222 protein-coding genes, 2 tRNA genes and 6 pseudogenes (1 of these 230 running past the window's edge) are annotated in these 220,839 nt (G+C 61.9%); 84 read left to right on the forward strand and 146 right to left on the reverse strand.

Going from position 1 to position 220,839, the window contains the following annotated elements:
• Window positions 1–156, forward strand: the 3' end of a protein-coding gene (locus ACYG9R_RS27245) for a histone deacetylase family protein (protein ID WP_023825099.1). It extends 873 nt beyond the left edge of the window; 156 of the gene's 1,029 nt are visible here — the last part of the coding sequence; its start codon lies beyond the left edge, outside the window; it ends in the stop codon at window positions 154–156.
• A gap of 4 nt (window positions 157–160) precedes the next feature.
• Here ACYG9R_RS27245 and ACYG9R_RS27250 read toward each other — a convergent pair whose 3' ends face one another.
• The 3 genes from ACYG9R_RS27250 to ACYG9R_RS27260 form a co-directional block, all read right to left on the reverse strand.
• Window positions 161–1,423: a cysteine desulfurase-like protein gene (locus ACYG9R_RS27250; protein ID WP_023825100.1), complete on the reverse strand. Its 1,263-nt coding sequence runs from the start codon at window positions 1,421–1,423 to the stop codon at window positions 161–163.
• A 52-nt stretch (window positions 1,424–1,475) separates the two neighbouring features.
• Entirely contained in the window at window positions 1,476–2,543 is a 1,068-nt protein-coding gene (locus tag ACYG9R_RS27255; protein WP_023825101.1) for an aldo/keto reductase, read from the reverse strand.
• 118 nt (window positions 2,544–2,661) lie between these two features.
• The gene (locus ACYG9R_RS27260) at window positions 2,662–3,204 is read right to left on the reverse strand and encodes a hypothetical protein (protein ID WP_023731182.1); all 543 of its coding nucleotides are present in this window, start codon (window positions 3,202–3,204) and stop codon (window positions 2,662–2,664) included.
• A 330-nt stretch (window positions 3,205–3,534) separates the two neighbouring features.
• Here ACYG9R_RS27260 and ACYG9R_RS27265 point away from each other — a divergent pair, with 330 nt between their 5' ends.
• Complete coding sequence (locus tag ACYG9R_RS27265; RefSeq protein ID WP_023825102.1) at window positions 3,535–3,699, forward strand: hypothetical protein; 165 nt, start codon at window positions 3,535–3,537, stop codon at window positions 3,697–3,699.
• 75 nt (window positions 3,700–3,774) lie between these two features.
• Here ACYG9R_RS27265 and ACYG9R_RS27270 read toward each other — a convergent pair whose 3' ends face one another.
• Window positions 3,775–4,281, reverse strand: a complete 507-nt coding sequence (locus ACYG9R_RS27270; protein WP_023669071.1) for a DUF1993 domain-containing protein — start codon at window positions 4,279–4,281, stop codon at window positions 3,775–3,777.
• A 124-nt stretch (window positions 4,282–4,405) separates the two neighbouring features.
• On the opposite strand from ACYG9R_RS27270, the gene ACYG9R_RS27275 reads away from it, so the two are divergent.
• On the forward strand, window positions 4,406–5,464 hold the full coding sequence (locus tag ACYG9R_RS27275; protein ID WP_023825103.1) for a DUF1176 domain-containing protein: 1,059 nt from the start codon (window positions 4,406–4,408) through the stop codon (window positions 5,462–5,464).
• Between the two features lie 36 nt (window positions 5,465–5,500).
• Here the strand turns inward: ACYG9R_RS27275 and ACYG9R_RS27280 are convergent, their stop codons facing one another.
• The 9 genes from ACYG9R_RS27280 to ACYG9R_RS27320 all read right to left on the reverse strand — a co-directional run bounded on the left by ACYG9R_RS27280 (window position 5,501) and on the right by ACYG9R_RS27320 (window position 13,311).
• Window positions 5,501–5,890: an alpha/beta fold hydrolase gene (locus ACYG9R_RS27280; protein ID WP_245260149.1), complete on the reverse strand. Its 390-nt coding sequence runs from the start codon at window positions 5,888–5,890 to the stop codon at window positions 5,501–5,503.
• 29 nt (window positions 5,891–5,919) lie between these two features.
• Complete coding sequence (locus ACYG9R_RS27285; protein WP_245260150.1) at window positions 5,920–6,705, reverse strand: epoxide hydrolase family protein; 786 nt, start codon at window positions 6,703–6,705, stop codon at window positions 5,920–5,922.
• Window positions 6,706–6,779: 74 nt separating this feature from the next.
• Window positions 6,780–7,691, reverse strand: a complete 912-nt coding sequence (locus ACYG9R_RS27290) for an alpha/beta hydrolase family protein (RefSeq protein WP_245260151.1) — start codon at window positions 7,689–7,691, stop codon at window positions 6,780–6,782.
• A gap of 185 nt (window positions 7,692–7,876) precedes the next feature.
• Window positions 7,877–9,487 (reverse strand): NTP transferase domain-containing protein, encoded by a 1,611-nt coding sequence (locus tag ACYG9R_RS27295; RefSeq protein ID WP_023726915.1) that lies wholly within the window; start codon window positions 9,485–9,487, stop codon window positions 7,877–7,879.
• Entirely contained in the window at window positions 9,484–10,188 is a 705-nt protein-coding gene (locus ACYG9R_RS27300; RefSeq protein ID WP_023669076.1) for an XdhC family protein, read from the reverse strand. The genes ACYG9R_RS27295 and ACYG9R_RS27300 overlap by 4 nt, the downstream gene beginning before the upstream one ends.
• Window positions 10,189–10,190: 2 nt before the next feature.
• Window positions 10,191–10,529 carry an XdhC family protein gene (locus ACYG9R_RS27305; protein WP_023734542.1) on the reverse strand — a complete coding sequence of 113 codons (339 nt, stop codon included), beginning with the start codon at window positions 10,527–10,529 and terminating at the stop codon, window positions 10,191–10,193.
• A gap of 58 nt (window positions 10,530–10,587) precedes the next feature.
• Window positions 10,588–11,853 carry a vWA domain-containing protein gene (locus ACYG9R_RS27310; RefSeq protein ID WP_023754386.1) on the reverse strand — a complete coding sequence of 422 codons (1,266 nt, stop codon included), beginning with the start codon at window positions 11,851–11,853 and terminating at the stop codon, window positions 10,588–10,590.
• A 4-nt stretch (window positions 11,854–11,857) separates the two neighbouring features.
• Window positions 11,858–12,787, reverse strand: a complete 930-nt coding sequence (locus ACYG9R_RS27315; protein WP_023734540.1) for an AAA family ATPase — start codon at window positions 12,785–12,787, stop codon at window positions 11,858–11,860.
• Window positions 12,784–13,311 (reverse strand): flavin reductase, encoded by a 528-nt coding sequence (locus ACYG9R_RS27320; protein WP_023690179.1) that lies wholly within the window; start codon window positions 13,309–13,311, stop codon window positions 12,784–12,786. The genes ACYG9R_RS27315 and ACYG9R_RS27320 overlap by 4 nt, the downstream gene beginning before the upstream one ends.
• A 180-nt stretch (window positions 13,312–13,491) precedes the next feature.
• Between ACYG9R_RS27320 and ACYG9R_RS27325 the strand changes: the two genes are divergently transcribed.
• Both ACYG9R_RS27325 and ACYG9R_RS27330 read left to right on the forward strand, forming a co-directional pair.
• Window positions 13,492–14,562: a branched-chain amino acid ABC transporter substrate-binding protein gene (locus ACYG9R_RS27325; protein WP_023825104.1), complete on the forward strand. Its 1,071-nt coding sequence runs from the start codon at window positions 13,492–13,494 to the stop codon at window positions 14,560–14,562.
• Window positions 14,562–15,581, forward strand: a complete 1,020-nt coding sequence (locus ACYG9R_RS27330) for a P1 family peptidase (protein WP_023754384.1) — start codon at window positions 14,562–14,564, stop codon at window positions 15,579–15,581. The genes ACYG9R_RS27325 and ACYG9R_RS27330 overlap by 1 nt, the downstream gene beginning before the upstream one ends.
• 7 nt (window positions 15,582–15,588) lie before the next feature.
• Here ACYG9R_RS27330 and ACYG9R_RS27335 read toward each other — a convergent pair whose 3' ends face one another.
• The gene (locus ACYG9R_RS27335; protein WP_023825105.1) at window positions 15,589–15,843 is read right to left on the reverse strand and encodes a DUF2171 domain-containing protein; all 255 of its coding nucleotides are present in this window, start codon (window positions 15,841–15,843) and stop codon (window positions 15,589–15,591) included.
• Window positions 15,844–15,980: 137 nt separating this feature from the next.
• On the opposite strand from ACYG9R_RS27335, the gene ACYG9R_RS27340 reads away from it, so the two are divergent.
• From ACYG9R_RS27340 to ACYG9R_RS27355, 4 genes are read left to right on the forward strand one after another with little or no spacing between them, the layout of a single operon-like run.
• Window positions 15,981–16,706, forward strand: a complete 726-nt coding sequence (locus ACYG9R_RS27340; RefSeq protein ID WP_023825106.1) for a DUF2259 domain-containing protein — start codon at window positions 15,981–15,983, stop codon at window positions 16,704–16,706.
• Window positions 16,707–16,762: 56 nt separating this feature from the next.
• Window positions 16,763–17,227 (forward strand): hypothetical protein, encoded by a 465-nt coding sequence (locus ACYG9R_RS27345; RefSeq protein ID WP_023726917.1) that lies wholly within the window; start codon window positions 16,763–16,765, stop codon window positions 17,225–17,227.
• A 59-nt stretch (window positions 17,228–17,286) separates the two neighbouring features.
• Entirely contained in the window at window positions 17,287–18,588 is a 1,302-nt protein-coding gene (gene purB, locus ACYG9R_RS27350; protein ID WP_023825107.1) for an adenylosuccinate lyase, read from the forward strand.
• An 8-nt stretch (window positions 18,589–18,596) separates the two neighbouring features.
• Window positions 18,597–19,325 carry a metallophosphoesterase family protein gene (locus tag ACYG9R_RS27355; protein WP_023825108.1) on the forward strand — a complete coding sequence of 243 codons (729 nt, stop codon included), beginning with the start codon at window positions 18,597–18,599 and terminating at the stop codon, window positions 19,323–19,325.
• Window positions 19,326–19,340: 15 nt separating this feature from the next.
• On the opposite strand, the gene ACYG9R_RS27360 is transcribed toward ACYG9R_RS27355, so the two are convergent.
• A complete protein-coding gene (locus ACYG9R_RS27360; protein WP_023825109.1) occupies window positions 19,341–20,156 on the reverse strand; it encodes a VOC family protein in 816 nt (271 codons plus the stop codon).
• 194 nt (window positions 20,157–20,350) lie between these two features.
• Here ACYG9R_RS27360 and ACYG9R_RS27365 point away from each other — a divergent pair, with 194 nt between their 5' ends.
• Entirely contained in the window at window positions 20,351–20,905 is a 555-nt protein-coding gene (locus tag ACYG9R_RS27365; RefSeq protein WP_023690188.1) for an RBBP9/YdeN family alpha/beta hydrolase, read from the forward strand.
• Window positions 20,906–20,924: 19 nt separating this feature from the next.
• On the opposite strand, the gene ACYG9R_RS27370 is transcribed toward ACYG9R_RS27365, so the two are convergent.
• Window positions 20,925–21,698 carry an HpcH/HpaI aldolase family protein gene (locus tag ACYG9R_RS27370; protein WP_023669090.1) on the reverse strand — a complete coding sequence of 258 codons (774 nt, stop codon included), beginning with the start codon at window positions 21,696–21,698 and terminating at the stop codon, window positions 20,925–20,927.
• Window positions 21,699–21,825: 127 nt separating this feature from the next.
• Window positions 21,826–22,146 carry a DUF1476 domain-containing protein gene (locus ACYG9R_RS27375; RefSeq protein ID WP_023669091.1) on the reverse strand — a complete coding sequence of 107 codons (321 nt, stop codon included), beginning with the start codon at window positions 22,144–22,146 and terminating at the stop codon, window positions 21,826–21,828.
• 275 nt (window positions 22,147–22,421) lie between these two features.
• On the opposite strand from ACYG9R_RS27375, the gene purC reads away from it, so the two are divergent.
• From purC to ACYG9R_RS27400, 5 genes are all read left to right on the forward strand, one after another.
• On the forward strand, window positions 22,422–23,216 hold the full coding sequence (gene purC / locus ACYG9R_RS27380; protein ID WP_013532127.1) for a phosphoribosylaminoimidazolesuccinocarboxamide synthase: 795 nt from the start codon (window positions 22,422–22,424) through the stop codon (window positions 23,214–23,216).
• 88 nt (window positions 23,217–23,304) lie between these two features.
• Window positions 23,305–23,547 carry a phosphoribosylformylglycinamidine synthase subunit PurS gene (gene purS / locus ACYG9R_RS27385; protein ID WP_023669092.1) on the forward strand — a complete coding sequence of 81 codons (243 nt, stop codon included), beginning with the start codon at window positions 23,305–23,307 and terminating at the stop codon, window positions 23,545–23,547.
• Window position 23,548: 1 nt separating this feature from the next.
• The gene (gene purQ / locus ACYG9R_RS27390) at window positions 23,549–24,217 is read left to right on the forward strand and encodes a phosphoribosylformylglycinamidine synthase subunit PurQ (protein WP_023825110.1); all 669 of its coding nucleotides are present in this window, start codon (window positions 23,549–23,551) and stop codon (window positions 24,215–24,217) included.
• 41 nt (window positions 24,218–24,258) lie between these two features.
• Window positions 24,259–24,669, forward strand: coding sequence for a hypothetical protein (locus ACYG9R_RS27395; protein ID WP_023825111.1), 411 nt, complete (start codon window positions 24,259–24,261; stop codon window positions 24,667–24,669).
• 5 nt (window positions 24,670–24,674) lie between these two features.
• Window positions 24,675–25,319, forward strand: coding sequence for a Pr6Pr family membrane protein (locus ACYG9R_RS27400; protein WP_023825112.1), 645 nt, complete (start codon window positions 24,675–24,677; stop codon window positions 25,317–25,319).
• A 15-nt stretch (window positions 25,320–25,334) separates the two neighbouring features.
• Here the strand turns inward: ACYG9R_RS27400 and ACYG9R_RS27405 are convergent, their stop codons facing one another.
• Window positions 25,335–25,580: a DUF1127 domain-containing protein gene (locus ACYG9R_RS27405; protein WP_023743133.1), complete on the reverse strand. Its 246-nt coding sequence runs from the start codon at window positions 25,578–25,580 to the stop codon at window positions 25,335–25,337.
• Window positions 25,581–25,673: 93 nt separating this feature from the next.
• Between ACYG9R_RS27405 and ACYG9R_RS27410 the strand changes: the two genes are divergently transcribed.
• A complete protein-coding gene (locus tag ACYG9R_RS27410; protein WP_023825113.1) occupies window positions 25,674–27,083 on the forward strand; it encodes an aminotransferase-like domain-containing protein in 1,410 nt (469 codons plus the stop codon).
• Window positions 27,084–27,112: 29 nt separating this feature from the next.
• On the opposite strand, the gene ACYG9R_RS27415 is transcribed toward ACYG9R_RS27410, so the two are convergent.
• A complete protein-coding gene (locus ACYG9R_RS27415) occupies window positions 27,113–27,277 on the reverse strand; it encodes a hypothetical protein (RefSeq protein ID WP_023669098.1) in 165 nt (54 codons plus the stop codon).
• A 189-nt stretch (window positions 27,278–27,466) separates the two neighbouring features.
• Between ACYG9R_RS27415 and purL the strand changes: the two genes are divergently transcribed.
• From purL to ACYG9R_RS27430, 3 genes are all read left to right on the forward strand, one after another.
• Complete coding sequence (purL, locus tag ACYG9R_RS27420) at window positions 27,467–29,698, forward strand: phosphoribosylformylglycinamidine synthase subunit PurL (protein WP_023825114.1); 2,232 nt, start codon at window positions 27,467–27,469, stop codon at window positions 29,696–29,698.
• A complete protein-coding gene (locus ACYG9R_RS27425; protein WP_023669100.1) occupies window positions 29,695–30,219 on the forward strand; it encodes a hypothetical protein in 525 nt (174 codons plus the stop codon). The genes purL and ACYG9R_RS27425 overlap by 4 nt, the downstream gene beginning before the upstream one ends.
• 99 nt (window positions 30,220–30,318) lie before the next feature.
• Window positions 30,319–30,552, forward strand: a complete 234-nt coding sequence (locus ACYG9R_RS27430) for a BolA/IbaG family iron-sulfur metabolism protein (RefSeq protein WP_010909092.1) — start codon at window positions 30,319–30,321, stop codon at window positions 30,550–30,552.
• A gap of 12 nt (window positions 30,553–30,564) precedes the next feature.
• On the opposite strand, the gene ACYG9R_RS27435 is transcribed toward ACYG9R_RS27430, so the two are convergent.
• The gene (locus ACYG9R_RS27435; RefSeq protein WP_023825115.1) at window positions 30,565–31,398 is read right to left on the reverse strand and encodes a phosphodiester glycosidase family protein; all 834 of its coding nucleotides are present in this window, start codon (window positions 31,396–31,398) and stop codon (window positions 30,565–30,567) included.
• A 160-nt stretch (window positions 31,399–31,558) separates the two neighbouring features.
• Here ACYG9R_RS27435 and grxD point away from each other — a divergent pair, with 160 nt between their 5' ends.
• Together grxD and ACYG9R_RS27445 are read left to right on the forward strand one after the other, a co-directional pair.
• On the forward strand, window positions 31,559–31,894 hold the full coding sequence (grxD, locus tag ACYG9R_RS27440; protein WP_023669102.1) for a Grx4 family monothiol glutaredoxin: 336 nt from the start codon (window positions 31,559–31,561) through the stop codon (window positions 31,892–31,894).
• Window positions 31,895–32,012: 118 nt separating this feature from the next.
• Window positions 32,013–33,281: a multidrug effflux MFS transporter gene (locus ACYG9R_RS27445; RefSeq protein WP_023684881.1), complete on the forward strand. Its 1,269-nt coding sequence runs from the start codon at window positions 32,013–32,015 to the stop codon at window positions 33,279–33,281.
• Window positions 33,282–33,344: 63 nt separating this feature from the next.
• On the opposite strand, the gene ACYG9R_RS27450 is transcribed toward ACYG9R_RS27445, so the two are convergent.
• The 4 genes and pseudogenes from ACYG9R_RS27450 to rpsD form a co-directional block, all read right to left on the reverse strand.
• Window positions 33,345–33,578 carry a hypothetical protein gene (locus ACYG9R_RS27450; RefSeq protein WP_245259853.1) on the reverse strand — a complete coding sequence of 78 codons (234 nt, stop codon included), beginning with the start codon at window positions 33,576–33,578 and terminating at the stop codon, window positions 33,345–33,347.
• Window positions 33,579–33,840: 262 nt separating this feature from the next.
• Window positions 33,841–34,666 (reverse strand): annotated as a pseudogene (locus tag ACYG9R_RS27455) (inositol monophosphatase family protein).
• Entirely contained in the window at window positions 34,656–35,543 is an 888-nt protein-coding gene (gene ttcA, locus ACYG9R_RS27460) for a tRNA 2-thiocytidine(32) synthetase TtcA (RefSeq protein ID WP_023734529.1), read from the reverse strand. The pseudogene ACYG9R_RS27455 and the gene ttcA overlap by 11 nt, the downstream one beginning before the upstream one ends.
• Window positions 35,544–35,650: 107 nt before the next feature.
• Window positions 35,651–36,268, reverse strand: a complete 618-nt coding sequence (gene rpsD, locus ACYG9R_RS27465) for a 30S ribosomal protein S4 (RefSeq protein ID WP_023669107.1) — start codon at window positions 36,266–36,268, stop codon at window positions 35,651–35,653.
• Between the two features lie 386 nt (window positions 36,269–36,654).
• On the opposite strand from rpsD, the gene ACYG9R_RS27470 reads away from it, so the two are divergent.
• The gene (locus ACYG9R_RS27470) at window positions 36,655–36,855 is read left to right on the forward strand and encodes a hypothetical protein (protein WP_023690200.1); all 201 of its coding nucleotides are present in this window, start codon (window positions 36,655–36,657) and stop codon (window positions 36,853–36,855) included.
• An 83-nt stretch (window positions 36,856–36,938) separates the two neighbouring features.
• Here the strand turns inward: ACYG9R_RS27470 and ACYG9R_RS27475 are convergent, their stop codons facing one another.
• On the reverse strand, window positions 36,939–37,127 hold the full coding sequence (locus tag ACYG9R_RS27475) for a DUF3008 family protein (RefSeq protein WP_023684876.1): 189 nt from the start codon (window positions 37,125–37,127) through the stop codon (window positions 36,939–36,941).
• A gap of 162 nt (window positions 37,128–37,289) precedes the next feature.
• Here ACYG9R_RS27475 and ACYG9R_RS27480 point away from each other — a divergent pair, with 162 nt between their 5' ends.
• On the forward strand, window positions 37,290–38,672 hold the full coding sequence (locus ACYG9R_RS27480) for an RNB domain-containing ribonuclease (protein WP_023825116.1): 1,383 nt from the start codon (window positions 37,290–37,292) through the stop codon (window positions 38,670–38,672).
• A gap of 83 nt (window positions 38,673–38,755) precedes the next feature.
• On the opposite strand, the gene murI is transcribed toward ACYG9R_RS27480, so the two are convergent.
• The 3 genes from murI to ACYG9R_RS27495 form a co-directional block, all read right to left on the reverse strand.
• Window positions 38,756–39,544 (reverse strand): glutamate racemase, encoded by a 789-nt coding sequence (gene murI, locus ACYG9R_RS27485; RefSeq protein WP_023825117.1) that lies wholly within the window; start codon window positions 39,542–39,544, stop codon window positions 38,756–38,758.
• A 146-nt stretch (window positions 39,545–39,690) separates the two neighbouring features.
• On the reverse strand, window positions 39,691–40,299 hold the full coding sequence (locus tag ACYG9R_RS27490) for a DUF805 domain-containing protein (protein ID WP_023825118.1): 609 nt from the start codon (window positions 40,297–40,299) through the stop codon (window positions 39,691–39,693).
• Window positions 40,300–40,380: 81 nt separating this feature from the next.
• Window positions 40,381–41,229, reverse strand: coding sequence for an RNA methyltransferase (locus tag ACYG9R_RS27495; RefSeq protein ID WP_023825119.1), 849 nt, complete (start codon window positions 41,227–41,229; stop codon window positions 40,381–40,383).
• A 216-nt stretch (window positions 41,230–41,445) separates the two neighbouring features.
• Between ACYG9R_RS27495 and ACYG9R_RS27500 the strand changes: the two genes are divergently transcribed.
• From ACYG9R_RS27500 to ACYG9R_RS27510, 3 genes are read left to right on the forward strand one after another with little or no spacing between them, the layout of a single operon-like run.
• Window positions 41,446–42,657, forward strand: a complete 1,212-nt coding sequence (locus ACYG9R_RS27500; RefSeq protein ID WP_023669114.1) for an NADP-dependent isocitrate dehydrogenase — start codon at window positions 41,446–41,448, stop codon at window positions 42,655–42,657.
• A gap of 10 nt (window positions 42,658–42,667) precedes the next feature.
• Complete coding sequence (locus ACYG9R_RS27505) at window positions 42,668–43,282, forward strand: glutathione S-transferase family protein (RefSeq protein WP_023825120.1); 615 nt, start codon at window positions 42,668–42,670, stop codon at window positions 43,280–43,282.
• A 14-nt stretch (window positions 43,283–43,296) separates the two neighbouring features.
• Window positions 43,297–43,881 (forward strand): demethoxyubiquinone hydroxylase family protein, encoded by a 585-nt coding sequence (locus ACYG9R_RS27510; protein ID WP_023743145.1) that lies wholly within the window; start codon window positions 43,297–43,299, stop codon window positions 43,879–43,881.
• A gap of 112 nt (window positions 43,882–43,993) precedes the next feature.
• On the opposite strand, the gene alaS is transcribed toward ACYG9R_RS27510, so the two are convergent.
• Together alaS and recA are read right to left on the reverse strand one after the other, a co-directional pair.
• Window positions 43,994–46,660: an alanine--tRNA ligase gene (gene alaS / locus ACYG9R_RS27515; protein ID WP_460221880.1), complete on the reverse strand. Its 2,667-nt coding sequence runs from the start codon at window positions 46,658–46,660 to the stop codon at window positions 43,994–43,996.
• Between the two features lie 271 nt (window positions 46,661–46,931).
• Window positions 46,932–48,035, reverse strand: a complete 1,104-nt coding sequence (gene recA / locus ACYG9R_RS27520; RefSeq protein WP_023669117.1) for a recombinase RecA — start codon at window positions 48,033–48,035, stop codon at window positions 46,932–46,934.
• Window positions 48,036–48,317: 282 nt separating this feature from the next.
• On the opposite strand from recA, the gene ACYG9R_RS27525 reads away from it, so the two are divergent.
• Together ACYG9R_RS27525 and ACYG9R_RS27530 are read left to right on the forward strand one after the other, a co-directional pair.
• On the forward strand, window positions 48,318–49,262 hold the full coding sequence (locus ACYG9R_RS27525) for a carbohydrate kinase family protein (protein WP_023750770.1): 945 nt from the start codon (window positions 48,318–48,320) through the stop codon (window positions 49,260–49,262).
• Window positions 49,263–49,332: 70 nt separating this feature from the next.
• A complete protein-coding gene (locus ACYG9R_RS27530) occupies window positions 49,333–50,250 on the forward strand; it encodes a pseudouridine-5'-phosphate glycosidase (protein WP_023825121.1) in 918 nt (305 codons plus the stop codon).
• A gap of 203 nt (window positions 50,251–50,453) precedes the next feature.
• On the opposite strand, the gene ACYG9R_RS27535 is transcribed toward ACYG9R_RS27530, so the two are convergent.
• Window positions 50,454–50,777: a TfoX/Sxy family protein gene (locus tag ACYG9R_RS27535; RefSeq protein ID WP_023669120.1), complete on the reverse strand. Its 324-nt coding sequence runs from the start codon at window positions 50,775–50,777 to the stop codon at window positions 50,454–50,456.
• A gap of 83 nt (window positions 50,778–50,860) precedes the next feature.
• On the opposite strand from ACYG9R_RS27535, the gene ACYG9R_RS27540 reads away from it, so the two are divergent.
• A complete protein-coding gene (locus tag ACYG9R_RS27540) occupies window positions 50,861–51,358 on the forward strand; it encodes a GFA family protein (protein ID WP_023669121.1) in 498 nt (165 codons plus the stop codon).
• 144 nt (window positions 51,359–51,502) lie between these two features.
• Here the strand turns inward: ACYG9R_RS27540 and sufA are convergent, their stop codons facing one another.
• The 7 genes from sufA to ACYG9R_RS27575 form a co-directional block, all read right to left on the reverse strand.
• Entirely contained in the window at window positions 51,503–51,883 is a 381-nt protein-coding gene (sufA, locus tag ACYG9R_RS27545; protein WP_023825122.1) for a Fe-S cluster assembly scaffold SufA, read from the reverse strand.
• A 105-nt stretch (window positions 51,884–51,988) separates the two neighbouring features.
• The gene (locus ACYG9R_RS27550) at window positions 51,989–52,375 is read right to left on the reverse strand and encodes an SUF system Fe-S cluster assembly protein (protein WP_023709315.1); all 387 of its coding nucleotides are present in this window, start codon (window positions 52,373–52,375) and stop codon (window positions 51,989–51,991) included.
• A gap of 21 nt (window positions 52,376–52,396) precedes the next feature.
• On the reverse strand, window positions 52,397–53,638 hold the full coding sequence (locus ACYG9R_RS27555; protein WP_023731535.1) for a cysteine desulfurase: 1,242 nt from the start codon (window positions 53,636–53,638) through the stop codon (window positions 52,397–52,399).
• Between the two features lie 131 nt (window positions 53,639–53,769).
• The gene (sufD, locus tag ACYG9R_RS27560; protein ID WP_023825123.1) at window positions 53,770–55,038 is read right to left on the reverse strand and encodes a Fe-S cluster assembly protein SufD; all 1,269 of its coding nucleotides are present in this window, start codon (window positions 55,036–55,038) and stop codon (window positions 53,770–53,772) included.
• A gap of 43 nt (window positions 55,039–55,081) precedes the next feature.
• Window positions 55,082–55,837, reverse strand: a complete 756-nt coding sequence (gene sufC / locus ACYG9R_RS27565; protein WP_023711504.1) for a Fe-S cluster assembly ATPase SufC — start codon at window positions 55,835–55,837, stop codon at window positions 55,082–55,084.
• A 27-nt stretch (window positions 55,838–55,864) separates the two neighbouring features.
• Window positions 55,865–57,382, reverse strand: coding sequence for a Fe-S cluster assembly protein SufB (gene sufB / locus ACYG9R_RS27570; protein WP_023684859.1), 1,518 nt, complete (start codon window positions 57,380–57,382; stop codon window positions 55,865–55,867).
• A gap of 185 nt (window positions 57,383–57,567) precedes the next feature.
• Window positions 57,568–58,731 (reverse strand): cysteine desulfurase family protein, encoded by a 1,164-nt coding sequence (locus tag ACYG9R_RS27575; protein WP_023825124.1) that lies wholly within the window; start codon window positions 58,729–58,731, stop codon window positions 57,568–57,570.
• A 255-nt stretch (window positions 58,732–58,986) separates the two neighbouring features.
• On the opposite strand from ACYG9R_RS27575, the gene ACYG9R_RS27580 reads away from it, so the two are divergent.
• Both ACYG9R_RS27580 and ACYG9R_RS27585 read left to right on the forward strand, forming a co-directional pair.
• Window positions 58,987–59,661 carry an alpha/beta hydrolase gene (locus ACYG9R_RS27580; protein ID WP_023669128.1) on the forward strand — a complete coding sequence of 225 codons (675 nt, stop codon included), beginning with the start codon at window positions 58,987–58,989 and terminating at the stop codon, window positions 59,659–59,661.
• Window positions 59,662–59,873: 212 nt separating this feature from the next.
• Window positions 59,874–60,521 carry an FMN-binding negative transcriptional regulator gene (locus tag ACYG9R_RS27585; RefSeq protein ID WP_023700865.1) on the forward strand — a complete coding sequence of 216 codons (648 nt, stop codon included), beginning with the start codon at window positions 59,874–59,876 and terminating at the stop codon, window positions 60,519–60,521.
• 38 nt (window positions 60,522–60,559) lie between these two features.
• Here the strand turns inward: ACYG9R_RS27585 and ACYG9R_RS27590 are convergent, their stop codons facing one another.
• Genes ACYG9R_RS27590 through ACYG9R_RS27605 form a run of 4 tightly spaced genes read right to left on the reverse strand, consistent with a single transcriptional unit; the run spans window position 60,560 to window position 64,248 of the window.
• Window positions 60,560–61,456, reverse strand: coding sequence for a phosphatase PAP2 family protein (locus tag ACYG9R_RS27590; RefSeq protein ID WP_023825125.1), 897 nt, complete (start codon window positions 61,454–61,456; stop codon window positions 60,560–60,562).
• A 30-nt stretch (window positions 61,457–61,486) separates the two neighbouring features.
• Complete coding sequence (locus ACYG9R_RS27595; protein WP_023825126.1) at window positions 61,487–63,130, reverse strand: ArnT family glycosyltransferase; 1,644 nt, start codon at window positions 63,128–63,130, stop codon at window positions 61,487–61,489.
• Window positions 63,131–63,188: 58 nt separating this feature from the next.
• Window positions 63,189–63,521, reverse strand: a complete 333-nt coding sequence (locus tag ACYG9R_RS27600) for a lipid-A-disaccharide synthase N-terminal domain-containing protein (protein ID WP_023669132.1) — start codon at window positions 63,519–63,521, stop codon at window positions 63,189–63,191.
• Window positions 63,514–64,248, reverse strand: coding sequence for a glycosyltransferase family 2 protein (locus tag ACYG9R_RS27605; RefSeq protein ID WP_023739402.1), 735 nt, complete (start codon window positions 64,246–64,248; stop codon window positions 63,514–63,516). Before ACYG9R_RS27605 ends, ACYG9R_RS27600 begins: the two co-directional genes overlap by 8 nt.
• A 254-nt stretch (window positions 64,249–64,502) precedes the next feature.
• Between ACYG9R_RS27605 and tyrS the strand changes: the two genes are divergently transcribed.
• Complete coding sequence (tyrS, locus tag ACYG9R_RS27610) at window positions 64,503–65,756, forward strand: tyrosine--tRNA ligase (RefSeq protein ID WP_023825127.1); 1,254 nt, start codon at window positions 64,503–64,505, stop codon at window positions 65,754–65,756.
• Window positions 65,757–65,773: 17 nt separating this feature from the next.
• Here the strand turns inward: tyrS and ACYG9R_RS27615 are convergent, their stop codons facing one another.
• Window positions 65,774–69,160 (reverse strand): DUF3971 domain-containing protein, encoded by a 3,387-nt coding sequence (locus ACYG9R_RS27615; RefSeq protein WP_023825128.1) that lies wholly within the window; start codon window positions 69,158–69,160, stop codon window positions 65,774–65,776.
• Window positions 69,161–69,322: 162 nt separating this feature from the next.
• On the opposite strand from ACYG9R_RS27615, the gene ACYG9R_RS27620 reads away from it, so the two are divergent.
• The 3 genes and pseudogenes from ACYG9R_RS27620 to ACYG9R_RS27630 form a co-directional block, all read left to right on the forward strand.
• On the forward strand, window positions 69,323–69,790 hold the full coding sequence (locus tag ACYG9R_RS27620) for a peroxiredoxin (RefSeq protein WP_023697549.1): 468 nt from the start codon (window positions 69,323–69,325) through the stop codon (window positions 69,788–69,790).
• Between the two features lie 165 nt (window positions 69,791–69,955).
• Window positions 69,956–71,233, forward strand: a complete 1,278-nt coding sequence (locus tag ACYG9R_RS27625; RefSeq protein WP_460221857.1) for a M23 family metallopeptidase — start codon at window positions 69,956–69,958, stop codon at window positions 71,231–71,233.
• 170 nt (window positions 71,234–71,403) lie between these two features.
• A pseudogene (locus tag ACYG9R_RS27630) lies at window positions 71,404–71,619 on the forward strand (ABC transporter permease subunit); the annotation flags it as partial.
• Window positions 71,620–71,694: 75 nt separating this feature from the next.
• Here the strand turns inward: ACYG9R_RS27630 and ACYG9R_RS27635 are convergent.
• The gene (locus tag ACYG9R_RS27635; RefSeq protein WP_023825131.1) at window positions 71,695–72,876 is read right to left on the reverse strand and encodes a M24 family metallopeptidase; all 1,182 of its coding nucleotides are present in this window, start codon (window positions 72,874–72,876) and stop codon (window positions 71,695–71,697) included.
• Between the two features lie 211 nt (window positions 72,877–73,087).
• Here ACYG9R_RS27635 and ACYG9R_RS27640 point away from each other — a divergent pair, with 211 nt between their 5' ends.
• The 5 genes from ACYG9R_RS27640 (at window position 73,088) to ACYG9R_RS27660 (ending at window position 78,036) form a co-directional block, all read left to right on the forward strand.
• Window positions 73,088–74,254, forward strand: a complete 1,167-nt coding sequence (locus tag ACYG9R_RS27640; protein WP_023697545.1) for an ROK family transcriptional regulator — start codon at window positions 73,088–73,090, stop codon at window positions 74,252–74,254.
• On the forward strand, window positions 74,251–75,015 hold the full coding sequence (locus ACYG9R_RS27645) for an ATP-binding cassette domain-containing protein (RefSeq protein WP_023669142.1): 765 nt from the start codon (window positions 74,251–74,253) through the stop codon (window positions 75,013–75,015). Before ACYG9R_RS27640 ends, ACYG9R_RS27645 begins: the two co-directional genes overlap by 4 nt.
• Window positions 75,016–75,056: 41 nt before the next feature.
• Window positions 75,057–76,097 carry a sugar ABC transporter substrate-binding protein gene (locus tag ACYG9R_RS27650; protein ID WP_023684845.1) on the forward strand — a complete coding sequence of 347 codons (1,041 nt, stop codon included), beginning with the start codon at window positions 75,057–75,059 and terminating at the stop codon, window positions 76,095–76,097.
• A 160-nt stretch (window positions 76,098–76,257) separates the two neighbouring features.
• Window positions 76,258–77,253 carry an ABC transporter permease gene (locus tag ACYG9R_RS27655; protein WP_023825132.1) on the forward strand — a complete coding sequence of 332 codons (996 nt, stop codon included), beginning with the start codon at window positions 76,258–76,260 and terminating at the stop codon, window positions 77,251–77,253.
• Window positions 77,254–77,265: 12 nt separating this feature from the next.
• Complete coding sequence (locus tag ACYG9R_RS27660) at window positions 77,266–78,036, forward strand: SDR family oxidoreductase (RefSeq protein ID WP_023825133.1); 771 nt, start codon at window positions 77,266–77,268, stop codon at window positions 78,034–78,036.
• On the opposite strand, the gene ACYG9R_RS27665 is transcribed toward ACYG9R_RS27660, so the two are convergent.
• Window positions 78,037–78,858 (reverse strand): M15 family metallopeptidase, encoded by an 822-nt coding sequence (locus ACYG9R_RS27665; RefSeq protein ID WP_023825134.1) that lies wholly within the window; start codon window positions 78,856–78,858, stop codon window positions 78,037–78,039. It abuts the gene before it with no gap.
• 87 nt (window positions 78,859–78,945) lie between these two features.
• Here ACYG9R_RS27665 and ACYG9R_RS27670 point away from each other — a divergent pair, with 87 nt between their 5' ends.
• Window positions 78,946–79,494 carry a hypothetical protein gene (locus ACYG9R_RS27670; protein WP_023825135.1) on the forward strand — a complete coding sequence of 183 codons (549 nt, stop codon included), beginning with the start codon at window positions 78,946–78,948 and terminating at the stop codon, window positions 79,492–79,494.
• Window positions 79,495–79,569: 75 nt separating this feature from the next.
• Here ACYG9R_RS27670 and ACYG9R_RS27675 read toward each other — a convergent pair.
• Window positions 79,570–79,645, reverse strand: a tRNA-Val gene (locus ACYG9R_RS27675).
• Window positions 79,646–79,863: 218 nt separating this feature from the next.
• Here ACYG9R_RS27675 and ACYG9R_RS27680 point away from each other — a divergent pair.
• Window positions 79,864–79,940 (forward strand) — tRNA-Asp (locus ACYG9R_RS27680).
• Window positions 79,941–79,985: 45 nt separating this feature from the next.
• Here ACYG9R_RS27680 and ACYG9R_RS27685 read toward each other — a convergent pair.
• Together ACYG9R_RS27685 and ACYG9R_RS27690 are read right to left on the reverse strand one after the other, a co-directional pair.
• Complete coding sequence (locus ACYG9R_RS27685) at window positions 79,986–81,173, reverse strand: protein kinase family protein (RefSeq protein WP_050589311.1); 1,188 nt, start codon at window positions 81,171–81,173, stop codon at window positions 79,986–79,988.
• Window positions 81,166–81,456, reverse strand: coding sequence for a hypothetical protein (locus ACYG9R_RS27690; RefSeq protein ID WP_155923347.1), 291 nt, complete (start codon window positions 81,454–81,456; stop codon window positions 81,166–81,168). Before ACYG9R_RS27690 ends, ACYG9R_RS27685 begins: the two co-directional genes overlap by 8 nt.
• Before the next feature lie 1,388 nt (window positions 81,457–82,844).
• Here ACYG9R_RS27690 and ACYG9R_RS27695 point away from each other — a divergent pair.
• The 4 genes from ACYG9R_RS27695 to ACYG9R_RS27710 all read left to right on the forward strand — a co-directional run bounded on the left by ACYG9R_RS27695 (window position 82,845) and on the right by ACYG9R_RS27710 (window position 85,282).
• Window positions 82,845–83,072 (forward strand): hypothetical protein, encoded by a 228-nt coding sequence (locus ACYG9R_RS27695; protein ID WP_023713545.1) that lies wholly within the window; start codon window positions 82,845–82,847, stop codon window positions 83,070–83,072.
• A gap of 642 nt (window positions 83,073–83,714) precedes the next feature.
• On the forward strand, window positions 83,715–83,981 hold the full coding sequence (locus tag ACYG9R_RS27700) for a hypothetical protein (protein WP_155923348.1): 267 nt from the start codon (window positions 83,715–83,717) through the stop codon (window positions 83,979–83,981).
• 383 nt (window positions 83,982–84,364) lie between these two features.
• Window positions 84,365–84,664: a DUF1236 domain-containing protein gene (locus tag ACYG9R_RS27705; protein ID WP_023669226.1), complete on the forward strand. Its 300-nt coding sequence runs from the start codon at window positions 84,365–84,367 to the stop codon at window positions 84,662–84,664.
• Between the two features lie 324 nt (window positions 84,665–84,988).
• Window positions 84,989–85,282 (forward strand): helix-turn-helix domain-containing protein, encoded by a 294-nt coding sequence (locus ACYG9R_RS27710; RefSeq protein WP_081726963.1) that lies wholly within the window; start codon window positions 84,989–84,991, stop codon window positions 85,280–85,282.
• A 1,247-nt stretch (window positions 85,283–86,529) separates the two neighbouring features.
• Here the strand turns inward: ACYG9R_RS27710 and ACYG9R_RS27715 are convergent.
• The 6 genes and pseudogenes from ACYG9R_RS27715 to ACYG9R_RS27740 form a co-directional block, all read right to left on the reverse strand.
• Window positions 86,530–86,775 carry a hypothetical protein gene (locus ACYG9R_RS27715; protein WP_023723634.1) on the reverse strand — a complete coding sequence of 82 codons (246 nt, stop codon included), beginning with the start codon at window positions 86,773–86,775 and terminating at the stop codon, window positions 86,530–86,532.
• A 98-nt stretch (window positions 86,776–86,873) separates the two neighbouring features.
• Entirely contained in the window at window positions 86,874–87,062 is a 189-nt protein-coding gene (locus ACYG9R_RS27720) for a hypothetical protein (RefSeq protein ID WP_023699951.1), read from the reverse strand.
• Window positions 87,063–87,196: 134 nt separating this feature from the next.
• Window positions 87,197–87,909: pseudogene (locus ACYG9R_RS27725) on the reverse strand (HoxN/HupN/NixA family nickel/cobalt transporter).
• Window positions 87,910–87,948: 39 nt separating this feature from the next.
• Window positions 87,949–88,980: a cation diffusion facilitator family transporter gene (locus ACYG9R_RS27730; protein ID WP_023694080.1), complete on the reverse strand. Its 1,032-nt coding sequence runs from the start codon at window positions 88,978–88,980 to the stop codon at window positions 87,949–87,951.
• Window positions 88,977–89,237 (reverse strand): metal-sensing transcriptional repressor, encoded by a 261-nt coding sequence (locus tag ACYG9R_RS27735; RefSeq protein ID WP_023684828.1) that lies wholly within the window; start codon window positions 89,235–89,237, stop codon window positions 88,977–88,979. The genes ACYG9R_RS27730 and ACYG9R_RS27735 overlap by 4 nt, the downstream gene beginning before the upstream one ends.
• Window positions 89,238–90,207: 970 nt before the next feature.
• Entirely contained in the window at window positions 90,208–91,146 is a 939-nt protein-coding gene (locus tag ACYG9R_RS27740) for a LysR family transcriptional regulator (protein ID WP_023825138.1), read from the reverse strand.
• Window positions 91,147–91,415: 269 nt separating this feature from the next.
• Here ACYG9R_RS27740 and ACYG9R_RS27745 point away from each other — a divergent pair, with 269 nt between their 5' ends.
• From ACYG9R_RS27745 to ACYG9R_RS27760, 4 genes are all read left to right on the forward strand, one after another.
• The gene (locus tag ACYG9R_RS27745) at window positions 91,416–92,075 is read left to right on the forward strand and encodes an ABC transporter permease (RefSeq protein WP_023825139.1); all 660 of its coding nucleotides are present in this window, start codon (window positions 91,416–91,418) and stop codon (window positions 92,073–92,075) included.
• 12 nt (window positions 92,076–92,087) lie between these two features.
• Window positions 92,088–92,837, forward strand: coding sequence for an ABC transporter permease (locus ACYG9R_RS27750; RefSeq protein ID WP_023825140.1), 750 nt, complete (start codon window positions 92,088–92,090; stop codon window positions 92,835–92,837).
• A gap of 50 nt (window positions 92,838–92,887) precedes the next feature.
• The gene (locus ACYG9R_RS27755; RefSeq protein ID WP_023825141.1) at window positions 92,888–93,736 is read left to right on the forward strand and encodes a transporter substrate-binding domain-containing protein; all 849 of its coding nucleotides are present in this window, start codon (window positions 92,888–92,890) and stop codon (window positions 93,734–93,736) included.
• Window positions 93,737–93,810: 74 nt separating this feature from the next.
• Window positions 93,811–95,064 (forward strand): CapA family protein, encoded by a 1,254-nt coding sequence (locus tag ACYG9R_RS27760; RefSeq protein ID WP_023731779.1) that lies wholly within the window; start codon window positions 93,811–93,813, stop codon window positions 95,062–95,064.
• Window positions 95,065–95,080: 16 nt separating this feature from the next.
• On the opposite strand, the gene ACYG9R_RS27765 is transcribed toward ACYG9R_RS27760, so the two are convergent.
• Entirely contained in the window at window positions 95,081–95,593 is a 513-nt protein-coding gene (locus ACYG9R_RS27765) for a helix-turn-helix domain-containing protein (RefSeq protein ID WP_245260152.1), read from the reverse strand.
• Window positions 95,594–95,758: 165 nt separating this feature from the next.
• On the opposite strand from ACYG9R_RS27765, the gene ACYG9R_RS27770 reads away from it, so the two are divergent.
• Both ACYG9R_RS27770 and ACYG9R_RS27775 read left to right on the forward strand, forming a co-directional pair.
• Window positions 95,759–95,995, forward strand: a complete 237-nt coding sequence (locus ACYG9R_RS27770) for a helix-turn-helix domain-containing protein (protein ID WP_023716174.1) — start codon at window positions 95,759–95,761, stop codon at window positions 95,993–95,995.
• 276 nt (window positions 95,996–96,271) lie between these two features.
• Window positions 96,272–96,517, forward strand: coding sequence for a hypothetical protein (locus tag ACYG9R_RS27775; protein WP_023804518.1), 246 nt, complete (start codon window positions 96,272–96,274; stop codon window positions 96,515–96,517).
• Window positions 96,518–96,721: 204 nt separating this feature from the next.
• On the opposite strand, the gene ACYG9R_RS27780 is transcribed toward ACYG9R_RS27775, so the two are convergent.
• Genes ACYG9R_RS27780 through ACYG9R_RS27815 form a run of 8 tightly spaced genes read right to left on the reverse strand, consistent with a single transcriptional unit; the run spans window position 96,722 to window position 105,475 of the window.
• On the reverse strand, window positions 96,722–97,798 hold the full coding sequence (locus ACYG9R_RS27780; protein ID WP_023825142.1) for an ABC transporter ATP-binding protein: 1,077 nt from the start codon (window positions 97,796–97,798) through the stop codon (window positions 96,722–96,724).
• The gene (locus ACYG9R_RS27785; protein WP_023825143.1) at window positions 97,795–98,595 is read right to left on the reverse strand and encodes an ABC transporter permease; all 801 of its coding nucleotides are present in this window, start codon (window positions 98,593–98,595) and stop codon (window positions 97,795–97,797) included. Before ACYG9R_RS27785 ends, ACYG9R_RS27780 begins: the two co-directional genes overlap by 4 nt.
• 1 nt (window position 98,596) lies before the next feature.
• On the reverse strand, window positions 98,597–99,457 hold the full coding sequence (locus tag ACYG9R_RS27790; RefSeq protein WP_023825144.1) for an ABC transporter permease: 861 nt from the start codon (window positions 99,455–99,457) through the stop codon (window positions 98,597–98,599).
• Between the two features lie 59 nt (window positions 99,458–99,516).
• The gene (locus ACYG9R_RS27795; RefSeq protein WP_023816752.1) at window positions 99,517–100,521 is read right to left on the reverse strand and encodes an ABC transporter substrate-binding protein; all 1,005 of its coding nucleotides are present in this window, start codon (window positions 100,519–100,521) and stop codon (window positions 99,517–99,519) included.
• A gap of 60 nt (window positions 100,522–100,581) precedes the next feature.
• Window positions 100,582–102,051 carry an aldehyde dehydrogenase gene (locus tag ACYG9R_RS27800; RefSeq protein ID WP_023825145.1) on the reverse strand — a complete coding sequence of 490 codons (1,470 nt, stop codon included), beginning with the start codon at window positions 102,049–102,051 and terminating at the stop codon, window positions 100,582–100,584.
• Between the two features lie 10 nt (window positions 102,052–102,061).
• On the reverse strand, window positions 102,062–103,099 hold the full coding sequence (locus ACYG9R_RS27805; protein ID WP_023697483.1) for an LLM class flavin-dependent oxidoreductase: 1,038 nt from the start codon (window positions 103,097–103,099) through the stop codon (window positions 102,062–102,064).
• Window positions 103,096–104,895 (reverse strand): alpha/beta fold hydrolase, encoded by a 1,800-nt coding sequence (locus tag ACYG9R_RS27810; protein ID WP_023716180.1) that lies wholly within the window; start codon window positions 104,893–104,895, stop codon window positions 103,096–103,098. The genes ACYG9R_RS27805 and ACYG9R_RS27810 overlap by 4 nt, the downstream gene beginning before the upstream one ends.
• Entirely contained in the window at window positions 104,888–105,475 is a 588-nt protein-coding gene (locus ACYG9R_RS27815) for an amino acid synthesis family protein (RefSeq protein WP_023716181.1), read from the reverse strand. The genes ACYG9R_RS27810 and ACYG9R_RS27815 overlap by 8 nt, the downstream gene beginning before the upstream one ends.
• Window positions 105,476–105,608: 133 nt before the next feature.
• Here ACYG9R_RS27815 and ACYG9R_RS27820 point away from each other — a divergent pair, with 133 nt between their 5' ends.
• Window positions 105,609–106,280, forward strand: a complete 672-nt coding sequence (locus ACYG9R_RS27820; RefSeq protein WP_023816749.1) for a GntR family transcriptional regulator — start codon at window positions 105,609–105,611, stop codon at window positions 106,278–106,280.
• A 460-nt stretch (window positions 106,281–106,740) separates the two neighbouring features.
• On the opposite strand, the gene ACYG9R_RS27825 is transcribed toward ACYG9R_RS27820, so the two are convergent.
• Window positions 106,741–107,115, reverse strand: a complete 375-nt coding sequence (locus ACYG9R_RS27825) for a hypothetical protein (RefSeq protein WP_155923349.1) — start codon at window positions 107,113–107,115, stop codon at window positions 106,741–106,743.
• Between the two features lie 191 nt (window positions 107,116–107,306).
• Between ACYG9R_RS27825 and ACYG9R_RS27830 the strand changes: the two genes are divergently transcribed.
• Window positions 107,307–108,731: a LuxR C-terminal-related transcriptional regulator gene (locus tag ACYG9R_RS27830; RefSeq protein WP_023825147.1), complete on the forward strand. Its 1,425-nt coding sequence runs from the start codon at window positions 107,307–107,309 to the stop codon at window positions 108,729–108,731.
• Between the two features lie 183 nt (window positions 108,732–108,914).
• Here ACYG9R_RS27830 and ACYG9R_RS27835 read toward each other — a convergent pair whose 3' ends face one another.
• Window positions 108,915–109,622 (reverse strand): winged helix-turn-helix transcriptional regulator, encoded by a 708-nt coding sequence (locus tag ACYG9R_RS27835; protein WP_023825148.1) that lies wholly within the window; start codon window positions 109,620–109,622, stop codon window positions 108,915–108,917.
• Window positions 109,623–109,790: 168 nt separating this feature from the next.
• Here ACYG9R_RS27835 and ACYG9R_RS27840 point away from each other — a divergent pair, with 168 nt between their 5' ends.
• Entirely contained in the window at window positions 109,791–110,054 is a 264-nt protein-coding gene (locus tag ACYG9R_RS27840; protein ID WP_031199943.1) for a DUF1127 domain-containing protein, read from the forward strand.
• Between the two features lie 279 nt (window positions 110,055–110,333).
• Here the strand turns inward: ACYG9R_RS27840 and ACYG9R_RS27845 are convergent, their stop codons facing one another.
• Both ACYG9R_RS27845 and ACYG9R_RS27850 read right to left on the reverse strand, forming a co-directional pair.
• Entirely contained in the window at window positions 110,334–112,106 is a 1,773-nt protein-coding gene (locus ACYG9R_RS27845) for an adenylate/guanylate cyclase domain-containing protein (protein ID WP_023716187.1), read from the reverse strand.
• Window positions 112,107–112,376: 270 nt separating this feature from the next.
• Entirely contained in the window at window positions 112,377–112,619 is a 243-nt protein-coding gene (locus ACYG9R_RS27850; protein ID WP_081726213.1) for an RraA family protein, read from the reverse strand.
• Between the two features lie 969 nt (window positions 112,620–113,588).
• Here ACYG9R_RS27850 and ACYG9R_RS27855 point away from each other — a divergent pair.
• Window positions 113,589–115,061: a winged helix-turn-helix domain-containing protein gene (locus ACYG9R_RS27855; RefSeq protein WP_023825151.1), complete on the forward strand. Its 1,473-nt coding sequence runs from the start codon at window positions 113,589–113,591 to the stop codon at window positions 115,059–115,061.
• Between the two features lie 195 nt (window positions 115,062–115,256).
• The gene (locus ACYG9R_RS27860) at window positions 115,257–115,379 is read left to right on the forward strand and encodes a hypothetical protein (protein ID WP_023825152.1); all 123 of its coding nucleotides are present in this window, start codon (window positions 115,257–115,259) and stop codon (window positions 115,377–115,379) included.
• A gap of 297 nt (window positions 115,380–115,676) precedes the next feature.
• On the opposite strand, the gene ACYG9R_RS27865 is transcribed toward ACYG9R_RS27860, so the two are convergent.
• Window positions 115,677–116,681, reverse strand: coding sequence for a GlxA family transcriptional regulator (locus tag ACYG9R_RS27865; protein WP_245260153.1), 1,005 nt, complete (start codon window positions 116,679–116,681; stop codon window positions 115,677–115,679).
• Between the two features lie 113 nt (window positions 116,682–116,794).
• Here ACYG9R_RS27865 and ACYG9R_RS27870 point away from each other — a divergent pair, with 113 nt between their 5' ends.
• A complete protein-coding gene (locus tag ACYG9R_RS27870) occupies window positions 116,795–118,201 on the forward strand; it encodes an FAD-binding oxidoreductase (protein WP_023825154.1) in 1,407 nt (468 codons plus the stop codon).
• A 266-nt stretch (window positions 118,202–118,467) separates the two neighbouring features.
• On the opposite strand, the gene ACYG9R_RS27875 is transcribed toward ACYG9R_RS27870, so the two are convergent.
• Together ACYG9R_RS27875 and ACYG9R_RS27880 are read right to left on the reverse strand one after the other, a co-directional pair.
• Window positions 118,468–118,854 carry a hypothetical protein gene (locus ACYG9R_RS27875; RefSeq protein WP_023825155.1) on the reverse strand — a complete coding sequence of 129 codons (387 nt, stop codon included), beginning with the start codon at window positions 118,852–118,854 and terminating at the stop codon, window positions 118,468–118,470.
• Between the two features lie 34 nt (window positions 118,855–118,888).
• On the reverse strand, window positions 118,889–119,218 hold the full coding sequence (locus tag ACYG9R_RS27880; protein ID WP_023699226.1) for a MoaF-related domain-containing protein: 330 nt from the start codon (window positions 119,216–119,218) through the stop codon (window positions 118,889–118,891).
• 181 nt (window positions 119,219–119,399) lie between these two features.
• Here ACYG9R_RS27880 and ACYG9R_RS27885 point away from each other — a divergent pair, with 181 nt between their 5' ends.
• The 3 genes from ACYG9R_RS27885 to ACYG9R_RS27895 all read left to right on the forward strand — a co-directional run bounded on the left by ACYG9R_RS27885 (window position 119,400) and on the right by ACYG9R_RS27895 (window position 125,273).
• Window positions 119,400–120,440 (forward strand): LacI family DNA-binding transcriptional regulator, encoded by a 1,041-nt coding sequence (locus tag ACYG9R_RS27885; RefSeq protein WP_023731945.1) that lies wholly within the window; start codon window positions 119,400–119,402, stop codon window positions 120,438–120,440.
• Window positions 120,441–120,812: 372 nt separating this feature from the next.
• Window positions 120,813–122,990, forward strand: a complete 2,178-nt coding sequence (locus ACYG9R_RS27890) for a tetratricopeptide repeat protein (protein WP_460221858.1) — start codon at window positions 120,813–120,815, stop codon at window positions 122,988–122,990.
• A 102-nt stretch (window positions 122,991–123,092) separates the two neighbouring features.
• Window positions 123,093–125,273, forward strand: coding sequence for an adenylate/guanylate cyclase domain-containing protein (locus ACYG9R_RS27895; protein WP_352445469.1), 2,181 nt, complete (start codon window positions 123,093–123,095; stop codon window positions 125,271–125,273).
• A 15-nt stretch (window positions 125,274–125,288) separates the two neighbouring features.
• Here ACYG9R_RS27895 and ACYG9R_RS27900 read toward each other — a convergent pair whose 3' ends face one another.
• The 5 genes from ACYG9R_RS27900 to ACYG9R_RS27920 form a co-directional block, all read right to left on the reverse strand.
• A complete protein-coding gene (locus ACYG9R_RS27900) occupies window positions 125,289–125,792 on the reverse strand; it encodes a YHS domain-containing (seleno)protein (RefSeq protein WP_023707420.1) in 504 nt (167 codons plus the stop codon).
• 12 nt (window positions 125,793–125,804) lie between these two features.
• Entirely contained in the window at window positions 125,805–126,395 is a 591-nt protein-coding gene (locus ACYG9R_RS27905; RefSeq protein ID WP_031200008.1) for an ankyrin repeat domain-containing protein, read from the reverse strand.
• A 361-nt stretch (window positions 126,396–126,756) separates the two neighbouring features.
• Complete coding sequence (locus tag ACYG9R_RS27910) at window positions 126,757–128,169, reverse strand: hypothetical protein (protein ID WP_155923359.1); 1,413 nt, start codon at window positions 128,167–128,169, stop codon at window positions 126,757–126,759.
• On the reverse strand, window positions 128,159–129,364 hold the full coding sequence (locus ACYG9R_RS27915; RefSeq protein WP_023825264.1) for an MFS transporter: 1,206 nt from the start codon (window positions 129,362–129,364) through the stop codon (window positions 128,159–128,161). The genes ACYG9R_RS27910 and ACYG9R_RS27915 overlap by 11 nt, the downstream gene beginning before the upstream one ends.
• A 106-nt stretch (window positions 129,365–129,470) precedes the next feature.
• Entirely contained in the window at window positions 129,471–130,358 is an 888-nt protein-coding gene (locus ACYG9R_RS27920) for a helix-turn-helix transcriptional regulator (RefSeq protein ID WP_023829990.1), read from the reverse strand.
• 278 nt (window positions 130,359–130,636) lie between these two features.
• Here ACYG9R_RS27920 and ACYG9R_RS27925 point away from each other — a divergent pair, with 278 nt between their 5' ends.
• Window positions 130,637–131,632, forward strand: a complete 996-nt coding sequence (locus ACYG9R_RS27925; RefSeq protein WP_023694972.1) for a class I SAM-dependent methyltransferase — start codon at window positions 130,637–130,639, stop codon at window positions 131,630–131,632.
• 11 nt (window positions 131,633–131,643) lie between these two features.
• On the forward strand, window positions 131,644–132,579 hold the full coding sequence (locus ACYG9R_RS27930) for a LysR family transcriptional regulator (RefSeq protein WP_023716199.1): 936 nt from the start codon (window positions 131,644–131,646) through the stop codon (window positions 132,577–132,579).
• Between the two features lie 57 nt (window positions 132,580–132,636).
• On the opposite strand, the gene ACYG9R_RS27935 is transcribed toward ACYG9R_RS27930, so the two are convergent.
• From ACYG9R_RS27935 to trbB, 11 genes are read right to left on the reverse strand one after another with little or no spacing between them, the layout of a single operon-like run.
• Window positions 132,637–132,864, reverse strand: a complete 228-nt coding sequence (locus tag ACYG9R_RS27935; protein WP_023716200.1) for a DUF2274 domain-containing protein — start codon at window positions 132,862–132,864, stop codon at window positions 132,637–132,639.
• 1 nt (window position 132,865) lies between these two features.
• On the reverse strand, window positions 132,866–134,110 hold the full coding sequence (locus ACYG9R_RS27940) for a TraB/TrbI/VirB10 family type IV secretion system protein (protein ID WP_023694970.1): 1,245 nt from the start codon (window positions 134,108–134,110) through the stop codon (window positions 132,866–132,868).
• Window positions 134,107–135,246, reverse strand: coding sequence for a P-type conjugative transfer protein TrbG (trbG, locus tag ACYG9R_RS27945; RefSeq protein ID WP_245260163.1), 1,140 nt, complete (start codon window positions 135,244–135,246; stop codon window positions 134,107–134,109). Before trbG ends, ACYG9R_RS27940 begins: the two co-directional genes overlap by 4 nt.
• Complete coding sequence (gene trbF / locus ACYG9R_RS27950) at window positions 135,243–135,926, reverse strand: conjugal transfer protein TrbF (RefSeq protein ID WP_031200004.1); 684 nt, start codon at window positions 135,924–135,926, stop codon at window positions 135,243–135,245. The genes trbG and trbF overlap by 4 nt, the downstream gene beginning before the upstream one ends.
• Window positions 135,927–135,928: 2 nt before the next feature.
• Window positions 135,929–137,290, reverse strand: a complete 1,362-nt coding sequence (gene trbL, locus ACYG9R_RS27955) for a P-type conjugative transfer protein TrbL (RefSeq protein WP_023825259.1) — start codon at window positions 137,288–137,290, stop codon at window positions 135,929–135,931.
• A gap of 1 nt (window position 137,291) precedes the next feature.
• Window positions 137,292–137,687 (reverse strand): putative entry exclusion protein TrbK-alt, encoded by a 396-nt coding sequence (gene trbK-alt / locus ACYG9R_RS27960; RefSeq protein ID WP_023825258.1) that lies wholly within the window; start codon window positions 137,685–137,687, stop codon window positions 137,292–137,294.
• 10 nt (window positions 137,688–137,697) lie between these two features.
• Window positions 137,698–138,456, reverse strand: a complete 759-nt coding sequence (gene trbJ / locus ACYG9R_RS27965; protein WP_023825257.1) for a P-type conjugative transfer protein TrbJ — start codon at window positions 138,454–138,456, stop codon at window positions 137,698–137,700.
• The gene (gene trbE / locus ACYG9R_RS27970) at window positions 138,453–140,906 is read right to left on the reverse strand and encodes a conjugal transfer protein TrbE (protein WP_023825256.1); all 2,454 of its coding nucleotides are present in this window, start codon (window positions 140,904–140,906) and stop codon (window positions 138,453–138,455) included. The genes trbJ and trbE overlap by 4 nt, the downstream gene beginning before the upstream one ends.
• Window positions 140,907–140,918: 12 nt before the next feature.
• Complete coding sequence (locus tag ACYG9R_RS27975) at window positions 140,919–141,215, reverse strand: VirB3 family type IV secretion system protein (protein ID WP_023825255.1); 297 nt, start codon at window positions 141,213–141,215, stop codon at window positions 140,919–140,921.
• The gene (locus ACYG9R_RS27980) at window positions 141,215–141,508 is read right to left on the reverse strand and encodes a TrbC/VirB2 family type IV secretion system protein (protein WP_050590601.1); all 294 of its coding nucleotides are present in this window, start codon (window positions 141,506–141,508) and stop codon (window positions 141,215–141,217) included. Before ACYG9R_RS27980 ends, ACYG9R_RS27975 begins: the two co-directional genes overlap by 1 nt.
• A 35-nt stretch (window positions 141,509–141,543) precedes the next feature.
• Window positions 141,544–142,557 carry a P-type conjugative transfer ATPase TrbB gene (trbB, locus tag ACYG9R_RS27985; protein ID WP_032887346.1) on the reverse strand — a complete coding sequence of 338 codons (1,014 nt, stop codon included), beginning with the start codon at window positions 142,555–142,557 and terminating at the stop codon, window positions 141,544–141,546.
• 346 nt (window positions 142,558–142,903) lie between these two features.
• Between trbB and ACYG9R_RS27990 the strand changes: the two genes are divergently transcribed.
• Window positions 142,904–143,029 carry a hypothetical protein gene (locus ACYG9R_RS27990; RefSeq protein WP_023825252.1) on the forward strand — a complete coding sequence of 42 codons (126 nt, stop codon included), beginning with the start codon at window positions 142,904–142,906 and terminating at the stop codon, window positions 143,027–143,029.
• Between the two features lie 209 nt (window positions 143,030–143,238).
• Here ACYG9R_RS27990 and ACYG9R_RS27995 read toward each other — a convergent pair whose 3' ends face one another.
• From ACYG9R_RS27995 to ACYG9R_RS28125, 27 genes and pseudogenes are all read right to left on the reverse strand, one after another.
• Window positions 143,239–143,556, reverse strand: a complete 318-nt coding sequence (locus tag ACYG9R_RS27995; RefSeq protein ID WP_023825251.1) for a helix-turn-helix domain-containing protein — start codon at window positions 143,554–143,556, stop codon at window positions 143,239–143,241.
• Window positions 143,553–143,900 (reverse strand): type II toxin-antitoxin system RelE/ParE family toxin, encoded by a 348-nt coding sequence (locus ACYG9R_RS28000; protein WP_031199999.1) that lies wholly within the window; start codon window positions 143,898–143,900, stop codon window positions 143,553–143,555. The genes ACYG9R_RS27995 and ACYG9R_RS28000 overlap by 4 nt, the downstream gene beginning before the upstream one ends.
• Before the next feature lie 110 nt (window positions 143,901–144,010).
• Complete coding sequence (locus ACYG9R_RS28005) at window positions 144,011–144,466, reverse strand: ribbon-helix-helix domain-containing protein (RefSeq protein WP_023825250.1); 456 nt, start codon at window positions 144,464–144,466, stop codon at window positions 144,011–144,013.
• A gap of 7 nt (window positions 144,467–144,473) precedes the next feature.
• Complete coding sequence (locus ACYG9R_RS28010) at window positions 144,474–146,459, reverse strand: conjugal transfer protein TraG (protein ID WP_023825249.1); 1,986 nt, start codon at window positions 146,457–146,459, stop codon at window positions 144,474–144,476.
• A 26-nt stretch (window positions 146,460–146,485) separates the two neighbouring features.
• Window positions 146,486–148,225: a relaxase/mobilization nuclease domain-containing protein gene (locus ACYG9R_RS28015; RefSeq protein ID WP_023825248.1), complete on the reverse strand. Its 1,740-nt coding sequence runs from the start codon at window positions 148,223–148,225 to the stop codon at window positions 146,486–146,488.
• 243 nt (window positions 148,226–148,468) lie between these two features.
• Complete coding sequence (locus tag ACYG9R_RS28020) at window positions 148,469–149,263, reverse strand: lytic transglycosylase domain-containing protein (RefSeq protein WP_031199998.1); 795 nt, start codon at window positions 149,261–149,263, stop codon at window positions 148,469–148,471.
• A gap of 3 nt (window positions 149,264–149,266) precedes the next feature.
• Window positions 149,267–149,602 carry a DUF736 domain-containing protein gene (locus ACYG9R_RS28025; protein ID WP_023731550.1) on the reverse strand — a complete coding sequence of 112 codons (336 nt, stop codon included), beginning with the start codon at window positions 149,600–149,602 and terminating at the stop codon, window positions 149,267–149,269.
• A gap of 67 nt (window positions 149,603–149,669) precedes the next feature.
• Window positions 149,670–150,215 (reverse strand): S26 family signal peptidase, encoded by a 546-nt coding sequence (locus ACYG9R_RS28030; RefSeq protein ID WP_460221859.1) that lies wholly within the window; start codon window positions 150,213–150,215, stop codon window positions 149,670–149,672.
• Entirely contained in the window at window positions 150,212–150,733 is a 522-nt protein-coding gene (locus ACYG9R_RS28035) for a DUF2840 domain-containing protein (protein WP_023731552.1), read from the reverse strand. Before ACYG9R_RS28035 ends, ACYG9R_RS28030 begins: the two co-directional genes overlap by 4 nt.
• Entirely contained in the window at window positions 150,730–150,972 is a 243-nt protein-coding gene (locus ACYG9R_RS28040; protein WP_023685965.1) for a hypothetical protein, read from the reverse strand. The genes ACYG9R_RS28035 and ACYG9R_RS28040 overlap by 4 nt, the downstream gene beginning before the upstream one ends.
• On the reverse strand, window positions 150,969–152,129 hold the full coding sequence (locus ACYG9R_RS28045; protein WP_023825245.1) for a replication initiator protein A: 1,161 nt from the start codon (window positions 152,127–152,129) through the stop codon (window positions 150,969–150,971). Before ACYG9R_RS28045 ends, ACYG9R_RS28040 begins: the two co-directional genes overlap by 4 nt.
• Before the next feature lie 17 nt (window positions 152,130–152,146).
• Complete coding sequence (locus ACYG9R_RS28050) at window positions 152,147–152,428, reverse strand: helix-turn-helix transcriptional regulator (RefSeq protein WP_023825244.1); 282 nt, start codon at window positions 152,426–152,428, stop codon at window positions 152,147–152,149.
• A 139-nt stretch (window positions 152,429–152,567) separates the two neighbouring features.
• A complete protein-coding gene (locus ACYG9R_RS28055; RefSeq protein WP_348524282.1) occupies window positions 152,568–153,113 on the reverse strand; it encodes a DUF2285 domain-containing protein in 546 nt (181 codons plus the stop codon).
• On the reverse strand, window positions 153,085–153,333 hold the full coding sequence (locus ACYG9R_RS28060; RefSeq protein ID WP_081727466.1) for a transcriptional regulator domain-containing protein: 249 nt from the start codon (window positions 153,331–153,333) through the stop codon (window positions 153,085–153,087). The genes ACYG9R_RS28055 and ACYG9R_RS28060 overlap by 29 nt, the downstream gene beginning before the upstream one ends.
• Window positions 153,334–153,467: 134 nt before the next feature.
• Entirely contained in the window at window positions 153,468–153,761 is a 294-nt protein-coding gene (locus tag ACYG9R_RS28065; protein WP_081726974.1) for a DNA -binding domain-containing protein, read from the reverse strand.
• 142 nt (window positions 153,762–153,903) lie between these two features.
• Window positions 153,904–154,230 (reverse strand): DUF736 domain-containing protein, encoded by a 327-nt coding sequence (locus ACYG9R_RS28070; protein ID WP_023731557.1) that lies wholly within the window; start codon window positions 154,228–154,230, stop codon window positions 153,904–153,906.
• A 618-nt stretch (window positions 154,231–154,848) separates the two neighbouring features.
• Window positions 154,849–155,289, reverse strand: coding sequence for a hypothetical protein (locus ACYG9R_RS28075; RefSeq protein ID WP_023825243.1), 441 nt, complete (start codon window positions 155,287–155,289; stop codon window positions 154,849–154,851).
• A 128-nt stretch (window positions 155,290–155,417) separates the two neighbouring features.
• Complete coding sequence (locus ACYG9R_RS28080) at window positions 155,418–155,585, reverse strand: hypothetical protein (RefSeq protein WP_023731559.1); 168 nt, start codon at window positions 155,583–155,585, stop codon at window positions 155,418–155,420.
• Between the two features lie 554 nt (window positions 155,586–156,139).
• Window positions 156,140–157,066, reverse strand: a complete 927-nt coding sequence (locus ACYG9R_RS28085; protein WP_023825242.1) for a DUF2493 domain-containing protein — start codon at window positions 157,064–157,066, stop codon at window positions 156,140–156,142.
• Between the two features lie 338 nt (window positions 157,067–157,404).
• Window positions 157,405–158,442: a DUF7146 domain-containing protein gene (locus tag ACYG9R_RS28090; RefSeq protein WP_023731562.1), complete on the reverse strand. Its 1,038-nt coding sequence runs from the start codon at window positions 158,440–158,442 to the stop codon at window positions 157,405–157,407.
• Window positions 158,439–162,767: a strawberry notch family protein gene (locus tag ACYG9R_RS28095; RefSeq protein WP_023825241.1), complete on the reverse strand. Its 4,329-nt coding sequence runs from the start codon at window positions 162,765–162,767 to the stop codon at window positions 158,439–158,441. Before ACYG9R_RS28095 ends, ACYG9R_RS28090 begins: the two co-directional genes overlap by 4 nt.
• A 172-nt stretch (window positions 162,768–162,939) precedes the next feature.
• Window positions 162,940–163,206 carry a DUF6117 family protein gene (locus tag ACYG9R_RS28100; RefSeq protein WP_023731564.1) on the reverse strand — a complete coding sequence of 89 codons (267 nt, stop codon included), beginning with the start codon at window positions 163,204–163,206 and terminating at the stop codon, window positions 162,940–162,942.
• Window positions 163,203–163,628, reverse strand: coding sequence for a hypothetical protein (locus ACYG9R_RS28105; RefSeq protein ID WP_245260162.1), 426 nt, complete (start codon window positions 163,626–163,628; stop codon window positions 163,203–163,205). The genes ACYG9R_RS28100 and ACYG9R_RS28105 overlap by 4 nt, the downstream gene beginning before the upstream one ends.
• A gap of 85 nt (window positions 163,629–163,713) precedes the next feature.
• Window positions 163,714–164,189 (reverse strand): annotated as a pseudogene (locus ACYG9R_RS28110) (hypothetical protein).
• Window positions 164,190–164,285: 96 nt separating this feature from the next.
• On the reverse strand, window positions 164,286–166,418 hold the full coding sequence (locus ACYG9R_RS28115; protein WP_023825239.1) for a ParB/RepB/Spo0J family partition protein: 2,133 nt from the start codon (window positions 166,416–166,418) through the stop codon (window positions 164,286–164,288).
• Entirely contained in the window at window positions 166,349–166,888 is a 540-nt protein-coding gene (locus tag ACYG9R_RS28120) for a DUF2958 domain-containing protein (protein WP_460221860.1), read from the reverse strand. Before ACYG9R_RS28120 ends, ACYG9R_RS28115 begins: the two co-directional genes overlap by 70 nt.
• On the reverse strand, window positions 166,885–167,820 hold the full coding sequence (locus tag ACYG9R_RS28125) for an ATP-dependent DNA ligase (RefSeq protein ID WP_460221861.1): 936 nt from the start codon (window positions 167,818–167,820) through the stop codon (window positions 166,885–166,887). Before ACYG9R_RS28125 ends, ACYG9R_RS28120 begins: the two co-directional genes overlap by 4 nt.
• Between ACYG9R_RS28125 and ACYG9R_RS28130 the strand changes: the two genes are divergently transcribed.
• Entirely contained in the window at window positions 167,801–167,989 is a 189-nt protein-coding gene (locus tag ACYG9R_RS28130; RefSeq protein WP_023823908.1) for a DUF3606 domain-containing protein, read from the forward strand. The genes ACYG9R_RS28125 and ACYG9R_RS28130 overlap by 20 nt on opposite strands.
• A gap of 5 nt (window positions 167,990–167,994) precedes the next feature.
• Here the strand turns inward: ACYG9R_RS28130 and ACYG9R_RS28135 are convergent, their stop codons facing one another.
• Window positions 167,995–168,366 carry a hypothetical protein gene (locus ACYG9R_RS28135; protein ID WP_023731570.1) on the reverse strand — a complete coding sequence of 124 codons (372 nt, stop codon included), beginning with the start codon at window positions 168,364–168,366 and terminating at the stop codon, window positions 167,995–167,997.
• On the opposite strand from ACYG9R_RS28135, the gene ACYG9R_RS28140 reads away from it, so the two are divergent.
• Together ACYG9R_RS28140 and ACYG9R_RS28145 are read left to right on the forward strand one after the other, a co-directional pair.
• A complete protein-coding gene (locus ACYG9R_RS28140; RefSeq protein WP_023713612.1) occupies window positions 168,365–168,634 on the forward strand; it encodes a DUF982 domain-containing protein in 270 nt (89 codons plus the stop codon). The two genes, ACYG9R_RS28135 and ACYG9R_RS28140, sit on opposite strands and share 2 nt — an antisense overlap.
• Window positions 168,635–170,108: 1,474 nt before the next feature.
• Window positions 170,109–170,408: a sunset domain-containing protein gene (locus tag ACYG9R_RS28145; RefSeq protein ID WP_023825206.1), complete on the forward strand. Its 300-nt coding sequence runs from the start codon at window positions 170,109–170,111 to the stop codon at window positions 170,406–170,408.
• 134 nt (window positions 170,409–170,542) lie between these two features.
• Here the strand turns inward: ACYG9R_RS28145 and ACYG9R_RS28150 are convergent, their stop codons facing one another.
• Complete coding sequence (locus ACYG9R_RS28150) at window positions 170,543–170,857, reverse strand: hypothetical protein (protein ID WP_155923356.1); 315 nt, start codon at window positions 170,855–170,857, stop codon at window positions 170,543–170,545.
• A gap of 187 nt (window positions 170,858–171,044) precedes the next feature.
• Here ACYG9R_RS28150 and ACYG9R_RS28155 point away from each other — a divergent pair, with 187 nt between their 5' ends.
• From ACYG9R_RS28155 to ACYG9R_RS28165, 3 genes are all read left to right on the forward strand, one after another.
• Window positions 171,045–171,386 carry a hypothetical protein gene (locus ACYG9R_RS28155; protein WP_023713615.1) on the forward strand — a complete coding sequence of 114 codons (342 nt, stop codon included), beginning with the start codon at window positions 171,045–171,047 and terminating at the stop codon, window positions 171,384–171,386.
• 237 nt (window positions 171,387–171,623) lie between these two features.
• Window positions 171,624–172,037, forward strand: a complete 414-nt coding sequence (locus tag ACYG9R_RS28160) for an SOS response-associated peptidase family protein (RefSeq protein WP_460221881.1) — start codon at window positions 171,624–171,626, stop codon at window positions 172,035–172,037.
• 309 nt (window positions 172,038–172,346) lie between these two features.
• Window positions 172,347–172,784, forward strand: a complete 438-nt coding sequence (locus ACYG9R_RS28165) for a Ros/MucR family transcriptional regulator (RefSeq protein WP_460221862.1) — start codon at window positions 172,347–172,349, stop codon at window positions 172,782–172,784.
• Window positions 172,785–172,999: 215 nt separating this feature from the next.
• On the opposite strand, the gene ACYG9R_RS28170 is transcribed toward ACYG9R_RS28165, so the two are convergent.
• Window positions 173,000–173,656, reverse strand: coding sequence for an outer membrane protein (locus ACYG9R_RS28170; protein WP_245260158.1), 657 nt, complete (start codon window positions 173,654–173,656; stop codon window positions 173,000–173,002).
• 217 nt (window positions 173,657–173,873) lie between these two features.
• Window positions 173,874–173,993, reverse strand: coding sequence for a DUF768 domain-containing protein (locus ACYG9R_RS28175; protein WP_460221863.1), 120 nt, complete (start codon window positions 173,991–173,993; stop codon window positions 173,874–173,876).
• A gap of 174 nt (window positions 173,994–174,167) precedes the next feature.
• Between ACYG9R_RS28175 and ACYG9R_RS28180 the strand changes: the two genes are divergently transcribed.
• Window positions 174,168–174,431 carry a hypothetical protein gene (locus tag ACYG9R_RS28180; RefSeq protein ID WP_023825199.1) on the forward strand — a complete coding sequence of 88 codons (264 nt, stop codon included), beginning with the start codon at window positions 174,168–174,170 and terminating at the stop codon, window positions 174,429–174,431.
• A gap of 11 nt (window positions 174,432–174,442) precedes the next feature.
• On the opposite strand, the gene ACYG9R_RS28185 is transcribed toward ACYG9R_RS28180, so the two are convergent.
• Window positions 174,443–174,655, reverse strand: coding sequence for a hypothetical protein (locus tag ACYG9R_RS28185; protein WP_023713651.1), 213 nt, complete (start codon window positions 174,653–174,655; stop codon window positions 174,443–174,445).
• 86 nt (window positions 174,656–174,741) lie between these two features.
• Between ACYG9R_RS28185 and ACYG9R_RS28190 the strand changes: the two genes are divergently transcribed.
• On the forward strand, window positions 174,742–174,966 hold the full coding sequence (locus tag ACYG9R_RS28190) for a hypothetical protein (RefSeq protein ID WP_023825198.1): 225 nt from the start codon (window positions 174,742–174,744) through the stop codon (window positions 174,964–174,966).
• Window positions 174,967–175,556: 590 nt separating this feature from the next.
• A complete protein-coding gene (locus ACYG9R_RS28195) occupies window positions 175,557–176,615 on the forward strand; it encodes an alpha-hydroxy acid oxidase (protein WP_031199964.1) in 1,059 nt (352 codons plus the stop codon).
• Here the strand turns inward: ACYG9R_RS28195 and ACYG9R_RS28200 are convergent.
• On the reverse strand, window positions 176,565–176,954 hold the full coding sequence (locus ACYG9R_RS28200; RefSeq protein ID WP_081726971.1) for an SDR family NAD(P)-dependent oxidoreductase: 390 nt from the start codon (window positions 176,952–176,954) through the stop codon (window positions 176,565–176,567). The genes ACYG9R_RS28195 and ACYG9R_RS28200 overlap by 51 nt on opposite strands.
• A 196-nt stretch (window positions 176,955–177,150) precedes the next feature.
• Window positions 177,151–178,347, reverse strand: a complete 1,197-nt coding sequence (locus tag ACYG9R_RS28205; protein WP_023825196.1) for an IS256 family transposase — start codon at window positions 178,345–178,347, stop codon at window positions 177,151–177,153.
• Between the two features lie 323 nt (window positions 178,348–178,670).
• Here ACYG9R_RS28205 and ACYG9R_RS28210 point away from each other — a divergent pair, with 323 nt between their 5' ends.
• On the forward strand, window positions 178,671–178,955 hold the full coding sequence (locus ACYG9R_RS28210) for an Hpt domain-containing protein (RefSeq protein WP_023713659.1): 285 nt from the start codon (window positions 178,671–178,673) through the stop codon (window positions 178,953–178,955).
• A 15-nt stretch (window positions 178,956–178,970) separates the two neighbouring features.
• Here the strand turns inward: ACYG9R_RS28210 and ACYG9R_RS28215 are convergent, their stop codons facing one another.
• The 6 genes from ACYG9R_RS28215 to ACYG9R_RS28240 all read right to left on the reverse strand — a co-directional run bounded on the left by ACYG9R_RS28215 (window position 178,971) and on the right by ACYG9R_RS28240 (window position 186,643).
• Entirely contained in the window at window positions 178,971–180,395 is a 1,425-nt protein-coding gene (locus tag ACYG9R_RS28215; RefSeq protein WP_023825194.1) for a glycosyltransferase family 2 protein, read from the reverse strand.
• Complete coding sequence (locus ACYG9R_RS28220; protein WP_023825193.1) at window positions 180,395–181,432, reverse strand: HEAT repeat domain-containing protein; 1,038 nt, start codon at window positions 181,430–181,432, stop codon at window positions 180,395–180,397. The genes ACYG9R_RS28215 and ACYG9R_RS28220 overlap by 1 nt, the downstream gene beginning before the upstream one ends.
• Window positions 181,433–181,434: 2 nt before the next feature.
• Complete coding sequence (locus ACYG9R_RS28225; RefSeq protein ID WP_023825192.1) at window positions 181,435–183,177, reverse strand: YaiO family outer membrane beta-barrel protein; 1,743 nt, start codon at window positions 183,175–183,177, stop codon at window positions 181,435–181,437.
• Window positions 183,177–183,569 (reverse strand): response regulator transcription factor, encoded by a 393-nt coding sequence (locus tag ACYG9R_RS28230; RefSeq protein ID WP_023713663.1) that lies wholly within the window; start codon window positions 183,567–183,569, stop codon window positions 183,177–183,179. The genes ACYG9R_RS28225 and ACYG9R_RS28230 overlap by 1 nt, the downstream gene beginning before the upstream one ends.
• Window positions 183,570–183,824: 255 nt before the next feature.
• The gene (locus ACYG9R_RS28235) at window positions 183,825–184,202 is read right to left on the reverse strand and encodes a response regulator (protein WP_023723445.1); all 378 of its coding nucleotides are present in this window, start codon (window positions 184,200–184,202) and stop codon (window positions 183,825–183,827) included.
• A 5-nt stretch (window positions 184,203–184,207) separates the two neighbouring features.
• Window positions 184,208–186,643, reverse strand: coding sequence for a hybrid sensor histidine kinase/response regulator (locus ACYG9R_RS28240; RefSeq protein ID WP_023825190.1), 2,436 nt, complete (start codon window positions 186,641–186,643; stop codon window positions 184,208–184,210).
• Between the two features lie 1,127 nt (window positions 186,644–187,770).
• Here ACYG9R_RS28240 and ACYG9R_RS28245 point away from each other — a divergent pair.
• The gene (locus ACYG9R_RS28245; protein ID WP_196813651.1) at window positions 187,771–188,013 is read left to right on the forward strand and encodes a hypothetical protein; all 243 of its coding nucleotides are present in this window, start codon (window positions 187,771–187,773) and stop codon (window positions 188,011–188,013) included.
• 18 nt (window positions 188,014–188,031) lie between these two features.
• On the opposite strand, the gene ACYG9R_RS28250 is transcribed toward ACYG9R_RS28245, so the two are convergent.
• From ACYG9R_RS28250 to ACYG9R_RS28260, 3 genes are all read right to left on the reverse strand, one after another.
• Window positions 188,032–188,241 (reverse strand): hypothetical protein, encoded by a 210-nt coding sequence (locus tag ACYG9R_RS28250; protein ID WP_023713668.1) that lies wholly within the window; start codon window positions 188,239–188,241, stop codon window positions 188,032–188,034.
• Between the two features lie 89 nt (window positions 188,242–188,330).
• Complete coding sequence (locus ACYG9R_RS28255) at window positions 188,331–189,071, reverse strand: SDR family NAD(P)-dependent oxidoreductase (RefSeq protein ID WP_023825276.1); 741 nt, start codon at window positions 189,069–189,071, stop codon at window positions 188,331–188,333.
• Between the two features lie 628 nt (window positions 189,072–189,699).
• Complete coding sequence (locus ACYG9R_RS28260) at window positions 189,700–190,527, reverse strand: methyltransferase domain-containing protein (protein ID WP_023713670.1); 828 nt, start codon at window positions 190,525–190,527, stop codon at window positions 189,700–189,702.
• Between the two features lie 674 nt (window positions 190,528–191,201).
• Between ACYG9R_RS28260 and ACYG9R_RS28265 the strand changes: the two genes are divergently transcribed.
• The 3 genes from ACYG9R_RS28265 to ACYG9R_RS28275 all read left to right on the forward strand — a co-directional run bounded on the left by ACYG9R_RS28265 (window position 191,202) and on the right by ACYG9R_RS28275 (window position 194,652).
• Window positions 191,202–192,704, forward strand: a complete 1,503-nt coding sequence (locus ACYG9R_RS28265) for a winged helix-turn-helix domain-containing tetratricopeptide repeat protein (protein WP_023713672.1) — start codon at window positions 191,202–191,204, stop codon at window positions 192,702–192,704.
• Between the two features lie 187 nt (window positions 192,705–192,891).
• Window positions 192,892–193,725, forward strand: a complete 834-nt coding sequence (locus ACYG9R_RS28270) for a thermonuclease family protein (RefSeq protein ID WP_245260165.1) — start codon at window positions 192,892–192,894, stop codon at window positions 193,723–193,725.
• Between the two features lie 234 nt (window positions 193,726–193,959).
• Entirely contained in the window at window positions 193,960–194,652 is a 693-nt protein-coding gene (locus ACYG9R_RS28275) for an SOS response-associated peptidase (protein ID WP_352813192.1), read from the forward strand.
• 202 nt (window positions 194,653–194,854) lie between these two features.
• On the opposite strand, the gene ACYG9R_RS28280 is transcribed toward ACYG9R_RS28275, so the two are convergent.
• Both ACYG9R_RS28280 and ACYG9R_RS28285 read right to left on the reverse strand, forming a co-directional pair.
• Window positions 194,855–195,697: a plasmid partitioning protein RepB C-terminal domain-containing protein gene (locus tag ACYG9R_RS28280; RefSeq protein WP_050590604.1), complete on the reverse strand. Its 843-nt coding sequence runs from the start codon at window positions 195,695–195,697 to the stop codon at window positions 194,855–194,857.
• Window positions 195,691–197,295, reverse strand: coding sequence for a recombinase family protein (locus tag ACYG9R_RS28285; protein WP_081726980.1), 1,605 nt, complete (start codon window positions 197,293–197,295; stop codon window positions 195,691–195,693). Before ACYG9R_RS28285 ends, ACYG9R_RS28280 begins: the two co-directional genes overlap by 7 nt.
• A 113-nt stretch (window positions 197,296–197,408) precedes the next feature.
• Here ACYG9R_RS28285 and ACYG9R_RS28290 point away from each other — a divergent pair, with 113 nt between their 5' ends.
• The 3 genes from ACYG9R_RS28290 to ACYG9R_RS28300 all read left to right on the forward strand — a co-directional run bounded on the left by ACYG9R_RS28290 (window position 197,409) and on the right by ACYG9R_RS28300 (window position 199,009).
• The gene (locus ACYG9R_RS28290) at window positions 197,409–197,810 is read left to right on the forward strand and encodes a type II toxin-antitoxin system HicB family antitoxin (protein ID WP_023731576.1); all 402 of its coding nucleotides are present in this window, start codon (window positions 197,409–197,411) and stop codon (window positions 197,808–197,810) included.
• A gap of 198 nt (window positions 197,811–198,008) precedes the next feature.
• Window positions 198,009–198,326, forward strand: coding sequence for a YMGG-like glycine zipper-containing protein (locus ACYG9R_RS28295; RefSeq protein WP_023731577.1), 318 nt, complete (start codon window positions 198,009–198,011; stop codon window positions 198,324–198,326).
• A gap of 515 nt (window positions 198,327–198,841) precedes the next feature.
• The gene (locus tag ACYG9R_RS28300) at window positions 198,842–199,009 is read left to right on the forward strand and encodes a hypothetical protein (RefSeq protein ID WP_023713678.1); all 168 of its coding nucleotides are present in this window, start codon (window positions 198,842–198,844) and stop codon (window positions 199,007–199,009) included.
• Window positions 199,010–199,226: 217 nt separating this feature from the next.
• Here ACYG9R_RS28300 and ACYG9R_RS28305 read toward each other — a convergent pair whose 3' ends face one another.
• The 8 genes and pseudogenes from ACYG9R_RS28305 to ACYG9R_RS28340 form a co-directional block, all read right to left on the reverse strand.
• Window positions 199,227–200,105: a YihY/virulence factor BrkB family protein gene (locus ACYG9R_RS28305; RefSeq protein ID WP_023825282.1), complete on the reverse strand. Its 879-nt coding sequence runs from the start codon at window positions 200,103–200,105 to the stop codon at window positions 199,227–199,229.
• Window positions 200,106–200,230: 125 nt separating this feature from the next.
• Window positions 200,231–201,193 (reverse strand): acyltransferase family protein, encoded by a 963-nt coding sequence (locus tag ACYG9R_RS28310; RefSeq protein ID WP_023825283.1) that lies wholly within the window; start codon window positions 201,191–201,193, stop codon window positions 200,231–200,233.
• Window positions 201,169–201,414, reverse strand: coding sequence for an acyltransferase family protein (locus tag ACYG9R_RS28315; protein ID WP_348528165.1), 246 nt, complete (start codon window positions 201,412–201,414; stop codon window positions 201,169–201,171). The genes ACYG9R_RS28310 and ACYG9R_RS28315 overlap by 25 nt, the downstream gene beginning before the upstream one ends.
• 391 nt (window positions 201,415–201,805) lie before the next feature.
• The gene (locus ACYG9R_RS28320; RefSeq protein WP_023708565.1) at window positions 201,806–202,648 is read right to left on the reverse strand and encodes a hypothetical protein; all 843 of its coding nucleotides are present in this window, start codon (window positions 202,646–202,648) and stop codon (window positions 201,806–201,808) included.
• Window positions 202,645–203,037, reverse strand: a complete 393-nt coding sequence (locus ACYG9R_RS28325; RefSeq protein ID WP_023693628.1) for a phage holin family protein — start codon at window positions 203,035–203,037, stop codon at window positions 202,645–202,647. Before ACYG9R_RS28325 ends, ACYG9R_RS28320 begins: the two co-directional genes overlap by 4 nt.
• Window positions 203,034–203,642: a hypothetical protein gene (locus tag ACYG9R_RS28330; protein ID WP_023825032.1), complete on the reverse strand. Its 609-nt coding sequence runs from the start codon at window positions 203,640–203,642 to the stop codon at window positions 203,034–203,036. The genes ACYG9R_RS28325 and ACYG9R_RS28330 overlap by 4 nt, the downstream gene beginning before the upstream one ends.
• A 304-nt stretch (window positions 203,643–203,946) precedes the next feature.
• A pseudogene (locus ACYG9R_RS28335) lies at window positions 203,947–204,456 on the reverse strand (ATP-dependent DNA ligase); the annotation flags it as partial.
• A 360-nt stretch (window positions 204,457–204,816) separates the two neighbouring features.
• A complete protein-coding gene (locus tag ACYG9R_RS28340; RefSeq protein WP_023825273.1) occupies window positions 204,817–205,347 on the reverse strand; it encodes a hypothetical protein in 531 nt (176 codons plus the stop codon).
• A gap of 239 nt (window positions 205,348–205,586) precedes the next feature.
• Between ACYG9R_RS28340 and ACYG9R_RS28345 the strand changes: the two genes are divergently transcribed.
• Complete coding sequence (locus ACYG9R_RS28345) at window positions 205,587–205,814, forward strand: hypothetical protein (protein WP_444849006.1); 228 nt, start codon at window positions 205,587–205,589, stop codon at window positions 205,812–205,814.
• 1,640 nt (window positions 205,815–207,454) lie between these two features.
• Here ACYG9R_RS28345 and ACYG9R_RS28350 read toward each other — a convergent pair.
• From ACYG9R_RS28350 to ACYG9R_RS28370, 5 genes and pseudogenes are all read right to left on the reverse strand, one after another.
• Window positions 207,455–207,775, reverse strand: coding sequence for an ATP-binding cassette domain-containing protein (locus ACYG9R_RS28350; RefSeq protein ID WP_023825271.1), 321 nt, complete (start codon window positions 207,773–207,775; stop codon window positions 207,455–207,457).
• Window positions 207,776–207,798: 23 nt separating this feature from the next.
• A pseudogene (locus ACYG9R_RS28355) lies at window positions 207,799–208,270 on the reverse strand (FecCD family ABC transporter permease); the annotation flags it as partial.
• A 1,050-nt stretch (window positions 208,271–209,320) separates the two neighbouring features.
• Entirely contained in the window at window positions 209,321–210,739 is a 1,419-nt protein-coding gene (locus tag ACYG9R_RS28360; protein WP_023699089.1) for a coiled-coil domain-containing protein, read from the reverse strand.
• A 609-nt stretch (window positions 210,740–211,348) separates the two neighbouring features.
• The gene (locus ACYG9R_RS28365; protein WP_023699091.1) at window positions 211,349–212,080 is read right to left on the reverse strand and encodes a hypothetical protein; all 732 of its coding nucleotides are present in this window, start codon (window positions 212,078–212,080) and stop codon (window positions 211,349–211,351) included.
• A 304-nt stretch (window positions 212,081–212,384) separates the two neighbouring features.
• Complete coding sequence (locus ACYG9R_RS28370) at window positions 212,385–213,104, reverse strand: class I SAM-dependent methyltransferase (RefSeq protein ID WP_023825269.1); 720 nt, start codon at window positions 213,102–213,104, stop codon at window positions 212,385–212,387.
• Window positions 213,105–213,754: 650 nt separating this feature from the next.
• Between ACYG9R_RS28370 and ACYG9R_RS28375 the strand changes: the two genes are divergently transcribed.
• Both ACYG9R_RS28375 and ACYG9R_RS28380 read left to right on the forward strand, forming a co-directional pair.
• Window positions 213,755–214,942, forward strand: coding sequence for an FkbM family methyltransferase (locus tag ACYG9R_RS28375; protein ID WP_155923363.1), 1,188 nt, complete (start codon window positions 213,755–213,757; stop codon window positions 214,940–214,942).
• 103 nt (window positions 214,943–215,045) lie between these two features.
• Window positions 215,046–215,774 carry a glycosyltransferase family 25 protein gene (locus ACYG9R_RS28380; protein ID WP_081726976.1) on the forward strand — a complete coding sequence of 243 codons (729 nt, stop codon included), beginning with the start codon at window positions 215,046–215,048 and terminating at the stop codon, window positions 215,772–215,774.
• Window positions 215,775–215,854: 80 nt separating this feature from the next.
• Here the strand turns inward: ACYG9R_RS28380 and ACYG9R_RS28385 are convergent, their stop codons facing one another.
• Together ACYG9R_RS28385 and ACYG9R_RS28390 are read right to left on the reverse strand one after the other, a co-directional pair.
• Complete coding sequence (locus ACYG9R_RS28385; RefSeq protein ID WP_023730056.1) at window positions 215,855–216,982, reverse strand: tetratricopeptide repeat-containing glycosyltransferase; 1,128 nt, start codon at window positions 216,980–216,982, stop codon at window positions 215,855–215,857.
• A gap of 10 nt (window positions 216,983–216,992) precedes the next feature.
• Entirely contained in the window at window positions 216,993–220,742 is a 3,750-nt protein-coding gene (locus ACYG9R_RS28390) for a glycosyltransferase (RefSeq protein WP_155923362.1), read from the reverse strand.
• Window positions 220,743–220,839: the final 97 nt, after the last annotated feature.

Consider the following 220,839-nt stretch of genomic DNA (forward strand, 5'->3'; position numbering starts at 1 on the left):
CTTTCGGTGACCACGCCCGGTTTCTCGCGGATCGGCGAGGCAATTGCCAAGCTTGGCCTGCCGACGGTTATCGTCCAGGAAGGCGGCTATCTCTGCGACGCGCTCGGCGACAATCTCACGGCGTTCCTCACCGGTTTCGGCGGCAAACAGCGATAGCTGACTAGCGCTGCTGCCTCAGCATGGCGATCACCCGGTGCACGCTTTCCAACGTCTCGTCGATCTCTGCCGCCGTGTTGTAGTGCGCAATACCGATGCGCACGACTCCCTGCTCGGCCGGAATGCCGAGATGGTGGACGATCTCCCAGGCGTAGTTGTGACCCGACCATAGAAAAATGTTCTCGGCATTCATCTGCCGCACGATCGTCTCTGGCACGATGCCGTCGACGGTGAAGGACACGGTCGGCACGCGCTCAATGACACGCTTCTGATCTGTGATGCCGCGGATGGTCAGGCCCTCAATGGCGGACAGCCCATCGATCAGCCTCAGCGCCAGCGGGTTTTCGTAGGCGATCGACACTTCGTATGCCTTTGCGATCTTTTGCCTTCGCGAACCGCCCTCGCCGGCCGCAGCACCGAGTTCGGCGAAGTAATCGACCGCTGCGGTAAGTCCGGCCATCAGTTCGATCTGCGGCGTACCGAGTTCGAAGCGCTCCGGCAGGCCATTGGACGAGCAACGGCATTTGTAGGGTTTCAGCGCATCGATGATGTCGCGGCGGCCCCAAAGAATGCCCATGTGCGGGCCGAAGAACTTGTAGGCAGAGCAAACCAGGAAGTCGCAGCCGAGGTCCTGCACGTCGACCAGCCCATGCGGCGCGAACTGCACGGCGTCGACATAGACCACCGCGCCGGCCTGTTTGGCGATGGCCGTCAGCGCTTTCACCCGATTGATCGAGCCGGTGAGGTTCGAGGCATAGTTCAGCGCAACGAGTTTTGTCCTGTCGGTAAGCAGAGCGCTGAGCGCCGCCTCCTCGACCTGCCAGCTGTTCTCGTCGAAAGGCAGGAAGCGCACCAAGAGGCCAAGATCTTCGGCCAGTTGCAGCCAGGGCGAGACATTGCCCTCATGATCCATGCGGGTGACGATGATCTCGTCGCCCGGCTTGAAGCCGCGGCCGAGCGTGCGCGACATGTGATAGGTCAGCGTCGTCATATTGGCGCCGATGATGATTTCCTCAGCGCTCGCTGCACCCAGGAAATCGGCCATCGCCGCATGGGCGCCGTCGACCACCTGTTGCGCGGCAAGCGTGGTTTCGAAATAGCCGCCGAGATTGGCGTTGGTGGTGAGGAGGCAGCGCGCCACCGCGTCGGCAACCGCTTGCGGCACCTGCGTGCCGGCCGGATTGTCGAGATAGATGCGCCGGCGGCCCTTGTCGGTCAGGTCCAGCGCCGGAAATTTTCCCCTGACGGTCTCGATCGGAAAATCCATGGCTGTCCCCTTCCCCTTGTCTTTGCTCGGCAATCCCGGCCAAACGGTCTGCTTATGGGCACGGATTGCCGACGCGCTGGTGGATCGCATCCACGCCCTTCTGCATCTCGTCGGTCCAGGTCACGTCGGCTGACGACAGCGCCATCTCAAGCTGGGCAATCGTCGTCGCGCCGATGATGCTGGAGGTGACGAACGGCCGGCTGGCGACATAGGCGTTGGCAAACAGCGCAGGTTCAAGGCCGAAGGAGCGCGCCAGCTCATTGTATTCGAGCTGTGCCTCCGCCGCATTCGGCGTCTCGTAGCGCTGGCCGCGGTTGAAGAGCTGCGAGCGCGAACCCTGCGGCCGTGCGCCATGGTCGTATTTGCCGGTGAGATAGCCCTGCGCCAGCGGCGAATAGGCGAGAAAGCCGACATCCTCGCGTTCGCAGGCCTCGGCGAGGTTCACCTCGAACGTGCGGTTGACCAGATTGTAGGCGTTCTGCAGCGAAACGACGCGCGGGCCGACGCCCTTGTCGGCCTCGGCAATGAAGCGCATGACGCCCCAGGAGCTTTCGTTCGACAGGCCGAGATGGCGGATCTTTCCTGCCTTCACCAGTTCATCGAAGACAGCCAGCGTCTCGGCGATCGGCGTCTCGCCGGGCGGCGCGCCAACGGCATCGGCACGGCGCGGCACAGCACCCACGCGGGTCGGGTTGGCGCCCCAGGGGATGTCGCGCTCCGGCCAATGGATCTGATAGAGATCGAGATAGTCGGTGCCGAGCTTGGCCAGCGATTTGTCGATGGCGTCAAAGATGTCGGCGCGCACCAGCTTCGACGGGCGGCCGCCACGAAACCAGCTGTTGGCGGTGCGGCCGACCACTTTCGAGGCCAGGATGACCTTGTCGCGGTTGCCCTTGGCCTTCATCCAGCTGCCGATGAACTTCTCCGTCCGCCCCTGCGTTTCCTCTTTGGGCGGGATCGGGTAGAGCTCGGCGGTGTCGATGAAATTCACGCCGCGCTCAAAAGCCAGATCCATCTGCGCGTGGCCATCGGCTTCGGTGTTCTGCTCGCCCCAGGTCATCGACCCCAGGCAGATCTGGGTAACAAGAAGATCGGTCCGACCGAGACGGCGTTTGTGCATGGAATTTCTCCGGCGGGAATGCTGGGCGCGACAGCGCGGGAAGGAAGTCGCATCTATAGGGAAAGCGGCGCCGCTCTCCAACCCTCAGCGGACCGACTTTTGCGTGAAGGAGGAAAAGTTAGCGCCTTGCGCCGGCCAGCGCGCGCCGCTTGGCCTCGTCGATCAGCATGTTGGCCACCTGCATGCGGATCATGGCGCGCTGGCGCAGATGCGGCGCGACTCGGTCGGGGTGGTTGGCGAAGGCGAAGCTGCGGCGCATGCGGCCGAGATCGGCGTTCTTGACTGGATGATCGAGGCCGAGCTCGACGGCGATCGCGTCAGGGTCGATCGGCGGCAGCTTTTCCTCGGGCTTTGCCTCCTCGCCGGCCAGCGCCAGCTTGGCATGATCGAGAAGGGCGGCAAATTCTGCGGCCAGATCGGCTCCCGCCTCGCGGTATTCGGCGGCGAATGTTTCGCCCGAGACCTTGATGCGGCCGGAATGAAGCTCGTCGGCCACGGAGAGATAGTCGAACGGGATCGACGGCCGCGCGCCGGTCTCCTCGCCCGCCTCGTCCTTGTCGGAGGCAACGAACAGATCGTCGAGCAAGGAAGCGAAATCCCGCTTGGCGCCGATGTCAGCCTCCCCCTCGTTTAAGCGTGCGAACAGAGCCGGTCGCAGCATAGAACCGGCTCGTTAAAAATGAATGCCGCTGATCTTAACCAGTTTAGGCGTTTGCGAGGCTTGCGCGGGCCCGGTTGGCGATGTGCAAGACCCAACAAAAAGCCGGACTGCATTTGCATGCAGTCCGGAAATTCGCCAGGAGTGGCGAGGAAAAGCCGGCCATGTGCCAGCGTCTATGCATACGGTGGGGATGCGCCACAAGTTTCAGCGCACGCGGCAATTGTGCCGAAAAAAATTCGCTTGGCATGGCTGCCATGCAAATGCTGCACTGCACAATCTTCACAATTTTCCTATATTCGGCGCCGTGGAGGATCAACAAGGGGCCGAATCATGGGGTTCTTCACTGAAATGTTTGCCCGTCCGCGTCCGCAGGAGTATCAGCGTTATCGTTCCGCCCTGGCACTGCTGCACTCGATGAGCAATGCCGAACGCGCCGACATCGGCGTCAAGCCGGCCGATTTCCCACGCATCGCGCGCGAAATGTCACTGCGTTGAGTAAGCCTTGGCACTGAACCAGCGTCATACGAAGTTTCCCGGCAGCGGCCGGGAAACCTCGCAACGCGCAATTCGTCAACGATTACCGAGATAGGCGCCCTTGGTCAGCGGCACGCCATTGTGGCGCAGGATGTCGTAGGCGGTGGTCACGTGGAAATAGAAGTTGGGCATGGCGACATGCAGCAGATACTGCATGCCGGGCATCGAGGCTTCGCGCTGGCCAAACTTCAGTTCGACCACCCTTTCATCCGAACCATCGAATTCGGCGGCCGAGAATGACGCCAGCAGATCGAGCGTCTTGGTCAGGCGCGCCTGAAGCTCGGCGAAGGTCGCTTCATTGTCTTCGTATTTCGGCACCTCGCGACGGGCCAGCCGTGATGGCGCGCCCTTGGCGTGGTCGGTGGCGACCTGCACCTGCCTGACCAGCGCGTACATGTCGGGCGCCAACCTCGCGGTCAAAAACACCTGCGGGTCGATCTTGCGCTCGGTTGCATTCTGTTCGGCCGCCGACAGCACGCCGGACAGCGCCTTCAGCCTGGCCGAAAACACCGGCACCGAGGCTTCATACATCGATAGTGTCACGTTCAAATCTCCATTGCGGCTGAAGCGCCGACGGCGGGACGTAGCGCCTTCCCGGAGGATTTTTCAAGCGTCACCACGTCGCCGCAATCTCTATGATAGACTCCTTCGTGGTGGAGATTCTCCGATGAGACGCGTCTTTCTGGCAGCGGCCGCCTTTTGCTCCCTTGCCGCATCCGGCCAGGCTGTGTTCGCCGACGATGAACCGGCAGCCGATGACCAGGCCCCTTACGTCGATGACAGGTCAGACGCCGCAGCCGTCATCCGCTCGCTCTACAGCGCCATCAACCGGCACGAATTCGCTCGCGCCTGGGCTTACTACGGCAATACCAAGCCGGCAAAGGATTTTGATACCTTCGTCAAGGGCTATGACGGCACCTACAAGGTCGACGTCGAAACCGGCGCCATTTCCGATGAAGGTGCGGCCGGCAGCATCTATTACAGCGTTCCTGTCGCCATCCGCGCCACCGACAAGGACGGCAATGAAGCGGTCTTCGCCGGCTGCTACACGCTGCGCCAGGTCAGCGCTCAGATCCAGGCCCCGCCGTTCCGACCGATCTTTATCGACAAGGGCGCGCTGAAGCCGTCCAAGGCCGATTTCGAGGAGGCGCTGCCGCCAAGCTGTGGTGACGGGCCGCCGCCGCCGAAGAAGGACACCGCACTCGAGCACGTGAAGAAACTGTTCGCCGCTGATTATGGCGATCAGTGTGACAAGCAATTTCTCGGCGAGGAGCCGAACATCTTTTCGATCAAATACAAGGCAAAGGATGCGGCTGCCAGCGATCCCGACAAGGAAACGCGGCTTTTCGAGTTCTACTGCCAAGCGGCAGCCTATAACGCAAGTTCGGTCTACTACATGACCGACGAAGTATCGGGCGTGCGGCAGTTGCAGTTCACCGAGCCCGAAATGGATATCCGTTACGAGAACAATGACAGCGACGGCAAACTGCTGGGCATGGATATCATCGGCTTCCGCACAACCGGCTGGGCGGCCAATTCCGAATATGACGAAGAAGCCAAGACGCTGACCACGTTCAACAAATGGCGCGGCATCGGCGACGCCTCGGACAAGGGGATATACCTGTTCCGTAACGGGGATTTCTCCCTCGTCCAATATGATGTGGACGCGTCTTACGATGGCGAGGAGAACCCGCAGACGGTGGTCGACTACAACACCGCGCCGTAGGGGTCTTAGCAGGAACCGCCGCGCTCAAGCAGTCCTTCACATTCGCCTTCTCGTTTCAGGCCGGGAACGCATCGGCCGGAAGAAGGCGCGAATGTCTTCGACCAGAAGACTCGGTTCCTCCAGCGCAGCGAAATGGCCGCCTCGCGGCATCGATGTCCATCGCTGAACGTCAAAGACCCGCGCCACCCAGGATCGAGGCGGCATCGGCAACTCGCGAGGGAAAAGCGCTACCCCAAATGGCGGCGAAACGCGTTCCAGCGTCTCGAACGCAAGAGGGAACAGTCGATTCTCCTTGTAGAGCCGCAAGGACGAGGTGAGCGCGTTGCTGAACCAATAGAGCGAAACATCCGTAAGGAGCGTGTCCATGCCGAAGGTGCGCTCCACGTCACCGTCGCAATCGCTCCAGCTACGGAACTTCTCGATCATCCAGGCTGCGAGACCGATCGGCGAGTCTGTCAGAGCATAAGCAAGCGTCTGAGGCTTCGTGCCCTGCAGATCGGCATAGGCGCCCTCCGTTGCCGTCCAGGCGCGGCGTTGTCCAGAAAGGCCTGCTCCTCAACGGTGACGGGTGGCAGACCTGCACCCAAGGGTGGCCGATAGCTCCCGGGAATGTAATTGACGTGGACGCCAAGCACGCTTTCGGAATGGAGCCGTGCCATCCAGGCGGAAACGCCCGCCCCGATGTCGCCTCCTTGGGAAGCGAAGCGGTCGTAGCCGAGCCCCCGCATCAACTGTACCCATAACTCCGCGATGCGGCCGGAATGGAAGCCTGGTTCCGTCGGCGCCTGGGAAAAGCCGTATCCGGGCAAGGAGGGAACTACCACGTGGAAAGCGTCGGCCGGGTCACCACCATGGGCAGCTGGGTCTGCCAGCAATGGAATGACGTGTTCCATTTCGATGAACGAGCCGGGCCAGCCATGCGTTATGATCAGCGGCAGCGGCGCCGGTCCGTTGCCTGGCTGGTGGACAAAGTGGACATCTAGGTTGTTCAGCCTCGTCAGATATTGCGGCAGCCGGTTCAGCCGCGCCTCTTGCACTCTCCAGTCGAAGCGGTCTCGCCAGTAATCCGCAAGGCGCTTGATGAACGGCAGGTCGGCCCCATCACTCCAGCCCGCTTCGCTTAGCGGAATTGGCCATCGTGTTGCGCTAAGCCGGCGCTGGAGATCTTCAAGTTGTTCGTTCGGAATTTGGATCTTGAAGGGGTGAGCGTCCATCGCTGTGCTTCCGATCTGTTGGATCATATCAGCCTACCCCAGTAAGGATATCGGCCGAACCATGATCGCCAAAACCAACGGGCACCTCTGGGCCATATGCCTCAGGGCGCTTTTGACAGCATCCAGTTCAACGTTTGGCGCCAGTCCACCATGCGGATCGGCGTGCCGTGGGTGCCCGTTTCAAAACGGACGAACCGGGTCGGATAGGCTTTCGAGTTCGCAATGATGGAGCGGAAGAAGGCTTCCTGTTTCTCCACGGGAAAGACCGGGTCCTTGCTGCCCTGGCCGAAAAACACCGGCACGTGACGCCTGTAAGCCGGGCTCGAAAGGAAGCTGTCATCCCATAGCGAGCCGAGCAGCAGCAGCCCGCTGATGCGCCGTCCGGTATCGTCGCGGCCGGCAAGTTTCCAGCACAGCGCACCACCCATCGAGCCGCAGGCGACGAAAATCTTCGCGTCCGGCGAGGCCTCGGCATAGTGGCCGATCAGGGCTGCGATCTGCGCCGCGCCCTTGTCGCCGAAATCGGTGAAATCGGGTGAGAGATAAAGGCCGCCATTGCCGGCCATCAGGTTCTTGATGCGGTTGAAATTGCCGCCGAAGGTGAAGTCGTCGACACCCTGCTTGCGGCTGCCGCCCTGCCCGTGCAGGTAAAGCACGATGATGCCGGCGCCATCGGTCTTGCCGACAGCGACATGCCTGACATCGCCGGCATCGGTTTTCAGCATCAAATCCTGCTGCACCTTGCGCACGCCGGTGTCGGTATACTGCGCATGCACGCGCTTTTCCGGCACTTCGTCGCGGTCGTTGATGTCGCGCATCTCGCGATAGTCGATGACGGTGTAGGCGCCTTTGTCCGTGGACGAGAGCGTCGCCGGATAGGCGAAGAGGTCATCCTTGTAGGGTTTTAGTTCGAGCGCGTCGGCGTGGGCGGCAGAGAACAGGAAAAAGAGCGAAATCAGAAGGCTATGGAGCGCGGCCGCCCCCCTCTGGGCTGCCGGCCATCTCCCCCTCAAGGGGGGAGATTGGATATCACGCCGCCTTCCGCCAATCTTCAAAGCTGCAGGATAGACGCCGCCATCGAGGCTGCTGATCTCCCCCCTTGAGGGGGAGATGGCCGGCAGGCCAGAGGGGGGTAGAAGCGCTGAGGCAAGTAAAGAGAGAGCCATGCTAAAGGCATGCGTTTTTCGGCTTCGCTTTGTCAATCCTGCAGCACGCCGCCGGCGTCTTCCAGCGCCTCGCGGGTGTCGACATCGATCGACGCGCCGTCGCCGATCTCGACGTCGATGACATCCAGTCCCTCGGCCTCGACCAGATGGCGGGCGCCGGTGTCGCCCTCGAGGTGAGCGATGCCTCCAAACAGCGCGCGTGGCAGCAGCACCGGATTGCCGCGGCGGCCGTCATGGGCGGCACGCACCACTGAGCGGCCGCCGTCCCTACGGAAGGCCTCGATCAACCGGTCGAGATCGGCCGATGAGATACCCGGCATGTCGCCGAGGACGATCATGGCGCCGGCCGCCTCGGCTCCAACGCGGGCAATGCCGGCTTTTAGAGACGAGGACAGGCCGTCGGCAAAATCCGGATTGTCGGCGAAGATCACGTCGAGGCCGGTCAAGGCTTGGTGCACCCGCTCACGCTGGTGGCCGGTGACGACAACGGTGCTGGTTGCCTTCGAGGCCAGTGCGCGCTCGACTGTCCGGCGCACCAGCGGTTTGCCGTCGAACAGCGCCAGAAGCTTGTTCGGCCCGCCCATGCGGCTGGAGCGACCGGCGGCCAGAAGCACGATCTCGACCTTCAGCCCGGCTCTCGCCGGCAGCGGCTCGCGCGGCTGCGGCCGGGTCGGGATTTCCATCAAGAGGCCGCCAACGCCCATGCCGGCGATGTCCTTGGCGGTGACGTCGAGGCCGGCGATCAGCCTGTCGAGCACCCAATCGAAACCGTTCTCCTTGGGGCTGCGGGCGCAACCGGGCGCGCCGATGACGCGCTTGCCGTCGAGCGTGCCCAGCACCAGCAGATTGCCGGGATCGACGGGCATGCCCGCGCGGATCACCGTGCCACCTGCTGCCTCGATCGCCGCCGGAACGACATCGTTGAAATCGCTCATCGCCGAGGCGCCGAAGATCACCACCATGTCGTTGTCGCGCGCCAGCGCGGCCGCTGCCTCGGCTACAGGCGCGATCTCGTGCGGCGTGCGGCGCTCCGTCGTCAGCCGGCCGCCGGAGCGTGCCAGCCGGGCCTCGGTGACGCGCAGCGTCTTGTCGAGCACGCTGGCCTTAATGCCGGGCAGCATCGTCTGAATGACGCCGATGCGCACCGGATGGTAGGCGTTGACGGCGAAGATCTCGCCGCCGGCGCAGATCTTCGTCACCTTGTCGACCAGAGCCGTGGCAACAGCGAACGGGATGATCTTGACCGTCGCCACCATTTGCCCCGTCTCGACAGGTGCGTGCTGCGCCAGCGTGGCGATGGTGATGGTCGGGTCGACCGCATTGATGGCGTCGATCATGGCGGCATCGACGGTGAAGAGACCGGCGGCCTTGGCATGGAGGTTGACGCGGCCGGTCGCGGCCGGTTTTGCCTCGATGTTGCGGTGGGCCATGCTGGCAGCAATCTTTTCGGCCGCCGCATCCTCGCTGAGGTCATCGGCGGCAAGCACCGCCACGACGATCTCGGTAATGCCGGCCGCCTTCAGCACCGCCACGTCCTGCGTGCTCAGCCTGTGCGCCTTGCGGAAACGCCGCTCGCCCGCCGTCGTGGCATGCGCCAGCACCGCGCCTTGCGCCTGATCGATCGGGATCGGCCCGAACTTCACGCCGCCGCGCCTTTGGCTTCGAGACCGCGCGAGCGAAAGGCGTGGATCGTCTGCGCCAGGATGGCGACGGCGATCTCGGCCGGGCTCGCCGCGCCAATGTCGATACCGATCGGTGCGTGGATGCGGGCGATCTGGTCGGCGCTGGCGCCGAGCGCCAGCAGGCGCTCGACGCGCCTGGCGTGTGTTTTGCGGCTGCCGAGTGCGCCGACATAGAAACAGTTGGCGTCGAGCGCGGCCTTCAGTGCGAAATCGTCGATCTTCGGATCATGGGTGACGGCGGCGAGCGCCGTATAGCTGTCGAGCGGCTGGCGTTTCAGCACATCCTCCGGCCATTCGGCATGGAGTGCTACATCGGGAAAACGGTCCGGGGTGGCGAAGGCGGTGCGCGGATCGACGATCTCCAGGGGATAGCCGGCGATCCTGGCCATCGGCGCCAGCGCCTGACTGATATGGACGGCGCCGACTACCACCAGGCGCGGCTGCGGCAAATGCGCGTTGAGGAAGAAGGTGCGCCCTTCAGCCTCGACCGAACCCGAATTGCCGGTGCGGAAAGCCTTGGCGATCGCTTGCCCGAGATCGCCGGCAACCTGGTCGCCTTCTCGCACGATGCGGTCGCGGCCGTCGCCGAGATCGGTGACCAGGATCGCGGCGCGGCGGGCCCGGCGTTCGGCATTGAGGGCTTTGAGAGCGTAGGGATCCATGCCTAACCGAGCCGCTCCACATAGACCTTGATGCGGCCGCCGCAGGATAGGCCGACCTGCCAGGCGGTCTCGTCGGCAACGCCGAACTCCAGCATTTTGGCCTTACCGCTGTCGATGACGTCGATCGCCTCGCTTACCACGGCGCCCTCGACGCAGCCGCCCGAGACCGAGCCGTGGAAATTGCCTTCGGCGTCGATGACCAGATGACTGCCGACCGGCCTCGGCGCCGAACCCCAGGTCTCGACCACAGTGGCGATGGCGACATCCTTGCCGTCCTTCATCCAGCCCTCCGCGATAATCAGCGGATCGCGGGCTTCATCGAGATAGATGCTGTTGTCCATGATCGCTTGCCTCAAAGTCTGTTTTTCTCTGGGAGCCTGTTTTCGGAATCCAATATGGCTATGCGGCGCGCCTGACACCAGCGTCCAGCCAGCGACGCGGATCGACCGAAGCGGCGGATTTCTTGTCCAGCGAGGCGCAGAGGTCGGCCAGCGCATCGAGATTGTGTACCGAGCGGAACTCGTCGACATGAGGCAGCATCGCTCTGACGCCGCGGGCCCGCGCCTCGAAGCCGCCAAAGCGCAGAAGCGGGTTGAGCCAGATCAGCCGCCGGCAGGATTTGTGCAGGCGATCCATTTCTTGCGACAGGCCGGAAACATCGTCGCGCTCCAAACCGTCGGTGATTAAAAGCACCACCGCGCCCTGCCCGAGCACGCGGCGTGACCAGTGCTTGTTGAACTCCGCCAGCGTATCGCCGATGCGGGTGCCGCCCGACCAGTCCTTGACCGCCGCCGAGCAGTCGGCAAGGGCGGCATCGGGGTCGCGATGGCGCATCTGCCGCGTGAGATTGGTCAGCCGCGTGCCGAAGACGAAGGTGTGCACGCGCCGCCGTTTTTCGGTCAGCGCATGCAGAAAGTGCAGGAAGATGCGCGTGTACTGGCTCATCGAACCGGAGATATCGGCGAGAACCACCAGCGGCGGATGCACTTCGCGGGCTGAGCGGAATTTCGGCAGGATCAGTTCGCCGCCGGTGCGCGCGGCCGAGCGCATCATGGCGCGTGGATCGATACGGCGGCCATGCAGGTCTGCCTTGAAGCGTCGGGTACGGACCATGTCGAACGGCAGCCGCAGCCGGGCAATCGCCTTCTTGGCGTCTGCCATCTCGTCGGCATTCATCTGGGCAAAGTCCTTGCCGCGCAGCACTTCATTCCCGGAGAAGGTTAGCCGGGCGTCGACTTCGATCTCCGGGATTTCCCTGACCGGCCGATTCTTCTCGTGGCCTTCGAACATGGCCTGGCTGACGCGGTTTTCTGCCGCGCGCGGCTTTTGCTTCTCCCTGGTGTCGGGCGCCACAGGCGAGAACATCGCCAGAAGTTTCTCGATCAGCTCGCGCGATTTCCAGAACAGCCGGAAGGCTTCGTCGAAAACAGGGTGATCCTCGTGCCGCGACACCAGCACGGCATGCAGCGTCCAGTAGAAATCGTCGCGCGAACCGATGCCGGCTGCCAGCACCGCCTCGATCCCATCCTTGACCGAAGCCGGCCCGACCCGCATGCCGGATTTGCGCAAGGTGCGGGCGAAATAGACGATGTTGTCGGCGATGCGCCCGTCTTCCGTCGCCTCTCTGGGGTCGGTCTCTTTGGGGTAAGCACCCGGCGCCTTCACTGCCCTACTCCGCCGCCGCCAGTTCGGCCTTGACCTCATCGAGGATGCGCCGGCCCTCGCCCGCGCCGATGCGGGCAATGTCGTCCTGGTATTTCAACAAAACGCCGATCGTGTCGGAGACGGTTTCGGGATCGAGCGCCACCTTGTCGAGTTCGGTCAGCGCGCCGGCCCAGTCGATGGTTTCGGCGACACCCGGCGCCTTGAACAGCTCGACCCGGCGCAGCTTCTGGATGAACGACACCACTTCCGCGGAAAGTCGGCTGTTGGCCTGCGGCACCTTGCGGCGCACGATCTCCAGCTCGCGCTCGGCATTGGGATAGTCGACCCAGTGATAGAGGCAGCGCCGCTTCAGCGCGTCGTGGATTTCGCGGGTGCGGTTGGTGGTGATGATGACGATCGGCGGCTCCTCCGCCTTGATCGTGCCAAGCTCGGGCACCGTCACCTGGAAGTCGGACAGAATTTCGAGCAGGAATGCTTCGAAAGCCTCGTCGGTGCGGTCGAGCTCATCGATCAGGAACACCGGGGCCGCACCCGCCTTGCCGGTCAGCGCATCGAGCACCGGGCGGCGGATCAGGTATTTTTCGGAAAAGACATTGCGCTCCATGTCGGAGGGGTCGACCGAGCCTGCCGCCTCCTCCATGCGGATCTCTATCATCTGCGCGGCGTAATTCCACTCATAGACAGCGGACGAGACGTCGAGCCCCTCATAGCATTGCAGGCGGATCAGCCGGCGGCCGAGTGCCTGCGCCAGCACCTTGGCGATCTCGGTCTTGCCGACGCCGGCCTCCCCTTCAAGGAACAGCGGCCGCTGCATGCGCAGGGACAGGAACAGCACCGTTGCCAGCGAGCGGTCCGCGACGTAGTCCGCGCCGGTCAGGAGATCGAGCGTTTCGTCGATCGTCCGCGGCGCGGGGCGCGGTTTCAGCTCGGTCATTCTTTCTCCGTTGCCGCCTCTGCTCCGCTCTGCAGCACGTGGTAGTCGCGGGCGTGGTAGATCAGCGGCCGCAAATTATCGCCCATGCGCAGGCCTGTCACCTTGCCAAAAAGCACACGATGGGTGGCGAGATCCTTGGTGTCGATCAATTCGCAGTCGAAAACCGCCAGAGCGCCCTTCAGGGTAGGCGCGCCCGTCGATATGACATCCCACTCGCCAAGCGCGAAACGCTCATCGGCCGACAGCCCGGTCAGGCCTGAAAACGCCACCGATAGGGGCTGCTGGTGCGAAGCCAGCGTGTTCAGCGCAAACCGGCCGTTTTGCACGAAGAGCTCGTTCTTGGCATTCTCGCGGTTGAGACAGACGAGAACCGTCGGCGGCGTGTCCGACACCGAACAGGCCGCAATCACCGTCGTGCCGCGTTTGCCGGCGGGCCCGTCGGTGGTCACCACATGGACGTGGCCGGCAAAATGCGCCATCGCGTCGCGATAGGCCTGAGGCCCTATGTCGTTCAACTTCAACACCGATGATTTTCCATAAGCGGGAATCCAAGCGTTATATATGGCGGCACACAATAGGCCACAAGCGAAGTGGTTGACGCCAATCCGCAAATTCCCGTGTTGCGCCTGGGACGGGCAGCCTTTAGGTCTTGGCGGAACAGACGCTGGAAGCATGCGACCGGCACGGAGGAATTCGTCGTCAGAATGCGACCCCCAACAGCTGTAATAGCGGCACTGCTCTGGCTGCTGCCGGCAAGCGCCGGCGCGCAGACGCTGCTTGTCGGCGTCGCCGCGCCCCTGTCCGGTCCGTCGGCGATCCTGGGCAAGCAGATTGAGGCGGGTGCTGCCCTGGCAGCAGAAGCCAACGGCGCCGAGATCAGGACGGCCGACGATGCCTGCACAGCCGATGGCGGCGCCGCCGCCGCGAGGGAGTTCGCGGCGGCGAAGGTCACGGTCGTCGTCGGCTTCCTCTGCACCGAGGCGATCCAGGCGGCGCTGCCGATCCTCAAGGACGCTGACATACCGGTCATCACCGTTGGCGTGCGCACCGAAAGCCTGACCGATCGCCGCGCCAAAACCGGCTGGCCGGTCTATCGGCTGGGGCCGCGCGGCGATGACGAGCGCAATGCGGTGGCCGCCATCCTGACCCGGCTGTGGCAGAGCGAATTGTTCGCCATCGTCGATGACGGCACCATCTATGGCCGCGAAATCGCCGAGACGCTGCGCGCCGCAGCGGAGCAGGCAGCGCTGAAGCCGGTCTTCACAGACACGTTCCGGCCCCAGCTCGACAACCAGATCGGGCTGATCGGCCGGCTGAAGAAGGCGGGCGCCACGCATGTCTTTGCCGGTGGCGACGGCGACGACATCGCCATTATGGGCCGCGACGCCGGCCAGCTCGAGGCCGGCATCGTCTTTGCCGGCGGCGAGAATTTGCGCACGCCACCCGGCGATGTGCCTTACGCCATCGGCACGCTGATGATCGCGCCGCCGGAATGGGCCGATGTCGCCGATCCCAAGGTGCTGGCGGCGTTTACGGCCAAAAACATCGCGCCTGATGGCTATTCCTTGCCTGCCTATGCGGCGGTGGAGATCGCCAAGACGGCCTCGGCGGTGTCCGAGGGCTCCGGCAAGGGGCTGGCCGACGCGCTAACCGGGCATGATTTCACCACCGCGATCGGGCCGCTGCGGTTCGACGACAAAGGCGATCTGAGCCAAAACCTCTATCGCGCCTTCCGCTTCGACGGGACGCGTTTCGTGCCGGCGGAGACGAACTGATGTTTCGCACCGGACCGCGCAATCTGATCACCGATGTCGCCGGCCTGCGCGTCGGCAACGCGTCGGACGCGAGGTTGAAATCGGGCGTCACGACCGTGCTGTGCGATGAACCGGCGGTCGGAGGCGTGCAGATCCTCGGCGGCGCGCCGGGCACGCGCGAGACCGACCTGCTCGAACCGCACAATTCCATCGAGGCGGTCCATGCCGTGGTTCTCTCGGGCGGCTCGGCCTTCGGCCTCGACGCCGCATCGGGCGTGCAGGCGGCGTTGCGTGAAAACGGCATAGGGATCGATGTCGGCGGCTTTCGCGTGCCGATCGTGCCGGCAGCGATCCTGTTTGACCTGCGCAATGGCGGCGACAAGGATTGGGGCCAGTACCCCCCCTACCGTGACCTTGGCTACGAAGCCGCCCAGGCGGCAACAGTCGACTTTCCGCTCGGCACAATCGGCGCCGGCACCGGCGCGCTAAGCTCCGGGCTGAAGGGCGGCCTCGGCTCGGCCTCGACCGTGCTCGACAGCGGCGTCACCATCGGCGCACTGGCCGCCGCCAACCCGACCGGCTCGGTGACGATTGCGCGTACACGCTATTTCTGGGCGGCGCCATTCGAGATCGGCGATGAATTCGGAGGCCTCGGCTATCCCTCGCCGATGCCGGACGACGCCAGGCGGATCCTGTTGAAATACCGCAACAAGCGTGTCGGTGGACAAGCCGAGGCCGGAGGCAACACCACCATCGCCGTCATCGCCACCGACGCCGTGCTGACCAAGGCGGCAGCCAAGCGGCTGGCCATTTCAGCGCATGACGGCTTCGTGCGCGCCATCTGGCCGGTGCACACGCCGGCTGACGGCGATCTGGTGTTCGCGCTGGCGACGGGCAAGAGCGGCATAGAACTCAGCGCCGACGATGCCGTCGATTTCTTTGCCGCCGCCGGCGCCACCATGGCGCGCGCCATCAGCCGCGGCATCCATGCCGCGACGCCGGCCGAAGGCGATCTGTTTGCGGTGTGGTCGTCGCGCTGACTTTCAATCAGGTCGGGTCGGACTCTTCTTCCTCGAAGCTGACCGCGACATCCGAATTTGCCGACAGCCAGACTTTCTGGCCCTCGACCTCGGCAAGCAGGCTCAAGGGAATGTAGTGGTGATGCCCCTGATGGGCGCCCTCGCCGCTGTCGGCCTTGGTCAACTTGATCCGCTCGCCATCGACCCGGTCGACGGTGCCGATGTGAACGCCGTCGGCGCCGATCACTTCCATATGCTCGCGAATCTTGCTGGCCTCAGTCATGGGGTGTTCTCCTTTTGAAAACGATCGACGATAACAAACAGAGGCGAAATTGGATGCATCGCCTTTTGAATAGCACGATGTTTTGACTGTCTCGTGATAGGGAACGATCGAACCAGGGCAGGCGGAGCGGAACCCCGATGCGAAATCTCGTCCTGATTGGCGTTTGCCTGCTGGTCCATCTGGCATCCGCCATGGCCGCCCGAGCGGGCGATGTCGCCGAGCTTGAAATCCTCGGCTTCAGCAAGGATGGCAGCGTCTTCGCCTTCGAGGAATATGGTGTGGCAGACGGTTCGGGCTTTCCCTATGCCAATCGCTACTACATCAACACCGCCGACGACACGTTCCTGAAGGGCACGCCAATCCGGGTCCGGCTGGAGGATGAGACCGCCTCGCTCGATACGGCCCGTCAGCAGGCCAGGCAGAAGGGCGAAGCCGTCGTTGTGCAGGCCGAACTCACCGCAAACCGCGGCATCACCGCCGGCTTCAACCCGGTGACCGAATTGTCGGCGGACCCGTTCCGCATGGTGGTGAACCCACGGCCGATCTTTTCGCCGGTCGACCCGCCGCTGGAATTCCGGCTGGACGAGATCGGCATGAATGACACCGAAAGCTGCCAGAGCCAGGGCGAGGTCAACGGTTTTCGCCTGCTGCGGATCGAGGCCAGGGATGGCGGCCGGACCCATCTGCTGCATGAGGATAAATCGATCCCGAAAAGCCGTGGCTGCCCGAACGGCTACAGGATCGGCGCGGTGCAGACGTTCTCGATGGACAGCATCAGCGCCTATGCGGTGCTGATCGCGGTGCGCCAATACGGCTTCGAAGGGCCGGATTTTCGCTGGATCGCCGTGACCGGACGCCTGTGACAGCGCTCGATCAATCCAGCTGGCGCAAGCGCGCCGGAAATCGCGTCAGCCGCGCCATACCATCGACGGGCGCGGCGCTTGTCGGCGCCTTGCTGTGGGCGATGGCCATGGGCGCCAGCGCGCTGACCGGTCTTTGGCTCGACAATTGGGAGACCCCGGAAAAGATCCGCTTCGTCGCCCTGCTGTTTGCGACCGGCGCGGCATTGGCCTTTCCCGTCGGGTTGTTCGCGGCGCGGCTGGTCTCGCTCGACCGGCACTGGGAAGTGGCGTTCGCCGCCGCCTTCGTCTGCCTGCTTGCCACGACGCTCGCCTTCACCGGCGGGTTGTTTGCGCTGCAATACCGCTCCTACTATGCCGAATGGCACGCGGAGGCCTTCACCGCCCGGTGGGCGTTCGAACTGGTCTTCACCTCGCTGACGGCGCTCTACCAATTCGTGGTGCTGGGTATCAGGCTCTATTTTCCGCTCGGATTCATCGCGCTTGCCGCCGCCAGCGTGTGGTTTGCGCGCCAGCAGCGTTGAGCATTCGGTCCGCCTCTGTTAGGACGCGCACTTAACCACGGACACATCAGGACTGACGGATGATCCCTCGCTATTCCCGGCCGGAAATGGTCGCCATCTGGTCGCCGGAAACCCGCTTCCGCATCTGGTTCGAGATCGAGGCCCATGCCTGCGATGCGCTGGCCGAGCTCGGCGTCATCCCCAGAGAAGCCGCCAAGACCATCTGGGAAAAAGGCGGCGCCGCCCAATTCGACGTCGGCAAGATCGACGAGATCGAGGCCGTCACCAAGCACGACGTCATCGCCTTCCTCACCCATCTCGCCGAATTCGTCGGACCGGATGCCCGTTTCATCCACCAGGGCATGACCTCGTCCGACGTTCTCGACACCTGCCTTGCGGTGCAGCTCAACCGCGCCAGCGATATCCTGCTGGCCGACCTCGACGGCCTGCTCGCCGCGCTGAAGCGCCGGGCCTTCGAGCACAAGGACACCGTCACCATCGGCCGCAGCCACGGCATTCATGCCGAGCCGACCACGTTCGGCGTCAAGCTGGCGCAGGCCTATGCCGAGTTCTCGCGCTGCCGCGAGCGGCTGGTGCACGCGCGAGAGGATATTGCCACCTGCGCTATCTCGGGCGCGATCGGCACCTTCGCCAACATCGACCCCTATGTCGAAGAGCATGTGGCGAAAAAGCTTGGGCTGAAGCCGGAACCGGTGTCGACGCAGGTCATCCCGCGCGACCGCCATGCCATGTTCTTTGCCACGCTCGGCGTCATCGCCTCGTCGGTCGAGCGGCTGGCGACAGAGATTCGCCATCTGCAGCGCACCGAGGTGCTGGAAGTGGAAGAGTATTTTTCGCCGGGCCAGAAGGGCTCGTCGGCAATGCCGCACAAGCGCAACCCGGTGCTGACCGAAAACCTCACCGGCCTTGCCCGCATGGTGCGCTCCATGGCGCTGCCGGCGATGGAGAATGTGGCGCTCTGGCACGAGCGCGACATCTCGCATTCCTCGGTCGAGCGCATGATAGGGCCGGACGCCACGGTAACGCTGGATTTCGCGCTGTCGCGGCTCACCGGCGTCGTCGACAAATTGCTGATCTATCCCGACAACATGCTGAAGAACATGAACAAGTTCCGTGGCCTGGTGCATTCGCAGCGCGTGTTGCTGGCGCTGACCCAAGCCGGCGTCAGTCGCGAGGATGCCTACCGCCTGGTGCAGCGCAACGCCATGAAGGTATGGGAACATGGAGCTGATTTCCTTGAGGAACTGTTGGCCGACAGGGAAGTCACCGCAGCGCTGCCCGAAGCCGAGATCCGCGAGAAATTCGACTTGGGCTATCACACCAAGCATGTCGACACGATCTTCAAGCGGGTTTTCGGATAGGTTTTTCGATGCGGCTGGCCGTCCTTTCCGACATCCATGGGAATCTGCGCGCGCTTGAGGCGGTTCATGCGCAGATCAAAGACGCTTCTCCCGACGTCATCGTCAATCTGGGCGATTGTCTTTCCGGGCCGCTATGGCCTGAAGAAACCGCGCAATATCTGATGGCGCAGAACTGGCCGACCGTGCGCGGCAATCACGACCGTGTGCTGATCGAGCCGCCTGCTTCCGGGTTGGAAGACGTCGATGCTTTCACCCACCAACGCCTCTCTGAGACATCCCTGACCTGGATCTCGGCCTTGCCGGTCACCCTGTCGCCTGCCCCGGACATCCTGCTGTGCCATGGCAGCCCGAGTGACGACAACGTGTTCCTGCTTGAGGAAGACGGAGGCAGCCACTTCCACCCCTCCAATGAAAAGCAGATCAGGCACAAGCTCGGCAGCGCCGGCGCCGGGCTGACCTTGTGCGGCCATACACATACGCCGCGCGTTGTGCGTTTGTCGGACAACCGGACAATCCTCAATCCGGGCAGCGTCGGCGTCCAGGCATTCCCCGGCCTGACCCTGACCGGCAGTCCGCATGCCCGCTACGCCCTCGCTACGCGCAAGGACGGACAATGGTTTTTCAGCCATCACGTGGTCAATTATGACTGGACCGAGGCGTCCAGCCGCGCGACAGCCACCGGCTTCGACAGCTGGGCGCATGGGCTGCTGACGGGCTACGCCGCCAATTCCTTGTAAGAACCGAGCGGGCGCTCAGCCGGCGGCGCCCGGCACGGTGCGGATCACCGTGCCCCACGGATCTTCCCGCGTGGTTTCAGCGGTTGTCCTGTCCGAGCGCATCTCGACCCAGGCCAGCCCTGAGCGGGACGGATCGCGGCGCCCGGCGCCGGCGCTGTGCCACGAATTGCCACCGATATGATGGTGGTAGCCTCCCGACGACAGGAACACCGCCTGCCCTCCATACTTAGCGACCGTGTCGAAGCCAAATTCGTCGTGCCACCAGGCCTCGGCATCTTCCGGCCGGCCGACGCGCAGATGGACATGGCCGACAATGCTGTTTTGCGGCGCGCCCTGCCAGCCGGCGTCACCGGCCGGCACGCTGCCAACCACGGCAGCCAGGTTCAGCCGCTCGGTCGCCATGGCGATCTTGTCGCCGTTCCACTTCCACTCCTGCGGCAGACGGTCCCTACAGATTTCAATGCCGTTGCCTTCGGGGTCGGTCAGGTAGAGAGCCTCGCTGACCAGATGGTCGGAGGCGCCCTCGATGCGGATCTTGTTGGCGGCGGCGTGGTTTATCCAGCGGCCGAGATCGGCGCGGCTGGGCAGCAGGAAAGCGGTGTGGAACAGGCCGGCGCTGCGCGGATCCTCGGGCTTGGCCGCTGCATCAGGCTCGATCACCAGCAGCGGGCGCTCGGCAGCGCCCAGCGTGATGGCGCCATCGGCGCGGCTCAATTCCTGCAGGCCGACAACAGCCCGGTAGTAATCGGCAAGTCCTTCGGCGTCGCGCGCCTTCAGGCCCACGCGTGACACGCTGACGGGGGTCGTCGCGGCAAAAGGCAGTTCGCTCATAAAACTCTCCGTTCAGCGCATTATCCCAGGCCGCGCCACCAGTCTATTCTGTCGTCCATCTCTTCCTGCCTCAAATCGTCGATCCTGATCGTTCACACAAGATGGAAAGAATCGAACAGGTTGTTCACAATTGTGATGCACCGCATGCGTCAGCGCGGGTTGCACGAGACACGGCCGCTCGCTATCTCAGCGCCATGAAAGTCAAAGACGCAGATATTCTGATCGTGCCGGGCTACACCAATTCCGGCCCTGAACACTGGCAGACACGCTGGCAGTCGAAACTGTCGACAGCGCGTCGGGTCGAACAGGCGGAGTGGTCGAAGCCGGTGCGCGAGGACTGGACGACGAGCGTGGCGAACGCTGTCAACGAGGCCGAGCGGCCGGTGGTGATCGTTGCCCATTCGCTCGGTGTGGCGGCCGCGGTGCAGGCCATTCCGCAGTTCAGGAAGCCGGTCGCCGGCGCGTTTTTTGTCGCGCCGCCCGACGTCGCCAACCCGGAGATAAGGCCGCGTCACCTGATGACCTTTGGTCCCTATGCGCGCGAACCGCTGCCCTTCCCGTCCATCGTCATCGCCAGCCGCAACGATCCGTTCTGCGCCTTCGAGGTTGCCGAGGACATTGCCGCTGCCTGGGGTTCGCTGTTCATCGATGCCGGCGAAACCGGTCACCTCAATGAGGATGCCGGCTTCGGCCCGTGGCCGGAAGGGTCGATGACCTTCGCCAAGTTCCTGACCGACCTCAAGGCCTGACCGGGCAAGGCACCACGCCTCAGCCCTTTATCGAATCGTTCATGCTTTTGATGAGTATCTTTGCGCCGAGCGAAATCAGCGCATGGTCCGAGCCCATCGCCAGCAGCCGGTAGCCCATCGCCACGACGCGGCCGGCAATCGCCGGCTCAACGACGTAGATCGCCGCATGCTTGCCCGCCTTGCGCGTCCGCTCGGCGATGGAGGCGACGGTTTCCATCATGCTTTCCAGCGTCGAATTGACGGTGGCGCCATTCGACCAGGCGATGGAGAAATCCGATGGGCCGAGGAAGATGCCGTCAATGCCCGGCGTGTCGAGGATGCCGTCCAACGCATCGAGTGCGGCGCGCGTTTCGACCATGGCAAAGGCCATGGTGCGTTGATTGGTGTCGCGCAGCCATTCGGCGTGGTCGCCTTTGCCATGGCGCGGAAAAGCATAGGTCGGGCCCCAGGAGCGCTCGCCCATCGGCGGATATTTCATCGCCGCGGCAAAGAGTTTTGCATCGGCCACCGAATTCACCATAGGTGCAATCACCGCCTCGGCACCGAAATCGAGGGCGCGGCTGGCCATGTCGAAGCGGCCGACCGGAATGCGCACCAGCGCCGGCTTGTTGGCGGCCAGCACCGGCACCAGGCCGCGCAAGACCGAGTCTTCGTGGTGTCCGCCATGCTGCATATCGAGGGTGACGGCGTCAAAACCCTGCTTGGCGATGATTTCGACCGTCAAAGCGTCCGGAACGCCGGACCAGGCGGTGAACAGCGTTTCATCCGCCGCCAGGCGTGACTTCAGGGACATGGGTGCTTTCCTCGTTGGGTAGAGCCTTGTAACAGGCCTACGCACAGTTTCAGCCGGAAAAGGCTGAAAAGGCAAAGAAAAACCGCCCGGCTGGACCGGGCGGTCGATTGGTCCAGCGCTACTCGCTCTAGGTGTTCTTGATCTGCTCGATCGCCTGCGCCATCAGTTCGTCCATGGTGCGGCGGATCTGGTGATCCGACTGGTCGACGCCGGCGGCGTCGAAATCCTTGCGGATCTTGCGGAATACGTCGTGATCGCCAGCTTCCTCGATGTCGGAAACCACAACTTCCTTGGCATAGGCGTCGGCGTCAGTGCCGGACTTGCCCAGCTTTTCGGCTGCCCACAGGCCAAGCGCCTTGTTGCGGCGTGCCGAAGCCTTGAAGCGAAGTTCTTCGTCGAAGGCGAATTTGCGCTCAAAACCCTCTTCGCGGTCTTTCATGCTGCTCATGGCTTCCCTCCGATGAAATCGATTCGCGTTGGTGATGGATATGTGTGCTGCCGCAGCACAAACCAAAAGGGCGCGGGCCGGTCAATATGCTACATCGCTTGCTGCGCTGCGGCATTTCATTCCTGAAAGCGGTCGATGGAAAGGATTTGCCGATTGAGCAAACGCTGTGATTGGGATAGACCCGGCATTGAACCCCACCCGTCGCCGCACCAATTTAGGCAGACGGACAGGAACTGGTCGCTTGCCGCCTGCCCGCAAATCCAGAGAAAAATCAGATGAAAAATCGCCGCCGCATTTATGAAGGCAAGGCCAAGATCCTCTATGAGGGACCGGAACCGGGCACACTTATCCAGTTCTTCAAGGATGATGCGACCGCATTCAACAAGAAGAAACATGAGGTCATCGACGGCAAGGGTGTGCTCAACAACCGCATTTCCGAGTACATCTTCAACCATCTGAACCGCATGGGCATTCCGACCCACTTCATCCGCCGGCTCAACATGCGCGAGCAGTTGATCAAGGAAGTCGAGATCATTCCGCTCGAAGTGGTGGTGCGCAATGTCGCCGCCGGCTCGCTGTCCAAGCGCCTCGGCATCGAGGAAGGCACCGTTCTGCCGCGCTCGATCATCGAATTCTATTATAAGGCCGATGCGCTCGACGATCCGATGGTGTCGGAAGAGCACATCACCGCTTTCGGCTGGGCAAGCCCGCAGGAGATCGACGACGTCATGGCGCTGGCCATCCGCGTCAACGACTTCCTCTCCGGCCTGTTCATGGGTGTCGGCATCCAACTCGTGGATTTCAAGATCGAATGCGGCCGCCTGTTCGAGGGCGACATGATGCGCATCGTCGTTGCCGACGAGATCTCGCCGGATTCGTGCCGGCTGTGGGACGTGGCAACGCAGGACAAGCTCGACAAGGACCGTTTCCGCCGCGATATGGGCGGCCTCGTCGAAGCCTATCAGGAAGTTGCCCGCCGCCTTGGCATCATGAACGAGAACGAGCCGCCGCGCCCGACCGGCCCGGTGCTCGTCGCCTCGACCGATGGCCTCAAAGGCAAGCCGCACTAAGTCTTCATTTCTTGACGCAATTCCGGACGGAAAACCGCTTCACACTTTTCCTGGAATTGCTAAGTCTTCGAACAGGAACCTGTCCAGCATGATCAAGGCCCGCATCACCGTCACCCTCAAGAACGGCGTGCTCGACCCGCAGGGAAAAGCCATAGAGCACGCTCTGTCCGGACTGGGGTTCGGCGGCGTCGGCCAGGTGCGGCAGGGCAAGGTCTTCGACCTCGAGCTCTCAGAGACCGACAAGGCCAAGGCTGAAGCCGATCTGAAAGCCATGTGCGACAAGCTGCTGGCGAATACGGTGATCGAGAATTACGCGGTGGAGATCGCTTGATATGAAATCAGCTGTCGTTCTTCTCCCCGGCCTCAACCGCGACCGCGACATGATTGCGGCGCTGACCAAGATTTCCGGGCAGGCGCCGGCGACCGTCTGGCAGACCGACACCGAAATCCCCGATGTCGACCTGATCGCCATTCCCGGCGGCTTCTCCTTCGGCGATTATCTGCGCTGCGGCGCGATTGCCGCGCGGATGCCGGTGATGCGGGCAGTCGCTGAAAAGGCCGCCAAGGGCGTCATGGTCATTGGCGTCTGCAACGGATTCCAGATTCTGGTCGAGGCCGGCCTGCTGCCCGGCGCGCTGATGCGCAATGCTTCGCTGAAATTCGTTTGCCGTGAGGTGAAGCTGCAGATCGCCAACGCCAACACCATGTTCACCCGCCGCTATCAGCCGGGCCAAATCATCCGCACGCCGGTGGCGCATCACGACGGCAATTATTTCGCCGACGCCGACACGCTTGCCCGTCTCGAAGGCGAAGGACAGGTGGTGTTTCGCTATGCCGAGGGCAGCAATCCCAATGGCTCGATGAACGACATTGCCGGTATCGTCAGCGAGAAGGGCAATGTGCTCGGCCTGATGCCGCATCCCGAAAACCTGATCGAGGCCGCGCATGGCGGAAGCGACGGCCGCGCCCTGTTCGAAGGCGCGCTCGGCATCGCCGCCTGATATCTCTTCGAATTCCTTTCAAAACGCGGGGGCGGTTGACCATGAGACTGATGATTGTTCGCCTAGGTCCCCTGGCTGCTGCCGGCTTGGCGTTGGCGTCCTGCCAGTCCAGCCCGAAGAGCGCGCCGGTCCCCACGGGCAAGAGCGCTTCGCTGCTGGCCATGGAACAGGTAGCGATATCGGCCCACAAATGCTGGATCGCCAGCAAGGATCCCGCCTTCAAATCCTATCAGATGGCCAATGAGCTGAATTCGTTCAGCGGCACGCCCCGCTTCCTGCTGGTGCCGGCCAAGCATTATGGCGGCAAGCCGCTGCTGGTCGTCCAGGCGCAAGGCAATTCCAGCCGCGTCGACGTGTTCGGTCCGCTGATGGACGATCCGCTCGGCGCGCGCATCGGATCCGACGTTGCACGCTGGCAAACGGGCAATCCGTCGTGTAACGCGGCCGCCTGACGCCAGTGGGCCGCTTCCTGCAGATTGCGGGATTGATCATCGGTCTGGCCGGGCTTGTCCTGCAAGCGTGCATCACCATCCCGGCATCGATGGAAGCCGGCCGCAGTTTTCTCGGCTCCATCGTCTTTCTGTTCAGCTTCTTCACCATCCTGACCAACATCGGTGCAGTGCTGGTCCATGTCTCGCTGCTGTCGCCTTCGGGCTACGCCTGGCTGCCGGCCTTTGCCGGGCCGCGGATGCGGGCGGGCGTGGCGGTGTCAATCGCCCTGGTCTTCATCGTCTATGCCACGGTTCTGGCGCAGCTCTGGCAGCCGCAAGGGCTGTTTCTGCTCTGCGACGTGCTGCTCCATTACGTGACGCCGGTGCTGTTCGTGCTGTGGTGGCTGGTGGCTGGCGCCGACGGCAGGACACGGTGGAGCGACATTTCCTGGTGGATGGCCTATCCGATCGCCTATCTCGCCTACGCGTTGGCGCGCGCGCCGATCGCAGGCGAAGTGCCCTATCCGTTCCTCGACGCCGCCAAGAACGGCGTGGCCAGCGTCGCGCTTGCGGCGCTGGCCGTCACCGGGGTTTTCCTGGTGCTTTGCATCCTCGCCGTGCTTGCCGACAAGGGCGTCTCACGCCTCAGGGCTCCGCGCACCCGTCGTTGACGAACCGGCTCCGGGTCAGTCCCAGAGCCGTCGGATCCCTTCACGGTAGGCGTCGCCACGCGAAACACCGATATCCCTGAGTTGCTCGTCGGTCATTTCGAGCAAAGCCAGGCGGCCGCGACGGCGCTCGATCAGCACGTCGATCCATCGCGCCAGCGATCTGACCACATGCACGATCCGGCCGACAAAGCCTCGCCGGCTGGACGGGCGCGGCCCGACCAATTCAATGCCCGCGCAGCGGATTGTCTCGATTGTATCCATTGTCTTTCTGCCAACCTTGCAAATTGTACCCATCTTGGTACGGTTCTGATATGCATTGACACCCGATCTGGTGCAATATACAGAATTGTCACCATGACAAATTGGCTCCCTGACCTCACCATCGGTTCCGGCCCGCTTTACCAGCGCCTTGCCGACAGCATCGAGTCGGACATCGACAAGGGCGTCATCGATGCCGGGACAAAATTGCCGCCGCAGCGCGATCTCGCCTATGATATCGGCACGACGGTCGGCACGATCGGCCGAGCCTATCAGCTGCTGCGCGAGCGCGGCCTGGTGAGCGGCGAAGTCGGTCGCGGGACCTATGTGCTGGCGCAGCAATCGGAAGCGTCACCCGAATTCGCCGAGCCTGCCGTGCAAGGCACGCGCTATGTCGATGCGCCGCCCGGCAAGCTGCGTTTCGACAGCACTGCCGCGCCCGACATCGGCCAGGGCGCCATTGTCGCTGACATGCTCTCGCGCACGGTGCAGGATCACCCGCACGAGATTTCGAGCTACACCAGGGATTTTCCGGAGCGCTGGTTCGAGGCCGGCGCCCGCTGGCTGTCGCGCAATTCGTTCCGTCCGGCAGCCGACACCATCGTTCCCACGCTTGGCACACATGCCGCGGTGATGGCGGCGATTGCGGCACTGACCACACCGGGCGACTATGTCGCCTTCGAGCACCTCACCTATTCGCAGATCGCCCGCAGCGCCGGGCTGATCGGGCGGCGCATTGCACTTGTCGCATCGGACGTGGAAGGCATCGATCCCGAGGATTTCGAACGCGTCTGCGCGCAAAAGCACCCGAAGATGATCTTCCTGATGCCGACGGTGCAGAACCCGACCCTGGCGATCCTGTCGGTTTCGCGCCGCGAGGCGATCGCCCGGGTCGCGCGCGCGTACAATGTCATCGTCATCGAGGACGATCTCTATGGCGGCCTGACCGAAGATCCGACGCCGCTCATCGCCGAATATGCACCCGAGCGCACCATTGTCGCCGGCGGTCTGTCGAAATCGGTCGCGGCAGGTGTTCGCGGCGGCTGGCTCTCCTGCCCGCCCGCCTATCGCCATCGCATCCGCGTCGCCCACAAGATGATGACCGGCGGGATGCCGTTCCTGCTGGCGGAGGTGAATGCGCGGCTGGTGCTGTCAGGGCAGGCTGGCGATATCCGCAAACGCAGCATTGCCGAAATTGCCGCCCGCATCGCCATCGTGCGCGAGACACTGGCGGGTTTCGCCTTCAAGTCACACGGCAGCGTGCCCTTCGTCTGGCTGACGCTGCCCGATCCCTGGCTGTCCGGCACGTTCAGGAGCGCATGCCTCGAAAATGGCGTGCTCCTCGACGACGAGGACGAGTTCAAGGCGGGGCGTTCCGAGCAGGTTTTTCACGGCGTGCGTTTCGGCGTCTCGCAGCCAAGGCGGCGCGAGGACATCACCGGCGGCGTCGCGGTGATCCGGCGGCTGCTGGAGGAAGGCCGCGCCGGCTACGACAGTTCGTCCTGACTCGGTCCTCCTGTATCCCGATCTCAGGTTCAGCCCTCTGCCTTGAAGTTTTTGGCTTCCTTTGCGCCCTTGTCCTTGCCGTGCTTCTCGGCCAGGTCCTTGGCCTGCTTGGGCGAAACGTCGGTGGTCTCGGCAATATGCATGGCCTCCTTGTCGGAGAGGCGATTGTCTTTCTTGCCTTGCTTGGTGGCCATGTCGAAATCTCCTGATTGGTTTGAGGCCTAACGGCCGGGATGCCATAGCGTTCCCCAGCGGCTCCCCGCTACCATCGTCGCCCTGTGGTTTTCCGGCGTTTTTCGTCATCCAATGGGGTGTATCACGCCAAAGCTTGCGATATGAGGGGGACTCAAATTCCCCTCTCCCATGGACATCAATCGCCGCCCATGACCATTTCCAATTCCGTGCCGATCACCCCGGAACTCATCGCCGCGCATGGGCTGAAGCCCGACGAATACCAGCGCATCCTCGACCTGGTCGGGCGCGAACCGAGCTTTACCGAACTCGGCATCTTCTCGGCGATGTGGAATGAGCACTGCTCCTACAAATCCTCGAAGAAATGGCTGCGCACGCTGCCGACCACCGGGCCGCAGGTCATCCAGGGTCCGGGCGAGAACGCCGGCGTGGTCGATATCGGCGACGGCGACTGCGTCGTCTTCAAGATGGAGAGCCACAACCATCCCTCCTACATCGAGCCCTACCAGGGTGCGGCGACCGGCGTCGGCGGCATATTGCGCGACGTCTTCACCATGGGCGCGCGGCCGATTGCGGCGATGAACGCTCTGCGCTTCGGCGCACCCGACCATCCCAAGACCAGGCACCTTGTCAGCGGCGTGGTTTCCGGCGTCGGCGGCTACGGCAATGCGTTCGGCGTGCCGACGGTCGGCGGCGAGGTCAATTTCGACGCCCGCTACAATGGCAACATCCTGGTCAACGCCTTTGCCGCGGGCCTTGCCAAGACCGATGCGATCTTCCTGTCGGAAGCCAAGGGCGTCGGCCTGCCGGTCGTCTATCTCGGCGCCAAGACCGGCCGCGACGGTGTCGGCGGCGCCACGATGGCCTCGGCCGAGTTCGACGACAAGATCGACGAGAAGCGCCCGACCGTGCAGGTCGGCGATCCCTTCACCGAAAAATGCCTGCTCGAAGCCTGTCTTGAGCTGATGGCGTCCGGCGCCGTCATCGCCATCCAGGACATGGGTGCGGCCGGCCTCACCTGTTCGGCGGTCGAGATGGGCGCCAAGGGCGACCTCGGCATCGAGCTTCACCTCGACCAGGTGCCGGTGCGCGAAGAGCGCATGAGCGCCTATGAGATGATGCTGTCGGAGAGCCAGGAGCGCATGCTGATGGTGCTGCGCCCCGAGAAGGAAAAGGAAGCCGAGGCGATCTTCCACAAATGGGGCCTCGACTTCGCCATTGTCGGCAAGACCACCGACGATCTGCGCTTCCGCGTCATTCACCAGGGTGACGAGGTCGCCAACCTGCCGATCAAGGACCTTGGCGACAAGGCGCCGGAATATGACCGCCCCTGGGTCGAGCCGAAGAAGCCTGCGGCGCTCGCAGCCGGCGATGCGCCGAAGGCCGATGTCGCCGATGCGCTGTTGAAACTGCTCGGCGGGCCGGACCTGTCGTCGCGGCGCTGGGTGTGGGAGCAGTACGACACGCTGATCCAGGGCAATTCGCTGCAGCTTCCGGGCGGCGACGCCGGCGTGGTGCGCGTCGAAGGCCATCCGACCAAGGCGCTCGCCTTCTCCTCCGACGTGACGCCGCGCTATTGCGAGGCCGACCCGTATGAAGGCGGCAAGCAGGCGGTGGCCGAATGCTGGCGCAACCTCACCGCCACCGGCGCGCTGCCGCTGGCGGCCACCGACAACCTCAATTTCGGCAATCCGGAACGGCCTGAGATCATGGGCCAGCTGGTCGGCGCGGTGAAAGGCATTGGCGATGCCTGCCGCGCGCTCGGCTTCCCGATCGTGTCGGGCAATGTCTCGCTCTACAACGAAACCAATGGCCAAGGCATCCTGCCGACGCCGACCATCGGCGGCGTCGGGCTGATTGCCGACTGGTCGAAGATGACCCGTATCGGCTTTGCCGCCGAGGGCCAGATGATCCTGCTGGTCGGCGCGCCCGCAAGCTGGGGCAGCCATCTCGGCCAGTCCGCCTATTTCAGGGACATCCATGGCCGCACCGACGGGCCGCCGCCATCCGTCGACCTCGCGCATGAAAAGCGCGTCGGCGACCATGTGCGCGCGCTGATCGCGTCGGGCGTCGTGACCGCGGCGCATGACCTTTCCGATGGCGGCTTGGCGATAGCCTTGGCCGAAATGGCGATGGCGTCCGGCATCGGCGCCACCATTCCGGGGCTCGCCGGCACCGACCCGATCCCGGTCTGGTTCGGCGAAGACCAGGGCCGCTACCTGCTGACGCTGTCCGTCGATCCGCAGAGCAAGGAATGGGACGCCATCCGCGAGGAACAGAGCAAGCTCGGCATCTTTGCGCCATGGATCGGCTCGACCGGTGGAAACGAACTGAAGCTCGGCGATGCTAGGGCGATCCCGGTCAGCGAATTGACCGCCGCCCACGAAGGCTGGTTCCCGAACTTCATGGACAAGTCCAGTTGACCAGCCTGGCAGCCCGGACGCTGATCGCAGTCGTCTTCTGGCCGTCGCTGTTCTTCTTCTGGTTCCTCGGGCCGTTCGTCTTTTTCCTGCTGTCGACGACCTCGAGCGAGGTCTGTCCGCTGCTGGAAAGGCGTGACCAGTTCATTGAGGCGGCCAATGGCACACTGCAGATGCTGGCCTTGCAAAGTCTGATCTATGCGATCCCCATCGTCTGCCTGGTGCTGTGGAGCCGCCTTTTGCCGAACCCGGCGCGCGCAAGGCATGTCGCCACCTGCATCAAGCTCTTTGCCATTGCGGTCATTACCGGCGCGCTGTGGGAATACGGGTCATCGCTGATCTGCGACGGCTATGGCCAACCATTCTTTTCGCCCTTGTGGCAGATGACCAGCTATCTCCCGATTATCAACCTGGCGCTCAACATCCCGCTCTATGTCCTGGTGTTCAGCCTTGGCCGGGGGTTCTCGACCCGCGACGACATTACAGAAGATGGTGTGGTTCACCCGCGGCAGGATGGCCCTTAGACACTGCGTCGCCGACAGAACGGCTTCAACCCGGACCAGAAAGGCTTTAGGCTGCCGTCCGAGTCACTCGTGCCTAGCCGCCCAGAACAGGATTTTGCCATGGCAATGGATGCCCACGACATCGAAAAACTGATCAAGGACGGCATTCCGGACGCCAAGGTGACGATCCGCGACCTCGCCGGTGACGGCGATCACTATGCAGCCGAAGTGGTGGCCGAAAGCTTCCGCGGAAAGAGCCGCGTCCAGCAGCACCAGATGGTCTATGATGCGCTGAAGGGCAATATGGGCGGCGTGCTGCACGCGCTGGCCCTGCAGACCAGCGTGCCGGACTGATGCCAGACTGGCCTACTGTTTCTGCGGCTGCTTCGCCGACACTGACGTGATCGGCTTCGCCGGCACTGAGATGATCGGCCCTGCCGGATATCTTCCGCCGACAATCATCCTGTCGCCATCCGACAGCGCGGAGACCGCGCCGTCGAGGAACAGCGCGTTGCGGCATTGTAGCGCGTCGCGAAACAGCCGCGCAAAGCTGCCGAAACTGACCTCAGACCGCGAGATCGCCAGCAAAACGGTGTTTTCATCGCGCACGCCGACGCCGTTGCGGATGTAGCGCGAGGTTCCGTTCGGCTCGAAGCGTGGGTGAATCTTGCCATCGATCACCAGCATCGGGCCGGACTGCGTGGCGAAGGCAACATCGCGTTTAGTAACCGCATAGGCGTTGCTTTCCATGACAGCCGCCTTGCCGTCATTGCCCACCAGAAAGACGCCGTTCGGTTTCAGGAAGAAATTGCCTTCGCCGTCGGCAAGGTTGAGCGGCGACTTCTCGCTGCCGTTCTCGACCAGCAGGCCGACCGGCGACAAATCCTCGTGATACATGCCGCCATTCATGGCGAGCAGCACCGGCCTCCCCTCGCCCGCAACCGCCTTGCCGAAGGCCTCCAGCGAGCCGAAGGGCTTGCCGTCGGCACCGACGTGAAAGACAGCGAGGTTGTAGGTCCGCAGGTCGACCGTGCAGACGACATAGGTCACCGCCTCGAAGGCGACATTCCGGCAAGGCGCGGGCAGGTCACCGCCAATGACCAGCCGCGGCGGCTCCGGGCGTCTCGGCCACCAGACAACGGCAATCGCGGCCAGCAGGATGGCGATCAGAAGGGCGGCGCCATATCGTCTTTTCATCATGTCCCGGAGGCTGCAATCGGCAGGGATGCTTGGCCCAAGACAGGCGATCCTTTGCGCCATTTCCGCGACGGCGGCGCAAACATCTTGTTTCGGCCCATCTATGGGTTTATTTGATGGCTATGCTTCGAGCCTGACTCCCACAGGCGTGAAAGGATATCTCATGAGCGGCATCAACGACTACATCGACAGCGAAGTGAAGGGCAACGACGTCGTCCTTTTCATGAAGGGCACGCCCGGTTTTCCGCAGTGCGGCTTTTCCGGCCAGGTCGTCCAGATCCTCGATTACATCGGCGCCGACTACAAGGGCGTCGACGTGCTGACCTCGGCCGAACTGCGCCAAGGCATCAAGGAATATTCGAACTGGCCGACGATCCCGCAGCTTTACGTCAAGGGCGAATTCGTCGGCGGCTGCGACATCATCCGCGAAATGTTCCAGGCGGGCGAGCTGCAGACGTTGCTCGTCGACAAGGGCGTCAGCGTCAAAGCGACAGCCTGATTCTGAGTTGAGACGGGGCAGCCCCGCCCCGGCAAAATGTTACCTCCCCCTATCGGAGTGAGGACGAACTTATGCGCCGGCATGCCGGCGCATATTCGTTTTGAAGATCGGACCCGCCGTGGACCAGCCAGCAAAAGCGCCGCAACAGGCACGCAAATTGCCTATTCCGCGCTGGGAATTCATCGCGCTGTGCGCGGCACTGATGGCGTTGAACTCGCTGGCCATCGACATCATGCTGCCGGCACTGCAGCAAATCGGCGCCACGCTTGGCGTTGAGAATGAAAACCACCGCCAGTATGTGATCACCGCCTATATATTGGGCTTCGGTGGCGGACAGCTTTTCTTCGGACCGATCTCGGACCGGTTCGGGCGCCGCGCGCCGCTCGTTGCCGGGCTGGCGATCTATGTCGTGGCGGCGGCAGCTGCCGCCATCGCCCCGTCATTCGCCGTCCTGCTGCTGTGCCGGCTGGTGCAAGGCATCGGTGCGGCGGCGACCCGCGTCATCGCCGTCTCGATCGTGCGCGACACGTTCGACGGTCGGCGCATGGCCGAGGTGATGTCTCTGATCTTCATGGTGTTCATGGCCATCCCGGTGATCGCGCCTGGGATCGGCCAGTTCATCATGCTGTTCGCAACATGGCACTGGATCTTCGTCACCATGGCCGTCGGGGCGCTGATCGTGTCGGCGTGGTCGCTGCTGCGGCTGCCGGAGACGCTGCATCCGGAGTACCGCCGGCCGCTGACGGTCTCATCCGTCGTCGGTGGTTTCCGCATCGTGCTCACCAACCGCATGGCGCTTTGCTACGCCTTTGCCAGCACCTTCATTTTCGCCGCCATGTTCGGCTTCATCGCCTCCGCACAGCAGATCTATGTCGACATTTTTCATGTCGGCGAATTGTTTCCTGTCATCTTCGCGGGTGTCGCCGGCGTTCTCGCTTTTTCGAACTACCTCAACTCGCGCCTGGTCGGCCGCATCGGCATGCGCCGCCTGTCGCAGAGCGCACTGCTGTTGTTCCTGGTGATCAGCCTTGCCTGGCTCACCGTTTCGCTTCAAATGAAGATGCCACTCTGGCTGTTCATCACCTTCTTCGCCAGTGCGATGCTCCCGTTCGGCGCGCTCGGCGCCAATTTCAACGCGCTCGCGATGGAGCCGCTCGGCCAACTGGCGGGCACCGCGTCGTCCATCCTGGGCTTCATGCAGACTTTTCTCGGCGGCATCCTCGGCACGCTGATCGGCCAGGCCTTCAACGGCACGGTGACGCCGCTTGCCGCCGGCTTCTGCAGCGTCTCGGTCGCGGCCCTCCTGATGATCCTGATCGCCGAGCGCGGCAAGATGTTCCAGCCGCACAACCCACCCATTTCAGGGCACGTCACCGACCTGCATTGAGCAACTGTTCTGCGCTACGAGTTTTATTTGTCTCAGACCGCAGCCACCTTCAAGCGACGCGTTTCAGGATGCGCCGCCAATCACTGCCGTGAAACGAGGGAACAGCGGGCGCCCTGCGATGGCGCCACCCATGCTGTCCGAAAGAGGCATCGGCAGAGCCTTGTCGAGAGCTTCGAGCACGGATGACACAAAGACCCGGTTGAGCGAGGCATCATCTCCCATATGGGAGAAAGTGGCGCGCGGTTTGCCCATCAGCGTGCCGTTTTTGCGAATTGAGAAACTCAGCGTCAGGGTCATGCCAGCACTTCCAGGCGGCGGCTGCCAACAGGCAAAGATCGCGGAAAACATCTCGTCTATGGTATCGACGGGATCGCGACTGCCGCACGCGCGTTCCTGCGATCTTGCCTCAGTGGCGCCAGCGGCGGCCAAGGCAAGTGCAAGCGCTGTTGCAACAATTGCGGACCGATGTTTCATTTCGCAGCTTCCGACTTCGCGAGAGATTGGACACTATAACAGAGCCAATATACTTGACGAAAGCCTCTACCAGCAGTTGGACCGATTATTGCGCCCAGAGTTCCCTGCGCAACTCCTGCCAGCTTTCCTTGTCCGGGGCGACAAGAATGCCGCCGTCGACATGCGAGGGCAGATAGGCGCTGCCGTCGATCCGCGCGGTGTAGCCGCCGGCCTCGGTGGATCAGCACACCGACCAGATGGTCCCACGGCATCAGTTTGTTGTAGACGACGAAATGGGCATGGCCGCTGGCCAGAAGACGGTATTCATGTGCCGCGCAGCGATAGCCGAACTGCGACAGGGTCTTGGTCTGGTTGCGCGCCAGGAGCGAGCGTTGCGGTTCCGCCAGATATTGCCAGGAGACGGAGCCGGTCATCTGCGAGATCGGCACGGCATCGGCGACATGCACCGTCTCCAGCGCGCCATGCGCATGGCGGATATGGCTGCCGGCGCCCTTGGCGCCGATCAGCCAGTCCCGGCCTACGGGGTCATGGATGATACCGGCGACGGTTTCGCCCTTGACGACGACGCTCAGCATGACGCCGAACAGCGGCACGCCGGAGGCGAAGTTGAAGGTGCCGTCGACCGGGTCGACGACGAAGGCGAGGTCGGCATCGCCGAGCCCCTGAAGCAGCGCCGGATTGTCGGAACAGGCTTCCTCGCCGACGATCATCGCCGTGGGATAGCGCTCGCGCAGCCTGGCCGTGATCAGCCGCTCGGCGTTGATGTCGGCCTCGGTCACCAGGTCGGCAGCCGAGGTCTTCTGTCTGATGTCGCCCTCGCCCAGCCGGCGAAAGCGTGGCATGATTTCGGCCCTGGCTGCATCGGCCAGAAGCTCGGCCAGCCAGTCGATCGCTTGGTCGTCAAATATCATCGGAAATGTCTTGTCCTGTGCTGAGGCTGCCATTGAGGGCGGCAAAGTCGAACAGCTTTCTGTCGAGCAGATGCGACGGCCTGGTGTTGGACAGCGCGCGCAGCATCGTATCCTTGCGGCCCGGCATGCGCTTTTCCATATCGTCCAGCATCGCCTTCATGGCGTTGCGCTGCAGGCCTTCCTGGCTGCCGCAGAGATCGCAGGGAATGATCGGGAATTTCATCGCGGCGGCGAATTTCTCCAGATCGACCTCGGCGCAGTAGCTCAGCGGCCGCAGCACCATGATGTCACCGTCGTCATTGAGCAGCTTTGGCGGCATGGCGGCAAGGCGGCCGCCATGGAATAGATTCATGAAGAAGGTTTCGAGAATGTCCTCGCGGTGGTGGCCGAGCACCAGCGCCGAACAGCCCTCCTCGCGCGCGATGCGATAGAGATGGCCGCGCCGCAGCCGCGAGCACAGCGAGCAATAGGTGCTGCCCTGAGGCAGCTTGTCGGTGACCACCGAATAGGTGTCCTGATACTCGATGCGATGGGGAATGCGATGCGCATCGAGGTAATCGGGCAAAATGTGCTTCGGGAAATTCGGCTGGCCCTGGTCGAGATTGCAGGCCAGCAGCTCGACCGGCAGTAGCCCGCGCCATTTGAGATCGAGCAGCACGGCCAGCAGGCCGTAGGAATCCTTGCCGCCGGACAAAGCGACAAGCCAACGGTCGCCGGGCCTCGTCATGGCGAAATCCTCGACCGCCTGGCGGGTCAACCGCAACAGCCGCTTACGCAGTTTGTTGAACTCGACCGATGACGGCACGTCGGCAAACAGCGGATGGAAGCCGCCTTCAGCAATCGGTTCAACTGTTTCGATGTCTGCCAGCATGTTCATGGCTTGTCGCTTCCCATAGCCGAGAGTGCCGGATTAGCGGACATGGCCGACAAAGAAAAGGCCGCCTCGACGGGCGGCCCTTTCCGGTATCGCAGAAAAGCGATCGCTTAGCGCGAATAGAATTCGACGACCAGGTTCGGCTCCATCTGCACGGCGAACGGAACGTCGGCCAGGCCGGGGATGCGCGAGAAGGTCGCGACCATCTTGTTGTGATCGACTTCGATATAGTCCGGCACGTCGCGCTCGGCGAGGCCGACCGCTTCCAGCACGATGACCAGCTGCTTCGACTTTTCGCGCACTTCGACGACGTCGCCCGGCTTGCAACGGTACGAGCCGATGTTGACGCGCTTGCCGTTGACGTTGACGTGGCCGTGGTTGACGAACTGGCGAGCCGCGAAAATGGTCGGCACGAACTTGGAGCGGTAGACGACCGCGTCGAGACGCGACTCGAGCAGGCCGATCAGGTTCTCGGAGGTGTCGCCCTTGCGGCGATCAGCCTCTTCATAGACCTTGCGGAACTGCTTTTCGGAGACATCACCATAGTGACCCTTCAGCTTCTGCTTGGCGCGCAGCTGCAGGCCGAAATCGGAAAGCTTGCCCTTGCGGCGCTGGCCGTGCTGGCCGGGGCCGTATTCACGCTTGTTGACCGGGGACTTCGGGCGGCCCCAGATGTTTTCGCCGAGACGGCGGTCGATCTTGTACTTCGCGGATTCGCGCTTGCTCATCGCATTCCCTTTCAAAACAAACCACCCGGAGCCTCATGGTCCGGGTGAAGGAAACGCGCCCTCCTCTGGCCTCCGTTTTCGAGGCCTGACAGGGTTTTCCCACGCAACGCGGCGGAAAACCCACGGGACACGTCAGTCTAGACAAAACCCAGGAAACGATAAACCTGCTTTCCCGGGCTTGCCATGCAAAAGAAACAACCGGGCATTGCGGCCCGGTGTTGGTGGGCTCGTTAAACGGAGATTTGAGCAGAGTCAAGCGCGTCGCTGGCGCTGGGCCCGGCAACCATATCACGTCTTTGGCGTTGAGTGCCGTGCCGGATGCGGCGGGAGGTTGTTGCGCCGACGGCATTTAGGAAGGGACTGGAGCCAAAGGAGCCCGAAGTCGCATGAAGAAGTTTTTCCTCTCGTTGGTCGGTGCAGCCGTCCTGGCCGGGACGATGTCGATCGCCGTGCCCGAGCCAGCGATGGCCAAGCATTGGCAGGGCCACAAGCATCGTCAGACCTGCCATGTCGTGGTGAAGAAGAAGGTCATCTGGCGGCATGGCCACAAGAAGGTCATCCGCTACAAGGTGAAGCGCTGCTGGTGACGTCAGGAGTTTCGGGCTTGGCCTGAATCGAAGAAGCCCGTGGTTTCGGCCACGGGCTTTGTTTATCAACTCGGTTCAAGGTTTCAGTCTGCCGATTTCTTCTCCGGCAGGCCTTTGCGCTTGGTCTCGGCGAATTCCTCGAGCTGTTTTTCGCTCATCGAATTGTACATCGACTTCGACGCGCCTTGAAGCTCGCTCTTCCTGGTCTCGCCGCGCTTGGCCGACAGGGCTGCTCCAGCGGCCTTTTGCTGTGCTTTTGAGGTTGCAGGCATATCGGCTCCTCCTTTGCTGCCAGAGGAAGAAACGTTGCGCTCCGGCGACGGTTCCAGCGCTGGCGGTCAACTTCCGTTCCGCGCTTATGCCTGCCCATGGTCGGCCGGCACTGCCGGCAAAACCACCTTCCCGTGCCCGCAACGCCGGTGTAGGACGGCGCCATGAAATCGTTGAACGATCCCTCGCAGGCACTCGCTACCGGCCTCGCGAAAATCCGCACCGAGTTCCATGTGCCGGAGGGATTTCCCCCTGATGTAATGGCCATGGCACAGACGGCGGCCAGGCGCGTGCCCGACCAGCATGCCGACCGCACGGCGATGCCCTTCGTGACGCTCGATCCCGCGGCTTCCACCGATCTTGACCAAGCGTTTTCGATCGAAGCGAGCGGTAGCGACCTTCTGTTGCACTATGCGATTGCCGACGTAGCCTGGTTCGTCGCGGACGGCGACGCGGTGGATCGCGAAGCCTGGGCGCGGGGCGAAACCCTGTATTTGCCGGACGGCAAGGCCGGGCTCTATCCCCGGGTCATTGCCGAGGGCGCCGCGAGCTTGCTGCCCGGCGGTCCGCGTCCGGCTGTCATCTTCACGGTCCGGATCGCCGACGACGGAGCGGTAAGGCTGGATGGCGCGGAGCGGGCAATCATTCAAAGCCGCGCCAAGCTCGCCTATGACAGCGTGCAGGCCGCCGACGTCCCAGTCGGCTTCGCCGAAATCGCGCGGCGCATGGCGGCGGCCGAAGACCGTCGCGGCGCTTCGCGCGTCGACCCGCCCGAGCAGGAGGTGGAACAGCTTGCCGATGGCACATTCCAGCTTGCGTTCAGACCGCTGCTGCAATCCGAGCAAGACAACGCAGCACTTTCGCTGGCCGCCAACATGGCGATTGCCGACGCCATGCTGGCACACCGGACCGGCTTGTTCCGGGTGATGGCGCCGCCCGATGCTTCCAAAGTACAAAGACTGCGCAGCGCGGCACGGGCCTTAGGCCTGTCCTGGCCTCCTTCGACCAGCCTGTCCGACTATCAGCGAACCCTCGATCCGACCAACATGCACCAGGCAGCGCTGATGCTGGAAATCCGCCGCGCCGGCTCCGGTGCGTCCTACCAACCCTATGAAGAAGGCGTTGTCCCCTGGCACGAGGCGATGGCCGCGACCTATGCCCACGCCACAGCGCCCCTGAGGCGGCTGGCCGATCGCTATGTCGTGCGCTGCGTGCTGGCCATCGCCAACGGCCAGCCGGTGCCGCAAGCCGTTACCGAGGCGTTTTCCAGACTGCCGAAGGTGATGGGCCGCGCAGGCGCCCGCGCCTCGCAGATCAACCACGCGGCCATCGACCTTGCCGAGGCGGTGATGCTGAGGGGGCGCATGGGTGAAACATTCAAGGCCGTCGTCACCGACGTCGGTGATCAGCGTGTGCGCGTTCAGCTCTCGGACATGCCTGTCGTTGCGAATGTGAAGGCCTCAGGGTTCAGGCAGGGCGATGGCCTGACGCTAAGGCTTGTTTCGGCCGATCCGGATCGACGCGTCATTGTCTTCGAACCTGTCTAAAGCGCGTCGGCGACGCGCCTTAGTTTTTTGTTTTTATGGATGTCGTTGTCCCAAAACCGCTGCGCACTTTTGGGCGACATGCATTAGCGCGCGCTCAATCCAAAACCCTGCATCAGCCGGCTGATGGCGAAATCCGCGTTTCCGGAGGTAAAGACGGCGATGTCGGGCTCGCTTTGCGGCAGTGGCCCGTCGACAGCCGGAAGCAGCGACAGAGCGCGCCGCGCAATCGCCTCGGCCGGGTCGATCCAGTCGACCGGCCAGGGCGCGGTCTTGCGCATGCGATTAGCCAGGAACGGATAGTGCGTGCAGGCGAGCACGACGATGTCCGTGCGCAAATCGTCATGCTGCACGAAACACGGTGCGATCTCGGCACGCACGGCCTCCTCGTCGACAAAGCCCTCGCGCATGTAGGCCTCGGCCAGTCCGGCCAGATTGTTGCTGCCGACCAGCCGGACATGGCATTTCTGCGCCCATTTGCCGATCAGGTCGCGCGTGTACTGGCGCTTCACCGTGCCCGGCGTCGCCAGCACCGAGACCAGTCCGGACCGGGTGCGCTCGGCAGCCGGCTTGATTGCCGGCACCGTGCCGACAAAGGGATGGCCAGGGAATTTTTCCCGCAACGCATCGATCGCCAGCGTCGAAGCGGTATTGCAGGCGACGACCGAAATTTCCGGATCAAAACGGTCGAGCAGCTTGGCGAAGAGCTCGACTATATGGGCCTGCAGCGCCGGCTCTTCCCAGGCGCCGTAGGGAAAGGCCTTGTCATCGGCGACGTAGACGAAGCGCCGGTCGGGCATCAGCACGCGCGCTTCGCGCAGCACGGTCAAACCGCCAACGCCGGAATCGAACATCAGTATCGGACGGTGGCTCATTGATATCGGACCATGAAAGAGGCTGGATCAGAAGGCTTGGCGGTCATTGGCCAATGCCGTTCTATCTGCAACCATCATGGCCTTGAAGTGGCGAATGTTAGCAACTTCCACGCAAAGCCGGCGAAGACGACCTTGCCTCGGTTTCTCTAGAGCCCGCGCTTGCCGAAGCCGGCGGGCCGCGGACGGCCCAGAGGCTGGGCGGACGGCACCGAGCGCGTGGCCGGTGTGGCGTTGCGCATGGAAGACTGTGTCGTGCTGCTGGCCGTCCGGCCGGATGCCGCAGGCATGGGCGTATCGCCATCGAAATCGAAAACCGATGTCAGTTCGTCGATATTGATGCCCGCCACCGGCTTAGCCACCAGAATCGTGCACCAAAGGCCAAAGATCGACAGCGCAAGCAGGTTCAAACCGCTGGACGTGCTTTCCGGATTGTTGAAATCGATGACCAGCAGCGTGCCTGCCTGCAGAAAGGCGTAGATGGCGCAGAACACGATGTAGGACCACAGGATCCAGGCTTTGCCGTTGGCGTCGCGGCTGCGTCGCCAGGCGATGTTGGCACGCATGACCACAGCCAGGAGGGAAACGATCAGAACCGCGCCTGCCATGCCTTGCCGCGATGGACCGGGCGCCGAGTTGACCAGCCCCTTAAAGCCGATCGTGCCAACGATGCACAGCACAGCAAGAACGGCCTCGAGCAGGGCTACGCCGAGCGAATAGAACAAGAAGCGCATACGGCCGATTTTGGACGTGAACATTTGCCACCCCACCGTTTTGACAACAATGGACGAGAGGCTAATAAAATTCGGTTACTTCAGCCGTTCGAAGCTTAGCGATTTCTAATCTTCTTTGTCTGCCTGGCGTTTTCGCGCAGCGGCCGGCAAACGCCTTGGATCGTCTCCCGGCGAGCCGTCACCGCGCGGCATGGCCGGCGAAAACCGGTCGAGCGACGAGATGATGCCACGCAGCACTTTCAGTTCCGGCTCGGCGAAACCGGCGCGCGTCAAGACGGCGCGCAGATTGTCGACCATCTTGGGTTTCTTGGGCGCCGGGCGGAAATAACCGCGCGCTTCGAGCGCGCCTTCGAGATAGGCAAACAGGCCGTGCAACTCTTCCTTGCTCGCCGGCTTCATTTCAGGACTGGAGAAATTAGTCGCCGTCTCGTCCTCCAGGCCGGATTTCATCCATTCATAGGACATCAACAGCACGGCCTGGGCGATGTTGAGCGACGAAAAGCCGGGAACGACCGGGAAGGTGACGATCTCGTCGGCCAGCCCGACCTCGTCATTGTAGAGCCCAAAACGCTCGCGGCCGAACAAGATGCCGGTGCGCAGGCCGGCCATCTGACGCGCCCTGAGCGCCCTGCCCGCCTCGACCGGACCACGCACGGGTTTGAAGCCGTCGCGCTCGCGCGCCGTGGTGGCGAAGACAAAATTGAGGTCGGCGACGGCGGACGCCAGGTCGCCGAACACTGTTACGGCATCGATGACATGGTCGGCGCGGCTGGCGGCGGCGCGCGCCTTCTCGCTCGGCCAGCCGTCACGCGGGTTGACCAGTCTCAGTTCGGCAAGGCCGAAATTGGCCATGGCGCGCGCGACCATGCCGATATTCTCGCCAAGCTGCGGCTCGACCAGGATGATCGCCGGGGCGGCGGCGCATGCGTTTTCAGGATGATCGGCGGCGGACATGGTCTCAATGAACTGCTGTTTGCGGCATTTCAGCGTTCCCTGCCACATCCGCCCGGCAAAATGAAGCTTTTGCAAACACCGGTCGCGGCACAGACGACCCATTCTGCACGGATGGTCGTTTGCGCGGCCAAATAGGCTTTGATATACGCTCCGCATACCCGGCCGAAGCCATGCGGGCGAGGCCGTTTTGTTCCCCAAAAGCGAGGCATTCTTTTCATGGCGAAGATCAAGGTGGCGAACCCGGTCGTCGAGCTCGACGGCGACGAGATGACCCGCATCATCTGGCAGTTCATCAAGGACAAGCTGATCCACCCTTATCTCGACCTGAAGCTCGAATATTACGACCTCGGCGTCGAGCACCGCGACGCCACCAACGACCAGGTGACCATCGATTCGGCCAATGCCATCAAGAAATGGGGCGTTGGCGTGAAATGCGCGACGATCACGCCCGACGAGCAGCGCGTCGAGGAATTCAAGCTGAAGAAGATGTGGAAGTCGCCGAACGGCACCATCCGTAACATTCTCGGCGGCACCATTTTCCGCGAACCGATCATCATGAAGAACGTGCCGCGTCTGGTGCCGGGATGGACCAAGCCCATCATCGTCGGCCGTCATGCTTTCGGCGACCAGTATCGCGCCACCGACTTCCGCTTCCCCGGCAAGGGCAAGCTGACCATCAAGTTCGTCGGCGAGGACGGCAAGGTGATCGAGCATGACGTGTACGACGCACCCGGCGCCGGCGTTGCCATGGCGATGTACAATCTCGACGACTCCATCCGGGAATTCGCCCGCGCCTCGCTGAATTACGGCCTGCTGCGCAACTATCCGGTTTATCTCTCGACCAAGAACACCATCCTCAAAGCCTATGATGGCCGCTTCAAGGACATTTTCCAGGAGGTCTACGAGGCTGAATTCGAGGCCGAGTTCAAGGCGAAGAAGCTGTGGTACGAGCACCGGCTGATCGACGACATGGTGGCCTCCGCCCTGAAATGGTCTGGCGGCTACGTCTGGGCCTGCAAGAATTATGACGGCGACGTCCAGTCCGACACGGTGGCGCAAGGTTTTGGCTCGCTTGGCCTGATGACCTCCGTGCTGATGACGCCGGACGGCAAGACGGTGGAAGCGGAGGCCGCGCACGGCACCGTGACGCGCCACTATCGCCAGCACCAGAAGGGCGAGGAAACCTCGACCAATTCGATCGCCTCGATCTTCGCCTGGACGCGCGGCCTCGCCCACCGCGCCAAGCTCGACGATAATGCCGAGTTGAAGCGATTTGCCGACACGCTGGAGAAGGTCTGCATCCAGACGGTTGAGAGCGGCTTCATGACCAAAGACCTGTCGCTCTTGATCGGTCCCGACCAACCATGGCTGTCGACCACCGGCTTCCTCGACAAGATCGACGAGAATTTGCAGAAGGCGATGGCGTAAGCCGGCAGCCATGGCCAAGCCGGTCGTCTACGGGGCGGACTACAGCGTATATGTGCGCATCGTCCGCCTCGTGCTGGCGGAAAAAGGCATCGACTACGACCTTGTGCCGGTCGATGTCTTTGCCGCCGAGGGCACTCCCGCCTGGTACTTCGAGCATCACCCTTTCGGCCGCATTCCGGCCTTCGAGCACGACGGCTTTCGCCTGTTCGAAACCAGCGCAATCGCCCGCTATGTCGACGAGGCGTTCGACGGCCCGGCACTGCAGCCAAAAGACGCCCGCACCCGCGCAACGATGAACCAGATCATCGGCATGCTCGACGCCTATGCCTACAGATCGATGGTCTGGGACGTCGCCGTCGAGCGGCTTGAGAAGGAAGCGCCAGACGAGGCACTGGTCGCCAACGGGCTGCGCCAGGCGGAAACGGTGCTGCGGGTGCTCACCGCACTCAAGCCTCCCGGGCCGTGGCTGCTCGGGGACCATCTGACGCTGGCCGACCTGCATGCGGCATCCATCATCGCCTATTTCGTCAAGGTCGCCGACGGGCAAAAGCTGCTTGCGGCGTTCGCCGACATCCAGGCCTGGTGGGAGGGCATCGCAAAACGTCCGAGCCTGGTGGCGGGCTGATATGGGTTCGGGCCATGGCTGACCCATCTCGCCAGGACGCGCTCACCGTCGCCAGAATTGTCAGGGTCAACCACGCCGGTGAGTTCGGTGCGATCAGGATCTATTCGGCGCAGATTCTTGTCGCCAGGCGCTTATGGCCGGATTGCGTGCCATCCTTGTCGGAGATGCTTGGGCACGAGCGCACGCATTGCGCTGCGTTCCGCGCCGCCATGCCGGCGCGGCGGTCGCGACCGTGCCGGGTAATGCAGTTCTGGAGCTGGGGTGGCTGGGTGCTGGGTTTTGTCACCGCCCTGCTCGGTCCGCAAGGCATCTGGGCCTGCACGGCGGCGGTTGAAGCGGCGGTGCATCGCCATCTGGACGATCAGCTGTTTTTCCTCGCCAATCGCGACCACGACTTGCACGGCATCATCCTGGCGATCCGCGAGGAAGAGCTCGCCCATCTCCATCACGCCGAAGAGCAGCTGAAATCGCCCGGCCCGGCGCTGAACTTTTTACGGTCGCTGATTTCGATCGCCACGGACGTGCTGATCTGGCTGTCCACCTGGGGCGATTCCAGCAGAATGACGCGCGCCCTGAAGGCGGCGAAAAGAACTAGCTAGACGGACCGTCTAAGAGCTGATTGCCGGCTTGCCACTATCAGCCACAGAATGGCAAGCACGGCGGCGAAGGCCGGAAAGCCGCACACAAACCAGATACGACATAGGGTGGCTTTCAGGCTGCCTCCAGCGCCGCCCTCACCGCGGCGATCGCATCATTGGCCTTCGAGGCGTCCGGGCCGCCGGCTTGCGCCATGTCGGGCCGTCCGCCACCGCCCTGCCCGCCCAATGCGGCCGAGGCAACGCGCACAAGATCGACAGCGCTGAAGCGGCCGACGAGATCGTCCGTCACTGCGACCACGACGCTTGCCTTGTTGTCTTCGCCCGCACCGACGAAGACGACGACGCCTGAGCCGAGCGAAGTCTTGCCGGCATCGGCCAGCGGCTTCAAATCCTTCGGCGACACGCCGGAAACCGCTTTGCCGAGGAAGCCGATACCGGCGACGGTTTCGGTGGTGGCCGGAGCATCGGCCGCGGCACCACCGCCCAGCGCGAGTTTCTTGCGGGCTTCGCTCAGTTCCTTCTCGAGCTTCTTGCGTTCCTCGAGCAGCGCCTCGACACGCGCCGGCACGTCGGCCGGCGAAATCTTCAACACAGCCGCCGTCGCCTTCAGGCGCCTGTCCTGCTCGTCGAGATATTTTCGTGCGGCTTCGCCGGTCAGCGCCTCGATGCGGCGCACGCCGGCGGCGACCGCGCTGTCGGAGACGACACGGACCAGACCAATATCGCCGGTCGCCCGGACATGGGTGCCACCGCAGAGCTCGACCGAATAGGGCCGGTTGGCCTTGGCGCCATGCACGCCGGTGCCCATCGAAACGACACGCACCTCGTCACCATATTTCTCGCCGAACAGCGCCATGGCGCCCTCGGCAATGGCGTCATCGACCGACATCAGCCGCGTCGTCACCGGGCTGTTCTGGACGACGATTTCGTTGGCCATGCGCTCGACCTCTTCGAGATCTTCGGCCGAGATCGGCTTGTTATGCGAGATGTCGAAGCGCAGGCGCTCGGGCGCGACCAGCGAACCTTTCTGCGCGACATGGGTGCCCAGCACCTCGCGCAGCGCCTCATGGATCAGATGCGTTGCCGAATGGTTGGCGCGCAGCCGGGTGCGGCGCGCATGGTCAACCTTCAGCTCGACGGCTGCACCTGGCTTGACCGTGCCGTTCGTCACCTTGCCCAGATGCACGAACAGGCCGTCGGCCTTTTTCTGCGTGTCGGAAACCTCGATCGAGAAACCTTCGCCGGAGATGATACCGGTGTCGCCCATCTGGCCGCCGGACTCGCCATAGAACGGCGTCTGGTTGACGACCACCGCCACCACGTCGCCCTTGCCGGCGCCATCGACGGTCTTGCCGTCCTTGACCAGTGCCTGGATGAGGCCTTCCGCCTGTTCGGTCTCGTAACCGAGGAATTCGGTGGCGCCGGCCTTCTCGCGTACAGAAAACCAGATGGTCTCGGTGGCCGCGTCGCCGGAGCCAGCCCAATGCTTGCGCGCTTCGGCCTTCTGCTGCTCCATCGCATGGGTGAAGCCGGCAAGGTCGACTGAGATGCTGCGCTGGCGCAGCGCGTCCTGCGTCAGATCAAGCGGGAAGCCATAAGTGTCGTAGAGCTTGAAGGCGGTCTCGCCGTCCAGCATGTCACCGGCATGAAGCGTCTCCGTGGCCTCCGAGAGCAGGCCGAGGCCACGCAGCAGCGTCTTGCGGAAGCGTGTCTCCTCGAGCTTCAGCGTCTCGGTAATCAGCTGTTCGCCGCGCAGCAGTTCGGGATAGGCCTGGCCCATCTCACGCACCAGCGCCGGCACCAGCTTCCACATCAACGGCTCCTTGGCGCCGAGCAACTGCGCATGGCGCATGGCGCGGCGCATGATGCGGCGCAGCACATAGCCGCGGCCTTCGTTCGACGGCAGCACGCCATCGGCCACCAGGAAGGAGGACGAGCGCAGATGGTCGGCAATGACGCGGAAGGAGGCGACCGTCTCCTTGTCCGGGCCCTGCCCGAGCGCTGACGAGGCCGCATCGATCAGATGACGGAACAGGTCGGTCTCGAAGACGCTCTCCACCCCTTGCAGGATGGAGGCCATGCGCTCCAGGCCCATGCCGGTGTCGATCGACGGCCGCGGCAGGTCGATGCGCTCATCCCTGGTGACCTGCTCATATTGCATGAACACCAGGTTCCAGAATTCAAGGAAGCGGTCGCCGTCCTCCTCCGGGCTGCCGGGAGGGCCGCCCCAGATGTGCTCGCCACGGTCGATGAAGATTTCCGAGCACGGCCCGCACGGTCCGGTGTCGCCCATCGCCCAGAAATTGTCGGAGGTCGGGATGCGGATGATGCGGTCATCGGAGAAACCGGCGATCTTCTTCCAGAAGCCGGCCGCCTCGTCATCGGTGTGATAGACGGTGACCAGCAGCTTGTCCTTGTTCAGCCCGAACTCCTTGGTGATCAGGTTCCAGGCCAGTTCGATGGCGCGCTCCTTGAAATAGTCGCCGAAGGAGAAATTGCCGAGCATTTCGAAGAAGGTCAGATGGCGCGCGGTGTAGCCGACATTGTCGAGGTCGTTGTGCTTGCCGCCGGCGCGCACGCTTTTCTGCGCAGTGGTGGCGCGCGAATAGGACCGCTTCTCCAGGCCGGTGAAGACGTTCTTGAACTGCACCATGCCGGCATTGGTGAACATCAGCGTCGGGTCGTTGCGCGGCACCAGCGGGCTCGAGGCCACGACCTCGTGGCCCTCCTTGCGGAAATAGTCGAGGAATGTCGACCGGATCTCGTTCACGCCACTCATGACTGCTGCCTTTTCGCGAAAACCGCCGGCGCGGCCGGCGGACACTGGTCTCTGCTTTTTAGAAGATCGACTTGGCCTTTTAGCGGGCACGCCCCACCCTGTCCAGAAACACGGAATTGGGCCAATCCGGCAACTGCCAAGCCGGCTTCACGCTGCCCAAAAACGAAAACCGCCGGCGCGAAGGCCAGCGGTTTGAAACGCAATACTAAAGAACTCGGTTACTTAAGCATCGGATAATAGACTGGATTTATGGCCGAACTCTGGCCGTGCCCTACATGGCGCCGGATTCTTCCTCGAAGCCGTCGTCGCTTTCGCCGCGCTCGGGGCCGCCATTTTCAAGAAATTTCTCGGCGATCAGCCCGGCATTCTGCCGCAGCGCAAGTTCGATCTCGCGCGCCGTGTCGGGATTGTCGCGCAGGAACAGTTTGGCGTTTTCGCGACCCTGGCCGAGACGCTGCGAATTGTAGGAGAACCAGGCGCCCGACTTCTCGACCACGCCGGCCTTGACGCCGAGATCGACCAGTTCGCCGGTCTTGGAGACGCCCTCGCCATACATGATGTCGAACTCGACCACCTTGAAGGGCGGCGCCAGCTTGTTCTTGACGACCTTGACGCGGGTCTGGTTGCCGACGACCTCGTCGCGGTCCTTGACCGAGCCGATGCGGCGGATGTCGAGGCGCACCGAAGCGTAGAATTTCAGCGCGTTGCCGCCGGTCGTGGTTTCGGGCGAACCGAACATGACGCCGATCTTCATGCGGATCTGGTTGATGAAGATGACCATGGTGTTGGAGCGCGAGATCGAGGCGGTCAGCTTGCGCAGCGCCTGGCTCATCAGACGCGCCTGAAGACCGGGCAGAGAATCGCCCATCTCGCCTTCGATTTCGGCGCGCGGCGTCAGCGCCGCCACCGAATCGACGACCAGCACGTCGATGGCGCCTGAACGCACCAGCGTGTCGCATATTTCCAGCGCCTGCTCGCCGGTGTCCGGCTGCGAGATCAAGAGGTTTTCCAGATCGACGCCGAGCTTGCGGGCATAGACCGGATCGAGTGCGTGCTCGGCATCGACGAAGGCGCAGATACCGCCTTTCTTCTGGGCTTCGGCAACTGTGTGCAGCGCCAGTGTCGTCTTGCCCGAGCTTTCCGGCCCGTAGATCTCGACGATGCGGCCGCGCGGCAGGCCGCCGACGCCAAGCGCGATGTCGAGGCCCAGCGATCCGGTCGGCACGGTTTCGATCTCGACGACCTGCTCGTTGGCGCCAAGCCGCATGATCGAGCCCTTGCCGAAGGCGCGCTCGATTTGCGACAGCGCCGCGTCCAGAGCCTTTGATTTGTCCACCGCTTTGTCCTCTACAAGCCGCAAAGAATTCTGAGCCATGATACATCACCCCTTGGTCGTCAATGAAGGCCGGACAATCCGTAATCCCTGCCCATTTTGTACTACTTTTGTTCTCGTTTGGCAAGAGGGGTCAAATATCTGAAAAGCAATCTTTATCCGGATCTGTTCTTTTTTTGTCTCATGGTTTCGTTTCCGGATGTATCCACCATTGGGCCAGATGCTCCGGCTGTTTCGATCGGCCGAATCGCCGGCTCGCCTGCGAAGCTCCGTCGCACAGCCTAGCGCTTGTCCGGTTCGAAAAACAAAGGTCATATCGCCGGCATGGTGAAATCAGCAAAGATACTGGCGGTGGGCGGCGCCCATATCGATCGCCGCGGCCAGGTGTCGGGCACGTACGTGCCCGCGGCGTCCAACCCCGGCACGATGCGCGAGGATGTCGGCGGCGGCGTCTTCAACGCGCTGCGCAGCCTGGTGCGGCGCGGCGTCTCGGCCTCGCTTTTGTCGGTGCGCGGCGGCGATGCCTCGGCCGAGACGGTTGCGCGCGCCATCGCCGACTCCGGCATTGCCGACCTGTCGGCGGTTTTCCTCGACCGCACGACGCCGAGCTACACCGCGCTGATCGACAGGGATGGCGAGCTGATCACCGGCTTTGCCGACATGGCGCTCTACGATTTGGCGTTCCCCAAGCAGATCCGCCGCTCCAAGGTGCGCGAGGTGGTCGCCGAGGCCGATGCGGTGCTCTGCGACGCCAATCTGCCATCAACGGCGCTGGAGCGGCTGGTGGGGGTCGCCGCCGGCAAGCCGGTGTTCGCCATTGCCATTTCGCCGGCCAAGGTGGTGCGGCTGATACCGGTGCTGAAGGAACTCGCGCAGGTCTTCATGAACCGGCGCGAGGCCATGGTGCTGGCCGGCGTCGATGCCAATGCCACCGAGCGCGAGACCGTCGACGGACTGCGCTGCAGCGGCCTCACCAGTGGCGTGGTGACGGCGGGCGACGGGCCGGTGCTGGGATTCGACGAAGCCGGCGCCTTCTCTATCCTGCCGCCGGCGCCGAGAAAAGTCGCCGACGTCACCGGCGCCGGCGACGCGCTGGCCGGCGCCACCATCGCTGCCCTGCTGCGCGGCCTGGCATTGCGCCAGGCCCTCCGCGAAGGCGTTGCCGCGGCGACGCTCGCCATCGAAAGTTCGGATGCCGTGCCGGCCTTCACCGCCGCGACCTTCACCGAGGCACTGGCTCTTGTGCCCGACGCGCAGGAAATGGCATGAGGGCGGCCAATTGCCATTGCCGGAGCGCGACGTCCAAGCGGACGCGCGGATCTCCGGATCGGAGACCATCATGACACCGCAAAGCGCCCGCCTCTTGATCGACCTCCACGCGCCCGTGGCCGAGGCGCTCGCCGCTGGCCGCCCGGTCGTGGCGCTGGAGAGCACCATCATCACCCATGGCATGCCTTACCCCGACAATGGCGCCATGGCCGCCAATGTCGAAAAGATAATCCTGGACAATGGCGCGGTGCCGGCGACGATCGCCGTGGTCGCCGGCCGCATCAAGATCGGACTGTCCGACGGCGAGCGCGAGTCGCTGGCCATGACCGGCGATGCCATGAAGCTGTCGCGCGCCGATCTCGGCTTTGCGGTGGCGCAAGGCCGCACCGGCGGCACCACGGTCGCCGCCACCATGATCGCCGCTGACATGGTCGGGATAAAGGTGTTCGCCACCGGCGGCATTGGCGGCGTCCACAAGGGCGCGGAAAAGAGCTTCGACATCTCGGCCGATCTCGACGAGTTGGCGCGCACGCCGGTCATCGTCGTCTCGGCCGGCGCCAAGGCGATCCTCGACATCGAAAAGACGCTTGAAGTGCTGGAGACGCGCGGCGTGCCGGTGATTGGCCATGGCTGCGAGACGATGCCGGCCTTCTGGTCGCGGCATTCGCCGTTCCGCGCGCCGCTGACCCTGCACAGACCGGAAGAGATCGCGCATTTCTACAAGACCAGGGCGGCACTTGGCCTGGTCGGCGGCATGCTGATCGCCAACCCGGTGCCGCAGGACGATGAAATTCCGGCCGACGAGATGGCCGGCTATATCGAGGCCGCGCAGAAGGCGGCGGAAGTGCAGAATGTGACCGGAAAGGCGGTGACGCCGTTCCTGTTGGGCAAAATCCTCGAACTGACCGGCGGCCGGAGCTTGAAGACCAACATCGCGCTGGTCGAGAACAATGCGCGGTTGGCGGCGAAGATTGCGACGGCGCTGTAGGATCGCCTACGTCGGCGGGACAGCACCCCCCTCTGGCCTGCCGGCCATCTCCCCCGCAAGGAGGGAGATTAACAGCTTAGCCGCAGGCTCCCATTTTCAACGTTGGTGATTGGCGAAGGCCAATGTGACAACTGATCTCCCCCCTTGCGGGGGAGATGTCCGGCAGGACAGAGGGGGGTGGGAAGAAACGCGGCGGTCCCGGTTCACTTCCCCGCCCTTCGTCCCGCCTCATACGCCCGGCGCGCCCACACCCTCATCTCGTCAGGATCATCAAACGCGTCGTCGGGAATGCTCCAGTACGGCATCGCGACCAGCTTGCCGTGGCGGGTGCCGGTATAGGTCCATTGCTTGCAGCCGGCGGCTTCGAAGTCGGGCGCGCTTTGCTCGTCAGCCTTGAGCAGCAATTCGCCGCGCAGCACGATAGCGACGATGACGCCGTCGAAATAGATACCCTTGCCGCCGAACAGTTTTCGGATACTGACCGGGCCGAGGCCTTCGAACAGCTCTTCGATGCGTTCATTGTCCATGCCGCAATCATGTCACCGGGCTTGCCATGGCTGCAACCAAAAACCATGCTGGCAAGTTGAGAGCCATCCGTCGGAGTTCTGTCATGCCGCTGCTGCTCAAGGGATCCTGCCGCTGCGATGCCGTCCATTTCGAGGTGGAGAGCAACACGCCGGTGCCGTTCATGCTGTGCTACTGCTCGATCTGCCGCAAGCAGCAGGGCGGCGGCGGCTTCGCCATCAATCTCGGCGCCGATTACAAGACGCTGAAAATCAAGGGCAAGCGCAATCTCGGCGTCTACCAGGCCGAGATCGCGGACGACGAGCATCCAAAGTGTGAGATTTCGACGGGCGAGCGCAATTTCTGCAAGAAGTGCGGTTCGGCGCTCTGGCTCTACGATCCGACATGGCCGGACCTGGTCCACCCCTTCGCCTCGGCAATCGACAGCGAGTTGCCGAAGCCGCCGGAGAAGGTGCATCTGATGTTGAAATACAAGGCGAGTTGGGTCGAGCCGGTGATCGGCAAGAAGGACAATGCGTTCGACGTCTATCCCGAGGAATCGATCGCCGACTGGCACAAGCGGACGAAGATGTGGGTGAAGTGAGGACTCGGAGCGCGACTTCCGATGGTTAGCGCTGCCCCTCATCCGGCCCTTCGGGCCGTTCGTCATTCGAAAAGCCAAGCAATTGGCTTTTCGCCCGCTGCGCGGACCATTCCTCACCTCCCCGTGAACGGGGCGAAGGAAAGATCAGGCGGAAGCGCGCGCTTCAGCCAGCGCCTTCAGGTCGGCGGGCTTCAGTTCGACGGATTCGCCGCAGCCGCAGGCCGAACTCTGGTTCGGGTTGTGGAAGGTGAAGCCGGTGCGCAGCGTGGTCTGCTCGAAATCCATCTCGGTGCCGAACAGGAAAAGGGCAGCCTCGGGCGCGACATAGACATGCGCGCCGTCGCGTTCGATATGGTCGTCCTTGGTATTGGGCTCGGTCACCAGGTCGACCGTGTATTCCATGCCGGCGCAGCCGCCCTTCTTGATGCCGAGGCGAATGCCATGCGCATTGTCGCGCGTGGCGACGATCTCGCGCACCCGGTCGGCGGCCCTTTCGGTCATCGTGATGACGGCGAAGCGTCCCATTCTTTTTCCTCTTCCATTCCATGCAGGTTCAAGGCCTGCCGAATGATTCCTCACCTAAAATGGTGAAGTTTTACCACTGGTGCAAGTGCACCAACCTCAGTCAACCTAGTACCAGCCCACCGCCACCTGCGCCTCTTCCGACATGCGGTCGGGCGACCAGGGCGGGTCGAAGGTCATGTTGACCTCGACGCCGGAGACGCCTTCGACGGCGCCGACGGCGTTTTCCACCCAGCCGGGCATTTCGCCGGCCACCGGACAGCCGGGCGCGGTCAGCGTCATGTCGATCTTGACCGCGCGGTTGTCCTCGATGTCGATCTTGTAGATGAGGCCGAGCTCATAGATGTCGGCCGGTATTTCCGGGTCATAGACCGTCTTCAGCGCCGAGACGATGTCGTCGGTCAGCCGCGCCAGCTCGTCGGCGGGAATGGCCGAGGCGGAAACCAGCGGATTGATGGCTGCTTCCGGCGCGGTGGTGTGGCTCGCATCATCCATGGTCGTCATCCAAAGAACCTGTCACCCGAAGAACTTGCGCGCTTTTTCCAGCGCATCGGCCAAAGCGTCGACTTCGGCCCTGTTATTATACATGCCGAACGATGCCCTGCATGTGGAGGTTACGCCAAAGCGTTTCAACAGCGGCTGGGCGCAATGGGTGCCCGCGCGGACGGCAACACCCTGCCTGTCTATCACCATCGACACGTCATGGGCATGAATGCCCTGCAATTCGAAAGAAATGATGGCGCCCTTGTCCGGCGCGTCGCCGAAGATGCGCAGCGAGTTGATGGCGCGCAGCCGTTCATGCGCATAGGTCTTGAGATCGGCCTCATGGGCGGCAATGCGCTCGCGGCCAACCTTTTCCATGTATTCCAATGCTGCACCCAGGCCAATCGCCTGCACGATCGGCGGCGTGCCGGCCTCGAAGCGGTGCGGCGGCTCGTTGTAGGTGACGACGTCTTCCGTCACTTCCTCGATCATCTCGCCGCCGCCCATGAAAGGGCGCATGGCCGAGAGAATATCCTTCTTGCCGTAAAGCACGCCGATGCCGGACGGCCCGTAAACCTTGTGACCGGTGAAGACGAAGAAATCGCAGTCGAGGTCCTGGACGTCGATCGGCATGTGCACGGCGCTCTGGCTGCCATCGACAAGTACGGGAATGCCACGCGAATGCGCGATGCGCACGATTTCCTTGATCGGCGTCACCGTGCCCAGCGCGTTCGACATATGCGTGATGGCGACGAGCTTTGTCTTGTCGGTCAGCCGCTTTTCGAATTCCTCGATGTGGAAGATGCCGAGATCGTCGACCGGCACCCAGACCAGCTTGGCGCCCTGCCGCTCCCGGATGAAATGCCACGGCACGATGTTGGAGTGGTGCTCCATGATCGACAGCACGATCTCGTCGCCCGCGCCGATATTGGGCATGCCATAGCCGTAAGCCACGGTGTTGATCGCCGCGGTCGTGTTCGAGGTGAAGACGATGTTGTCGGTGCTTGGCGCATTGAGGAAACGGCGCACCGTCTCGCGTGCCTTCTCATAAGCGTCGGTTGCGGCATTCGACAGGAAATGCAGGCCGCGATGCACGTTGGCGTATTCCTGGGAATAGGCGTGCTGGATCGTATCCAGCACCACCTGCGGCTTCTGCGCCGAGGCGCCATTGTCGAGATAGACCAGCGGTTTGCCGTAGACTTCGCGCGACAGGATCGGGAAGTCGCGGCGGATCGCCTCGACGTCGTATGGGGTGGTTTCGATCTTCTGGTCCATTACAAGCTCTCTTGAGGCACCGCCTCACTTCGTCACGCACCCCTCACCCGACGAGCTTCGCTCGGCCACCGCCCGGGGCGAGTCACTTGCCTCGCCCGTCCTTCGGACCCACAAGGGGAGAAGGGGAGGCGCTACCCATGCGCCACGAACCAGTCGTCCAGCCTTGTTTCCAGGGCCTCGACGATGGTTTCGTCGTCCAGTTCCTCGATCACTTCGGCGACGAACGCCTTGACCAGCAGGCCACGGGCGCTCTTCTCGTCGATGCCGCGAGCCATCAGGTAGAACAGATGGTTGTGGTCGATCTCGGTAACGGTCGCGCCGTGGCCGCAGATGACGTCGTCGGCGAAGATTTCCAGCTCCGGCTTGGTCGAGAACTCGCCATCATCCGACAAAAGCAGCGTGTTGCAGGCCATCTTGGCGTTGGTCTTCTGCGCGTATTGGTGGACGTTGATGCGGCCCTGGAAGACGCCGCGCGCCTTGCCGGTCACGACATTGCGGATCACTTCCGTCGACGTCGTATGCGGCACGGCATGGTCGAGCACCATGGTAACGTCGGTGTGGGTGTCGCCGGCGAGCAGGTTGATGCCGCGCAGTTTGAAGTCGGAGCCTTCGCCCGTGGTCTTCACCACGATCTCCTGGCGCACAAGCTTGCCGCCGGCATTCATGAAAAACAGCGTCAGCTTCGAATTCTTGCCGAGATGCGCCTTGAACTGGGCAAGATGCGTGGCCGTTTCCGGCTGCTCCTGCACGATCAGCCAGGTAACGTCCGCACCCTCGCCCAGAACGAGCTGGCTGACCGAGCTGCCCAGTGCCGCGCCCTCGCCGGCCTGACGCTCGACGAGAGCAGCTTTGGCGCCGGCGCCGACACGCACGGGAAAGCGCACATGCACCTGGCCACCGGCCTGCAAATTCTGCAATTCGATCGGCTTTTCCAGTGCTGTGCCATCCGCAATGTCGACGAAATAGCCGTCAGCGACAAAGGCGGTGTTCAGCGCACCGATGGCGTCATCGCTGCCATAGGGATCGAGGCCCGGTGCGATCGAGCCGTCAGTCAGCTTTTCCGACAGGCGCTGGATGGTCACGCCTTCGATCGCGGGGAATTTCGCGCCGGAGACGCCGTTCAGAACCGCCAGCACGGCGGAGCCTTCGACGATGGGCGCCAGCCCCTTGGCGGCGGCCGTCGGATCGAACGCCGGCACCGCAGTCAACAGCCGGCGCAGGTCAGTGTAATGCCAGGATTCGATGCGCCGCGTCGGCAGCCCGTGCTTGATTGCCTCAATGGCGTCGTCGCGCTTCAGCATCACCGCGCCGTCACCCGGCAGCAACGACAGACGCTCGCCAAAGGCGTCGATCAGCGCCGTTTCGGCCTGCGTGCGCTGGGGTTGTGTATGCATATTCATCAGTTTTGCCCCGCCTTTCAGCATAAAATGGCCTTCTGGCGTCTCACGCGGCTTCGCCGATCACGCCGGCATAGCCATTGGCTTCGAGATCGAGCGCCAGCGACTTGTCGCCGGACTTGATCACCTGGCCCTTGTATAGGACGTGCACGCTATCGGGCACGATGTGCTCGAGCAGGCGCTGGTAGTGGGTGATGACGATGATGGCACGGTCGGCCGAACGCAGCGCGTTGACGCCGTCCGAGACGATCTTCAGCGCATCGATGTCGAGGCCGGAATCGGTCTCGTCGAGCACGCAGAGCTTTGGCTCCAGCAGCTTCATCTGCAGGATCTCGGCCCGCTTCTTCTCGCCGCCGGAAAAGCCGACATTGAGCGGCCGCTTGAGCATCGCCATCTCCATCGAGAGCGAGGCTGCCGCCTCTTTCACCCGCTTCAAAAATTCCGGGATCTTCAGCGGCTCCTCGCCGCGCGCCTTGCGCTGCTCGTTCATCGCCACTTTCAGGAATTCCATGGTCGCGACGCCAGGTATCTCCATCGGATACTGGAAGGCGAGGAAGATGCCCGCGGTGGCGCGCTCGGCCGGATCCATTTCGAGGATCGACTGGCCGTTATAGAGGATGTCGCCTTCGGTGACCTCATAGTCCTCACGGCCGGCGAGGATGTAGGACAGCGTCGATTTGCCCGAGCCGTTCGGACCCATGATGGCAGCGACCTCGCCGTTTTTCACCGTCAGGTTCAGGCCGCGGATGATCTCGGTGCCGTCATCGACGATGCGGGCATGCAGGTTCTTGATCTCAAGCATTTTTTCTTTCCTGGATATATTGTCCGGTCAGCCGACCGAGCCCTCAAGGCTGATGCCGATAAGCTTCTGCGCTTCGACCGCGAACTCCATCGGCAGCTGCTGGATAACATCCTTGACGAAGCCGTTGACGATCAGCGCGATCGCCTCTTCCTCGGGAATGCCGCGCTGCATGACGTAGAATTTCTGGTCCTCGGAAATCTTCGACGTCGTCGCTTCGTGCTCGAACTGCGCCGTCGAATTCTTGGCTTCCATGTAGGGCACGGTGTGGGCGCCGCACTGGTCGCCGATCAGGAGACTATCGCAATTGGTGAAGTTGCGGGCGTTGGTCGCCTTGCGGTGCGCCGAAACCTGGCCGCGATAGGTGTTCTGCGAGAAGCCGGCGGCGATGCCCTTGGAGATGATGCGGCTCGACGTGTTCTTGCCGAGATGGATCATCTTGGTGCCGCTGTCGACCTGCTGGTAGCCGTTCGACACGGCGATCGAATAGAACTCGCCGGAGGAATCGTCGCCGCGCAGGATGCAGCTGGGATATTTCCAGGTGATCGCTGAACCGGTCTCGACCTGCGTCCACGAGATCTTCGAACGGTCGCCGCGGCAGTCGCCGCGCTTGGTGACGAAATTGTAGATGCCGCCCTTGCCCTCGGCATCGCCGGGGTACCAGTTCTGCACCGTCGAATATTTGATCTCGGCATCGTCGAGCGCCACCAGTTCGACGACGGCGGCATGCAGCTGGTTCTCGTCGCGCTGCGGCGCCGTGCAGCCTTCGAGATAGGAGACGTAAGCCCCCTCCTCGGCGATGATCAGCGTGCGCTCGAACTGGCCGGTGTTCTTCTCGTTCATGCGGAAATAGGTCGACAGCTCCATCGGGCAGCGCACGCCCTTGGGCACGAAGACGAACGAGCCGTCGGTGAAGACAGCCGAATTCAGCGTGGCGTAGAAATTGTCGGAGGTCGGCACGACCGAGCCGAGATATTTCTGCACCAGCTCCGGATGCTCGCGGATGGCTTCCGAGATCGAGCAGAAGATGACGCCGGCCTGCGCCAGCTCCTTCTTGAACGTGGTGACGACGGAAACGGAATCGAACACCGCGTCGACCGCGACACGGCCCGATTTGTAGACATTGTCGCTGGGCTCCTCGAGATCGGAGACGTCGGTCTTCTGCACGCCAGCGAGGATTTCTTGTTCCCGCAGCGGAATGCCGAGCTTCTCGTAGACCTTCAACAACTCGGGATCGACGTCGCTCAGCGAGGTCGGGCCGGGCGTGCTCTTGGGCGCCGCGTAGTAATAGAGGTCCTGAAAGTCGATCTTCGGATAATGGACGCGCGCCCAGGTCGGCTCTTCCAGCGTCAGCCAGCGCCGATAGGCTTCCAGACGCCATTCCAGCATCCAGGACGGTTCATCCTTCTTGGCCGAGATAAAGCGAATAATGTCTTCGCTCAGGCCCTTGGGGGCCTTGTCCATCGCGATCTCTGTCTGGAATCCGTATTTGTACTGGTCGACGTCGATCTTTCGGACCCGATCGATCGTGTCCTGCACAGCAGGCATAAGCGTTCTCCATCCACGCCGGGGTCAAGGCCCGACAGTTTTCAAACTATGGCATCGCCGAGGGCTGCCCATGAGGCGCCGAAGGCGGCGTAAGTTTCATATAGTGCGTCTCGGCCGGGAATTCACCCGGCCAGTTGCAAACGCACGGCTCTACCAGGCCGCGAGGCCTGAATTCTTTGTAGCCTTCAGGCGGCTTGTTCCCTGCCCGCCCGGCGCTGGGCGATTTCGGCCAGCGCCGTACGAAACAGTTCGATGTCCCCGGCGCTCGTTGCGCGACCGATGGACACGCGCAAAGCCCCGAGGCTGTCACCATGACCCATGGCCATCAGCACATGGCTCGGCCCGACCTTGCCCGACGAACAGGCCGATCCCGCCGACAGCGCAACGCCAGCCAGATCGAAAGCGATCTGCGCCGTCTCGGCCTTGATGCCGGGAATAGCGAAGAATGTCGTATTGGCAAGCCTTGGCGCGCCGGTTCCGAAGATTTCTGCGTCCGGCACCAGCGTTTTGAGTGTTTTCTCGACCTCGCCGCGGCGTTGCGCGATCGCTTCGACGTCTTTCAGTCCAGCCAAAGCCTGCCGCGCCGCGGCGCCAAAGCCGGCGATGGCCGCCAGGTTTTCGGTGCCGCCGCGATGGCCCTTTTCCTGGCCGCCGCCATTGATCAGCGGCTTCGGCATCATCAGATCGGCTGCCGCAACGACGGCGCCGACACCCTTGGGGCCGCCGATCTTGTGCGAAGACAGAATCAAATAGTCGGCGTAAGCCGCTGACATATCGATGGGAACGCGGCCCGCAGCCTGCACCGCGTCGACCACCAGAATGCCGCCCGCCGCCTTGACGATTGCAGCGATTGCCTCGATCGGCTGGATGACGCCGGTCTCGTTGTTGGCCGCATGGATCGCGACCAACGGCAGGCCTTCGGCCTTGTCATGCGCGGCCAGAGCGGCTGTCAGCTGAGCGAGGTCAGCGATGCCATCGGCGTCGACGCCGATCTGCGAAGCCTGTGTTGCCGGGAAGCGGCCGCCGTTCAACAGGCAAGGGTGGTCGGCCTCGCAGACATAGAGCCGGCTCATGCGCGCCGTGCCACGGCCCATCCGCCAATCCGGTGTCAGCAGCGTCGATGCGGCTTCCGTCGCGCCGGAGGTGAAGACGACATGCTCGGCCTTGGCGCCGACAAGCGCTGCCACATCGCGCCGGGCAGTGTCGATCAAGCGCCGCGCCGCGCGCCCCTCGGCATGCACCGACGACGGATTGGCGACGAGATCGAGCGCGGCAATCATCGCCTCGCGCGCCTCGGCAATGAGCGGCGCGCTGGCATTGTAGTCGAGATAGGCGCGTGCTGCGGCCATTTTCACCCAATCGATCCCGTCAAGACCCTTTCCGCAAGGATAGCGCGTTATTTCCTTGAAATTGCAAGGCAAGACGTCCTATTTACGCGGCTTGCGGCGAGGATGGCCGGGCCGTCACGGCTGGCTATCCAGTTTTGAACAATTCTAAACTAGCTTCTAAGAAGACGCTTGCCCTGCGTCAAGGCCCGGAAGGGCTGGGGCTGGAGTAAGAATTGTTCCGGGCGCCGCGCATTCGTATGCCATTTGGAGTATTTCATGCCTGAGGTCATTTTCACCGGTCCGGCCGGCCGCCTGGAGGGCCGCTACCAGCCTTCCAAGGAGAAGAGCGCGCCGATTGCCATCGTGTTGCATCCGCATCCGCAATTCGGCGGCACGATGAACAACAAGATCGTCTATGACCTCTTCTACATGTTCCAGAAGCGCGATTTCACCACGCTTCGCTTCAACTTCCGCGGCATCGGCCGCAGCCAGGGCGAATTCGACCACGGCACCGGCGAATTGTCGGATGCCGCCGCAGCGCTCGACTGGGTGCAGTCGCTGCATCCGGATTCCAAGAGCTGCTGGGTGGCCGGTTATTCCTTCGGCTCCTGGATCGGCATGCAGCTTCTGATGCGCCGGCCCGAGATCGAGGGCTTCATCTCGATCGCGCCGCAGCCCAACACCTATGATTTCTCGTTCCTGGCGCCCTGCCCGTCATCGGGTCTGATCATCCATGGCGATGCCGACAAGGTGGCGCCGCCCAAGGATGTGCAGGGCCTGGTCGACAAGCTGCACACGCAAAAGGGCATCACCATCACGCAGAAGACCTTGCCAGGCGCCAACCACTTCTTCGCCAACGACGCCGATCTGCTGCTCGAGGAATGCGCCGACTATCTCGACCGACGGCTGGCCGGCGAATTGTCCGATCCGCGGCCGAAGCGGCTGCGCTAAGAGCAATTCCAGGAAAAGTGTAAACGGGTTTTCCGTCCGGAATTGCGTCAAAACAAAAACTCCCGGTCCGATGCCGTCACAGTCGTGCCCATCATGGGCGCGACAATGCCATTTCGGCTGATCCAAACGGTGAAGCCAGCCTGACATGTGGCGCGGCTCGGCTGAACGGTGCACAATGCCGGTTCAGCCAGCGCAAGAAGGCATGACCGATCATGTACCAGCCTCCCCATTTCCAGGAAACGCGGCCGGACGTCCTGCACGGGCTGATCCGGACGCATCCGCTGGGGTTGCTGATCTCCAACGGCACCGATGGCCCGGTCGCCAATGCCATTCCTTTCCTGCTTGATGCAGAGGTTGGGCCGAATGGCCGGCTGCGCGCCCATCTGGCCAGGGCCAACCCGCAATGGCGTCAGCTGGCCGACAATCCGACATCGCCGGTGCTGGTCGTCTTCCAGGGCGCCGACGCCTATGTGACGCCGTCCTGGTACGAGACCAAGCGCGAGACCGGCAAGGTCGTGCCGACCTGGAACTACGCCATTGTCCAGGTGCGAGGAACCGTCAGAGTGATCGAGGATTCCGCCTGGATCGCACAGCAGATCACCGAGCTGACGCTGTCGCAGGAAGGCGCCCGCGAGGCACCCTGGGCGGTGACCGATGCGCCGCCGACCTTCATCCAGTCGCAAATCAAGGGCATTGTCGGGCTTGAGATCGAGATCGCCGAAATCAGCGGCAAGTGGAAAGTCAGCCAGAACCGGCCTGTCGCCGACCGCGTCGGTGTCGCCGAAGGGCTGGAGAAGGACGCCGCCGGCGCGCCTGACATGGCTCGGCTGGTGCGGAGCTGGGGTGGCATCGACAGCTAGCTGGGGTGGTCTTAGATGGTTCCAAAGGCGTCAGCAATTCAGTTGCTTGCCGGCGCTGCTCCAATGCGGAAATTCGTCTTGTCTCGGCGCATCGTTTTGGTTTGTTTGCGAGCCCGACGGAATAGGCGGAACGTAGTTTTTGCCACCGGCAACCCCGACGCCGTGTAGCGGAAGATACATCCCAGCCGGCCAAGCACCATCGCGCAGACGATGGCAACAGCACAGCCAAGGCCGAATCCGGCGACAGTGTCGCTCGGGTAGTGCGCGCCGATAAAGATCCGGGTCGATGCGACCGACAAGGTTGCTGCCAGCAGCACCCATCTGCGCTGGGGCAACAACAGCAGTGCAATGCCGAAAATGACGCCCATGGTCGTGGCATGGCCGGACGGGAAGCTGGCAAAGCGCGCCTCCAAGGAAAAAGGATGCAGCGACAGATCGCCGAGCTTGTCGAAATTCATCGGCCTGGCTCTGCCCACGCCATATTTCAGCACGTTGACGACCATGGCCGAGAGTGCGATCGAACCCAGCACCATGAAAGCAAAGCAGGTCCAGTTGTAGAAGGTCATCCGCGCGCGCCGGGAAAGGCTGCGCCAATCCGTCAGATTCGCGGCAATCAGCACCAATACCGACGGGACAAGATACCAGCCGCCTAGGCCGAAGAAGGTAAAAAACTCGGCGATGCGGAAGACATTGGTCGAGCCTGAAGCCCACTCCCTCGCCATGGTCCCTGCAAGATGGTCGAAACGGAGCGACACCGCGATCGTCAGCAAAAGCCAGGCCACAACCCAGACCGACCACAGGATTTTCGGGTAGCGCGCCGGGCGCGTCGCCAGGCGATGCCGTACAATCCCGAAAGTATCGCGGAAATTAGCGACAGACTGCCGGAGCATGGCAGGCAAAGCGGCACGCGCCGGCGATGGCGACTTCATCAACATGCGGAGCTCGGCGCGATCATTGAAGAGCTATCAGTTCGCCACACGGTACAGGCCGAGCGACAATTTATCACCTGACGAATAGTTGATGCCGTCGATCTCGGCGACGCGGCTGGCCTTCTTGCCTTGCCCTGCCAGCAGGTCATCCAGCCGTTTTTCATCGCCGACCGGCGCCAGGCCCAGCGCGCAGGCCGGATCGCCAAGCAGATGTTGCGCAACCCCGTCGACATCGGTCAGTACCGTCTTTGTGCCCACCAGAAATACCAGGCTCGGTTCGTGATATTGCGCGGAGGCGAGCACGCTCATCTCACAGGGACGATCGGCGCGAACCGCAGCCTCGATTTCCCGGCTCATCCAAATCGGTTTCAGTGACGGCACGATGACACCGAACAGCAGGGCGTAGGTTATACCGGCGCAAACCGCAGCCCCGCCGATGCGGACCAGCGGCACCAGCGTCTGGCGCGAAACAGCGAGGTAGCCGGCGCCCAATGCTGCCGCGGCGGCCGGAACGCTCCACCATAAAAATGTCTTCATGAGATAGATCGGCGCACCGACGCAAAGCACGGCGAGACCGACTGTCACCAGAACGGTGCCGAATTCGGTCGCCCACCACAGCCATGTCTGCCAGCGCCTGAGCGGCGCATTTGCCTCTTGCGGCGTCAGCGTCAAAAGCCAGCCGATGAGCAGGGCCATGCCGGGATAGGCCGGCAGCACATAATGCGGCAGTTTCGTCGGGATCAATTCGAAGACGAGCCAGAACGGAACGTACCAGGCGAGGCAGAAACGCAGGCGCGGATCGTCGCGCAATCGGTTGAGCGCCTGCAGTCCGGCGCCGAGCGCCACAAGGCCGAACGGCCACATGAACAGGCAATAGGTCAGCACGTAGAAGCCCGGCGGAACGCCGTGCGACTCCTCGCCTTGCGCGACCTTGCCGAGCATATCCTTGCCGACGGCCTGCTGCAGGAAGGCGCCGTTGCTCTTCCAGGTGATGAGGGCGAGCCAAGGCAGCACGATCAACAGCACCAGAATCAGCCCACGCCCGGCTTTCAGCCTCGCCAGCCAGCGCCAGTCGCGCTCGAAAGCAACCAGCGTGAGCACCGTCAGCGCCGACAGCAGCGGTGCAATCGGCCCCTTGATGAGGATAGCCGCGCCCTGCGCAGCCCAGAAAATCCACGGCAGATGGCCGGCGACAGGCTCGTTGCGGCGCGATGCCAGATAAATCTGCGCCAGCGCGCCTTGCGCCAGAACGCAGCAGGCAAGCAGCATCGCGTCGGTCTTGGCGTCACGGCCTTCGAAGGCGGTGGCGAAAATCGCCGCCATGACCAGGCCGGCGGCAAGACCGGCATTGGCGCCGAACAGATTGGCCCCGGTCCAGGCGATTGCGACGACGGCGATGGCGATGCCCAGCGCCGAGATCAGCCGGTAAATCCAGATCGGCGCCTGTGCCCCCTCGCCGCTCAGCGTCACCGCCGCCGATTGCAGCCAGTAGATGCCGATCGGCTTTTGGTAGCGCGACGCGTCCTGGAAGCGGATGTCGACATAGTCGCCGGTCTCCGTCATCTGCTTGGTCGCCTGGACGAAGCGCGGCTCGTCGCGGTCGAGCGGCGGCAAAGAGGCCAGTCCCGACGCCGTCATCATCAGGCTGAACAGGAAGAGAAATATGTAGTTCCTGCTCATTTCGACACCGGACAGACTGGTCAACACCGGACAGACTGGATTTGGCGGGACTGGTGGCTCAGTCGACCTTGGTCATCGCCGCCTTGCGCTCATTGGCGATGAGCCATAAATTTCTGACATAGATCACCATGCCCATGGCCTGGCCGGCGATGAACACCGGATCCTCACGCTGGATGGCGTAGACGAGCAGCAGCCCGCCGCCGAACAGCGAGAAGAACCAGAAAGCGATCGGCACGACGCTGCGCTTGGCCTTTTCCGAAGCGATCCACTGCACCAGGAAGCGCATGGTGAAGAAGAACTGGGCAACGAAGCCGAGCAGAACCCAGGCGTCGAACTGCTTGACGAAAACCTGGTGCAGCCAGGTCGCCAATTCCTGAAACACGTTAGCCATGCGTGATTTCCTCTACCTTTGGCATTCTGCGGCGCCGGCGCCGAAGCCACCAGACGCCGGCGAGATCGAGCGCGCCCTGCAGGCCGCGATCGAAGATGCCGTAATTCGACTTGCCGTGGCGGCGCGAGCGGTCGACGACGTCGCAATGGACGACGCGGTAGCCTTCCTGGATGACCAGGGCCGGAACGAAACGATGCGTGCCGTCGAAGAAGGGCAGTTTGCGTAGGATATCGGTGTGGATCGCCTTCAGGCCGCAGCCAGTGTCGCGGGTGTCGTCATGCAGGATCGCGCCGCGCAGCCAGTTGGCGAAACGCGATGCCAATTGCTTGATCTTGCTGTCGCGGCGCTTCAATCGCTGCCCCTGCGCGGCGCCGAAATCGGGCCCTGCCCGACGCAGCGCATCGACCAGAACGGGGATATATTGCGGGTCGTTCTGGCCGTCGCCGTCGATGGTGGCGACGATCGAGCCGCGCGCCGCCCAAGCGCCCGAGCGCACCGAAAGCGACTGGCCGGCGGATTTTTCGTGCCGCAGCTGCCGAAGCGGAAACGGACGTTTGGCGGCTTCAGCGGCAAGCACCGAAGCGGTGTCGTCAGTCGAACCGTCATTGACGACGATGATTTCGAAATCGCGCCCGGTCATCGCCGCCTCGATCTCGTCGATCAGCAGCGGCAGGTTCGCCGCCTCGTTGCGGCAGGGAATGACGATGGATATCAATGCGTCCGGCATATCGCGTCGGGCTCTGTCACAAGATATGGCATTCGGTGGATGCCGTGCGGTGCCGTTCCAGCGGATCGAACCCGTTGGCGCGGCGCCTCATTACGCCAGCCGACAGGATGAAGCAAGCATGCGCGGCAGTGCAGAATAGGCTGTCCATGCCGGCGCAAAATCGGAAACCACTTTTGCTTGACGCGCTTGGATGCTAAACGCCCGCGTTCAGGCCATGCCGGGCCGTTCGGACCCGGCGCTTTCAGGAAGAAACAATGTCCGCCTTCAAGTCCGATTTCCTGCGCGTCATGAGCGAGCGCGGCTTCATCCACCAGATTTCGGATGAGACCGGGCTGGATCAACTTTTCGCGAAGGAAACCGTGACCGCCTATGTCGGCTACGACGCCACGGCGACCAGCCTGCACATCGGCAATCTGATATCGGCGACCATGCTCTACTGGATGCAGGAGACCGGACACCGGCCGATCGCGCTGATGGGCGGCGGCACCTCGATGATCGGCGACCCGTCCTTCCGCGACGACCAGCGCAGCCTTTTGACGCCCGAGGCGATCGCCACCAACATCGAAGGCATCAAGCGGATTTTTGGCCGCATCCTGCGCTTCGGCGACACTGGCAATGACGCCATCATGGTCAACAATGCCGACTGGCTGATGAAGCTCAACTATGTCGAGTTCCTGCGCGATGTCGGCCGCCACTTTTCGGTCAACCGGATGCTGACCTTCGACAGCGTCAGGCTGCGGCTCGAGCGCGAACAGTCGCTGTCCTTCCTCGAATTCAACTACATGATCCTGCAAGGCTATGATTTCGTCGAGCTCAGCCGCCGCCACGACTGCCGGCTGCAGATGGGCGGTTCGGACCAGTGGGGCAACATCATCAACGGCGTCGATCTCGGCCACCGCATGGGCACGCCGCAGCTTTATGCGCTGACCACGCCGCTCCTGACGACATCGTCGGGCGCCAAGATGGGCAAATCGGCCAAGGGCGCGGTGTGGCTGAACGGCGACCTCTTCTCGCCCTATGATTTCTGGCAGTACTGGCGAAACACCGAGGATGCCGACGTCGAGCGCTTCCTGAAGATCTTCACCCGGCTGCCGCTGTCGGAGATCGCGCGGCTGGCCGCCCTTGGCGGCTCGGAGATCAACGAGGCCAAGAAGGTGCTGGCCACCGAAACCACGGCCATCGTGCACGGCCGCGAGGCGGCGCTCGCGGCCGAGGAAACTGCGCGCAAGACATTCGAGGAAGGCGTGACGGCCGAAACGCTGCCGACCGTGGAAGTGGACGACGCCGCGCTGGAAGCCGGCATCGGCATCCTGTCGCTGCTGGTCAGCGCGGGCCTTGCCGGGTCAAACGGCGAGGCAAGGCGTCACATACAGGGTGGCGCCGTGCGCCTCAACGACCAGCCGGTGGCGGACGACCGGCGGATGGTGACGCCTCTTGATTTGAGTCCGGAAAACGTCGCAAAGCTTTCAGTGGGCAAGAAAAAGCACGTGCTTGTGCGGCCTGCCTGAGCCGTCTTCTGGGATCCTCAGCGATACTCGAAGATCGACCGGAAAATGCCCGGCGCGATTACCGATAGCGGGTTGATGTCCAGCACCGGCTTGTTGGCGTTGCCCTTAAGCCGGTAGGTGACGCCGATCAGGCCTCGGTCGCGGCCGTTGCCGAGCAGAACGCCGACCAACGGCAACTCGCCGAAGATGCGGTTGAGGCCATAGGCCGGCATGAAGGTTCCGGTCATGTCCATATTGTTGTTCTGGTCGTAGAGCGTGCCTTGGAAGGTGGTGCCGATGCGCGGGCCGCGCAGCACGCCATTCGCCAATTTCAAATAGCCCGACCCCTTGTCGATCTCGGTAAAGCCGCGCTCGAACTTTACCCGCGAAGTGTCGATCTTGCCCTTGACCGCTTCGTTCAGGCTGCGGCTGTCGCCGGCTGGCGTAGTCGATACGATGGACGCAAGCTTCGGTTCATTGACGATGAAGAAGTTGCTCGAATCGACCTGTCCCCGCATCGGGCCGTCGGCTGCGCCGCTGAGCGCCAGCGTGATCGATCCGCCTTCCATATGCTCGTAGATGTTGAGGAAGCGCAATATGGCGCCTGCGTCGGCCGACTTCATGGTGAGCGCGCGAGCACCATTGCCTGCCGTATTGCTGATGGTGATGGCGGCGCCGGAACTTGCCGCGGCGCTGACCTTGAGCCTGTTCACCCTGGAGCCGGCGGCACTGTAGTCGAGCTTCAAATTGGACAGGACCTCGTCATGGAACCCGCTTAGCGAATTGACGTCGGCGCTAACCGAAACCGCGTCCGTGCCGGTGGTTTTGGTGGCGGTATCGACATCGGAGGTGAACTGCTTGATCAGCGAGCGGGCATCGAGCGCGTTGCCGCTGACATCGACTGCGAAGCCCTTGCCCGACCGCTTCACCGTCACGGCGACATCGTCGCCCCGGTTCAAGGCGACTTTGCTGAAGCGGGCCGAAGACAGCGCGCCCTTGACCAGGACGACATCGCCTTCGACCGAAAAGCTCTTTCCGTCGAGGTCGAAGTCAGACAGCGTCGTGGTATCGCCGGACTTGCTCATGGTAAAAGTGGCATTGGCGGCAATGCCCGGCCCCTTGCTCCAGCCTGCCCAGGGAATGTCCAGCCTGGCGCTCGTCAGGTCAACGTCGACGTTCTGGCTGCCGCCTTCGCCGCTCTTGTCGATTGCCACCTTGATGGTGCCGGAAATCAGCGGCGACAGGCCAGGCATGGCGATGGCGCGCGTCTTGTCGTCGAGCACAAGCGCCACCTTGCGGCTGCGCGGCGGCCCGCCATCCCTGAGCGGCTCAACCAGATCGAGCTCGGCTGGAATGCCGTTCAGCCGCGCCTTGGCAGAGATCACCGCCTTGCCGGGCCCGACTTCGATCGAGCCGTCGGCATCGGTCACCATCTGGCCTTCGAACGGCTTGGCGAGCGACAGGTCCTTGTAGTCGAGCGATACCAGCCAATCGAGCTTCGACGTGTCGACGCCGGATTGCAACGGAATGTCGGCCTTGACGTGGCCGGTCACCGTGCCCGACAGGTCGTCCGGCAAGATGCCGACATGGCGCATGGCGTTGATCGGTTCGTAGGAGGCAAGTTCGGCGATGGCCGGCGCCTCGCCGGCGACGTCGATGTCGAGCGCGCCGATCACCGGCGGGTGGTTTGCCGCCTTTACCGACAGTGTGCCATTGCTTGCCGCCACGGTGCGGCCGCTCGGCATATAGACGCTGCCCGACGACAGCGCGACGTCGACATCGTTGCCGTGGAAGGAAACGACGCCGACGGCATCGCGTATCGGCGGGATGCGGCCGGCGGTGTCGAAACGCGAGCCCTCGACCTGGAAGCGGCCGAACACCTCGTCGGCCGAAAGCGGCACGCCGTTGCCGAGACGCCCCGGCACGACCTGGAACTGCAGGCTGGCATCGACGACGCGGCCGCCAAACAGGTTCTGCAGCACCCACAGCCGCGCGTTCTTGGCCGAGAACCAGGGCCACAATTGCTTGACGTGCGAGACCGCCATGTCGTGGACGTTGAGCGACACCGAGATACCCGGCGGTCCGTTGTCGATGAAGGAAACCGCAGCGGTTCCCAGCACTTCGCTCCCCGATCCCGACCTGATGCCGATCTGGTCGGCGACAAGCTTGCGGCTCTTGATCTGATAGACGCCGGCGATGCGGGCGAAGAAATTCAGCGCCGGCTCGGGCGATTCCGAAGGCGCCAGCGTCGAGCCGTCGCTGGTCAGGTCGTAACGATAGGAAGGCTCCTCGCCGGCCGCGCCGGTCGACGGCTTTGGCCCGATCGAGCCGGCGAAATTGAACGCCGAGCGCCCGGTCTTTAGAACCAGCCTGCCGACATCGATCTTGTTGGAGCCGGAGACAAGGGCGGCGTCGACATCGACATCGGCCGGCAACAGCCCGCGTGTGCCGAGGTCGAGCACCGAGCCGGTTAGCGACAGCGAGCCCGTCAGCCGCGAATCGGTCTCGCCCGAGCCTTCGGATCCCGTGAGCTTCAAAGCCATCGCGCCGGTTCGCCCGCCGGCCGCCGGCGTTGTCTCCGCGACATCCGCCATGTCGATGGCGGCGTTCAAGGCGGTAACGCGCATCGAGCTCGTATCGCGGGTGGCGGTGGCCGTGACGGTGAGCGCGCGGCCATCGACATCCGCCTCGGACGAGAACTCCATGCTGCCGGGGCCTGACTGCAGCACCGTGGCGTTGGCGATCGTGACCAGCTTGACCGATCCGGCCTCGGGCAGCTCGAACGCGACATTTTTGAGATCGATGCGGCGCATCGAATCCTCGCGCACGGCATCGAGTGCACGATTGACGTCACTGAAGACGACGGCGGCCAGTTTTTCCGGATCGATGAGACCGTCTTGATTGCGCAGGCGCGCTATCCAGTCACCACCCGACGGCATTGCCGCGGTGACGATATGGGCGTCGGAAATCCTGGCGCTGGTCAGCCGAACCTCGCCCGAAAGCAGCGGGACCAGCCGGATGCCGAAGCGGACGCGCCCGGCATCGGCCATCGGCTTGCCGTCGGCCGTCTCGACGCTGACATCCTTGACCTGCAGCGCAATGAAGCTCGATCCGTCAAGTGTCAGGCTGGCAGGACCGACGGCGACTTTGACGTCGAAACCGGCCAGTTTCTCGATCGCCGTTTCGGCTTCCAACCGCAGCCGTTCGCTGCCGATGCCGGTGGCGCCGATGACGTAGATGGCGGCCGCCGCCAGCAGCACAAGGGCTCCAATGCCGGCAAACAGCCGGGCAAGGATGCGAAAGCCGCGGCCGATCCGTGCCTTGCCGAGCGGCGGCACGCGGCAAGCGGACGGGAAAGCCCCCAGGTCGGTGATCTCGTCACGCCTGAACCGGATTTTCTCGTGCTGCGGTTCTTCCTGATCCACGCAATTTTCCGTTGTGCGAATTCGATCGTGGACGAATCCCCGCCCGACATTATAACGACGCAGGCTAGAGCATGATGCCGAAAAGTGTGAGGCGGTTTTCGGACGACATCATGCTCTATCTCTTTGATTTAGGGCCGCGTAACCTCAAACAAGGGCATCGATATGGCTGATCTCGACGTTGGCGACGTTGCGCCGCAATTCGATCTTCCGCGCGACGGCGGCGGCTCACTCAGCCTTGCCTCGATGCGGGGGAAGCCCGTTGTACTTTATTTCTATCCGCAGGACGACACCACAAGTTGTACCAATGAGGCGATCAGCTTTTCGCAGCTGAAGCCGGAGTTCGAAAAGGCCGGCGCCGTGGTGATCGGCCTGTCGCCGGACAGCGTGAAGAAGCACGACAAGTTCAAAACCAAATACGATCTCACCGTCGACTTGGTTGCCGACGAGGAGCGCAAGGTGATCGAGGCCTACAATCTGTGGGTCGAGAAGACGATGTATGGCCGCAACTATATGGGCGTCGAGCGGGCGACGTTCCTGATCGGCAAGGACGGGCGGATCGCCGGGATCTGGCGCAAGGTCCGGGTGAAAGGCCATGCCGAAGCAGTGCTGGAGGCGGTCCGCGCGCTCTGAGGCGCCACCGATCTGGCCAACGCCGCGCAGTGCATTAGGGGCAATAAGACATATATGCGGTTGGCTGACACCGTTGGTCACTAGCGCGCCCGCGACGGCAAAACTTTGTTAACCCTAATAATGTGTAATCGGGCTTCGTTGGTGTCGTAACGAAAGCTTGGTCCCGTGAACCTAACCGGTCAGTCAGCGGTCTTCGGCAGGCGCAAGGAGCCGCATACGGTCATCATTGCGCGGGGCAATGAAATACGGCATTTCACCATCCGGCCGTGGCTCGTCGCCTTTCTCGGCTCGGCACTGGCGGCGATCGCCATCGGCTATCTCTTGGCGACCTCCTATCTCGTACTGCGCGACGATCTGATCGGCGCCACCACGGCCCGGCAGGCGCGCATGCAGCAGGCCTATGAAGATCGCATTTCCGCATTGCGCGCGCAGGTCGACCGCATCACCAGCCGCCAGCTTCTCGACCAACAACTGATGGAAACCAAGGTCAGCGAATTGATCGAGCGGCAGAGCCAGCTCAGCCAGCGCCATGGCCGCCTCGGCCCGATTCTCGAGCGGGCCGAAAACGAGGTCGGCACGCCGGCCGCCGCGGATGTGGCGGCAAAACCCGACGAGCATGCCGAACTGACTGGCGGCGAGCCACTCGCCTATTCGGTCGCCAGCCTCGGTTCGGGCGACACCAGGCCATTCTCGCTGTGGTCGACACGCTCCGACCCGCTGCCCAGCGAAACGGCTGCGGACCGCGCCGACAAATTGTTCGTCTCGATCAATGATTCACTGAAGGCTATCGAAAGCCAGCAACTCACCCGCATCGAGACCCTGGCCGACAATGCCTACAAGAACGCCGACGCCATCACCCAGGCGCTCCAGGCGGCCGGCCTGCCGGTCGACAGCGATTTCGGCAAGAACGAAAGCGATGTCGGCGGGCCACTGATCCCGCTTGACAGCTCGATGATGTTCGACAGCAAGGTCAAGGAACTGGACGAGGCGCTGGATACGCTCGACCAGTTGAAGAAGGAGGCGCGGCGGCTGCCGCTCGCCAACCCGGCGCCGGGCCACTCCGTCACCAGCCCGTTCGGCGTGCGCACCGACCCCATCCTCGGCACCGCTGCCCTGCACTCGGGCATGGATTTCCGCGCGCCGGTCGGCATGGCAGCCAAGGTCACGGCGGCCGGAATCGTTACCAAGGCCGGCTGGAACGGCGGCTATGGCCGCATGGTCGAGGTCGATCACGGCAACGGCTTTGCCACGCGCTACGGCCATCTGAGCGAGATCGACGTTGCCGTCGGCCAAAAACTCGCAGCCGGCGACATCATTGGCAAAACCGGCAGCAGCGGCCGCTCAACCGGCCCGCACCTGCACTACGAAGTCCGCCACAATGGCGAGGCCATCGACCCGCTGCGCTTCCTGACCGTCGGCAAGAAGGTCGAGCAGTATCTGTAGGGTCAAGCCAGGCGGCTGGTTGCACGCCCCCGCCTCCTTCACCCGTTGTACCATCCTGTTGTTTGGCAATCCGACATCGCGTGCTCCGGCGTCGTGATCGTTGACTCACGCCCTGCGGCGTGAAGTTTCTGCAAGCTGGAAACCCTCTGAGGCACGCGCCCAGAAGTGTTTGGAGCCTGCGGCTGCCGCGCGCTTTGCCGATGCTGTTCTCATCGCTGAGGATTGCCTCGGCCACCGCCGTGATCAGCGCCATTGTCGGCGAATGGATCGGCTCCGACCAAGGCCTTGGCGCGCTGATCATCCAGGCGTCCTTCAACTACCAGTCGGACCGTCTCTACGCGGCGATCGTGCTGTCATCGGGCCTGTCGATCGTCCTGTGGTGCTGATCGAGCGCCGGGCCATCCGATACTGAGGAGATGCCGTCGGGCGGGGTCGCGACACCGCCGGGTGCTGCCGGCCGGTCAGGATTTGACATGGATGTCTCGCGGGAATTTGGTCAGCGTCTCATGGCCGGTCTCGGTCACCAGAATGGTCTCGCTGATCTCGATGCCCCAGCCATCCATCCACATGCCAAGAATGGAGTGCAGGACGTTGCCGGGTTGCAGCGCGGTCTTGTCGCCGGACCGCAGGCTGATCGTGTGCTCGCCCCAATCCGGGGGATAAGCGACGCCGATGGAGTAGCCGATGCGCGATTCCTTCTTCAGCCCGTAGCGCTGGATAACCTTGCGCCATGCGGCCTCGACCGCTTCGGCTGTGGTCCCCGGCCTGACCGCGTCGAGCACCGCATCCATGCCTTCGATCACCGCCTTTGCGGTGTCGGCGACGCGCGCCGGCGTCTTGCCGAGCTGCATCGTCCTGGCGAGGCCGGCGGCATAGCGACGGCAGACGCCGGCAAGTTCGAGCGCAATCGTCTCGTCCTTGCCGAACCGCCGGTCGCTCCACATGATGTGCGGAGCCGATGCATTCTCGCCGCCGAGGATGGTCGGCGGAAGCGCCGTGATGTCGCCGGCAAAGTCGGGGCTGCCGGCAATCTGCGCCGCCTGGATCGCGGCAATCGCATCGCATTCGCGCACGCCTGGCGCGATGACTTCGAAGGCCCACGCGACGGCTGCTTCAGCCAAGGTCGACGCCTTGCGCAGGTAGGCGATTTCCGGCGCGGATTTCACGGCGCGGATCCAGTTCACCAGGAGATCGGCGTCGTGCCATTTCGCATTGGGCAGGCCGGCGACCAGCCGGGCATGCGCCTTCGGCGAGAAATAATAGGCTTCGAGCTCGACGCCGATATGTCTCGCGCCCCAGCCCTTGGCGACGATCCAGGCCCCTATCCAGTCCATCGGATGGCGATCGGCGCGCTGGACATGGTCCTCGGGAAAACCAACAACATTCTCCGGCTTCATCCAGGCCGTCAGCAAGCCGCCTGCCGCATCCATGGCGCGGCCGATCCAGACCGGCTCGGCCTCGTCTTCGATCGGGACCAGCACGACCTGCGGCGTGTAGAACGACCAGCCGTCATAGCCGGTGATGTAATGCTGGTTCGCGACATCGTTGACGACCAGCAGTTCGAGCCCACGCGCCGCCATCTCGGCGCGGATCTTCTGGAGCCGCCGCTGGTACTCATCGCGCGCAAAAGGCAATTCGATCATCGGTTTTCCTGCTGGATTGTTGGCCGGCGAGCCCCACGCCCGCGTGACGTCATTCACCATTGCGGTGGTTTCAGCCCGGCTGCAATCAGCCAGCGCGACGAATGGGACAGGTCCTGCACCGCGCCCGGGAACCGTCGCGAATTATTTTTGAATTCCATTTGACTGAATAAATTGCCTGTGCAAGTCTTGGCCTTCCTAAGGGGCGCGGGACATGGCACTGCGGGGGACCAATCAGGAGTTCGGGCGGCCTTACAACCGGCGCATCGTCCTGGAGTCCATCCGTCTTCACGGTCCCATAGCTCGCGGCGACATTGCCAGCCGGGTAGGCCTCACCGTCCAGACCGTATCGACCATCGTTCGCGAACTCGAAGAGCATGGCTATGTGCTGTCGCTGCGCGAAGAGCCGCGCGGACGCGGGTTGCCGCCGGCGACGCTCAGGATCAACCCCGAGGGCGGCTATGCCGTCGGCGTCCACCTCACCCCGCTGGGGATCGACGCGGCGCTCATCAATCTCAGCGGCGATGTCATCGAGAGCATGCATCGCGAGGCGCCGCATGCGACGCCTGACCATGCCTTCGAGCTGATCGGCGCGATGGTGCCCGAGTTGACTGCGCTGCGGCCCGGCGGGCGCGTGCTCGGCATCGGCATGGCGCTGCCTGGACCGTTCGGCGTGGAGTCGATGAGCTTCGTCGGCCCGACGACCATGGCCGGCTGGAAGGATGTCGCGCTGCCGGAACGGCTGGCGGCGTCGACCGGGCTGCCGGCCTTCTTCGAAACCGACATGGCGGCGGCGGCCATGGGCGAACGGCTTTACGGTCTTGGCTCCGGTTATTCCGAATACTACTACCTCTATTTCGGCGTCGGCCTCGGCGGCGTCATCGTGCATGACGGCGCGGTGATGCGCGGCGCCTGGGGCAATGCCGGCGAAATCGGACACATCCCTGCCGTTCCCGGTGGCGAGCCTTGCCCATGCGGTAACAGCGGCTGCCTCGAACGGTATCTCTCGCTCGAAGCACGTCGCCGCCGCAACATCAGCGACGCCGCCTGGGTGGCCGAGATCGCGCCGATCTTCCGCAACGCCATCGTCACCATCGAGAATGTGTTCGACCCGGAAACCGTCATCCTCGGCGGGCTTGCGCCCACCGACCTGCTCGAAAAGCTGGTCGGCGCGGCGGGACAGCTTCCCAATTCGGTCTCGGCGCGGCGCGACCGCAAGACACCGCGCGTGACGGTGGCGACCGGCGGTAAGCATTCGGTGCTGCGCGGCGCTGCCGCATTAGCCGTTTCGGGCGTGCTGTCGCCGCGCTTCGGCCAGATGTTCATTGCCGAGCGCGAGCGCCGGTCCGACCTCATGCACAGCAAGGGAGTGGCGGCATGACCGAACCGCTGCTGGTACTCGAAAACGTCACCAAGAATTACGGCGCCATTCATGCGCTGAGGGGCATCAGCTTCTCGATCGGCAAGGGCGAAGTCGTGGCGCTGCTCGGCGACAACGGCGCCGGCAAGTCGACACTGGTCAAGATCATCGCCGGCGGCCTCGAGCCGAGCTCCGGCCGCATGCTGTTCGAGGGCAAGGAATTCCTGGCGAAAACGCCGGCCGAGGCCAAGGCTGCCGGCATCGAGACCGTCTACCAGGACCTGTCGCTCTGCACCAATGTCGACGTCGTCGCCAATTTCTTCATGGGCCGCGAAATCACCCGCAAGGTTCTCGGTGTCCCCATCCTCGACGAGCGCGCCATGGAGGCCGTGGTCGGCAAGGCGCTGGCAAGTGCGGGCACCCGCATCCCGTCGCTGCGCACCAATGTCGAGCATCTCTCGGGCGGCCAGCGCCAGGCCATCGAGCTCAACCGCTTCGTGCATTGGGGCGGCAAGCTCGTGCTGCTCGACGAGCCGTTCGCCGCCCTCGGCGTCGAACAAACCAGGCGCGGTCTCGAGATGATCCGCCAGGTGGCCAACCAGGGCATCGGCGTCGTCATCATCACCCATATCATGCAACAGGCCTTCCAGGTCGCCGACCGGATCGTGGTGATCCGGCAAGGCGTCGTGGCCGGCGATGTCGCACGCAACAAAACAAGTCCCGATGCGGTGATCAACATGATCACCGGTGAGACGCTTGCCGGTGCCGGACCGGCAGGTTGAGGGACAAAAGAGGGGTCCGGTATAAAAGAGGAGCGAACGACATGAAGCGAATACTGGTTCTTGTCTTCGGTATCCTGGCACTGGCTCTTGCCTCGCTCACGCCGGCAATGTCCCAGACCAAGGGCACCGTCTATTATATGGTCCCGACCCTGCTCGATGAATTCCAGACCGGCTCGGTGAGCGCGCTGGAGCTGTTCCTCAAGCAGGTCGGCTATGAGGTGAAAACACTCAACGCCGACAACAAGACCGACGCGCAGCAATCGCAGATGAACGACGTCATTGCGCTGAAGCCGGCGGCGATCATCCTGGCCGCCGTCGATTTCAACGCGCTGAAGCCGTCCATCGAAGCGGCGCGTGCGGCCGGCATCCCGGTGGTCGAGTTCGACCGCCAGATCACCTCGACCCCGTCCGATTTCACCTCGGTGGCGGGCACGGTCGAGATCGGCTACGTCGCCGCCGAGCAGGCGCAAAAGCTTCTGACCGCCAAGAACGGTTCTGTGAAGGGCAAGATCCTGCAGGTGCTCGGCGATCCCGGCGATCCCTACACGCTCGACATCCAGAAGGGTTTCGAGGAGAAGTTGAAGGCGTTTCCTGACGTCAAGATCATCTCGCTGCCGGCCATGCAATGGGAAGCCAGCAACGCCGGCACGATCGTTGCCGACCAGATGCTCGCCAACCCCGACATCGACCTGATCTTCAGCCATGCCGCGCACCTGTCGGTCGCAGCCGTCGCCTCGCTCGAGGCCGCCGGCAAGAAGCCGGGCGACGTCATGCTGATGAGCTCGAACGGCGCTCCGGTCGGTCTCGACCTGATCCGCAAGGGCTGGCTCAATGTCGAAGTCGAGCAGCCGCTCTACGCGCAGGCCGCGGCCGTGGCGATGTTCATGGACAAGATCGCCGGCAAGCAGGAAATCAAGCCTGGCGAGTATGACGTGCTCGGCTTGAAGTCGACCGTGACCAAGGAGAGCTGGGGCCCCAACATCAAGATCCCGGGCGCCGCCATCACCAAGGAAAACGTCGACAATCCGGCCTTTTGGGGCAACCAGAAGCCGCCGACGGACACGATCAAGTCTGTCGAATAGTCGCCTAGCGAAGCGCTCCGGGCCATTGCGGCCCGGAGCCTGCCCATTCACGACGCCGCGTCCCAGGACACCGTGGCGAACCTAAACCCGCGCCTGAACACGACGAAATCGAGCTGATTTCTCAGCCTGATTTTCTCGGGGGCGCCAACCGGATCAGCCCATGAACCCGCGCAGCCGCAAAGCCCTGGAGTTCGTCCTCGACAACCTCGTCTGGTTCATGCTGATCTTTGTGCTGGTTGTCTTTTCCGTCTTCGTCCCCAACTACTTCCAGCTCGGCATCTTTGCCAACATCATCGAAGCCTCGAGCGTTCTCGGCGTGATGTCGATCGGCCTGTCGCTGGTCATCATTGCCGGCCATATGGACCTGTCGGTGGAATCGGTGGCCGCACTCAGCGCCATGACGGTCGGCATCCTGTTCTGCTCGTCGGGTATCGGCATGGGCATACAGTTCAATCCGCAGTGGCTGATGGTTCCGGTTTCGCTGCTGGTTGCGCTGGCCGTCGGCGGCCTCATCGGCGCCTTCAACGGCTATCTCGTGGTCAAGGTGAAGATGAGCGCCTTTATCATTACGCTGGCGTCCTACATCTGGGTGCGCGGCCTGGTGCTGGTGATTTCCGGCGGCCGCTCGGCACAGGATCTGGCACCGGCCATCCGCTGGTTCGGCATCCAGCGAATGGCCGGCCTGCCGCTGACCGCCTGGATCGCCGTCGCCTGTTTCGTCCTGTTCTCGCTGCTCATGGCCAAGACGCCGTTCGGCCGCCACCTCGTAATGATCGGCGGCAATGAGACAGCGACCTTCCGCGCCGGCATCCGCGTCAACCGCAACCTGATCATCGCCTTCGTGCTGGCTGGCGCCATCGCCGGCCTCGCCGGCTGGCTGCTCGCCATCCGCACCTCGGGCGCCACCGCCAATCTCGGGACCGGGCTGTTGTTCAACGCCTTTGCCGCCGTCGTCATCGGCGGCGTCAGCCTGAAAGGCGGCGTCGGCACCTTGCCCGGGGTCTATGCCGGCGTGCTGCTGCTCTCCTCTATCAACACGGCGATCAATCTGATGGGCCTGCCGGCGAATTTCACCCAGGTGATCCACGGCCTTTTGGTGCTCGCCGCCGTGCTGCTCGACGCCTTCAAGCAAACCATTCGCCAAAGACTGGCATAGGAGACGGCTGGCATGACAGGACGGCTCGAAAGCAAGGTCGCGCTGATCGTCGGCAGCGCGCGCGGCATCGGCAAGGGCATTGCGCTGCGCTTTGCCGAGGAAGGCGCAAGGCTGGTCCTGGCCGACAGCGAGGCCGAAGCCGGCCAGGCGACCGCGGACGAGCTCGGCGCGGATTTCATTCGCACCGACATCTCGCAAATGGCCGATGCAGAAGCTGCGGTGGCGCTGGCGCTGAGCCGCCATGGCCGCCTCGACATCGTCGTGCAGAATGCCGGCATCTATCCCTGGCAGCTGATCGAAAACACCAGCCCGGACGACTGGGACCGGGTGATGGCGGTCAATCTGCGCGGCACGTTCAACGCCACGCTGGCGGCGCTGGCGCCGATGAAGGCGCAAGGTTACGGGCGCATGCTCTACACCTCGTCGATCACCGGTCCGCACGTCACCAGCCCCGGCCACGGCCACTATGCCGCCAGCAAGGCCGGCATCAACGGCTTCATCCGCTCGGCGGCGCTGGAATTTTCGGGCTACGGCATCACCGTCAACGGCGTCGAGCCCGGCAACATCCTGACCGAAGCGATCGAGCTGCATCGCGGCGCCGCCTACATCAAGAACATGGAGGATTCGATCCCGCTCGGACGCCTCGGCAGTCCGCGCGACGTCGCCAACGCCTTCCTGTTCCTCGCCTCCCACGATGCCAGCTACATCACCGGCACCACCATCGTCGTCGACGGCGGCCAGTTGCTCCCCGAAGGCAAGGATTTCCGGCTGCTGCCGCCGTGATCAGCCGGATTTCTTGTACAGCAGCAACTCAGGCCGGTACTCGAAGTGCATGGTGTCGTAGTGATACCAGCGCCCGCCCCAGATGAAGCCGTTTTTCTCGAACAATTCCACGATTTCCAGCGGAATCCGGTTCTTGAAGGGAATGTGGGCCTTCGGGTTGGTTTTGTTCCTGTTGTTGTACCAATAGTCGGAGAAGCCGACATTGATATCGAAGGCCGCTCCGAACGAGTGAACGCTCAACCGGTCGGTGCCGGCGATCGGCCGCCAGACAAAGCCGCCGCCGGGCTTGAGCCCGTAACGGCTCAGCTCCGCGGGCATCGCCTCAAGCGCAGCGGAGACCTTGCCCAGCCGGTCGTTGATGCCGAAAATCCTGGTGACCTGCACGGTCTTCTTGCCGAGCTTCGGCAACCATTTGACGTTGGCGATGTGCTTGCCCACCTCGGCGGCACTTGCCCCGTAGAGCTTCTCGAAGAAAGGTTCATTGCGGATACGGCCGGGATCGAAATCCTCCGCCGGGACCAGCGCGCCCTCGGCTGCTCTGGGATAGACGTAGCGAAACATGTCTTCGATGTCGGGGCTCTCAAGCAGCGCGTCGGCGTCGCGCGCCTTGCCGTCGTTCCACACCATGGTGGTGCCGTCGGTCCAGGTCAGGACATTGCCCGAAATGGTGAAAAGGCCGGGATAGGCCTTGAGCAAGGCTGCCTTGGCGGCGGGCTGGTCGACGCCGTCGCCCACATTCCCCGCATAGGCGAAGCGCCCAATACCAGAGATTGCCAATGCCAATAGCAGCTGTAACATCAGCCGCCGTGGATGGTCGATCATTGTGCTGCCTCCGCGAGGGCTTTCATTCATCGTGCATTTAACAAGGCAGCTGTACCATGCTGGTCGAATCGAACGGGAGACAAAATCATGTCAAAAACCTTCAATGCTTTGATCCGGATGACGTTTACATTCATCTGCCTGGTCGGCCTGGCCTCGTCCGTCTCTATTCTTTTTCCAGCCACCGCATCCGCCCAGCGGATGCAGCGATGCGCCGACGAAGGCGAAATCTGCCGCCTGCCCTACCCCTCGGAAGTGGTCTACGGCGCGCGCGGGCAGACCACTTCGCGCTTCATCGATCGTCGTGCCGTGCCGTGTACGAATCGCGTCTTTGGCGACCCGGCGCCCGGCCGCGACAAGGCTTGCTATATCGTGAGGCGCGGCGGCGGTGACGACTATGGCGACAACAACGACGATGACAATTACGGTGATGACGACTACGGCCAGGGCGGCGGCAGATGGGTGGCCTGCGCCTCGGAGGGGCGGTTCTGCGAGTTCCGTGGCCGCAAACTGGTGAGATACGGGGCGCGTGGCCAGTACGTCCAGGGCGTATTCAGGAACGGCGTCACATGCAGCGTCGACGCCTTTGGCGAGGATCCCATCCGCCGCGTGAAGAAGAACTGCTACGTCAAGCGATAGGTTGCACTGGGAAAGAAGTGCGGGTGCGGCTCATTGCGGCCGCGCCCGGCATTCGAGATATGGTCGGCCGGGATATGGTGGGCGATGACGGGCTCGAACCGCCGACATCTTCGGTGTAAACGAAGCGCTCTACCAACTGAGCTAATCGCCCGCTCCGGCCGGACCTTTAAGCGGTCGCAACCGGCTTCGCAAGGCCAAATGAACAGCTGCGAGCTTAGCCGCACAGTGGTTTTCGCGGGCAAAGTGCCGCCCGTCAAAAAACCTTCTCCTGTTTGCGTTTATGCTGTCCAGCTGCGCTTGACACCCGGTGGCGAACCCCTTATCCACCGCCCCACCGACGAACACGGCTGACACGTGCTCGTCCAATGCGCGGGTGTAGCTCAGTTGGTTAGAGTGCCGGCCTGTCACGCCGGAGGTCGCGGGTTCGAGCCCCGTCACTCGCGCCATTCATTTCAAGGGGTTAGCTACCGCCCCTTGAAAAGTTTCAACTCTCATTCTCCGGAGAGTTTCAACTTTCTGTATTCGTTCCGTTCCAGGCCAAGCAGCTTTCTGCCTTTGCGGCGGCTGGCATCGGCTGAGCGGACGGCGGCCAGATTGACCGGCATATAGGTCTTCTGCAGCGCCTTGTTCCCGTCGATCGAATTGCCCATCTTGGCCGAGATTGCCTCGACCGACGCGCCTCCGGCATTCGCCTCGACCGCGCCGGAACGCCGCATGTCCATCAGCCGCCGCTTCTCCGATGTCCCGAATACCAGCGTGCGCAGATCGGCAAAGTCGTCGACCAGAGAATCCTTCGTGTAAGGCACGCCGGCGCGCGGCCGGCCGCCCTTCAGGCCCGGCGCGAAACCGCGCGAGCGAAAGATCGGCGCATCGTCAAGCAGGGTGACGCCTAGTGATTCGACATAGGCCAGCACCAGGCGCTGCGTGCGTGACGACAGCGTGCCGAAAGCCGCCTCGCCACTCTTGCTGCGTGCAATCAGAAAACCCCATTCCTGTGCTGTCTGCATTGCCTGCGCCGGTTTGAGCGTGCGCACGTCGACGGGTGAGAAGCTCGTGTCCCACGCAACGGCGATGATGCAGGCCAGTCCGCGGTAGCCGGCGCGCCAGGCGCCCTTGACCATGCGCACCGCCTCGCCTGCCGTCCAGGTCTGGTGGCGCGGTGGTGGCGTCTGGCGGCGGATCGCCTGCGATGGGTCGGAGCCGGGCGGGCATAGCTTCATGCCGGCCATGACATTATAGAGCGAACGCCACGTCTTTACGGCACGGTAGGCGATGTCGACACCTTTGACCCGCAGCAGACGGCCATACCAGTCGTCGAGCAGCTCGAGGGTGATGTCGGCTGGCGGCAGGTCGGCGAAGTACGGCTCGATGAAGGTCCAACCGCGCTCCCAATCCTCGCGGGTGCGCGGTGGCTTGCGCTTCCATGCATCCATGCGGCGATAGCGTGCAAAGGCGTCTCCGATGGAATCCTTTGGCCATACATGCAGGCGCGACGGCTCCCTGCCCTTGCGGAGTTCCTGCCAGCGGTCTTCCCACTCCCGGGCTATCGTCCAAGCCTCAGGCCCGTCGATTCCACAGGAAATGCATCTGAAGCCAGCTTCGACCATCTTCGGCGTCGGCAGCCAGTAGCCGTATTTGCCCTTACGGATGACGTAGTGCTTCAACTTGATCTTACCCAAGGGTCGCCAGCCTCGCTCTTGCAATGTCAATGCTAGACTGCGCGCCGGATCCTGATCCTGCAAGACCCGAGCGTCGATCGAGCCAGGAGTCGATCGCAACCATGTCGTAGTTGCCGGTGATTGGGCAGGCCTTGGGAAAGCCTTGATCCTGCAACGCGGGCAGCAATTCCATGAATTCCCGCAGCGTCAGGTGGAGATAACGCGCCGCCTTGATCGCCGGCACCAGCCGTGGTTGTACCGGGAAGCGGATAGATGACGGTTGTAATGTGTGGGTTTGGCTCATGGCACCAAAACTCTATCCACCGTCCATCGGGCAGCGGATGGGCGCCTTGTGGTTGGGCGGGTGTGAATCTCGCCCGTGTAAGAACCTCCGCCGTATAGCATGAGATTTTCCTACTCCATGATCTCGTTATTCCTGCATCGAGGGGGAATGAGGCTTAGAATAGCGGCCTTTCTCCCCCATGCCTATTCATCCAATCCTTAATCGCAGAATCGGCAGCCACAGAGCGAGAATACTAGTAATCGGCGGCTTCGAAGCCGCTACGCCCGGCCAACCCAGCATCGCCATGACAGCGTCTGGCTTGTGCGTAGTCAGAATCGCACCCTGTGCTCTGGCGAAATCACCAGCCTTGAAACGGCACCCTCGTTTGGGGCGGCGGCCCGGCGTCTCGCCTGCGGCGTCGCCATGCTGACGCTCCTTCGGCGCCGGTTAGCTGATTTCACGGTCACGAACTTGCTTCGGCAACGAAATGGATTTCTTCCCGACTACGACGACTGACATGGAGATGCGCAGTTAGCGAGCATGAATGGTCTCTGCGAATTCCTCGGTCTCGATGAGCCAACGGCATGCGCGTCAGCATCGGCCCGGCATGGTCAGGATCGATCCAAGGTTCCCTTGCCATATCCGTCCAGTGGCCATCTCACGTCGTAACGGTCAGATCCTTGGCATGCCTTTTGGTCGCAGTGTTCGCCTCTGCCGGCAATGCGGAAGAGAGCGTTGGGAGCCCGGTAACCGCGACAGCCGCGGCGCTCGACGATCTCAAAGACGAAACCTTCGCTGTAAGTTGTAGAGCTGGAGCACGCTCTACACCGTGGATGGGGCAGCCGCGCTCGCTCCGAGACCATTAGGTCGAAATAGTCGTCGGCCTGTGGCTGAGACCCGATCGCGCTGTTTTACCGTTCGGGATCGGGACAATTGAGAGGCGAAAGCTGTGACAATGGAAAGCCCGCCACCGTGAGCCAGACCAGAAAACTCGTATTTTAGCACCGACGAAACAAAGCTCGCTATTCTGCGTTGAGGCTCGTCGAACAACGGAGCTTCACGAATGGATCCGGCAACTGCAGCTGTGATGATTTTGCTTTCTTGCAGTCCCGCCCAGGGAGTCTGCAAGCCACTCGATACATCACCGTCCATGTTCGGATCCCTTGACACATGCCAGTTGGCGTTATCCGTGAGGCTCGAGGGCGCTCCCAACGGGGAGATCGTGGGGCGATGCAGTTCGATCGATCCCTCCGCTACAGGTTCCGTTCCAGCCGGGTATAGCACGATTGTCGTCACGCGGGGCACAGGGGCGGGTGCGGTGAGCAGTCGCTACATCGTGCCACACAAAAACTGAAGCCAGCCACCGTCAGGCAGCCGGCTATTCATTCTCGACCGGACAATTAGAGGCCTTGCCCTCCCTCTATGAAGCCATACTCGGCATCGTTGGCTTCGCGCTCGTCGTCCGCTTCGCCATGGTCGTCGCCTTCCCTGTCATCGGTCCCGGTGACTTCGATGCCACCGGCCAGACAGGGTTCGAGATCCGGGTCGGGCTCTACGAAGTCGAGCAGCTACATCAGGCGTTCTTCATCTTCGATCGAGCGACCATGTCCGAAAGGCAGAGGTTCGTGGCTGGATAGCGAAGAATCGCACACGGCTTTCCTTCATTTGCATGGTCCGCAGAGATTAGCATTATCGCCTACTCTCATCTCGTCCGGCGTCGCTCCCTCAAAGCAGCGCCGGTAAGGCTCGGCGCCCTTCTTGGTTTCTCCCCGTATGTCAAAAGGAGGTCGCCGGGCCTTACCAGGCCCCGCTGCTCATCGCCTGCGGGGTGTCCTGATGGCTGAGCTTGGCCCCGTGGCCTAACGGCCAGAACCAAACGTTCCGAAAAGCCTTCCTAGGCTGGCGGCAGCCGAAGGGCTGCACAAGAGGGATCGTCAGACCGCTCCTGGCGCACCACAGCGACACCACCAAGCTGTAAGTCAGGTCCATCGGCCCTGCTGATGAGTGCCCTTGGACAGATGGATTGCGTTTGCCACGAAAAAGGAATCGTACCGGCCCGTTCTCAGCACGTCAGCCGGAACGGGCCATGGGCAGAAGCAGCCGACTAGCTAAAATCGCAAGACGATCGAAGGACCACGTCGGCGATAGCACCGGACCCGACGGCGCCCGTGTCGCCAGTAACTACGGCAGACTCTTCTCCAGCCCCGCCGGCGGCGGCGGCGCCGGTGGTAGTAATCTGGGTCGTAGTCTGGGTCGTAATCTTGGTCGTAGTAGCGCCGATGGTTGACCGGCTCCACTTCCGCGTGAGTACCTTCGTTGTCGAAGGCGTCTGGCGCGTCGAGTTCTTCGAGAATGCCGCTTTTGGCCGCTGGAACACCGGCCAATGCGTTGATAGGCCGGACCGCGCTTGCAAAGGCTGCTGCCCCTGCAACGCCAAATATCGCTGTCAAAAAGGATCGCCGATCCATAGTAAACCTCCCAAGTTACATGAGCTGAACGAAGCGCCCCGCCTGCTGAAGGAGCAGGCCCAGCGCACGGTAAAATAGAGGATTCGCCAGCCGCTCAAGCAACTCGCGAATCCTATCAGCGCAGGAAGGGACCTGGCTGCGCCGATCCAAGACATGTCAGCTAAGGACGACCGCCATTACCAGAAAGGTAACGGCTGTTGCAAAAATCGGTGCGAGCAACCATCGCGCCTGGCCAACACTTTGATCCATTTGTTCTCTCCCGTTGTGGAGAACCAACAAGCTGAAGCCCTAATCCGTTCCGCCTGGTCCAAAGGTAAGACCATTGCGTTGTACGGTCGGACTTTAGACCAATCGGATTAGACAAAGGTGCGTAGGCGGGAACGTTTACCCCGGTTCAAAGTTGGTTGCCGGGCAGTGCGGGACGATGATCGTCGTGTGCCGGTCCTTGCAGGAGAGAAGATATGAAGATGCACTTCGTGAACACCGCCGCAGCCATGTTGCTCTTGGCGGGGATCGGCTCCGCCGCCGCTGACGACATTATCATCCAGCCGGAACAGGACACGGTCATCCGTGAGTATGTCAAGAAGCAGCCCTTGGCTTCGGTGAACCTTCCCGGCGTGGAATTGAACGTCGGGACAGCTCTGCCGGAAACTGTTGAGATCCACGAGGTCCCGAACGTCAAATACCGTTACGTGGTTGTCGACAACCGCACGGTCCTGGTCGATCCGGGCACCCGCAAGATCGTGAAAGTTTACGACTGAGATTTCGAACGAACCCACGCTCGCCACCCTTGGGTGGCGAGCGTGTGCATTCAAACGATACTCAGCCGGACAAATTCAAATTGCCACTCAGCTGGACAATGAACATGACGAACCCTGAACTCGAGAGGACGCAAGCCCTGGCTGCCCGCTTGGCTGATCTCCAAGCAAGAATGCAGGCAGCACGTCTTGTTGGAGCCGAGGTAACAACCGTCCGAAAGGTTGCAGCCACAATCGATGACGGCTTGCGACAGGCCGGCCTCACACCGTTAGAAATCGCAGAAGGTCAAGAGGAACAGTTTAGCGTTACTAAATGTTCGACTGGCTATGGACAGCCGAACCTTCCTCTCAGCAGATCAAGTCAGAGCAGCACGAGCCCTACTGAACTGGCCGCGTGTGCGACTTGCCGCCAAGGCCAATCTTAGCGAAATGGTGATCAGCGATCTTGAGAACGGATTCAGGAAGCCGCGTCCCCACAACATCGCCGCCATCCGCAAAGCGTTTGAGGATGCCGGAATCGTTTTCACCGTCCAAGGCACTCCATCGCTAGCCCGCTCAGAAGGTGATAGCGGCCTAGCCGCCGATAATAGACGGTGGCGGGGCCGGGAGAAAAAAGGATAGCGGGGAAAAGCCCGTGTACCCACTGCACCCGATCTCTAAAGCGGCCGCTAACAAGGGCGGTTGTTCACTGACTTTGTGCTGGCGCTCACCTTTCTAAGGTGCCGCTCGAATATGGCCAGCTTCTCTTGGTAGCCGATCCGCACTCTGGACCTGCAACTATCGCATTTGAAACCGGCAATCGTTTCAGCCAGGATCCCCTTCTCACCATAGCGCGTGAACAGGAGGGGCATTGGAATTCTAAAGGTACGTCGCGCAGTTCATTTGATAGAGGCGCTGTGCATGTTCTCCTCAGCGGCACGGCCACTGCAACAAAGTAGAAGGAGAAATGTTTCCGGCTTCGGCCATTTACGCGGAGCAATCAGACCTAAGTCCAAATGCTGAAGGGGGCAGGCAAGCTGTTCCTTGCCCTTCGATCCGGATCGTCTCCGTGGCCTCACCATACTCGGCCGTAGCTCAAAGGCTCGTATCACCGGCCAGAACGCGCAGTTCATCCAGTGGAATGGGACAGGACCGGCAAAGCCTCGCGACCGAACTTCTCGAGATTAGACGGATCCGTTGGCCTTCCGCAGAGGCCATGGCATAAGATTCGAGCTCGATCAGCTGTCTTCCTTGCCCTTCTCTATAACGCGGACCAGCCATTCTCAGCAGGCTTCGGCCACTCCACACTGTCTGAGTTTGTGTTCTGAACTGTGCCGCCCATCGCAGTTCCCTCCACCTCCAATAGGCTAATTACGGATTATAAGACCTGGGGAATCGATCTTTCAAGGTGGAATCCGCATTAGCGCTGGATGTTGCATCGCGGCGCGGAGGGGTTTTATTAGCTCCCCCTCATCTTGACGCTGGCGCCGGCTGCTCCAAAGTCTTGGGCATGGCTCGGGGAACTATCAAAGTTGGCGACGAGGTCGCAGTCACGGCGATTGTGCGCGGCCGCGTGACGCCCGATCGCATAAGCGTGACGATCCCCTCCTACGACTTCCCGCATTCTGTTGTCGATTCGACTTCGAAGGCTGTAATTGGCCAGCATATGGAATTGATCGGCCCTGTCACACGCATCGACGGGGACAAGGTAACCGTCAGCCTCCGGCCATTGGTGACTGTCGACGCCGAGCACGTGCGCCTGGTCGAAAGCCACGTGGCGCTTCCGCGAGCGCGAAAAAGGCCGCTCGTTGACAAAGTTTAACTTGCCTGCCCACCCAAGGAACGGCCAGTGAAACTTTACCCATCACATCGGCTCTGGTCGCCTCCCGCTAGCTGCCGGCGCGTTGCGATATCGGCGCAGTAGACGGGTTGGCATTTTCCGAACTTTCCGCCATGTCGTCGCGATGACGTTGACGAAGGCGCTTCAGCAGATCGCGTGAGGCTTGAATCGCCCTGCGCGATTGATCCATGTTCTGGCGAAACGTGGCGCGTTCCTCCATGGACTTCTGCCACTTCAGCAAGGTGGCCGTAGTCGCAGTAGCGGCTTGAGCGATTTCTATGGGCGTTGCAACCATCGCATCCTCCCAAAAAGGCAATGGTAAACGCAATCTCTATAGGCCCAACGAAGCCCTTTCTTCAATCAAAAACGACCATACGGCATACGGCAAAATGGCTATTCGGCGGGCCGCTCGACGGCGGCTTCGTCGACCTCGGCTTCCATCTCGTCTTTGACGGTCTTGGTCTTACCAAAACCAGCCATCGCCACACCGTCAAAGCCCTGCAGCCACGCATCGGCATGTTCCTGCCAGTAAGCTGGCGCCTCACGCTCCTTGCCATCCTTGCGCGCTTGGGCGCCGTACATCCAGGCGTAGGTGGCGCGCTATTTCTTAGGCACGGCCATTTCCATCATCCTCCCAGAAATCCAGCAGCCTTGCGTGCCGCAGCTTCTCATCGCCTTTTCCTAAGAAAGGAGAGGGTCTGTGGACAGCTGTGGCTCTATCCGGCTGTAAGTTGCCAGACCGCTACGCTGGCGAGGGCAAGGCCCGCTGCGCCTTCGATTGCTCGCGATATGGTATCGAACAGCCGTGGCCTGCTGTCGAAAAAATGCACCAGGCGCTCCCGAAACAAGATCGACAGTACCGCCACGCTGGACAGCGTTAGGGCCACGCCCACCATCATGGTGATTGCGAACAGAATTCCAGCTCCCGGCACCCCTCTGGAAATCGCGAAGGTCATGACAAAAAGGGTCAGCGGGCACGGAATCAAACCGGCCATGACTCCAACGGCTCGCCCTCATGCTTGTGATGGTGGCCGTGGCTCACCGAACGCCAAAGCATCCAGACGCCGATCAGCCCGAGCAGACCGCGACTCACACCCTCAAGCAGTGGTGCGCGTCCAACGCTGCCCAATGCAATCGAGACGAGCGGCAGGGAGAATACGGCGATCAGCACCGCTGTCGCCACGTGAGTGAAGGACAGCGTAATCGACACCAGGAGGCCGCGCGAAACCTTCGCATCCGAACCTGCAAGGTAAGTCGCCAAGACAGCCTTACTGTGGCCGGGCGTCAGAGCATGTGCCGCACCGAACAGGAGGCCCATCGGCAGAAAGGCAAGGAACGCAAGCCAATCACCGCCAACTGACAGCAGCTTTATCTGATCTGCGAGCGCCAGGTATATGGAGCGCTGAAATTCGACAAGCGCCTGGAACATCAGCCGAGACCGGCAAAAGCGAGTGGTTTCCGGCAGTTGTCAGTGCTGGTGGCCGTGATGTTCGCCCTGATCATGAGAGTGCGGATGCTCGTGCTCACCTTGGTCGGTCGAAAACCGGATGTTGGCAGCTGCGAGCGCCGGCATGTGTTCGAACAGTTCGTTCTCCAGCGCCGCCGTGATCTTGTTTGCCTCTGAGAGAGGCAAGGTTCCGTCGGCTGCAATAGCGATGTCGGCATGCAACTTGTGGCCAATCCAGCGGGCCTTGGCGTCGACAACGCGAGCACCCTGCACATGCGCAGCGGCATGCTGAATTTCGGCCATCACGCCCGGCTCGACGCCGTCGAGCATGCGGGTGAGCACTGAGCGCGCCGATTGCCAGACGATACCGAATATAGCGACCGTGATGAGAAGCCCGATGATCGGGTCGGCCAGTGGAAATCCGAGCCAGACGCCCATGGCGCCGATGACCACTGCAAGGCTGGTAAGCCCGTCGGTGCGGGCATGGTAGCCGTCGGCGACGAGCGCCGCACTGTTGATTTCCCTGCCGATACGGATGCGAAACACCGCGACGGCCTCATTCCCGAGGAAGCCGACAATGCCCGCCGCGGTCAGCCAACCGAGATGAGTCACTGCCTGCGGACTGACCAGGCGCTCGATAGCCTGGTACCCGGCGACGATGGCGCTGAACAGAATGATCAGCACGATAATGATACCGGCCAGATCCTCTACCCTGCCAAGGCCGTAGCTGAAGGTCCGTGACGGCTTGCGTCGTGCCAGCATGAATGCGATCCAGAGCGGAATGGCGGTTGTGGCGTCGCCTATGTTGTGGATCGTATCGGCCAACAGCGCCACGCTGCGTGACACCAACACCACGGCCATCTGCAATGCCGCCGTCATGGCCAAGATGACGAACGACCATTTGATGGCCCAGATGCCGCGGTCAGTGGTTGCAATCGTTGCGTCGATGACCCCGTGCGTATGGCCGTGCGAGCCATCGTCATGAGCATGCGCGTCATGATCATGTGACCCGAAGCCGAACCAATCCAAGACGCGTGCGCCGATACTGGTCATAGGTATTTCGCCAGTTGCTTGAGCTCTGCCAGCGAGTTGCCTCCCGCTTCCGTGTCGATCAGACAATGTTCGATATGATCGTGGATCAGTTCTCGCTTTGCGCTGCTGATGGCGCTCTCCACTGCATGGAGTTGCTGCGCCAGGTCCAGGCAGGATCGCTGCGCCTCGAACATGCCAAGCACGGATGCAAGATGCCCCTGTGCGCGCTTTAAGCGCTTCACGATAGCCGGATGAGAACTATGGATGCCTTCGGACATGCCCACCGGTATCCCCCCAGGGAGGATGCGTCAAGTATGATGTGAGCGCAGATCGGCTCTTGATCAGCCACCCCGCAGAGCGTGTATCCATGGCGCTGAATGGTTCCGGAAATTGGAATCTGGGCTTGAAAGGGCTGGCCCCTGTGCAATACAGGAACCAGCCATTAAACCTACCAACTCAATGAACCGTCCAACTTTATGGGGTCAGTTCACGACCGGGCCTTTCTTTGCGTGGTGAAACTGAAGAAGCCCGTCGGTCGGATCAGCGGGCTTTGTGATGGATGGCCCGCGCCTGCTTCCGAGGCTGCGCGGGCCGACCATGACGAGTGAGGGACGCATCTTGGTCACCGGCCGGACCGCTGAAGAACGAGCCGGGTGTGACCGAACTGCCTTGGAGCGGGAATGTTCCCGGCTGACGCAAAAAGCCCGCCAGCATGAGCCGGCGGGCAATCGATCTGGAGTAGCTGGACTCATCCAGCATAGTTCAACGACGGCGGAAGGTTCGGTAGCAACCCGCGCTCGTCGCTCCCCAAGGATCCAGGGAGCGGCGAGTTGTTGCCCTGCGAGCGCGACACAGAAACTTCGCCGCGTGAAAGGACGGCGTGGAGCGCGCAAGCTCTGCAACAAGCTGCCAGCGCTCTGGGAGGTCTGTCCGCTTTTCGGATTGCCAGTGCCAGTCCAGACCAGCACCCTGCCTGGTGAGCGTAATCCCGCAATTGCCTGCGCTTAAGGCGGCGTAGGGCCGCCCATTGGGCGAGACTGGACTTCTAGACTGGAAGCCACCAATTCCTGCACCGCTTCGGGAACGGCCAACGGCACCATCTGCGCCGGATAGGGGCCGTCGATCCAGCCGTTCGCGGAGCGCTCGCTATCAGTTTGGCCGTTCAGGCTAGCCATTCGCGCCACTTCGCAGAAAGCCTCCCGGTTGGGCCTTATGCGGCACGTCCCAACCGAAATAAACCATGGCCGGCTAGGACGACGTCTTGAGAAACTGTTGCTCTCTCGTCGGCGTCTTCGAAAACGCTGTGATTATCGCCTCGAGCGATACATTCAAGGCGTTGGAAAAGGTCCTGCCCCTCTGCCAAATCGCCACGTAGTGATAGAGCGCGGACGGTTCCACTGGCCTTACTCCCAGCTGAAACGCCGCGTACTCACGTGCGATGATCTCGTTTGTGATCGAAATGCCCAGGCCAGCCGAAACGTATCCGGCTTCGTGACCGTTGCAATCGAATTCCACCAGTATGTCCGGCTCAACGCCGGCGAAGCGCAAGGCATTGAAGTTCATCTGGTGGGCGGCAAACTGGGGATCGATATCGACGATCGTTTCGCCTGCCAGGTCTTGCGCCTCAATACAGGTCTGTTTTGAAAAGCGGTGGTCGGGATGAAAAATGCATACGTTTCGTGCCGACCCAAGCGGCGCCCATTCAAACAAGCCTGGATCCAGAGGCAGTCTCGAAATTCCAAGATCGGCGCGGCCGGCCAGGATGTGTTCGCCGATCTGCTCGTAGCTTCCAGAAATCGACCGGACATTCGAAGCGGTCTTTGAGCGGATAATCGCCACGACCTTGGGCAAGGTCACGAAACCGAAAACAGAGGGCGCGGCAATCGCAATCCGCTGCTTTTCCTCGTTCTTCATAGCGAAGATCGACGCGTCCAGGCGATCCAGCGACGTCAGGGCCAGTTCTACGTTTCGCAGGAGTTCCCAGGCTTCCTGCAAGGGGACGATGCGGTTGGCTGATCTCTTGAAGAGTGTGATGCCGAGCGTGGTCTCAAGCTGCTTCACATGTTGACTGACGGCCGGCTGGCTTATCCCGAGCGCAGCCGCCGCCCGCCTAGTCGAACCGGCCCGCAACACTTCCCGGAAGACCTTCAGCTGACGGAGCTTGAGGTCGCTCTGCAACAACTCCATTCCCTGCGCGCCTTTCCCTGATAACCACCCGGCGGCAGACAACGCCAACCTGGGGAGCAACGAACTGCCTCAGTATATAACGACGCGTTATAGATAAAATAATAAAAGTTATAGATTGAGTGTGTAATTTTAAGCGTTAGAATTGGCCAGTATTTCAAATTAACTGCACATTAGAAATATAACAACTCGCAACCTTGGGTTATATGGCTTGGTCTCGGCAATAAAGACCGGCGTATCCTGCGGCAATTGCGAGCCGAGGAAAGCGCCCCATGGGTGGTTTTACTACTCAGTTTGTTGTCGCACTTACCGTGACCATAAGCCTGGCTCTTGTCAGCGGCTGCCTGGGTACGGCATTCGGGCTGTTTTTGGCGATTTCGAAGGGCACGGCAAAGCCGCGCCTCAACGCGGTCGTGGCCGCCTACACCACAGTCGTCCGTGGTGTACCAGAACTTCTCGTTATCCTGCTCATCTACTTCGGCGGAACCACGCTCGCCAGTAAGATCGCCGGCCGGTATGTCGAGGTGAACGCATTCACCGCAGGGGTTATCGCGCTCTCGGTCATTTTCAGCGGTTATGCGACCGAAGTGTTTCGCGGCGCGATTGCGGCAGTGCCAGCGGGCCAAACCGAAGCGGCAAAGTCGCTTGGGCTGAACGCCTGGCAGCGCTGGATGTTCGTCATCGGTCCGCAGATGCTGCGGCTGGCGCTGCCTGCCTATGGCAATCTCTGGATTTCGCTCTTCAAGGATACCGCACTGGTTTCGATCGTCGGCCTGACCGACATCATGCGCGTTGCGTATTTGGGGGCCGGATCCTTGCGCGCACCGTTGACCTTCTACCTTGCGGCCTCCGCTCTCTATCTGTCGCTGACCACCGTCACGTTGCTGTCGATCCGGCTGACTGAGCGGCGCTATCCGGCTCTCGGCCGGTAGGAGGGAAGGCCCATGAACCTCGGCTTGATATTTGACGCACTGGTTGTCTTGCCCTCGGGCATCGGTCTTACATTGATCCTGACGGTGTTGTCGCTGACGGCCGGATTTCTTCTGTCCGTGCCGCTGGCCTTCATGCGCGCTTTCGGACGCCCCGGCCTCTCGCTCGCAGTGCTCTCATACACCTATGTGATCCGCGGAACGCCGATGCTTGTTCAGCTCTTCCTGCTCTATTACGGCCTCGCTCAGATCGAGGCGGTGCGGGCCAGCATCTTCTGGGTGATCCTGCGCGACCCCTTTTGGTGCGCCCTTCTGACATTTTCGCTGAACAGCGCGGCACACACCACCGAAATCCTGTGCCGTGGTCTCCAGTCCGTGCCTAAGGGTGTCACCGAGGCGGCCACGTCTCTGGGCTTGAAACGCTTCCAGATCGCTCGCCTGGTCACCTTCCCGATCGCTTTCAGGATATCGCTCCCGGCCTACGGCAACGAGATCGTCGGGATGATCAAGGGCTCGTCCCTGGCCAGCACCGTGACGCTTCTCGAGATCACCGGGATGGCGAGACAGATGGTGTCGACCACGTTCGCGCCGTACGAGATCTTCGTCGTCGCCGGAGCGATCTACCTATCGCTCACCTCGATCGCGGTGAAAGCGATCCAGTTGCTGGAGCGATGGCTCTCGGCCGACGGCCATCCGGTGCGTCGACGAAAGGCGCGATTGCGCCCCGCCCTACCTGATCCAGAGATCACGACGCCCCTGCCCTGACGCCGCAGGTTCTGGGCTCCCTCCATCACAAACCAAAGAAGAGGTGCATCATGCGCATACCCCTGGCTATTGCTGTTTCTGTCGCATCCCTGATGTCGGCATTCCCCGCTGGCGCCGAAAGCGCGCGCGTCATATCGATCGCCTCCGAAGGCGCCTCGCCTCCCTGGGACAGCACCGACGCGAACGGTCAACTCTATGGCTACGATATCGATGTCGGACTGGAACTGTGCCGTCGCATCGAGATCAAATGTACCTTCGTCCCGCAGGATTGGGACGGGATCATCCCGGCACTGCTTGTCGGCAAGTTCGACGTCATCATGTCCGGCATGGCGATCACGGAAAAACGCAAGCAGTCGATCGCGTTCTCGATCCCCTACGCCACCGGCTTCAACCAGTTCGTTGTGCGCAAGGACCTGGGCCTCGACGCCGGCGACATCAAGCAGAAGGTCAACCTTTCGGCCATCGGCGACAAGGAAAAGGCGACCATCGAGCGCCTCAGATCGACACTCGCCGGCAGGGCGATCGGGGCCCTGCGCTCGTCGAATTCGGAAGCAGTGGTGAAGGAAATGCTGGGCGATGTCGTGACCATCCGCAGTTATGACAGCCAGGACAACATGAAGCTCGATCTTGCTGCAGGTCGCATCGACGGCGGTCTGGCCGACTATTTCACGTGGCGAGATTTTCTGGAGACGCCTTCCGGCTCGGATGTGGTGTTTTTCGGCCCTGAACTGAATGGCGGGCTCTGGGGGCCGGGCGTCGGCGCAGGTCTGCGCAAAGACGATACGGAGTTGCTCGCCAGGTTCAACGCGGCCATCGACGCGGCCACCAAGGATGGGACGATCAAGGCGCTGAGCCTGAAATGGTTCAAAAGCGATATCTCGCCTGCAGTCGCGCAATAGGCAGCAACCGACTTCGACATTGACGTGGCGCCGGTCGGAATGCCAGCGCCCTCCCCTCCTTCAAGGCGAGCCCCATGAAAGACCAGTTCTGCGCGGTCGTTACCGGCCAATCCCTGATCAAGCACGATATCCGTGACATCAAAGACGAACGCTTCATCGCGGTTACGGACTTCCTGCGACAAGGCGACGTCGTCTTCACCAACTTCGAGTCGACGATCCTGGGCAAGCACGGCGGGTGGCCGACCAAGGGCAAATACTTCGGATATTCCAGGGCTGAAGTGCTCGACGCATTGCAGGCGAACGGTTTCAACGCGCTTGCGCTCGCAAACAACCACGCCTTCGATCTCGGCGTTGGCGGCATCCTGTCGACGCTGGAGGAGGTGGAAGCGCGGGGCTTCCTCCATGCCGGCATCGGGGCCGACGAGACGGATGCGAGGAAACCGGGCCGCCGCCAGCTGGGCGCGCGCGAGGTCGCACTTCTTGCGATGGATGCAGGCCCTGGCCCGACCAACATGTATGCCGAAGACCGTACGGCCTTCCGGCCGGCTCGGCCGGGCGTCAATCGCCTGAGCACCGTTCGCAAGATGGGGGTGCCGGACGGACATTTCAGCAGACTGGCAAGGCTGGGCGCCCATTTGCAAAGCTCCCCGTTTGAACTGGCCAACTATGCGCAACCGGAGGACCCGGTAGAGGTGGCAGCCGGCAAGGAGATCAATTTCTACGGCACCGTGTTCACGCAAGCCGCCGATTTCGGCCGCCTCATCGAAGTCGACCAGCAGAGCGCAGCCATCCATCTGTCCGCCATCCGGCACGCCGCGGCACAAGGCGATTTCGTCATTGCCTATCTGCACCACCATCATTGGGAACCAGGTTGGCAGAACGTGCCGCGCTGGGTGCAGGCCTTTGCCAGGATGTGCATCGACGCCGGCGCCAACCTGTTCGTCAGCCACGGTGCTCCGGTGCTGCAGGCAGTGGAAATCTACAATGGCTCGCCGATCTTCTACGGCCTCGGAAATTTCCTTTTCCACGTCCACCCGAAGGAAACCGAATGGGATCCACCGGAAGTCTGGCAAAGCATCGTCGCGGCCTGCCGCTATGATGGGAGCGGAAACCTCGCAGGAATAGACCTCCTGCCCGTCGTGATCGGCGCGAAAGCTCAGTCTCTCGGATCAGCAACGGGCAGATTGGTACCCGTCGCCGTCGCTGGAAGCGCGGCGCGAGACATCCTCGAGGGATTCGCGACCCGATCGCGGGCGTTCGGCGTCGAAATCGAAGTGTCCCCGACTTGCGGCCGCATCGCCCTGCCCGCTGCACGAAAATTCGGCTGACGGCCCGACCGACCGCTCACACCGTCTTGCATTCCGCCGGCGGGGACTCGCCGCCCGTCTCGCTATCTGCCTTTGTGTCTAGCTGGGCCAGTTCTTCTCCTAACGCCGCGATCAGGGACGAGACGCGACCGCGCACACGCGGCGGAAGTTTCACTAGCCCTTCAATCAGTCGCCGACCCTCCGCGCTGGCAATGAAATCCAGGCGCTCATCGACCGGCAGGGGCCGCGCCTCGACGCGGGTTTCATCGTTTCCCGGCAGGCCTTCAAAGAAGCGGCCGACAGGAACGCCGAGCGAACTGGCGATCTCGTAGAGCATCGACGCGCTCACGCGATTGCGCGCGTTCTCGTATTTCTGCAGCTGCTGGAAACTGATGCCGATGGATCGGGCAAGCTGGGCTTGCGATACGTCCGATTGGACGCGAACCGTCGCAATCTGCCTGCCGACATGCTGATCGGCGGGATGCGGGTCGCTTTCGATCTTCGGCTTCGGCCCCGTCCGAAGGAGGACTGAGCGTTGCGGTTTCAACAAGGCCTTTCGATCCTCCATTAGTCAGCCGGACAGAGAGTCTGTCGCCACGCGCCGGGCTCTCCGCACCGATGTGATCTGCAGGTCGACTCGCCATTTTATATACCTTATGGGGTGCAAAATGACCCTATTGGTGGCAAAGAAAATCTGCCTGCCGATTGTGGCCTCATGGTCAGTCCACGACAGATTCGAGCCGCACGAGCTTTGCTTGGTTGGTCGCAGCAGGAGCTTGCGGACAAGGCAATCGTGTCGCTGAACGCTCTGACCCGGTTGGAAAACGGCAAGGTAGATTCCCGGATCAGCACTTTGCAGGCCATTGAGGCGGCCCTGATAAAGGCGGGTGTCGAATTCTTATCCGCTGGTCAAAAGGGTGAAGGTGTTCGGCTCTTAGATCCTCAGGCTTGAATGTCCCGTTGGCGGAAGGACAGGTTCTCGCAGCTGCAACCGCCACAACTACCCTCCGGCGGGTGACGAGAGGCAAAGTCGTGGTATTGTCGGAATCAGCCATGATCCGAGTTTCCTGAAGCTTGGTTGTGGTCAGGCTGGGATGACTCCCCGACGCACGTCCTCAGCCGAGTCCAAATGTGAGCCCCTGCTCCTATGAAACTTTGGAAGCAGAAAAACTATGTGAGCGATTTCATATCACATGAGCCATAAGTGATCAACTTGAAATTAGATGATATGAAAGAAATTATGGGCGCCCAGATCAGAGGAGCGCGAGGATTAATACGTTGGAGTGCCGAAGATTTGGCCGATGCGGCGAGCGTGGGAGTAGCCACAGTTAGGCGCGCAGAAGCTGCGGATGGCGTCCCTCCAATCACAATAGCAAATCGGAATGCGATCCGTGGTGCCCTGGAAAGGGCGGGCATCGAGTTCATTTCGGAAAACGGCGGTGGCGCTGGCGTGCGCTTGGCCAAACGGCAATAGCGAACAACGCGCAGCTTCGAGCGATCGTCTAAATCTCATCGCCGACGTCCCGCTTGCTTTTTGCACTAGGTGCGGCCATCCGCACAGGTGACATTGAACGACTGAAAAGGGGCCGAAAGGGGACTGTCAGCTTCTAAGCACGAATTTTCACAAGCGGACTTTCATGCCGCAATGGAATCGACCTGACAGGGCGCAATCCAAGCCCTAGCCAGGGAACAGGAATGCCGAGGCAGGATCGAAGAAAATGCGTTGACCCGGTGCGATGGCGCTGTCCGCTTCCTCTGCATCGGAGGTTGGCCTGACGTCGATATCTTCTCCGGCCGCCGTGCGCGCCACGATGCGCCGGCGGTCGCCGAAGAAGGCGGTATCGACGATCTCGACGCCGAGTGCTGCGCTCGCTGGCCCGGGCGTCAGGCGGAAGGCTTCGGGGCGTACCATCAGGCGCACCTTTTGACCTTGACCAAAGGATGTTGTCGTCTTTACGCCGGTCACGATCGAGCCGTCGGCCAGGCGGACCGTCGACGCGCCACCTGCGGTTAGCAGATGCTCGGCCGGCAGGAAATTCGAGTTGCCGATGAAGCCGGCGACAAACTCGCTCGCCGGCCGGAGGTAAAGATCCTCACCGGTGCCGATCTGTTCGATACGGCCTTCCCTGAACAGAGCGATGCGATCCGAAAGATGCAGCGCCTCCTCCTGGTCATGCGTGACATAGAGGATCGTGACGCCTGTCTCGCGGTGGATGCGGCGGATCTCGGCCTGGATCTCCTGGCGCAACTTCTTGTCGAGTGCCGACAGCGGTTCGTCCATCAAGAGGATCGGTGGGTCGTAGGCCAGCGCGCGTGCAAGCGCCACGCGCTGCTGCTGGCCGCCAGACAGCGCGCCCGGATGGCGGTCGGCGAAGTTTTCGAGGCGCACCAGCGCCAGCATGTCGGCAACCTTGCGCTTGACCTCACCGTCGGGCCGGCGGCGCACGCGCAGCGGAAAGGCGACGTTCTCGGCGACGCTCAGATGCGGAAAAAGGGTGTAGCGCTGGAACACCATGCCGATGTTGCGCTTGTGCGACGGCACCGAAAGCAGCGATCTGTCCTCCAGGAGCACATCGCCCGAGCTCGGATCCTGGAAACCGGCGATGGCGTACAGCGTGGTCGACTTGCCGGAGCCCGACGGGCCGAGGAACGTCAGGAACTCGCCCTTGGGCACATCGATGGTGACGTCGTGGACGGCGACGAAGGCACCGAACGTCTTTCTTACTGCGCGTATGGACAGGAAGGGAGGGATCATCTGGACAATTTTCTGCGAAGGAGTGCGGTCACGATCATCAGGCACAAGGTCAAGCCGACAAGCAGGCTGGAGGCGGCGGCGACGACCGGGCTGAGGTCGGCGCGCAGGCTGCCCCAGATTTTCACCGGCAAGGTTTGCAAGCTCGGGCTCGCCATGAAGATCGCCACCACGACCTCGTCCCATGAGGCCAGGAAAGAGAAGATCGCCGCCGAGAAGATGCCGATCCTGATCGACGGCAAGGTGATCCTAAGCCTCGCCTGCAGCGGGCTGGCGCCGCAGACGATGGCCGCGTCCTCGATGGATTTGTCAAAACCCTCGAGCGCGGCCGTGATCGGAATGATGGCGAAAGGCAGCGCCAAGATGGTGTGGGCGATGACGAAGCCGACCGTGGTGCCGGCAAGGCCGATGCGCAGGAAGAAGGCGTAGATGGCGATGGCGAAAACGACCACCGGCAGCACCATCGGCGTCAACAGCAAGCCGCGCAGGACCTGGCGTCCGCGAAACTCACCCCTGACCAGGCTGAAGGAGGCGAACAGGCCGATGATGACGGCGAGGATAGCGGCCATGGCGGCAATTCGGGCACTGGTCAGAGCGGCATCGATCCAGGTCGGGTCGCCCAGTAATTGCTGATACCATTTCAGCGTCCAGCCGGGTGGCGGAAAGGCCAGCCAGCGCGACGAGCCGAATGACAGGAGCACGATGAAGACCACCGGCAGCAGCAGGAAAGCCGTGACGGCCGCCGTGAAGCCGCCAAGCACCATCCGCAGCCATCCGAGCCGTTCATAGTCGAGCAGCATGTCAGGTCCCTCCCCCGGCGCGCCTGGCCCCAACCAGGCGAAACTGGATCGCGTAGAGCGCCATGGTGACGGCAAGCAGGACAAAGGCGGCCGCACTGCCGAGCCCCCAGTTGAGCAGCGACTGCACCGTCTGGGCGATCATCTCGGCCAGCATCATGTTCGATGTGCCACCGAGCAGGGCCGGGGTGACGAAGTAGCCAAGCGACATGACGAAGACCATCAGGCCGCCAGCAGCGACGCCGGGAAGCGACAGCGGCAACATGATGCGGCGGAAGGCCTCGAACGCGCTTGCGCCGCAAAGGGCTGCCGCGCGCAGCGTCATCGGGTCTATCGACCTCAGTGTGCCGACCAGCGGCAGGATCATGAAGGGCAGCATGATGTAGACCATGCCGATGGTGACGCCGGCCAGATTGTTGATGAGCGGCAGCGGTTCGTGAATGATGCCCAGGCCCATCAGTGCCCGGTTAATGACACCGGTGCGCTGCAGCAGCACCATCCACGCATAGGTGCGGGTAAGAAGGTTCGTCCACATAGACAGGATGATGATGCCGAAGACGATCGAGCCCAGGGCGGGCGGCATGATCGCCAGCATCCAGGCGACGGGGAACGCCACCAGGATGGTGACGGCGGTTACGACCGATGCAACCAGGAAGGTGTTGAGGAACACCCGCACATAGGTGCCGCTGCCGAACAGCGCCGCGTAGTTCTGTAAGCCCGGTTCGGGATCGGTGACGCTGCGCAGCAGCAGGGCGACCACCGGCACGATAAAGAACAGCCCGACCAGGAGCAGGGCCGGCAAGGCGCTGCCACTGCCGGTCGGCAGGCCGACGATCGAGCCGCGTCTAGGAGAATTTCCTTGCATCGAGCGGTCCTGTCTCGAAACGGGGCGCGCAAGCCGCGCCCCGTCGGTCTGCAACGGCGTTACTTGGTCTGCCAGGCATACCAGCGCGTCGCGATCTCGTCGCGATGCTCGGCCCAGTAGTTCATGTCCAGGTTGATCTGGCCCTCGACATGGGCATCTGGCAGGGCCTTGACGGAATCGGCCGGCATCTCCGCCTTGGCCTTGGTGTTGATGGGCGCATAGCCGCTTGCTTCGGCGAATTTCGCTTGGCCGGTCGGGCTGGTGGCGGCGGCAAGGAACTTCATCGCGCTGGCCTTGTTCTTGGTACCCTTCGGCACGACGAGCACGTCGGCGGCGGTGAGGTTCTGGTTCCAGGAGACGCCGACATCGGTGCCGTCCTGCTGAAGGGCGAAGACGCGCCCGTTCCACAATTGCCCGAAGGCGGCCTCGCCCGAGGCGATCAACTGCTGCGACTCGGCGCCGCCGCCCCACCAGACGATGTCGGACTTGATGGTGTCGAGCTTCTTGAAGGCACGGTCGAGGTCGAGCGGATAGAGCTTGTCCGCCGGCACGCCGTCGGCCAGCAGAGCGATCTCGATCACGCCCGGCGCCGACCATTTGTAGAAGGTCCGCTTGCCGGGAAACTTCTTGGTGTCGAACATGTCGGCCCAGCCGGCCGGTTCGCTCGCGACCGCGCCCTTGTTCCAGGCGAGCACGAAGGAATAGTAGAAGCTGCCGACGGCATGCTCATTGCTGAAGCGCGGGTCGAGATCGGTCTTGGGCACGACCGCATAGTCGATCGGCTCGAGCAGTCCGTCCTTGGCGGCCTTGATGGCGAAATCCATCTCCACGTCGACGACATCCCAGGTGACGTTGCCGGCGTCGACCATGGCCTTGAGCTTGCCGTAGTCGGTCGGTCCATCCTGCAAAACCTTGATGCTGGAGCTGGCCTCGAAGGGGGCGGCCCAGGACTTGGTCTGCGCCTCCTGCGTGGTGCCGCCCCAGCTGGTGAACGCCATCTCATCGGCCTTGGCGGCTGTCGCCGCGAGCAGTCCGGCCAGCAGGCCGGTCAAAATCAATTTCATTGTCATTCTCCTCTGTTGGTCTGTTCTTGTTTTTCTCAGTGCACCTGCGTCCTGCGCAACTCAGCGCATGACGAAGGGATCGGGGATCGGCTCGTCCGAGGTGTTGATCCATACGGATTTCGAGCGCGTGTAGTCTCTGATGGCGTCGAGACCGCCTTCGCGGCCGAGGCCCGACAGACCGTAGCCGCCGAACGGAACGAGCGGCGATACGGCGCGATAGGTGTTGACCCAGACAACGCCGGCATGGATGTCGCGCGCCATGCGATGCGCCTTGCCGAGATTGCTGGTGAACACGCCGGAAGCCAGGCCGAACGGAGTGTCATTGGCGAGTGCCAGCGCCTGCGCTTCGCTGTCGAAGGCAAGCACGCTGAGCACCGGTCCGAACAATTCCTCCCGCACGCAGGGCAGGTCGCTGCCGCCGGCATCGATGATGGTCGGTGCGTAGTAGAAGCCGCTGCCGACTGGCCGTGTTCCACCGGTGACCAGCATGCCGCCCGCGGTGAGGCTTTCCGCGACAACCTTCTCGATCCAGTCGCGCTGCCGCAGCGTGGCGAGCGGACCCATTTCGGTCGCCGGATCCTGCGGATCGCCGATGCGAATCGCCTCGGCCTTGCGCTTCAGGCGAGCGAGGAATTCATCCTTCACCGAACGTTCAACCAGCAGCCGCGAGCCGGCGACGCAGCTCTGGCCGGTCGCCGCGAAAATGCCGGCGACCACCGCATTGGCGGCACTGTCGAGGTCGGCGTCGGCAAAGACGACGACCGGGCTTTTGCCACCGAGTTCGAGCGTGGTGTAGGCAAGGTTTTCCGCCGTGTTCCTGACGACGGCGCGCGCCGTCGACGGACCGCCGGTGAAGGCGACGCGCGAAACCAGCGGATGGCTGGTCAGGCGCCGGCCGCAATCATGGCCAAAGCCGGTGAGGATGTTGACGACACCGGCTGGAAAGCCGGCCTCATGAACCAATTCGGCAAAGGCAAGCAGCGGCGCCGGCCCATCTTCGGAGGCCTTGAGCACGATGGTGCAGCCGGCGGCGAGCGCCGGGCCGAGCTTGACGGCCGAGAGGAAGAGCTGCGAATTCCACGGCACCACCGCGGCAACGACGCCGATCGGTTCGCTGCGTATGGTGACGTCGAGATCCGCCTTGTCAACAGGCACATGCGTGCCTTCATGCTTGTCGGCAAGCCCGCCATAATAGCGGTAGTAGTCGCCGACATAGGCGATCTGGGCGCGGGTTTCGCGGATGATCTTGCCGGTGTCGCGCGTCTCGAGTTCTGCAAGGCGCCCGACATTGGCGGCGACGAGGTCGCCGAGCTTGACCAGCAGTTTTCCACGCGCTGTCGCAGTCATCCTTCGCCATAGGTCTGAGCGCAGTGCGCGGTGCGCCGCCCCGACGGCACGGTCGACATCGGCTTCGCTCGCCGCCGGCATCCTGGCCCAGGCCGTCCCGGCCGATGGGTCGACGCTGTCGAACGTGGCGGACGGCTCGTCGAAGCGGCCGTCGATGAAGTTCCTGAAAACAGCGTCGGTCATGGGCTCGCGATCAGAGGAAGGCCGGCATCACCCGGTCGATGAACAATTGCAGCGATTTCATCTTGCGCTGGTGCGAAAGGCCGCTGTCGATCCAGATCGAATACTGGTCGTAGCCGAGCGCCTCATAAGCCTTCAGCCGGGCGATGACCTCATCAGCCTCGCCAATTACCAGGTTCTGCCTGATCTTGTCCGGCGCGTATTGCGGCATGGCGGCGATCTCATCCGCCGTCAGCGGCTCCAATATGCCTTGATGCACCGGCTTCTTGTTCTGGAACCAGGCGCCGAACTGGCAGTAGAAAGTCGACAGGTCCTGGGTGAGGCGATCGGCATCGGTCGCGTCTTCGGCGACGAAGGTGTGCATCAAAAGCATGATTTCCGGTCTTTCGATCTCGGGATGCGCGGTGCAGGCGCCGTTAAAGCGCTGCATCAGGCTGGTCACCTCGTGATCGCCGGAAGCCAGCGGCGTCACCTGGACCTTGCAGCCATTGGCGACGGCGAAATCATGCGAATTCGGGTCGCGGGCCGCCACCCAGATCGGCGGGTAGGGTTTCTGCAGCGGCTTGGGCGAGGAGGTGGTGGCCGGGAATTGCCAGAACTCGCCGGAGAGTTCGAAGTCGCCGTCCCAGAGGCCGCGGATCGCCGGTATGATCTCGCGCATGCGCTGGCCGGCCCCCCAGGCGTCGAGGCCTGGAAAGATGCGCTGATATTCATAGCTGTAGGCGCCGCGCGCGATGCCGATGTCGAGCCGGCCGCCGCTGATTACGTCGGCCATCGCGGCTTCGCCGGCAAGCTTGATCGGGTGCCAGAAGGGCGCGATCACGGTTCCGGTACCGAGGCGGATGCGGCTGGTCTTGGCGGCGAGATAGGCGATGTTGATGAAGGGGTTCGGCGAGATGGTGAATTCCATGCCGTGATGCTCGCCGATCCAGGCGGTCTCGAACCCTGCCTGCTCGGCCAGCAGGACCAGTTCTTCTAGCTCGGTCACAAGCTCGGAATGCGGCTTGGCCAGGTCCGATCGTTCCATGTGCACGAAGAGCGAGAATTTCATCGCTGGTCACCTGTATTGACGGCGGAAGCGCCGGCGCTGGCGAGCGGCCGGACCTCGCCTTCGACATTGTTGCCGACATAGACACCGAATGCATCCACCGAGCATTCCCTGACATAGCGCGCGAGCATCGAGCGGATGGCCGGATCGGCGATCTTCAATCCTTCGATCGCGTCGATCTCGATCAGCCGGATGCCGCGATCGCTGGAAGCGGGCACGTCGAACGTGCCACGATAGTAGACATGCGTGCGTGAAACAGTTCCGGCATCGTCCCAGACGGCGAAAAGGAAGCCGAGCTGAGCCTCAATGGCCTTTGCCACAAGCAACCCTCGGAGGCTATTGCCATCGCCCGCCGAGCCCAATCCCCGGCCACGCGGCAGTTCAAAACCGTCCGCGGTTTCCACGAACAGGATCCGGCCGCCATTTTCGAGGATGGCGCCAACATCGGTGCCGGGTTGGGTTGCGGCGAGCGCGTCCTGGCTGAGGCCGGGTGCGACATAGGCGCCGCGGCAATAGCCGAGCGGCTGCGAGGAATTGTGCTGGAAATCGCGGACGCGCCCAATGAGGATCGAATGATCGCCGGCCTCGACCAGTCGCTCCATGTCACAGTCGAAGGACGCGACGGAGCCGTCCAGCACAGGGCTGCCGGTCCGTCCCGGCCGCCAGGCAACGGCGGCGAACTTGTCGGCCACTTTCGAGGCGAAGATGCCGGACGCTGCCTTTTGACCCTCGTTGAGAACGTTGATGGCGAAGCTCTTCGATGTCGCGAAGACGGGATGGCCAAGCGCCTTGTGTGCGATGCAGACCAGCACCAGCGGCGGATCGAGCGAGACCGAGGTGAAGGAGTTGGCGGTGAAGCCGCGCGGCTCGCCTTCGGGGCCGATCGTGGTGACGATGGTGACGCCGGTGAGGAAGGAGCCAAGCGCACGGCGGAATTCGCCGCTGTCGAACCCGGTATTCGCTTGCGCAGGGCCGTCTTGTTCGGTCGCTTCGTCCTCGGTGAGGAAGTCAACGATGCAGCGCGTGGTGAGGTCCGGTGCCGCGACCGCCATCATGTGCTTCTCACCCGGCAGTACCGTGCAGCGGCCATGCGGCGCCAGGCGTGCCATCGCGGCTGACATTGCCGGTGAAGAGTTCCTGTCCTCGGAGCCGGTCATGAACAGGGCCGGCACGGCCAGCGTCGGCAGGCGATCAGCATGATCGCCGTCGGCACGAGTGAACAGGCGATAGGTGCGGGCATAGCCTTCCGGGTCGACCGCGCTCAGTGCGGATGCCGTCTTCTGCGCTGCCGCTTCCAACTCGACCGGCACCGGATCGCCGAACCAGCGGGCGATGGTCCGTGCCGTGCCGGCCGTATCGCTGCGGCCGTTGAGCGCCACCGCGCGCTGGCGAACGGCTTCGGCCAGTTCAGGTGTACGCCGGAACACGGCATTCAGTGAAACGATGCGGCGGACGCGCTCCGGTGCGCGCAGCGCGAGTTCCTGAGCAACGAGTGCACCCATCGAGTGGCCGACGACGGATACCTTGTCGAGGCCGAGATGGTCGAGGAGGCGAATGGCTTGGTCGGCATAATCGGCCAGTTCCGGATCTTGCGGTGGCAGCGGCGACTGACCATGGCCGAGCATGTCGATGGCGATCGCGTCGAAGCGGCCAGCCATGCGCTCGAGCTGCGGCTGCCAGATCGCAGCGTTCATGCCGACACCATGGATGAACAGCACTGGGGCACCGACACCGGCCCGGATGAAGCCGGTGCCGTCGGGCGCCGTGCCCTGTCGAGCCCATGCGGAAGCATCAGCCATGCACGTCCCCAAGCTCCTTGAGGTCCTGATAGCGGTCGCCGATGCGGTGATGCGGGCGACCGCCGATCGAAGCGCCAAGCGCGACCACCAGTTCGTCCGGCGCCGGCGCATCGCCGATCTGGAAATGCACGGTCAGGTAATGCGAGCGCCGTCCCTCGTCATTCTTATCCATTAGCGGGATCATGATCGGCGTGTTTGGCCCGCCGCGCAGATTGGTGAAGGCAAGATAGGTCTTGGCGCCGACGGCACGCCGATAATGATTGCCGAAATGGAGTGTGTGGATCAGCGCCGACGCATGCTCGATCTCGCCCGACGTACCGCAGATGGCGGCCTTGCCATAGCCCTCGATAGCCTCGCCGGAACCGGCGACGGCAACGATCTCGCGGGTCAGGATCTCCCCCAGCACCGGCGCACAGGCTCGGATTTGGGGCGACAGATCGTCGGTGAAGCCGCGACCGGCCCAGGGATTGGTCAGCACCGCGGCGACGCCGATAAGGCGCAGCGGCCGGGGGGTGGCCTTGCCGCCTTCGATCAGCGTGTTCTCGGTATAAGTCACGATCTTACGGATGGCGGTCTGCATTGGATTTCCTCGGGTAGGTGATACCTCGGGACGTCCAATCCCGCTGTCATCTTATGGTATACCATGATATGGAGCGCCGAGTACCTTGTCAACCGGGCGTCGAATCTGTTTTGGTAGGGCGCAGGAGGCATACATGCCAGACGACACGCTTCGCATCGACCGCAGCGCCAAGACCTTGAGGACGCTGGCGCTGGAGCGCATGCGCGAAGCGATCATGGATTTCCATTTCCAGCCTGGCGAAAGGCTCGTCGAACGGCCGCTTTGCGACCAGCTCGGCGTCAGCCGTTCCGTCGTGCGTGAGGTTCTGCGGCAGCTGGAGGCAGAGGGGCTCGTGCAGATGATCCCTGGGCATGGGCCGGCCGTCGCCAGGCCGGACCTCGGCCGTACCGACGAGATCTACGAACTTCGGGCTCTGCTTGAAGGCATCGCGGCCCGAGCCTGTGCCCTGTCGGCCACCGGCGAGCAGTTGGCAAGGCTCGAAGGGGCGCTGGCGGATTTGTTCGATGCGTGGGCGTCGGCGACGCCGCCTGCGGTGATGCGGGCGACGACCAAATTCTACGAGGCGCTGTTCGAGGCCGCCGACAAGCGTGTCGCCTGGGAAATCGTCTCCGGGCTGAATGTCCGCATCAACCAGCTTCGTTCGATGACCATCGTCTCGACCAACCGGCGCGAAGCGGCGATCACCGAGATGAATGAGATCATGGATGCGATAAGGGCGCGCAAGCCCGATGAAGCGGAAGCGGCGGCACGGCGACATGTCGAATCGGCGTGGCAGATCGCTCGAGATAAACTTCGCCTGGTCTAGGTCCGCGTGAGCCTAGCCTATCCAACCCTTCGAAGCGCCTTGCAGAAAATGTCTGCTTCCCGGCAACGAACGACTGAGATGACCCGCAAAGCGGTCCGGCAGCTTCGGAGCCGTATCCGGACGGTCTGCTTCTAGGAAGCGCTCGTCGGTAAGCTGCCGTTCGAGTTCACGGTCATCGAGCGAAGTTTGCCTTGTCAACTGACGAATACGCTGCTTTGACGACCAAGTTTAGCGGGCGCTCTTACCGGCCGGCACCTTGACGGCTGGAACAGGGCCGGTAGCGGATCGGCAGCTTGTGGAGCCACGCAGCCGAAGAGCGGTCATTCCATGACGTTGTTTACAGCTCCAGGAGGAGTGTCACTCCTCCTCGAATAACAACCTGCCATTCGTCAACGCCTCCTTCCAACCTAGGGAGAACCGCCGGAAATCAGGCTGTCAGATTGCACACCGTCGCGTGGAGTCATTCATCGCGCCAGTATGGGTGGGAACAGCTGAATTGGCGCGAGCCAACCAGACGGCGTTTGGTCTCAGATATCGGTCCTGGGACGGGCAGATCATTCGCGGTCATGTTGGGTACGAAACTGTAACCCTGATCGACAAGCTGCAGTTTCAGCTCCGCCAGGTGGCGCCTGAATCCATTTTCGATGTAGCTGCGCGGATACCGCCATCCGTTCCTGCATGCTCGCACGAGAATGTCGGAATACAGTTCAGAGCTGGCAGCTTTCACCGCTTCTTCGGAAGTCAGTTTGCTGTTGGTTTGGGTACCTTCGGACAAGCATGGCCCCACCGACACCAAAAGCACCAGTATTACGGTCAAGACAGACAACTTTGTCATGGAGCCCTCCGTGTTCTGAATCGACCAGGCCTGCCAAGCAACCTGCCCTGCCGATCTGCAGAGACTAGGATGCTGACCCGTCGCATGGAATCGTGCAAATGCAGTGTTTTCGATATCGCATCTGTAGTATTTCATCCTGATGTAAGGCCATCGGGTTCTGGCCGCAGGTCGGCAGCAAGGAAAATGGAACGATGCTTCGCGCCGTAGGCAATCCTCTCGCCGGCTTATCGGATCGGGAGTTGATGGTCGCGGCAAAGTTTGCGGAGGGAATGACGTATCGCGAAATCGGCGAAACACTTTTCATAGCGCCTACCACCGTTCGGACCCATCTTTCGGCCATTTATCGGAAGCTCGATGTTCGTAGTAAAGTGGCGCTTGCTGGGTTACTTGCCGATCACCGCCAGCAGGACCGCAGCCATGCACCACCCGGAAGTCTTTCGACCGATGAGCCGGGTCCGCCGGTCCTCGCAGTTCTCCCGTTCGACAATTTAAGCGGAGAAGAACGCTGGACTCGTATCGCTGATGGTTTGTCGGCGGACCTCATAGTTGATCTCTCTCGCTACCGGGACCTTGCGGTGATCGCCCGCCAAACAATGCTTTCCTACAAGGGACGGCATGTTGACGTGCGAGCTCTCGGACGAGAGTTGAATGCCGACTATGTGATCGAGGGAAGTTTTCAAGTGGACGGGCAGCGGGTGCGCATCCGCGTCCAACTCGTCGACGCCCACACAGGGGTCGATGTCTGGACGATGCGTTACGATCGTTCCGCGAACAACCTGTTTGCGATGCTGGACAGCGTGACCGAAAACGTCATCAATGTCCTTGCAACTTGCCACGGTCAGCTCGCCAATCTGCGACGCGATGCGGCTCGTCGGAAGGCCTATGACTGCTATCTGCTTGGGCTTGAGCAGAAGCACCTTTTCACCCGTGAGTCGAACAAGGAGGCGATACGGCTACTGGCGCGTGCGATCGAACTCGACCCGGGTCTAGCAAGAGCTTGGACCGCGCTGGCACTTGCGCATGCTGTGGAAGCTATCAACGGGTTTACCGACAACCTTTCCGGCTCGATCGAGAGCTGGAGCCAATGTGTCAAGCAAGCGCTGGCGCTCGATCCGTCCGACATTTACGCCCGCATAATGCTTGCCGATCTTCGGGCATTGCAGGGCGATGTCGAAGCTGCTGTCGAAGAACATGACCGAGTGTTGGTGGCTGCTCCAAATGACGCGGACTCACTTGCCTTTCTTGCGGGTAGCCTTGCTCTTGTTGGCAGCGACCCGAAGCGTGGCTACGAACTGGCCAAGCGAGCGGTCCGGCTAAATCCTTATGTTCCCTGGTATCATGGAATGCTCGCTCGATGCAGCTACGTTCTTGGCTTTTACCGTGAATCACTGGTCGCGCTACGTCAATCTGCGCCAGATTCGCCCGCCACCCTTCTGTTTCTGGCAATGGCTCATGCGATGCTCAATGAAACTCCTCAGGTCGCCAGGATCAATTCGCGACTGAAGGACGAGTTCCCGAATTTCACGGCTGAGGTGTTCATCAGAACCTATCCGGTTACCAATCCTGTCGCCATTGCTGCAATCAGAGAAGGCGCCCGTCGTGCGGGTTTGGCCTAGCTTCTTCACTCTGGTCACCTCAGAGGCGCATTGCTCCTCGGGCAGCATTGGGGCCGAATGCGGACCGGCGGCTTTCAGTGAGCAGCAATCAACAACGGACGATTGCACCATAGCTTTTGAGGCCAGCCAAATGGCTTTGTCGTCCTGGGCGGGTTGCATAAGGCTGCACTCCAAACATGGCTTTCAAGGAAGCTGGACGATTCCCTCAAGCGCCGCGTAGACCGAGATTCGAAGCCAACGGTCCATGCTTCGCGCGAGGCCGGGGTCGCCGATGAGGAAAAGGCCGCCCCTCTCTTTCTCACGCTCGATGCTGGAGCGGCCCTCCAGGATGGCTCCCAGCGAAACAACGCCGGTCTCGACGTAAAGATCGACGTCCCGGCCGGGGTCGAGCGCGCATAGCTCGGGCAAGTCTGAGCCTGGCTCGACCACAAACCAGTAATGGGGACACCTCGGTGGGGGATCGTCGCGGAAATGGAAGCGGATGACGGCGCGCCGCCGCGGCAGTTCAGCGAGGTCAATCTTTCGCCGCACGGCCCACATGAGGGTCGAAACATCCACGTCGGCGAGCGCGATCTCCGCCTCGATGTTGCATTGCGCCCATTCCGCCAGCGCGTTCATCGCCGGCTCGAGCCTTATCGACTTTTCGGTACGGAAATAGCTGATGGTGCCCGTCGCCTCGTCCTCGACGCGCTCGACCAGGCCCAACGCTTCCATTTCCTTGAGCCGCCTCGACAAGAGGGCGGACGAGACGTTGCCCACCCCCTTGCGAATGTCATTAAAGCGGGTCGAGCCGTTCCAGAGCTCGGTCAGGATTTGAATTGTCCAGCGTGGCTCCAGGAACTCGCAGGCGTGCGAGATCGGGCAGACCAGTCCGTAAGGCCGTCGCGTCATGGCTGACCGCTCCTTTGCCGCAGGTTAGGCCTTTCGGAGGTCTGAGGCCAGTTCACAATCTGAAGCGGAACGCTTCCGAAGCTGCCCTGGCGCCTTCTCGCCTTCTGCCGTCACGTGATCGCCATTCGCATTCCCGATCAACGGAGGTTCACCATGACTTGGCGTAACATGACGCAAACGACAATAGGCCAGACCGCACGGCGCTTGCCGGGCACTTTTCTTGACCCTCCGCTCGAACGCCTGCTGGCCCTTGTCCGTGAGTGGAGGACCCGCCGCAACATAGAGCGCGGGCTCGGTCACCTGTCCAACTTCCTTCTGCGGGACGTTGGCTTGACCGAAGCGGACGTCGAAGCGGCCTGCGCCGACAGCTTCGATAGGTCCGCCTCTCGCGAGCTCCAGAGTGCAGCGCAGAACCGCACGGGAAATTGGTGAGAAGGGAGAGCCCCGGGAGCGGAAGCCGTTTTGACGGCGGCAATTGATCAGCCGAACTCAGGGATCCCCAGTAGCGCCTTGGTTTCAGAGATCTAGCGCGCCGAAGCGATTCGAATGCATACTTCCAAGTGGTCGGCCGGCTCTTCGGATTCATCGTGAGGAACGTCTGCTGTTGGAAGAAACCCACCGAAGCTTTAACAACCGAGTTGAGGCGCTGAGCGCACGCTCGTGCGGTATAGTAGGTCCGATAGCGAGCTACGAGCACGGCACGATCCGCAACTATCGAAGCCCGGCAATTCGCAGCCCCTCTACATAGAGAGCCCGGTGCTTGTCGTGAACGATCGGATGAAACTTGTCTACCCATTGAAGGGATAGGGACGGTTGAAGGCGCTTGGCCTGCGAAAGCGCATGAACCGCGATGTCCATTTCACCGGCCATCCCAGCGGCCGCCGCGTACGTCCGCCATGCAGACCCAAAATGGGGCCGGAGTTCAACCGCGCGACATTCGCATTCGACCGCGTCTGCATATCGTCCAGCCATGAAATGACATAAGCCAAGGATGGAGAAATTCGCAGCATATGTGTGATCGCGAGGACTTAGCCTACCCGCGATTTCAAGATGGTCGAGCCCCTCGGCGGGCATGCCCCCATATCCGTAAGTTGAGCCCAGGATCGAATGCGCAAAGGCGAAGCTCGGGTTTAGCTCGATCGCTTCATTTAGTTCTCTCACAGCAGAGTCGAAGCCGCGCGAAATCATGTGGACAAACCCTGCCGCTAAATGCGTCCACGGGTCCTCGGGGTCGCCTTGGATTGCCCGCTGCGCGAGGGCGCGAGAGGTGGGCAGAATGTCTGCTGCGTTGGCCCATCCTGACAAAACGCGGGCCGCGTGAGCCCACGCCAACAGGCTGTTGGCGCGGGGATAGTCAGGATCGAGGTCCGTAGCCTGCTTCAGAAATCCCTGTGCAATCTCGATTTCCGTAGCCGAACTCCAGGTCCAGACATATGGCATCGCCTTCATGACGAATCCCCAAGCGTCAAGATTGGTGGGGGACCTGCTCTGAAAGCGTTGCTGTTCCGCCGTGTAGAGCCGCGGCTCGATCGTAGCGATGACACTTTCGGCAATCTGATCCTGAAGCGCGAAGAATTCCGACAATTCCACATCGTATCGTTCAGCCCACACTTGTACCCCGGTCGATGTGTCACTGACTTGCGCGCTTATCCGGAGTCGATGACCTGAGCGCCTTACACTTCCGTCCAGCACATACCGCACACCAAGCTCTCGACCGACTTGTTTTAAGTCGACCGCTTTTCCCTTGTAGGTGAACAAAGAGTTCCGGGCGGACACGAAGAGCCAACGAAGACGCGACAGCCGAGTAATAATGTCTTCGGCAAGGCCGTCGGCGAAGTATTCCTGTTCGGGGTCGCCGCCCATGTTCTGGAATGGCAAGACAGCAATCGAAGGGTTGTCGGGCAGCGCCAGCTGTTCGGAGGACCCGGCAGTCGCAGCCAGATCGGTTTTTGGGACCGTGTCGCGCATACATAGGCGATAGGTGCGCACCGGGCGTGCGATATTTTTGAGCTCTTTCTCGCCCAGATCGACAAATTCTTCCTTCAGTTTGTCGCGCACCTGTTCGTAAGCGGCGGCCGATAAACAGATGCCGTTCGGCTCAGCGATGCTTTCTAGACGGGAGGCAATATTGACACCATCTCCCATCAGATCGCCGTCGCTCTCCTCGACAACATCGCAGAGATGAATGCCGACGCGAAATTCAATGCGTCGCCCGGGCGGTAAGCCAGCGTTGCGCTCAATCATGCCGTTCTGCATTTCGATTGCACAGCGTACGGCGTCAACAACGCTCCGGAACTCTACGAGGGTGCCGTCACCCATAAGCTTCACAACGCGCCCATTGTGGACAGCGATGGTCGGATTGATGAGATCGCTCCGGAGCGCCCGTAGCCGCGCCAGCGTTTGATCTTCGTCCGACCCCGCCAACCGGCTGTATCCGACCACGTCGGCGACCAGGATCGCCGCAAGTTTCCGCGTCTGGCTCACTTTGCCCACTCCTGTCGACTAAGTGGCATAGCACAGATTACAAAATCCCGTTTTCGAAGGCGACGTTCGATAGGTGAATTCCGAGATAGCCTCAAACAAAGCAGCGCGGGATCTGATTGGAAGTGAATTACGGCAACCACGATCTGTTGGCGAGGCGGACCTTAGGTGCCGTTGAAAATTTTCAGTCAACGAAGCGCGTCCTGTCAGACTTGATGATGACCTCGGCGAAATCGGGCGAGACCTTGCCGCACCAGGCCATCAAGAGTTTTCTCACCGCCCTGATACGGTGAGCCGCGCCAGCACCGTTTCAGCCTCGAGGCGAGGCACCACGGCGATACCATCGCGGTCGCCGACCAGTATGTCTCCCCGCGAGATGGTCATTCCTCCCAGTACCACCGGGAACCCGGCCGTGCCTGGACCATTGCGCGCCGGCGAGTTCGCGACGATCCCGGCACAGTAAACCGGCACCCGCCCGCCTCGATCCCGACAACATCGCGCACGAGGCCGGCGCACCCCTTGTTTCGCACCATGCCAAGGACGAGATCCTCAGTGACCGCCGCACCAGCAAAGCTGTCGGTGGCCGCAACGATGATATCGGCCAGTATCGCAGTACCTGGCGAGAGTGCCTTAATCCCTGGTGCAACGCCCCTCGCCCGCCCATGGCGTCTAGGACTAGGCTCACGGGCAAGCCGGAAAAGGCACTGATGATCTCTGCCGCAGGCCGTTCGAAACGGCTTTTGATGGTGAGCAGCGGTGGGTCTTCAATCATGTGGCGGCCTCACACCCTGAACGAACGAAAGACGAGCTGCAGCGGGATATTTGCGGTTCCTCAAAGGCGCTGCCGCAACTTCCATGCCCTTGAGAGATATCGAAGGCGAGGATCTTCGCTCTGGGGGCGAGGTGAAGTTCAAGCACCTGGCAGCTGAATTCCTCGCCATCGTAAAGAGCTGCGCGTCGTCGATCGCATCGAGGCAGCGACCCAAGGCGCCTCGCCGAGAGTGGAAGACGAGGAATAGTTCGCCCGATTCGCGTGATCGCATTTCGCGATAGCCGCCGGCGAGCCAGTCATTGGCTTCTCGGCGCCGGCCGATCTGTACTCCAGCGACCAGGTTTCAGAAAAGTTTCAGAATTTCGCCGGTACGCACCGCTCCACATGCGCCATGATCCCTACAATCTAGGGAGTGGCCATCATGGAAAACGACGTCGAAAGGCTCCGCATACGGCAAGAGCTTTACGAGTTGTACTTCAGTGGGGTCAACAGCTTGGCCTGCGCGCCAATGCCCGGCACCTTCTTCGAACTTCTAGAGTTGGGCGCCCTGGCTCGCCATGAACCCGTGCCTGAGGGAGCAGAACCTGCGGCTGCGGCAAAGGTCTTGACCGTAAGCGCGGATGGCCCCTGTATGTCGACGAGCCCGGCTCGGTTTGGCAGAGCGCTTCTGAATGTCGCATACAGAATCAGGGAGCATAGCAATCGGCGAGTGCGTGTTTGACACTTCGCGCGGCTTGCTGTTGCGCCAGGGTCATCCCGTCAAACTTCGTCCCAAGACATTTGCACTCCTGAGCCATCTCGTTGGAAAAACAGGGCACGTCGTCAGCAAGTCGGAGCTGGTGGAGTCCGTCTGGCCTGGGCTGTTTGTAACCGAAGACTCGCTCACCCAAGGCGTGCGCGAGTTGCGCAAGGCGCTGCGCGATGACTCACAAAGTATAATTCGCACCGTCTCAGGCCGCGGCTACCTCCTTTCACCGCTTGGCGCGCCGGCGAGGCCGCCGTCCGACCTGCCTTCTGTAGCGGTGCTGCGCTTCACTAATGAAGGCGATGCGACCGACACGCCTCTGGTCGATGGTTTTGCCGAGGACATTGTCAACGCTCTGGCGCGATTTCGCACTGCTGTTGTCCTGGCGCGCAACTCAAGCTTTTCCTTTGCGTCGGAGGACCCCGGCAACTGGACCGAGGTCGGCAGGAGACTCGGGGCAACCTTCCTGGTTCGGGGACGCATGGGCCTTCGCGACGGCACCGTACGGGTGGCGATCAACCTCATCGAAGCGGCAAACGGCGCGGTCTTGTGGGGCGAGAAGTTCACAGCATCGGGCTCAGCTGTTTTTGACATGCAGGAAGAGATCGCGCTGCGTGTGACGAACCGTCTTGTCGCACGGCTCGACGATGCGGGCTTGACGCGCGCCCGTCCAAAGCCTCCAGCAAGCCTGGCGGCCTATGAGCTTCTTCTCAAGGGGCTGGTGCATTTGCGTGGCTACGGCGCCGACGATAATCAGGCAGCACGGAACTACTTTGCTGCGGCCGTCACCAAGGATACGCATTATGCGCTCGCGCGCTCATACCTTGCATTTGCCGACCTGATTATCGGCGATTATGGAATGGCTCCTCCGGAGGTGCTGGCCGACATAGTAGAGCAAGCCCGCTTCGCGGTAGGACTCGCACCAGAGGAGCCTCGCTGCCATCGGATTCTTGCCCAAGCACTGCTGTGCACGCGCACATACGATGCCGCCGAGCGGCACTTTCGAAGATCCTATGACCTCAATCCCTTCGATGCGGACACGATCGCGCAGATCGGCTATCTGCTTGCCATCAGGGGCAAGCCTTTCGAAGCCCTGACCTGGATCGACAAGGCGGTTCAGATCAATCCGATACATCCAGACTGGTATCATTCCGACCGTGCATTCGCCCAATACGCGGCGGGAGACTACAAGGGAGCCGTTGTCAGTTGGTCGATGTTGCCCATGACTTCGGCCGTAAGGCTCACATGGCTGGCGGCGGCACAGGCGAAGTTGGGCAACCAGGACGCGGTATCGCGGCTCGTTTCAGAACTCAAGCGTATCGCGCCATCCTACACTCCACTGGAGTCGATCCGGGCCAGCATGCTTTACGAGCATGAATCTGACGCTGACCATCTTCTCGACGGAGTCGCGAAAGCGCTGATGATGTGGAGCGCCGCCTGAACTGTTTGGTTACCGGCCGGACTGGCGGAGCTTTGGGCAACGTTGAAACATTACGACACCGATGTGTCGGATGGTTTGCATTCAAAGGTTTTTGCGACGCTATCTGAGAGCTCTCGTCGGTGATCGCGGGAGGAACTATGGAATCGCCCGAGCATGCTTTCGAAATCATCCGCTACAAGAAATTGGACCGTCCGCGTGCCGGCCTATAGCAACACGCTGACCTTCGCTTTCGAGGCAGAAAGCTACGCACGCTCCTATGCGGATGGCCAGGCTTTCCGCCTTAGCGTCGAGGTGGCTGAGCGCAAGAAGTGTGCGTGAAGGGGGCCTACAATCCTGGTCGTTTCGCCCCAGACGGCTGAACCCGACGATGTCCGCCACCAGGATTGCCGCAATCTTACGGCGCTTCGGTCATTTCTGCTGCCAAAACCGCCACAAGCTTTCGTTCTGGGCGCGCCACGATCCCCTCCGGCCCTACACCTGGGTTTGCTCTAACGTGGCACCCCTGCCTACGCGCAACCAGCTACCAGAGTCCGCTTCAATCGGCGGCAGAGCTCGGCCCAATGGCCGAATTGCGGCGCATAGCGGAATATGGCATCGCGCCTCGACGGTTGAGATTCAACCGCGGCTCAGAACTCGCCGGAGAGCACTGAAACGAATGCGATATTGCGCCGGCGTCAGCCCGACCTTGCGGCGGAAGAGACGCCCGAAAAAACTCGCATCCTCGTAGCCGACTTCATTGGCCACCCCCTCGACCGCCAGGTCGCCGGTCTCCAGCAGTTCCTTGGCCGCTTCGAGCCGGAGCGCGTGGATGTAGTCGATTGTCTTCATGTCCGTGGCCCTTGCGAAGCGGCGCACGAAGGAGCGCTCGGACAGGCCTGACAGCTTGGTCATGGCGGTGACGGGCGAAGGGGTCCGGTAGTTGCGTTCGGCCCATTTCTGGCAGCGGTTGATCACCGCGTCGTCGGTCTGGCGAAAGCGCATCAGCGCTGCGAAGGGCTGCTGGCCCATGTCGTGCCACTGCAGCATGTAGACCTTGGCGACCTCCATCGCCTCCCTGAGGCTGACGAAGCGCGCGATCAGATAGAGGGCGAGATCCTGCCAGCTTGAGCCGCCCCCGGCCATGACGATGCGCTGGGCCTCGCCGCTCAGCACGAGCGACTGGCCCGGCTTCACCTTCACGCCGGGATAGTTGTTCGTGAGCGTCTCGACATAGCCCCAGTGAATGGTGGCCTCGCGATTGTCGAGCAGCCCGGCCTCACCGAGCAGCACCGCGCCCGAACATGCGCTGGCCAGCATGGCGCCGTCGTCATGCGCTCGCTTCAGCCACGCGGCTTCGGCGTCATACTGCCCGGCAACGCTTTCGCCCGGATTGACGAAGAAATCTGGAATACAGACGATGTCGGGTGGCGGGCAATCGGCAAGGCTGTGATCTGGGCGCACCCAGATGCCGTTTGCCGCGCGAAACGGGCTGCCGTCCCCGGCAACCACATAGGGCCGCATGCGTGGCGTGCCCGCGGCTCCGCTGGTGATGAACAGGAAATCCCTGCCGGGCGAGGAAAACAAGTCGAACATGCCGTAGATCGTGGAGGCGGTAGCCTCCGGAGCGGCAAGGATCGCCACATTCAATGGTCTCGCCTGTTCAACCATGGCAGAAATGACCGCCTTCCAGCATTTTCGACTTTAGCGGCCGTGCCCGCGCCGCGCTAGCGTGTGTCAAACGAGGAGACCGCTACATGGCCGCCACCGCTACCCTTGCACAATCGAGCATCGATAGCTTCCGTTCCATCTTGTGCGGCGAGGTGCTGGAGCCGTCGAACCTGTCCTATGACGCGACGCGGGTCGTTTGGAACGGCATGATCGACCGCCGTCCCGCCCTCATCGCGCGCTGCCGGAGTGCTGCCGATGTCGTGGCGTCGGTGAATTTCGGGCGCGAGCATCGGTTAGCGATCGCGATCCGCTCGGGTGGCCACAATGTTGCAGGCTACGCCGTCTGCGAAGGCGGCCTGATGATCGACATGTCGCTGATGAAGGGCGTGCGGGTCGCGTCCGGCCTCGACCGTGCCCTCGTCGAGGGCGGCGCGACCTGGGCCGATGTCGATGCGGCCACCACCCCGCTTGGCCGCGCCACGCCGGGCGGTCTCATCTCGGCGACGGGCGTTGCCGGCCTGACGCTTTCCGGTGGCATCGGCTGGCTGCGCGGCAGCCAGGGCCTCAGCGTCGATAATCTGCTGGCCGCCGATCTGGTGACCGCCGATGGCCGGCTCATCCATGCCGACGCGACGCAGAACCCGGATCTCTTCTGGGCGCTACGCGGCGGCGGCGGCAATTTCGGCGTGGTGACGAGCTTCGAGTTCAAGCTGCACCCGATCGAACCGGAGCTGATGTTATGCGGTCCGGCCTATCCCGAGGAGCGCGCCAACGAGATCATTCCGCTCTGGCGCGACTTCATGCAGACCGCACCCGACCGCCTGAGCGGCCTGGCCGAGTTCTCCACCCTGCCCGACGACCCCTCGATTGCCGAGCATGCAAGGGGCCGGCGCGTCCTGGCGCTCGCGCATGTCTATGACGGACCGGCCGACGAGGGCGAACGGGTCGTGGCGCCGTTGCGCAGTTTTGGGGAACCGCTCGTCGATTTCAGCGGCCGCATGCCATATCGCACCATCCAGTCGCTCTATGACGGGCTGTTCCCGAAAGGCCGCGACCGCTGCTACTGGAAATCCACTTACCTCTCGCGCCTCGACGACGAGGTCGTCGGGGAGACCACTGCTTGGATGGCGAAGCGCCCCTCCGAAATGACCTTCGCCTCGATCTGGAAGTTCGGCGGTTTCGTCCAGCGCGTTGCAGCCGATGAGACTGCCTTCGGCGACCGCTCCATGCCCTTCATGCTCAGCCTCGACGCCATCTGGCCAGGCGCTAACGAGGACGACGCGAACATCGGCTGGGTTCGCAGCTTCTGGCAGGACATGCAGCGCTACTCGACCGGCCGCCTCTATCTGAACTTCCCCGGCCATGGCGAAGGATCGGATCTCGTCCGCGACGCCTTCGGCGCTGAGGCTTACGCGCGGCTCGCCAAGATCAAGCACAGATACGATCCGGACAATCTGTTCCGCCTCAACCAGAACATCCTGCCAATGCGCTGACGCACAATCAAAATCGGGTGTACGGTGCGACCCTCGTCTCGCAACCGTGGGAGCTTTGATCGCGCTGAGTCGCGAGCGACGACCAGCGTGGTCGCCGCGATGCCCGCTTTCAATCAGTGGCAAATCTGTCCGCAACGGCTGAGATGAAGCGCAAAGCTGTCGGGCAACCTTGGGGACCGCAAGCCAACTGGCAGCTTTAAGGCTTCAATCCGTCAGAAGTGGACGTTCAGCGTGCGCGAGTTCCGGTGGCCAGGATCACGTCTGCTTTATGACTTCATCTCGACACGGATACCATGCAGGGTCTTGCTCGAAGCGTTGAGCACGCGACCCGCTGGTTGGGCGGCCATATGCACCACGAGACAGCCTTGACCGTCCCATGCCTGAACCGCCTGGATGACATCTCGATTGGGCGGCATCATGGTTCCATCCGGCGCGAAGTCGTGGATAGGGCCTTCCACCTCATCGAACACGAATACTGAAGGCCAGCGGTGGTGATGTGTCGGCTCTTCCTCGTCGGGCTTGAGGATTACCTCAAGCACACGTAGCCGGTCATTCTCAAACAACACCTTATGGTTTCCGGGAGCCGCGATAACGGCGTCAAGCTTTGGATCCCACTGCGTAGGATCGGTATGGTCGATCACCTTGGTAGTCATGGCGTAATTCTCCTCTCAGATAGACAGGCGGCCCTCACGCCGTCGTCACTGGTTGAATTGTGCCTTGGGCGCAGAACTGCTGCCCGTCCGCCAGTCGCGCATAGTTATGAACGATCTGGTTCTCGTGATCTTGAACCTGCACGACGAAGTTGCCGCCTTGCTCGGTCCAACTCATGATGAAAAGTCCGGGTCGAACGCCGGTCAGATTGCTCTGAACCACCTCGTCGATCTCGGTAGCGCCGATCGTCGCCTGCACCCGCAATTCGGTCGGCGACAGGACCGTCAACCTCGGTACGAACTGTCCGAATGAGCAATCAAAAGTCTTTCCGACGAGCGAGGTCGGAGCACCATTGGTCGTAGCCATCCTAATCCTCCTTGATGATTTTCGAAATCAGCTCGGCCGATGCTCGGGACAGATGCCGAACTGCTACTTTCAATTTTTGGAGCGCTCCAAGTGCAAGTTCCAACATTTTGGACCTAGCGTCAAGAAAAAACTTGGAGCGCTCCAAGAAATTGTCTAATTGAGGGAAATGAACGCTTCTAAAATGCCTACGCTCGCCGATGTCGGCCGGCTCGCTGGAGTCTCCCGCGGCACCGTCTCCAACGTATTCAACCATCCGGATCTGGTGCGATCCGATCTGCGCCAGCGCGTCGAGGCCGCGGCGCGTCAGCTTGGTTATGATGGCCCCGACCCGAGGGGACGCGTGCTGCGCGACGGCAAGTTCAACGCCATAGGCCTGATCCCCCCGGGCGCATACGCCATTGCCGATATGATCAGGAGCCCATATCTGCGCGAGCTGGTGCTTGGCGTTTCGCTTGCTTGTGACGAGGCTGGAGCGACATTGAGTTTGGTCAATGGTACGGACGAGACACGCACTTCCACCATTCGAGAGGCCTTGGTGGACGGCTTCATTCTGGGCCACAGCGCGGACATCGAGTTGATCGCGTCTTTACGGCGCCGGCGGCTGCCCTTCGTCATCCTCGAGAGCGATGCCGGTCCGGACGTCAATTCTATCCGGATAGACGGCAGGAGCGGGGCGCTGGCGGCCATCAGGCATCTGGCTGCTCTTGGACATCGGCGTTTTGCAATCCTTTCCATTCGGCGCACATCGGGGTCACCCATCGTCCATTTGCCTGGCAATTCCCCGCGCGCTATCTCTGCCGGTTTTCAACTCGATCAGGAGAGACTTTTCGGCTTCGCCCAGGGTTTGGCTGAGCTCGGTCTGTCAATCGACAATGTCCCGATCATCGAGACGACCCCAGGTGAGCCTTCGGCCGGAGCGGTCGTATTCGACCGGGCTCCGCAAGCAACGGCGATCTTGACTATGTCGGACTGGCAGGCAATCACCGTCCTGGACGAAGCGCGTCGGCGCAATATCAAGATACCCGAACACATGTCTGTCGTCGGCTTCGATGGCACTGCGGAGTCTTCGCGCACCACGCCCCCGCTCACGACAGTGGCTCAAGACATTGTCGGGAAGGGGAGACTTGCCGCCACGACGGTGTTTGCAAACGGCGCCCCGAGCCAGGTGATCATACCGGTCGAACTCTTGGTCCGCGGCTCGACCGCCCGACCACGCGGTTAGGCCGGTCACCTCATACTCGTCGTGACGCACAGTGCGCACTGCGAACTCCAGCGTGGTCGCCGTCAACGTCTGCTTTCAGAAGGTATCAAAGGTGGCTGCAACGGCCGAGATCAGGCGCATTGCTGACCGGCAGCCTTGGGGCCGGGACCAGTAAGTCCGCTTGTGGCCAGTTAAGAACGACAGAGGCCGATCTCGACCCACATCAGCCATGCGGCAACATCCGGTTTCGCACAAGGCTAAGCCATGAGGGCAATGTCTTCAAAACGACGTGGTTGCATTATCGCTGTCCAGTAGGCCAAGCATGCTCGCATTCGAAACGCCAGTCGAATACGCTCAGCGAAGCTTTGACCTAGGGAGGCAGGACAACCGCACATGGAGCGAAGGCTTACCGCGATCCTTGCTGCCGACGTGGTCGGCTACAGCACGCTCATGGGCGAGGATGAGGTCGGCACGCTCGAACGACTGAAGGGTTGCCGTCGAGAACTGGTCGACCCCGCGATCAAGGAATTCCACGGTCGGATTATCAAGCTCATGGGAGACGGGGCGCTGGTCGAATTCGCCAGCGTCGTTGATGCCGTCCAATGCGCTGCCGCGATTCAGCGCCGGATGGCTGTCCGAGACCCGGGCACCTCCGACCCCCGCCACATCCGGTTTCGCATCGGCGTCAATCTCGGTGATGTCATCGTAGAGGAAAATGACATCTACGGCGATGGCGTCAACATCGCCGCGCGCCTCGAGGCTATGGCCGAGCCGGGGGGTGTATGTATCTCCGGAACCGCATTTGATCATGCCGTTCACAAGGTTGATGTCGGCTTTGCCAGTCTTGGCGAGCAGCGCCTCAAGAACATCGCCGATCCGGTTCGCGCCTATCGATTGCTGCTGGATCCCGCAGCATCGGGAAAGGTCACGGCGGCGCCACACCGGCCGAGCTCGCGCGTCATCATCCTGGCAGGCGCCGCCGCCTTGGCGATCGCCGCGATTGCCGGCATTTTCGCATGGCAGAAGTTCTCAGTGCCATCGCGGCCATCGGTTGCCGTGCTGCCGTTTGCAAACCTCGGCGGCGATCCAGGCCAGGACTATTTCGCTGACGGCATCACCGAGGATCTGATCACCGACCTCACCAAGCTGTCCGGTCTGGACGTCATCGCGCGCAACTCGGTGTTCGCCTACAAGAACAAGCCTGCAGCGCTTGCGGACGTCGCGCGCGACCTTGGCGTCCGCTTCGTTGTCGAGGGGAGCGTCCGCCGCACCGGCGAGCAGATCCGCCTCAATGCCCAGCTCATCGATACGGCAACGGGCGACAATCTGTGGGCCAACCGGTTCGACCGTGGCATGGCCGGCGTGTTTGCCGTCCAGCACGAGATGAGCGGCGAGATCGCCAAGGCGCTTGGCATGCAACCTTCGGCAGCGGAAAGCGAACGCATGGCGCGGCCGCCGACCGAAAACCTCGAAGCCTACGACTTCTATCTTCGTGCCGAGCAGACAGCACGGACCGGTCGGCGCGACGGCCTGCGGGAGGCGCTCACGCTCTACGACAAGGCCGAGCAGCTCGACCCCGCTTTTGCGGAAGCCTTCGCGGCGGATGCAAGCACGACGGTGTATATCTGGCGTGAATCGTTCAATGACATCATGCAGAGCGCGCCAGCACGAAAGAGAGCATATGAGAAGGCGAGCCGAGCTTTGCAACTCGACCCTGACCTTTCGTCGCCCTATGCTATTCTTGGGATCATGCAGGTCGTGGATCGCCGCTACGAGGAAGCCATCGCTTCGGTCGAGCGAGCCGTCGCACTCGGCCCCGGCGATGCTGAGACGCAAATAGCACTGGGATACGTGCAACTGTTCGCCGGCAGTCATGCTGAGGCTGCCGAAGCGGTCGAGACGGCGCTCAGGCTCGATCCCAATCTTTCACCTGTAAACCGGCAAATTGCCGGTCTGGTCTTTCTAATTCAAGGGAGCAACGACAGGGCGATCGAGGCCCTCGAACGCACCCGCGACGATGCGCCGTCAGTCGGAGATTTCACGATCACGCTTGGTGCCGCCTACGCCCGCGCCGGCCGCCTGCAGGATGCCAGGGCGGCAGTGGCCGAGGGGCTAGGTGCCATGTCCACACCAGGTTTCGATTCATTGTCCGCATACCGACTCAACGGTGCCCAATATCGTAACCCGCAGGATTTGGCTCTCATCGTCGACGCGTTGCAGCAGGCGGGCTTGCCCGAATGGCCGTTCGGTTTCACCGGCGATGAGCACAACCGCTTGAAGGGCAAGGAGATCGCCTCGCTGGTGCTGGGCCATACTCTGCAGGGTCAGCTTGAGCCCGGTCTCCAACCAGCCTTCCTCCAGATCGGGAGCGACGGCAAGGCAGCCTTCCGCTCCACGACGCGGCTGGTCACCGAGACCGTCCGTGTCGATGGCGACTTATTGTGCGAGCTGAGCGAGAATATGTTCGGGCGCCCCGACTGTGGACCCGTCTATAAACGCCACGACGATGGAGGCGGCGGCTATTCCTTCGTCAACTCAAGCAAGGTGTTTCACTTTACGGTTGTTCAGTAGAAGCACACGCGCGTCATAACGGACGCACACACTCGCGTCCGATGCGGGACTAGAATAGGCTGCGCGAAGCCGCTTGATCGACCAAGGAGGGCGCAGGCAGGTATGGAGCGAAGGCTTACCGCGATCCTTGCTGCCGACGTGGTCGGCTACAGCACGCTCATGGGCGAGGATGAGGTCGGCACGCTCGAACGACTGAAGGGTTGCCGTCGAGAACTGGTCGACCCCGCGATCAAGGAATTCCACGGTCGGATTATCAAGCTCATGGGAGACGGGGCGCTGGTCGAATTCGCCAGCGTCGTTGATGCCGTCCAATGCGCTGCCGCGATTCAGCGCCGGATGGCTGTCCGAGACCCGGGCACCTCCGACCCCCGCCACATCCGGTTTCGCATCGGCGTCAATCTCGGTGATGTCATCGTAGAGGAAAATGACATCTACGGCGATGGCGTCAACATCGCCGCGCGCCTCGAGGCTATGGCCGAGCCGGGGGGTGTATGTATCTCCGGAACCGCATTTGATCATGCCGTTCACAAGGTTGATGTCGGCTTTGCCAGTCTTGGCGAGCAGCGCCTCAAGAACATCGCCGATCCGGTTCGCGCCTATCGATTGCTGCTGGATCCCGCAGCATCGGGAAAGGTCACGGCGGCGCCACACCGGCCGAGCTCGCGCGTCATCATCCTGGCAGGCGCCGCCGCCTTGGCGATCGCCGCGATTGCCGGCATTTTCGCATGGCAGAAGTTCTCAGTGCCATCGCGGCCATCGGTTGCCGTGCTGCCGTTTGCAAACCTCGGCGGCGATCCAGGCCAGGACTATTTCGCTGACGGCATCACCGAGGATCTGATCACCGACCTCACCAAGCTGTCCGGTCTGGACGTCATCGCGCGCAACTCGGTGTTCGCCTACAAGAACAAGCCTGCAGCGCTGGCGGACGTCGCGCGCGACCTTGGCGTCCGCTTCGTTGTCGAGGGGAGCGTCCGCCGCACCGGCGAGCAGATCCGCCTCAATGCCCAGCTCATCGATACGGCAACGGGCGACAATCTGTGGGCCAACCGGTTCGACCGTGGCATGGCCGGCGTGTTTGCCGTCCAGCACGAGATGAGCGGCGAGATCGCCAAGGCGCTTGGCATGCAACCTTCGGCAGCGGAAAGCGAGCGCATGGCGCGGCCGCCGACGAGCAATCTCGAGGCCTATGATTACTATCTACAAGCCGAGACGGCGTCACGCAGCGTCCTGCAGGCCGGGCTGCGGGAGGCGCTTGCGCTCTACGACAAGGCGGAGGAGCTTGACCCCGCCTTTGCCGAAGCCTTCGCGGCCGACGCGCGCACCACAGTCTATATCTGGCGGGAGGCCTTCAACGACGTCATCCAGAGCGCGCCAGCACGAAAGAGAGCCTATGAGAAGGCGAGCCGAGCTTTGGAACTAGACCCTGACCTTTCGTCGCCCTATGCTATTCTTGGGATCATGCAGGTCGTCAATCGCCGCTACGAAGATGCGATTGCCTCTGCCAAGAAGGCTGTTTCAATCGGTCCGGGCGATGCAGAGGCGCAAGCAGCCCTTGGATATGTTCAGTTATACGCCGGCAATCATGCCGAGGCAGCCACTGCGGTCGAGACGGCGCTCAGGCTCGACCCCGACCTCTCAGCGATCAACCGGGAAACTGCTGGGCTGGTTTTTCTGCTCCAGGGCAATGTCGAGAAAGCGATCGAGACTCTCGAGCACACACGCGACGATGCGTCCACGGTTGGCAACTTTCGGTTTACGCTCGCTGCGGCGTATGTCCGCGGCGGCCGCCTACCGGATGCGAAAGCCGCAATCGCCGAGGGGCTCCGCCTCGTAGCAGGGTCCAGCTACGTGGACTCTTTGGCTGGGTGGGAGATGACTCATGCACATTTTCGGAATCCGCAGGATCTGGCGATACTCGTCGCCGCACTGCGCCAGGCGGGCCTACCCCAATGGCGCTTCGGCTTTACCCCGGCCGAACAGGACCAGTTAAAGGGTGCCGAGATCGCGTCCCTCGTCATTGGCCATACACTGCAAGGCCAGATCGAACCCGGTCTCCAACCAGCCTTCCTTCAGATCGGAAGCGACGGCAAGGCGGCCTTCCGCTCTACGACGCGGCTAGTCACCGAGACCGTCTACGTCGATGGCGATCTGTTGTGCGAGCAGAGCGAGAACCTGTTCGGTCGCCCCGACTGTGGTCCCGTCTACAGACGCAACGACGCAGCCGGCAAAAGCTACTCCTATGCCAATACAAGCAAGGTGTTTCACTTCACCGTGGTTCGGTAGACGCACACGCGCGTCTCAATGATAGTGATCGAGTTCCAAATTGGCCGCGACCTTCGGCCAGTTGGCATCGGCTTTCGGGATATTTTCAGCTGCATGCGCGGCGAAATCATCCGCATTGTCGACGTCGTAGATCAGGTAGAGCTTGCCGTCGATAATCTTGAATGCCTCAGGATCGACATTGACCGTGACCCCTCCGCCCACGACTTCGCCGGCGCAGTACCCGCCATATTGAGGAGCGTACTTGACCGGTTCGCTCATGAACATTTCCTGGTGTTTCTTGCTGGCGAAATGCCAAGGTGTCCCCAGCCATTCATAAGTGAACTCTTCGGAGCCCTTCACGGCCTTGCCGTCAGTGAAGTAAGCGACCGTGTCGTAGCCCATGATCGCCACACCACCAAAATAGCCGGTGTTTACCGAATCGTCGGCACATGCCGATCCCGCGCCGGCGACCACAGCTACCGCGACCAGGGCAGCCGTCCCCAAACTCCGAACCAGTCGTGGCTTGATCATCGTGCTCATCTGTACCCTCCGTTAATCGTGGATCTCGGCGCACTTCGCCGCGTTCGCCTCGCCAAGAATTTTGGCTTGGCAGGTAGCACCATGGCGTTTGAAAAGTCGTATGATATCCGTGTTGCCCTTCCAGAATGCGCGCGTTATCGGCATGTAGCCATGCCCCTCGGCATGGTTCACATTGGCACCTTTCGCAATGAGGAACTCGGCCAGTTCAACGTGGTTTTCCTCGCCGGCCACCAGCAACGGCGTAGCACCCGCCTTGTTGGCGGCATCGTCGAGCACCGCGCCTTTTTCCAACAGCAGCTTGGCGATCGGCAGGCTGCCCGAGAAGGCCGCCGCATGAAGCGGGGTAAAGCCGCCCGAGTTACGCGCCATGATGTCGGCACCCTTGGCCAGCAAGAAGTCGGCGATTTCCGGCTGGTTATCGAGCGCTGCAGCGATGAGCAGCGTTGCCTGGTCGCGCGCCCGGCTGTCGACGTCGGCACCGCCTGCCAGGGCTTGCTCCACGGCACCCTTGTCGCCGGCGGCGATGGAGTCGAACAACTGCTCACCTGCGGCTGCTGTTGTAGCCGCCAAAACCAGCATTCCAAGTGCCAGCAATCCGCGCATTGTGCAAGGTATCATATTAGCTTGTGGTCATACAAGCTGTCCTGGGCACATCAGGTGGATCCAAGGCGGACGGCGCGGCCAGACATAGCGAACGCGGCCCAGGGCGGGAAGGCGTTAGTGCTACTGGCTTCGTCAGTAGGGCACCGGTCCAGTCTGAATTTTGAAGAGCGTCGATTACCGAGGCGCCGAGCGGCGTCGAGCGTAACCGCCTGTTGCTCCGTTGGGATAGCCGGTAAGCGCAAAGGTGGCCGTTGGCGGAAGTGTCCGCTTTCGGATGCAACTATGGCTTGCTCAATGACCGACATGGGGCGCAAAGCTGCCATTCGTAACCGTCGTACACATGGGAAGTGCATAGGACATCTCAGGAAAAGGCCCATTCCGCATCGGACGGCGTGACCAACCCCTGCCGCAGTCGGCTGTGAAGTTCATTCCACGACGGGTCTGTCACGAAGCCTTTCATGCTTCCACAAGCCTCGGCGAAGGAAATGTCGCCCAAACGGCCGATGAGATCACTCATCGCGCCGTTCCTGCCCTTCAGGAATAGCTCGAGCGGATCATCATCACACTCAATTACCCGATGTCCCCAAGCACCCGGTACGTCGTCGCTTGCGAGAGCCTGCTGAAGATCTTCATCCACGCCTGTGGCCTCAAGCGCCCGGGAGACGACATAGCGCATCAGGGGGTAATAGATCGGCTGATAGCTGCCTCCAAGCGCGCGCACGCCGGGCAGGATCGACAAAACCAGAAACATCAGCAGGAGATTCGGGACAAGGCTGCGATTTGCCAGCCGCTCAAGGATATCGGGGGCTGTGAAGCACGCCACCTTCATACCGGTCGCGGGATCGATGAGCTCTCCGGCAACCAGACGCAGCGGAAGGCGTTTGCCATTTTCGTAGAGCCAGAAGAAGTCGGTACCGCGCGCGAGCCAGCCACTCCAGGGGCCGGACGCGAGCCCATCGATGCCGGCAAGGATATTGGAGGCGAACTTCGGGTCTTCCAGCAGTCTCATGCGTAGCCAGGAATTTTCGTCCGACAGATGGTCGGCCACCAGGTCGGCGATATCCTCGTCGTCGATCTGCAGGAAGGCAAAGCGGTCTCCGAACATTCTTGGCCAAAGGATGAGATTGGCTGCCTTGATGGCATGCGCCGGCCGGTCGAATTGCGTTTTCGGCAGAAGGCTACGAAGCAGCGTGAGCGCGTCTCCCCCAGTATTTGGCTCCCTCGGTAACAACTCGAACCTGTAAGGTCCCGGCCCGGCTAGCAGGCTGTATCCGATCATCCGGCTTCGGCTCAGGCCAAAGACGTTGACCGGCTTGCCGTCAACGGTGATCCAGCCTGGTCCCTTGCGTGGCTTTTCGACGAGATTCACCGTCGAAACGGCGTAGGAAACGTAGGTCGAACAGCCATGCGCCGAGAGACCAAGGAGGCTGAAGATATGCGTATAATAGGCTTCCGGCTCCAGGAGGAGAAACAAATGAGGGCCTGTCTGCAACACGCGGCGCCTTTGGAAATCCCTGCAGATTTCCAAGGCGGTATCGGCAGACAACCCGTTTCGTGTCGCTGCCTTCCTGATGATGTCGAGTAGTTTGGTGAAGGCTCGGAGCCGGATTTCTGGCATGGGAACCGAAGCCGGCGCCGTAAACAGGCGAAACGCATAATCACGGATCGGCCGGGAATGGTATGGGCTCATCCAGGGGTAGAGTGCCGTCAGCGACCCCAGGACTGCCTGTTTCGCATCTACGCCTGCTGTTAGCTCTTCCACCTCACGTTTCACCTTTTTCTCGTGTCTGAATTACACCCACGCTCAAACACAAAATACTGACGAGGAGCGCCACGCCAAAGCTCAAGAAAATCGTCGAAGGAAATGCTCGATCTCCGACAGCGGCGGCGATGCCGAAGATGAGTAACCCGAGTACCACGGCCACACTATGCATAATGCCTTTGGCCCGGCCCAAAAGATAAATGGATACATGCGACTGCAATGTGACTTCAACGCTGACGCGTCCAAGATTGTATAGAAATCCGAGCGCGACAAAAAGGATCACTGTCCAGGGCGTGGGCAGAGATGCCAGCGCCATGAGTACCAGCGCCGTTAAGCCCAAAAGCATGAGATGCCGCACGTGGGTACTCATCGCTCTTTCAATCCGGAATAGAGAGACCGCACCGATCAGTGAGCCCGCCGACCATGCAGCCTCAAGGTAGCCGAAATCCGCGGCAGTACCCTTCTGCTCCTGGAAGACGAAGCTAGATCCCATGACGCTGACAAGCACCGCGCTTGTGTAGAGAAGCGCGTAGACGCCGATGAGACGACGCAGGCTTGGATCTAATTGTGCTGCCGAGATTTTGGCGAAGCGGACATCACGCGAAACCGGTTGCAGCCGCATCAAGGCTAGGCAGCCCGATGAAAACAAAAAGAAGGCAGCAATAACGGTGAATGGCAGGACTGGGGAGCGATCATGCAGCAAAGGCCCTGCAAGCAAAGCTGCGCCGAGATTGCCGACCTGCATGACGAAGAAGACGGCGGAATTCGAGGCTACAAGATCGCGGCCGTCAGCTATCACGGGGATCAACGATTGAGAGCTTGTAAGCGCGACACGGTCGCAAAACGAAAAGAGGGCCGCTGACAGACAGATAATCACAAACACGTCCATGTCGAGAAGCGCGCAAGCGGTAGCCAGCATAACGACGAAGCGGCTGAGGTCTGCCGCAACGTTCAAGCATCGCCTGTCAAATCGATCCGCCGCTACACCGGCCAGAGGGCTCGCGATGAATTCGACAACGCTGACGATCGCAAGGAACGTCGCCACGCCGGCGGTTCCGTACCCTCGCTCGACGAGAATCCAGGCGGATGCGATGTAGTAGCCGTTTCGGGCAACGGCCGCCGATAGCGTGCTGGCCAGGAATCCGAGGCAGGGACTGGACCGGCCGGCCCGTCCTTTGCCATGATGAACTCGAACCAGGTTTGACATGAGCGGCGTATCCGGCTGACCGCCGATGGATACCGTCTTCCGCCAAGCCTGCTTTACTGTGATGTTGGGGTTTTCCGATACTTGCTGAGAACCGACAAGCGGCGGGCTAGATTCTGCAGTTACGACGAAACTCTGTCGGGACCGCGCCGAATGCCCGCTTAAAGGCGGTCGTGAAATGGCTCGAGCTGCCGAAACCACATTCCATCGCGATTTCCGTCGCCGACAGACTGGTCGATCGCAGCATGTCCGCGGCCTGCTCCAGCCGTCGCTGCGCAATGAATGCGTGCGGCGTCATGCCTGTCGACTGCTTGAAGGCCCTCCAGAAATGGAACCGGCTAACCCCAATTTCTTTCGCCAGATCGGCGAGCGTAGGTCTGCCGTCCGACAACGTCTCGATCATGTCCACCGCCCGCTTGAGATCGAACGATGACAAACCGCCTTTTGCCGGCTCCTGATGGAAGCCGTTCAACCTCAACATTTGGCCGAGCAATTGCGTGGCGTGGCACTCCACCATCGTTGCGCTGATGGGGTCAGGCTGCTTGAGCTCCAAGGCAATCCTCTGCAACGCCAACTCTACAGTGCCGTCCCGAAACCCGATCGACGGCGGCAGCACTGCCGGGCGATGGCGAGCCGTTCCCGCAAACACATCGTCGGCGAACTCTTTTGCAATCGAGACTAGGAGGTAGGAAGCGGTCGCGTCCCCCTCGTCCCACCCATTCCAATCACTGCCGGCGGGCATGAAGATTATCGAACCGGCCCGGCGCGGCAAAAAGGCAATCCGGCGCCCATCCACGATGTCTTCTCCGCGGCACGCCGTGCCCTTCAGGTTCATCAGGAACAAATGGTTTGGCTGCAGGATTCTTGTTTCCTGGCGCTCAAGCCCGGTTCTTTTGACCACGTCCGCCCGCACGCTCCCCCAATTCTCATATTTGTGTGTAAGCGACTGGTGCCGGGAACGGCGATTCTGGGTCGGGTCGAGCGCAAGAGTATTCACGTATCCGCAGCCTCCTTACTGGCGAGCGGCCAGTCGTCGCATGATGTGGCGAACCATGGGTTGCTGAACAACACGCAAATAACTCTGGATTGGTAGAAGATGTGACTTTAGCGAAAAAATGGCAAACGAGTGAAAGCCGCCTGTATCCGGCAGGCCTACCAGTTGGCTCAGCCAATACTTGAGCCCGGTGAAATATTAGACCCCACTTATCTTGGTGGAATTTCCCCCATCGACGTATCGGCATCTCACCAATGGAACGGTGCTGGAGGCATACTGCGATGCGTGGACTCGACGACTTTCTGGCTGAGTGCGACCACGGCCCACGGATCAACGGACTGGCAGGCTTTTTCGCGGCGACCGCCGCTGGCAAGAGCGGGATGCCAATCCGCAAGCCCGTCGCCGACGCCCGGCTTCTGCCGAGCGATGAACTGCTGCGCGGCCTGGTCAGCCTTCATGCGGCACGACAAGGCTTTTTTGACCAGCATTATCACGGCAGCATTCCCTACAGATTGGAGGAGGAGTGCCGGACGGCCTACGCAATGCTGAAATACGCACGGGATCGTGGTGGTCCGCATTCGCTATACAGCCTTGGAACAGCGGAAGGCACGATGGCGAGGACACTGTCCGAACTGTCGGAGGGACAGATACGCACACTGTCGTGCAGCCCGAACGCGGAGAATTACAATTGCTTCATGGCTTATGGCGAACCGCCGCACGCTGACTTCTTCGTCGGCCCCTTTCATCATTTGACAAAGGACGTCCTGCGTTCAGATCCGCGACTGGCAAATTTTGCCCACGGGTTCGACATCATTCTCGAAGATACGACCTTTCAGATGTACTCGCCCAACAGAGCAAGCCAGATCGAATTCGTGACCCAGCACCTCAAGCAGGACGGAATCTTCGTCTTCGTCGAAAAGTTCCGGGCAACCGAGGAGCCGGACTACAGGCGTCGCGAATACCAGAAGGATTTTGGGTTCAAGGCGCGCTATTTTCCCCCAGATGAAATCGAGAAGAAGCAAACCCTCGTTCTGGATACGATGTTCGGCAATGAGGTGACTTTGGCACAGATGGCCGACGCCATACGCCAGCATTTCAGCTACTGCTCACTGACGTGGAACAGCGGAAATTTCTGTAGCCTGGCGGCGAGCAATAGCGAGGAAAACCTAAACCGGTACCTCTCCCAGATGGCCACTCCGGCCATTCCGCACGAGTACGTCTACGAAACGAGCTTGTGTCCGCCCCTGCCCGTTAGCGTCCCTGCCGCGCAGGAATAGGCTCCTGCGCCTTGGGACAGGTCGACAACACGCTCCGCCGTTTGGACCATGTCTTCGCAGCTGTCGACCATGGCAGCCTCAGGCAGGCTGCAAGAGTTCTCAGAGTGAGGGAATCCTGTGTCAGCCGCAACATCGTAGCTCTCGAGCAGTTGCTCGACATGCAGTTGTTTGACCGCGACGTCCATGGCGTTCGGCTGACCGAGGCAGGCCGGGCCTGGGTCGATCTTGTCCGGGCCCATTATGAAGGCTTGCAGGATGCACTGGCTGGAGGTAGTCGCGGTCACCAGGATGTCAAAACGCTCAGGATAGGATTATGCGCCCAGATGGGGCGCACGTTCGTGACACGTCTCATCGATCGTTTTGGCCGTTTACATCCAGACGTGTGCGTCGAGATCGAAGACGTTCCACTCGAACAGTGCCTGGCGGCTATACGCCGCCGGCGCCTCGACATCGTCTTCACGCACGGGCTTGAGAACGCCGCCCTGTGCCGTAGCGAGATATTTGCGCACGAGCGTTTGTTCGTTCTCCTGCCCTGCTACCATCCGCTTGCAGAAAAGCCTGCGGTCAGATGGGCAGATCTTGCAGATACGTGTCTGCTGGTTTCAGGCGAATCCTCCCGGGATCCGCAATTGCTGGAGCATATCGCTGCGAATGGTGGCCCCGCTATCCAGATATGTCGCGCCAGCGAAGCAACGGTCATCCTCAAGGTGCAACTCGGTCAAGGCGTCACTCTGGCGGGCGAGGGTTTTGCCAGGACAGTCGCCATCGACGCCACAGTGTGGAAACCGATCCGTGGGCAGAGCAGCATCAGTTGGATCAAGGCAGTGTGGCTTGAATCGAACCCAAAGCGCGCGCTCTTGCGGCTGGTTGGGACCGCAAGAAACATGGCGACAGCAGCACGACCCGGGACCTGTCAATGGAGGAGCTCGCCGCGGCGCGATTTCTGAAGTCACGCCATGAATGGGAGGCGCGACTGACCCGGTTCGACTTCGGTCCCCAGGCCCTTAGCCAGCACTTTCCGAACGCTTTGCCCTGGCAAAGCCCCGATCCGTCGCAATGAACCGCTCCAACATCGCAACGATGAGGCGCGGCGCATCGGCGGGCCGGTGCCCCGCTTCGCGGCCGAGGATCTCGGCATAAGCGGTCAGGTCACGGTGCAATGCCGCGGGAAGCTCCACCATGACCTTGACAGGTTTGTCGTCAGCGATTGGCCCCAGTTTCAGCTTGGCCATTTCAGCCTCCATAAGGTTCAAGCACGAGATCGCGCGTGACGATGACGCGCACCGGGTATCCCGGTCGGATGGTGAGTGTCGGCGCTATATTGAGCTGCCGCTGCACGATCTGCTGGCCTGTCTGGCTGATGCTGTCGGAAGCACCCTGACGAAGAGCGCGCATGATGTCGCTCTCCTGGCCCGATGAGCCTGCCTGCGCGCCGATGCTCAGAACCGTGGAGAGCGCTGCAGCCTTGAAGAGCTCGCCCCAGTGATAGTCAACGCCGTCCTCGAGCCCAGCATAGCCTTCCGCGTCCGCGCCAGGCTGACGTTCCAGAATGATGGAGCGGCCGTTCGGAAAAATCAGTCTGGTCCAGACCAGCAACACGCGACGCTGGCCGAAGCCGACACCATTGTCATACTGGCCGATGAGGCGCGTACCCTGCGGAATGAGACGGACTTGTCCGGTGGGGCTGTCATAGACATTCTCCGTCACCTGCGCGGTAATCTGACCCGGCAGGTCGGAGCGAATGCCGGTGATGAGGGCGGCCGCGATGACAGCGCCCGCCTGCAGGACGTTTTTCGACGCCGGCGCCGCGACGCGATCAGGCGAGACGGTTCGCTTGTCCGCCGGCTGATCAAGGAACGCGCGCTGCCGGTCCTGCGCCGAGGGCGTGGCCGGCTGCGGCGCGAACCCAAGGCTGGAGAGATCAGGCCGTGGCACGGTTTCTGTCGTGACTTGAGCGACGGTCGTGTCACTTGCAGGCCGCGTTTGCGTGGACGCGAACAAGCGCGCCGTCCTCGCCGCTTCCAGTTCCTGCTCCCGGCGCTGCTCCTCCTGGTCCAGTCCAACGGGACCTGTTGATAGCGCGGGGCCGCCATTCTGCGCGGCGAGGATCGGGCGGCCGAGATCGCCGGGAAGCGGTGGGCCAAGCTTTGGGACGCCTGCATAGTCCTTTGGCAGGCCGGCGAGCCCATCGGGCGTCGAGCGATTGTCGGTTGAGTACAGCTCCTGACCCTGGCCTTGTTGACGGTTCTGCAGCGCGTAGATCAGCGCACCGCCGACAGCGAGGCTTGCGGTGAGCCCCAACGCGGCCAGCGCCTTGCGGGACAGACGCGTCACCCGCGGTTGCTCGGCGCGCAGCCGCATGGCTGCGGCCGGCTCGCCTGTCAGGGGCCGGGCGTCATCCTCGACCGACGCCTCCGGCCGGGCGTCATCCGCCGGCCCCCGGCCCTCTTCCTTCCCGGGATCCAATCTGTCGCTCATGATGACGACCCTCCCCTGTTTGTTCGGAGGGACGTCGCTTGCGGGGTCTCACCAGGGCCACGCATCCATGAAAATCGACTGCTCTTCACCCCATCGGTGCGGGAGATGCGGATGCGCTGCTGGTTCTTGCCGGCGCCGAAGCGCAACTCGGCGGCGGCAAACAGCCGGTCGACGATCATGTAGTTGCCGCGCACGCGATAGTTGACCAGCTCGGACGTGTCACCTTCCGGCCCGACCACGAACAGTGGCGGCATCTCACCCTGGCCGATGCCGCGCGGGAACTCGATGAACACCTGCTTGCCATCGTCGAAGGCGCGCAACGGCCGCCATGGTGCGCGATCGCCTGTCACCTGGTATCGGAAATTGACGCGAGAAAGATCGATGCCCGTCGAGACCGGCTGCACAGCTTCAGCCTCTTGGTTCTGACGCCGCAAAGCGATGAGTTGGTCCTGCGGATATTGCCAGGAAACCGATGCCATATAGGTCGACGGCGTCGAGCGCAGTTCCATGTGATAGGTCCGCCGATCGGTGTTGATGACGAGATTGGTGAGAAGGTCGGCGCGCGTCGGCTTGACGAGGATGTGGACCTGCTTGGCGCCGCCCGTACCGCTCTCGGTATCGCCGATGATCCAGCGCACGGTGTCGCCGGCGGCGACGGGACCGGAGCCGACGAGCTGCTCGCCGGGCTGCAGCGCGATGTCGGTGATCTGCCCCGGCGAGGCATAAACCTGATAGAGCGCGCCATCGACGAACGGATAGACCTGCATCGAGTTGATGAAGCCGTTGCGGACAGGCTGGACGCGCGCGGCCGCATTGGCCAGGTTCACGCGCGCGGCCGGATCGGTCGGTTCCGGGTCGGGCTTTGCGGCCTTGCCGACCGGCTTCAACTGGCCTGGAAGCGGCAGCGGCTTGGACAGCTCCACCACCTTGACGGGCGGGGGCGGATCGACCGCCTGCACGGCCGGGACCGGATCGTCATAGGAAATCTCCGGCGGCTTCTGCCTGGTGGCACAGCCCGCAAGCGCCGAGGTCAAAAGCAGAAGTGCTGGAAAGGCCATTTTGCGTAAGGCCGGCATTGCGCGAACGAGGAAAGCCGGACACCCCCGGGGGGCGGTGTTGCAGAGTGCGGGCATCATTGTCCAAGCTCCTTCGACCAGTTGATGGCGTTGATGTAGATGCCGAGCGGATTCTTCCTCAGCGTGTCGGCGTCGCGCGGGGGCTGCATGACAATGGTGAGAATGGCCGACCAGCGCTCCGTGGAAGCGAGTGATCCATCCTGATAGCGGCGTTCGATCCAGGCGATGCGGAAGCTCGCCGGCGATGCGCGGATGACCGACGACACGTCGACGGCGACCTGCTGTTTGCCGACCTTGGTGAACGGGTCATTGGCGCGCGCATAGTCGTTGAGGGCCAGCGCCCCGCCCTTCGTCGCGAAGTCATAGGCGCGCAGCCAGTTCTGCCGCACGATGACCGGATCGGCGGGGATCGACCTCACCTGTTCGAGGAAGTGTGCCAGGTAGAAGGCAATCTGCGGATCGCTCGGCTGATAGTCGCCGATCGCGGGTCCCACGGCCTGCGCCTGGCCGAGACGATCGACCTGCACCACCCAAGGCACGATCGAGCCTTTCGCGGATTGCCAGATGAGCGCTGCGGAGAAGCCCGCGGCGAGCGCCAGGCAACCGAAAGCCATATACCGCCAGTTGCGCGCCTGCACGCGAGCGGAACCGATGCGCTCGTCCCAGACCTGCGCAGCACGCTGGTAGGGCGTCTCGGGTTGTGGGGATCTGCCGTAGTGCGTGGACGGTCGTTTGAACATGCTTAGTCTCTTTCAGAGAGGTTGATCGAGGAGCCGCCGCCATGGCTGTCGCCACTGCGAACAGCGTGGGCGGCGGCCTGGACGCCATGGGACTTCTGTTGCGAGCGCTTCATGCGCTTCGCCCAGGCAGGCTGACTTTCAGTGGCGGAGGACGCAACGGGAGCGGATCTGGCTTCGGGCGCGTTCGCGCCGATTGTGCCAGCCGTGGAGGATCCGCCTGTCGTCTGGAAGGCAGCGCGAGCGCCGGACTGGAAGCTCTGCTTCATGCTGCCTGCCGCATTATTTGCCGCTCGCTTCAGCGGTGAGATGGCGCCCTGCGCGCCGGCGCTGATGACACCGCCGAGCCCGGATGCGACGCCGGAGAAGCCTGACTGTCCCGCCGCGCCGAGGCCGTAGGCTGTGGATGCCCTGCCCGCGGTGGCGGCACCGCCACGGGCCGCCGTTGCAGCACCGCTGCTGACAGCCACGCCTCCGGACACGATGGCGCCGCCGGCCGCTGTGCCCACTGCTGCCATGCCGCCGGCGGCGAGCCCGGTGCCGACCGCCGCACCCGCGCCGAGCTGCGGGCCGCCGGAGACGAGACCGTTGGCGATACCAGGTCCAAATATGCCAAGGCCGAGCAGCGACAGCGCGGCCAGCACGATCGCCATGGCGTCGTCGATCGACGGCGTGGTCCCGCCGAATCCGGAAGTGAACTCGGAGAAAAGGGTTGAGCCGATGCCGATGGTGACGGCGAGCACGAGCACCTTGATGCCGGACGAGATGACGTTGCCAAGCACCCGCTCGGCCATGAACGCGGATTTGCCGAACAGACCGAAGGGTATCAGCACGAAACCGGCGAGCGTCGTCAGCTTGAACTCGATCAGGGTGACGAAGAGCTGGATCGCCAGGATGAAGAAGGCCAGCAGCACCAGCGCCCAGGCGAAGAACATGCAGGCGATCTGGATGAAGTTCTCGAAGAAGGACCAATAGCCCATCATGTTCGAGATCGAGTCCAGCAACGGCCGGCCGGCATCGAGCCCGGTCTGCGCCACCTTGCCCGGGCGCATGAGATCGTTGACGGTAAAACCCGTACCCGAGGCCTTCAGGCCAAGCCCGGCGAAGCTTTCGAAGACGATGCGGGCGAGATTGTTCCAGTTGGAAATGAGGTAGGCGAAGACGCCGACGAAGAGCGTCTTCTTGACGAGGCGCGCCATGATGTCGTCGTCGGCACCCCAGGACCAGAAGAGCGCCGCCAGCGTCACGTCGATGACGATCAGAGTTGTGGCGATGAAGCCCACCTCGCCGCCGAGCAGGCCGAAGCCGCTGTCGATGTAGCGTGTGAAGACTTCGAGGAAATGGTCGATGACGCCCATGCCGCCCATGTCAGCGCGCCTCCGGCCGAGGCGGCTCGACCTGCATCGCGGGAGCGGTCACATCCGTCCCCTCCCCTTCTTGCCGGTCGCCTGACGCGGGCACATTCGGAAACAGCGTTGTCGGCGCTACCGGCGCAGGCGCGGTTGCCGAGTCACGTTGACGGAGAAACCGGCGCCGGCTCTCTGCCCAGGCTTTCAGACAACCGGGATCGCGAGGACCGGCCTCGCCGATCCCGGAACAGCGGCGCAATTCGAACGCGAGCAGGTCTTGTGACGCGGTGGAACGGTCCCGTGTCCCAAGGGCGTCAGGCTCATCGTCCTTGCTGCTCATCTCGATCGCGGTCACTGTCAAAGCGACCGCGATGAAGACGACCGCACTGACACGAGCGAGGATCTTGCCATCCATCGCTCCGGCCTTAGTTCTTGCCATAGAACATCTGCGCACTGCCGGGTTGGTAGCCCGAGCCCTGCGTCAGGAAGCGGCGGCGCTGCTCCCGGCCCTGGTCGGCGGCGGTGGCCTGCTCGGCCGATTGCAACGCTTGCGCCCGACCATTCGCGGCGACGACAGCGGTGAGATCGGCAAGCTGCTGCGCCTGAAGCCCGAGGAGCTGGTTGCCGGCCTGTGTTGCCTGAAGCGCGCCCGTCGCACCCTGGCTTTGGCCGACCAGTGCCGACATCTCACTGCGATTGGTGTCAATGTTGCCGACGACGCCCGCCTGCACACGCATGGCATCCTGAAGGCCACCAACCGTGTTGCCCCAGCGCGAGCGCGCGTCGGCGACGAGTTGCTGATCCGAAGCCGATAGCGAGACGTTGCCGTATTTCTGCTGGAAGGCCTGATCGATCTGCCGCACGTCATAGGCAACGTTCTGCGCCTGACTGAGCAGTTGCTGCGTACGCTGCACGGACTGCTGAAGCTGTTCCAGCGAGGAGAACGGCAGGCTTGCGAGATTGCGCGCCTGGTTGATGAGCATCTGCGCCTGGTTCTGGAGCGAGGTGATCTGGTTGGTGATCTGTTCGAGCGAGCGCGCTGCCGTCAGGACGTTTTGCGAATAGTTCGACGGATCGAAAACGATGATGGCGTGTGCCGGCGTCGCCAGGAAGGGCGAGAATGCGGCGGGTGCGACAAGCAGTGCGGCGGCGAACCGCATGCCAAGGGAACGGCGCAGTTTCATGGGGACTTCTCCTTGTTGGTGAGGGCGGGGCTGGTTAGGGCGGGAACAAGTTCAGCGGCCCAGCCGACGCCACGATGGCTAAGCCAGGCTGCGAGGAATCCGTCGCGGCCGTGCTCGGCGAAGATGCGTGCGATCGCGGCCTGGTCGGTCTTCGAGGACACAGCGCAGAGCGCGAGCGCCACATCCGACAGACCGAGCTCGAACAGCCGGTTGCCGCGTCGGGACTGGCAGTAATAGTCGCGCTTCGGCATCGCCCGCGCGATGATCTCGATCTGCCGATCGTTGAGGCCGAAGCGACGATAGATCGCCGTGATCTGCGGCTCGATGGCGCGCTCGTTCGGCAGCAGAAGACGGGTCTGGCAGCTCTCGATGATCGCGGGCGCGATTGCCGAGCCGTCAATGTCGCTGAGCGACTGCGTGGCGAAGATGACGCTGGAGTTCTTCTTGCGCAGCGTCTTCAGCCATTCGCGGAGCTGGCCGGCAAAGCCCTCATCGTCCAGCACAAGCCAGCCTTCGTCGATGATGAGAAGGGTTGGCGAGCCATCGAGCCGGTCCTCGATGCGATGGAAGAGATAGGACAGCACCGCGGGCGCAGCACCCGTTCCGATCAGCCCTTCGGTCTCGTAAGCCTGGACAGACGCCGATCCGAGATGCTCGCGCTCGGCATCGAGCAACCGGCCGTAAGGACCCCCGACGCAATAGGGGCGCAATGCCTGCTTGAGATCGTTTGATTGCAGCAGCACCACGAGACCGGTGATGGTGCGCTCCCCGACCGGCGCGGACGCCAGCGAGGTCAACGCCGTCCAGATATGCTCCTTGATCTCAGGTGTGATCGTCACACCTTCGCGTGTCAGGATCGCCACGATCCAGTCAGCGGCCCAGGCGCGCTCGGGGACATGATGAACACGCGCGAGCGGTTGAAGGCTGACGCTGTCGATTGCCCCATCGCTGAGATCGCCGCCGAGATCATGCCAGTCGCCGCCCATGGCAAGTGCCGCCGCGCGGATCGAGCCGCCGAAATCAAAGGCGAAAACCTGCGAGCCTGCATAGCGGCGGAACTGCAGCGCCATCAGCGCCAAAAGCACGGACTTGCCGGCGCCGGTCGGGCCGACGATCAGCGTGTGGCCGACGTCGCCGACGTGAAGCGAAAGCCGGAACGGGGTCGAGCCTTCGGTCTTGCCGAACAGCAGAGGGGGCGCTGCAAAATGCTCGTCCCGCACCTCGCCCGCCCACACCGCGGAAAGCGGGATGATGTGGGCGAGATTGAGGGTGGAGATGGGAGGTTGACGGACGTTGGCGTAGACATGACCCGGCAGGCTGCCGAGCCAGGCGTCGACGGCGTTGATGGTTTCGATGATTGCCGTGAAATCGCGGCCCTGGATGACCTTTTCGACCCGGCGCAGTTTTTCGTCGGCGGTACCGGGATCATCATCCCACACCGTCACCGTCGCGGTGACATAGGCCATACCGGCATAGTCGGCGCCGAGTTCCTGCAGCGCCATGTCGGCATCGGCGGCCTTGTTTGCGGCGTCAGTGTCCACGAGGACGGACGGCTCGTTGGTGATCACCTCCTTGAGGATCGCGGCGACAGATTTGCGCTTGGCGAACCATTGACGCCGGATCTTTGTCAGCAGCCTGGTCGCATCGGTCTTGTCGAGCAGGATCGCGCGTGTCGACCAACGATACGGGAAGGCCAGCCGGTTCAGTTCGTCGAGCAGGCCCGGTGTGGTCGCGGTCGGGAAACCCGTGACCGCGAGAATGCGCAGATGCGACGCGCCAAGCCGCGGCTCGAGCCCGCCGGTCAGCGGCTGGTCGGCCAGCATGGCATCGAGATACATCGGCGTTTCGGGAACGCGGACACGGTGGCGATTGGTCGAGATGCAGCCATGCAGATAGGTCAGCGTCTCGGCGTCATCGAGCCAGCGGCACTCCGGCATGAAGGCTTCGACCAGGCGCAGGACGCGGTCGCTGCGGTCAGTGAACCCGGTTAGCACCTCATTGGGGTCGCGGCCCCTCTTTTCACGGCCTTCGTAGAGCCAGCTTTCCGGACGCGCTGTGTCTTCGGCGGGCGCAAGATAGGTGAGCGTCAGGAAGTAGCTGGACTCGAAATGCGCGCCGGCCTCCTCGAAGCCCGCCTTGCGCTCCGCATCGACCAGCGTGGAGGCCGCATCCGGAAAGCTGCTGTCGGGATAGAGCGTCGAGGCATGGCGCTGTGCCTCGACGAAGATCGCCCAGCCGGAGCCGAGGCGGCGGAAGGCATTGTTGAGCCGGCCGGCGACGGCGACCAGTTCGGCCGGCACGGCGCTGTCGAGATCGGGACCGCGAAAGCGCGCGGTGCGCTGGAAGCTGCCGTCCTTGTTGAGGACGACTCCGGCGCCGACCAATGCCGCCCAGGGCAGGAAGTCAGCGAGCCGGCTGCTGCGGTTGCGATATTCGGCAAGGTTCATCATAGGTGCGACCTCTCAGACCGTGAGATGCGCGGGGATGCGCAGGTGCCGGCGAACGACGTCGGCGAAAAGCGGATCGCGCTTGGCGGCCCAGACCGCGGCTACATGGCCGATCGCCCAGATTGCAAGGCCGACGAGCCAGAGACGCAGTCCCAGCCCTACGGCGCCGGCGAGCGTCCCGTTCATGATGGCAATGGCGCGCGGGGCGCCACCGAGCAGGATCGGCTCGGTCAGCGCGCGGTGCACGAGGACCGTATAGCCCGGCACTGTATAATCCGGCCTTGGGCCGCCCTGTTCGACAGCGCCCGCCATCAGACCAGCGCTCCGCCGCCGAACGAGAAGAACGACAGGAAGAAGCTCGACGCCGCGAAAGCGATGGACAGTCCGAACACGATCTGGATGAGCCGGCGGAATCCGCCCGACGTGTCGCCGAAGGCCAGCGTCAGGCCGGTGACGATGATGATGATCACCGCCATGATCTTGGCGACCGGGCCTTCGATCGACTGGAGGATCTGTTGCAGCGGCTGTTCCCACGGCATCGATGAACCGGAGGCACAAGCGGGAGCGGCCATTACCAGGATTAGCGTGGCACCGGAAACGGTCATGGCGAGACGATGGCGCGCGAGGCGCAGGCGTTGGATCACGGATTTTCTCCCTCGGAGTTTTGGATGAGCAAGGTTGGGCTGTCGTGCACGAGGACGGCTGGCGCGACCCGGTAATCTCCGTCCGGCCGAAGGCCATCGACACGGGCGAGTTCGGACAGACGGCGCGCGGAGCCGCGGCCGGAAAGGACGGCAACCAGGTCGATCGTCTCGGCTATCAGCGCGCGTGGAACCGTGACGACGGCTTCCTGGATAAGTTGCTCGAAGCGGCGGAGCGCGCCAATGGCGCTGCCCGCGTGGATCGTCCCGAGGCCGCCGGGGTGGCCGGTGCCCCAGGCCTTCAACAGTTCGAGCGCCTCGGCTCCGCGCACTTCGCCGACCGGAATGCGGTCCGGGCGCAGGCGTAGTGATGAACGAACGAGATCGGAGAGCGACGCGACACCATCTTTCGTTCGCATCGCAACGAGATTGGGCGCGGCGCATTGCAGCTCGCGCGTATCCTCGATGATGACGACACGATCGGCGGTTTTGGCCACTTCGGCCAACAGCGCGTTGATCAGCGTGGTCTTGCCCGTGGATGTGCCGCCAGCGACCAGAATGTTCGCGCGGTTGGCAACGCCCTGGCGCAGCGCGTCCGCCTGCTGCGCCGACATGATCCCGGTCACGACATAATCTTCGAGCGTGAAGATAGCGACGGCGGGCTTGCGGATCGCGAAGGCGGGCGCCGCGACGACGGGAGGAACAAGCCCCTCGAACCGCTCGCCCGTATCGGGCAGTTCGGCCGAGACACGTGGGGCGCCGGCATGGACTTCGGCACCGACATGATGAGCGACGAGGCGAACGATGCGTTCGCCGTCCGCCGCCGACAGACGCTCTCCAGTGTCGGACAATCCCTCGGACAGGCGATCGATCCACAAGCGCCCATCGGGGTTGAGCATCACCTCGACGATGCCCGCATCGTCGAGATAGCGCGCGATCGCGGGTCCGAGGGCCGTGCGCAGCATGCGTGCGCCGCGCGCCAGACCTTCAGAATTGTGATGCGAAGCTGCCATCCTGTCCCCGTTTCGATCCGGGGGAACATGGACGGCCCCTGGACGGGGATGATTAAGAGAGCCGTATCTCGAGTGGTTTCAACACCTAATGTCGAGGCGTAGTGGCGTAGCGTGCAAATACAGGAGATTGGCGGTGCCGACGTAAACGGCGCAAGGCGGCGATTATTAGTTCTGCTTTAGGTACGGCGATTATCTATATGGTCCTCGACAGGCCGGTACCCGTAATCCACGTGTTAGACTGCGCATATCACGCCGTACAAAGGCGAATCCGCTGCGACAGCTGCGAGGGTTGCCCAGCGTCTCTTGATTTTGTACCCAGCCAAGATCGAAAACATGGAGCCTGATTATGGACGACTACCACAATGAAAAAGGCGCAAAGCCAGAAGACGTGCGCGCCTCGTTGAAGGGATGGGCTTGGTTTATTGCTCTGACGCTCGGGATCTTTGGTGCCTACGCTTTGATCGAGATCTAAACGCGCGACTTCGGTACGGGGCTAAGAGAGCCGACGGCGCGCGCTGCAACACCGTCGAAAGCGAAGCCCAGCTGGGAAATTGTCGCCGTAGGTCTGAAGAAGGGTGTCCACCTTCGTGTTCCCGTGCTTTTCAATCCTACCGTCCTGGTGCGGTGGCGCCCATCCAAACCTGGACGATCAATTGTCCGCTCGTCGGCAAAGCCGTCCGATCAAGCGGCTTCAGCACGAGTTGACCGTCTAGGCTTGTGGCGAACCACCACGTCGACCTTGTAGTCGAGCCGGTCCAGACAGCGAACCAGCCTGTCTATTGAAAACTTACCCGTGCGCCCGGTGACGATCGCGGAGACGTCGGGCTGTTTCATTCCAAGCAGTTCAGCCGACTTCGCCTGGGTCAGGCGCCGGCGCTTGATAATGGCGCGGATCTCGCGGGCCAGCTTAGCCTTGAGCAATTCCTCTTCGGGATTCTCAAAGCCGAGGTCCGCAAACACGTTGCCGCTGCTCACTTCGGCGGTGATGTCTTCTGTCATGACTTTGTTCCTTTCCCATAGTTTTCGCGGTAGTGCGCCTCGGCCGCCTTCAATCGCACTGTCACGAGATCGATTTCGTGCTTGGGTGTCTCCCTGCCCTTCTTCGACTTCTTCTGGAAGCAATGAAGCACGTAGATCACCCCGGCAAAGCGCACCGCATAGACGGCCCGGTAGGTATCTCCGTCGAAGTCGTCGATCACCTCGAGGATGCTGCGGCCCCCAAACCCTTTCAGGGCTTTGACAGCCGGGTGCTCCTCACCATTCTGGGCGTCGTTGATTGCGACACCCATCAACCGGCGAACATCGACCGGAAACTCGCGCAGGTCGCCCTTCGAGGATCCCATCCACACCGTGGGCTTTTGGTTTTTCATTCTCCTGCCTTATAGCATACAGACTATAATTTTCAACCAAGAATCCTGATCGAGGCTTGCAAAATCTCAGTCCTCCCGTCCATTTAGCCCACGGGCCCGCCGGGCTGGTTTGTGTCCAGGCCGCCATCGATATCCTCGGAGATCTCCTGGCGAAGCTTTGGACCTTTTGCCAGGCGCCGGCCGAGCGCGGTGACAAAGGCATCATAGCGCTCGCCCGCCTTGGCATGGGCAGCCTGCCCCGCGGGCTCGGGCAACGCTGGTGTTGTCGCCAGCCAGAAGCGGACGAAAACGGCGAGCGTCTCCACCGCTATTCCAACATCGCGCTCCTGGCGTGCCATGCGGCGATCGAGCTGGTCGAGCCGCTTGGTGATCGCCGCCTCCTGTCGCTCGGCGGCATCGGGTGAGAGGAACGACTCGATGGCCGCCTCGGCGACGAGCGACCGTGAAAAATCTCGACGCGCCGCATGTTCGGCCAGCCTGCTCATGACCTTCGGATCGAGATAGACGGACAGGCGTTGTTTGCGGGGTGGCTTTACCATGGGAGCCTCACATATCCACGCCGTCGCCGGGGTCGAGCGACGCCTGCCGCGCAACGCCTTGCATCAGGCGCGTCAGTCGACGGTTGCGGGCAACCTCGTCCTTCACGTCATCCAGGTGATCGATCTCGAACTCATTCTCGGTCGAAGGCTTCACGACCTGCTCGACGCGACTGAGCTCGGGTTGCCGACGACGCTCGGAATCAGTTGTGTCGTCATCCGTGGCCAACGGCGCCGACATGGCTTCGGCAATCTGCGGTCGGGAAGGCAGAGGCAGTCTGGTCCAGTCGTCGGGCCTCCCCTCCTCCGCCGCCGCCGTCAGCACCGGCGGCGGCAGGATACGCTCCCGGAGGCGAGCATCCTCATGATAGCGCGCCTTTTTGGCGCGGATCGGCGGCGCACCCGAGACCATGACGATCTCGTCGGTGGCCGGCAGTTGCATCACTTCACCCGGCGTGAGCAGCGGGCGAGCCGTCTCGGAGCGGGAGACCATGAGATGACCAAGCCACGGCGACAGCCGGTGGCCGGCATAGTTCCTCATGGCCCTCATCTCGGTCGCGGTTCCCAGAGCGTCGGACACCCGCTTGGCGGTGCGCTCATCATTGGTCGCAAAGCTTACCCGGACGTGGCAGTTGTCGAGGATCGAGTTGTTGGCGCCATACGCCCGCTCGATCTGATTGAGGGATTGAGCGATCAGGAAGCTTTTCAGCCCGTAGCCGGCCATGAAGGCGAGCGCCGACTCGAAGAAGTCGAGGCGGCCAAGCGCCGGGAACTCGTCGAGCATCAGGAGCAGCCGGTGCCCTTTCGCCCTCACCTGCAGATCTTCAGTCAAGCGGCGGCCGATCTGGTTGAGGATCAGGCGAATGAGCGGCTTGGTCCGGCTGATGTCGGACGGCGGCACGACGAGGTAGAGTGTCGTCGGATGCTTGTCGTCAACGAGGTCAGTGATGCGCCAGTCGCAGCGGCGGGTGACCTCGGCCACGACGGGATCACGATAGAGGCCAAGGAACGACATGGCGGTGGACAGCACGCCGGAGCGCTCGTTGTCTGATTTGTTCAAGAGCTCCCGCGCGGCGCTGGCGATGACCGGGTGCGGACCGGCCTCCCCCAGATGCGCCGTTTTCATCATGGCGGACAACGTCGATTCGATCGGACGCTTCGGATCGGAGAGGAAACCGGCCACGCCAGCAAGCGTCTTGTCCGGCTCGGCGTAGAGGACATGCAAGATCGCGCCGACCAGCAGGGCGTGGCTGGTCTTCTCCCAATGGTTTCGCCTCTCGAGCGAGCCTTCGGGATCGACCAGAATGTCGGCGATGTTCTGAACATCGCGGACCTCCCATTCGCCGCGACGCACCTCGAGCAGTGGATTGTAGGAAGAGGATTTCGGATTGGTCGGATCAAACAGCAGGACCCGGCCATGCCTGGCGCGAAAACCCGCGGTGAGTTGCCAGTTTTCGCCCTTGATGTCGTGAACGACGGCGGAGCTCGGCCAGGTCAGCAGCGACGGGACGACGAGGCCGACACCCTTGCCCGAACGTGTGGGCGCGAAGCACAGCACATGCTCCGGCCCATCGTGGCGCAGATAGGCGCTGTCATATCGTCCAAGCACCACACCATCGGGGCCGAGAAGGCCCGCTGCCTTGACCTCCTGCTTGTCGGCCCAGCGGGCGGAGCCGTAGGTCTCGACCTTCTTGGCCTCTCGAGCCCGCCAGACCGACATGCCGATGGCGACGGCGACGCAGGCGAAACCGCCGAAAGCCGCGATAAAGGCTCCCTCTACGAAGATCGACGGCGCGTAGGCATCGAAGCCATACCACCACCAGAAGAATGACGGCGGAAGGTAAAACGGAAAGCCCAGGACACGGAACCATGGCCTGCCGAGCTCGGGCTGGAATGCCAGGCGCCAGGCTACCCATTGCGTCGCGCTCCAGGTAGTGATCAGAACGATCATCAAGACCGCGAGGATCTGGCCCCAGAGTATTTTGGTGGCGGACATAGTCACGGTCCTTTCTTCACAATGGGTTAGAGACCGAGGCTTCGCTTGCGGCCAAAGCTCCAGTCGATGCCGCCGTCATTGCGAGCGACGCCAGAGACGTGGCGGCCAAGATGTTTTTCGAGAGACGGCGTCCAGGGCACCAGTTGGAACCCGAGCCCGTCATCGATCATGGCGAAGCGGCCCGACGCGAGCATGAAGCGCTGCCGGTAGGAACCGGTGACATATTCGCCGCCGCGGGCGCGGTTGAAAGGCTGGCCGGTTTCGGCCGAGAGCTTTTGGCCGAGCGCCTCCAGTTCGCGGCGACGCAGCGTGTCGACCAGGCCGCGGGTGAAGGTTGTGCGTTGGCCGTGCCGCTCACCGAGGCCCTGTTGGACGAGGTGGTCGGTACGGCGCTGCATTGCCTGCCGTACCTCGGCGCCGAAACCGGATTCCGACAGCGCAATCGGTTCGCGGGCAGTATTCTGACGGTCAAGCCAGGTGGCGCCGGCGGCGGTAACCTGCCGCTCAATATCGAGATCGGAACGGACAGCGAGTGCTGCGCGCCCATGTCCCTGCGCGTCATGGAACTTGCGCAGTTCGACGATCGAACCCGGAGCGCTGTCGCCGGCGGCATCGAGATCGGACAGCTTGATGTGATGGGTGCGGCCGTCGGTGCCATCGACCACGGCGTAGGCACTGCCCTTCAACTCGTCATCGAGACCGCGGTCGACCAGCCGACCGACGATCGGCGTGTCGAGGCGCTCCGCCGCGAGCACATAACTCGCCGACCCGCGCTCGATGCCCTGTTCTGTCAGGGCGCGGTGCATCCGTTTGATGATGTCACCGCGCTCGCCAAGCTCGCGCAGCGTCGCCTCGGCCTTGTCGTCGATCATCCATTGGCCCGGGCCGACCTGTTCGGCAAGGCCAAGGGTTTCGAGCTTGCGCACCCGCCCGACCTTCAGCACGTGAAACTCATCGGGCTGAGCGTTCGCCGGGGACCCAAGATCGACAACGCCTGTGTCGCGGCCGTCGCGAACAAGCTGCCGGTCAAGCTGGGTCCAGCGTTCGGCCTCGACCTGACGCTGCAGATTGCGATGGATGTCGAGATCGGTGCGCGGGCCGAGCTCCTGGGTAACAAGATCGGCCGCGCGGGCGCGCATCCCCTCCTTGATGTAATCGCGCGAGATCACGAGATCCTGCCCGTCATCAGTCTGGCCGCGCAGGATGATGTGAAGGTGCGGATTGTCCGTGTTCCAGTGATCGACGCCAGCCCAATCCAGTTTTGTGCCGAGGTCCTTTTCCATCTGCCCCATCAGATCGCGGGCGAAGGATTTGAGATCCGCCATGTCGACGGCATCTTCCGGCGAGACGATGAAGCGGAAGTGGTGCCGACCATCGCTGCACCGCTCGGCAAAAGCACCGTCATCCACCTCCCCGACTTTCGGCCCGAACAGCCTTGCCTTCTCCCCGTCACGGGTGACGCCCTCGCGGCGCAGATAGCTGAGATGGGCGGCAAGCGGCGCGGCGCGCGCGTGATGTCGCACCAGCCGTGTCTTGATGATCACGGCGCGCGAGCGGCCGGTGAGGAGACGATTGGCGCGCACGCTCGCCGAGCGGCCACGCCCGAAGGTCGAGCGATTACCCGGACGGATCCGGCCGGAGCGAGAGATACGGGCGCCCGCCTTCTGGGCGGCGGCAAGCGCCTGCGCGATGAAGGGCCTGGCGCGCTGGGTGCCCGATGAGCGGATGCGGCCGGGCCGGATTCGGAATCCATCCTCACCGTTCATGACGAAGATCCGCACATCGTGTCAAAACACGGAAATCACAGGTAAATCGGTGTTCCGCCGAGGTGCGCGAAACCTTCGCACCTCGCGGAAATGCTGCATAACCTATTGAAACAACACAACCGACCGACGCCGCACCTCGCGGCCTTTTATCTCGCCATCTTCGGGTTGTTCTGCCCACCTTCCGCCTCCATCCACGCCACGGTGCGCGGGAGCATGCGGTTGCGCGAAAACGCCCATGCGCGCTCATGGCTGGATCCTGTCGCCGGCTCGCGCCACGAAGAGGTCTTCGGACAGCGGCACGATGGCGGAGATATCGCGCACGATGGCGGAGATATCGCGCACGGTGGGTGCAGAGCTCGCGTCATTTGGTGGTCGCTCGGCCGGCACGAGAGCGACAGCCTGTATGCGATCCGGCTGACCGACGAAGAGCGAGCCGTGCTTCCACGGAATGGCCTCGACAGACGTGACTGCGAAAGGGCGCATACCCTCGCTTTCACCCATCAGGGGGGCAAGTGCTGCGACATAGGCGCGGGTCTCGGCCGGTAACGGCCGTCCGGTAAGGTAGGCTTCGTAGCGTGCAGGTCCCGCATTGTAGGCGGCCAGAAACCCCGGTGAGCCGAAGCGATCGTCCAGTTCGCGCAGGTACGCCGTTCCTGCCATGATATTGTCGCGAGGATCGAACGGATCGCGGCCGAGCGACCAGCGGGCGCGCAGGTAATCCCATGTACCCGGCATGATCTGCATCAAGCCGCGGGCACCCGCGCTGGAGACGGCGCGCACATCGCCCGCACTCTCCTTGCGCATGATGGCGCGTATCAACGCGGTCGGAACGCCGAAGCGGTGCGAGGCTTCGCTGATTTGCGTGCCGAAAGGATCGCGCTGCGACGATCGTGTGAGAGGTGTTTCCTGCGCCAAGGTCGCCGCCGGCATGACGGTCGCAACGGACAGGCCGCAAAGGAGGAGCAGAGCCATGCGCCGGGCAGCGCGAAGCGGCCCGGGCGCACCGCGATGGCTCGTCGACGGACGGCGAGCGCGCATCGTTCAATCCTTCCCGCTGCGGTCGCGCGGGCGCGCCCAGTGCAGCGACCAGGACGTTTTGTCGTCGCCATTGCGAAAGAGGTTCGCGCGTATCGGCTGCGCGAAGGTCGGGTCGTCGAGCTGGATCGAGACATAGTCTCCGGCCTTTTCGCTGGAGCGTTTCCAGCCGGCACCAATCTCGGGGCCGTCCTCGTTTCCGGCGTGAATGCGGTAGTCAGGCGCATTCTCCGTTTCGCTCGCCTCTGCCGCCACAATGGCGATATCCAGGTTGAGGCTGAGCGTGTGGATGCGCCCGTTATAGCCAGTCTTCTGGCGCGTGAATTCTCCGATCTGCTGCATGTCAGGCTCCTGTTTTCAGTTGTGCGGTGGTGGGCTGGCGGCCCGACACGCGCCGCCGGTCGCGCGCTCACCGCATTGGCGCGCGCCGTTCGAAGCGGCCGTTGCCGCCCTCGTCCGTCCACAGTGGGACGGCGCGGCCGATGATCTGGCTGGTGGCGAGGAGGCCGAAGTAGCGTCCATCGAGACTGTCGCGGACCTGCCAGTTCATCAGGAAGACTTCGCCGCTCGCGATGCGGCGGCAGCCCTGCCAGACCGGCAGGTCACGGCCGGCCCGATCACGCTCGAGCGCCGCGCCCGCCTCGATACCGTCGACGGTGATGGTGAGGTTCGAGCGACAGACTCGTTGCCCGGAAACGCCAAGGATGCGCTTCAAGAGTGGCACGCCCCTCGGCAGATAGCCGCGATCGGCGAGGAACGCCGCGAGTGGCTCGGGGGCGTCGACGGCGACAAGATCGGTGACCTCGAACGGTCCGTGAAAGTCGATCGTATAGAAGCCGATCGGTGCGCTGGCTGACGCATTCCAGATGAGCTTCGTGGGCGTCGAAGTGAGGCCGGGATAGCCGACGCCCATGGTTGCGACAACGCTGGCGAGGATGATCCCGGCGCGCGTCACGGCTCGGTCCTCTTGCGCAGCAGGAAGGCGCGATGTTGGTCGAGTGTGTAGCTGCGCGGCTCGTGGCCTGCGGTTATCCGGTTGTGGATGTGCCGCCAATGATCGGGCGACACCAACTCAGGCTCGATGTCGAGGCGCTGGATGGCGTCGATCGCCTGCAGCACGCGTTCGACCTTGGGCCAGCTCTCGACCTTCAGAAGGATGTCGCCGCCAGGCCGCACGAAGGGCAGTGTCTGATAGGCTTCGCCACGTGATACCGCACGCACGATATCGATGCGTGAGATGATCGTTCCAAAGTCGTTCGCGGCCCACCGCACGAAGGCGAAGACCGCGCCGGGACGATAGGACAGGATGCGCCGGCGACGATCAACAATCTGTTCGTGGGCGGGCGTGCCGAACCGTATCCAGTTCTCGATCCTCTTCTCGACCCAGGTCAGTTCGACATGGACCAGATTATCGGCAGCGTGGTCCGTGGCCGGGAATGCGCCGCGCATGCGGGGAGCCGCGGTGCCAGTCATTTCGGTTCTCCTGATGCGGTGGGAAATGCGCGCGCGAGCCTCGCGGGCAGCGTGTTGGCGACGAGGACGTCGTGCTCGAAAGCGGCGATGCGTGCGCGCTCCTGAGTCGTCATGTCGGTGGTCGGGCGCACCACGAAGGTCGCGAACTGATTTCCCTTGCAGGTCAATTCACCGGCGAGAAGCAGCGTCAAAGTTGCCTTGCCGACACGGCTCTTTTGATTGCGGAGTGCGGCGATCATCGGGTGGCTTTCGAGCGCGGATCAAGAGGCGGATTCGGGGCGTCAGAGACGCTGGTTGCCGTGTTGCGACCGCCAGAAACCGTCGACGTTTGGGGGGTGTTGTTGGTGGTTACGCTGAGTGCGTGGCTGGCTCGCCGGACGAGCCTCTGCACATCGCGCGCGCGCTCTTCAGAGTTAGAGTCGGGGTTAGAGTCTAAGTTAAGGGCGCGATTTCGGCTTTGCTTTCCAAGGGTTAGGCCCCGTTTGGGTTCCTGATAGCACGAGCCTGCGGTTCCCGATGGCACGATAGTTCCGGTTCCGGATAGCACGATGCCGCCCACAGGCTTTCCACAGGAGCCGATCCGCTCGAAAGCGAGCAGCGTCCGGCCGCCCATCTCCACTTCGAGGAAGAGCGTGTAGCCGGGCAGCGGCTGGCGGCGGATGATGTCGCGTAGCTCGAAGGCAAAGCGCTTGTGGGGTGACAGGCTGCCGGATTTCTGGTGCAGGTGACGGAAGTCGAAGCGCCAGCCGTCGGGCTGGCGTCCGCCATGCTTGCGCACCAGCCGATAGAGCCAGCGCTCCAGCCCGCCAGTGAGGTCGAAATAGGCGCGATCGATCGTCAGCACGAGCGCGTCATCGAGGACTGCCTGGTAGAACCAGTCGGGGACGATCAACTCGATCCCCGCGGGTTTGCCATGGCGATCGATGCGCTCCTGCCACTCATTGATCCATGAGAAGCGGTGACGCCGGCCTTCGGCGGGCTGACGAATCGTCGTCGAGACGGTGGTCGACTGCAGCCGGTCAAGCCCCGCCTTCAGGCGCTGATAGTCGCGCAGGCTCTTGCCGCGGCCAACGAAGGTCAGAATCTCATAGGGCGTGGCGGCCATCAGACGCGAGGTGCGAAGGCCCGCGTCGCGCGCCTCGACGATCTGGCTTGCGGCCCAGATCAGGATGTCGGCGTCCCAGATGGTCGCCATGCCATGATCGGGTACGGCTTCGACCCGGATCGTGACGTTGCCGGCCGTGAAGTCGATTGGCGCGACGCGATGGGTCTTGGAGAGGGAGAAGAACGGATAGGCCATGAGATCCTGCGCATCTCGTGGGGCGAAGTCGCCAGGCAGCGCCCTGAACAGGTCAAGCTGCCCGCGCTCCGAAAGGGATTGGTTTCGCGTCGCCATTTGGAATCCGCGCGCGATCAGCGTGCGTATCGTCCGCCGTGCGTCTGCGGCGTCGGCATGTGACGCTTGGCCGGCAGGACCGACCCACGCGGGTCGGATGTTGAGGTGACAGCGCCGCGTTCGGCCCAAGCCTGAAGATCGTCGACGGCATAGACGACACGGCCGCCGAGCTTGCGGTAGGAAGGGCCAGTGCCATAGGTACGGTGCTTTTCGAGCGTGCGGGCGGACAGGCTGAGGAAATCCGCGGCTTCCTTGGTGCGCAGGAAGCGCGGCGGCAAAACGGCGATATCGGGTCGCATGGGTCGGACCTCCGTGGGGTTTTGGGCAACCGCTGGCGTTCAGCGGTGGGCGGAGACCACGGTGGCGGAGAATGGGCTTCGAAGGGATGGGGAAGTTGAGGGGGGCTAAAACTCCACCCCCTTTGCGCGGCCAGACCCGCTAGGATCGACGGCGATGACGCAGGATTTGCAAATAGCCGCCGCCGATCATGGCGGTGGCGCCTTCGACCAGGCCGATCACCGCATCGCGCAGCGCGGAGGTCTTCCAGGGATCGGCGGCGACGCGCTTAGACCCGTAAAGCGCGATCGCAATGTCGCGGTAGCTCGCGCCATTCGAGTGGCCGTCAGCGGCCTGCATCATCAGTCGAAAGCGGCGGCGCTGCTGCGGGGTCATCCGCGTGTCCGAAGGTGGGGGGCGCCCCTGCAAGGAACGCCAGAAACGGGCGAGTGCTTCGATCCGTCCCAACGTCTCTGCATCCAGGGGGATCAGCGCCGCCAAAGGACCGTGCGGCTCACTACCAGGCAGAAGCAAAAGTTGAGTGGCGACACCTGCACTATGGACAGTGTGACGTCCTTCCGGGCTGTCGTGGAGCACGCCCGGGCCGGTCAACGGCGTCGATCGCAAGGAAGACAGAAATTCCGGCGCCGGCACGAGAGAAACCACAGCTGGATCGACGTCAGGCGACCAGAAAACGTCTTGCGCCAAGGCGGACAAATCCGGCCTGGCCGGGAAATCGTAACCCCCACTGCCGCTGTGCCTCAGGGGGGAACGGTGCTTTTTCGGCTCTTGTGGTCAGGAGCGCTTGGTAGTGCCGTTGATAGGGTTCGTGACGCCGCAGACACTCCCAGGCGAGCCCCTCGATGGGTAATGTATCGAAATAGTCGTAACTGTCATTGTCTCGCCAATGCGACGTATCCGGCCTCATCCAAGAGCTCCTCGCAAACAACGCGTAAACCCCGCCTCCGAACGATTCCGTGTTGTAGCGATTGGCGGAAGACTCTTGCTGGGCATCGGGTGATGCCGCTTCGGCATCACCCGCGAACCACAGGTGCTGAGGTGCTAGCTGCCGGGTCGACGCAAGAGATGACGGTAGCCTGCACGCGCCATCCAGCGCGCTCGCGCCAGATGGCTGTCGTGGATGCGCCGGGCGCGTTGTGGCTCCTTCGTCAGATCAATGCCGAAGAGGATTTCGACCACCTCGCGCCAGTCCGCACCGTCGTCGGCGGCGTCAAGCAGGCGCATATAGAGCTTGACGTGGTCCCGATCGTATTCGGTGAGTTCGTCACTGGTCGGCGCGGTTTCGTCAAACGGCTCGATCATCGCTTGCCTCCTCTTCACAGAGTGAGCCTGCATTTTATAGAAGCAATTTTGCCAGCGGAGGATGGTTGATCAGCATCGGGCGATGCGGTTTCGGCATCGCTCTCGGCTTGGGAGAACCGAACCGGACGTCCGCGGAAGAAGGCCCCGGCCTTCCGGCCGGGGCCTGCGCGGGTCCTTAGTCACCCCGCCGTGCGTTCGGGCGGGACCAGATGAGCGAGAAACCCTCACCTTCCTCGTCGTCGAAGAGGTTGGCGTAGATCGGGGCGTTGAAGCTCGGATCGTCGAGCTTGAGACCCAGGTAGTCGCGGCCCTCGTTGGAGGTCTTCGACCATGCGGCACCGATCTCGGCGCGGCCGACCAGCACCCGGTGGCTGGGAGCGTTCTCGCCAGTGGCGCGTGTGTCTGGGACGATGCGCACGTTCTTGGCCTGGACGCTGAGGGTGACGATTTCACCGGTGAACTCGTTCGAGGCGGACTTCTTGAAGGTGCCGATGGTAGCCATTGTAAGTCTCCATTTTCTGTTCCCGAGCCCGCACCATGCGGCCTCGATGGCGATCACTTGGCCGGAGGCGAGCGACGACGCATCGCTTGCGACCGGAGCAACGCGGAGGACGGCGCAGGAACGACTTTCTTGTCTCGCGAGGAATGGCGGTGCTCGGGGTCCCCATGCCCTTGCGGCATGGGGTGGGAGCCGGCAGGGGAAGAAAGTAGAGACGCGCCGTTGCGGCCTAGGCGGTCGAGGCTTCAGCCGTCCTTCGGCCAGATCAGCCCATTGAAGAGGCCGTTTGGAGCGCTCTTGGGACAGATTGGCAACGGCGACGTTGGCGAACAACGAGCCTCCAGCAGATCGTTGCGAGTTCACTGGCGTCGTCCACGCATTCCAAACGCCGGGAACCCCACGCACCTCCAGCGCGGCAGTCACCGGCCGCGCTGCCGTCCTGCCGCCGATTGGTCGGCCTGCCATGCGGCATCGACCGAAGAATGTCCAAGTCCACAGACGGGGCCGCGCCGGCACGTGGCCGTTGCTCGATCCATGGCATGCATCCCGAGTGCTCCAACCACCGATGACAAGGAGGCCAAGCCTTCATCGCTCTGGTCCACCCGCCTCGCTCGCGCGGGTTTAAGCTCGAACCATGTCCCTACCGGATTGGTCGGCGGCGGCCATGCCCGCGACCCGCAGATATGCCGTGACGCCGACGGCGATCGCGCCAATGACGGAAAAGACGACCTGCCAGACTTCCGAAGGCATCATGTGCTTCGCGATGCCATGAGTGGCATGGTATCCGGCAACGATCGCGGGAGCGACGAAGACCATCGCGATCGCCAGCTTTGCCCACATTGGCCTGATAACGCAGAGGAGGATTTGGCCGACGCCGAGTGTCAACCCGGCTGCGAGGATGCCGACAAGGATCGCGCCAAGCCAGCCGGTACCGGTGTTGAATGCCCATGTACTTGCGTTGACGCCGACGAACAAAGGGAGGGCGACGATAGCAAGCGTGAAGAGCAACCAGCACAAGATGCCGATGGCCGCGATGCAAAGGAGAATGCCGAGGATGATCATGGTGGTGTCTCCGAGAGAATGACTCTGGTGATTGCGCCTTCCACCACCACCTGGCGCAGTGCACAGCATGAAAAGCGCGGGCGAAACCCGCCGGTGTTCTTGCATCGCCAAGCGCGATGTCCGCCCCGTCATGGGGTGAATGGGTCAATTTCGCCGATGATGGCTGTGTCGTCGCCGTCATACTCGTTAGCCGGGACGACCGAGAGAGTGCCGTCGCCAGCACGAAAGATGACGATGGTGACCATGAGAGTCGCGGCGAGGCTGAAGGCGAAGGCATGTGCGTCGGCGAAGGACATCGATCCGGCTCCTGTTTGAAGCGGAGGACCCTCCCCCGCTGACAGGCGCCCGATGTGTTCGGCCGATGGCCGCAATCACCGCGAAGGTGAAGCCGGAGCGGCGGCACGCTTCGCGTAGTCCGACCCCTTGCGGGTTGATGGCGTCAGGCCGCCGGCCGGACCAAGGATCAGCGCAATGGATCGCGGGTGTGGTCATCTTCAAGTCAGAAGCAGCGGGCGTTGTTGGCGCGACGCCCGTGCTACAGGAGAGCCTGAGCAAGCTGTCGCGCGATGTGGCGGGCGTCGAGCGAGAAACCGGGCGGCCATGATCGCGATGGGTCCCGTTGGAAGCCGCCACGCTGAAAATGAGGATGAAGCTGGGCGATGACGCTGTGCACTCGCGGTGGCAGGCCCAATCCAGCTCGTTCGGCGTAAAGAGCCGCTTTGCCGAGATCGTGCCCGAAATGGCGGCGGTTCCAAGGATCGCCGGTCGCAACTCTGAGAAGATGTAGACTTCAGGAGCAATTCAATGGCGATGGCGATGGCGTGAAGGACCGCATTGATTGCGGCGGCGCTTATGCGCCGCCGTTGCCTAGCCGATAGACCGGGATACCGAGCTTGCAAGCCTTGTCCGCCAGGTTCTCCTGAATGCCGGTGCCCGGAAAGACGATGACGCCGATCGGCATGACCGCCAACATCTGGTCGTTGCGCTTGAAGGGAGCGGCCTTGGCATGTTTGCTCCAGTCGGGCTTGAAGGCGACCTGCTGCACCTTGCGATGATCGGCCCAGCGGGCGGCGATCTTTTCGGCGCCTTTCGGTGATCCGCCGTGCATCAGCACCATGTCGGGGTGCTTGGCGCGGATTTGGTCGAGCTTTGCCCAGATCAGCTCGTGATCGGCCGTATCGCCGCCGGAGAAGGCGATCTTGGGGCCGGCGGGTAACATGATTTCGGTTTCCGCGCGCCGCCTGGCCGTGAGGAAGTCGCGGCTATCGATCAATGCGGCGGTGAGATGGTGGTGGTTGACCATCGACCCCGTGCGCGGTCGCCAGGCGGAGCCGGTGTGCTGATCGTAGTGATCGGCGGCCTGGTCACGCATGAGCTCGAAGGCGTCGCGCCGTTCGATCATGGTCTGGCCCTGGGCGGTGAGTGTCTCGAGTTCAACCGCCTTGATCTCGCTGCCGTCCTGTTCGCGCTGCAGGCGGCGCTGGGCCTGCTCGTTGTCGTCCAGTTGCCGCTCGATCCGTTGTACAGCTCGGTGGAAGACATTGGTGACGGACCAGAGGAGGTCATCGAGGTCGGGTTCGAGGCGCGTGTCGCTCAGGGTGGCGATGAGGGCGTCAAAGATGTCGGCGACGGCTCCGGCCGCGTGGTCGCCACCAGGGAGCGGTCGCGGATCGGGCTCGTCGGCAAATGGGCGCCAGCCATAGAGCTGGAGTTCGGTGAGGATGTGATCGGTCGGAGAAGCGGCGTGGTGCGGTTCGGTGTCGTCGTGCTCGCTCATGGGGATGCTCCCGTCGGTTTGACCGCGACCCTCGCGGCCTTCATGGCGACGAGAGCCCACGGGCGGGACGGTCCGACACCCGCAGCGTAGCGGAGGGCCGGAGCGTAGCGGAGGATGGCGGCGGCCGGCTATTTTGCCTCGCGATGGAAAGGCGTCGCGACCAATCGCTGCCATTCGCGAGCAGTCGCGCGCCGCGGAAATAGTCGGCCGCCGCCATTGCCTGGCCGGCCTGATTGTGGGCCGATCGCCCTCTCGAAGGCCGGGTCGCGGTTCCCTACCGGCGGGCTCCCATCCATGCGATGCGGCCACACCGTGCGCCGCGCGCTTCCCTTCCCGCCTCACGCCGCCCGTGTCAGATAGCGGATGCGATCCCTGCGCATGAGCTGGTCCGCAATCGAGGCGCGGAAGGTGGCAAGTCCGAAATGGCGGAGATCTTCGTTAAAATCCTCCATGAACGGCGAAAGAACGATCGCCTCGATCCCGGCGTCGATCGCGCGCTCGAGCAGACTGTCGCGGGCACCGTCACCGGCCGGATCTTTGTCGCGGATGACATAGAGCCGCTGCAGGTTCGGCGGGAACAGGATGGCGGCGAGATGAGCCGCCGAGAGAGCCGCCGCCATCGCCATGTCGGGCAAGGCGCATCTGAGCGACAGCGTCGTCTCGATGCCTTCGCCTGCCGCCATGACGCTGCCAGGTACGCCGAAGCGGACGGCGTGACCGAGGAGGTTACCCATTGCCCGACGCGGCGTGTCGACGAGTGCCTTGCCGGCGCCGTCCGGTGCGAGCCAGGTGCGGTGCGCGCCGGTCAGATGTCCATCGAGATCGGTGACAGCAGCGATCATCGCCGGCAAGGTCCTGGTCGGTCCATGATCGTCTGGCCGGTAGTAGCAGTGTGGATGGAACTGCAAGGCTGTGGTTCCGTGCAAAGTCGTAATGCTACGTCCACGCAAATACGTTTCCACGAGGGTGCCGATAATGGGCTTCGACATGGCGACCAGTCGGCGAGCCGCTTCCGGAGAGCCAATGGGGACCTGCGTGATCGGCTCGGCCGGTCGGGGTGGCATGGCATCTGGCATAGCGAGAAACACGCGCGCCTCGTCGGCGACGTCCCGGAAATTGACCAGTCCGAGGGATTCGCGGATGACATCGAGCAGGTCGCCATGCTCGCCGGTAGCGGCGTCGGTCCATTTGCCTGGAGGTCCCTTCGGGGATGGCTGCAGACGCACGAACATCGAGCGGCCCGGCGCATTGCGGACGTCGCCGACAGTCCAATAGTTGCCCTGGCGACGGCCATTGGAGAGGTAGTGGCGGCACACCGCCTCGGCATATGCGCCGAGGCGGTGTGCCAGGTCGCATGCAGCGTGACGCGGACTCATGCAGCCTCCCGCTCACTGACCCGATCGATTGGGAAGTGGTCGAGCACGCGCTCCAGCACGGCGAGCCCGTTGGCGTCGATCGGCACGAACATCCTGAGCTTCCACGAAATGATCTCGTGGAAGAGACCGTACGCGGTGAGGCGCTCGCGCATCGCGTCGGTGAAGCCGGACAATTCGATGCGCCATGCGCCCATGACGCGGCTGCGGCGAAGCTGGAGATCCTCGGCAAGATCGAGGATGGTCCGGCCGTCCATCAGAACCGCAAACGCCTGCTCCGGCGACAGCAGCACCACGTTCGTCGCAGAGGCCTTGGCGGCCCATGCCGGCGAGACGCGGCGGCCGATGAGGCGCTCGCCCTCGTCGGTCTGAAGTCGATAAACGCGGGTCGACTCGTTGGGCAGGCGCTTCCAGATCGGTAGCAGCAGGCCGGTGACCATGTGCAAGACCGAGTCCGAAAACTCCGGCACCCCGGCGATTTCGGCCGTCCAGGCAGATATGAACGCCTCGCGGTCGGCCTCGATCCAGCGTGTTTCGCCCATAGCCTTGAGCGGCATGTTCTGGCCTTCCATCGGCCGGATCAGGCGGACACGTCGCTCGACCTCGCCATCGTCGAGCATGACGCTGGGGGTCGGGATCTGCACGGCGGCGCGGCCCGATTGCTCGTTGATGAGCAGTAAGGCACGCGGATCGCGGAGATGAACGAGCGCCGCATTGAGCGTGACGGGCCGATTGCGCTTGCGTTCGGTGATCGTGAGCAGGCGGCTTTCGGCGCCAGTGCGCGGATGGGTGTAGATCACCTGCCGATCGGTGACGACGAAGTTTTCGGCCTGCAGCGTCTCCAGCCCGGCGTCGTAGGTGCCTGACGCGATCGCGCCCTCGATGCGCGCCGCCAGCAGTTGCTCGAAGGCACCGAACAGCACGCCCTGCAGCGCAATGGTCAGTGCGAGCAGGCGATTGAGGAAGGTGGTGATCGGCGGCAACTCGTCCTTGATGCCATTGGCATCCATCAGCTTGAGACCCGTCGCCGCCTCGAAACGGTCGAGCGAGCAGCCCTCGACCTTGCCGCGTACGATCAGCAGATAGAGTTGCCGTAGCGCATCGCGGGCATGGTGGCTTTCCAGATTGTCCTCTGGCCGGAACAGGCCCTGGCCGCCGGTCTGGCGCTGGCCGCGCGTGATTGCGCCTAGCGTATCGAGCCTTCGCGCGATCGTCGAGAGGAAGCGCTTTTCCGCCTTCACATTGGTCGAGATCGGCCGGAAGAGCGGCGGCTGCGCCTGATTGGTGCGATGCGTGCGGCCCAGGCCCTGAATGGCGGTGTCGGCTTTCCAGCCGGCTTCGAGCAGATAATGCATACGCAGCCGCGTGTTCCGGGCCGACAGTTCGGCGTGGTAGCTCCTCCCCGTTCCGCCCGCGTCCGAAAAAACCAGAACGCGCTTCTGGTCATCCATGAAGGCCTGCGTCTCGGCGAGGTTGGCTGACCCGGCACGGTTTTCAACGACAAGGCGCTCGCCCTTCCGGACAATGCGGCGCGAGCGACCGGTGACCTCGGCCACGATGTCCACCCCGAAATGCTGGACGATCTGGTCGAGCGCGCCGGGGACAGGCGTCAAGCTGGCGAGTTTGGCGATCAACTCGTCGCGCCGGGCGACCGCCTCGCGGCTCTCGACGGGCTGGCCATCGCGGTAGACCGGGCGCGACGACAGATTGCCCTCGCTGTCGGTGTACGGCTCGTAGAGCTGCACGGGGAAGGAATGGGCTAGGTAGTCAAGGACATATTCGCGGGGCGTGATGTCGACGCGAACGTCGTTCCATTCCTCGGTCGGGAGTTCGGCCAGCCGCCGTTCCATGAGCGCCTCGCCCGTCGAGACGATCTGGACAACGGCCGCATGGCCCTCCTCCAGATCGTGGGTGATGGAGCGGACCAGGGTCGGTGTCTTCATGCTGGTCAACAAATGACCGAAGAAGCGCTGCTTGGCGCTTTCAAAGGCGCTGCGCGCGGCCGACTTGGCCTGGGCATTGAGCGTACCGGTGCTGCCGGTGATGTTGGCCGCCTGCATCGCCGCATCGAGATTGTTATGGATGACGCCGAAGGCCCCAGCGTACGCGTCATAGATGCGGACCTGTTCGGGCGTCAGCTCATGCTCGAGCAGTTCGTATTCGACGCCGTTGAAAGAGAGGGAGCGGGCGGTGTAGAGGCCGAGTGCCCTGAGGTCGCGTGCCAGCACTTCCATCGCCGCCACGCCGCCGGCCTCGATCGCCTCGACGAACTCGGCGCGGGTCGAGAATGGAAAATGCTCGCCGCCCCAGAGGCCGAGCCGCTGGGCATAGGCGAGATTGTGGACGGTGGTCGCGCCAGTCGCCGATACATAGACGATGCGGGCGTTCGGCAGGGCGTGCTGTAGCCTCAGGCCGGCACGGCCTTGATGGGAGGGAGCGGCGTCGCCGCGTTCGCCCTTGCCGCCACCGGCGTTTTGCATGGCGTGCGCCTCGTCGAAAATGATGACCCCATCGAAATCCGGACCCAACCATTCGACGATTTGTTTGACCCGCGAAACCTTCTCGCCGCGATCGTCGGAGCGTAGCGTGGCATAGGTGGTGAACAGGATGCCTTCCGCCAGCGTGACCGGCCTGCCCTGCGGGAAGCGGGAGAGCGGGGTGACCAGCAAGCGCTCCATGCCGAGCGCGGACCAGTCGCGCCGCGCATCCTCGATCAGCTTGTCGGACTTGGAGATCCAGACCGCCTTACGACGGCCCTGCATCCAATTGTCTAGGATTACGGCGGCGGATTCCCGGCCTTTGCCCACCCCAGTGCCGTCGCCGATCATGAAGCCTTGCCGGAAGCGCACGGCCCCCGCCGCGTCATCGGCCGCGGCGCTAACCATGTCAAAGGTCTCGTCGAGCGTCCAGGCGCCGGCGAGATACTCGGCGTGAGCCTCGCCCGCATAGATGACGGTCTCGAGCTGCGCGTCCGAGAGCAGGTCAAGGACGTTCTTCGGTAGGCGCGGCCGGTAGCCCGGCTTGGGTGGCGCTACCGAGGCCATGGCCGCCGATTGAACGAGCTTGGTGGGGTGAGCCCGCGAGCCGGGAATGCGGATCGCCTGAAGCCCGTAGGCCTCATAGATGGCGTCGCTGATCTTGCCGTTCTCGGCGGCCTGCCAGTCGACAGCCTCATAGGCGAGGTCGATAGCTTCCGGTTCGGCGATCGACATGCGTGGCGTGGTACTCGCCGAGCGTGTGAGATAGCCGTGCACTTTGCGGGCCGCGGCGACCGCCGATGTCGCGCTGGGAAGGGCGGCCATCACGACCGGCGGCCGCGCGGGAAGGCGCTCCTCAATCCACGTGAGGAGCGTTGCCGCATCCGGAGCGATGCCGGGAGCATCCGGGAAGAGCGAGGGATCGTCCGCCGGCACCCTGTCGATGACGGTGAGGCGCGTCGGGAAGGTCGTGCCGTGCTTGGCATAGACCGAGCCATCGATGGCGGCGGAGAAGACCATGCGACCACGCTCCTGCAGGCGAGTGAAGGCGGCGGTCCAGGTCGGATGGTCGGGCGCGAAGTTCGCACCGGTGATCGTCACCAGCCGCCCGCCGGGCGCAAGGCGCGACAGCGCCGAGGCGATGTGCCGCCAGGCCGCGTCGGCCATGCGGCCCTCGACATTGGCCATGACCGAAAAGGGCGGGTTCATCAGCACCACGCTCGGCACGGCGCCGGGATCGAGATGGTCGTCGATTTGGGCGGCGTCGAAGCGGCTGGCGGAGACGCCCGGAAAGAGACACGAGAGAAGTGCCGCGCGCGTCTCGGCAAGCTCGTTGAGGATGAGCGAGGCGCCGGCTATCTCGGCCAGGATGGCGAGCAGCCCGGTGCCGGCGGAAGGCTCCAGCACACGGTCGCCGGGCGTGATGGCGGCGGCCGTTGCGGCGACCAGGCCGAGCGGAATCGGCGTCGAGAACTGCTGGAAGGTCTGTGCTTCTTCGGACCGGCGCGTATGCGTCGGCATCAGCCCTGCGATCTTCGACAAAGCGGACAGCCGTGCAGCCGGAGATTCGGCTTTGCGGGAGAGCGCCTTTCCGTACTTGCGGAGGAAAAGGACCGTTGCGGCCTCGCAGGCATCGTAGGCCTGCTTCCAGTCCCACGCGCCGGCGGCGTCGGAGGCGCCGAATGCGGCTTCCATCGCCGAGCGGAGCTTTGTCGCGTCGATGCACTCGCCGCGTTCGAGACGGGGAAGCAGCAGGCCGGCGGCGGCGAAGATAGCGCCGGCAGCACGGGTTTGGGCGAGCGGGAGCGGCGCGGCGGTTGGAACCGCCGCGGCGGGCGAGATCATGTACATGGTGTGAACCTCGGGAGAGCGGGGACAGGACCGAGCCGCGCGGCGCTCTCTCTGGACCGCACGGTTTCCAAACCCATCCCGGCCCGCCTCTCCCTCTCAGGTCCCGCGAAGCTAAAATGAAACAAGCGCCCCGCCATGAGGTTGAGCGCTTGCCGGTATCAACCGATCTCGATCATATTCCGCCGTCAGGCTCCGACTTCTGTAGCAAACCTTTGGCGTCGTCGGGATCGGGCGGCAGGTAGGCATCATAGGGATTGCCGTCGGCAAGATGACCGAACGGGGTGAACACGTAGTCCGCGCCCTCCCGCCCGACCGCGCAGATTACATAACGCCGCTGCCCGGTCGCCGCGTCGGCGCATTCCATCAACGCGAGGTTGCCGTCGCTGGCGGCACGAAGCAGCGTCTGGAAGTTGCTGCGGGCATGGTCGGGAATGCTCATGGCAAGTCCTTCGCATCTCCGGGTTCAACTGGATCGCGGGCGGCCCGCGAGGATCGCTTCGCCGCGCGCGATCGCCCATTCGGCCTTGCCGAGCCACCCCGGCGGCGTCGGTCGGCGGGCCTTAGCATCGCCGACAATGATCTTGAGCAAGCCAGCATGAGTTCGAATTGTGCGGCCTTGCGCTGCACCGCTTCCCCAAAATGTGCATGAACCGGAATGGCCTGTCCACGATACGCGGCACCGGCGCCCTCCCATATGCCGGTGACATGGGCTTCGCCCGAGGACTCGCAATTCTCCCGCTGACCCGAACAGTCAGTGTCCTCGATGGCAAATCGGCACGCGACGTCGGGTGTCTCAGCCAAATAGGTTGAATGCCGGAACACTGGTAGGTGGTACGTCGTCTCGATGGTGAATTGCGGCATTTGCTGCTCCTAAAAAAAGGGCGGCCCGGCGTTCGTCTCCGAGCCCCGGCCGGCGGGTCGAGTTTGATGTCCACGCGTGCAGGTGTTACGCCGCCGCCCGCCCCTCGACGACGTCGGCGCCGACTTCGTCAGCGGTGACGTCTTCAAGACGCGCATTGCGGTACCCGGTCTTGGCCAACCAGAGTGCGGCCGCCTCCCGGCTCTCGGCGAGGTACAGCAACTCTTCGTCTTCGCCGATCTGCTGCAGGACCCGGACCATGCCGATACCGGGCTGCTCGACGATCTTGAAGCTGAGGTCGCTGTCGACCGAGTAGGTTCGCATGACCGTCACGAGGATGACGCCGCCGGAGGAGAAGTTACCTTCATTGAGCGTGATCGAGGCCGGTGCGCTGTAGGTCGGACGGTCGCGCGGCGATGCCTTGCGGACCAGACGGCCGAGGCGTTGCGACGGCCCCAGTCGTCGAGCTTGCGGGTAAAGCGCGCCGGCGGTTTGGGGGTGCCGTCCGAGTACTGGATCAGCGAGCCTAGCGGGGCGTTGTCATAGACGATGTGGGCGGACATGGATGTCTCCTGAAACGAAAAGGCCCGACAGGGCGTCGGGCCATGAGGGTGAGGTGAAGGGGAACGGGGCGACCGGAGTCGCCCCGTCGATGGGTGCTATTCGGCAGCGACAGCGTGTGCGATGACCTCATCGGCTGCCGCCGAGTCGTCTTCGTCATCGCCGGCGAGGAATTCGGGCAGGTCAGGTTCCTCGCCCTCGCCCGGCTGCGCGGGCCGCGCGTCATGATCGATCAGACGGAGCGGTTCGGGTAGCCAGCCACTATCGGCAAGGAGGCGTTCGGCCTCCTTGGCCATGTCGCCCTTCTTGAGGTGGTCGATGAGTTGAGCCGCCTGCTCGCTGGCACCTTCGCGCACGGCTTCGAGGATGCGGGACTTGGTGACCCGGCCGAGATAATTATCGACCGTCGGCCGCCAGCCCGCATCCACCATGTCGAGCCCGGTGGCGTGGGAGAGCCGGTCGGCTTCGCGCAAGCGCTGCTCCAGCCCGTGCTGGGAAACGCCGCTGCCATAGGGGTTAGGTCGCTCGAACAGCGCGTTGATCCCATAGCTGACGCAATGCGCCAGCAGTGCGTGCTGACTGGCTTCATCGAGACTGTCGAGCCAAGCCCACAGAGTCTGATCGTCACCGAGCGGAATGTCGCCCTTCCACGCCTCATGGCGTTCGTCGATCGCCTTGGCCGCGGGGCTGTCTTTCAGCTCGGCGTCTTGCGTCGGCAAGTGGACATGTCGGACGAACGCCTCGAGGCAGCCAGTCGCGGAGCGATGACCGAAGGTGTCGAGGACGAGCCGATGCAACAGCGCCGTGATGGCCACATGCTGGTTCTCGGCCACGGCATTGCGCAGCGCCAACGTGCGATACGCGGTGAGCTCGATCACCAGGCGTTCGGGCAGCGGCTTGATGGCGTCGCCGTCATCCTCATCGGGCTCGGACGTTTGCGCGCCGATGGTGATGGTGGCGCGGCGAACCGAAGGATCGTCGCTTCCCTCCTCGCTCCCGGTCACACCGCCGGGCTCGGCGGCGTCGCCGTCGACCGCTTCCGGCGCTTCGTCCTCGGGGCGCACATATCCGCGATCGACGACCAGGTCACCGTCACGGTCGATGCTGATGAAGGCACCGGCGCGGCCGATATCGGCGGGATCGTAGTTCATCGGGCGGCTCTCGAACGCCTCCAGCACAGACTCGATCTCGCCGAGACGTTGATCGACCGCGTCGGGGAGTTCGTCGGATTCACCATACTCGGCTTCCAGCCGTTCGTACTCCGCGCGCAGGGCTTCGCGTTCCGCCCGATCCGCGTCGGTCAGATCGACGGGGGTGCCGGCCAGTGCCCGCAGACCGTGATTATGGCCATAAGGCAGATCGACATCGACCACGATCCACTTCCAGCCCTCCGTCGCGATTTCGTCGGCGATCGACTTCAGCTTGTCGCGGACCAAGCGGTCGAGCAGAGCGGGGTCCTGAAGCCAGCCGCCATTGTCGGCCTCGAACAGGTCGCGCAGCACCATGCCGCCGGCAGCGACATACGCGTCGACACCGACGAACAGCGCCCGGCGATCGCTTGCCCGCACAGTGGTTTCCGTCAAAAGGCGCCGGATCTGCTGCGGCTCCTTCGACCAGGAGTTCTCGAGCGCCTCCCAGACCTGCTCCTGACGGGCGTGATCGTCGGTCACGGTAAAGGCCATGAGATGCTCGAGTTGCATTCCCTCCTGCTCGTAGACCTCGTGCAGCTTGGGCGAAACTTTTGCGAGCCGCAGGCGCTGCTGGACAAAGGTAGCGGACACGAAGAAGCGTGCCGCAATCTCCTCATGGCTGGCGCCCTGATCGTGCAGGGTCTGGAAGGCCCGGAACATATCCAGGGGATGTAAATCTTCGCGCTGAAAATTCTCGGCCAGCGAGTCCTCCTCGATCGGGATCGCGCTGTGGGCGTCGCTGACGACGCAGGGAACCGGCTCGGTCTTGATCATGCGCTTCTGCTTGACCAGCAGTTCCAGCGCGCGATAGCGGCGCCCACCAGCCGGCACCTCAAACATGCCGGTCTCATTGCCCTCGCCATCCAGCACTGGCCGGACGTTGAGACTCTGCAAGAGGCCGCGTCGTGCGATCGAGGCGGCGAGGTCCTCTATCGTTTCCCCGCGCTTGATGCGCCGGACATTGGCCTGGCTCAGCACCAGCTTGTTGAAGGGGATGTCACGTGAAGCGTTGAGGGTGATCTTCTGCTTGGGCGTAGCCATGTGGACTGTCTCCGCGACGGGCGGCCGAGACTCTCTCGACCTCCAAACCCGTCAAAAGAAACGGGCGCAGCCCTCTCACTCTGAGGACTGCGCGGCACACCGAAAATCCGGAGGGCGACAGGGCCGCAGACACGACTTTGCGCATCTGCGGCATTGGGGATTTCTAGCTGAGATCTCACGCGCCGTCTCGGCCAGACTGGGCGGCGTGGTAGAGGATGCGTTCCGCGTCGCGAAGGCTTTCCGGCCCGGCGGGCGGCCTCTGCCCAAACCGAAATCGGTAGGTCGGTGGTAAAGAGGACATCGCGCTCGATGCCCACGCGGATAGGCAGCCCGACCGACGTCATCTCTAAGAGCGAGAAACTGCCCTGCTCGGGATATCCGAGACCGGCGAGACCGAACATGATGTCACCATCGGCACTCAGCTCGGTTGCGAGCCAGGTTCCTTCGTCGAGCGGATTGAAGAGCTTCACGACGGTACGTGATCGGCGTTAACCCACTGTGTCGCCGGCCGCCTCATCCCCTTCGGTGCCGGCCCGGCGTGCTCCTGGACGCGCTTCCATAGCCGTTCGCGGATTGCCCGGCTGGAGTTGATGAACGCTGAGCCGACATACTCCCCGGTCTTCCGATCGGCCATCAGCGCAAAGGCCGGCTTACCGGGTTCCCGCTCGAATCCGAGCAAGTCGTATTCTTCCACCATGTAGCTCTTGATCTTCAGCCAGGCTGTCGACCGGCCGCTGCGGTATTTGCTGTCACGTCGCTTCGATACCATACCCTCAAGGCCGGCTTCATCGATCAGGTGGAATATGGCTTTAGCGTCTCCGGGCAGCGCTTGGCTGAACTGGATGCGGTCATCAGGCAAGATGAGGCCTTCCAGGATTTCGCGTCGGTCTTCGAGATCCATGTCCCGCAGATCGTGACCGTTCAAGTGGAGGAGATCGAAGGTGACGAAGTAGAGGTCATGCTGGCGGCTGGTGATAGCTTTGCGCAGCGCCTGATAGTCCGAAAGGCCGGCTTCGTTGAGTACGACTAGTTCGCCGTCAATGATGGCATTCTCGACCCCAAGGCGTTTTGCGGCACCGGCCAGATCCCTGTATTTTGCCGTCCAATTGTGGCCGTTGCGCGTGAAGATGCGCACGTCATGATCGATGATGATTTGGCTGCGATAGCCGTCGAACTTGACTTCGTGAATCCATTCGTCGCCTTCGGGAGGCTTCTCGACCAAGCTCGGCAGCAAAGGCTCGACGAACTTTAGACGCATGAACTCACCCGCACCCGGCGATTCAATTAGCTTGTGCTGAAATGGTTCCGAAACCGGAAATCGGCTTTTGGTGCAACAAAACACGTCAACTCGACGTTGCGGGATGAGCGAAGGAGGAAACGATATGGCCGATGACAAGAGCAAGCGGGATTTCCGCGATCGGGACCGTGTCTCAGCCGACGAGGATTATGAAGTTGAATATTTCGCAACAAAGACCGGCATCACACCCCAGCAGGTCAAAGAGTTGATTGCGAAGCACGGCAACCAACGCGAGACTTTGGAGCGGGAAGCCAAGGCGCTGCGGAAACAATGACCAGGCTATCTGATCTCGGCAGACCACTGATCGGGCACCGACATGAAGGCCCGCCCGCGAGCGAACTCGCGCATTTCCTCCCTTGCCCTGTTTGCGGGCAACAGATCGATATGCGCGATTTTCGCCAGGTCACCTATCATGCCGATCCGCAGCACGAGCCGCTCGAACTGGACGCGTAGGACGCAAAAAGCTCGACTGCTGAATTGAGTTTTAATCCATGTTTTGGCGAAACGTGGCGGGGCTGCACCGGCCATTGCTATGGGTCCAACCGCCGATTCAATTGGCTCGTGCTGAAATGGGTCCAAAATCAAATAGGCATGGAAACCAAAAAGCTCTTGTTGCGTTCGGCGCACTAAAAGGTCGGGAGGTTGTGCCATGGGCACCTTTTTACCGCTGTTCGTTAAGCTGGTAGACCGTAAATCAATGACGGTTTCCTCTATCTGTGAGGCCGAGGAAGCGCTCCAGGGGCAGTGGCCAAATAAGGGTGCGGCGGCCTATAGGGATGCGTGCCGATTGATCGCGGAGGCCAAGGATGGAAGCTGCAGTCCGGCCGTAGCATTTGCGGCGTTCAAGGCCGCCGCTATCGACCAGCACCTGCTGCAGCCCGAGCCCGGCGCTCGGCATGTTCGACACAACGTGCCATAAACCATCGTGATGATTAACCGCCGTCCCCTAGTATCAAATAGGGACCGACACAGGGGAGTCTCGCTTGGTCGCGCGACGGTGGGCTCGCACCGACCGGGGCAGGTGATGCGAGCCCGGCCGAGTCTTGCGGGACCTCGACCAGCAGCGAACACCCACTCGCTGCCGTTCTATCAACAAGCCCCAAATTTCAGGTTCCGCTAACGTACAAAAAAGCCCACCAGCCGTTGAGGTAGTGGGCAGTTTTGGGAGACGCTGATATGGGAACAGTGCGACCGCCCGAAGTGTTTCGAGGCGACGATATTCCAAGGGGGATTCACAGATCCGCGCTTTCGATGTTCAGCGAAGGGCGGTCAAGTTGCTCGCCTTGGGGGAGCTTCCAATCCTAGACGAGAAGACTGATCGCCCGCGAAAGCGACGGCATCTGCCTCATTTTCGAATGCTCGGGAATACGTTTCACCGTTCCTCCCTATGATGCGAACAACCCACTCGCCTAACGAATGGCGGACCTCTAGGAAGAGGGAAGACGAAAACGGCGGCCGGTAAGTGACGCTGTCCAATGCCCTCGGGAGGCTTGTCCCGCCAAAATCGGCTCCATCATCGGAGGAATGAACTTCACGCATGCACTGACTCCCGAGACCGCGAGTCAATTAGCGCGTGCTTAATTAGTTCCGGAGCGTTTTAACGAATCGTTGACAGCGCTGTCCCAGAATAGGACGGCGCGGTCAACCCCAACCTTGGCTGCGCAGGCGGCTCTGGCATCGAGTTCCACCCCGAACTGTCGGAGCCGCCACCCACATTCCGCAATTTACCAGCAATGGTTGAATCAACCGTTACTGCACGTGCTTTCCATGGCGCTTCCCCGATCCTTAGACTTTGACGAACAAACCGGGGATACACAGAGGCGTTCCGATCTAGACTCGACCGATGGAAACCATCTTCGATGACATCGCCAACGCCCTCAGAGAGCCCCGCCAGGATGCTTGGCGCCCTGTCCGCGCCTTCGGCCCTTGATCTTGCCGACAAGCTGTTCCTTGGCCTGCCATAGGCCTGGGTGTTGGCTTCGGAATGGCGATCTCGGGTTAGCCGGCCCCGATCAGGTAAAACAATGCGCTAAGAACCGCAGCGACTGATGCCCCGGCTATGAGCATGGCGGCGGTGCTGTTTGCGCCGATTGGCAGGCTTCTTCCCGTCCGCACCCGCGTATGCGCTGTAAATTCGCCGCCCGTCGTCACCGAACCTATCGCTGTTCGGGTAAGCCTTCTTAGGCTTGGATCTCGGTCGAAGTATTTTCATGGCCTAGCCCGGATCGTGAACAACACCCGAAGTTTAGCGGCTCCTGATGTATGGACTCAAGCGTGGAATGGACGCGTTCTTTGCACGGGGGGAGAGAGGGCGTGGGCAAAGTCCAGCGTCATGGAGGGGCTAACCAGGCCGACCGCTGGCGCAAGAACGCCAAGCGGCGGCGGTTGTGGCGATGGCAATACTGCCGGCGCTGGTGATGGTTCCCTTGACCGCTTTTTTCACCGTTAACCGACAAGCTCTCGACAAGGTCGTCGGGCTCATCCCAACTGGCTGGCTGAGTGGAACCCGCAGGGCCGGCGCGGCGAGCTGCGATGTCAAGGGGAACATTTCCATCAATACCGGCGAGCGGATTTATCACGTCGCAGGGCAGGAGCATTACTGGGAGACGAAGATCAGTCCTCAGTACGGCGAGCGCTGGTTCTGCAGCGAAGCAGAGGCCGTCGCGGCCGGCTGGCGAAAAGCGAGAAGGTGATACGAGCCTCATGGCAGAGCGTAGCGGCAAGACCGCATATCCTTCTATGCAGCTTTTGAGATCTCTCCCCCGGCATCAGTGCAGCACTGGCTCGCGGGCTTTGACCCAGCGATCGACTTCGAAGATGATCAGGTCTATCTCGTTGTTCGAAGCTTGCGGCAGATCTCGTTCTCCACCCGAAGCATCACCCGGACCATTAGCGTCTTGGTGGCGTCGGACACGACCATGATCAAGGCTTCGCAGGTCGTCTGCCGGCCGGCACTCGCACGATTCACCTTCGTTGCCTGGTCTGGTGTGAGGCGCTCGCCGCGCTGATGTCGGCCGATCAAGGCGCGAGCTTCCATCCTGCGCATTTCTTCCTGCGGGACATAACGAGTCGCGTCTGGTGCATTGATCGAGGTCATGGCGCCGTCGAATGCGTGAATGGCTTTGCTCGATGGTGCGTTCATTTGCTTGCCTCCTGCCGAGTCCATACAGGTGCGGGCGCCAGCGCGGCGCGTCTGACGAGATTGCGAGGTCTTTCAAGACGATCGCCTGACGTGCCGCTCATGGGCACGCCCCGATGGGTGTCGGAACCAAAGTCCTTGAGCAAAGTTTCCCTACCGAAGGGCGTTTTAGGTTTTTGGAGAACTCGAAATGAAGACCATCATCCTGGGCGCATTGGCGCTTTGCTTGGCTGCCCCTGCGGTCGCGTCCGCAGAAGAAGGCATCGTCATCCAGACCCACCGACACCACCACCGCCATTCTTGGGACGACAACAATAACGACCGTGTGGTCATCTATCGGAACGGACACCGTCTCCATCGCCGCCATCATGGCGAGCAGGCGTTTTACGACAATGGCGAGCGCGCTTGGGGCCGGCATCATCATCGGTCCAGCGACGTTGTGGTCACCGGATCGATCAACCGTCCGATGCATCACCGCCGTCACGTTGTCATCCAGCAGGACGACAACAGCGACTATGACTCCGACTATTGATCGCGGTCTAACGGCCCGGCCTCTCGACTTCGACGGGAGCCGGGCATCGGAGGGAGGCTTTCGCCATGACGATGCTGTTTCAACCCTTGGACTCGGACGGTCACAAGCGGAGTGAGCTCTACCACGCTGCGCGGTTGTCGATGCTCCAATGTCGTGTGTTGACGCGCTTCGATCGGGTCGAAGAGGCTGCTGATAAGGTCCAGGCAGCGGCTGAGTTGTTCGCTGAGGCCGCTCGACCTGTCGGAAGCACTCAAACGCTCGGTATGTGAGCGTCAAGTCGGGCCCGCGGAACCAGCAGGCGGCAACAAAGACCCTTGGCACATCTACCAGCCGGGCCACGCGCCATTCTCTTTCGCCGGCCTTTGGGCCTACAATTCCAATCTCGACATAACCAGCTGCACCATCATCACAGAGCCTGCCGCAGACCCGATGAAGCAGTTGCACGATCGGCAGCCTCTCATTCTCGACCCGGCATACTATGACGCCTGGCTGGATCCGGCGTCGCCCAAGGACAGCCTCAAGGACATTCTCAGCCACGACATCGACGGTCAGCTGCAGTTCAACCGCGTTGGGCGTGAGGTGAACACCAGCGCCGTCAACAAATTGCCCAACGACCATCCCGGCCTGGTCGGGCCGATCAACCCCCTATGAGCGACGAACCAACACGGCTTGCCGAGGCATGACAGCGGCCCCGCGCGATCGACGGCGGGTCGACAATCATGCGTGCGGGCACCCCGGCGCGGTGAGGATGGAGGCTTCGGCTTCGCCCGACCGAGGCAGCTACGCACTAGGTTCTGCCTGAAGCACCGCGACGAGGGCGAGCGATACCTATAAGCGCATCAATATCGCTATTTCATACGGTGACAAGCGTGGAATGTGGCAACTTCACCGCAGGCACATGTGAGCTTGCGCACGTAGAGTTGGATCATTAGAGAGGTCTCAAAGACAAGGGACCACCACATGACTGACGAAGACAACCATGCTGTCGAACTGGCGGAACTTACAGCGGACGTCGTTTCCGCATACGTAGCCAATAACCCACTACCGGTTGCCAACTTGCCCGACCTGATTGCATCTGTGCACGCTTCATTGTCAGGTTTGAGCAGCCAGATCGCACCGGCTGCGAAAGAGCTTGTGCCTGCGGCAAATCCAAAAAAGTCTGTGTTCCCGGATTACATCATCAGCCTGGAAGACGGTCGGAAATTCCAGTCTATGAAACGCCACCTTGGCCTACTTGGCCTGACACCCGACGAATACCGTGAGAAGTGGGGCTTGTCTCACGATTACCCAATGGTCGCGCCGAACTACGCCGCTAAGCGATCGGCCCTTGCGAAGGCGTCTGGTCTAGGTCAGAAGGCTGAGGTTAAGGCGCCGGCGAAACGGGCGAAGAAGGAGTAGTCCGAACCCCACCTGACGCAACGTCAAGAATCAGCTATCGATTGAGTTGCGGCGGACCTGATTTGATTTTACCGCCCGGCCGGCGCTGATCAGGCAATGCTCCCATTGCGGCGCCGGCCATCTTCATGCAGATGCCACGGTCCCCCGAATTAACGGTGCACAAAGAAACGCCCGTCGCGGCAAGCGGCAGGCTTTTCTATTGGGAATTGCGAGGACTAGAATTTGTAGGCTATGCCGAAGCGAACTTCGTTGGTCTTCAAATCAACCTTCCCATTTGGCAACGCTTCAGTGCCGAAGTCAGTATAGCGGTACTCGGCCCGCAGGAGAAGATTGTCGGTCATGGCGTAGTCCAAGCCGGCGCCTATCGTCCATCCTGTGAATGTATCTCCGAAAGAACCTGAGACGGTATTACTGCTTGTGTCGATGCCGCCATATGCAATGCCGCCCGCGACATAGGGCAGAAAGCGATCGACGGCATACCCTAGGCGAAGTCTTGCCGCCCCACTCCAATTCAGTTCCTCGATCGCGATGCCGCCCGGAACCGGGAGACCTGGAGCCGCGAATATTTGGCCGCTGCCATCAACATTCGCATACACGACGTCCAGTTCCACACCAATGACGATATTGCTCGGCATCTGATAGCTGTAACCGGCGTAGACACCGCCAAGGAACCCGTCAGGATCTGTCTCAACGAAGCCCCGGCCGCTGCGTTGGCGTATATTCCCGTCGCTCCGGGCGTAGCCTGCCTGAAGACCGATATACCCACCTGTCCAGCTAAAAACTGGGGTGACTTCTTCGAGGACGGCATCGGCAGCAAACGCCGAAGAGGACCCTATCAGAGACAACGACAAACCAAGAAGCAGCGTCTTCATAGGCATCTCCTGACCTGCCCTTTGGTAGCAGAGCGCGCCGCTAGGGGTAGTTGTTTTTCTGCCACAGTTGGCAGTCAAATCGGCTGCGGGCATGAGCAGGTGCCCACAGGTGGCATGAGCCTCCTCTGCCAATCCGCTGGCGGCGATCGGATCGCCTCGCGCCATAATGGGCAACTTTCGGCTACCCATTTGTCGCGAAACTTCCTGCCGCGAACACTCATTCGGTCAAGCCAGGATCAAAGTGCGCCACAGCATCGACAAGCGTTCGATATAGGCTGTCAGCTTCTTCGTCGATCTCTTCGCGCCTGATCCCCAGCGCCTTAGCGTCGGCATACAATTGTGTGTGTACTCACTGATCGAAACCGTGACGGCCTTCGCCGTTTCGGGGAGATTGTTACCGATCCAGCGATCGAGGAAATTGATACCGCGTGTGCTCATCAGCCGATAAGTTCAAAGCGCATATTAGGTTCCGCTACTTGACCCGTGAGACGGACGCACCAGACTCCAGTGCATGGCTAGGGATCTCGACATCGGCGATGAGGTGGCGATCGACGCCACCATTATTCGACGCGTCACTGACGACAGGATCAGCGTGTCGATACCGACCTACGGATTTCCGCATTCCGTTCGGGATAGCACCACGAAGGTGGTCAAAGGTCAGACCATCGAACTGATCGGCAGCGTCACACGGGTCGAGAAGGACGCCGTAACGGTAAGCCTGGGTGGCCCGGTGGTGACGGTCGCGCTTGATGTTGTGCGGCTGGTGAAGCTCTAGCTTTCCCGACCTTACCGCCCTAACGGCTGCTTCGAAAGCGAGAGAAGTTCGGCCTCATCTTTTATCCCGGCCATGTAGTTGGCAATGATCCGAGAGGCCAACCGGCCCTGCGCATCGGGTGATTGGTCGTCGACGAGTTTAAGCTGCTCGAAAACGCGCCCTAGCAAGGCCAATTCGGCAGGCTTAAAAATCCCGGCATCCACAGCTTTTCGTCTGATGGGCATGACTGGTGTTCTTCCCTCACCGTCTCAAGCCGCCAACCTGAAATCGGTTCCGGAACATTTTAGCTAAAGTGAATGTTTCAGTGGTTATGAAGATCGAAGCCGACGAATGCCGGGCAGCGTTGACGCTCATCCGGCGCACAATCGAGGACCACTGCCCGCCCGGCGTGCTGCCTAGCGAGGAAGCGGTGAACGGTCTCTATGGGGCGGGGCTCATGGATGAGGCGGAAGCGCTGGCGGCTGCGATCGTCGCAACGATCGACCAGATGCAATTGCGCGTGATGGTGAAACCACCGTCCCCTAGTATTAAATAGGGGCGGAGAATGGGAAGCTCGCTTGGTCGCGCGACGGTGGGCTCGCACCGACCGGCGAGGTGGTGCGAGCCCGGCCGAGTCTTGCGGGACCTCGACCGGCAGCGAACACCCACTCGCTGCCGTTCTATCAACATGCTCCCAAATTTCAGGTTCCGCTAATGTACAAAAAGCCGGTGAACGGAGCTTGGCTCATCGCTGCGTAACGCATTTCCCTGAGTGGTTCCGTCGAGCCACCAAAAGCCGCCGGGGGTGTAACCCGGCGGCTTGAACGTTCGGCTAGCATCGCTTCAGCTGTGGCGGGTCTTAAAGTGTTGGCTCAGGAGCCTGTTTGGCAGCCATCGGGGCGCCGTCTGCCCTCCTATGACGGTCCGCGACGCCGCTGCTCGGAAGCGCCCGCTAAGTCTTGATTGGCCGCGACATCTTATGGATAGGAACCAGCGGCCAACAAATGTGCATCATGTCCCGGAAACTCCGTTGACGGGAACTCGCAGACCCTGCGCGTCGTGCCGCCGCCTTGCGGATTGCAGCAATTTGCAGCAATGTTGCTTGTGAAATCGCCGACTTTTTTCAGATACCGATCGGACTGGTCAGTGCCACTTGACATCGAATCCCGGTTTCTCGGCTTGGCGGATTTTGAACCAGCTGCGCGAGAGGTGTTGCCGCATGCGGTTTACGAGTTCATTGCCGGGGGTGCTGGCGACGAAATCACCAAGCGTGACAATGAAGCCGCATTCGACCGCATCAAGTTGAGGCAGCGTGTGCTGCGCGATGTCACAAGACTTGATACCGCGATCACACTCTTCGGGCAAAGGCTGCCCCATCCAATCATCCTGGCCCCAATAGCGTATCAGCGGCTGGCGCATCCGGAAGGTGAGGTGGCCGCGGCGCGCGGCGCCGGAGTGGCGGGAGCGGTGTTCATTGTGGGAACTACGGCGACGGCGGCAATCGAGGATTGCTTAGCGGAGAGCCAGTCTCCAGTATGGTTCCTGCTCTATTGGCAAAGCGATCGCAGTTTCAATGGCGAACTCGTATCTCGCATGGCGGCACTGGGCGCAAAGGCGATCAGCGTGACGGTCGACTTGCCAACGCCAGGCGATCGCCGCCGGCAATTCCGGGCAGGCTTCAAAATGCCCGATAGCATTGCAACGCCGTACTTCAAGGACCGGAACACCGGCGTGCTTAAAGTTGGCACTGCGCAAAAGCGGGCCATGCCGACCTGGGCGGATATTGCCTGGCTGCGTTCGCTGACAACCCTGCCGCTTATCCTGAAGGGTATCCTCGATCCTGACGATGCCGAGCAAGCCATCGGAACTGGTGCAGATGCTATCGTCGTCTCGAACCACGGTTCGCGTAACCTCGACACACTGCCGGCAGCCATCGACGCCCTGCCCGCCATCGCGGAACGGGTGGCCGGCCGGATCCCCGTCGTCCTCGATGGCGGCGTTAGGCGTGGCACCGACGTTTTGAAGGCGATTGCGCTAGGGGCAAGCGCTGTCATGATTGGCCGCCCTTATGTCTACGCCCTAGCAACGGCTGGGGCCGAGGGGGTAGCCCACTGCGTCAACCTGCTTCGCCGTGACTTCGAGATGGCAATGGCGCTAACCGGCCGGGCGCGCATCGGCGAAATCGACCGGTCGGTAATCTGGTGAAGCCCGGCCCGCATTTAGGACCAGGATATCAAGTCGTCTTCGGCGATCGCGAAAGGTGGTGGCAAAGGTTTGGACTGAAACCTGATCGATCAAGTTAACGGGCCAGACCTCTACCCCTTCAATTCCGCTCAAAGCGGCTTGGGCGGCAATTGGGTCAAGCGCGGGCACGCAGATGCTAGCCCCGCATGCAGAAAGCACTCTAACAGTCTCCAAGCCAAGCCCGGAAGAACCACCGGTCACCATTGCAACGTGCCCGGTAAGGTCGATGCCACGTGCCACTTCCAACGCCGTCATGGCAGGCCCAAAAGGCGTATAGAGCGGAGTCTGCCGTTCGCGCATTTTGTTCCCTAGCTTCGCCCCTACGAATGCTCGGCACACAACCGCATAGCAGTTTCCCTGGGTGCTGTCGCCCAGCACGCCTTGACCAAAGGAATGTGGACCCTCAGGCCCGGTAGCAGCCGTCCCTCACGTCATCCGACTCGTCAGTTCTAGGTTGTGTGCGCAAGTTCTGCAAAATGGGCGATCATGAAACTGGTCATGCGGCTTGGCGTAGAGCGAGCTTCTTGTGCTCGCGCAGATCATCCATGTTGATATAGCGGTTGGCCTCCATCCAGTTTTCGTTGGTTTCGACGGCCAGCGCCCTGACCAGGCGCAGGCAGCTTTCGGCGTTCGGGAAGATGCGCACGACATAGGTGCGCCGGCGGATTTCCTCGTTGAGCCGTTCAAGCATGTTGGTGGACTTGAGGTGCTTGTGATGCTGACGCGGCAGCCGGAAGAAAGTCAGCGTCTGTTCTATGGCTTCTTCCGCCCAGGTGGTCAGCCGCGGGTAGCGGGCGGACCATTTGGACAGCCACGCGGCGTGATCGGGCTTGGCCTTGGCGAGATCGCGCCGGTCGTAGAGCCAGCGCAGTTCCTGCAGACAATCGTCGCCGTGCTTCCTGGGCAGGTGATCGAGCGCGTTCCTGAGGAAGTGGACGTAGCAGCGCTGCCATGCTGCTTCCGGGATCACCTCGCCGATCGCCGCGACCAGGCCGGCATGGTCGTCGGACACGGCCAGTTCGACGCCCTTGAGACCGCGTCGTTTCAAGCCGACGAGGAAGTCCTTCCAGGCCGAGCGGCTCTCGCGATTGGCCATCTCCACGGCCAGGATCTGCCGGCGCCCGTCCCAGTCGATGCCGACCGCGATCAGCACCGCCTGGCTCATCACGATGCCGGCTTCGCGCACTTTCTCGTAGCGGGCATCGAGAATGAGGTAGGGGAATGGCTCCTGAAGCGGTCGTTCGGCAAACGCCTTCAGGCTCTCGTCCAAGCGCTTGTTGATGGCCGAGATCGACGAAGCCGAGAACGCATGACCGCACAGCTCTTCCGTGATCGCCTTGACCTTGCGGGTCGACACGCCCTGCACATACATCTCCGCAAGCGTCGCAACCAAGGCCCGCTCCGAACGCTGGTAGCGCTCGAACAGCTCGGTGGAGAAGTGACCCGCCCGGTCCTGTGGAACCCGCAGCTCAAGCTTGCCCACCCGGGTGACCAGGGTGCGGCCGTAGTAACCCGAGCGATACCCAAGGCGCTCAGGTGTGCGTTCGCCCTTCGAAGCACCCAGCGCCTCCTCCATCTCGGCCTCGAGAACCTCCTGCATTACCGCACGGATCACTTCGTGCAGCCCCTCCGGGTTCGAAAGCAGAATGTCTTTGACGGCAGCGCTGGTCGATTTACCTTCTGTCTTGGTCATGGTGGCGTTCCTTCCAGGGAATCGGTGACGTTGAACATCACCAGCCTGCCATGACCGCCCTCTCTCAGCGAATTTGCAGAACTCTCAGCACACTACCCAGTTCTAGGGCCGCTAGCCGTTAGGGACCGACAACCAGCCATCGAGATACGTCAGCTTTCAGGAAGTGCTCAATCCTGCTTGAGTGTCCGAGATGAGGCGCGAAGCTGCCGTTTGTTGGGGCACGGCCCACTCTAGTCCGCTCTGACGTGCCAAGCAGCTCGTTTTACTCCACCGAATTTTCTGCTTGAATACCTCTGAAACCTGGCCGTGGAGCGCCTCCCATTTTGGAAGATCCTTTCGCCCCCCTACGGCAACGTTTCCTGGCCCGGTGCGCCGCTCAACTAGCGGAGTTGAAGGCGGCGCGTCACACAGCCCTTTTGAAGGGCTCCAACGACTCGCTGATTGGGACGGCGCACTCGCTCGCTGGAGCCGCGGGAACCTTCGGGTTTGCGGAGGTCAGCGTGCAGGCATCGGCACTGGAAACATCGCTGATCGAGCGGGCGGATGACGGAGCCGTGCATGCCGCGCTCGATGCGCTTATAACTGAAATCGAGCGGACGCTGCGGTGATTCAACTGGCTGGACTCACTTCTTGGGGCCAGTCAGGCCGGTCCTGGTCATCTCGCCCCAGCTTTGGTCGGCGCGCAGATATTGCCACCATCCCTTCACGCGCCAGAGATTGTTGAGCTGGCGGTAACCGAAATTCTCGATCACAGCCACGGCCGTGAGCAAGGCGAGATCCCGCGCGCGCGGAAAACGTTGAAGCTCGGCCTCTTCGAGGACCAGCGAACACACGCTCACGCAAACCCCGTAGGTGAAAACCAGCGACGTGAATGCCAAGAGATATTCGGTCGAAAGGATGCCGAGCAGCCAGAAGGTCGGGATCAGCACATAGCCCAGCACCTCCGATATCGGCCCCAGCACATCGACAATCAATATGTGGCCAAACCCAAGGAAGCCAACGCGCCCATAGCGGGGGTTGAAGAGCATGGAGCGGTAACGGAAGAAGCATTCGAGCGCACCGCGCTGCCAGCGCGTACGCTGCCTTGCCAGAACGCGAAGTGACTCCGGCGCTTCGGTCCAGCACACCGGCTCAGGAATGAACTGGATGCTGTATCTTCGCTTGGTGTCCATCATGTGGCGATGCAGCTTGATCACGAGGTCCAAATCTTCACCCATCGACCCACTGGTGAAGCCGCCAACCGCCACAACTTCCGTGCGGCGAAACAGACCAAAGGCGCCGGACACCAGCATCAGCGAGTTGATGCGGCTCCACGCAAGCCGCGCCATGAGAAAGGCCCGCAAATATTCGACCACCTGCAGCAGCGGCAATAGCCGGCGCGGCAGCCGGACCTCGCGCACCCTCCCACCTTCGATCCTGGAGCCGTTGGCAATCCGAATCGTGCCGCCCACGGCGATGGTGCGCTCTGGATCGTCGATGAAGGGCTGCGCGGCACGCATCAACGCATCGGGCTCGAGGATGGAATCGCCATCGATCACGCAAAACAGCGGCGCGCGGCAGACATTGATACCGGCATTCTGGGCATCGGCCTTGCCGCCATTTTCCTTGTCGACCACGAACAGCCGTTCGGTAATCAACGAGGAATAGAGCCCACGAATCGGCTTGTGCGCCAGGGCGTCCTCATAAGGCCGGTGGAATTTCACCAGCTTGAAGCCTTCGATAAGGCGCTGCAGAGTCTGATCCTTCGAGCCGTCATTGATGACGATCACCTCGAAATTCGGATATTCGAGCGCCAGCATCGAGTGCACGCTCTCGACTACGTTAACTTCCTCATTGTAGGCAGGCACCAGCAGCGCGATCGGCGGCGCGACGTCGCCGTAACGGTGCCACAGCAGGGCCGATCGCGCGACCGGCGGGCGCTTGGACAGCGCGTAGGCGGCAATGATGAGTTGCAGGAGGTATACCGCCGTCTGCGCCAGCCCTGCCCCAATAATGAACCAGGACAGGATGGAGGCACCCAGGACGATCTCTTGGCTCCAGTCGAACATCACGCGGCCGGCCCCTCGGCAAGGATCAGTGAGGCCGTGCGCTGGCGGCGCGAGACCTCGCTGGCGGCGATCTCGCGCAGCACCTGTTCTCCCTGCTGGCCGAGCGAGCGCAATGCGTTAGCGGCCGCATAGCGCACGGTCCATGCCTCGTCGTCCATCAGCTGAGCGAGCGGCGCGGCGAGTTCAAACAGGCCGAGGCGGCCCGCTGCATCGGCAGCGTCGGCACGCACATCCCAGCCGCCACTTTCCATCGCCTTGGCCAGGATGGCCGGCGCATTGGCATGTCCCGTCAGGCCGAGTGCCCGCAATGCGGCTGCGGCGACCTCCGGTGACGGATCGCAAGCCGCGCGAGCAAAGAACTCACCAAACCGGAGGCCTCCGTTGCGAGCAAGCGCATCGATTGCCGCCGCCCTGATAAAAGGCACTGCGTCCTCACGGCTGCCGTAATCCTCAAGCTCGTCGAACCGCTTTGACGGAAAGCGCCTGAAAAGCTCGATGACGCGCCGCGAGCGCTGCCCCGCCACGCCGATCTTGCGTAGCGTTATGACCAGCGGCGGCAGGGCGCCGATATCGCACAGCGCAATGGCGACGGCGATCCTGACCTCGCGCGACCGGTCGCGATCGAGCGCCGAAAGCAGGTTTGCCACCGCGTCGTCCGAACGCAGCGCCCCCAGCATCTCGGCCGCGTGGATGCGTTCGGCGCCGTTGCCCTTTTCAAGCTGGGTGCCGACAAGGGTCGGCAGGCCACATTCGTTGAAGGCTGAAAGCAGCTCGTCGTGCTCCTCGCCGCGCAGCAGCGAGATAAACTCGAAGCCGGCATCGATCGCCACCCTTGCCGGCACCGCAAGCAGCGCCGTCTTCAATGCCTCGCGATCGCGATTTTCGGTGAAGGCGATCAGCGCCGTTAGAAGAAGGCGCCGCTGATCGGCGCCCGCCGTCCCCCGGCGCTCGTGCAGCACCCGGCGCCCGATCAGCAGAAGCATGATCACCAGGGAAAGGGCACTGAGCAGGATGGACAGGTACCAGACGTACAACATGATCAGAACCGCGCAGTCAGGCCGAGCCCGAATGTGGTTAGATCGAATGTCGGGCGCTGCTCATGGGCGAGGCTACTGCGCAGCGTCAGCGGGTCGGAAACGTCCCAGGAGATGCCCCCAAAGACGGTACGCGTAGGCACCAGCGTGCCGTCGGAGATCTCGGGGGCATCCCCAAAACCACCAAAAACATTGACGCTAGGGGTGACTGCAAGATCGACTCGCAGGACATAACCATCGGCGCGCGTGCCGATATCGTCGGCCGCGTGCACCCATCGCGCCGAAAGCCCGAGCTGGCCGCCCAGGACATAGGCCTGCACCCAGGGCGAGATGGTGGTGATCTCGGTGTTGGCAAAATTGTCATAACGGGTATCGACGTTAAGCGAGAACGGGCCAAACGCTTTGGCGGCCGCGAGGATCTGCCATGAAGCGCCGGCTCCGATCGAGTAGCGCGCAAGGAAATCGGCATCCGGCGTCGCAGCCACCAGCGCATGCGCTGAAACAGTGGGCGAGAAAGCCTGGTCGATGCGGCCCTCGATCTGGAAGTCGGTGTGGCCGAAGCGGGTCGCCACCCGGGTGCGGCCCGAAATGGTCGTTTGCGCGCTGAGCCGATATGCTAGGCCAGCCGAACTGTCGGTCCATTCGCCAAGCCCGTCGGTGAGATCGCTCACTTCGCTGCCCAGATCGAACCGCCATTTGCGTGGCGGCGGCGCGGCGAGCCTCTGCTCGACATCGCGCGAGCCGGGGTCGAGGGCAAGCGCCTGGCGGTAGGCGTCTCGCGCGCCAGCATCGTCGCCACGCCCTCGGCGCAGATCGCCGATCCCCACAAGCGCCTCAGCGTTGCGCGGATCGACCGCCAACACCCGCAGAAACGATTGCTCGGCCTGCGTGTAATCCTGCTCCAGCATGGAAATCCGCGCATCGAGAGCGATCAGTTCGGTATTGTCACGTTCAGCGCCAAGCACATCATCGATCATTGTGCGGGCGCGCGGCACGTCGTTCTGCCAGATCGCTAGACGGACCTTGCCTAAACGGGCGTCGAGAAGTCCGGGCCTGATGGCCAGCGCCCGGTCGAAGAAATTCCCGGCTTCGTCGAATTTCTGTTGGGATCCAGCCACGAGACCCATGGCGACCAGGATGTCGGTGTTTTTCGGCGCCAGCCGCAGCGCTCGGCGGTAGGCGTTCTGCGCCTCGGGCAATTGTCCCGCCGCCCGCAATCTCTGGCCCTTCTCCATCAGTCCGGCGACGGGATCCGGCCGCGGCGGACGCAGCCTCTTCCTCACGGTCGCAGGCTTCGCTTTGCTGCTACCGGCTTGCTGGGCCTTGTGGATGCTGGCGACAAGCGTACTCGCATCGGCATTGTCGGGCTGGGCACGCGAGACTTTTTCGGCCAGCGGCAGGGCAGCGTCCAGATTGCCCGACCGGAACTCGACCTGAGCCATGCCGAAGCTGGCATCCAGATATTCCGGCGCAATCGCAAGCGCCTTGGAAAACGCTTCACGCGCCGCCCGCAGATTGTTGCGGCCAAGTTCGGTGAAGCCAAGTTGCACCAGGGCGTCGGCATTGTCCGGCTTGAGCGCCAGCGCACGCCTAAGCAGCTGCGCCGCCTCGTCGAAATGCTGGGCCTGTCTGGCCTTGACGCCGGAGGCGTACAGTTCCTCGACCGTCTGGGCCAGCGTCGCGGCGGGCGCTGCCGCAACCGCCAGGAAGACGCATGCTGCAACCATGGCGCACCGGCCGCGCCTCATCAGCGCTTCCCGCTCTTCCGCGCCAATAGACGCGCAAGCCGGGCCAGGAGTTCCTCGGGAATGAAGGGTTTCACTAGGTAGTCGTCGGCCCCCTTCTCAAGGGCCGAGACGATGTCTTTTTCGCCCTTGCGGGCGGTCAGCATGACCACCGGGATTTCCGACAAAGCCGGGTCGCTCTTTATGCGGGCAAGAACCTCCAGGCCGTCGGCCTTGGGCATCATAGCGTCGAGCACGATGATATCGGGCGCCTCATGCTCCGCCTTCAAGAGCGCTTCCGCCCCGTCTACTGCTTTGATGACCTCGTATCCCTTTGCCCTGAGCCTGAATTCCATCAGTTCGATCAAGAGGGGATCGTCATCGCAAATCAGAACTCTTGCCTTCGCTCCGTTCAACCGCCTTGCTCCGGTTCCGTCGCCCCCCGGAGTGATCAATCCATGAACCACATCCGCCAACGTGGCTCATGCAGAGAAACAGTTCTCAACTCTCATCGACGTCTGCCGATGCCAGGCGATTATAGACCACCTGATTCGCTACGCCTGCACCTCGGCACAATCAGTAGATGAATAAGGAGACATGGTATAGGAGCCGTGAACGGCGTCGCTCAGTCTGCAGCCAGACTGCGCTCGGTGCCCAAGCCAAAGGTCGGCTCAGGCGCGCGGTCGAAGCAATCTTTTGACTTCACCGGCAAGCGCAAGCGGGTCGAACGGCTTGGCGATAACCCCTACCGCCCCCATCGCCAGGTAGCGTTCGACCTCATGCGTCTGGGTGCGCGCGGTGATGAACACCACGGGTATCGAAGCCGTCGCCCCAGACTCGGCCAGGCGCCGCAGCGTCTCTGGTCCGTCCATGTCCGGCATCATCACGTCGAGCAGAATAAGGTGGGGTCGCCATTCGGCGGCATCGGCGAGCGCCTGCGCGCCGGACGGGCAGGACAGCACCTCGAACTCCGGCTCGAGTTCCAGCGACATCTGGGCGATTTCGCGGATATCGTCCTCGTCATCCACATAGAGAATCCTTGCGGGCATGAGCGTCACTCCTTGGGGTGCGCGGCAGGTTGGGTGCGGGACGAAACCAACATGCTCCTGACCAGCTTTGCCACATCGATTTCCGACGCCCTGGTCTTGGTCAGGATAGCCTGCACGCGATCACCTAGTTTCTGGTCTAGCTCCGCCGCCGAAAACACGATTACCCCAGTCTCGAGCGGCAGATCGGCCAGCAGGTCCAACCCCGATCCGTCGGGGAGTGCAATATCCAGGATCACCAGATCGAAGCGATGCCGGCCGATCGCCTCCCGGGCGTCCTTGAGGGTCTTCGCAGAACTGATTGAGACACCCGAACCCAACCCCTCCGACATCACCGCAAGCACGCCCTCGTCGTCCTCGACATGCAGAATCTTCGGCCTCTGCTCGGTCCTGCCAGCAAGGATCTTGGCAAGGGCGGCGTGAAGCCGCTTTGAATCCACCGGCTTCTCCAGCCAGTCGACAATACCGACGGCGCTGCCGTTCAGCGATCCCCTGGCCTCATCGGCAACGGCGGAGATGACGATGACCGCGATGTCGGAATTGACCGGCGATGCCCTAATGTCGTGGAAGAGCTTGATACCGGATTCCCCCGCCAGCTTGATGTCGAGGGTCAAGGCCACGTATTCGCGGGACCTCAGAAGCGCCGTTGCCGTGGCGATATCGGGTGCGATGTCGCTGGAAAAGCCCTCCGCATCCAAGAGTGCCGCAATCACGGCGGCGACGTCGGATTCGTCTTCACAGATCAGAACCCGTAGGCGGCCATCGGGCTTCCGCGTCAGGTGCGGTGGCGGATACGGCCTTGGGTGGTGCCTGCGTGCTTCTGCAAGGTCGAGGTGGAACGAGGTTCCCTTGCCTTCCTCGGTTTCGAACGAAATGGCTCCGCCCAGTTTTTCGGTGATGGCCTTGACGATGCTCAACCCCAGGCCGGTGCCGCCTACCTTACGGGTGCTGGAAGCGTCCGCCTGCTCGAATTTTCCGAATATACGGCCGCGGAAAGCCTCCGGGATGCCAGTGCCCTGATCCATGACGGAAATACGCAGCATGTCGCCGTCACGACGCTGGAATTTCACCGTGACGGTGCCATCCGCATGCGAGAACTTGATCGCGTTCGACAGAAGGTTCGCCATCACCTGATGCAGGCGATCCGGATCGATGTTGGCCTCAGCGCGTGGGGCATCGTCGATCAGAACGATCTTGATCCGGCTGTCAGCCATGTAGTTGGAGCTGGCGGCAATGGCCTGCTCTAGCACCTGACGGACAGACATCTGCTTGATCTTGAAGGTGATCACGCCCGATTCGATCTTCTCGATATCCAGAATGTCGTTGATGAGGAGAACCAGCCTTTCGCTATTGGTGTGGGCGATGTTGACGAGATTCGCGGCCTTCGGCGGCAGTTCGCCGGCAACACCGGCCGCGATCAGGCCAAGCGAGCCGCGGATGGAGGTCAACGGGGTGCGCAATTCGTGGCTGACCGTGGAAATGAAATCGTTCTTGAGCTGGGCGGTGCGCTTCTGCTCGGTGATGTCGCGATTGTAGGTGATGACGCCAGCGATGTTGCCCGCCTCGTCGCGGAAGGGGGCCTTGAGCGTGTAGAGCCAACCTTGCCGGCCGTCCGGGAAAAGCGCCGGCTGGTCAATCCGCAACGTCTGCCCGGCCTCCAGCGCGCCCATCTCATCTTGCCGGAAGCGCTCGGCTACATCCCTGGGGTAGAAATCGAAATCCGTCTTGCCGATCAGATCGTCGACCGAAGCGGCGCGAACCATTTCGGCGGTGGCGGGGTTGGCGGCGATGAAGCGGCCGTCGACATCCTTTATATTCAGGCAATCCGGCAGTTCGCGAACCATGGCCCGGTAGGTCATGTTGGACATCAAGAGCTCCCGCCGGCGCTGCTGCCGGTCGAGCAGGACGCCGATGATGATTGTGCTTAGGAAGCGGAACACGAGGGACGGGAACGTGCTCTGCTGCACAAGACCGGTGAGCGCTTGCGCTGGGATGACCAGGAGCGTGATAAGCCCGGCGAGAGCGACCGTTACGCTAAGACCGAATATGTCGTACATGGTGCGCGATCGGGCCGCGACGATGTGGTGCCACGCGATGCCGACGATTGCGGTGATGAGGATACCCATGACACCAGCACCTGCACCCTGCCCGCCGAGATGGGCGCGATAGACAATGGAGCCGGCCGTGGCGATGAGCATTGCCGGCCATCCGCCGAAGAACGCGGCCGCAGCAATGAAGGCGGCGCGCAGATCGACGACGAAGCCGGAGACGGACAGGGCCGTCGCCATGGAGATGACCGCGCCAACGCACATGACCAAGCCGAGAAGCAGCGACTGCATCCGCCGCGAGAGACGCCCGGTGAAATCCGCCACAAGGTCCCAGGCGACCACGAGAATGGAGACCAGGGCAAGGTTGGCGAGGAGTGAATGCCAGATGTCGGTCATCACTTCGGCTCCTTTTCCCGACAAATACCGGCAAAACCTATCCGAGATCTAAAGAAATTGCAGACGGTCGGTGGCACTGCGACCCTGCGATCAGGGCAGCACGGTGGTAGCGCCTTGATTGCTTGCGCTTCTCAACCAGTCAGTCAGAAGGGTCAAGGGCGATGTCCTGCGCAGTCGCCCCTACTGCATTGTTCTGCTCTAACTGCTGCCGGACAGAGGCGAAGTTGCATTATGGCCGACGTGACGCGCGCATAGCGGACGGTCGCTTAAGGCCGAACATAGGTATCAGCTTATCGCCATTGTACATCGAGGTTTAGGCTTGGCCCATCATGTCACAACGGGCGGTGGCGGGCCCAAATGTTACGCTGGACCGCGCCGGATAAGTTACGTCGCCTGGGGGTATACCCTGAAGTGCGACCTATGAGACCCTGCAGTGTGCTCAGATGACTGGCAGCTTCACGCTCTCCAACTTCAAAAAGCCGACGTTCAACGATGATCTACATCAGCTAGTAAGCTGCAGAGCAACTCACCACTTGACCCGCTAATCCCAGTGAGCCAGTCAGCGCATGACTGCCACCCAAGTTTTGAGGTCTGTGCGGGGCGACGGCTTCGCCGAACACCGAGAACCTGTCGTCGGCTCAGTTGATCGCGCCGCCTATGGGCGGAGGTGAGTTTCGCCTCTACGGGGGCGATGAGGCGCTACGCTGCCCCTTGGGCGACCCTCACTATCCTGCAAGAAGTGATTCTGTAATCGACTCCCACTCTGCGTCTAGCTTGTCAGTTGCCACAGGCTGCCCGGCGCGGCGGTACCAGTAGGCTGCATTAGAAAGGTCGCCTTCTTTGCGGTGCAGATAGGCATGAACCCATACAGAGGCCGGATCAGATTCGTTGGCCTGCACACACTCATGCGCCCGCTCCCAATCGCCCTGTCTATCCCACCATAGAGCGTGGAGCGCCATCCCAAGATTCGCCGGGGGCTCTACCCCTGAAGGGTCGCACGGAACTCGTCGATGTCCATAGTTACCTCGCCTCTGGCTACGCCGGTCCTGTCCATGTCCCGCAGATCGTGACCATTCAAGTGGAGGAGATCGAAGGCGACGAAGTACAGCTCATGCTGGCGGCGGATTATGGCCTTGTCGCAGCGCCTGATAGTCCGAAAGGCCGGCTTGGTTGAGAATGACTATTTCGCCGTCGATGATGGCATTCTCGACGCCAAGGCGTTTGCCGTCTGTCGGCAGCGGGAAGCCATCCACACCGAGCGCTGCGACGGACGAACTTTTCCATTTACGCGTCAGTTCAATAACAAATACTTGCTCAGAATCGGACGAGCCATCCTGGATGAGCAGTACGGAGGCTGGTTGAATGGCTAACTTGTCATGCCACCTTAGTCAGGCGAACCCTCCGGGGAACCTCCCATGAGATAGCCTCTGCTTCAGGTCGTTGGCATTCAGGATGGCTGCCAGCTCTTCGGCATACTCCATGTCGGGAAGGTCGATAGATGGGTGGCCCGCTACAATAGCCGGCAGCCCGGTGAACACGTCGAACACCGTCCACGTCCCATCTAGTTCCCGCCTTACCTCGTACCGCAGAGTTGCCATGAGGGGATCACATAGGTCCGCGTTAGGGGTTGGGAATATTTGGTCCACGGTGACGCGGGGCCGCCTGAAAGCACCGAGATGGTCGGCGCTCAGTAGCGAGCCCGCCCACCCGACATGTCGAATACCGCGCCGGTATTGAAGTTGCTGGCGTCCGAGCACAGCCAGGCCACCATGTGGGCAACTTCTTCGACCCGGCCGAGCCGGTTCATTGGACTATCGGCGACCATTGTCTCGACAGCTGCGACCCCGAGGTTTCGGATCATGTCCGTATCGATTGGCCCAGGAGCGACGCAGTTCACGCGTATGTTTGTATTGGCGACCTCACGCCCAAGCGCCTTTGTGAAGACTACGATACCTGCGCTGGAGGCTGAATAGGCGGCAAGGTTGGCAAGTCCTTCCTTGCCCGCCAAAGAGCCCATATTGACAATGCGGCCAACACCCCATTTTCGCATGTGGGGCAAAACCAACTGCGTCACTTGCATCGTGCCGATCAGATTGGTTTCGATGATGCTTCGCCAGTCTGCAGGTTCGTGTTGGTCAAACGGGTGAAGGGTTCCTAGATAACCGGCGTTGTTAACCAGAACGTCTATACGCTGGCCACGACCGACGATCATGTTGATCGCATGGGTTACCTGATCGCGGCTGGTAATATCGACCTTCGTAGACACCACACCCTTCAGTTCGATCTGATCTCGATCCCACACGTGCACTGCAGCACCCGACGCTACAAGGCGCTCTACGATTGCCTTGCCGATACTCTTTGCTCCGCCGGTTACGACGGCTGTCTTGCCAATGAGGTCATATGATACCGGCACAAAGCCCCCGTTCATGCGTGTTCACACGGGCTAAGTTTAACAGCATCGCATATTTTCGCCAGCGGCCAGACCGGTGTCACCAGGTCTTGGCAGCGCCGGAGCCAGCTATGACCTGGTCGGCAGCGAGCTCCAGATCGTACACCGACGATGTTGTTCTTTGTCCCGCTCTCCTGCGGCGACACGCCATTGCCCAGTTTGAAAGAACCAAAGAGACAATCAGGACAGGCCGGCGATATTTCCATGAGGGGCTTTCGCCATTAGTTAGCGCTTCGCGGTCAGAGAGCCGCCTGCATGTTGGGCAGAGATGCTTTAGCACCTAATACAATCGTGCCAGCCGCGATGCCTATCCCCATTTGCATTGGCGTCTCCCCCGATGGGCTCTGGCTAGAAGCATTCCAAACCGATCAGGACATCCGCGCGTATTGGAGAGGCTATGCCCTTGCGGGCGTGGTGTGCGCCGTTTTGCTGATCATCGAGCTTGTGGCAATTCACCTGCTGCCCTGAGGTAGCAGCGCTGTCTTGATGGCGCTATCGCTGCAGCGGTCGGACGGCTCTAGTGCGCCTTCTCCGCCTCCATCGTTGAGCGGTTAATTTCAGCTCGAGCGGGCTGGACGAGGGAAGCTCGGGCGCATGACCGTGGTGCCTACATTCGTCGTGACCAGGCGCCCACCTCATATCGGCCGACCACCACGCTTCCGCTTGCATAAGCCTCGGCGCGAATTCGATCTTGCAGCGTTTCGGGACCGAGTTCTGAAGCTGCGATAACGCCCATCTGCTCCATGACCGGAGCCATGGTCGCTGCGAGATCGGAGATCAGATCAATGCCGCTCATACTGTCTGATCCACCTCCGGCGAGAGCACTTACCGCCATGCTAGGGGCCGGCAGCCCGGCTTTTACGAAGGTCGCATGGAGCTGCAGGCCCATGTTGGGGTTGGTCCCTACACGACGAAATGTCTCCACAATGCACCGAAAGCAGTTGTCGTACGTTGGGACGGAGGGAAACGAGGCAGCGCCAGTCCAGTCGACTTCGTGGAATACCATCACGCCCCCGGGACCAAGATGCCGCGCAACCCCTCTCAACATCTCGACCGGATCGGGCGCGAACATTAGGACGTATCGGCCAACAACAGCGTCGAACGCTATATCGAAAGTGAAGGTGGCAGGATCACACTGGTGGAAGATTACATTCTCCAAACCACGTTGCGCGGCTCTCGCCCGAGCAGCGTCAAGAGCCTCCGCCGACCTGTCAGAGCCGATAACAAGACCTGTGGGTCCGACAATATCAGCCGCGAGAAAGGCGACATCGCCAGCGCCGCTCCCCACGTCAAGGACATGCATTCCCGCTCGAAGGCCAGCTCGCCGCAGGTAATCCCGGGTCATCGGGTCAACCAATGCCGCCTGCGTCGCCAGCCTTCTCAGTTCTCTTTCCGAATGTCCCAACTCGTATTCGTGCTGACGTTCGCTTGTCATACTGGCGTGCCCCCGCACAACCGCTACTGCTTCGTGAATTGAAGAAAGGTTAGGGTGCGCGGATGAGGACATCAAGAGCGGAAGGCTTGTCCAACTCCTCCCTGGTTGGAAGATCAGCGTCGGGGCGCAGGAGAGTGCCGTGTGGGTCGCTTATCCTTCCCGCGCCTACCTGCCGCTGAAGACGCGGAAATTTCTTTAAAAAGCAGATAATCCCGGAGGGTTCGAACTCTTGATCCTCTACCACCTTCGAGGTTCTAACCATTCTCCGATCCCTTCATGGCTTCCCGGAAGCCGGGCGTTTGCGGGATGTGCGGCCGAAAGCTGGGGAGAGCGGACACAACGTTCCCGCCCAAACTGCTCTCCGAATGCCCATCTTTCTCCGAAGCTGGGGAGTACCTCCCAAAATCCCTAGATTCACAACAGCAATATCAATGCTTTACCGCCAGCCTTGCTCCGGTCAGTTCTGCGGTTCCCTATCTCTGATCAGCGGCGCAGGCCAATACGCAGTCGGGGTAGCCACTCCGGACATTTGCGCGCAGCGGCCAGCGCCCGATCGCTATCTTCTAATCGATGGACAGGTGGCCGCGTTCTGGGCATAGGCCTCGAAAGCGACCCCGGGATTAAAGGGGTGCCGACACTGTTCCGAAAACCGCCGGAACGTCTAATATGCCCAGATGCAGGGGACACGCATCGCTTTTGGTCCGTTCGTACTCGATCCCGACGTAGGGACGCTCCTGAAAGAGCAGATCCCGATCGTTGTTGGGCATCGTGGGCTGACGCTGCTTGCTGCGCTTACGGCCCGGCCCGGCGAGATCCTGACCAAGGCCGAACTGATGGACGCTGCCTGGCCGGGAACCGCCGTTGAGGAAGGCAACCTTACGGTCCAAATAGCGACACTGAGAAAGGCACTCGGTCCGGCTGACAACGGCGGCGAGTGGATCGCCACGGTGCCTCGCGTCGGCTACCGCTTCATCGGGACTGTCGAGCCGGTGGCGAGCGCATCCCGCAGACCGATACCAGGGTCCGGCAAGCCGTCGATTGCGGTCCTGCCTTTTGCCAATTTGAGCGGCGATCAGGACCAGCAGTATCTCAGCGATGGCATAACCGAGGACATAATTACGGAGCTGGCCAGGTTCCGCTCCCTCCTTGTCATCGCGCGGAATTCATCTTTTCAGTTTCGCTATCCGGCATTGGACATTGCCGAAGTCCATCGCAAACTCGGAGTTCGCTACCTCGTCGAAGGCAGCATACGAAAGCTCGGTGATCGCATTCGGATCACCACACAGTTGATTGACGCTACCACCGGTACCCACCTGTGGGCCCAACGGTACGACAGGGCCCTCGACGACGTCTTCGCATTGCAAGACGAGGTTGCGGCTCTCATCGCCTCGATGGTCGAAGGCCAAGCGGAGGCCGATTCGACGAGCAGGACCAGACGCAAGCCTCCGGCCGATTGGGATGCATACGACTGCTACCTGCAGGGGCGCGCACAGTTCTACCGGTATGAACTGGACATGGCCGAGCCCCTATTCGTCCGGTGTGTCGAGCTCGATGCGACGTTCGCTCAAGGCCACGCCTTCCTCGCGCAGGCGCTTGTCGGCAGATTTTGGTACGACCACGATCCGCGGACGCTACAGAACGCCTGGGACTCGGCACGAACGGCGCTCGCTCTCGACAGGAGCGATGGCGTCTGTCACCAGAGCATGGGCCTGGTGCTTACGCACATGCGCCAGCACAGCGACGCGGGAGTGCATTTCGAGCAAGCGCGCTCATTGAACCCGTTGGACGTGAACATAGCGGGGGACTACGCAAGCTGGCTCAACTACGGCGGCCGGGCCGAGAGCGCGCTGAACGTGCTCGAATCTGCGCTGCTGCGCGACCCGTTACCTCCAATATGGTTCTGGGAGGTGAAGGGCAGCTCCCTCTTCCTGCTAAGAAGGTACTCGGAGGCCGTCGGTTCGTATCAGAAGGCCGGCGACCAATTCTTCATTCATGCCTTTCTCGCAGCGGCGTACGCACATTTGGGCGAGACGCAGAAGGCGCGTGCTGAAGTTCAGGAAGCACTGATGAGGAAACATGACCTGACTATCCGGCTGATTTCACGTCTCCCGTTCGCCGACCAAGTCGACCTCGAGCTTTTCACGTCAGGCTTCAGAAAGGCCGGATTTCCCGCGTGAACGCACCTTCGGGAGCGCGCCGGTCAGGCCCGACAGCCGAATGCACCCCAACAGGTCATCGAACCCCCTTAACCGAGATCGAAGTCGAGGGCGTCGGCACGCATCGGCTTCCGGGCTAGCATTCCGCGCGTCTCGTCTTCTGGACTCTTCGTTGAAACAGTCGCATCCTCCCTGCGGGGAAGAGGGCGTGGACAAATACCGATACGACAATCGATCTGATCGCTGGCGAAAGCGAACCGGTGCCAAGCATAGCCGTGCGCACCGATGGGCGAATGTGCCGCGGCGCCTGATTTTGGTGACTGCGGTAGCGGCTGGCGCTCTGGTCGCGCAAACCGCCATCCAGCACAGCGAAAGTTTGCCAGAGATCAATGCATCGAACTGGTTCGGCTCGAAGCCGGCGCCGATCGCCGGTGTCGCGTCTGTGATCGACGGCGACACGATCGAGATCCACGGACAGCGCATCCGCTTGAACGGCATCGATGCGCCCGAGAGTAAGCAATATTGCGACGACGGTAAGGGCTTCGAATACGCCTGCGGGCGCCATGCTGCCCAAGCCTTGCACGAGTTCCTGGCTGCATCGCGTCCGTTGCACTGCAGCTTTGTTAACCGAGACCGGTACGGCCGGCTTGTTGGGGATTGCGATCGCGCCGACGGTCGCAACGTCCAGAGCTGGCTTGTCGAGCGGGGCTTGGCACTAGATTGGCCGCGCTACAGCCACGGAGCCTACGCAGGACAGCAGGCGAAGGCCCAGGCAGCGAAGGTCGGTCTGTGGGCTGGGGCGTTTCAGGCGCCATGGGATTGGCGCGTAGAGCATGCGAACGGCACCACCAGGCCGTCTGCAAAACAACCACTCGGCATGATGAGCAATGGGCAGGTGGCGCAGAGCTATTCTTGTCAGCCGCGGCGAACTTGTCCCCAGATCAGTTCGTGCGATGAGGCTAATTGGTACTTGGCCAACTGCTCTTGGGGCGGCAAGCTCGACCGCGACAAGGACGGCGTTCCTTGCGAGAGCCTTTGCTAAGTCGGCAGTGAGAGGGACATGGCATGATCGTTGTCGGCTTTGCCTTTTTGCCTCCACGGCGCACACCAAGGCGAACTCTGCGGTCGCCCAGAGCCTTCCGCAAGGCTACTAAGGCAATCAATCGGCCACCGCCGCCGAGAAACGCAGCGTCTGGCGCCGCAGCGACGAGTATAGGAGAATTCCGACCTTGGCCCGCTCAGCATGCCTGAACTCCTGCGCAACTGAGGCAGAGCGATGTGCGGACGTTACACCAAATATCTGTCGTGGTCGGAAATCCACCGGCTCTACCGCCTGACTGCGCCGGCGGAGACGGGCCGCAACGACGAGCCCCGGTACAACATCGCGCCGACTCAGGATGTCCCATTCGTCACTGCCGGTGAGGGTGGCAACCACCGGCTGCGTGAAGGGCGCTGGTGGCTGGTCCCTTTCTGGGCAAAGGAAATGCCCAAGGCGGCTATGTTCAATGCCAGGATTGAGGGCATCGATACAGCGCCCGCCTTCCGCGACGCCTACAAGTCCAAGCGCTGCCTGATCCCTGCCGATGGCTTCTACGAGTGGACGATATCGCCTGCCGACGGCAAGAAAGACCCTTGGCACATCTACCAGCCAGGCCACGCGCCTTTCTCGTTCGCCGGGCTTTGGGCTTACAATTCCAATCTCGACATAACCAGCTGCACCATCATCACCGAGCCTGCCGCAGAACCGATGAAGCAGTTGCATGATCGGCAGCCTCTCATTCTCGACCCGGCCTACTATGACGCCTGGCTGGACCCGGCGACGCCCAAGGACAGCCTCAAGGACATTCTCAGCCACGACATCGACGGTCAGCTGCAGTTCAACCGCGTTGGACGTGAGGTGAACACGAGCGCCGTCAACAAGTTGCCCAACGACCATCCCGGCCTGGTCGGGCCGATCAACCCGTTATGAGCGACGAACCGAGCCGGCTTGCCGAAGGGATGACAGCGATTCCGCGCGGCCGAGAGCCGATCGAAAATCGCTTTGCGAGCATTCTGGCTGCGGCAAGCTCGGCGGGTTTGGGTTTTCGAGGCCTGGACAGAAGTCACATTGGTTCTGTTGTTTGCATCCCGGCGACGGCGATCGGTTTGTATAGGAGTTGACGTCCGACCATCTAGCGCCCCTGTTCGAGGCATGGCATCGAGAAGCTGTGAAACTCTTCAAAATGCCCCGGAAAGGTCCGGGCGAGATACCGCACCACTCTGGAATTATCCATCAACCGGTCGAAAAAGCGGTTGGCTGCGACAAGCTCCAGGCCCACCTGGCCATGACGTTCCGCGGCGCTGAGAACCGCAAGGCTTACCGCGCCGACATCGAGCACCATCGCGCCGCGCTGGTCTTCCGCCTGTGTGGTGATCGTTGAGAGATTAAAACCCTCGACCAGCAGGGCTTGCGGTGTCAGAGCGACGAGTAGTCTCGCGTAGGTGATCCTGACCCGGTCCATCGCCACCATCAGCCGGGCAATCTCAAATTGCCTGGCTGGCAGCACCTTCTGGAGCAACCCGAAGATTTTTGTTTTTACCGGCGCGTCCCGAAGCAGGTCGAGGACATCAGGGCAAATTCCGTTAACGGCTTTCCGGTTCTCGCCTGTCTCGGAAGCGGGTTTTCCGGGAGAGCAGAACATTTGCGGCTCGCGGGTCGCGCCACGCAACCTATGTGCCAGTAGGCTTGGCATTGTCCTGAAGCCCTCGGACACCAGCGTGGCGCAGAATTGCTTGTCGCGCATCATCAGGTGGAGCGCCGCTACTATCCGGTCCAGGCTCTGTTCAGACTTTGCCGCTTGCGTTACGAAATCGCGCATGCGTTTGCATTCCGTATCGTAGGTCGCCAAAAATTCGTGTGAACGAAGCCTCTTCTTGGACCCTAATGCGCCAGCAACAATATTGCTCGCATGTCTGTCGCCACCGTTTTCCAACGCACGGTAGGCGGCGTCCTTGGCTAAGCGCTTGACTACCAAGCCACGCCTCCGACAGGCTCTCGCTCTGCCAACCTGATAATGGGGTCGAGCGTGGGAAAAATATAGCTGTCCAGCGGTATCCCATTGATGGCATGCAGTTCCGATTTACCCGCGATCTCGTGGGCAGGCGCAATCAAATAGTCCCGAATGGTCAGGTCGCCGGGATTCATACGGATCAGGACGAAAATGTCGGGTAGTGGCCGTTTATCGGCCTTGGAAAACCAGCGAGGATAGCCGAAGCCGGAAACCCTGCATCGGCCCATTGTAATCGCCACCGTGATCTCCTCGTTTATCCGCAGGAGGTCCATCGCCATGTCATGGGCAGCAACCCCGCCCTGCTTATCAATCGCGCCCACAAGATCCCGGATAATCTGCAGCCTCATTGATTCCAGGTGCCGGTTCACGCCGATGAAGCGGTAGTTCTTGGATGGCTCGTATCCGATCAGTTCATATGCTTTGACAATGGTTCCAAAACGCCACTGGTAGCGTTGGGCCGGCGGGCACCCGGGATCCGCGTCGATCATGGCCAACGACAAGGCGCCACGGCGAGCCAGAAGCGCCCTAAGGGCGGCCAGCATCTCGTCGTTGGTCATGTGGCGATAGATGGTCTTGAGCACGATCTGCGCCCGATCGAACAGTTTGCTGTCGACGATCGGCTCCAGGACGTTTTCCACCCGCACCCACTGTTCGGGGGGATTTCGGACTTGATGGCTTCTCAGCCGGGCCGAATGCTTGTTCCAGACGCTGTTGCCAATGTAATTTTCGTTGGTCAGCACCGAGTGCACGGATTCCCGCGTCCATGGTCGCCCCAAATCGCTGAGCACGCCGCGCTTGTTGAGCAGTCTTGCCATCTCCAGCTCTGTCTTGCGTGTTCTGACAAAGTGACTGAAGATCCACTTCACTGTCGCAATCTCGTCAGGCGGGCCGAGCACCAGAACTATTCTATCCGCCTGCTGGCTCTTGTATTCGTAGGATGAAAGGATGCCTTTTGAGCGGCCGTGTTGATCGACAAGCAAGCGCCGCAGGCCAAAGCCGGCCTTCCCGCCCTGCCGGAAGCCCAGCCGGATCAACCTCGCCTGGCCGATGAAGACTTTTTGCGAGAGCATTCTGCTCTGCTCGGCAGCCATGCTCCGTTTGATTGCTTTGAGGACGTCTGAGCCGATGCTGCCGTCATTTGCGAATTGCTCGGCGCAAAATTCGATACGCACGCCGGCCATCTGGCATCGGTATTCGTAGGCTGCGCTTTCATCAATGTTCTGAAAACGCCCCCAACGGCTTACATCATAGACCACAACCGTCTCAAAATCGGCTCGCCCACTTTCGACATCGGCCAACAGCTTCTGAAGACCGGGGCGCCCTCCAAGGTTTAAACCGCTGCGACCGAGGTCCTCGTAAGTGGCGACAATGTCGTAAGCCATGATATCGGCATAGTCGCGAATGGCATCCGCTTGGTTGTCGATCGAGTAGGTCTGGTGTTCCGTCGACATGCGCACGTACTGCGCGGCGCGAACTCTAGGCACAGTCTGGTTCCCGCCATCTATCTTTGGCACTTTCCCCACACTCTCGACCGTTGCCCAGGCAATGTCTGCCTGGGGCATGCCCAACCTACTAGGCAGCTTCCTACGGTCCCATTAGGAATACCTCGACAGTTTGTGTCGAATGGCTCGATGTCTGATCGAGCCTCGAAGCCGCTCCTTGGGGGAACCGACCCGTGCGTCACTATATCGGACTGATCCACAAGCAAGCGGACAGCGACTTCGGCGTATCCTTTCCCGATTTTCCGGGCGTGGTCACCGCCGGCACCAGCCTGGACGACGCCCGCGCCATGGCTGAAGAGGCCCTGGCCTTCCATCTCGAAGGCCTTGTCGAGGATGGCGAAGCCATTCCCGAGCCATCATCCCTGGAAGATGTCATGTCGAACAATGACAATCTCAGCCGGGTCGCCGTCCTGGTAGCGCTCAAAGCCGAGACCACAAAGGTGGTGCGCGTCAACGTCACCATTCCCGAAGATGTCCTCGACCAGATAGATCGATATGCGGAACGCCATGGCTATAGCCGGTCCGGATTCCTGACCGCCGCCGCGAAAAAGGCGATACGCGACGAGCCAGCCTAGCTGCTCCTCAACGGATTCAAACCGAGGCGCTACCGATCTGTTCGCGCAGGCCGTTTCCGCTTTGGCAACCATTGTCTTCAAGGCCCGAGAAACCACGTCTCATTTCGTGAGAGGGCGTGCCGCCGTTTGGCCGCATTGCGCCAGCAACTGGCAACCATTCGCCCCGATCCGCGTTTGGGGCTCCAAAGGAGTTCCAAGATGATGATCAGACAAACTATTGGCGCCGTGCTCATGACTGCAGCACTTGCAGGCTGCGCGACTCAGACCGAACAGCAGCAGAGGGCAACCACAGGCGCACTCATTGGCGGCGGTGTCGGCGCCCTCGCCGGCCAGGCACTGGGCGGCAACACCGAAAGCACGGTCGTGGGTGCCGCCGGCGGTGCCTTGCTCGGCGCTGTCATCGGCCAGTCGACCACGCCGCAGCGCCGCGGCGAACAGCTTTGCCGTTACCAGGACCGTCGCGGCCGGATCTACACGGCGCCTTGTGATGATCGCTATTACAACAACGACTATTGATCCAGCCTCCCTGGAAGTGCGGCTCTCTAACCTTTGCTGCCGCCCTTCCAGGGACCCGGGATCCGTTCGGCGTTTCACAATATGAGACCCCGCTCGGTCCGACACCCTCTGCCTCATGAGCTTGCGCTTGGTGCTTGCAAGTATCCATTTCGCGGAAGCGACGTGAAGCGGTGGTTTTTGGCGCCAACAATCACATCGCATTGCGGCTGCTGAAAGTGCCGACAGCGACCACCTGAAGAACGGGGTGACGGTCACGCTGCCAAGCATCAAGGCGCCAAGCGCGCCTTGGCCAAGCGAACGGCTTGCGCTGCATGCACAAAATGTGGGATAATTTGTTAGGTGGAGATTCTCGCTCACACCATCCAAAGGCCTCCTTCGGAGGCCTTTTTCATGTCATGGTGGCTGGCAACTGAGTGCCACAACGATTAGGTGGCAGTCCCTGCCTAGGCGAAGAGTAGCACTGCCGCCAAGGTCCTTCGACCGCTTTCACGTCGTAAGCTTGGAGAACAATCCCGATGCTCAACAGCATTGCGGGCTGGCTCGATGCTGCAACTGCAATTGCCATTGTTCGGCTCCTGATTGACCTCATGAACCTGTACCGCTCCGCTGCCGCCAAGAAGGCGTCGGACGGCAGGCGCGCGAGATCAAAGCCGATACGCAAGCGCCGTCCGCGTCGCCGCTGAACCGCGTCTTCCCAACCAACTCAAACTGTGACCGCGATGGTTTGGCCCACCAGCGCCCCGTGCACTCATCATATGGCGTCGACCGTATCCAGCTCGCGTGCCCTGCTCGGTGATGCGGTCGGCGCCGACGGGTAATGATGCGGGTGGCGTCGCGAAGGCAGCCAGCCGGCGCGCCGCGCGCCTAGTCGATTTCGTCGTTAGTGGCGTGTGTTGCAAGTCAAGCACTGTGAAGCACAGCATCCAGATCGGACCTGCTGCCGTGTCGAATGGAATAGGCGCGAGTGATTTCCGCACCAAAAAGAAAAATTTCCGCCGAGTAGTAAGCCCACAACAGGATGACGAGGAGCCCACCGGCGGCCCCATATGAGGCCGCGACGGCGCTGGAGCCTATATACCAACCGATAAGCGATTTGCCGAGGGTGAACAGGGCAGCGGTCACAACAGCGCCAATCCAGACATCCCGCCATTCCAGGGTTCGATCAGGCAAGACCTTGAAGATAGCGGCGAAAATGGCAGCGAGGAGGACAAAAGAAACGACCGCGTTGATAACGGCCAGGACAAGTGTCCCGAACGGCAACTGTGCGTTGATGAGGTTGCCTAGGGCCGAAATCGCCGCGCTCGCGACTAGAGAGACGAGCAACATGAAGCCAAGTGCGGTGACCAGTCCCAGACTTACCGCACGTGCGCGCACCAGGCGCGACAACGAACTGCCCTGCGCTTCGACCTTCCATATCATATTCAAGGACTGCTGTATTTCGCCGAAGACCCCGGAAGCGCTCACAAGCAAGGTGATGATGCCAATCACCGCCGCCCAGGTGCCGCCGGATGGCTTTTCGGATGCGCTCTTCAGTGCGGTTTGCAGGATATTTGCGCTTTCTGTACCCATCATCCCTGTGATTTGAGCGGACAATGCCGCTTGGGCTGCCTCGTGACCGAATGCGAGACCCGCAATTGCAATCACGATGAGCAGAATTGGCGCCAACGATGTTGTGGCATAAAAAGCGATTGCCGCGCCATGGCTGAGAGCATTGTCGTTGACGAACCCAACGACGGCTTCTCGCACCATTGCCCATGCATTTGTGATCCCGCGATGCATTTTTCGCCCCAGTCGAATTGGCGTTCACTAGCAATGCACCAGCACACGTGATGTTCCGGTTGCGGGCTACTAACGCCCTCAGGGAGAGCAGGCAACGTCAGTGGTTATGCGCCGCGCTTGGCGCCCTACTCCGCCGGGGTCTTCTCGAGCACCGGCGCAATTTTCCGGCCAAAGCGCTGGACAACGAAGCGGCCCGCCTTCTGGCCGGGGACCTCGATCAGAGTGTAGGTGATCCAGGACAGCAACGTCACCGTCGGCAGCACAACGGCAACGACGATGGCGAAGCGCAGCGGCGCCGACAGTTCGTGGCCGAACTCACTGATGACGAACGCCGCGACGGGCTGCAGCACCAGCAGATGGATCAGGTAGATGCTGAAGGAAAGCTCGCCCATCAGGTGGAAGAACCGGTTGCTGAGCGTCACGGCGATCGCTCGCGCCAACATTCCCGCCCTTCCAGGCAGCATGCGGTAGAGAACCAGCGCAAAGAAGCCCGCCACCAGCGCTTCACGCACCAGAAGCTTGCCCAGCCCCTGGTCGCCGCCAAAGGGCAGCGCCGCCAAAAGCATGGCCAATGCCAGATAGAGGAACGGCCTCGGTCGGCTCTGATGCACGACTCCGGCCAGCAGCATCCCGCACAGGAATATCTGTATCTTGAGCGGCAGAAAGGACGGCATCGGAAAATGGATCGACAACAGCCGCATCGCAAACACGATGACGCAGCCGGCCGCCGCGACCACAAGGGCGCTCCTAATCCAGTCCAGCCTGCGCACCAGCAGCATGACGGCCGGGAACACGGCATAGAACTGCATCTCCAGCCCCAGGCTCCAGTCAGGCAGCGGCGTGCGATAGGCGAGGTTCGGCACCAGCCCAAACAGGAACGTGAGATGAGCGACGATGTTTTTCAGGCTGCCGTCGAGGTAGCGTTCCGGCGCCTGGTGCGATCTGGAGAGGAAATCGTCGATGATGATCCTGCGATCGTAGAGATAGGGGCCAAGCGCCAGCGCCAGGAAAAGCATGACATAGAACAGCGGCGCGATCCTGAAATAGCGGCGCGTCCAGAATTTCAGCCAGGTTTCCGGTCTTGCCAAGGCTCCTTTTCGTGGCGCAGCTGATAGTGGAACACCATCAGGAAGCCGGACAGCATGATGAACAGGTCGACGCCGAGATCCGGCTCGCCGATGATCGGAATTTGCCAGCCGGTCAAAAGCATGCAGTGCCCGACCAGCACCCAGATCGCCGCAAGCGCGCGAAGCCCGTCCAGGCATTCGATGCGCGACGAGTTGATGATGCTGGTTTCGTAGCTAGCCATGTTGCACTGCAGCATGGCGCCTGAGCAGCGATTGTCAACCCGGTGAGCGATGACGAATTGCGGTTACGAGTGCTGGACCGACCCTCGTATCGCCGTGCTCCATAAGTGGGTTCGGACGAGGCCACGTGGCCCTGAAGGCCGGGACGGTCAGCCGCGCCAAACGGCGACAATTGAGCGCACTGCTGCTCGACAGCTTGTGAGCCGTGTTTGGAAGGCTCTCCGTTAGCGAGGGTCCTATTTGAGCGCTCTGCAGTTCCGGCGCATCCTGGGAATTGCCGGCACGTCACGTCAATTGGCTGAAGGCGGTCTGGGCCTTCGAAACGCAGCGATCAGCGCGACCATTATCACGCTTTCTGGAGAGGCCGGCTATCGTTGATCCAGGATCATCAAGCTAGGTTTGGCGCTGAGACGTATCGGAAATTCGTTCGCGCACGGCATGCTCGGTCTTGTCTGCTGTGGACTTCACGATCTCGCCGAGCTGATCGGCTATCGTGTCTGCTTCCATATCTTGCCGGCCAGCTTCCTGCTTGATGGTCTCATAGGCTTCGGCGGCGACCTGCTTGGCCTCATCGAGGCCCCTATTGAGCAAAGTTTCGGCGGAATCGCGAAGCTTGTCGCCATAGGCGCCTAGTTGCTCGTCCTCCGTTGCGGTATGGGGCAGCATTGCACCTATAGCGGCGCCGATGGCGAGACCGACGGCCGCTACGGCCAAGGGTTGGTCCTCCAACAGATCTTGCGCGGAGCGGCTGGCTTTCGCCGCCATGTCCCCAGTCGTCGAGCTTGCATTGGCAGCGCTTCCCGTCAGACCCGCCGCAGCGGCTCTTGCGGTGCTCGATATGGTGTCGCCGACGCTGGTAGCGCTTGAGGAGAGCGATTCCGCGGCGTCGGAGAGCGTGCCGCCCAAACCGCCGCGCTCCCCTGCTACATCATGTCGTCCCGGCGCTGAAGGCAATGGATAGCCAGCCGAACGGTGGGCGGTGTTTGAGGCACCGCTGCCGAACATCAGCCAGGCCAGACCTGCGCCCACCATGGTGACCGGCAAAGGATTGTCTCGGACCTGCGTTCTGAGATTGCTGAGCATGGCCGCGCTCTCCCCTCCCGAGAACAGCCCGGTGAACTCATCCAGCAATTGTCCCGGCGTCATCTTGCCTCGAATGGATTCGGCGGTCTCCATCACCCGGGCGCGCGCCCCCTCGGCCTCGCGTTCAAGTTCGGCTGCGGATTTCTCTTTCATCTCACCTGTTCCTTAATCGCGCTCGCGTCGCGCTTCAGCTGTCCCTGGGTCCGGTCGGGGGTAAGTTCCGAAGGCGCCATGCTGGCCGTCCCGGTCCGCAGCAGGATGACGCCGAGGACCGCCACGACCACACCGACCAGCAGGGAAGACCACCCCGCGCCAAGCCCTGCCCGCGTCAGTGCGATAATGAGCGCCTGCAGCAACACCAAGAGCGCGGCGAGCAGGCAAATCGCGCCGCCCAGCACTTCCGCGGCACCTGCTCCGGCTTTGGTAAGCTTTTCAGAGAGCTCGGCCCGAAACAGCCTCGCCTCGGTTTGCACCAGAGTGGTTACATTCTGGGCCAAATCGGTGACTAGCCCGGCAAGGCTGGGATTGTCCTGGTTGTTCATCTGTCCTGCTCCGCGATCTGCGTGGCGCCATCATCGCCGACCACGCCAAAATCTTGTGGACGATCAGCGGACCAACCCTGTGGCTGATCGGTGTGTGATCTGAGGCCTCCCGGAGCGGCCTCAGAATCGGGCGTTGCCGGCGGAGAAGCCTTGATGAACCGCCCGAGAGCCAATCCGGCCAACACCGATCCCGCAAGCAGGACACCGGGATTTTGCCGGCCGAAGGACTGGACGTCATCAAGGACTTGGCTAAAGGGCTTCTGTTTCAAGGACGATGAAAGCCGCTCAAGGCCACTGGCAGCATCCAAAGCGAATTTCGATGCGTTCCTTTCATCGTTGCTGGCAAGGTGATCGCTGGCCGCTCGCAGTGCACCACCCAACGCCGCCAAGCTCGATCCGATGTCGCGCTGCGCCTCCTCCGCCTTGTCGGAGATGACCTGCGTGGCTTCAGATGCATAGTCGCCAGCCTTACGGGTCACCTCGTCCCGCGCGTCGTGAAGCAACTCGCTGGCACGCTCATTTTCCTGGCGAAGTCTTTCGGAGACGTCGCTTTTCGCCTTGTCGAAATCGGTGGGCTGTCCACCCTGATCCTTCTCATGCTGCATGAGGCCACCTAGTGAAAACCGAGGAAGGAGAGGACCGCGAGCACGACGACGATAAGGCCGATAAGATAGATTACACTGTTCATGTGCACGTCCTCCGTAGCTTTCCAACTTCGACGAACCTGCGATGTTCCGTAAGTGAGAGCATTTATCTCAGCCGAAACGAAGAGCTTCGTCAGGCACGCACCCAGTCACCAGTGAGTTGCCCTGTCCCTCGCCGTCCAACACTGGCCGGACGTTGAGGCTCTGGAGCAGGCCGCGCCGAGCGATCGACGCGGCGAGGGCGGCGCGCGCCCAGCAGGGACTCAAGTTGCGCCTTGCGCTCGAGGAGCGGCTGGTTCGACAAATCTTCACCATCGAATTCAAGCAGATCGAAGGCGTAGAACTTGAGGGGCATACCCGCGGCGATGCCGGTTTTCAGCATGGAGAAGTTCGTGCGGCCCTGGCTGTCGATCGCGACGATCTCACCATCGATCAGCACCGCGCCTTCGGTCAGTCTTTGAAGCGGCGGCAGGATGACCTTGAACTGTCGGGTCCAGTCGTGGCCATTGCGCGTATAAACGACATTGGAGCCGGAGATGGCGATTTGGGCACGATAGCCGTCGAACTTCATCTCGAAAAGCCAATCCCCGCCGACCGGTATGTGGTCTGTCAGCGTGCATAGCTGGAAGGGTCGAAACCGCGGGAGCCGATTTGTAGGGACAGATTCTGAGTCTCTGGGCCGTGTGCGCCTTTTACTGAGGGTGCCGTCTACAGCCGACATGCGGAACTCGGATACATAGTCCGACTCAATACCCTGCCCGGGATTCGGTTCCATGCCCAAGCATCCCGCGCCGGCGACCGTCGGCGCTCAAAGGAAGAAAGGCGTATAAGCCGCAGTCCTGCTTGCGTCCGCAACAGCGGACAATTGTCGCGCGCAGGACGAAGGAAATTCGCCCCCGCCGCGGGCGGTGAACGGGACAGCCGTAGGAGCGTCAGCATAGCGCCGGCCGCAGGACGGGACGCGGGACCGACTGTCCCCGTCCGCGGTGGTCCGCATATTTTTGCGTCGAAGCCGACCGGCGGAGATCGCGCATTTCCCGCTTCGACAGTTCGGCCGCTGATCGCGATCGGAGTGTCCAAGCCAGAGCCGAGTTGGCCTACACGAAATCGATGAGGTCTTGCATCCGTTCACCCCTCAATTGCGTGGCAGCTTGTGAATTTCCAGCCTGACAGGCCCTCCCCTGTCACAACTTGTGCAAAAGAGCGCTCGCTCGACCGAACTCAATAGAGCGCCTTTTCCATAGCGTTCAATGAGGCCGGCAGGCTTTACCGTTGCATGGTGCGAACAGGATCTGCACCAGGCCCGCAGCACATGCCACTCGCGAAGATCGCCGAGCGCCACATCCAGGGCAGCGTGAACGCTGCCATCGATGATGGCCTGCAATGGGATCTTGACCTCGCCTGGTGTCAGAATTTTCTCCATCACATGCCGACTGTTGTAGTGGATCAGCAACATGCCCGGCCGGCGTCGGATGGCGGCCTGCCAGGCTGCCTGACTCACAGTTGAATCGGGGGAACGAGAAATGGTTTCGGACAAAACCTGCTCCTCGCGATCCCAGACCTCGACCCAAAAATTGTGTTCCGCGGTTTTTGCCGTTGCTTCGCCATCCACGGCGATTGACGCCAAGCCATGGTCGCTTTGCTGCTCCAGATCACGCAGAAACAAGGAACATATTTCTCCCTCGTCAAGGGCATGCTGGACTCTTCGTTCTCTTTTTGTTCACTATTGGCACGTGCTGGCCGGCGTCATCCAGATTGCCGCAGGACTCATTAACTCAGCGTGGCGCTTGCGCAATAACTAATTTAGTGAAATCTTAAATGCTTCTGGGAGTAGACGAGAGACCGGTCGGTCCAATTATGGGGCGGCATTGAACATAAATGTTTTTTCCGCGATTCCTGGTCGGGATGTTTGCCACGTCGACCGTGGTGGCGTTATGGATTTACCTAGCAACGGGTTCGTTCTGGAAGTCGCTTGCATGGACCTTGCTGATTTTGATCATATTCCAGGTTGGATATTTCTTGTTTTCATTCGCGCTTTTCCACACGCTTTGGACGAAGAGAACCGAAGAAAAACCGAACACCGCCGAGCCTACCCGTCGAGACGGCGGTGTCTCATCTAAAGGCGGCCGATGACGCTCACAAGCCGGCCACGCAGCATCGTCAAATCGCCGGGGAAGGTTGACCGTCTTAAATCGCGCCATCGTTGGGCGGCAAGCGCCTCCCTGAAATCTTGCAGAGGAATGAAGCAAGCCTTCCTCGCGGCGCAGGTGCCTCACACGCCCGAATGCTGTCTTTGCAAGCAACGATCTCCCCACTGTTATTGGGTAGCCGGGCCGAGGCTTGCGTTTGCACATGATCGGCGATGCTGCCCTGGGGATCGCGGCGACTGGCCGAATAGGACGACAAATGACGCAGGAACTTGGACGCTACAGATGCTGTGGCACCAGCGGACAGGAATACCGTCGTTGAATACCAGAATATGGTCGGCTTCGACGCCATGAGTGGCCGACAGATAGGCCGAGAACGAAAGAGCATGGCTTAGTCAATGGCGGCGCTGCACCGACGACAACACCACTCAGACACTCAGCACCCACGAGTTCATCCAACAGGTGGATTAGGCCACCGTCGATGTTAGTCCAGGGGCTCCGAACTCAGCGTGTGGTCGGTCGTCCTCGAATTCACTCGGAGGGTTCTGCGGGCGCGCGTTCCCGCTGACCGCTCTCCATCCCAAGTCCTCAAGCGATCCGCGGCAGCCAGCTTGCGCGCGGGGCCTCCTAGGTGATCACGCCATAACGCCGATCGACCGAATAGGTCATGACTTCAGCTGCGGCGGACCAGATGTCTGCTTGGCCGCCGCCGCACAGCCCAGCAGATCCCACCTGGCGCCGGCTTCTCGAGCGTTCGCTGCGGGCCATCGTCCAAAAGGCTGTGTTCCAACAACTCTAACGAGAGAGATACACTCCTGCTACTCGGCGCCGCTTCCCTCAAAGCGCTGTCTGGTAAAAAGGCTCGGCGCCCTTCTGGTTTGTTCAGGTTCAAAAGGAGGGCGCCGGCCCCAGACTTTTCCGCCCAGAATGGCGATTGGCGCTTCGGGGTGATCTCGTCGACCCTCACCTGTCGCCGATCTTTTTCGCCCAGGCCAGCGCCTTGGTCTTGGCTTTTGTGGTGAAACACCGTTGAGCGGTCGCCACCGACTCGTCGAGCATGCTCCACCTTCGCTTAGACCATAAAGGTGTGGTGCGCTCATATTAGCATGAGCATATATAACTTGGCAGCCGGCCATGTCCCCAGTCCCCAGCCGGTTAGGCCCGGCTGCTCTCTACCCCCAAAGAAAGCCGGGCCGTCCCCGCGGCCAGATCGTTCCGCGCTTGGTAGACAGCTCGCCGGGCGATACCCCGACCACCTCGAGCCCGGCGAGCCTGACCTGGATCAATGATCGGATCAGGACCGGGGTCAGCCGGCAAATATCTATGCAAGACCGGTGTCACTTTGTTAGCGCTGAAATGGATCAGTTTTCACAGGACCACCAACCCAGCGCAGCGAAACCAACTGCTGGGACAAGCATGCAGCACCGAATCGCGAACGGCGATATTAGCACGCACTTAATTACCTCATAACATTTTAACGAAACGTTGACCGCGCTGTCCCAGAATAGGACGGCGCGGTCGGACCCCAACCGGACTGCGCAGGCGGGCTTCGGCACTCAGCGCCCGCCGAACTGTCGGAGCCGCCACCCACATCCCACATTATGCCAGCAACGGTTGAATCAACTATTACTGCGCGTGCAAACGGCCTGCCATGGGAACAAAAGAGGGATTCACATCGAACACGGTTCGATCAGGATCGGACCATGCCTGCGCCAGCACGGCACGCACGCTCGCGGCCTCCACTGGCTTCATCGCGGAGAGGTCGCGGTCGTTGGCCACTGTCCCCGTAAACGCCAGATCGCCCGACAACGCCTTGAAGAAAGTCGTCTTGCCCGAGCCGTTCGGTCCGACGAAGGCGGCGATCTCGCCCGGCCTCGCAACGAAATCGACATTGGTAACAATGCGCTTGCCGCTTATCGCTACCCAGACATCGCGTGCTTCGATCATGCCGGCCTCATAGGTTTCAAATCTCACAAGTCGATTACGCCGCGCTTGTGCAGCAGAATCCAGAGGAAGAACGGCGTGCCGGCGATCGCGTGACGATGCCGATCGGCAGTTCGGCCGGCGCTACGACCAATCGGGCAACGGCATCGGCGATCAGCAGCATGCAGGCGCCAAGCAGCGCCGATGCCGGCAAGAGATAGCGATTGTCCGGGCCGATCAGCAGCCCCAGCAGATGCGGCACGACGATGCCGACGAAACCGATGCCTCCGCTGACTGCGACAGAGGCGCCGACCGCTGCCGAGACGCCGACGATCGCGGTGTATTTCAGCCGTGGTACCGGGATATCGAGATGGCCGGCCGTCGCCTCGCCGAGCGCCAGCGCGTTGAGCCCTTGGCCAGGAACGGCATCGCCGCCACCGCCAAAACGATGATCGGTCCGACGGAAGCGATCTTCGGCCAGGTCGCGCCGCCGAGCGAGCCCAGTTGCCAGAAGGTCAGGTATGCGGAACTGCCGGAAAACAATCTTTGACGATCTCTCCCCCAACCGCTCGCAGCGAGCCGCAAAACGCGTGGCGCCTTGTCCGCGCCTTCGCCCTCGATATGGTCGCCAAGATTGTCGTGGGCCTTGCCGTAGGTCTGGGCGTCGCCATCGGAATAACGGTTCGCGACCACGCCAGGCACACGCGCGCGCCCCGGCCATCCACGAAACTTGATAGGCGAAGCCGACTGTAAGGCGACCAAAACGGAGACGCTGCAGTCCGCACCTGATTGCGGGGGCCCGTGTCAGAAATGGAGTTCTCCTCTAGTTGTCAATGGCGGCAGCCAGGACGTCGTCCTGGCTGATTGAACCGGGGTTTTCGAAAGTTCAGGCAGCGCGTCCGCGACAGGTGACAACACGGCGATCGCTGACTCATAGACCTCCGTCAGGTAGGACGAGATCAAAGGATCGCTGCGCCACTCAACAGCTCGGCAAAGAAGGCCGTAGACCTCACGTTTGGTTCCGACGTCCACGCCGGCCGGGGTTTCGTCAAAGATGAAACATCGGCAAGAATGTCCCATTGAGCAGGACCTCGACCTCCTTCTCGACCATGCCCAGGCGCGGGCTCGGCGATCTCACACTCAAAGTTGCGACCTGACAAAGTCGAAGCGTTGAATGGGTGATGCGCCCGTCGGGCGTTCATGGTTGTTGTAGCACCGCAGCACGATCACACCGGATCAATTGTCAACCCATCAGCCCTGCTGCTCGAAGGGCCTCCTCCGTGACCTTCGTGATCTCTGCTGGTGGTGAAGCAGATGTGTCGCTGCCAAACTTCTCGAAGGCAAGATCGACTTCAACTACCCGCGCTTGCTGCGCTGCGGAACTATAATGCGGCGGTTGCGTCGCTGCTTCCTTGAGGCCGGAAAAACGAGCGGGCCAGACAAAGTTCGCACGCCTGCTTTGCTGTCTTCGGTTCTACTAGAGCCAAGTGTGAACGGGACGCCTGGCGCTGGATTGCGCGCCCAAAAGGATCACTTTGTGACCACCAGCATCAGTACCGCCGTCGCTCCCTACGACGCTGCACGCAAGCTCGGGCGGGAACGTCGTCTGGTTGTGGAGCGGGTTGGTTCCACTGCCATGCTGCCAACACCAACAACGCCCTCACGCTCCCTTGCACTCGTTACTTTGTGCAAACGCTCATAGGGCAGCAACTCCTTGACCCGCGTACCAAGCGCAACAATTTCTGCCCGCAAATCTTCGCATTCCTGCCTCTGGACTTCGTGCTGCATCTGCTCGGAGGCGTATTGCGCCGAGATGTGCGAGAGGTCCGCAGTCAGCTTCGAAAGGCTCGTCATGTCGGCTTCGCTCTCTTTCAAGAGATCAGAATACCTTTCATCCGCAACCTGCTTTTCGGCCATGGTATCGCTCCATTGAGCCGTCAGCCTGGCGATTTCACTGGATGCTACGCTTGCCTCGTTCGTTGCCGCATCCAGTCGCGATTGAAGACTTTGAATTTCAGATCGCAAACCTCGCATCTCTGCGAGACTGCATGCACGTTCGGCTCCCGTGTCATCTTCCATGATGCGTGCGGCCTCTGCCATTTCCGACAGTTTCGCCTGCGCGATCTCAAGCGACTTCTGCAACCGCGTTTCGTCCTTCTCGCTCTTGCCGAGCGCAGCCAGCAGTTCGGAATGCCGCACCGCATCGTTGGCGTGGATCGTCGACAGCTCATCAAGCCTCCGCCTCGCCTCAGCTTCCCGCTTTTGCGACTTGTCGAGGTCGATCGAGAGTCTGACATGCTTTTCTCGCAAGGTATCGTTTTCGCGCGCCCGTCTATCGGCCTCGGCTGTTCTGGCCGAAAGAGCTTTGGCCGCCTCGCCGAAGTCCGCCTCCCTTATTGCGATGGTAGTGGCCGCTTCTACAAGTTCCAGCCTTACGGCGGCGAGCGCACTACGAAGAGCGTCCCTGTCCTGGGCCAAGCTTACTTCGCGCTGCTGTATGGCTCCGAACGCGCTGTCGTGCTCACGTTGCTTCCTCATCGCATCGTGCAGCTGTTCGGACAGGACCATGTGTTCTCTCGTCAGGTTGGCATTTGCCACTTCCAGTTCGTTGGCACGAAAGAAGTCCGCTTGAAGGATCTGAAAAAAATCGCGTGTGTAGTGGTGCGAAGTTGCAACCTCCATTAGCTTGGCTTTGACATCCTCCAAATGGCCTTCCGCATCCTGAATGAGCATCTCAAATGAGCTCAAAGCAGCCAGCCGGCTCTGCGTATGCGAAGTTAGCTGGCGAGGGGTTTCATTGGGAGTGCCCTCGGGTTGCAGGGCATCGGTCCCTTTTGCGAGGCTGTCTTTCGAGGCACTGCCGTCGTCTGATGGTGACACCTCGTCAAGGCTCAGGGAGATGTTCAAAGCCTCGACTAGCTCTGTCTCGAGTTCCTCGGCGGCTCTTTCCACATTGTCGTAACGTTTGATCAGGTTCGATAGTTTCATGACAAGCTCTCCCGGCGCACCACTTTGAATTAATGGTTTGGCAACCAACGATTACACACCATATACCGCTCCGGGAACGACGACTGCCATGCAATCGACTATATTAGATCATTCTAAAGCAGTACGCTCGCAAAGGGGGGAGTGCCTGCTTCGGATCAATCCGGTGATCATGCCGCCAAGTCGAACGTCTTCTTTCGGGAGACGACCAAGGAAGCCTCAACGGCCGACATTGGCGCGCAGGCGCCGATCATAAGGCGCATACCAGACATTCCGCAGCTGATCGTCCACGTTCCCGGTCGTATCATGCCCTTCCACATGGTCGATCGGAGAACAGCCTGCATATACTCTGCGAGGTCGAGTTCGCCGTGCGCCCGATCTATAATAGAGATCGGGCCTGGCCGGGCGATCCCTTTGCCCAACCGCAGCATACTACAGGCGGCGAGCGGCGCCATCTCCTCCTCCCCCGCTGGCTCTAGCGGAGTGGATTCTGCCGCGGCCCGTGCAAGGCTTCGCAGAAGGATGCTGTCTCGTGCGCGTCAACGCTTCGCAATTGCCTCCTTCGGTGCAGTTCCGAAGATCAGAGTTGGTTTGTTCCTCACCCCTTACCGATCAAGCGATGTGCAGGAGTTCGCGCAGCCGGACCGGCAGTCGGGGCGAGGCTTGCAGTTCGGCGCAACTCGCCTCCCATCGATTCAGATACTCGGCGATCGGTACACCTGTGCGGCCGGGCCATCGGTTCAGTGCGCCCAGCGCCTCGACACAGTCGGGCGCCGCCTCGTACTCAGTGAGGATGGTCTGGGAGATTGCTTGGGCAAACGGATTGAGACCGGGTATTTCGATTTCGCTGCGATGATCGGCGAACCAGGCGGCCGGGTCGCGGCTCAGCCCCTGGCTGTCGGCGAGCGCGGCGTAGCCGCGGACGATGTTGTCGCGATACGCCGCTATGGCATCGCCGAACGCGTTGTCGCCGGCAAATGGCGGACTCTCTTTCCAGTCCTTCGCCAAGCGACCAAGACCGCGCAGCGAGAAGGCCTCGACCAACGCTTCCTCCAGCCACTGGCAGGGCGGCGCCGGCTTGGCATCCGCCTGCCAGCTGTTGGCCATGACGTGGCCGAGCTCATGGCCGAATTGGTAGGCGAGCTTTGACCAATCCCGTTCGCCAATGTCGACAATGATCCACGCCATGCTGCTACCGTCGGGGTGCAGCCAGATCGCCGGCTGCCCCGAAGTGTGCTCGTCGACACGAAGTCGCGTAGGCTGGCCATCGGAGAGCAGGCGGACGCCATCCAGGCAGGCGTGCCGCGTGCGCTCGACAACCTGATCTGCGGAGCGCGGAAGCATGTGACCCCAGTCGCCGGCGAGTTCGATCGGGGCGGTTAGTAGGGTGGAGGGAACGGCAAGGGGCGGCACGGACACCGCGTAGCTTGTGCCTGCTCTTCCCGGCTGCGTCAATGCCGCTGGGATCAAGTTGCGGATCGCTGCGCCCGCAAACAGTGTAACGAAATCTCGTCGCCGCAATTGGGTTCCTGATGTCCGACCGCTCGAACTTAGAATACCTGATCCGTAAGGCAAAGGGTCGGGACGCATGGTGCGTTTCAAACAAGCTTTTGACCGCGGTTTGCGAACGCCTTTGCTGGCTGCGCGCTCAATCATCCTTTCCTGACCTTTGCCACGCCGCAAGGTAATCACTTTGGTAAACTTTCTGCTCGCCGTCAGAAATCTCGAATGTCTTCCTGGCTGCCATGAGGACGTATGTTCTAGCAGTGCTCATTGTCATGTTTGAGCGCTGTCCGAGAACAGCCGGGTCGGGAACGTCTCGTGGATTGGGCTTCCCCACGTCGTCGACCAATTGCATCAGCTCTATCTCGAATCCGTTTTCGCGAGAAAATGTTCGCCATAACAAGTCAGGACTAAACTGGTAAAGGCCATGTCCAAGTAAGTTATTTGCGCCGTCCACCATCAAGAATATGCCGCCGACTCTTAGCATCCTCTTTACGTTCGAAAATGCCATGCGCGTATCAAACACATGCTCAATCGTCCCGCCGTCGAAAATACAGTCGAATTGATTTGCAAGTTCATCAGGAATCGGATCGTTCAGGTCGTGAGTGATGTCGGCTCCTTCGAAATCAGAATAATCGAGTGACCTTATCGCCTTGCTTCCCAGATACTTGAATAATTCCTCGCAATATCGCGTTTCTCCCTTGATATTTTCGATCGATACTCGTCTGTCATATGAACGAAGGACGGAATTTCCCAAGGTGCTGTCGTGAATGTGGTAACCTTGACGTCCTAACCACAAGGTTTCGCCAAGAGACCGCCCGCGGAATTTCAAGAGAAAATCCATAACGTATATATCGACACCCATCGAACTTGCCCCCGCCACGGCCTTTGTATTTGGTCACTTATCGATGTGTGCGTAGAATCAACTGCCGATGCCGGACGACGACTTGACATCCTGTGCGACCGATCGGCGCGCAGCCCGTACATTAGCACGACTGTGTCCAATTTTGAGCAAAGAAGAACCAGATCTCTACGATTCGATAACCCAAGGGCTCGGTACCCAGTTCGTTATCCACGGTTAATTGACCTTATCGACTTTCGTGTTTCGGCGTCAAAGCCGCATGACGATGTCGATTGTGCCATCAACATGGCGTACGCTCCGTTGAAATGGCATCCGATATGAGGCAACAAGTTAAGGGGGAGTTCTAGACCGGGTCGCCGACCGAACCCTTTCTTGTCTATGTTGGCAAAATTCGCTTTCGAGGATCAGCAAGGTGCGGCTGATAGTCGATTGGAGCGCAAAGCAACTTCGGGGGTACACTGGTCGGCCGCGTCATGGCGGCATAGTTATTGCTGGCGGGTCCGATCCGGTCAGCGCAGCGGAAATCAAGCTGTCGCCCCCAAACAGTGTAACGATATCCCGCGCCGCGCTTCGATTCCCAATATCCGACCGCCACGTTTTAAAATACCATGTCAGTCCATAAAGGCGAAGGCTCGGGAAATGGGGGATGAGGAGTGGGCGAGGCCATTTTTTCGCGAACATACACAGGGGATGCTTTTTCAAGTTGGCAGGTGGCGAATGAAATGTCAGTTCGCCTTGAAGACGGATCCCTTGTCGTCTCGGATACGGAGCGGCACAACTGGCACCTGTTGCGCCTCCATCATTCAGCTTTTCTATTTAGAACTATCAGACTGAAATGTTTGCTGAAATTTCGCCCTGACGCTACCGCCAATTTCTACATCCATCACTATGGCTCCATCGATGTAGCGGAAATTTCTGCGGACGGGTCCATAGTCAATGATGGCATTTGCAGAAGCATAGCGGTTGAAAAGAGTTCCGAGGGGCTACTTGAGGTAGAGGCGACATTCCTGAGCTGCCATTCAACCCTGTCCATCGGCTGCTCCAAAAACCGCCACCCCTTCTATGCTGGCACTGGACGCGAACAGTTCGTCCTCGTCAGCGTTCTGGTTGAGACGTTTGACGCGTATCCTGAATTGTCCCGTACGCCAGCAGAGGAGCGCATTACGCTTGTCGATGTCGGTGGCCAAGGGGGCCTGCAACTCAAGTGGATGCTGAGAGCCGATCAGATTACGCCGGTGGTTTTCGAACCCATACCGTCGGAGGCTGCAGTGCTAAGGCAAACCCTTGGCCGAATCCCCGGCGCTCAGGTAATAGAAAAGGCGCTGGCCCACACCACAGGCGTTCAGAAGCTCCACATTACAGCGGATACAAGCTGCTCCTCCTTGAGGGAGCCAAACTTCGACGTGCTGCAGCAGTATTCGGTAGCGCCAATTTTTGTCGTGGTCGGCACGCAAGACGTCGAATGCGTTCGATATGACGATTTGTTCCGAAGGCACGCCGCTCCGTCACCGGACGTGATGAAGATAGATGTTCAAGGTCTTGAATACGAAGTTCTGCTGGGCTTTGGGCACCTTCTGGAGAATTGCCTGGCCATCGAACTGGAGACGCACGTAGTCCCTATATACAAAGGTCAGAAACTACTTGGTGATATCATCGATATGCTTGGACTTTTCGGATTTTCCCTACGGCACATCAAGCAAATTCCGCATTTCGACGGCGACGCCGTTGAGTTTGACGCTCTTTTTACGAAACGGCGCGACAGGGCTATCGCTTTTTCCGAGTCGGCAACGCGAAAGTTTGCCACAATTACCGAGGTCTTGGAGATTGATCCATACTTTTGACGGAGATGCCTGCGTCGTCCAGTCAACGATTTTTGAATTGGTCGCGCTCAGTCCGTTACATGTGAGAACGAAATCACTGCCTGGCGAGGATACGGTGAGACGAATGATAGATCACGTTCACGTAATCAACCTTGATCGCAGCGTTGATCGTCTCGAGAGATTTCGTAAGACGAACGATCATCTTAGAAGTATTCGGAGATTTCCTGGAACTGATGGTCGACTTGTGGACCGTGATCGGCTTGTACAGGACAAAATCATCTCGCCGGATCTAGATTACGCGGCTGGAAGTTTGGGCTGCGCCGTTTCTCACGTCGCGCTCTGGAAAGAAGCTGTTCGACGGAGTGAGGCAATAACCGTGGCCGAAGACGATGCCATCTTTTCTCGTCATTTCGAACCGCACATGCATTCACTGTTGGCTAACATTCGTGACTGGGACTTCATCCTTTGGAGCGCAAGCCTGCGGTGTTACGCTTGGCTGGATGCCCTCCCAGGCGGAACTGGCGCGAGGCTTGAGTTCTTTTCTGGAGAGGTGATGACACATGTCCAGGATTTTCAAGAGGCCGAAACGGAACCCGTTCTTCTGCGAGCACACCATCTTTTGGGTCTTGTATGTTATTCAGTTTCTCCAAACGGGGCACGCGCGCTGCTCGACTGGTGCCTTCCAATACGGCCGATGATCATCGATTTCGCGGGATTCGGCCTGAGGCTGAACAATGCTGGAATTGACTGCATCATGAATGGGGTAATGCCGTCGCTGAAAGCGTATGTGTGCCTTCCACCTCTGGCGATCAGCGATGAACGACCCGAGGAATCGGTTCGGATCAACACATGAAGTGACATCCTGCGAAGCAGGCGCCCACGCAGAGTCGCATGAACCAGATTAGCCCTTCGCAGTAGATCTGCATTTGCGGCTCAGCCGCGTTGCGTGGCTGCGGCATCTGTGGGTGCTCGTGTCTCGATATCTCCGGTCCGCTCCTCCTCCCGCAGCCGAACGAAAAACTCTAGATTGTTCTTGAGTCTCTGGTTAACTGAGTCGAGTTCAAGTGCCCTTTGCCCCCATTCTACCGCACGGTCCATCGCATTGAGATGCCATGACGCGATGGCGCCGAGGTCAAACAGCCGAAATCCCCAGCAGTTCTGATCGTCCAGATAGCTTCCGGTGCGGTGCGTCCTCTCGATACCGTTGGTGCAAGCCCAAAACAGATTCAACCAGTCCGCTTTGCCGTGGAGCTCTTCGGCCAGGTCGGCCCAGATCTCGCGGCGGTGCGGCGCTTCCATCCGCGCCTTGTCCAGCCAGGACAAGCTCTGTTCCGGGCGCATACGCGCGATATAACGCATGGCCTCGGCTCGTTCTTCGCCCCACGTGCTTGTCGGCAAGGCAAGATAGCGCTCAAGCAACTCGACAGCCCGATCCTTCTGGTTGGCCCACATCAGGTCTCGCCCGAGCCAGAAGCAGATTTGTGCGTCGGCGGGGTCTTCCTTGTGCGCCACTTCCATCAGCGGCAGGTAACTGCTCCTTGTTGGCTTGGTAAGGTCCTGCACCTCGAACATGACAATGTCGCTGCTGCTGGCCGTGACCTCCCTCTCTCCCGTGAAGACCAGGGCTTCGTGAACAGGCCTCTTGAAACGATATCCCCAGCGATGATGAAAGTTTTTCGCTGGCCAGTTGCGAAGTGGGGTCGGGTCGTCGACGCTCGCTCTGTACACTGTCTGACAATAAAGGGCTGTCGTCTCGCGAGTCCAGACAGCCTCGAGCTTTGCCCGCCAGCCAGGTTCAAGGAACCGGTCCATGTCCATTGTGCAGCACACATCGACGTCGTGCGGGATCAGTGCCATCGCGGCGTTGCGGGCATCGTCGAAACGCCATGGGCGGACCGCTATCCTGTGCACGGTAACGCCGGCAGCGGTCAGCCGTTCCACCGTATCGTCGGTGCTGCCCGTGTCGGCGACAATGCGATAGTCGGCGTCGACGGCCGAATTGGCCCAGCGCTCCGCGTTTGCGGCTTCGTTCAAGGCGATGGTGTAGACAGCGACTTTCACGGCGCTCTGCTCACTCACGCGCTGGTGCAAGATTTCGCCTGGCGGACATGCCCGACGCGCCCTTGCGGATAGCCACCAGGCCTCCCAGCAGTTTCGCCCGATTCAACTCGTAGTGGCTGTCGAAGAACAGGATCTCGGCGAACTGACCGGCAAGCGCGCTCACGCCCAGCGGATCGACCGACCGCGCGCTGCCGTACTGCTGGATTTCCCGCAGCAAGTTCTTCGTCAGCGTGATCTTGCCAAGATCCTCGCCCGGCGGCTGCCAGTCGAGGTCTTCGATGAAATACCAGCCGCCCTCCGCGAGCAGCGGGAAGAACTCGCGCAGGGTGAGCTGCTCGTCGAACGAGGCGTGGCTGCCGTCGTCGATGATCGCGTCGAACGAGCGCGGCTCGAGTTTCGCCGCGACTCCGCGCAGATCATCCAGCTTGGATTGGTCGCCGACGAACGACTTGAAACGTTCATTGTTCAGGCGGGAAAAGTCCGTCAGGTCGACGCCGACCACCTGGCAAAACGGAAAGTAGCTCTGCCATAGCGCGACCGAAGGTGTCTCGCTCTGGTTGTCCGCCAGCCTGCGGCAAAGCCCGATTTCCATGAGCCGCCGCATGGCAAGCCTTCTGCCCGACAGCAGGCGATCGTAGACCCTGGCATAGGCATGACGGTTGCCCGTATGCCGGTTCTTGTCGGTATTGAAGCGGTCGGCGAGAGTTGTGAATGCCGGGAAACTATCGAGTGGGTTGATCAGCTGCGAGATCAACGGTGCCCCCTCGCCGCCCGGCCGGGCGTCGTTGCGGGCCGTCCACAGGTGGATACCGAACACGCGGGCATCGTTCAGATAATCGGTCAATTCCGATAACGGCCTATCGAACCTGTCGATCTCGGTCCAATCGATCGCGTTGAAGAACATCGGGCTGAATACCTGGTCGCGCAGCTCGGCGCCGGCTGCGGTCGCGATGTAGTCGGAGAGCAGCTTCGGGCCGATGTCACCGAACTCCTTGCCGCGCGCTTCTTGGAAACGCTCGAGCGACAATTCGTATAGCGCCCTGAGGTGGCGGCTGTAGGGCTTGGCGTATATGACGTTGCCGCAGATGAAGTGGCCCTTGTGTGCTCCCCGCCATTGCAGATTGAAAAAGTGATCGCCGCGAAAGGGGAACGGCCGCAGCAGGATCACGTCGGAATCCATCCACAGGCCGCCATGTTCGTAGAGCAGGGCGTAGCGGAAAATATCGCTGAAATATCTGATCTCGGAGCCGGCGACGATGCGCTCGAACAGGGCCCGCGGCATGACGTCGTCGGCATTGCGGACCTCGATCCCGTGCGGGACGAGGAATTCGAGCTTCTCTGGCGCATAGCTCCACACCCGCACCGGATGGCCAGCCGCTCGCATCGACGTTGTGGCGCCAATCAAGGTACGATGCTCAGCTTTGTCGGACATCACTTCATAGAAGCAGTTGATCTGCGGAAGTGCGGTGTCGTCGCTGCCAAGGAAGGGATAAATCCGCGCGTCGAACTGGCGCGATCGTTGCAGTCGTTCCAGCGGAGAATCGGCGTCGCGCAGAAACGGCGCGAGCTCATGAAAGATCTCTTCTGTCGATTTCATGCTGCCGGTGCCGAAGTCCTTACCTTCCAACGGCGCCCGGTTTGCATCACCCATGGCCCCACCGTCGGCGCGGCCAGGCTTGATCCCGGCTTTCGTTGGAGGGGCGCGCAAGGCCGGCGTCGACAGTGTCTGTTTCGTCCCTGGATCAGCCACCGACGACAGGCGATCCACATCCTCTAGCATCCCTCCCACATCCGCATCATCGACGGTCGCGATCCAGCACTCGCTGTCGGCAACGCTGTAGGAAATCAGCAAGCGCTTCTCATCGGGATGCCAAGCCAAGCCGGCAGCGAACTCGGCCCCCTTCTCGTTGAAGTAAAAGGGACGGCTCACCTTTTGCAGCAGGTTCATTGCGTCGAACCAAACAAACCGATGCAGGCAGTATCGCCTGTTCTCGGAGGGTCTCCATTGCACCTCGTGAATCAACATTAGCCAACCGCCGGCGAAAGCGACCTGTTGGCTTACGCCGCCGAATCGTTGGGCCGCAATTCCAGGAGAGGTCTCGCTGATCGTTTCAGCTCGCTCATCCGCCACCCGAATTGGATCGCCGAAACAGACCAACTGCAGCCGCTCCTCGCCGGCTTCGCCTGATGTGACCTGCGTCATCCATTTCCTGTCGTGCGCACTCGGCCCCGTCGCGGGCAGCACGCGCAGGTCGGTCATCCGGTGGTGGCCGGTTTCGCTGTCGTCGACGCGCATGATGACCTGCTTGCCCTCGCTGTCCGCCAGATCGCGGACGGAGGCCGAGCCCCACAGCTTACCTTTCCAGGCGAACAGACGCAGGTCCTCGACGCCGGCCTCGCGCATGTTTGTCGGCGGCAGCATCTCGGTTGTCGATCGGACGGCGAGCCCATTGGTCAACCGCAGAAGGAAATTCCGAGCGAGGATCGCCTCGCCGCCTTTCGTCCGGAGATGGACGCCGTCTTCGCTTGTGGTGTAGTTCACCGCTGCCTGAGCAAGCACAATCTCCTTGCCCAGGCGCGCCACCGAGGGGCTTGACGGCCTGTAGCCCTCGGGCGCAGCGAAAACGATCGGATGAGCGCTGAACGACGGCATCGTTGTCTTGGCTGGCTGCACATAGAAGAACAGGTTGGACCAGGCGAGATCCCTGGGTCCATCGCCGATACTACGGTCCAGCGCTAACCAGTTGCAAGTCGCGAAACCGCGATCCTTGCGCACCGGGTCGCGCGCATAATTCGCCGCGATCGCATACTCTTCGCGCAGGCCTGTCGTGTACACGAAATCCTCGAGGAACAGGATGTCCTGCTCCGGCCGCTTGATCGCCAGCCCTGCTTCGGAGAACAACACGCTGGCGTCGTTCATCCCCTTCTCGCGGTAAAACCGTGCCAGGTCATAAAGTGGCTCGGCGCGTTGCGGCCGTTGATTGAAGGCGGCAAGCGCCTGTTGAACAAAGCCAGCCTCGTCGCCGAGTTTGCGCAGGCAGCGCGCCTCCTGCAGGCGGGCATTCCACGCCTCCTCGTCCCAGCCGCCCATCGCGGCACGCTTGGCGTAGGCCACCGCCGCCTCCGCCGTCCGCCCAGCGTCGCGGTAGGACTGCGCCAGGTAGAACCAGTAGCGCTGATTTTCCGGATCGTTCTCAAGGGCGTCCAGCAAAAGCCTGGCATCACGCTCGAACTTGTCCACCCGGTTCGAGCCGCTGGCGTGGTCCTTGTACCAGGCACCCCTCAGTTCCTGCACGCCACCGGGCACGTCGAGATATTCGTGGGTCACGCCATGGTAGCGGGCACCGGCGTCGCGTTTGACAAGGCGCGTGTTCCAATAGGCCAGGCCGGAATCCGACCGCTGCAACAGCCGGTAGCCCGGGCCGTCGAGCCCCTCGCGGAACCCCGTATCCTCAACCATCAGCTCCATGTCGGCATCGTCGAACAGCAGATAGTCATAGGCGAGCGGCGAGGCATAGGCGTGATCGAGCGCGGCGTTGCGGGCCTGCTCGAAATTGTGGAACGGGAACTCATGCAGCTCGCCAGGCAGGTTGTGGACGGCAAAGAACGCCTTGATGAAATCCTGGGTTCCGTCGTTCGAGCCGGTGTCGCCGATGACCCAGCAGTCGATGTGGTCGACAACCGCCCCGAGACAGCGTTGAAGGTTCGCCATCTCGTTCTTGACGATCATGTTAAGGCAGAGGCGCTTACCGCTTGTCATATGCTGACTTTCGACCCCCATGACTGCGGGCTGAAGCGGTTACATTTGTGCCATGGTGCCATCGGGGACAGGGATCCGTTCCAGTGCGGACTTATCC

Source organism: Mesorhizobium sp. RSR565B, assembly GCF_054719465.1.

What these genes read in the sequence shown, in the direction of transcription:
- ACYG9R_RS27330 (WP_023754384.1), top strand. Translation starts at nt 14,562, where the DNA reads ATGTTTCGCACCGGACCGCGCAATCTGATCACCGATGTCGCCGGCCTG.
- ACYG9R_RS28390 (WP_155923362.1), bottom strand. Translation starts at nt 220,742, where the DNA reads ATGACAAGCGGTAAGCGCCTCTGCCTTAACATGATCGTCAAGAACGAG.
- ACYG9R_RS27415 (WP_023669098.1), bottom strand. Translation starts at nt 27,277, where the DNA reads ATGGCCACCAAGCAAGGCAAGAAAGACAATCGCCTCTCCGACAAGGAG.
- ACYG9R_RS27925 (WP_023694972.1), top strand. Translation starts at nt 130,637, where the DNA reads ATGCGTGGACTCGACGACTTTCTGGCTGAGTGCGACCACGGCCCACGG.
- ACYG9R_RS27505 (WP_023825120.1), top strand. Translation starts at nt 42,668, where the DNA reads ATGGCCAAGCCGGTCGTCTACGGGGCGGACTACAGCGTATATGTGCGC.
- ACYG9R_RS28215 (WP_023825194.1), bottom strand. Translation starts at nt 180,395, where the DNA reads ATGTTCGACTGGAGCCAAGAGATCGTCCTGGGTGCCTCCATCCTGTCC.
- trbF (WP_031200004.1), bottom strand. Translation starts at nt 135,926, where the DNA reads ATGTTCAAACGACCGTCCACGCACTACGGCAGATCCCCACAACCCGAG.
- ACYG9R_RS27980 (WP_050590601.1), bottom strand. Translation starts at nt 141,508, where the DNA reads ATGACCGTTTCCGGTGCCACGCTAATCCTGGTAATGGCCGCTCCCGCT.
- ACYG9R_RS28245 (WP_196813651.1), top strand. Translation starts at nt 187,771, where the DNA reads ATGGCCTTGTCGCAGCGCCTGATAGTCCGAAAGGCCGGCTTGGTTGAG.
- ACYG9R_RS27355 (WP_023825108.1), top strand. Translation starts at nt 18,597, where the DNA reads ATGCGGCTGGCCGTCCTTTCCGACATCCATGGGAATCTGCGCGCGCTT.
- ACYG9R_RS27500 (WP_023669114.1), top strand. Translation starts at nt 41,446, where the DNA reads ATGGCGAAGATCAAGGTGGCGAACCCGGTCGTCGAGCTCGACGGCGAC.
- ACYG9R_RS28170 (WP_245260158.1), bottom strand. Translation starts at nt 173,656, where the DNA reads ATGAAGACGCTGCTTCTTGGTTTGTCGTTGTCTCTGATAGGGTCCTCT.
- ACYG9R_RS27770 (WP_023716174.1), top strand. Translation starts at nt 95,759, where the DNA reads ATGGTCAGTCCACGACAGATTCGAGCCGCACGAGCTTTGCTTGGTTGG.
- ACYG9R_RS28100 (WP_023731564.1), bottom strand. Translation starts at nt 163,206, where the DNA reads ATGAGCATTCCCGACCATGCCCGCAGCAACTTCCAGACGCTGCTTCGT.
- ACYG9R_RS27780 (WP_023825142.1), bottom strand. Translation starts at nt 97,798, where the DNA reads ATGATCCCTCCCTTCCTGTCCATACGCGCAGTAAGAAAGACGTTCGGT.
- ACYG9R_RS27745 (WP_023825139.1), top strand. Translation starts at nt 91,416, where the DNA reads ATGGGTGGTTTTACTACTCAGTTTGTTGTCGCACTTACCGTGACCATA.
- ACYG9R_RS28180 (WP_023825199.1), top strand. Translation starts at nt 174,168, where the DNA reads ATGGCTAGGGATCTCGACATCGGCGATGAGGTGGCGATCGACGCCACC.
- ACYG9R_RS27405 (WP_023743133.1), bottom strand. Translation starts at nt 25,580, where the DNA reads ATGGATACAATCGAGACAATCCGCTGCGCGGGCATTGAATTGGTCGGG.
- ACYG9R_RS27325 (WP_023825104.1), top strand. Translation starts at nt 13,492, where the DNA reads ATGCGACCCCCAACAGCTGTAATAGCGGCACTGCTCTGGCTGCTGCCG.
- ACYG9R_RS27900 (WP_023707420.1), bottom strand. Translation starts at nt 125,792, where the DNA reads ATGAGCACGATGATCAAGCCACGACTGGTTCGGAGTTTGGGGACGGCT.
- ACYG9R_RS27635 (WP_023825131.1), bottom strand. Translation starts at nt 72,876, where the DNA reads ATGATCGAATTGCCTTTTGCGCGCGATGAGTACCAGCGGCGGCTCCAG.
- ACYG9R_RS27795 (WP_023816752.1), bottom strand. Translation starts at nt 100,521, where the DNA reads ATGAAATTGATTTTGACCGGCCTGCTGGCCGGACTGCTCGCGGCGACA.
- ACYG9R_RS28155 (WP_023713615.1), top strand. Translation starts at nt 171,045, where the DNA reads ATGAAGACCATCATCCTGGGCGCATTGGCGCTTTGCTTGGCTGCCCCT.
- ACYG9R_RS27735 (WP_023684828.1), bottom strand. Translation starts at nt 89,237, where the DNA reads ATGTCCGAAGGCATCCATAGTTCTCATCCGGCTATCGTGAAGCGCTTA.
- ACYG9R_RS27510 (WP_023743145.1), top strand. Translation starts at nt 43,297, where the DNA reads ATGGCTGACCCATCTCGCCAGGACGCGCTCACCGTCGCCAGAATTGTC.
- alaS (WP_460221880.1), bottom strand. Translation starts at nt 46,660, where the DNA reads ATGAGTGGCGTGAACGAGATCCGGTCGACATTCCTCGACTATTTCCGC.
- ACYG9R_RS28085 (WP_023825242.1), bottom strand. Translation starts at nt 157,066, where the DNA reads ATGAGCGAGCACGACGACACCGAACCGCACCACGCCGCTTCTCCGACC.
- ACYG9R_RS27710 (WP_081726963.1), top strand. Translation starts at nt 84,989, where the DNA reads ATGGACAGCCGAACCTTCCTCTCAGCAGATCAAGTCAGAGCAGCACGA.
- ACYG9R_RS28285 (WP_081726980.1), bottom strand. Translation starts at nt 197,295, where the DNA reads ATGCCCCAGGCAGACATTGCCTGGGCAACGGTCGAGAGTGTGGGGAAA.
- ACYG9R_RS27815 (WP_023716181.1), bottom strand. Translation starts at nt 105,475, where the DNA reads ATGCAGACCGCCATCCGTAAGATCGTGACTTATACCGAGAACACGCTG.
- ACYG9R_RS28360 (WP_023699089.1), bottom strand. Translation starts at nt 210,739, where the DNA reads ATGAAACTATCGAACCTGATCAAACGTTACGACAATGTGGAAAGAGCC.
- ACYG9R_RS27575 (WP_023825124.1), bottom strand. Translation starts at nt 58,731, where the DNA reads ATGGCCGCAGCACGCGCCTATCTCGACTACAATGCCAGCGCGCCGCTC.
- ACYG9R_RS28315 (WP_348528165.1), bottom strand. Translation starts at nt 201,414, where the DNA reads ATGGCTAGCTACGAAACCAGCATCATCAACTCGTCGCGCATCGAATGC.
- ACYG9R_RS27280 (WP_245260149.1), bottom strand. Translation starts at nt 5,890, where the DNA reads ATGATCGAGAAGTTCCGTAGCTGGAGCGATTGCGACGGTGACGTGGAG.
- ACYG9R_RS28190 (WP_023825198.1), top strand. Translation starts at nt 174,742, where the DNA reads ATGAAGATCGAAGCCGACGAATGCCGGGCAGCGTTGACGCTCATCCGG.
- ACYG9R_RS27585 (WP_023700865.1), top strand. Translation starts at nt 59,874, where the DNA reads ATGTACCAGCCTCCCCATTTCCAGGAAACGCGGCCGGACGTCCTGCAC.
- ACYG9R_RS27335 (WP_023825105.1), bottom strand. Translation starts at nt 15,843, where the DNA reads ATGACTGAGGCCAGCAAGATTCGCGAGCATATGGAAGTGATCGGCGCC.
- ACYG9R_RS27555 (WP_023731535.1), bottom strand. Translation starts at nt 53,638, where the DNA reads ATGGACCAGAAGATCGAAACCACCCCATACGACGTCGAGGCGATCCGC.
- ACYG9R_RS28320 (WP_023708565.1), bottom strand. Translation starts at nt 202,648, where the DNA reads ATGAAAGAGAAATCCGCAGCCGAACTTGAACGCGAGGCCGAGGGGGCG.
- ACYG9R_RS28305 (WP_023825282.1), bottom strand. Translation starts at nt 200,105, where the DNA reads ATGCATCGCGGGATCACAAATGCATGGGCAATGGTGCGAGAAGCCGTC.
- ACYG9R_RS27265 (WP_023825102.1), top strand. Translation starts at nt 3,535, where the DNA reads ATGGGGTTCTTCACTGAAATGTTTGCCCGTCCGCGTCCGCAGGAGTAT.
- ACYG9R_RS27790 (WP_023825144.1), bottom strand. Translation starts at nt 99,457, where the DNA reads ATGCAAGGAAATTCTCCTAGACGCGGCTCGATCGTCGGCCTGCCGACC.
- ACYG9R_RS28365 (WP_023699091.1), bottom strand. Translation starts at nt 212,080, where the DNA reads ATGCTTCCGCGCTCCGCAGATCAGGTTGTCGAGCGCACGCGGCACGCC.
- ACYG9R_RS28220 (WP_023825193.1), bottom strand. Translation starts at nt 181,432, where the DNA reads ATGTTGTACGTCTGGTACCTGTCCATCCTGCTCAGTGCCCTTTCCCTG.
- purB (WP_023825107.1), top strand. Translation starts at nt 17,287, where the DNA reads ATGATCCCTCGCTATTCCCGGCCGGAAATGGTCGCCATCTGGTCGCCG.
- sufB (WP_023684859.1), bottom strand. Translation starts at nt 57,382, where the DNA reads ATGCCTGCTGTGCAGGACACGATCGATCGGGTCCGAAAGATCGACGTC.
- ACYG9R_RS27495 (WP_023825119.1), bottom strand. Translation starts at nt 41,229, where the DNA reads ATGTCCGCCGCCGATCATCCTGAAAACGCATGCGCCGCCGCCCCGGCG.
- ACYG9R_RS28225 (WP_023825192.1), bottom strand. Translation starts at nt 183,177, where the DNA reads ATGAGGCGCGGCCGGTGCGCCATGGTTGCAGCATGCGTCTTCCTGGCG.
- ACYG9R_RS28020 (WP_031199998.1), bottom strand. Translation starts at nt 149,263, where the DNA reads ATGCGCGCTCGCCGTCCGTCGACGAGCCATCGCGGTGCGCCCGGGCCG.
- ACYG9R_RS27755 (WP_023825141.1), top strand. Translation starts at nt 92,888, where the DNA reads ATGCGCATACCCCTGGCTATTGCTGTTTCTGTCGCATCCCTGATGTCG.
- ACYG9R_RS28240 (WP_023825190.1), bottom strand. Translation starts at nt 186,643, where the DNA reads ATGACCGACATCTGGCATTCACTCCTCGCCAACCTTGCCCTGGTCTCC.
- ttcA (WP_023734529.1), bottom strand. Translation starts at nt 35,543, where the DNA reads ATGAACATGCTGGCAGACATCGAAACAGTTGAACCGATTGCTGAAGGC.
- ACYG9R_RS27775 (WP_023804518.1), top strand. Translation starts at nt 96,272, where the DNA reads ATGAAAGAAATTATGGGCGCCCAGATCAGAGGAGCGCGAGGATTAATA.
- trbE (WP_023825256.1), bottom strand. Translation starts at nt 140,906, where the DNA reads ATGATGAACCTTGCCGAATATCGCAACCGCAGCAGCCGGCTCGCTGAC.
- ACYG9R_RS27535 (WP_023669120.1), bottom strand. Translation starts at nt 50,777, where the DNA reads ATGGACAATGAACGCATCGAAGAGCTGTTCGAAGGCCTCGGCCCGGTC.
- ACYG9R_RS28200 (WP_081726971.1), bottom strand. Translation starts at nt 176,954, where the DNA reads ATGCGCGAACGGCAGACTCCGCTCTATACGCCTTTTGGGCCTGCCATG.
- ACYG9R_RS27660 (WP_023825133.1), top strand. Translation starts at nt 77,266, where the DNA reads ATGACAGGACGGCTCGAAAGCAAGGTCGCGCTGATCGTCGGCAGCGCG.
- ACYG9R_RS28010 (WP_023825249.1), bottom strand. Translation starts at nt 146,459, where the DNA reads ATGTCCGCCACCAAAATACTCTGGGGCCAGATCCTCGCGGTCTTGATG.
- ACYG9R_RS28370 (WP_023825269.1), bottom strand. Translation starts at nt 213,104, where the DNA reads ATGGGTGTCGATATATACGTTATGGATTTTCTCTTGAAATTCCGCGGG.
- ACYG9R_RS28050 (WP_023825244.1), bottom strand. Translation starts at nt 152,428, where the DNA reads ATGCGACCCGATATCGCCGTTTTGCCGCCGCGCTTCCTGCGCACCAAG.
- ACYG9R_RS27275 (WP_023825103.1), top strand. Translation starts at nt 4,406, where the DNA reads ATGAGACGCGTCTTTCTGGCAGCGGCCGCCTTTTGCTCCCTTGCCGCA.
- ACYG9R_RS27800 (WP_023825145.1), bottom strand. Translation starts at nt 102,051, where the DNA reads ATGACCGACGCTGTTTTCAGGAACTTCATCGACGGCCGCTTCGACGAG.
- ACYG9R_RS28260 (WP_023713670.1), bottom strand. Translation starts at nt 190,527, where the DNA reads ATGACAAGCGAACGTCAGCACGAATACGAGTTGGGACATTCGGAAAGA.
- ACYG9R_RS27740 (WP_023825138.1), bottom strand. Translation starts at nt 91,146, where the DNA reads ATGGAGTTGTTGCAGAGCGACCTCAAGCTCCGTCAGCTGAAGGTCTTC.
- ACYG9R_RS28235 (WP_023723445.1), bottom strand. Translation starts at nt 184,202, where the DNA reads ATGCCCGCAAGGATTCTCTATGTGGATGACGAGGACGATATCCGCGAA.
- ACYG9R_RS27700 (WP_155923348.1), top strand. Translation starts at nt 83,715, where the DNA reads ATGGTTGACCGGCTCCACTTCCGCGTGAGTACCTTCGTTGTCGAAGGC.
- ACYG9R_RS27305 (WP_023734542.1), bottom strand. Translation starts at nt 10,529, where the DNA reads ATGGACAACAGCATCTATCTCGATGAAGCCCGCGATCCGCTGATTATC.
- rpsD (WP_023669107.1), bottom strand. Translation starts at nt 36,268, where the DNA reads ATGAGCAAGCGCGAATCCGCGAAGTACAAGATCGACCGCCGTCTCGGC.
- ACYG9R_RS27705 (WP_023669226.1), top strand. Translation starts at nt 84,365, where the DNA reads ATGAAGATGCACTTCGTGAACACCGCCGCAGCCATGTTGCTCTTGGCG.
- ACYG9R_RS28185 (WP_023713651.1), bottom strand. Translation starts at nt 174,655, where the DNA reads ATGCCCATCAGACGAAAAGCTGTGGATGCCGGGATTTTTAAGCCTGCC.
- ACYG9R_RS27365 (WP_023690188.1), top strand. Translation starts at nt 20,351, where the DNA reads ATGAAAGTCAAAGACGCAGATATTCTGATCGTGCCGGGCTACACCAAT.
- ACYG9R_RS28105 (WP_245260162.1), bottom strand. Translation starts at nt 163,628, where the DNA reads ATGCCGCAATTCACCATCGAGACGACGTACCACCTACCAGTGTTCCGG.
- ACYG9R_RS27645 (WP_023669142.1), top strand. Translation starts at nt 74,251, where the DNA reads ATGACCGAACCGCTGCTGGTACTCGAAAACGTCACCAAGAATTACGGC.
- ACYG9R_RS27760 (WP_023731779.1), top strand. Translation starts at nt 93,811, where the DNA reads ATGAAAGACCAGTTCTGCGCGGTCGTTACCGGCCAATCCCTGATCAAG.
- ACYG9R_RS27640 (WP_023697545.1), top strand. Translation starts at nt 73,088, where the DNA reads ATGGCACTGCGGGGGACCAATCAGGAGTTCGGGCGGCCTTACAACCGG.
- ACYG9R_RS27480 (WP_023825116.1), top strand. Translation starts at nt 37,290, where the DNA reads ATGAAATCGTTGAACGATCCCTCGCAGGCACTCGCTACCGGCCTCGCG.
- purL (WP_023825114.1), top strand. Translation starts at nt 27,467, where the DNA reads ATGACCATTTCCAATTCCGTGCCGATCACCCCGGAACTCATCGCCGCG.
- ACYG9R_RS28070 (WP_023731557.1), bottom strand. Translation starts at nt 154,230, where the DNA reads ATGGCTACCATCGGCACCTTCAAGAAGTCCGCCTCGAACGAGTTCACC.
- tyrS (WP_023825127.1), top strand. Translation starts at nt 64,503, where the DNA reads ATGTCCGCCTTCAAGTCCGATTTCCTGCGCGTCATGAGCGAGCGCGGC.
- ACYG9R_RS27785 (WP_023825143.1), bottom strand. Translation starts at nt 98,595, where the DNA reads ATGCTGCTCGACTATGAACGGCTCGGATGGCTGCGGATGGTGCTTGGC.
- ACYG9R_RS27870 (WP_023825154.1), top strand. Translation starts at nt 116,795, where the DNA reads ATGGCCGCCACCGCTACCCTTGCACAATCGAGCATCGATAGCTTCCGT.
- ACYG9R_RS28135 (WP_023731570.1), bottom strand. Translation starts at nt 168,366, where the DNA reads ATGGCACAACCTCCCGACCTTTTAGTGCGCCGAACGCAACAAGAGCTT.
- ACYG9R_RS27885 (WP_023731945.1), top strand. Translation starts at nt 119,400, where the DNA reads ATGCCTACGCTCGCCGATGTCGGCCGGCTCGCTGGAGTCTCCCGCGGC.
- ACYG9R_RS28350 (WP_023825271.1), bottom strand. Translation starts at nt 207,775, where the DNA reads ATGATCGAAGCACGCGATGTCTGGGTAGCGATAAGCGGCAAGCGCATT.
- ACYG9R_RS28165 (WP_460221862.1), top strand. Translation starts at nt 172,347, where the DNA reads ATGACTGACGAAGACAACCATGCTGTCGAACTGGCGGAACTTACAGCG.
- ACYG9R_RS27315 (WP_023734540.1), bottom strand. Translation starts at nt 12,787, where the DNA reads ATGACCGAGCTGAAACCGCGCCCCGCGCCGCGGACGATCGACGAAACG.
- ACYG9R_RS27605 (WP_023739402.1), bottom strand. Translation starts at nt 64,248, where the DNA reads ATGCCGGACGCATTGATATCCATCGTCATTCCCTGCCGCAACGAGGCG.
- purS (WP_023669092.1), top strand. Translation starts at nt 23,305, where the DNA reads ATGATCAAGGCCCGCATCACCGTCACCCTCAAGAACGGCGTGCTCGAC.
- ACYG9R_RS27550 (WP_023709315.1), bottom strand. Translation starts at nt 52,375, where the DNA reads ATGGATGATGCGAGCCACACCACCGCGCCGGAAGCAGCCATCAATCCG.
- ACYG9R_RS28150 (WP_155923356.1), bottom strand. Translation starts at nt 170,857, where the DNA reads ATGAACGCACCATCGAGCAAAGCCATTCACGCATTCGACGGCGCCATG.
- ACYG9R_RS28140 (WP_023713612.1), top strand. Translation starts at nt 168,365, where the DNA reads ATGGGCACCTTTTTACCGCTGTTCGTTAAGCTGGTAGACCGTAAATCA.
- ACYG9R_RS27750 (WP_023825140.1), top strand. Translation starts at nt 92,088, where the DNA reads ATGAACCTCGGCTTGATATTTGACGCACTGGTTGTCTTGCCCTCGGGC.
- ACYG9R_RS27340 (WP_023825106.1), top strand. Translation starts at nt 15,981, where the DNA reads ATGCGAAATCTCGTCCTGATTGGCGTTTGCCTGCTGGTCCATCTGGCA.
- purC (WP_013532127.1), top strand. Translation starts at nt 22,422, where the DNA reads ATGAAAAATCGCCGCCGCATTTATGAAGGCAAGGCCAAGATCCTCTAT.
- ACYG9R_RS27990 (WP_023825252.1), top strand. Translation starts at nt 142,904, where the DNA reads ATGGACGACTACCACAATGAAAAAGGCGCAAAGCCAGAAGACGTGCGC.
- ACYG9R_RS27285 (WP_245260150.1), bottom strand. Translation starts at nt 6,705, where the DNA reads ATGATCCAACAGATCGGAAGCACAGCGATGGACGCTCACCCCTTCAAG.
- ACYG9R_RS27940 (WP_023694970.1), bottom strand. Translation starts at nt 134,110, where the DNA reads ATGAGCGACAGATTGGATCCCGGGAAGGAAGAGGGCCGGGGGCCGGCG.
- ACYG9R_RS27895 (WP_352445469.1), top strand. Translation starts at nt 123,093, where the DNA reads ATGGAGCGAAGGCTTACCGCGATCCTTGCTGCCGACGTGGTCGGCTAC.
- murI (WP_023825117.1), bottom strand. Translation starts at nt 39,544, where the DNA reads ATGAGCCACCGTCCGATACTGATGTTCGATTCCGGCGTTGGCGGTTTG.
- ACYG9R_RS28000 (WP_031199999.1), bottom strand. Translation starts at nt 143,900, where the DNA reads ATGGGATCCTCGAAGGGCGACCTGCGCGAGTTTCCGGTCGATGTTCGC.
- ACYG9R_RS27430 (WP_010909092.1), top strand. Translation starts at nt 30,319, where the DNA reads ATGGCAATGGATGCCCACGACATCGAAAAACTGATCAAGGACGGCATT.
- ACYG9R_RS28130 (WP_023823908.1), top strand. Translation starts at nt 167,801, where the DNA reads ATGGCCGATGACAAGAGCAAGCGGGATTTCCGCGATCGGGACCGTGTC.
- ACYG9R_RS27880 (WP_023699226.1), bottom strand. Translation starts at nt 119,218, where the DNA reads ATGGCTACGACCAATGGTGCTCCGACCTCGCTCGTCGGAAAGACTTTT.
- ACYG9R_RS28025 (WP_023731550.1), bottom strand. Translation starts at nt 149,602, where the DNA reads ATGCAGCAGATCGGAGAATTCACGCGCCAGAAGACTGGCTATAACGGG.
- ACYG9R_RS27715 (WP_023723634.1), bottom strand. Translation starts at nt 86,775, where the DNA reads ATGGTTGCAACGCCCATAGAAATCGCTCAAGCCGCTACTGCGACTACG.
- ACYG9R_RS28115 (WP_023825239.1), bottom strand. Translation starts at nt 166,418, where the DNA reads ATGGCTACGCCCAAGCAGAAGATCACCCTCAACGCTTCACGTGACATC.
- recA (WP_023669117.1), bottom strand. Translation starts at nt 48,035, where the DNA reads ATGGCTCAGAATTCTTTGCGGCTTGTAGAGGACAAAGCGGTGGACAAA.
- ACYG9R_RS27360 (WP_023825109.1), bottom strand. Translation starts at nt 20,156, where the DNA reads ATGAGCGAACTGCCTTTTGCCGCGACGACCCCCGTCAGCGTGTCACGC.
- ACYG9R_RS27395 (WP_023825111.1), top strand. Translation starts at nt 24,259, where the DNA reads ATGAGACTGATGATTGTTCGCCTAGGTCCCCTGGCTGCTGCCGGCTTG.
- ACYG9R_RS28015 (WP_023825248.1), bottom strand. Translation starts at nt 148,225, where the DNA reads ATGAACGGTGAGGATGGATTCCGAATCCGGCCCGGCCGCATCCGCTCA.
- ACYG9R_RS27650 (WP_023684845.1), top strand. Translation starts at nt 75,057, where the DNA reads ATGAAGCGAATACTGGTTCTTGTCTTCGGTATCCTGGCACTGGCTCTT.
- ACYG9R_RS27720 (WP_023699951.1), bottom strand. Translation starts at nt 87,062, where the DNA reads ATGTACGGCGCCCAAGCGCGCAAGGATGGCAAGGAGCGTGAGGCGCCA.
- sufD (WP_023825123.1), bottom strand. Translation starts at nt 55,038, where the DNA reads ATGAATATGCATACACAACCCCAGCGCACGCAGGCCGAAACGGCGCTG.
- ACYG9R_RS28265 (WP_023713672.1), top strand. Translation starts at nt 191,202, where the DNA reads ATGCAGGGGACACGCATCGCTTTTGGTCCGTTCGTACTCGATCCCGAC.
- ACYG9R_RS28295 (WP_023731577.1), top strand. Translation starts at nt 198,009, where the DNA reads ATGATGATCAGACAAACTATTGGCGCCGTGCTCATGACTGCAGCACTT.
- trbJ (WP_023825257.1), bottom strand. Translation starts at nt 138,456, where the DNA reads ATGAAACTGCGCCGTTCCCTTGGCATGCGGTTCGCCGCCGCACTGCTT.
- ACYG9R_RS27840 (WP_031199943.1), top strand. Translation starts at nt 109,791, where the DNA reads ATGACGCAAACGACAATAGGCCAGACCGCACGGCGCTTGCCGGGCACT.
- ACYG9R_RS27655 (WP_023825132.1), top strand. Translation starts at nt 76,258, where the DNA reads ATGAACCCGCGCAGCCGCAAAGCCCTGGAGTTCGTCCTCGACAACCTC.
- ACYG9R_RS28080 (WP_023731559.1), bottom strand. Translation starts at nt 155,585, where the DNA reads ATGTCCTTCGCCGACGCACATGCCTTCGCCTTCAGCCTCGCCGCGACT.
- trbK-alt (WP_023825258.1), bottom strand. Translation starts at nt 137,687, where the DNA reads ATGGATGGCAAGATCCTCGCTCGTGTCAGTGCGGTCGTCTTCATCGCG.
- ACYG9R_RS27530 (WP_023825121.1), top strand. Translation starts at nt 49,333, where the DNA reads ATGACACCGCAAAGCGCCCGCCTCTTGATCGACCTCCACGCGCCCGTG.
- ACYG9R_RS27595 (WP_023825126.1), bottom strand. Translation starts at nt 63,130, where the DNA reads ATGAGCAGGAACTACATATTTCTCTTCCTGTTCAGCCTGATGATGACG.
- ACYG9R_RS27600 (WP_023669132.1), bottom strand. Translation starts at nt 63,521, where the DNA reads ATGGCTAACGTGTTTCAGGAATTGGCGACCTGGCTGCACCAGGTTTTC.
- ACYG9R_RS27470 (WP_023690200.1), top strand. Translation starts at nt 36,655, where the DNA reads ATGAAGAAGTTTTTCCTCTCGTTGGTCGGTGCAGCCGTCCTGGCCGGG.
- ACYG9R_RS27410 (WP_023825113.1), top strand. Translation starts at nt 25,674, where the DNA reads ATGACAAATTGGCTCCCTGACCTCACCATCGGTTCCGGCCCGCTTTAC.
- ACYG9R_RS28035 (WP_023731552.1), bottom strand. Translation starts at nt 150,733, where the DNA reads ATGACTGGCACCGCGGCTCCCCGCATGCGCGGCGCATTCCCGGCCACG.
- sufA (WP_023825122.1), bottom strand. Translation starts at nt 51,883, where the DNA reads ATGGGACGCTTCGCCGTCATCACGATGACCGAAAGGGCCGCCGACCGG.
- sufC (WP_023711504.1), bottom strand. Translation starts at nt 55,837, where the DNA reads ATGCTTGAGATCAAGAACCTGCATGCCCGCATCGTCGATGACGGCACC.
- ACYG9R_RS27830 (WP_023825147.1), top strand. Translation starts at nt 107,307, where the DNA reads ATGCTTCGCGCCGTAGGCAATCCTCTCGCCGGCTTATCGGATCGGGAG.
- ACYG9R_RS27805 (WP_023697483.1), bottom strand. Translation starts at nt 103,099, where the DNA reads ATGAAATTCTCGCTCTTCGTGCACATGGAACGATCGGACCTGGCCAAG.
- ACYG9R_RS27620 (WP_023697549.1), top strand. Translation starts at nt 69,323, where the DNA reads ATGGCTGATCTCGACGTTGGCGACGTTGCGCCGCAATTCGATCTTCCG.
- ACYG9R_RS27250 (WP_023825100.1), bottom strand. Translation starts at nt 1,423, where the DNA reads ATGGATTTTCCGATCGAGACCGTCAGGGGAAAATTTCCGGCGCTGGAC.
- ACYG9R_RS28275 (WP_352813192.1), top strand. Translation starts at nt 193,960, where the DNA reads ATGTGCGGACGTTACACCAAATATCTGTCGTGGTCGGAAATCCACCGG.
- ACYG9R_RS27540 (WP_023669121.1), top strand. Translation starts at nt 50,861, where the DNA reads ATGCCGCTGCTGCTCAAGGGATCCTGCCGCTGCGATGCCGTCCATTTC.
- ACYG9R_RS28005 (WP_023825250.1), bottom strand. Translation starts at nt 144,466, where the DNA reads ATGGTAAAGCCACCCCGCAAACAACGCCTGTCCGTCTATCTCGATCCG.
- ACYG9R_RS27670 (WP_023825135.1), top strand. Translation starts at nt 78,946, where the DNA reads ATGTCAAAAACCTTCAATGCTTTGATCCGGATGACGTTTACATTCATC.
- ACYG9R_RS28250 (WP_023713668.1), bottom strand. Translation starts at nt 188,241, where the DNA reads ATGGCAACTCTGCGGTACGAGGTAAGGCGGGAACTAGATGGGACGTGG.
- ACYG9R_RS27370 (WP_023669090.1), bottom strand. Translation starts at nt 21,698, where the DNA reads ATGTCCCTGAAGTCACGCCTGGCGGCGGATGAAACGCTGTTCACCGCC.
- ACYG9R_RS28060 (WP_081727466.1), bottom strand. Translation starts at nt 153,333, where the DNA reads ATGAGGCCGGATACGTCGCATTGGCGAGACAATGACAGTTACGACTAT.
- ACYG9R_RS28255 (WP_023825276.1), bottom strand. Translation starts at nt 189,071, where the DNA reads ATGAACGGGGGCTTTGTGCCGGTATCATATGACCTCATTGGCAAGACA.
- ACYG9R_RS28300 (WP_023713678.1), top strand. Translation starts at nt 198,842, where the DNA reads ATGCTCAACAGCATTGCGGGCTGGCTCGATGCTGCAACTGCAATTGCC.
- ACYG9R_RS27915 (WP_023825264.1), bottom strand. Translation starts at nt 129,364, where the DNA reads ATGTCAAACCTGGTTCGAGTTCATCATGGCAAAGGACGGGCCGGCCGG.
- ACYG9R_RS28325 (WP_023693628.1), bottom strand. Translation starts at nt 203,037, where the DNA reads ATGAACAACCAGGACAATCCCAGCCTTGCCGGGCTAGTCACCGATTTG.
- ACYG9R_RS27490 (WP_023825118.1), bottom strand. Translation starts at nt 40,299, where the DNA reads ATGTTCACGTCCAAAATCGGCCGTATGCGCTTCTTGTTCTATTCGCTC.
- ACYG9R_RS27995 (WP_023825251.1), bottom strand. Translation starts at nt 143,556, where the DNA reads ATGACAGAAGACATCACCGCCGAAGTGAGCAGCGGCAACGTGTTTGCG.
- ACYG9R_RS28065 (WP_081726974.1), bottom strand. Translation starts at nt 153,761, where the DNA reads ATGCAGGCTCACTCTGTGAAGAGGAGGCAAGCGATGATCGAGCCGTTT.
- ACYG9R_RS28145 (WP_023825206.1), top strand. Translation starts at nt 170,109, where the DNA reads ATGGCAATACTGCCGGCGCTGGTGATGGTTCCCTTGACCGCTTTTTTC.
- ACYG9R_RS27580 (WP_023669128.1), top strand. Translation starts at nt 58,987, where the DNA reads ATGCCTGAGGTCATTTTCACCGGTCCGGCCGGCCGCCTGGAGGGCCGC.
- ACYG9R_RS27905 (WP_031200008.1), bottom strand. Translation starts at nt 126,395, where the DNA reads ATGCGCGGATTGCTGGCACTTGGAATGCTGGTTTTGGCGGCTACAACA.
- trbG (WP_245260163.1), bottom strand. Translation starts at nt 135,246, where the DNA reads ATGATGCCCGCACTCTGCAACACCGCCCCCCGGGGGTGTCCGGCTTTC.
- ACYG9R_RS28040 (WP_023685965.1), bottom strand. Translation starts at nt 150,972, where the DNA reads ATGATCGCCGCACTCCGCAATCAAAAGAGCCGTGTCGGCAAGGCAACT.
- ACYG9R_RS27820 (WP_023816749.1), top strand. Translation starts at nt 105,609, where the DNA reads ATGCCAGACGACACGCTTCGCATCGACCGCAGCGCCAAGACCTTGAGG.
- ACYG9R_RS27255 (WP_023825101.1), bottom strand. Translation starts at nt 2,543, where the DNA reads ATGCACAAACGCCGTCTCGGTCGGACCGATCTTCTTGTTACCCAGATC.
- ACYG9R_RS27525 (WP_023750770.1), top strand. Translation starts at nt 48,318, where the DNA reads ATGGTGAAATCAGCAAAGATACTGGCGGTGGGCGGCGCCCATATCGAT.
- purQ (WP_023825110.1), top strand. Translation starts at nt 23,549, where the DNA reads ATGAAATCAGCTGTCGTTCTTCTCCCCGGCCTCAACCGCGACCGCGAC.
- ACYG9R_RS27875 (WP_023825155.1), bottom strand. Translation starts at nt 118,854, where the DNA reads ATGACTACCAAGGTGATCGACCATACCGATCCTACGCAGTGGGATCCA.
- ACYG9R_RS28380 (WP_081726976.1), top strand. Translation starts at nt 215,046, where the DNA reads ATGATAGATCACGTTCACGTAATCAACCTTGATCGCAGCGTTGATCGT.
- ACYG9R_RS28330 (WP_023825032.1), bottom strand. Translation starts at nt 203,642, where the DNA reads ATGCAGCATGAGAAGGATCAGGGTGGACAGCCCACCGATTTCGACAAG.
- trbB (WP_032887346.1), bottom strand. Translation starts at nt 142,557, where the DNA reads ATGGCAGCTTCGCATCACAATTCTGAAGGTCTGGCGCGCGGCGCACGC.
- grxD (WP_023669102.1), top strand. Translation starts at nt 31,559, where the DNA reads ATGAGCGGCATCAACGACTACATCGACAGCGAAGTGAAGGGCAACGAC.
- ACYG9R_RS27300 (WP_023669076.1), bottom strand. Translation starts at nt 10,188, where the DNA reads ATGGATCCCTACGCTCTCAAAGCCCTCAATGCCGAACGCCGGGCCCGC.
- ACYG9R_RS27730 (WP_023694080.1), bottom strand. Translation starts at nt 88,980, where the DNA reads ATGACCAGTATCGGCGCACGCGTCTTGGATTGGTTCGGCTTCGGGTCA.
- ACYG9R_RS27975 (WP_023825255.1), bottom strand. Translation starts at nt 141,215, where the DNA reads ATGGCGGGCGCTGTCGAACAGGGCGGCCCAAGGCCGGATTATACAGTG.
- ACYG9R_RS28090 (WP_023731562.1), bottom strand. Translation starts at nt 158,442, where the DNA reads ATGAGTCCGCGTCACGCTGCATGCGACCTGGCACACCGCCTCGGCGCA.
- ACYG9R_RS27810 (WP_023716180.1), bottom strand. Translation starts at nt 104,895, where the DNA reads ATGGCTGATGCTTCCGCATGGGCTCGACAGGGCACGGCGCCCGACGGC.
- ACYG9R_RS27450 (WP_245259853.1), bottom strand. Translation starts at nt 33,578, where the DNA reads ATGACCCTGACGCTGAGTTTCTCAATTCGCAAAAACGGCACGCTGATG.
- ACYG9R_RS28095 (WP_023825241.1), bottom strand. Translation starts at nt 162,767, where the DNA reads ATGTACATGATCTCGCCCGCCGCGGCGGTTCCAACCGCCGCGCCGCTC.
- ACYG9R_RS27260 (WP_023731182.1), bottom strand. Translation starts at nt 3,204, where the DNA reads ATGCTGCGACCGGCTCTGTTCGCACGCTTAAACGAGGGGGAGGCTGAC.
- ACYG9R_RS28045 (WP_023825245.1), bottom strand. Translation starts at nt 152,129, where the DNA reads ATGGCGACGCGAAACCAATCCCTTTCGGAGCGCGGGCAGCTTGACCTG.
- ACYG9R_RS27665 (WP_023825134.1), bottom strand. Translation starts at nt 78,858, where the DNA reads ATGATCGACCATCCACGGCGGCTGATGTTACAGCTGCTATTGGCATTG.
- ACYG9R_RS27690 (WP_155923347.1), bottom strand. Translation starts at nt 81,456, where the DNA reads ATGAGCCAAACCCACACATTACAACCGTCATCTATCCGCTTCCCGGTA.
- ACYG9R_RS27590 (WP_023825125.1), bottom strand. Translation starts at nt 61,456, where the DNA reads ATGTTGATGAAGTCGCCATCGCCGGCGCGTGCCGCTTTGCCTGCCATG.
- ACYG9R_RS28075 (WP_023825243.1), bottom strand. Translation starts at nt 155,289, where the DNA reads ATGATCATCCTCGGCATTCTCCTTTGCATCGCGGCCATCGGCATCTTG.
- ACYG9R_RS28205 (WP_023825196.1), bottom strand. Translation starts at nt 178,347, where the DNA reads ATGACCAAGACAGAAGGTAAATCGACCAGCGCTGCCGTCAAAGACATT.
- ACYG9R_RS27835 (WP_023825148.1), bottom strand. Translation starts at nt 109,622, where the DNA reads ATGACGCGACGGCCTTACGGACTGGTCTGCCCGATCTCGCACGCCTGC.
- ACYG9R_RS27375 (WP_023669091.1), bottom strand. Translation starts at nt 22,146, where the DNA reads ATGAGCAGCATGAAAGACCGCGAAGAGGGTTTTGAGCGCAAATTCGCC.
- ACYG9R_RS27890 (WP_460221858.1), top strand. Translation starts at nt 120,813, where the DNA reads ATGGAGCGAAGGCTTACCGCGATCCTTGCTGCCGACGTGGTCGGCTAC.
- ACYG9R_RS27435 (WP_023825115.1), bottom strand. Translation starts at nt 31,398, where the DNA reads ATGATGAAAAGACGATATGGCGCCGCCCTTCTGATCGCCATCCTGCTG.
- trbL (WP_023825259.1), bottom strand. Translation starts at nt 137,290, where the DNA reads ATGGGCGGCATGGGCGTCATCGACCATTTCCTCGAAGTCTTCACACGC.
- ACYG9R_RS27935 (WP_023716200.1), bottom strand. Translation starts at nt 132,864, where the DNA reads ATGGCCAAGCTGAAACTGGGGCCAATCGCTGACGACAAACCTGTCAAG.
- ACYG9R_RS28345 (WP_444849006.1), top strand. Translation starts at nt 205,587, where the DNA reads ATGTTTGCCACGTCGACCGTGGTGGCGTTATGGATTTACCTAGCAACG.
- ACYG9R_RS27475 (WP_023684876.1), bottom strand. Translation starts at nt 37,127, where the DNA reads ATGCCTGCAACCTCAAAAGCACAGCAAAAGGCCGCTGGAGCAGCCCTG.
- ACYG9R_RS27825 (WP_155923349.1), bottom strand. Translation starts at nt 107,115, where the DNA reads ATGACAAAGTTGTCTGTCTTGACCGTAATACTGGTGCTTTTGGTGTCG.